The sequence below is a fragment of the Amycolatopsis orientalis genome, assembly GCF_000943515.2.
In the GTDB taxonomy this organism is placed as follows: domain Bacteria; phylum Actinomycetota; class Actinomycetes; order Mycobacteriales; family Pseudonocardiaceae; genus Amycolatopsis; species Amycolatopsis orientalis.
Genome location: NZ_CP016174.1, coordinates 7,004,498 through 7,235,183, shown reverse-complemented (window position 1 = coordinate 7,235,183; position 230,686 = coordinate 7,004,498). Strand labels below are relative to the sequence as shown.

Annotated in this window: 207 protein-coding genes, 1 tRNA gene, 3 pseudogenes and 1 riboswitch (2 of these 212 cut by a window edge); of the genes and pseudogenes, 118 read left to right on the top strand and 93 right to left on the bottom strand. The window is 68.9% G+C overall.

Going from position 1 to position 230,686, the window contains the following annotated elements; genetic code table 11:
* Positions 1-676, bottom strand: the 5' portion of a protein-coding gene (locus SD37_RS31405; RefSeq protein WP_052675146.1) for a serine/threonine-protein kinase. It extends 635 nt beyond the left edge of the window; only the first 676 of its 1,311 coding nucleotides appear in the window; its start codon is at positions 674-676; the stop codon falls past the left edge of the window.
* Positions 677-820: 144 nt separating this feature from the next.
* Between SD37_RS31405 and SD37_RS31400 the strand changes: the two genes are divergently transcribed.
* Positions 821-1,918 carry a hypothetical protein gene (locus tag SD37_RS31400; RefSeq protein ID WP_083255338.1) on the top strand — a complete coding sequence of 366 codons (1,098 nt, stop codon included), beginning with the start codon at positions 821-823 and terminating at the stop codon, positions 1,916-1,918.
* 165 nt (positions 1,919-2,083) lie between these two features.
* A complete protein-coding gene (locus SD37_RS31395; RefSeq protein WP_044855945.1) occupies positions 2,084-2,914 on the top strand; it encodes an SAM-dependent methyltransferase in 831 nt (276 codons plus the stop codon).
* A 3-nt stretch (positions 2,915-2,917) separates the two neighbouring features.
* Here SD37_RS31395 and SD37_RS31390 read toward each other — a convergent pair whose 3' ends face one another.
* The 3 genes from SD37_RS31390 to SD37_RS31380 all read right to left on the bottom strand — a co-directional run bounded on the left by SD37_RS31390 (position 2,918) and on the right by SD37_RS31380 (position 6,942).
* Positions 2,918-4,759, bottom strand: a complete 1,842-nt coding sequence (locus SD37_RS31390; protein ID WP_236725156.1) for a M48 family metalloprotease — start codon at positions 4,757-4,759, stop codon at positions 2,918-2,920.
* A 138-nt stretch (positions 4,760-4,897) separates the two neighbouring features.
* Positions 4,898-5,731: an aldo/keto reductase gene (locus SD37_RS31385; protein ID WP_044855947.1), complete on the bottom strand. Its 834-nt coding sequence runs from the start codon at positions 5,729-5,731 to the stop codon at positions 4,898-4,900.
* A 29-nt stretch (positions 5,732-5,760) separates the two neighbouring features.
* Positions 5,761-6,942, bottom strand: a complete 1,182-nt coding sequence (locus SD37_RS31380; RefSeq protein WP_044855948.1) for an MFS transporter — start codon at positions 6,940-6,942, stop codon at positions 5,761-5,763.
* Between the two features lie 143 nt (positions 6,943-7,085).
* On the opposite strand from SD37_RS31380, the gene SD37_RS31375 reads away from it, so the two are divergent.
* The 3 genes from SD37_RS31375 to SD37_RS31365 all read left to right on the top strand — a co-directional run bounded on the left by SD37_RS31375 (position 7,086) and on the right by SD37_RS31365 (position 9,638).
* Positions 7,086-7,538 (top strand): MarR family winged helix-turn-helix transcriptional regulator, encoded by a 453-nt coding sequence (locus SD37_RS31375; protein WP_044855949.1) that lies wholly within the window; start codon positions 7,086-7,088, stop codon positions 7,536-7,538.
* 39 nt (positions 7,539-7,577) lie between these two features.
* A complete protein-coding gene (locus SD37_RS31370) occupies positions 7,578-9,035 on the top strand; it encodes an amidohydrolase (protein WP_044855950.1) in 1,458 nt (485 codons plus the stop codon).
* A 138-nt stretch (positions 9,036-9,173) separates the two neighbouring features.
* Complete coding sequence (locus SD37_RS31365) at positions 9,174-9,638, top strand: DUF2127 domain-containing protein (RefSeq protein ID WP_044855951.1); 465 nt, start codon at positions 9,174-9,176, stop codon at positions 9,636-9,638.
* Positions 9,639-9,647: 9 nt separating this feature from the next.
* Here SD37_RS31365 and SD37_RS31360 read toward each other — a convergent pair whose 3' ends face one another.
* From SD37_RS31360 to SD37_RS31325, 8 genes are all read right to left on the bottom strand, one after another.
* On the bottom strand, positions 9,648-10,343 hold the full coding sequence (locus SD37_RS31360; RefSeq protein ID WP_044855952.1) for a PP2C family protein-serine/threonine phosphatase: 696 nt from the start codon (positions 10,341-10,343) through the stop codon (positions 9,648-9,650).
* 620 nt (positions 10,344-10,963) lie between these two features.
* Entirely contained in the window at positions 10,964-12,220 is a 1,257-nt protein-coding gene (locus SD37_RS31355) for an HNH endonuclease signature motif containing protein (RefSeq protein WP_044856047.1), read from the bottom strand.
* Positions 12,221-12,503: 283 nt separating this feature from the next.
* Entirely contained in the window at positions 12,504-13,325 is an 822-nt protein-coding gene (locus tag SD37_RS31350; RefSeq protein ID WP_052675147.1) for a hypothetical protein, read from the bottom strand.
* A gap of 43 nt (positions 13,326-13,368) precedes the next feature.
* Positions 13,369-15,219, bottom strand: coding sequence for a glycosyltransferase family 39 protein (locus SD37_RS31345; RefSeq protein ID WP_044855953.1), 1,851 nt, complete (start codon positions 15,217-15,219; stop codon positions 13,369-13,371).
* Between the two features lie 4 nt (positions 15,220-15,223).
* Entirely contained in the window at positions 15,224-16,483 is a 1,260-nt protein-coding gene (locus tag SD37_RS31340; protein ID WP_044856049.1) for a bifunctional glycosyltransferase family 2/GtrA family protein, read from the bottom strand.
* A gap of 74 nt (positions 16,484-16,557) precedes the next feature.
* Positions 16,558-18,456, bottom strand: a complete 1,899-nt coding sequence (locus tag SD37_RS31335; RefSeq protein ID WP_044855954.1) for an ArnT family glycosyltransferase — start codon at positions 18,454-18,456, stop codon at positions 16,558-16,560.
* A 4-nt stretch (positions 18,457-18,460) separates the two neighbouring features.
* Positions 18,461-19,999, bottom strand: a complete 1,539-nt coding sequence (locus tag SD37_RS31330; RefSeq protein WP_044855955.1) for a sensor histidine kinase — start codon at positions 19,997-19,999, stop codon at positions 18,461-18,463.
* Positions 20,000-20,319: 320 nt separating this feature from the next.
* Positions 20,320-22,332 (bottom strand): fatty acid desaturase, encoded by a 2,013-nt coding sequence (locus tag SD37_RS31325; protein ID WP_083255337.1) that lies wholly within the window; start codon positions 22,330-22,332, stop codon positions 20,320-20,322.
* Between the two features lie 464 nt (positions 22,333-22,796).
* Here SD37_RS31325 and tig point away from each other — a divergent pair, with 464 nt between their 5' ends.
* From tig to SD37_RS31295, 6 genes are all read left to right on the top strand, one after another.
* The gene (gene tig, locus SD37_RS31320; RefSeq protein ID WP_044855957.1) at positions 22,797-24,167 is read left to right on the top strand and encodes a trigger factor; all 1,371 of its coding nucleotides are present in this window, start codon (positions 22,797-22,799) and stop codon (positions 24,165-24,167) included.
* Positions 24,168-24,373: 206 nt separating this feature from the next.
* Positions 24,374-24,976, top strand: coding sequence for a ClpP family protease (locus SD37_RS31315; protein ID WP_044855958.1), 603 nt, complete (start codon positions 24,374-24,376; stop codon positions 24,974-24,976).
* A gap of 28 nt (positions 24,977-25,004) precedes the next feature.
* Entirely contained in the window at positions 25,005-25,676 is a 672-nt protein-coding gene (locus tag SD37_RS31310) for an ATP-dependent Clp protease proteolytic subunit (protein WP_044855959.1), read from the top strand.
* 243 nt (positions 25,677-25,919) lie between these two features.
* Positions 25,920-27,215 carry an ATP-dependent Clp protease ATP-binding subunit ClpX gene (gene clpX / locus SD37_RS31305; protein ID WP_016332355.1) on the top strand — a complete coding sequence of 432 codons (1,296 nt, stop codon included), beginning with the start codon at positions 25,920-25,922 and terminating at the stop codon, positions 27,213-27,215.
* A gap of 104 nt (positions 27,216-27,319) precedes the next feature.
* Positions 27,320-27,703, top strand: coding sequence for a hypothetical protein (locus tag SD37_RS31300; RefSeq protein WP_044855960.1), 384 nt, complete (start codon positions 27,320-27,322; stop codon positions 27,701-27,703).
* 76 nt (positions 27,704-27,779) lie between these two features.
* Positions 27,780-28,706 carry a sensor histidine kinase gene (locus tag SD37_RS31295; protein ID WP_257785315.1) on the top strand — a complete coding sequence of 309 codons (927 nt, stop codon included), beginning with the start codon at positions 27,780-27,782 and terminating at the stop codon, positions 28,704-28,706.
* Positions 28,707-28,749: 43 nt separating this feature from the next.
* Here SD37_RS31295 and SD37_RS31290 read toward each other — a convergent pair whose 3' ends face one another.
* Both SD37_RS31290 and SD37_RS31285 read right to left on the bottom strand, forming a co-directional pair.
* The gene (locus SD37_RS31290; RefSeq protein WP_044855962.1) at positions 28,750-29,691 is read right to left on the bottom strand and encodes an alpha/beta hydrolase; all 942 of its coding nucleotides are present in this window, start codon (positions 29,689-29,691) and stop codon (positions 28,750-28,752) included.
* A 97-nt stretch (positions 29,692-29,788) separates the two neighbouring features.
* Positions 29,789-30,487, bottom strand: a complete 699-nt coding sequence (locus tag SD37_RS31285; protein WP_044855963.1) for a TetR/AcrR family transcriptional regulator — start codon at positions 30,485-30,487, stop codon at positions 29,789-29,791.
* Between the two features lie 71 nt (positions 30,488-30,558).
* Between SD37_RS31285 and SD37_RS31280 the strand changes: the two genes are divergently transcribed.
* On the top strand, positions 30,559-31,998 hold the full coding sequence (locus SD37_RS31280) for a carotenoid oxygenase family protein (RefSeq protein ID WP_044855964.1): 1,440 nt from the start codon (positions 30,559-30,561) through the stop codon (positions 31,996-31,998).
* Between the two features lies 1 nt (position 31,999).
* Here the strand turns inward: SD37_RS31280 and fdhD are convergent, their stop codons facing one another.
* Positions 32,000-32,830, bottom strand: coding sequence for a formate dehydrogenase accessory sulfurtransferase FdhD (gene fdhD, locus SD37_RS31275; protein WP_044855965.1), 831 nt, complete (start codon positions 32,828-32,830; stop codon positions 32,000-32,002).
* A gap of 102 nt (positions 32,831-32,932) precedes the next feature.
* Between fdhD and SD37_RS31270 the strand changes: the two genes are divergently transcribed.
* The 4 genes from SD37_RS31270 to SD37_RS31260 are packed head-to-tail and all read left to right on the top strand — an operon-like array spanning position 32,933 to position 36,644.
* Positions 32,933-34,294, top strand: coding sequence for an L-lactate MFS transporter (locus tag SD37_RS31270; protein WP_044855966.1), 1,362 nt, complete (start codon positions 32,933-32,935; stop codon positions 34,292-34,294).
* Entirely contained in the window at positions 34,291-34,419 is a 129-nt protein-coding gene (locus SD37_RS44145; protein WP_256376525.1) for an MFS transporter small subunit, read from the top strand. Before SD37_RS31270 ends, SD37_RS44145 begins: the two co-directional genes overlap by 4 nt.
* 14 nt (positions 34,420-34,433) lie before the next feature.
* Positions 34,434-35,192 carry an SDR family NAD(P)-dependent oxidoreductase gene (locus SD37_RS31265; protein WP_201788856.1) on the top strand — a complete coding sequence of 253 codons (759 nt, stop codon included), beginning with the start codon at positions 34,434-34,436 and terminating at the stop codon, positions 35,190-35,192.
* Between the two features lie 48 nt (positions 35,193-35,240).
* Positions 35,241-36,644 carry an LCP family protein gene (locus SD37_RS31260; protein ID WP_044855967.1) on the top strand — a complete coding sequence of 468 codons (1,404 nt, stop codon included), beginning with the start codon at positions 35,241-35,243 and terminating at the stop codon, positions 36,642-36,644.
* A gap of 1 nt (position 36,645) precedes the next feature.
* On the opposite strand, the gene SD37_RS31255 is transcribed toward SD37_RS31260, so the two are convergent.
* From SD37_RS31255 to SD37_RS31240, 4 genes are all read right to left on the bottom strand, one after another.
* Complete coding sequence (locus tag SD37_RS31255; protein ID WP_044855968.1) at positions 36,646-38,202, bottom strand: SMI1/KNR4 family protein; 1,557 nt, start codon at positions 38,200-38,202, stop codon at positions 36,646-36,648.
* 34 nt (positions 38,203-38,236) lie between these two features.
* Positions 38,237-40,543, bottom strand: a complete 2,307-nt coding sequence (locus SD37_RS31250; RefSeq protein WP_044855969.1) for an FdhF/YdeP family oxidoreductase — start codon at positions 40,541-40,543, stop codon at positions 38,237-38,239.
* A gap of 91 nt (positions 40,544-40,634) precedes the next feature.
* Positions 40,635-40,961 (bottom strand): hypothetical protein, encoded by a 327-nt coding sequence (locus SD37_RS31245; RefSeq protein ID WP_044855970.1) that lies wholly within the window; start codon positions 40,959-40,961, stop codon positions 40,635-40,637.
* A gap of 25 nt (positions 40,962-40,986) precedes the next feature.
* Positions 40,987-41,964, bottom strand: a complete 978-nt coding sequence (locus SD37_RS31240) for a hypothetical protein (protein WP_044855971.1) — start codon at positions 41,962-41,964, stop codon at positions 40,987-40,989.
* Between the two features lie 107 nt (positions 41,965-42,071).
* Between SD37_RS31240 and SD37_RS31235 the strand changes: the two genes are divergently transcribed.
* On the top strand, positions 42,072-44,705 hold the full coding sequence (locus tag SD37_RS31235; RefSeq protein WP_044855972.1) for a valine--tRNA ligase: 2,634 nt from the start codon (positions 42,072-42,074) through the stop codon (positions 44,703-44,705).
* Positions 44,706-44,764: 59 nt separating this feature from the next.
* Here SD37_RS31235 and SD37_RS31230 read toward each other — a convergent pair whose 3' ends face one another.
* Both SD37_RS31230 and SD37_RS31225 read right to left on the bottom strand, forming a co-directional pair.
* A complete protein-coding gene (locus SD37_RS31230; protein ID WP_044855973.1) occupies positions 44,765-45,640 on the bottom strand; it encodes an SGNH/GDSL hydrolase family protein in 876 nt (291 codons plus the stop codon).
* 107 nt (positions 45,641-45,747) lie between these two features.
* Positions 45,748-46,377: a class I SAM-dependent methyltransferase gene (locus SD37_RS31225; protein WP_044855974.1), complete on the bottom strand. Its 630-nt coding sequence runs from the start codon at positions 46,375-46,377 to the stop codon at positions 45,748-45,750.
* Between the two features lie 70 nt (positions 46,378-46,447).
* On the opposite strand from SD37_RS31225, the gene folC reads away from it, so the two are divergent.
* Positions 46,448-48,124, top strand: coding sequence for a bifunctional tetrahydrofolate synthase/dihydrofolate synthase (folC, locus tag SD37_RS31220; protein ID WP_044855975.1), 1,677 nt, complete (start codon positions 46,448-46,450; stop codon positions 48,122-48,124).
* Positions 48,121-48,522, top strand: coding sequence for a DUF4233 domain-containing protein (locus tag SD37_RS31215; protein WP_044855976.1), 402 nt, complete (start codon positions 48,121-48,123; stop codon positions 48,520-48,522). Before folC ends, SD37_RS31215 begins: the two co-directional genes overlap by 4 nt.
* 54 nt (positions 48,523-48,576) lie before the next feature.
* Here SD37_RS31215 and SD37_RS31210 read toward each other — a convergent pair whose 3' ends face one another.
* On the bottom strand, positions 48,577-50,958 hold the full coding sequence (locus SD37_RS31210; RefSeq protein WP_044856051.1) for a penicillin acylase family protein: 2,382 nt from the start codon (positions 50,956-50,958) through the stop codon (positions 48,577-48,579).
* 158 nt (positions 50,959-51,116) lie between these two features.
* On the opposite strand from SD37_RS31210, the gene SD37_RS31205 reads away from it, so the two are divergent.
* The 4 genes from SD37_RS31205 to SD37_RS31190 all read left to right on the top strand — a co-directional run bounded on the left by SD37_RS31205 (position 51,117) and on the right by SD37_RS31190 (position 57,413).
* Positions 51,117-52,676 (top strand): alkaline phosphatase D family protein, encoded by a 1,560-nt coding sequence (locus tag SD37_RS31205; protein WP_044855977.1) that lies wholly within the window; start codon positions 51,117-51,119, stop codon positions 52,674-52,676.
* Between the two features lie 58 nt (positions 52,677-52,734).
* Positions 52,735-53,145, top strand: coding sequence for a nucleoside-diphosphate kinase (gene ndk / locus SD37_RS31200; protein ID WP_037310703.1), 411 nt, complete (start codon positions 52,735-52,737; stop codon positions 53,143-53,145).
* 54 nt (positions 53,146-53,199) lie between these two features.
* A complete protein-coding gene (locus tag SD37_RS31195; RefSeq protein ID WP_044855978.1) occupies positions 53,200-53,940 on the top strand; it encodes a maleylpyruvate isomerase family mycothiol-dependent enzyme in 741 nt (246 codons plus the stop codon).
* 128 nt (positions 53,941-54,068) lie between these two features.
* Positions 54,069-57,413 (top strand): phosphodiester glycosidase family protein, encoded by a 3,345-nt coding sequence (locus SD37_RS31190; protein WP_044855979.1) that lies wholly within the window; start codon positions 54,069-54,071, stop codon positions 57,411-57,413.
* Positions 57,414-57,737: 324 nt separating this feature from the next.
* Here the strand turns inward: SD37_RS31190 and SD37_RS31185 are convergent, their stop codons facing one another.
* Positions 57,738-58,769 carry a M14 family zinc carboxypeptidase gene (locus SD37_RS31185; protein WP_052675148.1) on the bottom strand — a complete coding sequence of 344 codons (1,032 nt, stop codon included), beginning with the start codon at positions 58,767-58,769 and terminating at the stop codon, positions 57,738-57,740.
* Between the two features lie 118 nt (positions 58,770-58,887).
* Here SD37_RS31185 and SD37_RS31180 point away from each other — a divergent pair, with 118 nt between their 5' ends.
* From SD37_RS31180 to SD37_RS31170, 3 genes are read left to right on the top strand one after another with little or no spacing between them, the layout of a single operon-like run.
* On the top strand, positions 58,888-59,802 hold the full coding sequence (locus SD37_RS31180; protein ID WP_044856053.1) for an ABC transporter ATP-binding protein: 915 nt from the start codon (positions 58,888-58,890) through the stop codon (positions 59,800-59,802).
* Positions 59,802-60,617: an ABC transporter permease gene (locus tag SD37_RS31175; protein WP_044855980.1), complete on the top strand. Its 816-nt coding sequence runs from the start codon at positions 59,802-59,804 to the stop codon at positions 60,615-60,617. Before SD37_RS31180 ends, SD37_RS31175 begins: the two co-directional genes overlap by 1 nt.
* A 1-nt stretch (position 60,618) precedes the next feature.
* Entirely contained in the window at positions 60,619-61,446 is an 828-nt protein-coding gene (locus SD37_RS31170) for an ABC transporter permease (protein WP_044855981.1), read from the top strand.
* 42 nt (positions 61,447-61,488) lie between these two features.
* Here SD37_RS31170 and SD37_RS31165 read toward each other — a convergent pair whose 3' ends face one another.
* On the bottom strand, positions 61,489-62,919 hold the full coding sequence (locus SD37_RS31165) for a S8 family peptidase (protein WP_044855982.1): 1,431 nt from the start codon (positions 62,917-62,919) through the stop codon (positions 61,489-61,491).
* Between the two features lie 529 nt (positions 62,920-63,448).
* On the opposite strand from SD37_RS31165, the gene SD37_RS31160 reads away from it, so the two are divergent.
* The 5 genes from SD37_RS31160 (at position 63,449) to proB (ending at position 70,003) form a co-directional block, all read left to right on the top strand.
* Entirely contained in the window at positions 63,449-66,550 is a 3,102-nt protein-coding gene (locus SD37_RS31160; RefSeq protein ID WP_044855983.1) for a translation initiation factor IF-2 N-terminal domain-containing protein, read from the top strand.
* A 168-nt stretch (positions 66,551-66,718) separates the two neighbouring features.
* Positions 66,719-67,033 (top strand): 50S ribosomal protein L21, encoded by a 315-nt coding sequence (gene rplU, locus SD37_RS31155; protein ID WP_005158538.1) that lies wholly within the window; start codon positions 66,719-66,721, stop codon positions 67,031-67,033.
* A gap of 38 nt (positions 67,034-67,071) precedes the next feature.
* Entirely contained in the window at positions 67,072-67,329 is a 258-nt protein-coding gene (gene rpmA, locus SD37_RS31150; protein ID WP_003067129.1) for a 50S ribosomal protein L27, read from the top strand.
* A gap of 110 nt (positions 67,330-67,439) precedes the next feature.
* Positions 67,440-68,897, top strand: coding sequence for a GTPase ObgE (obgE, locus tag SD37_RS31145; protein ID WP_044855984.1), 1,458 nt, complete (start codon positions 67,440-67,442; stop codon positions 68,895-68,897).
* Positions 68,894-70,003: a glutamate 5-kinase gene (gene proB / locus SD37_RS31140; RefSeq protein ID WP_044855985.1), complete on the top strand. Its 1,110-nt coding sequence runs from the start codon at positions 68,894-68,896 to the stop codon at positions 70,001-70,003. The genes obgE and proB overlap by 4 nt, the downstream gene beginning before the upstream one ends.
* Before the next feature lie 40 nt (positions 70,004-70,043).
* Here proB and SD37_RS31135 read toward each other — a convergent pair whose 3' ends face one another.
* Positions 70,044-70,679, bottom strand: a complete 636-nt coding sequence (locus SD37_RS31135) for a TetR/AcrR family transcriptional regulator (protein ID WP_044855986.1) — start codon at positions 70,677-70,679, stop codon at positions 70,044-70,046.
* Positions 70,680-70,768: 89 nt separating this feature from the next.
* Between SD37_RS31135 and SD37_RS31130 the strand changes: the two genes are divergently transcribed.
* Complete coding sequence (locus SD37_RS31130) at positions 70,769-72,043, top strand: FAD-dependent oxidoreductase (RefSeq protein WP_044855987.1); 1,275 nt, start codon at positions 70,769-70,771, stop codon at positions 72,041-72,043.
* On the opposite strand, the gene argS is transcribed toward SD37_RS31130, so the two are convergent.
* From argS to SD37_RS31115, 3 genes are all read right to left on the bottom strand, one after another.
* Positions 72,038-73,762: an arginine--tRNA ligase gene (argS, locus tag SD37_RS31125; protein WP_044855988.1), complete on the bottom strand. Its 1,725-nt coding sequence runs from the start codon at positions 73,760-73,762 to the stop codon at positions 72,038-72,040. The two genes, SD37_RS31130 and argS, sit on opposite strands and share 6 nt — an antisense overlap.
* Positions 73,763-73,834: 72 nt before the next feature.
* Positions 73,835-75,121: an MFS transporter gene (locus tag SD37_RS31120; RefSeq protein ID WP_044855989.1), complete on the bottom strand. Its 1,287-nt coding sequence runs from the start codon at positions 75,119-75,121 to the stop codon at positions 73,835-73,837.
* A 103-nt stretch (positions 75,122-75,224) separates the two neighbouring features.
* A complete protein-coding gene (locus tag SD37_RS31115; RefSeq protein ID WP_044855990.1) occupies positions 75,225-77,330 on the bottom strand; it encodes a RecQ family ATP-dependent DNA helicase in 2,106 nt (701 codons plus the stop codon).
* A gap of 161 nt (positions 77,331-77,491) precedes the next feature.
* Between SD37_RS31115 and nadD the strand changes: the two genes are divergently transcribed.
* The 7 genes from nadD to SD37_RS31080 all read left to right on the top strand — a co-directional run bounded on the left by nadD (position 77,492) and on the right by SD37_RS31080 (position 84,086).
* Positions 77,492-78,091, top strand: a complete 600-nt coding sequence (gene nadD / locus SD37_RS31110; RefSeq protein WP_081736408.1) for a nicotinate-nucleotide adenylyltransferase — start codon at positions 77,492-77,494, stop codon at positions 78,089-78,091.
* 55 nt (positions 78,092-78,146) lie between these two features.
* Positions 78,147-78,566, top strand: coding sequence for a ribosome silencing factor (gene rsfS, locus SD37_RS31105; protein ID WP_044855991.1), 420 nt, complete (start codon positions 78,147-78,149; stop codon positions 78,564-78,566).
* A complete protein-coding gene (locus SD37_RS31100) occupies positions 78,563-79,177 on the top strand; it encodes a histidine phosphatase family protein (protein ID WP_037310656.1) in 615 nt (204 codons plus the stop codon). Before rsfS ends, SD37_RS31100 begins: the two co-directional genes overlap by 4 nt.
* Positions 79,178-79,180: 3 nt before the next feature.
* Positions 79,181-79,906, top strand: coding sequence for a diglucosylglycerate octanoyltransferase (gene octT, locus SD37_RS31095; RefSeq protein ID WP_044855992.1), 726 nt, complete (start codon positions 79,181-79,183; stop codon positions 79,904-79,906).
* A gap of 10 nt (positions 79,907-79,916) precedes the next feature.
* A complete protein-coding gene (locus tag SD37_RS31090) occupies positions 79,917-80,771 on the top strand; it encodes a DegV family protein (RefSeq protein WP_044855993.1) in 855 nt (284 codons plus the stop codon).
* A 190-nt stretch (positions 80,772-80,961) separates the two neighbouring features.
* On the top strand, positions 80,962-81,684 hold the full coding sequence (locus SD37_RS31085) for a ComEA family DNA-binding protein (RefSeq protein WP_044855994.1): 723 nt from the start codon (positions 80,962-80,964) through the stop codon (positions 81,682-81,684).
* Positions 81,681-84,086, top strand: a complete 2,406-nt coding sequence (locus tag SD37_RS31080; protein ID WP_044855995.1) for a ComEC/Rec2 family competence protein — start codon at positions 81,681-81,683, stop codon at positions 84,084-84,086. The genes SD37_RS31085 and SD37_RS31080 overlap by 4 nt, the downstream gene beginning before the upstream one ends.
* A 17-nt stretch (positions 84,087-84,103) precedes the next feature.
* On the opposite strand, the gene thrC is transcribed toward SD37_RS31080, so the two are convergent.
* On the bottom strand, positions 84,104-85,369 hold the full coding sequence (gene thrC, locus SD37_RS31075; protein WP_037310646.1) for a threonine synthase: 1,266 nt from the start codon (positions 85,367-85,369) through the stop codon (positions 84,104-84,106).
* 12 nt (positions 85,370-85,381) lie between these two features.
* Positions 85,382-85,514: riboswitch (SAM riboswitch) on the bottom strand.
* A gap of 135 nt (positions 85,515-85,649) precedes the next feature.
* Between thrC and holA the strand changes: the two genes are divergently transcribed.
* On the top strand, positions 85,650-86,633 hold the full coding sequence (gene holA / locus SD37_RS31070) for a DNA polymerase III subunit delta (RefSeq protein ID WP_044855996.1): 984 nt from the start codon (positions 85,650-85,652) through the stop codon (positions 86,631-86,633).
* A gap of 53 nt (positions 86,634-86,686) precedes the next feature.
* On the opposite strand, the gene rpsT is transcribed toward holA, so the two are convergent.
* Positions 86,687-86,947, bottom strand: a complete 261-nt coding sequence (gene rpsT, locus SD37_RS31065; RefSeq protein ID WP_037310642.1) for a 30S ribosomal protein S20 — start codon at positions 86,945-86,947, stop codon at positions 86,687-86,689.
* A 330-nt stretch (positions 86,948-87,277) separates the two neighbouring features.
* On the opposite strand from rpsT, the gene SD37_RS31060 reads away from it, so the two are divergent.
* Both SD37_RS31060 and SD37_RS31055 read left to right on the top strand, forming a co-directional pair.
* Positions 87,278-88,183, top strand: a complete 906-nt coding sequence (locus SD37_RS31060) for an EamA family transporter (protein ID WP_044855997.1) — start codon at positions 87,278-87,280, stop codon at positions 88,181-88,183.
* Between the two features lie 23 nt (positions 88,184-88,206).
* A complete protein-coding gene (locus tag SD37_RS31055) occupies positions 88,207-88,581 on the top strand; it encodes a VOC family protein (RefSeq protein WP_044855998.1) in 375 nt (124 codons plus the stop codon).
* Here SD37_RS31055 and SD37_RS31050 read toward each other — a convergent pair.
* Complete coding sequence (locus SD37_RS31050; protein ID WP_044855999.1) at positions 88,578-89,180, bottom strand: class I SAM-dependent methyltransferase; 603 nt, start codon at positions 89,178-89,180, stop codon at positions 88,578-88,580. The genes SD37_RS31055 and SD37_RS31050 overlap by 4 nt on opposite strands.
* Positions 89,181-89,293: 113 nt before the next feature.
* On the opposite strand from SD37_RS31050, the gene lepA reads away from it, so the two are divergent.
* Positions 89,294-91,132, top strand: a complete 1,839-nt coding sequence (gene lepA / locus SD37_RS31045) for a translation elongation factor 4 (RefSeq protein WP_037310633.1) — start codon at positions 89,294-89,296, stop codon at positions 91,130-91,132.
* Positions 91,133-91,183: 51 nt separating this feature from the next.
* Here the strand turns inward: lepA and SD37_RS31040 are convergent, their stop codons facing one another.
* On the bottom strand, positions 91,184-91,630 hold the full coding sequence (locus tag SD37_RS31040; protein ID WP_044856000.1) for a pyridoxamine 5'-phosphate oxidase family protein: 447 nt from the start codon (positions 91,628-91,630) through the stop codon (positions 91,184-91,186).
* A 54-nt stretch (positions 91,631-91,684) separates the two neighbouring features.
* Positions 91,685-93,448, bottom strand: coding sequence for a family 20 glycosylhydrolase (locus SD37_RS31035; protein ID WP_044856054.1), 1,764 nt, complete (start codon positions 93,446-93,448; stop codon positions 91,685-91,687).
* A 153-nt stretch (positions 93,449-93,601) separates the two neighbouring features.
* Between SD37_RS31035 and SD37_RS31030 the strand changes: the two genes are divergently transcribed.
* Positions 93,602-94,651: a nitronate monooxygenase gene (locus SD37_RS31030; protein ID WP_044856001.1), complete on the top strand. Its 1,050-nt coding sequence runs from the start codon at positions 93,602-93,604 to the stop codon at positions 94,649-94,651.
* On the opposite strand, the gene SD37_RS31025 is transcribed toward SD37_RS31030, so the two are convergent.
* From SD37_RS31025 to SD37_RS31015, 3 genes are all read right to left on the bottom strand, one after another.
* On the bottom strand, positions 94,626-96,104 hold the full coding sequence (locus tag SD37_RS31025; protein WP_044856002.1) for an amino acid permease: 1,479 nt from the start codon (positions 96,102-96,104) through the stop codon (positions 94,626-94,628). The two genes, SD37_RS31030 and SD37_RS31025, sit on opposite strands and share 26 nt — an antisense overlap.
* Before the next feature lie 112 nt (positions 96,105-96,216).
* Positions 96,217-97,134, bottom strand: a complete 918-nt coding sequence (locus SD37_RS31020; RefSeq protein WP_044856003.1) for a DMT family transporter — start codon at positions 97,132-97,134, stop codon at positions 96,217-96,219.
* 66 nt (positions 97,135-97,200) lie between these two features.
* A complete protein-coding gene (locus SD37_RS31015) occupies positions 97,201-98,052 on the bottom strand; it encodes an aspartyl/asparaginyl beta-hydroxylase domain-containing protein (RefSeq protein WP_236725155.1) in 852 nt (283 codons plus the stop codon).
* A 156-nt stretch (positions 98,053-98,208) separates the two neighbouring features.
* Between SD37_RS31015 and SD37_RS31010 the strand changes: the two genes are divergently transcribed.
* Positions 98,209-99,081, top strand: coding sequence for a LysR family transcriptional regulator (locus SD37_RS31010; protein WP_335622494.1), 873 nt, complete (start codon positions 98,209-98,211; stop codon positions 99,079-99,081).
* A 13-nt stretch (positions 99,082-99,094) separates the two neighbouring features.
* Here the strand turns inward: SD37_RS31010 and SD37_RS31005 are convergent, their stop codons facing one another.
* Both SD37_RS31005 and SD37_RS31000 read right to left on the bottom strand, forming a co-directional pair.
* Complete coding sequence (locus SD37_RS31005) at positions 99,095-100,138, bottom strand: alpha/beta hydrolase (RefSeq protein WP_044856005.1); 1,044 nt, start codon at positions 100,136-100,138, stop codon at positions 99,095-99,097.
* Positions 100,139-100,321: 183 nt separating this feature from the next.
* Positions 100,322-101,287, bottom strand: coding sequence for a quinone oxidoreductase family protein (locus SD37_RS31000; protein ID WP_044856006.1), 966 nt, complete (start codon positions 101,285-101,287; stop codon positions 100,322-100,324).
* Between the two features lie 59 nt (positions 101,288-101,346).
* On the opposite strand from SD37_RS31000, the gene SD37_RS30995 reads away from it, so the two are divergent.
* From SD37_RS30995 to SD37_RS30985, 3 genes are read left to right on the top strand one after another with little or no spacing between them, the layout of a single operon-like run.
* Positions 101,347-101,550 carry a hypothetical protein gene (locus tag SD37_RS30995; protein WP_044856007.1) on the top strand — a complete coding sequence of 68 codons (204 nt, stop codon included), beginning with the start codon at positions 101,347-101,349 and terminating at the stop codon, positions 101,548-101,550.
* 11 nt (positions 101,551-101,561) lie between these two features.
* Entirely contained in the window at positions 101,562-102,047 is a 486-nt protein-coding gene (locus SD37_RS30990; protein ID WP_044856008.1) for a guanyl-specific ribonuclease, read from the top strand.
* A complete protein-coding gene (locus tag SD37_RS30985) occupies positions 102,044-102,403 on the top strand; it encodes a barstar family protein (protein WP_044856009.1) in 360 nt (119 codons plus the stop codon). Before SD37_RS30990 ends, SD37_RS30985 begins: the two co-directional genes overlap by 4 nt.
* On the opposite strand, the gene SD37_RS30980 is transcribed toward SD37_RS30985, so the two are convergent.
* The 10 genes from SD37_RS30980 to SD37_RS30940 form a co-directional block, all read right to left on the bottom strand.
* Entirely contained in the window at positions 102,400-103,173 is a 774-nt protein-coding gene (locus SD37_RS30980) for an enoyl-CoA hydratase-related protein (protein WP_044856010.1), read from the bottom strand. The genes SD37_RS30985 and SD37_RS30980 overlap by 4 nt on opposite strands.
* 77 nt (positions 103,174-103,250) lie before the next feature.
* Positions 103,251-103,874, bottom strand: a complete 624-nt coding sequence (locus tag SD37_RS30975; RefSeq protein ID WP_044856011.1) for a hypothetical protein — start codon at positions 103,872-103,874, stop codon at positions 103,251-103,253.
* Positions 103,875-104,069: 195 nt separating this feature from the next.
* Positions 104,070-104,819 (bottom strand): sirohydrochlorin chelatase, encoded by a 750-nt coding sequence (locus tag SD37_RS30970; protein ID WP_044856012.1) that lies wholly within the window; start codon positions 104,817-104,819, stop codon positions 104,070-104,072.
* The gene (locus SD37_RS30965; protein WP_044856013.1) at positions 104,816-106,078 is read right to left on the bottom strand and encodes a sulfate adenylyltransferase subunit 1; all 1,263 of its coding nucleotides are present in this window, start codon (positions 106,076-106,078) and stop codon (positions 104,816-104,818) included. Before SD37_RS30965 ends, SD37_RS30970 begins: the two co-directional genes overlap by 4 nt.
* Positions 106,078-107,028: a sulfate adenylyltransferase subunit CysD gene (cysD, locus tag SD37_RS30960; protein WP_037310594.1), complete on the bottom strand. Its 951-nt coding sequence runs from the start codon at positions 107,026-107,028 to the stop codon at positions 106,078-106,080. The genes SD37_RS30965 and cysD overlap by 1 nt, the downstream gene beginning before the upstream one ends.
* Positions 107,029-107,039: 11 nt before the next feature.
* Entirely contained in the window at positions 107,040-107,735 is a 696-nt protein-coding gene (locus tag SD37_RS30955) for a phosphoadenylyl-sulfate reductase (RefSeq protein ID WP_044856014.1), read from the bottom strand.
* Complete coding sequence (locus SD37_RS30950) at positions 107,732-107,884, bottom strand: eL43 family ribosomal protein (protein WP_037310587.1); 153 nt, start codon at positions 107,882-107,884, stop codon at positions 107,732-107,734. Before SD37_RS30950 ends, SD37_RS30955 begins: the two co-directional genes overlap by 4 nt.
* Complete coding sequence (locus tag SD37_RS30945) at positions 107,881-109,575, bottom strand: nitrite/sulfite reductase (protein ID WP_044856015.1); 1,695 nt, start codon at positions 109,573-109,575, stop codon at positions 107,881-107,883. Before SD37_RS30945 ends, SD37_RS30950 begins: the two co-directional genes overlap by 4 nt.
* Positions 109,576-109,611: 36 nt before the next feature.
* Positions 109,612-109,698 carry a putative leader peptide gene (locus SD37_RS44345; protein ID WP_360907593.1) on the bottom strand — a complete coding sequence of 29 codons (87 nt, stop codon included), beginning with the start codon at positions 109,696-109,698 and terminating at the stop codon, positions 109,612-109,614.
* Positions 109,699-109,851: 153 nt separating this feature from the next.
* Complete coding sequence (locus SD37_RS30940; protein WP_044856016.1) at positions 109,852-110,424, bottom strand: TetR/AcrR family transcriptional regulator; 573 nt, start codon at positions 110,422-110,424, stop codon at positions 109,852-109,854.
* Positions 110,425-110,505: 81 nt separating this feature from the next.
* Between SD37_RS30940 and SD37_RS30935 the strand changes: the two genes are divergently transcribed.
* The 3 genes from SD37_RS30935 to hemW all read left to right on the top strand — a co-directional run bounded on the left by SD37_RS30935 (position 110,506) and on the right by hemW (position 112,640).
* The gene (locus SD37_RS30935) at positions 110,506-110,919 is read left to right on the top strand and encodes a VOC family protein (RefSeq protein ID WP_044856017.1); all 414 of its coding nucleotides are present in this window, start codon (positions 110,506-110,508) and stop codon (positions 110,917-110,919) included.
* Positions 110,920-111,004: 85 nt separating this feature from the next.
* Positions 111,005-111,361: a hypothetical protein gene (locus SD37_RS30930; protein WP_044856018.1), complete on the top strand. Its 357-nt coding sequence runs from the start codon at positions 111,005-111,007 to the stop codon at positions 111,359-111,361.
* A 64-nt stretch (positions 111,362-111,425) separates the two neighbouring features.
* On the top strand, positions 111,426-112,640 hold the full coding sequence (gene hemW, locus SD37_RS30925; RefSeq protein ID WP_044856019.1) for a radical SAM family heme chaperone HemW: 1,215 nt from the start codon (positions 111,426-111,428) through the stop codon (positions 112,638-112,640).
* 10 nt (positions 112,641-112,650) lie between these two features.
* Here the strand turns inward: hemW and SD37_RS30920 are convergent, their stop codons facing one another.
* The 6 genes and pseudogenes from SD37_RS30920 to SD37_RS44330 all read right to left on the bottom strand — a co-directional run.
* Positions 112,651-113,358, bottom strand: a complete 708-nt coding sequence (locus SD37_RS30920) for a hypothetical protein (RefSeq protein WP_044856020.1) — start codon at positions 113,356-113,358, stop codon at positions 112,651-112,653.
* Positions 113,355-115,157: a carbamoyltransferase family protein gene (locus SD37_RS30915; protein WP_044856021.1), complete on the bottom strand. Its 1,803-nt coding sequence runs from the start codon at positions 115,155-115,157 to the stop codon at positions 113,355-113,357. The genes SD37_RS30920 and SD37_RS30915 overlap by 4 nt, the downstream gene beginning before the upstream one ends.
* Positions 115,158-115,178: 21 nt before the next feature.
* A complete protein-coding gene (locus tag SD37_RS30910) occupies positions 115,179-116,459 on the bottom strand; it encodes a hypothetical protein (protein WP_044856022.1) in 1,281 nt (426 codons plus the stop codon).
* Positions 116,456-116,848: a hypothetical protein gene (locus tag SD37_RS44340; RefSeq protein ID WP_418189831.1), complete on the bottom strand. Its 393-nt coding sequence runs from the start codon at positions 116,846-116,848 to the stop codon at positions 116,456-116,458. Before SD37_RS44340 ends, SD37_RS30910 begins: the two co-directional genes overlap by 4 nt.
* A pseudogene (locus SD37_RS44335) lies at positions 116,846-117,247 on the bottom strand (ATP-grasp domain-containing protein); the annotation flags it as partial. The gene SD37_RS44340 and the pseudogene SD37_RS44335, both read right to left, overlap by 3 nt.
* Before the next feature lie 483 nt (positions 117,248-117,730).
* Positions 117,731-118,690: pseudogene (locus SD37_RS44330) on the bottom strand (glycosyltransferase family 2 protein); the annotation flags it as partial.
* Between the two features lie 323 nt (positions 118,691-119,013).
* On the opposite strand from SD37_RS44330, the gene SD37_RS30900 reads away from it, so the two are divergent.
* The 5 genes from SD37_RS30900 to SD37_RS30880 are packed head-to-tail and all read left to right on the top strand — an operon-like array spanning position 119,014 to position 123,821.
* Complete coding sequence (locus SD37_RS30900) at positions 119,014-119,739, top strand: hypothetical protein (RefSeq protein WP_044856056.1); 726 nt, start codon at positions 119,014-119,016, stop codon at positions 119,737-119,739.
* Positions 119,736-120,665 (top strand): hypothetical protein, encoded by a 930-nt coding sequence (locus SD37_RS30895; RefSeq protein ID WP_044856024.1) that lies wholly within the window; start codon positions 119,736-119,738, stop codon positions 120,663-120,665. The genes SD37_RS30900 and SD37_RS30895 overlap by 4 nt, the downstream gene beginning before the upstream one ends.
* Complete coding sequence (locus SD37_RS30890) at positions 120,659-121,762, top strand: hypothetical protein (protein ID WP_044856025.1); 1,104 nt, start codon at positions 120,659-120,661, stop codon at positions 121,760-121,762. Before SD37_RS30895 ends, SD37_RS30890 begins: the two co-directional genes overlap by 7 nt.
* Positions 121,759-122,802 (top strand): GNAT family N-acetyltransferase, encoded by a 1,044-nt coding sequence (locus SD37_RS30885; protein WP_065913021.1) that lies wholly within the window; start codon positions 121,759-121,761, stop codon positions 122,800-122,802. Before SD37_RS30890 ends, SD37_RS30885 begins: the two co-directional genes overlap by 4 nt.
* Positions 122,796-123,821, top strand: coding sequence for a GNAT family N-acetyltransferase (locus SD37_RS30880; protein WP_145926772.1), 1,026 nt, complete (start codon positions 122,796-122,798; stop codon positions 123,819-123,821). Before SD37_RS30885 ends, SD37_RS30880 begins: the two co-directional genes overlap by 7 nt.
* Before the next feature lie 384 nt (positions 123,822-124,205).
* On the opposite strand, the gene SD37_RS30875 is transcribed toward SD37_RS30880, so the two are convergent.
* A complete protein-coding gene (locus tag SD37_RS30875; RefSeq protein WP_145926771.1) occupies positions 124,206-124,886 on the bottom strand; it encodes a TetR/AcrR family transcriptional regulator in 681 nt (226 codons plus the stop codon).
* A 112-nt stretch (positions 124,887-124,998) separates the two neighbouring features.
* Between SD37_RS30875 and SD37_RS30870 the strand changes: the two genes are divergently transcribed.
* The 4 genes from SD37_RS30870 (at position 124,999) to SD37_RS30855 (ending at position 128,854) form a co-directional block, all read left to right on the top strand.
* Positions 124,999-125,406: an SgcJ/EcaC family oxidoreductase gene (locus SD37_RS30870; RefSeq protein ID WP_044856059.1), complete on the top strand. Its 408-nt coding sequence runs from the start codon at positions 124,999-125,001 to the stop codon at positions 125,404-125,406.
* Between the two features lie 86 nt (positions 125,407-125,492).
* Positions 125,493-126,293, top strand: coding sequence for a siderophore-interacting protein (locus SD37_RS30865; RefSeq protein ID WP_044856027.1), 801 nt, complete (start codon positions 125,493-125,495; stop codon positions 126,291-126,293).
* Positions 126,294-126,303: 10 nt separating this feature from the next.
* Positions 126,304-127,539 (top strand): serine hydrolase domain-containing protein, encoded by a 1,236-nt coding sequence (locus SD37_RS30860; RefSeq protein WP_044856028.1) that lies wholly within the window; start codon positions 126,304-126,306, stop codon positions 127,537-127,539.
* 85 nt (positions 127,540-127,624) lie between these two features.
* The gene (locus tag SD37_RS30855) at positions 127,625-128,854 is read left to right on the top strand and encodes a styrene monooxygenase/indole monooxygenase family protein (protein WP_044856029.1); all 1,230 of its coding nucleotides are present in this window, start codon (positions 127,625-127,627) and stop codon (positions 128,852-128,854) included.
* Here SD37_RS30855 and SD37_RS30850 read toward each other — a convergent pair.
* Positions 128,830-130,293, bottom strand: coding sequence for an alpha/beta hydrolase (locus SD37_RS30850; protein WP_083255131.1), 1,464 nt, complete (start codon positions 130,291-130,293; stop codon positions 128,830-128,832). The genes SD37_RS30855 and SD37_RS30850 overlap by 25 nt on opposite strands.
* 172 nt (positions 130,294-130,465) lie before the next feature.
* Here SD37_RS30850 and SD37_RS30845 point away from each other — a divergent pair, with 172 nt between their 5' ends.
* Complete coding sequence (locus tag SD37_RS30845; protein WP_044856061.1) at positions 130,466-131,959, top strand: FAD-dependent monooxygenase; 1,494 nt, start codon at positions 130,466-130,468, stop codon at positions 131,957-131,959.
* A 58-nt stretch (positions 131,960-132,017) separates the two neighbouring features.
* On the opposite strand, the gene SD37_RS30840 is transcribed toward SD37_RS30845, so the two are convergent.
* The 4 genes from SD37_RS30840 to SD37_RS30825 are packed head-to-tail and all read right to left on the bottom strand — an operon-like array spanning position 132,018 to position 136,767.
* On the bottom strand, positions 132,018-133,007 hold the full coding sequence (locus tag SD37_RS30840) for a TIGR03842 family LLM class F420-dependent oxidoreductase (protein WP_044856062.1): 990 nt from the start codon (positions 133,005-133,007) through the stop codon (positions 132,018-132,020).
* Positions 133,008-133,017: 10 nt separating this feature from the next.
* Positions 133,018-134,403, bottom strand: coding sequence for a dihydropyrimidinase (gene hydA, locus SD37_RS30835; RefSeq protein ID WP_044856030.1), 1,386 nt, complete (start codon positions 134,401-134,403; stop codon positions 133,018-133,020).
* Entirely contained in the window at positions 134,403-135,245 is an 843-nt protein-coding gene (locus SD37_RS30830; protein WP_083255130.1) for a nitrilase-related carbon-nitrogen hydrolase, read from the bottom strand. Before SD37_RS30830 ends, hydA begins: the two co-directional genes overlap by 1 nt.
* A complete protein-coding gene (locus tag SD37_RS30825; RefSeq protein WP_044856031.1) occupies positions 135,196-136,767 on the bottom strand; it encodes an NCS1 family nucleobase:cation symporter-1 in 1,572 nt (523 codons plus the stop codon). The genes SD37_RS30830 and SD37_RS30825 overlap by 50 nt, the downstream gene beginning before the upstream one ends.
* Positions 136,768-137,008: 241 nt before the next feature.
* On the opposite strand from SD37_RS30825, the gene SD37_RS30820 reads away from it, so the two are divergent.
* The 3 genes from SD37_RS30820 to SD37_RS30810 all read left to right on the top strand — a co-directional run bounded on the left by SD37_RS30820 (position 137,009) and on the right by SD37_RS30810 (position 140,414).
* Entirely contained in the window at positions 137,009-137,692 is a 684-nt protein-coding gene (locus SD37_RS30820) for a response regulator transcription factor (RefSeq protein ID WP_044856032.1), read from the top strand.
* The gene (locus tag SD37_RS30815) at positions 137,689-138,726 is read left to right on the top strand and encodes a HAMP domain-containing sensor histidine kinase (RefSeq protein WP_044856033.1); all 1,038 of its coding nucleotides are present in this window, start codon (positions 137,689-137,691) and stop codon (positions 138,724-138,726) included. Before SD37_RS30820 ends, SD37_RS30815 begins: the two co-directional genes overlap by 4 nt.
* A gap of 128 nt (positions 138,727-138,854) precedes the next feature.
* Entirely contained in the window at positions 138,855-140,414 is a 1,560-nt protein-coding gene (locus SD37_RS30810) for a DUF4153 domain-containing protein (RefSeq protein ID WP_044856034.1), read from the top strand.
* 118 nt (positions 140,415-140,532) lie between these two features.
* Here SD37_RS30810 and SD37_RS30805 read toward each other — a convergent pair whose 3' ends face one another.
* Entirely contained in the window at positions 140,533-140,898 is a 366-nt protein-coding gene (locus tag SD37_RS30805; RefSeq protein ID WP_044856035.1) for an SSI family serine proteinase inhibitor, read from the bottom strand.
* 59 nt (positions 140,899-140,957) lie between these two features.
* Positions 140,958-142,580, bottom strand: coding sequence for a PucR family transcriptional regulator (locus tag SD37_RS30800; protein ID WP_044856036.1), 1,623 nt, complete (start codon positions 142,578-142,580; stop codon positions 140,958-140,960).
* Positions 142,581-142,723: 143 nt separating this feature from the next.
* Between SD37_RS30800 and SD37_RS30795 the strand changes: the two genes are divergently transcribed.
* Complete coding sequence (locus tag SD37_RS30795; protein WP_044856037.1) at positions 142,724-144,220, top strand: CoA-acylating methylmalonate-semialdehyde dehydrogenase; 1,497 nt, start codon at positions 142,724-142,726, stop codon at positions 144,218-144,220.
* Between the two features lie 40 nt (positions 144,221-144,260).
* On the opposite strand, the pseudogene SD37_RS30790 reads toward SD37_RS30795, so the two are convergent.
* A pseudogene (locus SD37_RS30790) lies at positions 144,261-145,450 on the bottom strand (IS30 family transposase).
* Positions 145,451-145,590: 140 nt separating this feature from the next.
* Here SD37_RS30790 and hrcA point away from each other — a divergent pair.
* The 21 genes from hrcA to SD37_RS30685 all read left to right on the top strand — a co-directional run bounded on the left by hrcA (position 145,591) and on the right by SD37_RS30685 (position 161,796).
* Positions 145,591-146,616 (top strand): heat-inducible transcriptional repressor HrcA, encoded by a 1,026-nt coding sequence (hrcA, locus tag SD37_RS30785; protein WP_037310812.1) that lies wholly within the window; start codon positions 145,591-145,593, stop codon positions 146,614-146,616.
* 42 nt (positions 146,617-146,658) lie between these two features.
* Complete coding sequence (dnaJ, locus tag SD37_RS30780) at positions 146,659-147,822, top strand: molecular chaperone DnaJ (RefSeq protein ID WP_044855589.1); 1,164 nt, start codon at positions 146,659-146,661, stop codon at positions 147,820-147,822.
* Positions 147,823-147,825: 3 nt separating this feature from the next.
* A complete protein-coding gene (locus SD37_RS30775) occupies positions 147,826-148,578 on the top strand; it encodes a 16S rRNA (uracil(1498)-N(3))-methyltransferase (RefSeq protein WP_044855588.1) in 753 nt (250 codons plus the stop codon).
* Between the two features lie 389 nt (positions 148,579-148,967).
* Positions 148,968-149,567, top strand: coding sequence for a TetR/AcrR family transcriptional regulator (locus tag SD37_RS30770; protein ID WP_236725154.1), 600 nt, complete (start codon positions 148,968-148,970; stop codon positions 149,565-149,567).
* Positions 149,564-149,914, top strand: a complete 351-nt coding sequence (locus SD37_RS30765; protein WP_037310511.1) for a histidine triad nucleotide-binding protein — start codon at positions 149,564-149,566, stop codon at positions 149,912-149,914. Before SD37_RS30770 ends, SD37_RS30765 begins: the two co-directional genes overlap by 4 nt.
* Before the next feature lie 114 nt (positions 149,915-150,028).
* Positions 150,029-151,114: a PhoH family protein gene (locus SD37_RS30760; protein ID WP_037310509.1), complete on the top strand. Its 1,086-nt coding sequence runs from the start codon at positions 150,029-150,031 to the stop codon at positions 151,112-151,114.
* The gene (ybeY, locus tag SD37_RS30755; RefSeq protein WP_037310506.1) at positions 151,111-151,665 is read left to right on the top strand and encodes an rRNA maturation RNase YbeY; all 555 of its coding nucleotides are present in this window, start codon (positions 151,111-151,113) and stop codon (positions 151,663-151,665) included. Before SD37_RS30760 ends, ybeY begins: the two co-directional genes overlap by 4 nt.
* A 13-nt stretch (positions 151,666-151,678) precedes the next feature.
* Entirely contained in the window at positions 151,679-153,031 is a 1,353-nt protein-coding gene (locus SD37_RS30750) for a hemolysin family protein (RefSeq protein WP_044855586.1), read from the top strand.
* A complete protein-coding gene (locus SD37_RS30745; protein WP_044855585.1) occupies positions 153,024-153,350 on the top strand; it encodes a cytidine deaminase in 327 nt (108 codons plus the stop codon). The genes SD37_RS30750 and SD37_RS30745 overlap by 8 nt, the downstream gene beginning before the upstream one ends.
* Complete coding sequence (gene era / locus SD37_RS30740; protein WP_005158763.1) at positions 153,350-154,249, top strand: GTPase Era; 900 nt, start codon at positions 153,350-153,352, stop codon at positions 154,247-154,249. The genes SD37_RS30745 and era overlap by 1 nt, the downstream gene beginning before the upstream one ends.
* 155 nt (positions 154,250-154,404) lie before the next feature.
* Positions 154,405-154,740, top strand: a complete 336-nt coding sequence (locus tag SD37_RS30735) for a CD225/dispanin family protein (protein WP_044855584.1) — start codon at positions 154,405-154,407, stop codon at positions 154,738-154,740.
* Positions 154,741-154,765: 25 nt separating this feature from the next.
* The gene (locus tag SD37_RS30730) at positions 154,766-155,116 is read left to right on the top strand and encodes a CD225/dispanin family protein (RefSeq protein WP_037310492.1); all 351 of its coding nucleotides are present in this window, start codon (positions 154,766-154,768) and stop codon (positions 155,114-155,116) included.
* On the top strand, positions 155,113-155,565 hold the full coding sequence (locus SD37_RS30725; RefSeq protein ID WP_044855583.1) for a DUF2752 domain-containing protein: 453 nt from the start codon (positions 155,113-155,115) through the stop codon (positions 155,563-155,565). Before SD37_RS30730 ends, SD37_RS30725 begins: the two co-directional genes overlap by 4 nt.
* A 149-nt stretch (positions 155,566-155,714) precedes the next feature.
* The gene (locus tag SD37_RS30720; protein ID WP_044855582.1) at positions 155,715-156,896 is read left to right on the top strand and encodes an RDD family protein; all 1,182 of its coding nucleotides are present in this window, start codon (positions 155,715-155,717) and stop codon (positions 156,894-156,896) included.
* Between the two features lie 55 nt (positions 156,897-156,951).
* Positions 156,952-157,425: a CD225/dispanin family protein gene (locus SD37_RS30715; protein WP_145926769.1), complete on the top strand. Its 474-nt coding sequence runs from the start codon at positions 156,952-156,954 to the stop codon at positions 157,423-157,425.
* Between the two features lie 28 nt (positions 157,426-157,453).
* On the top strand, positions 157,454-157,891 hold the full coding sequence (locus tag SD37_RS30710; RefSeq protein WP_044855580.1) for a CD225/dispanin family protein: 438 nt from the start codon (positions 157,454-157,456) through the stop codon (positions 157,889-157,891).
* A 49-nt stretch (positions 157,892-157,940) separates the two neighbouring features.
* On the top strand, positions 157,941-158,702 hold the full coding sequence (recO, locus tag SD37_RS30705) for a DNA repair protein RecO (protein WP_037310478.1): 762 nt from the start codon (positions 157,941-157,943) through the stop codon (positions 158,700-158,702).
* A 39-nt stretch (positions 158,703-158,741) separates the two neighbouring features.
* The gene (locus SD37_RS30700) at positions 158,742-159,563 is read left to right on the top strand and encodes an isoprenyl transferase (RefSeq protein WP_037310475.1); all 822 of its coding nucleotides are present in this window, start codon (positions 158,742-158,744) and stop codon (positions 159,561-159,563) included.
* A 34-nt stretch (positions 159,564-159,597) separates the two neighbouring features.
* Positions 159,598-160,020 (top strand): hypothetical protein, encoded by a 423-nt coding sequence (locus SD37_RS30695; protein WP_044855579.1) that lies wholly within the window; start codon positions 159,598-159,600, stop codon positions 160,018-160,020.
* Positions 160,021-160,057: 37 nt separating this feature from the next.
* Positions 160,058-161,074 carry a permease gene (locus tag SD37_RS30690; protein WP_044855578.1) on the top strand — a complete coding sequence of 339 codons (1,017 nt, stop codon included), beginning with the start codon at positions 160,058-160,060 and terminating at the stop codon, positions 161,072-161,074.
* Positions 161,071-161,796: a TIGR03943 family putative permease subunit gene (locus tag SD37_RS30685; protein WP_044855577.1), complete on the top strand. Its 726-nt coding sequence runs from the start codon at positions 161,071-161,073 to the stop codon at positions 161,794-161,796. Before SD37_RS30690 ends, SD37_RS30685 begins: the two co-directional genes overlap by 4 nt.
* A gap of 64 nt (positions 161,797-161,860) precedes the next feature.
* On the opposite strand, the gene SD37_RS30680 is transcribed toward SD37_RS30685, so the two are convergent.
* Together SD37_RS30680 and SD37_RS30675 are read right to left on the bottom strand one after the other, a co-directional pair.
* Positions 161,861-162,274 carry a Fur family transcriptional regulator gene (locus SD37_RS30680; protein WP_037310463.1) on the bottom strand — a complete coding sequence of 138 codons (414 nt, stop codon included), beginning with the start codon at positions 162,272-162,274 and terminating at the stop codon, positions 161,861-161,863.
* A gap of 2 nt (positions 162,275-162,276) precedes the next feature.
* Entirely contained in the window at positions 162,277-162,660 is a 384-nt protein-coding gene (locus SD37_RS30675; RefSeq protein WP_044855576.1) for an ArsR/SmtB family transcription factor, read from the bottom strand.
* Between the two features lie 264 nt (positions 162,661-162,924).
* On the opposite strand from SD37_RS30675, the gene SD37_RS30670 reads away from it, so the two are divergent.
* From SD37_RS30670 to SD37_RS30615, 12 genes are all read left to right on the top strand, one after another.
* On the top strand, positions 162,925-163,998 hold the full coding sequence (locus tag SD37_RS30670; RefSeq protein ID WP_044855575.1) for a hypothetical protein: 1,074 nt from the start codon (positions 162,925-162,927) through the stop codon (positions 163,996-163,998).
* 7 nt (positions 163,999-164,005) lie between these two features.
* Positions 164,006-164,635 (top strand): class F sortase, encoded by a 630-nt coding sequence (locus SD37_RS30665; protein ID WP_044855574.1) that lies wholly within the window; start codon positions 164,006-164,008, stop codon positions 164,633-164,635.
* Positions 164,636-164,732: 97 nt separating this feature from the next.
* Positions 164,733-165,395: a class F sortase gene (locus SD37_RS30660; protein WP_044855573.1), complete on the top strand. Its 663-nt coding sequence runs from the start codon at positions 164,733-164,735 to the stop codon at positions 165,393-165,395.
* Positions 165,396-165,488: 93 nt separating this feature from the next.
* On the top strand, positions 165,489-166,877 hold the full coding sequence (locus SD37_RS30655; protein WP_044855572.1) for a glycine--tRNA ligase: 1,389 nt from the start codon (positions 165,489-165,491) through the stop codon (positions 166,875-166,877).
* Between the two features lie 443 nt (positions 166,878-167,320).
* Positions 167,321-168,244 carry an ABC transporter ATP-binding protein gene (locus tag SD37_RS30650; RefSeq protein ID WP_044855571.1) on the top strand — a complete coding sequence of 308 codons (924 nt, stop codon included), beginning with the start codon at positions 167,321-167,323 and terminating at the stop codon, positions 168,242-168,244.
* A complete protein-coding gene (locus tag SD37_RS30645) occupies positions 168,241-168,969 on the top strand; it encodes an ABC transporter permease (RefSeq protein WP_044855570.1) in 729 nt (242 codons plus the stop codon). Before SD37_RS30650 ends, SD37_RS30645 begins: the two co-directional genes overlap by 4 nt.
* Before the next feature lie 13 nt (positions 168,970-168,982).
* Positions 168,983-170,179 (top strand): sensor histidine kinase, encoded by a 1,197-nt coding sequence (locus tag SD37_RS30640; RefSeq protein ID WP_044855623.1) that lies wholly within the window; start codon positions 168,983-168,985, stop codon positions 170,177-170,179.
* A complete protein-coding gene (locus SD37_RS30635; protein WP_044855569.1) occupies positions 170,176-170,781 on the top strand; it encodes a response regulator transcription factor in 606 nt (201 codons plus the stop codon). Before SD37_RS30640 ends, SD37_RS30635 begins: the two co-directional genes overlap by 4 nt.
* Before the next feature lie 32 nt (positions 170,782-170,813).
* Positions 170,814-171,467 (top strand): YdcF family protein, encoded by a 654-nt coding sequence (locus SD37_RS30630; protein WP_044855568.1) that lies wholly within the window; start codon positions 170,814-170,816, stop codon positions 171,465-171,467.
* Between the two features lie 39 nt (positions 171,468-171,506).
* The gene (locus SD37_RS30625; RefSeq protein ID WP_174567868.1) at positions 171,507-172,778 is read left to right on the top strand and encodes a deoxyguanosinetriphosphate triphosphohydrolase; all 1,272 of its coding nucleotides are present in this window, start codon (positions 171,507-171,509) and stop codon (positions 172,776-172,778) included.
* Between the two features lie 53 nt (positions 172,779-172,831).
* Positions 172,832-173,908, top strand: coding sequence for a serpin family protein (locus SD37_RS30620; protein WP_044855621.1), 1,077 nt, complete (start codon positions 172,832-172,834; stop codon positions 173,906-173,908).
* Between the two features lie 9 nt (positions 173,909-173,917).
* Positions 173,918-175,720 carry a hypothetical protein gene (locus SD37_RS30615; protein WP_044855567.1) on the top strand — a complete coding sequence of 601 codons (1,803 nt, stop codon included), beginning with the start codon at positions 173,918-173,920 and terminating at the stop codon, positions 175,718-175,720.
* Here SD37_RS30615 and SD37_RS30610 read toward each other — a convergent pair.
* Positions 175,710-176,891 carry an aldehyde dehydrogenase family protein gene (locus tag SD37_RS30610; RefSeq protein ID WP_044855566.1) on the bottom strand — a complete coding sequence of 394 codons (1,182 nt, stop codon included), beginning with the start codon at positions 176,889-176,891 and terminating at the stop codon, positions 175,710-175,712. The two genes, SD37_RS30615 and SD37_RS30610, sit on opposite strands and share 11 nt — an antisense overlap.
* A 570-nt stretch (positions 176,892-177,461) precedes the next feature.
* Between SD37_RS30610 and SD37_RS30605 the strand changes: the two genes are divergently transcribed.
* A complete protein-coding gene (locus SD37_RS30605; protein ID WP_044855565.1) occupies positions 177,462-178,028 on the top strand; it encodes a carboxymuconolactone decarboxylase family protein in 567 nt (188 codons plus the stop codon).
* A gap of 87 nt (positions 178,029-178,115) precedes the next feature.
* Here the strand turns inward: SD37_RS30605 and SD37_RS30600 are convergent, their stop codons facing one another.
* Complete coding sequence (locus SD37_RS30600) at positions 178,116-179,054, bottom strand: sigma-70 family RNA polymerase sigma factor (RefSeq protein ID WP_044855564.1); 939 nt, start codon at positions 179,052-179,054, stop codon at positions 178,116-178,118.
* Between the two features lie 50 nt (positions 179,055-179,104).
* Between SD37_RS30600 and dnaG the strand changes: the two genes are divergently transcribed.
* Genes dnaG through SD37_RS30585 form a run of 3 tightly spaced genes read left to right on the top strand, consistent with a single transcriptional unit; the run spans position 179,105 to position 182,320 of the window.
* Positions 179,105-181,003 (top strand): DNA primase, encoded by a 1,899-nt coding sequence (dnaG, locus tag SD37_RS30595; protein ID WP_044855563.1) that lies wholly within the window; start codon positions 179,105-179,107, stop codon positions 181,001-181,003.
* Between the two features lie 6 nt (positions 181,004-181,009).
* Positions 181,010-181,522, top strand: a complete 513-nt coding sequence (locus SD37_RS30590) for a hypothetical protein (protein WP_044855620.1) — start codon at positions 181,010-181,012, stop codon at positions 181,520-181,522.
* A 33-nt stretch (positions 181,523-181,555) separates the two neighbouring features.
* A complete protein-coding gene (locus SD37_RS30585; protein ID WP_044855562.1) occupies positions 181,556-182,320 on the top strand; it encodes a trans-aconitate 2-methyltransferase in 765 nt (254 codons plus the stop codon).
* Positions 182,321-182,426: 106 nt separating this feature from the next.
* On the opposite strand, the gene SD37_RS30580 is transcribed toward SD37_RS30585, so the two are convergent.
* Positions 182,427-182,606, bottom strand: a complete 180-nt coding sequence (locus tag SD37_RS30580; protein WP_037310417.1) for a hypothetical protein — start codon at positions 182,604-182,606, stop codon at positions 182,427-182,429.
* Positions 182,607-182,769: 163 nt separating this feature from the next.
* On the opposite strand from SD37_RS30580, the gene SD37_RS30575 reads away from it, so the two are divergent.
* Positions 182,770-182,842: transfer RNA gene (locus SD37_RS30575), tRNA-Asn, on the top strand.
* A 72-nt stretch (positions 182,843-182,914) separates the two neighbouring features.
* Here the strand turns inward: SD37_RS30575 and SD37_RS30570 are convergent.
* Entirely contained in the window at positions 182,915-184,129 is a 1,215-nt protein-coding gene (locus tag SD37_RS30570) for a tyrosine-type recombinase/integrase (protein WP_083255129.1), read from the bottom strand.
* A gap of 19 nt (positions 184,130-184,148) precedes the next feature.
* Positions 184,149-184,334, bottom strand: a complete 186-nt coding sequence (locus SD37_RS30565) for an excisionase family DNA-binding protein (protein ID WP_065913019.1) — start codon at positions 184,332-184,334, stop codon at positions 184,149-184,151.
* Between the two features lie 162 nt (positions 184,335-184,496).
* On the opposite strand from SD37_RS30565, the gene SD37_RS30560 reads away from it, so the two are divergent.
* Both SD37_RS30560 and SD37_RS30555 read left to right on the top strand, forming a co-directional pair.
* Positions 184,497-184,940: a histone-like nucleoid-structuring protein Lsr2 gene (locus tag SD37_RS30560; RefSeq protein ID WP_044855560.1), complete on the top strand. Its 444-nt coding sequence runs from the start codon at positions 184,497-184,499 to the stop codon at positions 184,938-184,940.
* Positions 184,941-185,339: 399 nt separating this feature from the next.
* Positions 185,340-187,991 (top strand): DEAD/DEAH box helicase, encoded by a 2,652-nt coding sequence (locus SD37_RS30555; RefSeq protein ID WP_335622493.1) that lies wholly within the window; start codon positions 185,340-185,342, stop codon positions 187,989-187,991.
* On the opposite strand, the gene SD37_RS30550 is transcribed toward SD37_RS30555, so the two are convergent.
* The 5 genes from SD37_RS30550 to SD37_RS42220 all read right to left on the bottom strand — a co-directional run bounded on the left by SD37_RS30550 (position 187,960) and on the right by SD37_RS42220 (position 194,178).
* Entirely contained in the window at positions 187,960-189,168 is a 1,209-nt protein-coding gene (locus SD37_RS30550) for an McrC family protein (protein ID WP_083255128.1), read from the bottom strand. The two genes, SD37_RS30555 and SD37_RS30550, sit on opposite strands and share 32 nt — an antisense overlap.
* Positions 189,165-191,348: an McrB family protein gene (locus SD37_RS30545; RefSeq protein ID WP_044855558.1), complete on the bottom strand. Its 2,184-nt coding sequence runs from the start codon at positions 191,346-191,348 to the stop codon at positions 189,165-189,167. The genes SD37_RS30550 and SD37_RS30545 overlap by 4 nt, the downstream gene beginning before the upstream one ends.
* A 250-nt stretch (positions 191,349-191,598) precedes the next feature.
* Positions 191,599-192,417: a sugar phosphate isomerase/epimerase family protein gene (locus SD37_RS30540; protein WP_044855557.1), complete on the bottom strand. Its 819-nt coding sequence runs from the start codon at positions 192,415-192,417 to the stop codon at positions 191,599-191,601.
* Positions 192,407-192,943 (bottom strand): Gfo/Idh/MocA family oxidoreductase, encoded by a 537-nt coding sequence (locus tag SD37_RS30535; RefSeq protein WP_052675131.1) that lies wholly within the window; start codon positions 192,941-192,943, stop codon positions 192,407-192,409. The genes SD37_RS30540 and SD37_RS30535 overlap by 11 nt, the downstream gene beginning before the upstream one ends.
* Positions 192,944-193,623: 680 nt before the next feature.
* The gene (locus SD37_RS42220; RefSeq protein WP_167369671.1) at positions 193,624-194,178 is read right to left on the bottom strand and encodes a helix-turn-helix domain-containing protein; all 555 of its coding nucleotides are present in this window, start codon (positions 194,176-194,178) and stop codon (positions 193,624-193,626) included.
* A 198-nt stretch (positions 194,179-194,376) separates the two neighbouring features.
* Here SD37_RS42220 and SD37_RS30530 point away from each other — a divergent pair, with 198 nt between their 5' ends.
* Together SD37_RS30530 and SD37_RS42215 are read left to right on the top strand one after the other, a co-directional pair.
* Positions 194,377-195,258, top strand: coding sequence for an FG-GAP repeat domain-containing protein (locus SD37_RS30530; RefSeq protein ID WP_044855556.1), 882 nt, complete (start codon positions 194,377-194,379; stop codon positions 195,256-195,258).
* A 697-nt stretch (positions 195,259-195,955) separates the two neighbouring features.
* Positions 195,956-196,195 carry an Lsr2 family DNA-binding protein gene (locus SD37_RS42215; protein ID WP_418189792.1) on the top strand — a complete coding sequence of 80 codons (240 nt, stop codon included), beginning with the start codon at positions 195,956-195,958 and terminating at the stop codon, positions 196,193-196,195.
* A 155-nt stretch (positions 196,196-196,350) separates the two neighbouring features.
* Here the strand turns inward: SD37_RS42215 and SD37_RS30525 are convergent, their stop codons facing one another.
* Genes SD37_RS30525 through SD37_RS30515 form a run of 3 tightly spaced genes read right to left on the bottom strand, consistent with a single transcriptional unit; the run spans position 196,351 to position 203,295 of the window.
* Entirely contained in the window at positions 196,351-201,174 is a 4,824-nt protein-coding gene (locus tag SD37_RS30525; protein ID WP_083255124.1) for a CHAT domain-containing protein, read from the bottom strand.
* Positions 201,171-202,247, bottom strand: a complete 1,077-nt coding sequence (locus SD37_RS30520) for a P-loop NTPase family protein (RefSeq protein ID WP_044855555.1) — start codon at positions 202,245-202,247, stop codon at positions 201,171-201,173. The genes SD37_RS30525 and SD37_RS30520 overlap by 4 nt, the downstream gene beginning before the upstream one ends.
* A gap of 1 nt (position 202,248) precedes the next feature.
* Positions 202,249-203,295, bottom strand: a complete 1,047-nt coding sequence (locus SD37_RS30515) for a trypsin-like peptidase domain-containing protein (RefSeq protein WP_044855554.1) — start codon at positions 203,293-203,295, stop codon at positions 202,249-202,251.
* 238 nt (positions 203,296-203,533) lie between these two features.
* Between SD37_RS30515 and SD37_RS30510 the strand changes: the two genes are divergently transcribed.
* Genes SD37_RS30510 through SD37_RS30500 form a run of 3 tightly spaced genes read left to right on the top strand, consistent with a single transcriptional unit; the run spans position 203,534 to position 206,576 of the window.
* Complete coding sequence (locus tag SD37_RS30510; protein ID WP_145926768.1) at positions 203,534-203,968, top strand: hypothetical protein; 435 nt, start codon at positions 203,534-203,536, stop codon at positions 203,966-203,968.
* A complete protein-coding gene (locus tag SD37_RS30505; protein WP_044855552.1) occupies positions 203,965-205,773 on the top strand; it encodes a GMC family oxidoreductase in 1,809 nt (602 codons plus the stop codon). The genes SD37_RS30510 and SD37_RS30505 overlap by 4 nt, the downstream gene beginning before the upstream one ends.
* Positions 205,770-206,576 (top strand): hypothetical protein, encoded by an 807-nt coding sequence (locus SD37_RS30500; protein ID WP_044855551.1) that lies wholly within the window; start codon positions 205,770-205,772, stop codon positions 206,574-206,576. Before SD37_RS30505 ends, SD37_RS30500 begins: the two co-directional genes overlap by 4 nt.
* On the opposite strand, the gene SD37_RS30495 is transcribed toward SD37_RS30500, so the two are convergent.
* Both SD37_RS30495 and SD37_RS30490 read right to left on the bottom strand, forming a co-directional pair.
* A complete protein-coding gene (locus SD37_RS30495; RefSeq protein WP_044855550.1) occupies positions 206,564-207,373 on the bottom strand; it encodes a DUF3050 domain-containing protein in 810 nt (269 codons plus the stop codon). The two genes, SD37_RS30500 and SD37_RS30495, sit on opposite strands and share 13 nt — an antisense overlap.
* 261 nt (positions 207,374-207,634) lie before the next feature.
* Positions 207,635-208,084 (bottom strand): SRPBCC family protein, encoded by a 450-nt coding sequence (locus SD37_RS30490; RefSeq protein ID WP_044855549.1) that lies wholly within the window; start codon positions 208,082-208,084, stop codon positions 207,635-207,637.
* A gap of 206 nt (positions 208,085-208,290) precedes the next feature.
* Here SD37_RS30490 and SD37_RS30485 point away from each other — a divergent pair, with 206 nt between their 5' ends.
* From SD37_RS30485 to SD37_RS30475, 3 genes are all read left to right on the top strand, one after another.
* Positions 208,291-208,473: a hypothetical protein gene (locus SD37_RS30485; protein ID WP_044855548.1), complete on the top strand. Its 183-nt coding sequence runs from the start codon at positions 208,291-208,293 to the stop codon at positions 208,471-208,473.
* Between the two features lie 996 nt (positions 208,474-209,469).
* Positions 209,470-211,323, top strand: a complete 1,854-nt coding sequence (locus SD37_RS30480) for an ATP-dependent nuclease (RefSeq protein ID WP_052675129.1) — start codon at positions 209,470-209,472, stop codon at positions 211,321-211,323.
* Positions 211,320-213,200 carry an ATP-dependent helicase gene (locus SD37_RS30475; protein WP_044855547.1) on the top strand — a complete coding sequence of 627 codons (1,881 nt, stop codon included), beginning with the start codon at positions 211,320-211,322 and terminating at the stop codon, positions 213,198-213,200. The genes SD37_RS30480 and SD37_RS30475 overlap by 4 nt, the downstream gene beginning before the upstream one ends.
* Positions 213,201-213,275: 75 nt before the next feature.
* Here the strand turns inward: SD37_RS30475 and SD37_RS42205 are convergent, their stop codons facing one another.
* The 4 genes from SD37_RS42205 to SD37_RS30455 form a co-directional block, all read right to left on the bottom strand.
* On the bottom strand, positions 213,276-213,968 hold the full coding sequence (locus SD37_RS42205) for a DUF2637 domain-containing protein (protein WP_083255123.1): 693 nt from the start codon (positions 213,966-213,968) through the stop codon (positions 213,276-213,278).
* Positions 213,969-214,417: 449 nt separating this feature from the next.
* A complete protein-coding gene (locus SD37_RS30465; RefSeq protein ID WP_044855545.1) occupies positions 214,418-215,185 on the bottom strand; it encodes a GAF and ANTAR domain-containing protein in 768 nt (255 codons plus the stop codon).
* 40 nt (positions 215,186-215,225) lie between these two features.
* Positions 215,226-215,927, bottom strand: coding sequence for a hypothetical protein (locus SD37_RS30460; protein WP_044855544.1), 702 nt, complete (start codon positions 215,925-215,927; stop codon positions 215,226-215,228).
* A gap of 139 nt (positions 215,928-216,066) precedes the next feature.
* Positions 216,067-217,200 (bottom strand): AI-2E family transporter, encoded by a 1,134-nt coding sequence (locus SD37_RS30455; protein ID WP_044855543.1) that lies wholly within the window; start codon positions 217,198-217,200, stop codon positions 216,067-216,069.
* 334 nt (positions 217,201-217,534) lie between these two features.
* Here SD37_RS30455 and SD37_RS30450 point away from each other — a divergent pair, with 334 nt between their 5' ends.
* A complete protein-coding gene (locus SD37_RS30450; RefSeq protein WP_044855542.1) occupies positions 217,535-218,065 on the top strand; it encodes a DUF5994 family protein in 531 nt (176 codons plus the stop codon).
* Positions 218,066-218,088: 23 nt separating this feature from the next.
* Here the strand turns inward: SD37_RS30450 and SD37_RS30445 are convergent, their stop codons facing one another.
* Complete coding sequence (locus SD37_RS30445; protein ID WP_044855541.1) at positions 218,089-218,997, bottom strand: LysR family transcriptional regulator; 909 nt, start codon at positions 218,995-218,997, stop codon at positions 218,089-218,091.
* Between the two features lie 72 nt (positions 218,998-219,069).
* On the opposite strand from SD37_RS30445, the gene SD37_RS30440 reads away from it, so the two are divergent.
* The gene (locus SD37_RS30440; protein ID WP_044855540.1) at positions 219,070-219,459 is read left to right on the top strand and encodes a RidA family protein; all 390 of its coding nucleotides are present in this window, start codon (positions 219,070-219,072) and stop codon (positions 219,457-219,459) included.
* A 30-nt stretch (positions 219,460-219,489) separates the two neighbouring features.
* Complete coding sequence (locus SD37_RS30435) at positions 219,490-219,786, top strand: DUF1330 domain-containing protein (protein WP_044855539.1); 297 nt, start codon at positions 219,490-219,492, stop codon at positions 219,784-219,786.
* Here the strand turns inward: SD37_RS30435 and SD37_RS30430 are convergent.
* Both SD37_RS30430 and SD37_RS30425 read right to left on the bottom strand, forming a co-directional pair.
* A complete protein-coding gene (locus SD37_RS30430) occupies positions 219,714-220,160 on the bottom strand; it encodes an HPF/RaiA family ribosome-associated protein (protein ID WP_236725151.1) in 447 nt (148 codons plus the stop codon). The two genes, SD37_RS30435 and SD37_RS30430, sit on opposite strands and share 73 nt — an antisense overlap.
* Before the next feature lie 87 nt (positions 220,161-220,247).
* Positions 220,248-220,538: a hypothetical protein gene (locus tag SD37_RS30425; protein ID WP_044855538.1), complete on the bottom strand. Its 291-nt coding sequence runs from the start codon at positions 220,536-220,538 to the stop codon at positions 220,248-220,250.
* A 432-nt stretch (positions 220,539-220,970) separates the two neighbouring features.
* Here SD37_RS30425 and SD37_RS30420 point away from each other — a divergent pair, with 432 nt between their 5' ends.
* A complete protein-coding gene (locus SD37_RS30420; protein ID WP_236725150.1) occupies positions 220,971-221,327 on the top strand; it encodes an STAS domain-containing protein in 357 nt (118 codons plus the stop codon).
* Positions 221,328-221,567: 240 nt separating this feature from the next.
* On the top strand, positions 221,568-222,602 hold the full coding sequence (locus SD37_RS30415) for a helix-turn-helix domain-containing protein (protein ID WP_044855537.1): 1,035 nt from the start codon (positions 221,568-221,570) through the stop codon (positions 222,600-222,602).
* Here the strand turns inward: SD37_RS30415 and SD37_RS30410 are convergent.
* The 6 genes from SD37_RS30410 to SD37_RS30385 form a co-directional block, all read right to left on the bottom strand.
* Positions 222,565-226,536, bottom strand: a complete 3,972-nt coding sequence (locus SD37_RS30410) for a S8 family serine peptidase (RefSeq protein ID WP_236725149.1) — start codon at positions 226,534-226,536, stop codon at positions 222,565-222,567. The two genes, SD37_RS30415 and SD37_RS30410, sit on opposite strands and share 38 nt — an antisense overlap.
* Before the next feature lie 285 nt (positions 226,537-226,821).
* A complete protein-coding gene (locus SD37_RS30405) occupies positions 226,822-227,451 on the bottom strand; it encodes a lamin tail domain-containing protein (RefSeq protein ID WP_236725148.1) in 630 nt (209 codons plus the stop codon).
* A gap of 79 nt (positions 227,452-227,530) precedes the next feature.
* Positions 227,531-227,893 carry a helix-turn-helix domain-containing protein gene (locus SD37_RS30400; RefSeq protein ID WP_236725147.1) on the bottom strand — a complete coding sequence of 121 codons (363 nt, stop codon included), beginning with the start codon at positions 227,891-227,893 and terminating at the stop codon, positions 227,531-227,533.
* A 56-nt stretch (positions 227,894-227,949) separates the two neighbouring features.
* Positions 227,950-228,447 (bottom strand): lamin tail domain-containing protein, encoded by a 498-nt coding sequence (locus tag SD37_RS30395; protein WP_044855534.1) that lies wholly within the window; start codon positions 228,445-228,447, stop codon positions 227,950-227,952.
* A 100-nt stretch (positions 228,448-228,547) separates the two neighbouring features.
* On the bottom strand, positions 228,548-229,252 hold the full coding sequence (locus tag SD37_RS30390; protein WP_083255122.1) for a response regulator: 705 nt from the start codon (positions 229,250-229,252) through the stop codon (positions 228,548-228,550).
* Positions 229,253-229,782: 530 nt separating this feature from the next.
* Positions 229,783-230,686, bottom strand: partial view of a glycoside hydrolase family 43 protein gene (locus SD37_RS30385; RefSeq protein WP_044855533.1) — the 3' portion only. 38 nt of this gene lie beyond the right edge of the window; 904 of the gene's 942 nt are visible here — the last part of the coding sequence; the start codon falls outside the window, past its right edge — the gene reads right to left on this strand; it ends in the stop codon at positions 229,783-229,785.

The window sequence follows — 230,686 nt, the reverse complement described above, 5'->3', positions numbered from 1 at the left end:
GGCATTCCAGCAGCACCAGGCCGAGCGCGTAGACGTCCGCGGGCGGGCCGATGTTTTCGCCGCGGACCTGTTCGGGGGCCATGTACGCGGCCGTGCCGACGACGCCACCGGTCTCGGTCACCCTGGTCGCGTCGAAGGCGTGCGCGACACCGAAGTCGCCGATCAGCGGGCCGTCGTCGGACATCAGGATGTTCGCCGGCTTGAGATCGCGGTGGGTGATGCCGTGCGCGTGGACGTGCGCGAGCGCGTCCGCCAGCCGGGCGGCCAGTTCGACGACCTCGCCCTGGGAGAGCGGGCCGGAACGCAGCCGCTGGGCGAGGTTCGGCCCTTCGACCAGGCGCATCGTGAGATAGCTGTAGCCGTCGTCGGAACCCGCGTCGTACATCGGGACCAGGCCCGGATGCCGTACCGCGCTGAGGGTCTTGATCTCCTGCTCGCGACGGCGTTCGTCGCGGGTCATCGTATCGGCGTGGAAGAGCTTCAGTGCGACTTCGCGCTGTTCGAGCAGGTCACGGGCGCGGAACACACGGGCGGTCGCGCCACGGCCCAGCAGGTCGCCGACCTCGTACCGGCCGGCTAGCTTGCGCGGCAGATGGTCCGGATCGTGGACGTTCAGGCTGAAGCGGCGCTGCGTGGTCCCGGCATCGAGGTGTGCTTCCTCGTCACCGTCGTCCATCGGTGCTACCTCCGTCTCACCGGCCGAACGCCGTATACCCGGTTCGGCCCCGGGCGAAACAAGGTGTGCGAGCGTACCGGACGTGAACGGCGGGTTCACCCCGAATGGCGGGCAACCCCGCGCGGGGCCGGACGTCCCGTGATCATGAAGCCGAACCGGTGGGTCGCGCTCGCCGCCGCCGCACTGACCGCCCTGGCCGTCCCCGCCCCGCCCGCTGCCGCCGAATCGTCGGTACCCCGGGGTTTCGCCCCCGCGTCGACGAGCTGGACCGGCCCGAGGCACGGCTTCGTCCTCGGGTTTTCGCCCTGCGGTAAGCCGGGATGGTGCGCGTCGCTGCTCTCCACCACCGACGGCGGGAAGCGGTGGCGGCAGGTCGGCACCCCGCCGATCTCGTTGCCGGACAACCACAATCAGGTCAAGCTCACGGTGATCGGCGAACGGGATCTCTTCCTCTCCGACGGCACGCGTCTGCTCGCCAGTCGCGACGGCGGAGGCCAGTGGTCCCGCGTCCGGCTCGCCGGTGTCCGGGAGCCGTTCTATATTTCGAAAATCACCGAATCAGGGCCCAGGGTGTTCGCGATGGTCACTGGTTTCGGCAGCCCGTCGACGACGACGCTCTACTCCGGGCTCCCCGGCGCGCGGGTCCTGCTGCCGGTCCCTGGATTCACCGTCACCGGTTCCGCGACCTACGGCGATGTCGCCGTCAGCGGCGGGGTCCAGGTCTCCATGGGGTCGGACTACCGCGTCCAGAAGTACTGGACGTCGCCCGATGGGGTGAAGTTCACGAGCGCGCCGCCGCCGTGCCCGGCGGACAGTTCGGCTTCGTTGAGCGGAATCCGGCAGGGACAGGTGCTGGCGCTGTGCAGCGGCGGTCCGGGGTCGCCGCAGCCGGGGGCGACCGTCCGGCGGCTGTGGCGGGCGCCGAAACTCGGCGGGCGGTTCACCGGAACGGCACAGGCGCCCACCCTCGGGATCAACCAGAGTTTCAGCGCCGCGTCGCCCACGGCGGCGACCGTCGCGGCGGAAGGCGGCGGGACCGGCTTCCTGCACAGCACCGCCGACGGCGGCGCGACCTGGACGACGACGGTGCTCAGCGGCCGCGGTGTCTGCCTCAACGACCTGGACTTCCCCGACGAGCGCGTCGGCGTGGTGGTCGACGGGCTGCCCGACGCCGAGGGCGGATCGGCCGTCTACCGCACCACCGACGGCGGCGTCACGTGGCGTGAACTCACCTTCGCGTGAGGCAACGCTCTCCGCATGAGTGATCACCGCAGGTAGGCAAGGCCCTTGGGGAGGTTCACAGCGCTACACGCCATGTCGTAATCTGAGTACTGTCCGTCGATGTCGAGGGAGCCGTGGGACGCGCTTGCCGCGCCCCGGAACACGGCTGGAGGGTGGAACGTGTCCATGACTTCGGACGAGGTCCGGTCTGTGCCGAGGCGCCCACTGCCCCTCGATTACAGCAAGCCCAATCTCGCCCGGATGAAGGACGCCCTTCTCGGCGGACACGACCACTACGAGGTCGACAGGCGGGCGGTCGCGGATCTGCTCGCCCTGGCCCCCGATTCCGCCGCGATGGCCAAGGAGTTCCGCTCCTGGTCGAGCCGGGTGGTCCGGTTCCTCGCCGGCGCCCGCGGCATCGACCAGTTCCTCGACCTTGGGTCGGGCCTGCCCACGGCGGAGAACACCCACCAGTCGGCGCAGCGGTACAACCCCGACGCGCTGGTCGTCTACGTCGACCACGACCCGGTCGTCCAGGCGCACGGGCTGGCCCTGCTGGAGGATCACCTCGTCCACGTCAGCGGCGCGGATCTGACCGATCCCGCGCAGACCCTGGCCGATCCGGTCGTCAGCGAGCACATCGAACTCGATCGCCCGGTCGCGGTGATCCTGAATTCGGTGCTGCACCACATCGAAGACTTCGGCAAGGCGCGGGCGGTCGTCCGCGCCTACGTCGACGCGATCGCGCCAGGGTCGTACGTGCTGCTGACCCACCATTTCAACCCCGGCGACGGTCCGCGCGCCGCGCTCGCGCGGAAGATCGACGACCTGATGGCGGAGACCGGTTACCGCACCGTGCACCGCAGCCGCGAGGAGATCGAGTCGCTGTTCGACGGGCTGGACGTCCTCGAACCCGGCGTGGTCCCGCTGCACGAATGGTGGCCGGAAGGGCCGCGGCTGGCGCCGCTGAGCGACCTGAACCACCTCAGCCTCGGCGGGGTCGGCTTCAAGGCTTAGTGGTCAGTCCTTCAAAGACCGGAAGAACGCCTTCAGCTCGTCGTGCGCGGTACCGAAGTCCTCGGTGTTGCCGGTGATCGCCAGTTCCAGCTTCTCGCCGTCGGACAGCTCCATCGTCAAGTAGGCGGTGAGCTTCCGACGGGGGAAACCGCCCGCGACGATGTCCGTGAACGGGATCCGCCGCGCCCCCGGTTCGGCGCGCAGATCGTCGAGGCCGCGCTCCCGCAGCTTCCGGATCCGCTTGCGGTCGGAAACCCCGCGTGCCCCGATCAGCCCGGCGGCGCCGCGGCGGAGCAGTACCGAACGCGCCATCGGCAGCAGCACCACCTCGGTGTCGCAGACGATCAGGTCGTAGAGCCTGCGCTTGGCCTTCAGCGCGGTGAACATCCCGAGCATCCTGGCTTCGGCGGGGTCCGGCTCGCGTTCGGGCTCCTGCTTGCAGAAGTAGCCGGCCGGCACCTTCAGCAGCTGCAGGTTGTGGACCAGTTCGTCGACCGCACGCGGGCTCGCCACGGCCGGGGCGACCAGCTCGGCGACGTCGAACGGTTCGCCGTCACCGAGGCAGAGTTCCCAGCCGCCGCCCCAGTTCAGCCGGTGCGCGGCGACGCCGTTGTCGATCATCGCGGCGGTGACGGTGTCGGCGAACAGCTCGGTCAGCAGTGCGCGGCCCTCTTCGCGGGACGGGGCCCGCAGGGGTTTGGCGAGCGCGTCGGCGTCGCCGTCGCGCAGCACCCGCACCACCTCGCCGATCGTGCCGCGCGGCGCCAGCCTGCTCTCGAGCCCGGCCGAGGTCAGCAGTTTCGCGCCCTGTGCCACCGATGCCCGGCCGGCGCGTTTGACGACCTCGTCCCAGTCTGCCCGCGGCCCGACGTCGCGGATCAGCACCGCCAGCTCCGCCTCGGGGACGTCGACCTTCGGCGAGCCCAGCAGCGACCAACCCGGCCGCGCGTCCGGCTTCACCGGGTTGTCCGGCACCCCGGTCAGCGCGGCGATCCGCCGCTTCGTGGGTGGGTGGCTGTCGAACTTCGACAGCTCTTCACCGTCGAGGATGTCGTCGGCGTACTCGGCCACCCAGTCCCGCTGGACGGGGTGGTTGAGGTACGACCGGAAACCCAGCAGGACCGGGGGAGTGCGCCGCGCCGCCGCGCCGAGCGAGACGTAACGGTCGCTGTAGTCGTTCCAGAGGGGGCTCAGCGTCGCGACCTTCCGCAGCGCCGCGGCCGCCGTCCGGCTACCCGCCGCGAGCACGGACGCCTCGTCGGCCTGCAGTTCCTGCCGCCGGTTCGCCGACCGCGCGATCAGCAGGTACAGCTTCGAATACGCGGAGAGCAGGGCCCTGGCGGGGCCGCCGTCCAGCCGGTCCACGGTGAAGGCCAGGGTCTGCGTGCCGCGGTAGGTGAGCGCGAGCAGCCGGGTGTGGCCGCCGCTGTAGTGGCCGAGTTCGTGCGCGAGTACCGACCGCAGTTCGCTCACGCTCATCGCGGCCAGCAACGGCAGCCCGATCAGCATCGTGCGGCGGCCGGGCCGCAGGCCGAGGAACCGGGCGTCCTCGGTGACCGCCGCGTTGATCTCGCCGATCAGCACGATCTCGTCCGGTGGCCGCGTCTTCACCTGGGCGGCGAGGTCGTCGATCATCTCCCACAGCGCGGGATGCGCGTCGCGGTCCAGCCGCGGCCCCTCGATCGGGGGACGCCGCGCCCGCAACGCGCTCACCAGCCCGAAGCCGAGCGCGATCATCATCCCGAGGCCGGCGAGCATGACGTAGGTGCCGGGTTTGCCCGGGATCCGCAGGCCCGCCAGCACACTGGCGACGCCCACCGCGACGACCGCCAATGGGAACGCCACGAGCAGAAGTGTCGCGAGGACGGCGCGTCCTCGGGCCTGCATCGTCCGGTTACCTCTTTTCGCACAAGTGCCCTCTGTGCGGCCGAATAGTAACCGGCTACACAGAGGGCTCGTGCGAGAACGAAGAGCTACCCCCGCCTAGGCGACGTTGAAGGTGTCGGGATCGGGTCCGGTGCGCTCGCCGCGCTCCAGGCCGGACAGCGACGCGACGTCCTCGTCCGACAGGGTGAAGCCGAAGACGTCCAGGTTCTCCTTGATCCGCGACGGCGTCACGGATTTCGGGATCACGACGTTGCCCAGCTGCAGGTGCCACCGCAGGACGATCTGCGCGGGGGTGCGGCCGTGCTTGTCCGCCAATGCCTTCACCGCGGCTTCGCCGAGCAGGTCGCCGCCCTTGGCCAGCGGGCTCCACGCTTCGGTCGCGATGCCGTGCTTCGCGTCGAACTCGCGCAGCTCGGGCTGCTGCAGGTACGGGTGCAGCTCGATCTGGTTCACCGCCGGGACGACGGAGCCGCTGTCGAGGACGCGCTGGAGGTGGGCGGGCTGGAAGTTGGACACCCCGATCGCGCGCACGCGGCCGTCGGCGTAGAGCTTCTCGAAGGCCTTCCACGTGTCGAGGAAGAGATCGCGCTCAGGAGTCGGCCAGTGGATGAGGTACAGGTCCAGCCGCTCCAGGCCCAGTTTGGCCATGCTGGCGTCGAACGCCTTCAGGGTGCTGTCGTAGCCCTGCTCGCTGTTCCACAACTTGGTGGTGATGAACAGGTCGTCGCGGGCGATCCCGGACTCGGCGAGGGCCTTGCCGACGCCTGCCTCGTTGCCGTAGATGGCGGCGGTGTCGATACTGCGGTACCCGGCGTCCAGCGCGGTCTTGACCGCGGCGGTGGTCTCCTCGTCGGGTACCTGGAAGACGCCGAATCCGAGCTGCGGCATCTCCACCCCGTTGTTCAGCTTGACGGTGGGAATGTCGGTCACTTGCTTTCCTTTCGGTGAGTGCTCACGGATCAGGCGGCGGGGGCCGGTTCGGCGCGACGAGCCTTCCGCCGCCCATGGTCGAGCATGCCTGAGATGACCGCGACCAGCAGTCCGGCGAGCGCGAGCGCGGCGCCGATCCAGTTGGGCGCGGTGTAGCCGAGACCGGCGTCGATGGCCTGGCCGCCGAGCCACGCGCCCCCGGCGTTGCCGAGGTTGAACGCGGCGATGTTGGCGGCCGAAGCCAGCGCGGGGGCGCCTTCGGCCTTGTTCATGACGCGGGCCTGCAGCGGCGCGACGGTCGCGAAACCGGCGGCGCCGAAGACCGCGATGGTGATCGCGGCGGGCAGCTGGGCGTGCGCGGTGAAGACGAACACGATCAACACGGCCGCGAGCGCGGCGAGGATGACGTAGAGGCTGGGCATCAGCGACCGGTCGGCCGCCTTGCCGCCGATCAGGTTGCCGGCGAACAGGCCGGCGCCGAACAGCACGAGCAGCCAGGTCACCGCGCCGGGGGAGAAGCCGGCGACCTCGGTCATCATCGGGGCGATGTAGGTGAAGGACGCGAACACCCCGGCGAACCCGAGCGCGGTCATCGCCAGCGCGAGCCATACCTGGGGACGCCGGAACACGGCGAGTTCGTCGCGCAGGCCCGTGCTCCGCGTCGTCGACTGGACCGGCACCAGCGCGAGGATCCCGATCAGGCCGATCACGCCGAGGAGGCTGACCGCCCAGAAGGTCGAGCGCCAGCCCAGCGCCTGGCCCAGCGCGGTCCCGGCGGGGACGCCGAGGACGTTGGCGACGGTCAGCCCGGTGAACATCATCGCGATGGCGCTGGCCTGTTTGGTGGGCGCGACCAGGGAGGCGGCCACGACCGAGCCGACGCCGAAGAACGCGCCGTGCGAGAGCGCGGCGACCACGCGGCCGGTCATCAGCAGGCCGTAGGACGGGGCCACCGCGGAAACGACGTTGCCGGCGATGAACAGGACCATGAGGCCGACCAGGACCGTCTTGCGCGGCACCCGCGACGCGAGCGCGGTCAGCACCGGGGCGCCGACCACGACGCCGAGCGCGTAGCCGGAGATCAGCAGCCCCGCGGAGGGGATCGAGACCCCGAAGTCGCCCGCGACCTCGGGCAACAGGCCCATGATCACGAACTCGGTGGTGCCGATACCGAAGGCGCTGATCGCCAGTGCGAGCAGAGCGGCAGGCATGGGAGGTTCACTTCTTCCCGTAGAGTGGTGGTAGTTGGCGTTGGCAACTACGAGCGTCTGGAATAGTTGCACACGCCGTATATTGCACACGCTTGATGATGCACGACGCAACGAAGCTCGGGCAACCGGGGAAGAGGTGAACCGTGTCACTGGCCGACGACGCCGTGGAGGCACGCGCTCAGGGCTGGCGGACCCTCGCCGCACTGCACGCGCGGATCGAGGACGCGCTGGAGCGCGAGCTGGCGCGGAAGCACGAACTGTCCGTCAGCGAGTACACCGTGCTGGACGTACTCGCCCGGCAGGACGGCTTCCACCTGCGGATGAACCAGCTGTCGAACGCCGTCGTGCTCAGCCAGTCGGCGACGACGCGGCTGGTCTCGCGGCTGGAGGGACGGGGGCTGCTGCAGCGGTACCTGTGCCCGACCGACCGCCGGGGGATCTACACCGAGGTCACGCCGTCCGGGCAGGAACTGCTCGCGGCCGCGCGGCCGACGCACGACGCCGTCCTCACCGAGGCGTTGTCCGCCGCCGAGGAGCTCCCCGAACTCGCCCCTCTGGTCGCCGCACTGGGAAAACTCACCTTCGCCCGCTCCTGACCCTCCCGCGGAACGTGATGGGGCTGGCAAGGTGAGGGGGTGGACGATCTTCTGTTGCGCCGGGTCCGGGTCGGCTTGGCGGGGTCCCTGTCGGACGTGCTGATCAAGGGTGGCCGGATCGCGGCCATCGAGGGGCCGGGGCACGCGGGTGAGGCGTCGGAGACCCTGGACGGGCACGGCGGCACGCTGCTGCCCGGCCTCGTCGACGCCCACGTGCACACCGCGCAATGGTCGGCGGTGCGCCGCCGGATCCCGCTGGGGGAGGCGCGCTCCGCCGCGCACACGGTCGATCTCGTCCTCGCCCATCTGCTGGCGAACCCCGCGCCGCCCGGCGAACTCGTCCTCGGCGCCGGGTTCCGCGACGGCCTCTGGCCCGACACGCCGCACAAGGACCTGCTCCAGAAGGCGCTGCCGGGGCATCCCGTCGCCCTCTTCAGCGCCGACCTCCACACGCTGTGGCTCAGCCCGGCCGCGCTGAAGCTCATCGGCCGCGAGCATCCGACCGGGGTGCTGCTGGAGAACGACTGCATGAGCGCGACGGCCGACCTCCCGATCGCCCCCGACCACGTCATCGACGGCTGGGTCGCCGACGCGCTCGACGCGGCGGCCGCCCGCGGCGTCACCAAGATCGTCGACTACGAGTACACCGACACGGTCACCCACTGGCGGCGACGGCTGGCGCGGAAACCCTTGCCGGTGCGGGTTTCCTGCGTGATCGCGAAGTACCTGCTCGATACCGCCGTCGAACGCGGCCACCGCACCGGCGACGTCCTCGAAGACACCGGAGGGCTGCTGACGGTCGGCCCGTTCAAGCTGTTCGTCGACGGCTCGCTGAACACGCGCACCGCGTACTGCGTGGGTCATTACGCCGGAACCGACTCCCACGGGCTCCTCGAACTGCCACCCGAGGAGCTGGAACCGTTGATGCGCAAGGCTTTCGAGCACGGCCTCTCACCGGCGGTGCACGCGATCGGCGACCACGCCAACAAGATCGCGCTCGACGCTTTCGCGCACGTCGGCTGCGCGGGCCGGATCGAACACGCGCAGTTGCTGCGTGCCGAGGACGTCGTGCGCTTCGCCGAACTGGGTGTCGTGGCGAGCGTGCAACCCGCCCACCAGCCGGACGACCGCGACGTCGCCGACCGGCACTGGCACGGCTGGACCGAGCGCGCCTTCCCCTACGGTGCCCTGCACCGCGCCGGGGTGAAGCTGGAGTTCGGCTCGGACGCCCCGGTCGCGCCGCTGGACCCGTGGGACGCGATCGCGTCCGCGGTCAGCCGCACCGACGACGACCGCCCGCCGTGGCATCCCGAGCAGGCCATGCCCCTGGCGGCCTCGCTCGCGGCGGCGTCCGGCGGCAGGTCCTCGGTGGCTGTCGGGGACGTCGCGGATCTGGTCGTCACGGCGGTGGATCCGGCGCGGCTCACGCCCGCCGGGCTGCGCGACATCCCCATCACCGCGACCGTGATGAACGGCAGGGTCACCTACGCGTCTTGAGTCTTTCCTTTCCGCGCCCGCTGCGCTGCGGCGCACCTACGAACGCTGCCGGACCTGCCGAAACCGCCTGTTCCGGTGACGGCGGCTGCGCCCGGCGGCGGGGTGCGGCAGGGTGAGGTGATCGTGGAAGGAGCGCCCATGACCACCGAGAAGCTGTTCCGGATCGCCATCGCCCTGAAAGGACTCGATGGTGCCCTGCAGCTGGTGGGCGGACTCGTCCTGATGGTCGTCCCGGCCTCGGTCGTCACCGGTTTCGCGCACGCCGTGGTCACCCGCGACCTGCTCGGCGACCCCGAGGGGACGCTGGCCCGGCACCTCGAACTCGCCGCCGGTCACTTCGTCGAAGGCCGGACGTTCGCCGTCGTGTACCTCGTCGCGCACGGACTCATCAAGCTCGGCCTGGTGTGGGCGCTGGCCCGCAAGGTGATGCGCGCCTACCCCGTCGCCGCCGTCGTGCTCTCGGCGTTCGTGGTCTACGAGATCTTCCGGGCGTTCCACACGCACTCGCTCGCGCTGCCGTTCTTCGCCGCCCTCGACGTCGTGATCGTCGTGCTGGTGCTGCGCGAGTACCGTCAGCTCAAACGGGATCGCGTCGCGGCCTGACCGCCCGGTTCAGGCCGCGACGCGAAATTTCTCGGTGGTGAGATCCGCGCCCGGCGGATCCACCACGATCGCGGTGGCGTTGTCGGAGCCACCGAGCGAAATCGCCGTCCGCACCAGCTCGGTGGCCGCCCTGTCCGGCATCCCGAGGATGTCGAGCATGGTCGGCCCGCTGAGTGTCTTGTGCACGCCGTCACTGGTGAGCAGAAGCCCGCCGGTCGTGACGGTGGCCGTGCCGATCTCGTGGTCACCGGCCGTGCGGACGCTGGTGGTGACGACGTGTTCCATCCGCGGTGTCACGGGTTGTTCGTGGTCGCGGAAGTACTGCGCGAGCGTATGGTCTTTCGTCACTTGCCGCACGGTGTACCCGTCCCAAGCGTACGCCCGGGCGTCCCCGACCCACGCGATGCCATACCCCTCGTCGGTGCGCATCGCCACGACGAGGACGCAGTCACCCGTCCCGCCGAACCCGAGTACAGCGCGCTGAGCAGCCAAGACAGCCGCGACAGCGCCTTGGCTGACCGGTGTCCGGACCGCCGCCGAAACCGCCGTCCGCGCCGCGAAGGCCGCGTTCGGGTGATCTCCGACTCCATCGGCCAGCGCGAACACGATGCCGCCGCCCGCCGCCGCGTACGCCCCGACGGCGTCCGCGTTGTGCTCGCGCGGTCCCTGCGCGCTCGCCGTGTGCCAGTGTGGAAGCTCCCTCATGGTCTTCTCCTCACCGCCGGGTGGTTCTTTCCCCACTTCCAGAATCCGCTGGTTTCCTGTGGGCGGCCTGAGGGTTCGCTGTCGAATGGCTGGTGAGTTTCGGAGCTTGGGAATGGGGGCGTGCCGAGGGCCTGTCGCCGGTGTGGGTGGTGGCCCCCTCGGGTGGTGCGGGGTTGGGTGGCGGCGCGGTGGAGGGTGTTGTGCCGGGTTCTTCAGAACGGGTCTAGGTACGGGGTGGGATGAACTCGGGGAGCCGTCGGCCGCCATGTGGGTTTCCCAGTCGCCTGTGACGGTGTTGTTTGTCTGTGGGCATGCCGAGGGCCCGTCGCCGTGTGGCTGGCGGGCTCCTCGGTGATGCGGAGGTCGGGCGGTGGAGCAGGTTGTGCCGGGTTCTTCAGAGCGGGTCTAGGTATTGAGGTGGGCTGAACTCCGGTAGCCCGTCGGCGGCCATGCGGATTCCCCAGTCGCTGTGGTGGGTCAGCCGGTGAGGAAGGCCCGGCCGCGGTCGCGGATGTTGAGGTCTCGTTGTTGATCTGGGGTGACGAGCCGTCTGAGCCTTGGGCATGCCGAGGGGCCCGTCGCCGGTGTGGCTGGCGCGGGCTCCTCGGGTGATACAGGGGTTAAGCGGCGCGGTGGAGGGTGTTGCGCCGGGTTTGTCGTAGCGGGTCCAGATATTGGGGCGGGATGAACTCCGGTAGGCCGTCTGCGGCCATGCGGACTTGCCAGTCCCCGTGGTGGATCAAGCGGTGATGGAAGCCGCACAGCAACGTGAGATTCCGGAGGTCGGTGGGTCCGCCGTCTGCCCAGTGGTGAATGTGGTGGGCGTGACAGTTCTTCGGCCTGCGATGACAGCCTGGGAACGCGCAGCCCCCGTCGCGGATGTTCAACGCCCGGCGTTGGCCGGGGGTGACGAACCGTCTCAGGCGTCCCACATCCAGCGGCTCACCGGCCGCGTTCAGCACCACCGGCAACATCAGGCAGTCGCAGGCCGCCATCCGTGCCTCGCGGGCGGTCATCGTCCCGACGAAGTCCACACACGCCGTCCCGAGACCCGACTTGAGTTCGTCGAGGCCGATGGTGACGTGCACCAACGTCCGGTAACCGGAGGTGCCGGGCTGATCCGGGCAGGCGATCGCGAGGTCGACCAGGTCCACCCACGCGTCGCCGAGGCGTTCGGGTTTGGTGCGCAGATCGGCCTGTCCGAATTCGTCGACCGGGCGCGGCGACGCATACGCCTCCAAAGCCGCTGCCGTCCGCGCACCGGCCTCGTCATCGAGGAGCCCCTTCAGTCTCCAGAACCCATCTTTGCGGCGTTCCAGAGTGAGTTCCCGACGAGGCTGCTTGGGCTCGGGCTCTTTCGGCTCAGCACCGTCGGGGTCGAGCCAGCCGAGTAGGTTCTCCTCGGCCTTCGCCAGCTGCCGGGGACCCGCGTGCCGGGCCAGCTCAGCCAGAGTCTTCTCCGCGCTCTCCCGGTCCTCCACCGATGTATCGAGCGGCAAGCTCGCCAGGAAGTCCAGAATCTGCTGGATCCGTTCGTCCCCGACCGCCCCCTCAGCAGCCGCAGCCGCCGTCGCGGGCGCCACAGCCGGAAGCTCGGTCCCATCCAACCCACGCGTCGGATTCAGCGCGATCGCCCGATTCACCACCGGCCGCGCCTCACCAAAGGAAAGCCCAGCCACATCGGCGAACCACTTGGCCGTCGACCCATACCCGTACAAGTCTTTCGCGCCCCGAGACTCGATCTCCGCCAGATACCGCCCCAGCCCGGCGGTAGCGACCCTGATCACCTGCAGGAACTGTTGCACGCCATGGGCAAGCTCCAGCTTGCCGGCGCGCCACAACTCCTGCGGCAACTCGGGAAGGATCGTCTCGGACACGACTCCATAATACCAGAGAAATTCGAACACGTGTTCGTAATTTTACGTAACCAGGAAACGGTATCCATAACACCGACGGGTGGCTCATCGGCTAGGTCCACTACGGTGCGAAACAATGCATTTAGTCGACTAAATGCGGAAGTCGCCAAGAAACGCACTCACGACCCCCGTGTAAAGCCGCGCAGGGTGACCCAAAGCGGCGGCCGGACCCGCATTCAGAGGACTAAACGCGGCCAGCCACCCAGCCCACGCAGCGCCCGGCCGCCAAGCGCCTAGACGGGTCCTACCGCAGTCGCGTGACCAGTGTCCGCAGCCAGCTCTCCGCCATCGCCGGTTCACGACGCAAATGCCGCACCAACAGATCCCGAGTAGCCTTCGACCGTCCCGCTTGGACGATCTCCACCGCTTCGGCCAGCCCCTTCAGCCGCTTCCCGGAATGCTCGGGCGCGCTCCCGTTCTCGTCCGACCAGCGCGGCCTCGGGAACGACGACGTGAGCTTCGGCTGCGTGTTCCCGAGGTAGTTCCAAACCGGCCACTCCAGCGAGATGTTCCGGACGGCGTTCGCGGGCAGTTCGGTGGGCCAGTCGAAGGTCTGCTGCCAGCGGAACGCCGACGGTGAAGTGTCTTCGCGGATCGTGATGCCGAGGAAGCGGAGCCGTCCACGGATGATGCTCCACGCCTCACGCTCGTCTTCGATCCATTCGCGCAGCAGTCCGTAAAGTTCGGTGAAAGTGCCTCCCGTGTAGACGAGGTCGACGAACACCTTCGGCCTGCCGCGGGCGAGATCGTACGGGCTGAGGCCGGCCGAGGCGAGATGTGCGCGGAGACTGTCCACATCGGAATCCGCGAGGCCGTCACCGGTTCCGGCGAACGACAACGGCAGCCGGTGGATCCGTTCCCGCCACGGGGTTCCGCTCAGCAGGTCGTACACGCTGTCCGCCGAGCGGCCGACGAAGTACAGCTCCGCGTCACCGGCGCGGGCGATCACCTTCGCCGCGCATTCGATCAGTTCGTCCAGGAACCACAACGCGGGTTTTCCGGCGCGTTCCAGTAGCGTCCCGAGCTGGTCGGGGCGCACGAGATCCCAGCGGTACGGCCGATTCACGCCGTCCAGGATTCCGTGCGCCCCGGTGGCTGTCGACGCATTTTCAGGAGAGCAGGTGGTACACCGTCCGCTCGCCGACCGTGGTGGCGGTGAAATGCGCGGCGACCCATTCGGCGATCTCGTCCGAACCGCCGCCGGGCCCGCCACCGCGGCCGCCCTCGACGTAGTAGGTGATCTCGCCGTCGGCCACGTATCGCTGGAACTCCGCGAGTGTCGGCGCGGGGTCCTGGCCGCTCCAGCCGCCGATGCCGATCACCGACTTCCCGCTCGCGAGTTCCAGGTTCGCCGCCGACTGCGAACTCGACGTCGCCGCCGCCCATTTCGTCGTGGTCGCGGCGAGTACGGCCCCGATCTCCGCCGAGGAGCCTTCTTCCATGTCCGGTCCGCCCATGCCGCGCTCGCCACCGGTGTTCGGACCGGAGAGAGGGATCGAGCCGGAATGCGCCTGTGAAGCGGTTTCGACGCCGTACGCGACGGTGCCGAGCCCGACCGTCAGCACGGCCGCCGCCGCGACGACGGCGACGAGTCTGCGCAGCGGCGGGACGCCCACCAGTACGACGGTCGCGGTCACCAGGCCCAGTCCCGCGATGATCCAGCGCAGCGCAGGCAGCCAGCCGGCGTCGCGGTCGAGCAGGATGTACGCCCAGCTCGCGCTGGCCGCGATCATCAGCGACAGGAACACCCGCGGCGCGAGATGCACCCGGCCGCGCCACAGCGAGGTCCCGGAGATCGCCACCACGGCGGCGATCGACGGCGCCAGCGCGACGGCGTAATACGGGTGGACGATGCCGCTCATGTAGCTGAACACCAGTGAGGTGACGAGCAGCCAGCCACCCCACACGACGAGCGCGGCCCGGGTCCGGTCGGTACGCGAGGCCCGCCGGGTGAACCACAGCCCCGCCACCAGGCCGATCAGCGCGGCGGGCAGCAGCCACGACACCTCGCCGCCGAAGCTGGCCCCGAACATGCGGGTCAGGCCGCTCTCGCCGCCGAAGCCGACGTTCCCGCCGCCCATGCCCCCGCCCGAACCGCCGACGATCATGCCCCCGCCGCTCCTGCCGAAGATGCGGCCGAGCCCGTTGTAGCCGAGTGCCAGTTCGAGCAGGCTGTCGTCGCTCGATCCGCCGATGTAGGGCCGGGAACCGGTCGGCCACAGGTCGACGAGCGCGATGAACCAGCCCGCGGAGACGACCACCGCGACGACGGCCCCGCCGAGGTGGAGCAAGCGTTTGCCCAGCGACGCCGGCGCGGCGATCAGGTAGGCGAGCCCGAACGCGGGCAGCACCAGGAACGCCTGCATCATCTTGGTCAGGAAGCCGAATCCGATGGCCACCCCGGCGAAGGCCAGCCAGCGCGGGCTCGCCTTTTCGATCGCGCGGACAGTGCAGTACGCGCCGGCGATCAGCAGCAGGGTCAGCAGCGCGTCGGGGTTGTTGAACTTGAACATGAGCGCGGCGACCGGGGTGACGGCGAGCGCCGCCCCGGCGAACAGACCGGCGACCGGCCCGGAGGTCCGCTTCACCGTCAGGTACAGCAGGCCGACCGACGCGACCCCCATCAGCGCCTGCGGGGCCAGCACGGTGAAACTCGAGAAGCCGAAGAGCCGCGCGAACGCCGTCGTGACCCACAGCGCGGCCGGGGGTTTGTCGACGGTCAGCACGTTCCCCGCGTCGAGCGAGCCGAACAGCCACGCCTTCCAGTCCTGGGTGCCCGATTGGACCGCGGCGGCGTAGAAGGAGTTGCCGTAGCCGGAGGCGGTCAGGTTCCAGAAGTACAGCAGCGCGGTCGCGGCGAGCAGTGAGAAGACGGCGGGGCGAACCCAGCGGCCCGGTGGTTTCGTGGTGTTCTCCCTGGCGGGGCGGGGTTCGACCCGGGAGGCGAGGGCGGTGGTCATGGGTTCAGCTCTCCATCTCGGTGGCGGGCTGACGGCGGGAGCGGAACACCCAGCCGCGCAGCAACAGGAAACGCAGCACGGTGGCCGCGAGGTTCGCGAGGACGAGCGCGGTGATCTCGAGCGGCAGCCCCGGCGCCGTCATCGTGTGCAGCAGCGCCAGCGCGCCACTGGTGAGCGCGAGCCCCAGGCCGAACACGATGAGGCCCTGGAACTGGTGCAGTCCGGCGCCCGCCCGGCCGCGGATGCCGAAGGTGAGCCGCCGGTTGAACGCGGTGTTGCCGATCGCCGTCACCAGCAGTGCGACCAGGTTCGCCACCTGCGCGCCGGTGAACGTCCGCAGCAGCAGGAAGAGCACGAGGTACGCGAGGGTGCTGGCGACGCCGACGGCGGCGAACCGCACCAGCTGCCGCACCAGGCTCGGCGCCACCCCCGGCGCCTGTACCTGGATCGGCGCGCGGCCGAGCTGTTCGCGCAGGCCGCTGATCGGCACCTCGCCGGTCAGCGTCGCCTTGGTCAGCCGCGCGATGCCCTTGAGGTCGGCGGTCGCGGTGGCGACGATGTTCACCGACGAGTCGGGATCGTCGACCCAGTCGACGGGGACCTCGTGGATCCGCAGCCCCGCCTTCTGCGCCAGCACGAGCAGTTCGGTGTCGAAGAACCAGCCGGTGTCCTGGATGTGCGGGAGCAGCCCTCCGGCGACGTCGGCGCGGATCGCCTTGAACCCGCATTGCGCGTCACTGAACCTCGCCGCCAGTGTGCCGCGCAGGATCAGGTTGTAGCAGCGGGAAATGAACTCCCGCTTCGGTCCGCGCACCACCCGCGCGCCGCGGGCGAGCCTGCTGCCGATCGCGAGATCCGAATGCCCGGAGAGCAGCGGCGCGACGAGCGGGCCGAGCGCGGCCAGATCGGTCGAGAGGTCGACGTCCATGTAGGCGAGCACGGGAGCGTCCGATGTGGACCAAACCGCGCGCAGTGCGCGGCCGCGTCCTTTTTCTTCGAGGTGAAGGACTTCGACCTCGTCGAACTCCTGGCTGAGCCTCTTCGCCACGGGCAGGGTGCCGTCCGTGCTGGCGTTGTCCGCGACGGTGATCCGGAACGGGTAGGGGAACTGCTCCACCAGATGATCACGCAGACGGCGGACGCACGGTTCGAGGTCGGTTTCCTCGTTGTAGACGGGGATGACGATGTCGAGGACAGGTGAGCCGGTCGGGATGATGGCGGGGCGGCGGCCGGTGCCGGCGCCGGGGATGATCGCGGCTGTCATGTCTTCAACCTCGGCCATCGCGCTGAGGCGGGGTTGTGTCCCGCCTGTGCCGTCGCTGTGTTCCGTCACCGGGTTCACCGGGTGAGGTCGTAGACGGTGACACCGTCCACAGTGGTCGGTAGGTAGGTCTTCGCTACCCAGTCGGCGATCCGCTCGGCGGCGTCACTGCCGGTCTCGCCGCGCATCACCATGCCGTCACCGAGGAAGTAATGGATCCGTCCACTTCGGACATATTCCTGGAACTGTTCCAGGGTGGGAGCCGGATCCGTGCCGTTGAACCCGCCGACGGCCATGACCGGCGCGCCGCTGCCGAGCTGGTAACCCGCCGCGTTGTTCGAGCCCACCGTCGCGGCCGTCCAGGTGTACTTCGCGCTGTCCTGCCGGAGAACGGCGGTGAGGTTCTCCCCGGGCAGACTCGTCCCGAGCAGGCCGCCACCCGCGCCGCCAGGCCCGCCTTGTCCGCCGATGACGATCCCGCCGCCGCCCGGCCCCATACCGCGTCCGTTGCTCGGGCCCGCCGAGGGGAGTGCGCCGGAATGCGGGGTGGCCGCGGTGGCGACCGTGTACGCACCGGTGCCCGCGAGAACGGTGACGAGCGCGCCGACGGCGACCAGGCGCCTCGCGACCACAGGCAACCTCGAAGCGAAGAAGACCAGGATCGCGCACAGGAGTCCGGCCACGAGGATCGCGATAGCGAGTCCGGGAAGCCAGGTGGAATGCCGTGACAGCAGGAGATACGCGGTCAGCGCAGTCAGCCCGATCCCGGCGCTCAAGGTGGCCGCCGCGGCCGGATTGCCGCGGGCACGCCACAACTGCGCACCCGCGATCCCGACGAGTGCGGCGATCGCCGGGGCGAGCGCGATCGTGTAGTACGCGTGGATGATGCCGCTCATGAAGCTGAACACCGCGGCGGTCACCAGGAACCAGCCGCCCCACAGGATCAGCGCCGCGCGCTCCCGGTCGGTGCGCCGGGCGTGGCGGGTGAACCATGACCCGGCGGCCAGCGCGACGACGGCGGCCGGGAGCAGCCAGGCGATCCCGCCCGCCATCTCGGTGCCGAACAACCGGTCCCAGCCCGTGCCGCCCCAGCCACCGTTCCGGCCGCCGCCGACACTGCCGACCTCGTCGCCGGTGATCCGGCCCAAACCGTTGTAGCCGAGCGCGAGTTCCCACAGGCTGTTCCCCTGCGAGCCGCCGATGTACGGCCGGTCGGCGGCGGGCCACAACGCGACGACGGCGAGATACCAGCCGGCGGAGACGAGGGTCGCGCACAGGGCTCCGAACAGATGCAGCAGGCGTTTGCGCACCGGTGTCGGCGCGGCGATCAGATACGCGAGCCCGAACGCGGGCAGCACCAGGAACGCTTGCAACATCTTCGCGAGGAAGCCGAATCCGACGGCGGCCCCGGCCAGCGCCAACCAGCGCGGGCTCGCGATCTCCAGCGCGCGCACGACACAGTGGGCGCCTGCGACCAGGAGCAGGACGAGCAGCGAATCGGGGTTGTTGAACCGGAACATCAGCGCGGCGGCCGGGGTGAGCGCGAGGACGGCGCCCGCCAGCAGACCCGCGGCCGGGCCCGACGTCCGCCGCACGGTGGCGTACAGCAGCGCCACCGAGCCGACGCCCATCAGCGCCTGCGGCACGAGGACGCTCCAGGCGTTCACACCGAACAGCCGCGTGGAAAGGCCCATCACCCACAACGCGGCGGGGGTCTTGTCGACCGTGATCGCGTTCGCGGCGTCGCTCGAGCCGAAGAACAACGCCTTCCAGCTCACCGATCCCGCCTGCGCCGCCGCCGAGTAGAAAGCGTTGGCCCAGCCCGATTCGCCGAGGTTCCAGAGGTAGAGGACGGCGGTGGCGAGCAGGAGTGCGGCGACGGAAGGCCGGACCCAGCGCGGGCCGGACGGCTGGTTCGCCGTCGCGGCGTCTTCGCTGTCTTCGTCGGCGGCGTCGCGGGAGGCGAGGAGCGTCATGGCCTCAGGGTCGGATGCCGACCTGGGGTGTGGTTGTGCCCAAGCTGTGTACCCGCTGTGGGGATTCGATCACCGGCAGGGACACCGCGAACTCGGTGCGCCCGGGACGGCTGTGCACCTCGATGGTGCCGTGGTGCGCCACCACGATCGCCGACGCGATCGCCATCCCGAGCCCGGTGCTGCCCGCCGTGCGCGAGCGGCTGGAATCCCCGCGAGCGAAGCGTTCGAAGACACTCGGCAGGAGGTCCGGCGCGATGCCGGGGCCGTCGTCGGTGACGGTCAGCACCGCGGTCCCCTCGGGCGAGCGGCTCAGCGCGGTGAGCACCGTGGTGCCCGGCGGGGTGTGGGTGCGCGCGTTGGACAGCAGGTTCGCCAGCACCTGGTGCAGACGCTGGACATCGCCGCGGACGGGCAGCGGCCCGTCCGGCAGCCGCAGTTCCCAGCGGTGGCCCGGACCGGCGACCCGCGCGTCGCCGACGGCGTCCGCGGTCAGCCGGGTGAGGTCGGCGACCCCCGCTTCGAGCGGCCGTCCGGCGTCGAGCCTCGCCAGCAGGAGGAGATCCTCGACGAGGGTCGTCATCCGGGCGGACTCGGACTGGATGCGGGACAGCGAACGCGCGACCTCGGGCGGCACCAGCGCGCTACCGCGGCCGGCGAGTTCGGCGTAGCCGCGGATCGCCGCGAGCGGGGTGCGGAGTTCGTGGCTCGCGTCCGCGACGAACCGGCGGACGCGGGTTTCGCTGGCGTGCCGGGCCTCCAGGGCCTGCGCGATATGCCCCAGCATGAGGTTCAGCGCCGAACCGACCTGGCCGACCTCGGTGCGCGGATCGGTGTCGGCCTCGGGCACCCGGACGGAAAGCGCGACCTGGCCGCGGTCGAGCCGCATCGCCGACACGCGGCCCGCGGTCGCCGCGACCCGGTCGAGCGGCCGCAGTGTGCGCCGGACCGCGAACGCGCCGAGGAACCCCGCTCCGACGACTCCCGCGGCCGCGACGCCGAACAGGATCCATCCCACCGTCGTCAGGGTGTCCTGCATCGGGCCCAGCGGGAGGCCGGTGACCACGACGCCGTCGGGGATCGAGACGGCTTGGACCCGATACTCGCCGAGGCCGCCGAGCGCCAGCGTCATCGGCGGCCGGTCGACCGGCAACGACAGCAACCCGGCCTCCTGCGCGGTCGAAAGGCCTTGCGGAAGACCTTGCACCGACAGCACTCCGGCGTAGAGGACCTGGTCGCCGGTGAACCGGACGCTCAGCGTCCCCGAGGCTTGGCCGGGTGCGTCGAGCGGATCGGGCCCGGGGCCGGGCAGACCGTCCGGCGGCCGGTTCGCGTAGTCGTGCGCGCGGGCCGACGCCGCCGAGAGCTGGCCGTCGATCTGGTCGATGAGGAACGACCGCAGGGCGATCTCGCTGGCGACTCCGATCACCAGGCAGACGAAAGTGAGCAGCAGCACCATCGAGCCGGTCAGCTTGGTGCGCAAGGAAAGCCGCCCGGGCCGGAACCACCGGCGCGGGCCGGTGGACGGGACCGATCCGGGTGCCATGGTCCCGAGGGTGCGCCGCGGTCGTATGCGCGCGGTGTGTCCCGCCTGTGAGCCCGCTGTGTGCGGGTTTCGTGAGTGGTCCGGCAAAGTAGCGGCCGTGTCGCGAAAGCCACTTTCGAGACATCACACGACCCTAAAGTGGCTTTCGCGACACCACCGGCTCCAAGGGCGCGCCACGTTTGCCACCAGGATCCCGGCCCACCCACACAGCCGGCCGGGACGCCTCTGTGCGCCAAGCGCTGCGATGAAAGCGTCTCTCATCCTGGGGCTTCGCAGGAGCGGGCGGCCCTTCGGCATCACCACTCACGAGACCGGACCGGTCAGCGGTCGTAGTCCACGCTCAGCTCGTCCGAAGTCGCCACCGCCCGGCAGGTCAGGATCCGCCCCTGGGCGACCTCTTCGGCGGCGAGCGCGTAGTGCACGTCCATCCGCGCGCTGCCCCGCACCACCGACGCCCGGCAAGTCCCGCACGCTCCGCCGACACACGCGTAGGGCGTGTCGACGCCGTGCCGCAGCGCCGCGCTGAGCACGGTTTCGCCCGCTGTGGTGGGGATTTCGGCGGTCTTCCCGCCGGCGGTCACGGTCAGCACCGGACCCGGCCGCCGCGACGGCCGGACGGGGAGCGCGCCCTGGAACAGTTCGAAGTGGACGTTCTCCTCCGGGACGTCCTTGTCCGCCAGCGTCCGGCGGGCCATGTCGACCAGTTCGCGCGGGCCGCACAGGAACCAGTCGTCCACCTTCGCCGGGTGCAGCCGCGCCTGCAGCAGCGCGCGGAGGCGGGTGCCGTCGAGGCGGCCGCGCTGGTAGCGCTCGTGCGAGATCGCCAGCGCCTCGCCGACGGTGTCGAACGGCTTCTCGGTCCGTTGCCTGCGCAGATCCGGGTCGCGTTCGTCGGTGCGGTAGTGCACGACGTGCAGCCGTCCGCCGAGCCGCGCGGCGAGGCCGCCGAGTTCGTCGGCGAACATCGTGCTGGCGCCGGAGGTGTTGATGTACAGCAGGGTCGCCCGGCTGTGCGGTTCGGCCAGCAGGGTCGAGGCCAGGATCGACAGGATCGGCGTGATCCCGCTCCCCGCGGCGAGCGCCACGTACCGGCCGGTGCGGCCCGGTTCGGGGGTTAGCGTGAACATACCGTCAGGGGGTAACACGTCCAGGACGTCGCCCGCCGCCAGTTCGGTGGTGGCGAACGTCGAGAACGCGCCGCCGTGCTGATGTTTGATCGCGATCCGCAGCACCCCGGACTCCGGCGTGGAACAGATCGAGTACGCGCGCCGCACCTCTTCGCCGTCGACCTCGGCGCGGATGACGACGTGCTGGCCGGGGGTGAACCGGAAGGTCTCCCGCAGCCGCTCCGGCACGTCGAACGTCACGGTGACGGCGCCTTCGCACAGCGGCCGCACCTCGGCGACCCGCAGCGAGTGGAACAGGCTCGGCCGCGGCGGCTGGGGAGCCGGCGGCTCCTCGGCGAGCGAGCCGGTCAGCTGACGCCATTCGCGGTACTCCGAGGACGTCAGCTCACGGCCCCAGGCGGTCGCGATCGGGACGTCCCTGGCGAGGTAGGCGTCGCGGTTGTCCTTCCAGATCCGCAGGTACCGGTAGAACGGGATCGCCGGGTGGAGATGGTGCACCAGGTGGTAGTTCTGGCACAGCATGATCGGCGTCATCAGCCATTCGAGCCCCACGCGGACGCGGGTGGCGCCGAACCGGTCCTGCCGTCGCGCCCCGAGATCGTGATGCGGGAGCCAGTCGAACCACCAGGCCAGCACGGCCAGCCCGACGCGTTGCGGGATCAGGTAGATCACCAGCAGTTCCCAGCCGTAGCCGGTTGAGGCCAGCCAGGCGAAGGCGGCGAGGCTCAGCGCGACGACGGCCGCCGTCTCGACCCGCTCCGACGGCGGCCGCGTGCGCTGCCGCGCCACGTAGAAGCGGGCGTACCAGAAGTCGATGGTCAGCCACCGCAGCGGCAGTTGCCACCAGGGGCCGTGCGCGGTCCACGCGTCGGGATCGGTGTGCGCGTCCTCGTTGGTGTTGCGGTGGTGCTCCAGATGGATGTAGCGCACCAAGGGAAAGGAGCCGTAGCTCGCCACGAACGGCATCGCGAGCCTGCCGAGCAGTTCGTTGACCCAGGTGAGCTGCCCGGCCGCGTGATGCGTCGACTCGTGCAGCACGGTGAACATGGTGAAGGTGACCAGCGCGTGCAGCGGCATGGTCACCCACAACGACGCGGCCTCGGTGACCACGAGCCAGGTGGCGCCCGTCCAGACCATCACCCCGCCGGTGAACAGCAGCACCGTCGGCACCGAGACCACCGGGAGCGGGATCCGCGGGTTGGGCACACCGCGTGGTGCGGGTCTGGCCGGAAGGTTCCCCGTGTCCTCGGACCGGGTGGCGGTGACGGTCATCGATCGGTCCCCTCGGTCGATGCTGCCGGGACAAGCCGTCACACCGTAGACAATTAGTACTGGTTTGTAAACTTCAACGACCTGCCGAATGGCCTTGTCGCGGCGCCCGATGGTGGAGTGTTGCCGACGACCGTGTCCAGGAAAGGTCCGCTTCGTAACAGAGAAGAACCGAAAACTGATCCGATCGGGTGGTCCGGGCCAGGTTCGCCGGACGGCCCCCGAAACCTGTGATCGGCCCGGGGTGAGGGGCCGGAGGCCGTTCGGGCGGCCCCGGACCCGGGCCGACGATCCGCGGGGCCTAGACTCGGACGGCCCGGTCTGCAAGGCGACCAGGGGACATCCGCTGTGCAACACATGCGGATGCTCAATCACATCGTTTACCGCTCGAGGAGAATACGTTGAAGAGCACCGTCGAGCAGCTCAGCCCGACGCGAGTCAAGATCAATGTCGAGGTGCCGTTCGACGAGCTCAAGCCGAACTTCGACCGCGCCTACCGCAAGATCGCCCAGCAGGTGCGCATCCCCGGCTTCCGCCCGGGCAAGGCGCCGGCTCGCGTGCTGGAAAGCCGGATCGGGCGAGCCCCGGTGCTCGACGAGGTCGTCAACGAGGTCATTCCGGCCAAGTACATGGAGGCCGTGCGCGCGGGCGAGGTCCGCACGCTGGGCCAGCCCGAGTTCGAGGTGACCAAGCTCGAGGACCGTGAGGTGCTCGAGTTCACCGCCGAGGTCGACATCCGCCCGGAGATCTCGCTGCCCGACCTCGAAGGCTTCTCGGTCAGCGTCGACGACGTCGAACTGACCGACGCCGAGGTCGACGAGCAGCTCGACGAGCTGCGCGCCCGCTTCGGCACGCTGACCGGTGTCGACCGGCCCGCCGAGAACGGCGACTTCGTCTCGATCGACCTCGCGGCCACCGTCGACGGCCAGGAGGTCGAGGAGGCCTCGACCACCGGCCTGTCCTACGAGATCGGCTCCGGCCAGCTCGTCGACGGCATCGACGAGGCGATCATCGGCGCGAACGCGGGCGAGACCAAGACCTTCACCACGAAGCTGGTCGCCGGCGAGCACGCGGGCAAGGACGCCGAGGTCACCGTCACCGTGCAGACCATCAAGCAGCGCGAGCTGCCCGAGGCGGACGACGAGTTCGCTCAGATGGCGAGCGAGTTCGACACGATCGACGAGCTGAAGGCCGACCTTCGCGAGCGCCTCGGCCGCGTCAAGAAGATGCAGCAGGGCGTCCAGGCCCGTGACAAGGTCCTCGAGGAGCTGCTCGAGCGCACCGAGGTCGCGATCCCGGAGAAGGTCCTCGAAGCCGAGATCGAGAACCGCAAGCACGACGCGATCCACCCGTTCGACCACGACGAGGCGCAGTTCGCCAAGGCTCTCGAAGCCGAAGGCCGCACCCTCGAAGAGTTCGACACCGAGGTTCGCGAAGAGTCGGAGAAGGCGGTCCGCACCCAGCTGCTGCTGGACAGCATCGCCGACGCCGAGCAGACGTCGGTCAACGACGGCGAGCTCACCGAGCGGATCATCTACCAGGCGCAGCGCTTCGGCGTCAGCCCGGACGAGTACGTCCAGCGGGCGCAGCAGTCCGGTCAGCTGACCGCGATCTACGCCGACGTCCGCCGCGGCAAGGCGCTGGCCTCGGTGGTCCGCAAGACCACCGTGACCGACGCCTCGGGCACCGCGGTCGACCTCGAGGAGCTGTTCGGCCCCGCAGCCGAGGAGACGCAGGTCACCGAAGAGACCGCGAAGACTGCGGCCGAGTAGGGAATACGCGGTCCGCGTGAAAAGGACCGTAAAGCTGTAAGCGAACTTGGGCGGTGTCAGGCATTCTGCACCGCCCAAGTTCGTTAGGGTCGGTTGCAAGATCTTCAGCATCTGGAGACGGCAACAGCATCTGGACACGCAGCATCTGGACACAACAGCGGCGGCGAGGCACGGCCACGCCGCCGTCGGCGAAAAGGCAGGCAGACGTGACGCAGCACACGCCCGAGGCGCGGACCGGTACCGCAGGGCTCAACCTCACCGACTCGGTCTTCGAGCGGTTGCTCCAGGAACGCATCGTCGTCCTCGGCTCCGAGGTCAACGACGAGGTCGCGAACCGGATCACCGCCCAGCTGTTGCTGCTGGACGCCGATGACTCCGAGTCGGACATCCGCTTCTACATCAACTCGCCCGGTGGCTCGGTCACCGCGGGCTTCGCGATCTACGACACCATGCAGCTGATCCGCCCGGACGTCGCGACCTACGCGATGGGCCTGGCCGCGTCGATGGGGCAGTTCCTGCTGTCCTCCGGCACGCCCGGCAAGCGGTACGCGCTGCAGCACGCGCGCATCCTCATGCACCAGCCCTCGGCGGGCGTCGGTGGCACCGCCTCCGACATCGCCATCCAGGCCGAGGTGTTCGGGAAGTGGAAGCAGGAGCTGGCCAAGATCACGGCCGAGCAGACCGGGCAGTCGGTCGAGCAGATCGTCAAGGACGGCGACCGCGACCGCTGGTTCACCGCGCAGGAGGCGAAGGACTACGGCTTCGTCGACCAGGTCCTCACGCGCGAGAACCCGCTTCCCAACCGCTGATCCGCGCCGGCACACAGGAGAATCCCCCATGAGCAACTTCCAGCTTCCGATCGGGTCGCAGGCCCAGGGACCGCAGTCGCGGCTCCAGCTGCCGCAGTCGCGGTACGTCCTGCCCTCCTACGTCGAGCGCACCAGCTACGGCATCAAGGAGTCGAACCCGTACAACAAGCTCTACGAAGAGCGTCAGATCATGCTCGGCGTGCAGATCGACGACGCGTCGGCGAACGACGTGATGGTCCAGCTGCTGCACCTCGAGCACGAGGACCCGGACCGCGACATCATGATCCTGATCAACTCGCCCGGTGGCTCGTTCACCGCGCTGATGGCGATCTACGACACGATGCAGTACGTCCGTCCCGACATCGTCACCATGTGCATCGGCCAGGCCGCTTCGGCCGCCGCGGTGCTGCTGGCGGCCGGTACCCCCGGCAAGCGGTTCACGCTGCCGAACTCGCGGGTGCTGATCCACCAGCCCGCCACCGAGGGCACCTACGGCCAGGTCTCGGACCTGGAGATCCAGGCCAACGAGATCCAGCGTGTGCGCCGCCAGATGGAGGTCATCCTGGCCAAGCACACGAACAAGGACGCCGACGACATCAAGAAGGACATCGAGCGCGACAAGATCCTGACGGCCGACGAGGCCAAGGCGTACGGGATCGTCGACGAGGTGCTCGAGTACCGGAAGGCTTCGAGTAGCTGATCGCGGACGGGACCGGTGCGTGTCGGGTGACGACACGCACCGGATCCCTGGTCTAAGGTCAGCTTCTGGCGTGCTCAGATGTGACGTTGGTTCTCCCGCCGGCGGCATCGGGCGGGTACCGTCAGTGGCAATGTGTGAGGCTCCGAACGGTCATGCGTGACCGGGGGCGACAGTCAGGCGCGGCAGTGCGGGCGCGACAGTGCAGGCGCAGAGAGCGCGCCGGAGGGGACGAGGTCAACGGCCATGGCACGGATCGGTGACGGCGGCGACCTGCTGAAATGTTCTTTCTGCGGCAAGAGCCAAAAGCAGGTGAAGAAGCTCATTGCCGGCCCCGGGGTCTACATCTGCGATGAGTGCATCGATCTCTGCAACGAGATCATCGAGGAAGAACTGGCAGAGGCCGGTGAGGTCAAGCTCGACGAGCTGCCCAAACCCGCCGAGATCCACGAATTCCTCGAGCAGTACATCATCGGCCAGGACGACGCGAAGCGATCGCTGGCCGTGGCGGTGTACAACCACTACAAGCGTGTGCAGTCCGACGACAAGGCCGGGCCGAAGGACTCCAAGGACGAGACCGTCGAACTGGCGAAGTCCAACATCCTGATGCTCGGGCCGACGGGCTGCGGCAAGACCTATCTGGCCCAGACGCTGGCGAAGATGCTGAACGTCCCGTTCGCGATCGCGGACGCCACGGCGCTCACCGAAGCCGGTTATGTGGGCGAGGACGTCGAGAACATCCTGCTCAAGCTGATCCAGGCGGCGGACTACGACGTCAAGCGGGCCGAGACGGGCATCATCTACATCGACGAGGTCGACAAGATCGCCCGGAAGTCGGAGAACCCGTCGATCACCCGCGACGTGTCCGGTGAGGGCGTGCAGCAGGCGCTGTTGAAGATCCTCGAGGGCACCACCGCCTCGGTGCCGCCGCAGGGCGGCCGCAAGCATCCGCACCAGGAGTTCATCCAGATCGACACGACGAACGTGCTGTTCATCGTGGCCGGCGCGTTCGCCGGGCTGGAGAAGATCATCAACGAGCGGGTCGGCAAGCGCGGCCTCGGTTTCGGCGCGGAGATCCGCACCAAGGCCGAGATCGACGAGAGCGACATCTTCTCCGACACCATGCCGGAGGACCTGATCAAGTTCGGGCTGATCCCGGAGTTCATCGGCAGGCTCCCGGTCGTGGCGACGGTGACCCACCTGGACAAGGACTCGCTGGTCAGCATCTTGACCACGCCGCGCAACGCGCTGGTGAAGCAGTACAAGAAGCTCTTCGAGATGGACAACGTCGAGCTGGAGTTCACCAAGACCGCGCTCGAGGCCATCGCCGACCAGGCCGTGCTCCGCGGCACCGGCGCCCGCGGCCTGCGCGCGATCATGGAAGAGGTCCTGCAGCCGGTCATGTACGACATCCCCAGCCGCGACGACGTCGCGAAGGTCGTCATCACCGAGCAGACCGTCCGCGAGAACGTGAACCCGACGATCGTGGCGCGTCAGCCGTCGCGCCGTCGCAGCAGCGAGCGCGGCGAGAAGTCCGCCTGACCGCGGCGAGATCTTCGTCACCGATGCCCCGGCCGGAAGCTTCCGGCCGGGGCATCGGTTTCTCCGGTCCCGTCCGGCCGGTGACCGGATCGAGATAGGATGCGATGGTGCCGCTGACTTCCACGAAGGACGAGAACGAGGCTCCCGAGCTGGCAGCCGCGAGTCCACGCGAGGTCAGGGGACTCGTCGAACTCACCGAACGCATCGTCATCGGGGCCTATCGCGGGCACCCGTGGATCCCGCGCGCGCTGACGATCACGCTCGGCGTGCTGGTGGCGACCTGCCTGGTGGCGGGCGTCGTCCGGTTGTCGCCGTTGCCGTTGATCCCGCTGCCCCTGTTCGCCGTTTCGGGCTACGCGCTCATCCGGGTCAAGGCGGCGCGGAGCGCGGCGGCGAATCGCGCGCTCGTCGCCTGGACGGGGCTGTTCACCGCTGCGACGCTCGCCGGATTCTGGCTGATCTCGATGGCGGGACGCTGGGTCGGCTGATCGGCCCGGCAGGTTTTCTCTCCTTTTCCTCCGTTGGCAGGGTTTCAGAATCGTCCTGACGGGGTAAGACGAGACCGTGACAGTTACCGCGGGGCCCTTCCTCCACGTGGGCTTGCTCTACTCCGGTGACTCCGAGTACCTGGACGGAACACTTCCGTACATCCTTGAGGGTCTGAAGCGTGACGAGCCCGTCGCCGTGGCCGTCCCCGGCCGGAACCTGACCCTCATCGAAGAGGCGCTGGGCGACGCGGCCGCCGAAGTCGAACTCATCGACATGACCGAAGCGGGCCGCAATCCGGGCCGCATCCTCCCCGGCGTGCTCCTCGCGTTCGCGGACAACCGGCCGGGGCCGGTACGGATCATCGGCGAGCCGATCTGGGCGGGGCGGTCGGAGATCGAGTATCCGGCGTGCGCGCAGCACGAGGCGCTGATCAACTTCGCGTTCGGCGAACGTGACCTCAGCATCCTGTGCCCGTACGACCGGACCCGTCTCGACGACGACGTCCTCGCCGACGCCGAGCGGACCCACCCGATCCTTTCCGGCATCGAGGGGGATCGCCCGAGCGAGGGCTATGCCCCCGACGCGGTCGTCGACAAGTACAACCTGCCGCTGCCCGAGCCGCGGATGGCCGACACGTTCCGCTTCGATCTCTCCAGGCTTTCCGCGGTGCGCCGGTTCGCCCAGGAACGCGCCGAGGTGTGCGGGCTCGGACCGGGCCGGGTGGAGGATCTCGTGCTCGCCGTGGCGGAACTGTCCACCAACAGCGTGCTGCACGGCTCGGGGGAGGGCGTCGTCCGCATCTGGCGCGAAGGGGACCATGTCCTCTGCGAGGTCATCGACGAAGGCACGCTGAGCGATCCGCTGGCCGGCAGGCGGCCCGCCACCCCCGGGCAGATCGGCGGCCGCGGCCTGGTCCTGGTGAACCAGGTCGCCGACCTGGTCCGCCAATACCTCAGGCCGGGCTCCACCGTCACGAGGATCTTCTTCCGTCACCTCTCGTGAGTGGTGATGGCGGTTCTAACCGTCATTACCACTCACGAGAGGTTCAGGCGTTCTTCGGGACGTGCTTGCCCAGGAAGGCGATCAGGCTCGGCACGACCGTGCGGTTGAAGGCGTCGCCGTGCTTGCCGCGCGCGGTGTGCGCGACCGCCGGCCGCGCTTCGTCGATGAACTTCCGCACCCCGCCGATGAACGGGTCCTCGGTGCCGCACCAGATCCCGGTCGGCACCTTCTTGGTGATTTCGATGTGGCGCAACGGATCCATCGAACCCCAGTCGGTGGCGTCGCGGAACGCGCGCCGTTTGCTCATCTCCGCCCACGACGTGATCAGCGCGGGCGCGAGCGCCGCGACCGCGGCGGGCGGGCGACGGCGTTCCAGGCGGCGCCGGGTGTAGAGCAGTGCGCCGAAGCCGCCCATCGACAGCCCGGTGGCGGCGAACGGCAGCCCGTCCCGGCCGCCGAGGCCGCGGGCGGCCAGCCAGCGGGGAACCTCTTCGAGCAGCATCGCCATCGGGTTGTCGCCGGGCTGGTTCTCGTGCCAGTAGTGATCGCCGCCGTCGACCGCGACGAACCCGAACGGGGGCACGGCCTTGCGGGCGACGTCACTGCCGAGTTGCTTGAGCAGCCCGGTGGGAGCCGCGTGCCGGGCGGTGCCGTGGAGACCGTGCAGCATCAGCGACATCGGCAGGCCCTTGGGCGGCGCCTTGGTCGGCAGCATCAGCACGAGATCGACTTCGCGCCCGCGGGCTTCGGAGTAGACGCGTTCGACCCGCGGGCTGCCCAGCTGGGTGGCCGGAGTCGGCGACGCGACGCCCAAGGCTCGCTGGAGCGCTTCGCTGAAGGGCAGAGCTCCGGAGGCTGTTCCGGCGGCGAGTCCTGCGACACCGAGGCCGGAAGCACCGGCGATCAGCACGGAACGGCGGCTCAGCCACCGTCGGGCGCCCTGCACCCCCGGCAGCGTCGTGTGCCCCTGGTCGTCGTCGTTCACCCGTCCCCGTTCCCCCGTTGCACTTCTACCAGGTCAGACGCACGCTTCGGCTCGAAGGTTGCACATGTCGCCGACCTGTGACCGGGGTATCGCCGGATCAGGTGCCGATGTTTCCCTCTTTCGCGCGCCATGACTCGATCGAGACCCGCGCGGACCGCGTCGCGGCCTCGAAAGTGTCGCCGAGACCCACTCCGAGGGCCGTGGCCAGGGGAATCAAGATGTGGTCCACACCATTCTCACCGTCGCCGAAGTGGCCGGCGACCTCCAGCGTGATGTACCCGTGCACGGCGCTCCAGAGCTGCGCGGCGACGGCGAACTCCGAGGCCGGGCGGAACCGGCCCGCCTTGATCAGCCGCTCCGCTCCGCGAACGAGGTAGTTGAAGGCTTCGACGCCTTCGTTGCCGAGGGTCTGGCGGATCTCCTCGTCGGTCAGGTCGCCCCGCGCGGCCTTCTGCCCGTTGGGCTGGCTCTGGCCGAAGGTCACCGCGTAGAGGTGCGGGTTCTCCACGACGGTCCGCCGGTACACCAGCGCCATGGTGAGGAGGTCGGCCGCCGGGTCTTCGGTTTCGGCGACCTCGCCCAGATTCGCCGACAGCCGCCGGAATCCCTCGCGGACGACCTCCTCCACCAGTGCGCCCATCCCGCCGAAATGGGTGTAGACGGCCATGGTCGACGCGCCGATCTCGGCCGCCAGCTTGCGGGCCTGGAGTGCTTCCGGGCCGCCGTCCGAGAGCAGCCGGATCGCGGCCTCGATCAGCTTGGCCTTGACCTCGGGGCCGGCGGGTTTCGGTGACATGGTTGCCAGTATCTCATAACCCTGTTATAAATGTATCCATAACCGTGTTATATCCTCGCTAGGGGGCCTCGATGGGCAACAAGTTCCTCCAGGGCAACTTCGCCCCGGTCAGCCAAGAGCACACGATCACCGAACTCAGCGTCACCGGGCACATCCCGGAGTACCTGGACGGGCGCTACCTGCGGAACGGGCCCAACCCGCTGTCCGAAGTGGACCCGGCGACCTATCACTGGTTCACGGGCGACGGGATGGTGCACGGCGTCCGGCTGCGCGACGGCCGCGCCGAGTGGTACCGCAACCGCTGGGTCCGCACCCCGGGCCTGTCCGAACGGCTCGGCGAGCGCTGGGAGGGCGGCTCGGTCTCCGGGATCGCCTCCCTGGGCGCCAACACCAACGTGATCGGCCACGCGGGCAAGACCCTCGCCCTGATCGAGGGCGGCGTCACGAACGTCGAGCTGACCGACGAACTGGACACCGTCGGCGCGTGCGACTTCGACGGCACCCTGCCCGGCGGCTACACCGCCCACCCGAAACGCGATCCGGAGACCGGTGAGCTGCACGCCGTGTCGTACTTCTTCGGCTGGGGCAACAAGGTGCAGTACTCGGTGATCGACGCGGCCGGCCGGGCCCGGCGCAAGGTCGACATCGAGGTCACCGGCTCGCCGATGATGCACGACTTCTCCCTGACCGAGAAGTACGTCGTCTTCTACGACCTGCCGGTCACCTTCGAGGTCGAGCAGGCCGTCGCCGCGTCGGTCCCGTCGTTCCTCCGCACCCCGGCGCAACTGGTCGTGTCCGCCCTCGTGGGCAAGGTCAAGGTGCCGGATCCCATCAGCGCGATGCTGCGTCAGCGGATCCAGGGCAATGCGGACTTCCCCTACCGCTGGAACCCGAAGTACCCGGCGCGGATCGGGGTCATGCCGCGTGAGGGTGGCAACGGCGACGTCCGCTGGTTCGAGGTCGAGCCGTGCTACGTCTTCCACCCGATGAACGCCTACGACGACGGCGACAGCGTCGTACTGGACGTCGTCCGGCACCCCAAGATGTTCGACAGCGAACTGCGCGGGCCCGCCGAAGGGCCGCCGACCCTGGACCGCTGGACCGTCGACCTGAACGTGGGCAAGGTGATCGAGGAACGTCTCGACGATCAAGGGCAGGAGTTCCCGCGCGTCGACGAGCGGCTGCTCGGGCGTCAGCACCGGTTCGGCTACTCGGTGTCCACAGGGGACGGATCGGCTTCCTCGGGTGCGCTGCTGAAGCACGATCTATGGAAGCGGTCGGTGCAGAGCAGGAAGTTCGGCGACGGCGCGCAGGTGGGGGAGTTCGTCTTCGTTCCGTCCTCTGTGGACGCCGGCGAGGACGACGGTGTCCTGATGGGTTTCGTCTACGACGCCGCCACGCAGAAGAGCGACCTGACCATCCTGGACGCCGGGACGCTGGAGACGGTCGGCGCCGTCCACCTGCCGGACCGGGTCCCCAACGGCTTCCACGGCAACTGGGTGGGCGCCTGAGTCAGCCGAGGCCGAGTACGCGGTGCTCGCCGGTGTAGAGGTTCATGCTGTCGCCGCGCAGGAAACCGATGAGGGTCATGCCGTTCTCCTCGGCCAGTTCCGCGGCCAGCGACGACGGCGCGGAAACGGCGGCCAGCAGGCCGATCCCGGCCATGGCGGCCTTCTGCACCAGTTCGAACGAGGCGCGGCCGGACACCAGCAGACCGGTGTCCGCCGCCGGGATCCGGCCCTCCTGTAGCGCCCAGCCGAGGACCTTGTCGACGGCGTTGTGCCTCCCGACGTCCTCCCGGACGACGGCGAGGTTCCCCTCGGCGTCGAACAAGGCGGCGGCGTGCAGCCCGCCGGTGCTGGAGAAGACCTTCTGCCGCGCGCGCAGGGTGTCCGGGAGTTTCGCCAGTACGCCGGTGCTCACCGCGAACTCGGATTTCTCCGGGGAAAACCGGCTCCGCAGTTTGACCGCGTCGAGCGCGGCCTTGCCGCAGACGCCGCACGAGGAGGTCGTGTAGAAGTTCCGCTCGACCCCGGTCTCCGGCGGCGCGACCCCTTCGGCCAGCGCGATGTCCAGCACGTTGTAGGTGTTGCGCCCCTGGTCGTCGACGCCGTCGCAGTACCGCGCGACGGCGATGTCCTCCCGGGAGGCGAGTACGCCCTCGGACAGCAGGAACCCGTGCGCCAGTTCGACGTCGTTGCCGGGGGTCCGCATGGTGACCGCGAGCGCCTTGCCGCCGACGCGGATCTCCAGCGGTTCCTCGGCCGCCAGCGCGTCGGGCCGGCGCACGTCCTTGGTCGCGGAGATCATCCGCACCGGACGCCGAACGGTCACCCTGCCCACTTGTCCACCCTTCTGACCGGTTCATTCGACACCTGGCTACTGCAACGTTGGGAATTAAGTAATACATTCCCAGTGCCCACCCCCAGAGTACGGAGGCGTCGGATGGCTGCCGGCTTCCTGGATCGTTCCCGCATCGTCGCACCACCGGGCTGGAGCCGCTGGCTCGTGCCGCCCGCCGCGCTCGCCGTCCACCTGTCGATCGGCCAGGCGTACGCATGGAGCGTCTTCAAACCCCCGCTGGAGAAGACCCTCGGGCTCACCGGCACGCAGAGCGCGCTCCCGTTCCAGCTCGGCATCGTGATGCTCGGCCTCTCGGCGGCGTTCGGCGGGACGCTGGTCGAGCGCAACGGCCCGCGCTGGGCGATGTTCGTCTCGATGGTCTGCTTCAGCTCCGGGTTCCTGCTCTCCGCGCTCGGCGTGGCGACGTCGCAGTACTGGCTCGTAGTCCTCGGCTGGGGCGGGGTCGGCGGGATCGGGCTCGGGATCGGCTACATCTCGCCGGTGTCGACGCTGATCAAGTGGTTCCCGGACCGGCCGGGCATGGCCACCGGGATCGCGATCATGGGCTTCGGCGGCGGCGCGCTGATCGCCTCCCCGTGGTCGGCGCAGATGCTGGGCGCGGCGCCGTGGTCGGCCGGCACGGTCGCGACGGCGTTCCTCGTGCACGGCCTGGTCTACGCGGTCTTCATGAGCCTCGGCATCCTGCTGGTGCGGGTCCCGGCCGACGACTGGAAACCGAAGGGCTGGGAGCCGAAGACCGACCACGGCAACGCGATGATCACCACCGCGAACGTGTCGGCGCGCAACGCCATCAAGACACCGCAGTTCTGGTGCCTCTGGGTGGTCCTGTGCTTCAACGTCACGGCGGGCATCGGCATCCTGGAGAAGGCGTCGCCGATGATCGCGGACTTCTTCCGCGAGACCTCGACCCCGGTCGGCACCGCGGCCGCGGCGGGTTTCGTCGCCCTGCTCTCGCTGACCAACATGCTCGGCCGATTCGTCTGGTCGTCCACTTCGGACCTGGTGGGGCGCAAGAACATCTACCGGCTCTACCTCGGCGCCGGTGCCCTGCTGTACCTCGTGATCGCGCTGACCACCAACGCCTCGAAGCTCGTGTTCGTCCTGTGCGCCATGCTGATCCTGTCCTTCTACGGCGGCGGCTTCGCGACCGTCCCGGCGTACCTGAAGGACCTCTTCGGCACCTACCAGGTGGGGGCGATCCACGGGCGGCTGCTGACCGCGTGGTCGGCGGCGGGTGTGCTCGGCCCGCTCATCGTCAACGCCATCTCCGACAGCCAGAAGGCGGCGGGCAAGGTCGGCCCCGACCTCTACTCGACGTCGCTGTTCATCATGATCGGCCTGCTGGTCGCCGGATTCGTGGCCAACGAACTGGTGCGGCCGGTCAAGCCGAAGTTCCACGAGCCGGTCCCCGCCGGCGAGCCCGCGAGGAGTGAGGCCCGATGACCGAACAGGCTCCGGAGCGCCGCCGCACCGGGCTGATGGTGCTGGCCTGGCTGTGGGTCGCGCTCCCGTTCGCCTACGGCGTCTACGAACTGTTCCGCAAGGTGGTCCAGCTCTTCGGCGGCTGAGTAGGGTCGGCCCTGTGGGAGTTCTGGTGACCGGGGCGTCGCGTGGCATCGGCCGCGCGATCGCACGGGCCTTCGCGGAAAAGGGCGACCGTGTCGCCGTCCATTACGCCTCGAACCGGGAGGACGCCGAGCGGACACTCGGCGAGCTGCCGGGGTCCGGCCACGGGCTGGTCCAAGGCGACCTCTCGGATCCCGAGGTGGCGCGGCGGGTCGCCGACGAGGCCGAGGCGCTGGTGGACGGTGTCGGCGTCCTGGTGAACAACGCCGCCTTCGCGCCGTCCGCGGCGTCGGCCCATCCGCCTGCCGAAGTGTCCTATGCGGACTGGCAGCGGATCTGGCGGCGGATGCTCGACGTCAACGTGCTCGGCACCGCGAACGTGACCTTCTGCGTGACGCGGCACATGATCGAACGCGGCGTACCCGGCCGCGTGGTCAACATCGGCTCGCGGGGCGCTTTCAAGGGCGAGCCCGACTTCCCCGCGTACGGCGCGAGCAAGGCCGCGCTGCACTCGCTCGGGCAGTCGCTCGCCGTCGCGCTCGCCCCGCACGGGATCGCGGTGACCTCGGTCGCACCCGGCTTCACCGCCACGGACCGGGTCGCGGCGAAGCTCGACGGCGCGAGCGGGGAGGTACTGCGCGGGGAGAGCCCGTTCGGCCGGGTGGGCACACCGGAGGAGGTCGCGGCGGCCGTGGTCTACCTCGCCTCCGCCGAGGCCACGTGGGCGTCCGGCGCGATCCTCGACCTCAACGGCGCGTCGCATCTGCGGATGTGAACTGGATCACCCGTGCAGCATTGACGGCTTCCCGCGCGTCTAAGGAACGTGCACAAGCTGGGGAAGGTCCTCGTCGCCGCGCTCGCGGCGGCGGTGTTCGGCGGGACCGCGTACGGATACACGACGTTGGAATCGCTGGACGGCGTCTCCCGTGAGGACGTGATCGACGCGCCGGAACCGGGAGAACAGCCCGCCGACGGGTCGCTGGACATCCTCCTGGTCGGCCGCGATTCCCGGACCGACCAGCAGGGCAACCCGCTGCCGCCGGAGATCCTGCGCGAGCTGCGGGCGGGCGCGAACGGTGACGACCTGACCGACACGCTGATCGTGATGCGCATCCCGAACGGGCAGCAGGCGGTGAAGGCGTTCTCCATCCCGCGTGACTCCTGGGTCACGGCACCGGGTGGGAACGACAAGAGCAAGATCAACGAGATCTTCGGTCGCACCAAGTTCGCGAAGGCGGGCGAACTGCGCAAGGCGGGCAAGACCGACAAGGCCGAGATCGAAAAGCAGGCGATCACCGCCGCACGGAAGGCGACCCTGAAGGCGGTCGAGGAGCTCAGCGGGATCAAGATCGACCACTTCGCGGAGGTGAACCTGCTGAGCTTCTACGAGATCAGCAAGGCCGTCGGCGGGGTCGAGGTGTGCTTGAACAAGGCGACCAAGGATCGCGATTCCGGTGCGGACTTCCCCGCCGGAAGGCAGACGATCCAGGGCGCGGACGCGCTCGCCTTCGTCCGCCAGCGCAAGAATCTGCCCCGGAGCGACCTCGACCGCGTGCGCCGTCAGCAGGTGTTCCTCGCCGGGTTGGCGAAGCAGACCCTTTCCGGGGGAACCCTGGCGAATCCGGCCCGTGTCTCCGAACTGATCGCCGCGGTGAAGCGTTCGGTCATCATCGACAGTTCGTGGGACCTGCTCGACTTCGTGCGGCAGATGCGCGGCGTTTCCGGTGGCGGCATCGCCTTCGAGACGATCCCGGTGGTCAACCCCGACTATCGCTACGACCCGAAACATCCCACGTGGACCGCCGTGCAGGTGGATCCCGCCCAGGTGCGCGCCTTCGCCGCCTCGCTGATCGGCACCCCGCCCGCGACGCCGCAGGCGCCCGCCGGGCCCACCGTCGACGTCGTCAACGCGAGCGGTAAGGACGGCCTCGCCGCCCGGATCTCGGATCTGTTGGCGGAGAAGGGTTTCAAGAAGGGCGACACGAAGGCCGAAGCCCAGCGCCGGACCTCCGTGGTCCGGTTCAGCGACGCGTCCGAGCGCGCGGCGGAGGTCGCGAAACTCCTCGGCGGGCTCACCGTCCAGCAGGCCGATTCCGTTCCGGCCGGCCATATCGAGGTCGTCCTCGGCCAGGTCTACAAAGGACCGGGTTCGTCCTCCGGTGGCGGGGGAGCGGCCGGTCAGGGAGACCAGCCGATCACCGCCGACACCGAGGGATGCATCGACTGACTCAGGCCAGCGTGCCCGAGGCTTCGATCACCTCCGGCGCGGGGGCGTCCGGGCGCAGGCGCCGTCGGAGCCGCACGATCTCCGCGAGCGGAGCGCCGCCGGTGATCTCGATCGCGGCCAGCGACGGCAGCGTGATCCCGGCGTCCAGCAGGCGGCGCACCTGTCCGGCGTCGAGCGTGAGCACCCGCACCGAGGTCAGTTCGGCGACGCGCTCCAGTTCGGGCACGTCGAGACCGGCCAGGCCCAGCCTGATCAGCCCGGGGATCCGCGCCAGCGGGCCGAAGTCGATCGGATGCGTGACCCCGGCGAGGGAAAGGCTCCACAGAGTGGGATGCCCGGCGAGGCCGGCGAGATCCACCTTCGCGGTTTCGATGCGCGCCACTTCGAGGACCGGGAACACGGACAGGTTCGCGACGACCGCGTCGGCGCGGTTGACCCGCAGATGACGCAGTGACGACAGCGGGCTCAGGACCGCCAGATCCACCGAGCCCGGGTCGTTGAGATACAGCTCTTGGACGAGTTCCGGATCGGCGACGCCGTCGAGGTCCGTCGTCTCGGTCAGCACCTGATCGTGGGAGCGGAACGGTTCGTCGTGGAAGGCGGCGTCGGCGATGAGGTACGGCGATTCGGGCTCGTCCCGGTCGTATTCGCCCGCCTTCAGCGCGCGGATGACTTCTTCCATCATCCCGGTGATCGAGGGCGCGACGTACCGGATGGGACCCCAGACGTTCCGCCCGTACTCGAGCACTTGCCCGCTCTCGCCGTCTGCCGCGGGATCGAGATCGACGGCGATGAAGTCCCCGGCGTGATCGCTGCCGAAGGTGATCCACCAATCGTTGCGGGACAACCGTTTCACCCGGCCCGCGGGCATGGTCTCGTAGACGACGCCGTCTTCGGTGACGGGGTCTTCCCAGCCGTAGGAACCGGGATCGCCTTCGAGGTACCGCTCGACGAGCAAGGGGAGCGGATCGTGGGCGTAGCGCCCCAGCAGCCCGGATTCGTCGTCCCAGCCCGTGACGCGGAACAGCGCGCGAAGGTCTTCGGGCAGCCGTGCGCCGATCCTGTCCTCCGCCTCGGCGAGTTCGGCTTCCGTGCGGCCGGGTTCCCACCGCGGCGCGTGTCCCTTGATCTCCTCGTACAGCCGGGAGAACTCCGTGGCGAGGGCGGTGACCCGCGCGAGCACCGCCGGGTCGGTCGGCGCACCGGTCGGCCGCGACCGCGCGGGCAGCGGGAGACCCGGCAGCGGATGCCCCGGATAGCGGAAGTCCTGATCGAAGTGGAGCCACGCGGGCGACATGGTCTTGACGTCCGGCGTCGCGACGAAGGTGTACTCACCGGTGTTGTCCAGCCGGACTTCGTAGACCGACACGGGCAGCGGGAGGACCAGATCCGCCAGCGCCGTCATGTCGGGGTGGAGGTACTGACCGCGGTCGGTCGACGATTGCACGGAGAACCCGCCGCCCGAGTTGTTGATCCGCAACACGGCGGTGGTCCAGTCCGCTTTCGCGCTCTTCCGCAGCAGCTCCGCCAAGGCGCGGGCGAGGTCCCCAGGTTCCATGGCGCGAACCTAGCGGGAGGGTCCGACAGAACTGCTAGGGCGTGGGCTCCAACCGCACCACGATCGCCTTCGACACCGGGGTGTTCGACTTGTCCGCCACCGAGTCCAGCGGTACCAAGGCGTTCGCCTCGGGGAAGTACGCCGCGGCGCATCCGGGCGCCGTCGGGTAGGAGACCACCCGGAACCGCGGGGCCCGGCGGTCGCCGTCCCGCCATTCCGAGACCAGGTCGACCATCGCGCCGTCGGTCAGCCCGAGCGAGTCCAGGTCGCCGGGGTTGACCAGGACCACGCGCCGGGCGTCCTCGATCCCGCGGTAACGGTCGGAAAGGCCGTAGATCGTGGTGTTGTACTGGTCGTGGCTGCGCATCGTCTGCAGCAGCAGCCTGCCTTCGGGCACTCGCGGATACTCGAGTCCGGAGACGGTGAAGTTCGCCTTGCCGTTGGCCGTCCCGGTGAACTGCCGGGAATCGCGCGGCGCGTGCGGGAGGACGAACCCGTCCGGCTCACGGACGCGGGCGTTGTAGTCGTGGCAGCCGGGGACGACGCGCGCGATCCGGTCGCGGATGAGGTCGTAGTCGCGGTGGAAGTCCCGCCACGGCACGGCGTGCCCGGCACCCAGCAGTGCTTCCGCGAGGTGGCAGATGATCGCGACTTCGGAAAGCAGGTGCTCACTCGCCGGGGCGAGCCTGCCGCGTGAGGTGTGCACCTGCGACATCGAGTCCTCGACGGTGACGAACTGGTCGCCGCCCGCCTGCGTGTCGCGTTCGGTGCGGCCGAGGGTGGGCAGGATCAGCGCGGTCTTGCCGGGAACGACGTGCGAGCGGTTGAGCTTCGTCGACACGTGCGCTGTCAGCGAGCACGACTTGAGCGCCTTCTCGGTCAGTTCGGTGTCCGGCGTGGCGGAGGCGAAGTTGCCGCCGACGGCGAAGAAGACCTTGCCCTTGCCGTCCCGCATCGCGCGGATCGCGGCGACCGTGTCGTACCCGTGCTCGCGCGGCACCTTGATGCCGAATTCGGCGTCGAGATTGTCCATAAAGGACTCCGGCATCTTCTCCCAGATGCCCATCGTCCGGTCGCCCTGGACGTTCGAGTGCCCGCGCACCGGGCACAGGCCCGCGCCCGGTTCGCCGATCATGCCGCGCACCAATGCCAGGTTCGCGATCTCGGAGATGGTCTGCACCGCGTGCTTGTGCTGCGTCAGGCCCATCGCCCAGCAGTAGATGGTCCGTTGCGACGTCGCGATCATCCGCGCCAGCCGTTCGATCTGCTCACGCGGAAGCCCGGTCGCGGCGCTGACCTCGGACCAGTCGATCTCCCGCAGGTGGTTCGCGTAGTCCTCGAACCCCTCGGTGGACGACTCGACGAACGCGCGGTCGACGATCGTGCCCGGCGTCTCCCGCTCCCACTGGAGCAGCAGATGCCCGATCGCCTGGAACAGCGCGAGGTCGCCGCCGAGCCGGATCTGCGCGAACTCGTCGGCCAGCGGGGTCCCCTTGCCGATCACGCCGCGGACGTTCTGCGGGTTCTTGAACCGCATCAGGCCGGCTTCGGGCAGCGGGTTGACCGCCATGATCTTCGCGCCGTTGCCCTTGGCCTCCTCCAGCGCGGACAGCATGCGCGGGTGGTTGGTGCCCGGGTTCTGGCCGACCACGACGATCAGATCGGCCTTGTGGATGTCCGCGAGCGACACCGAGCCCTTGCCGATGCCGGTGGTGGCCGCGAGCGCGGCACCGGAGGACTCGTGGCACATGTTGGAGCAGTCGGGCAGGTTGTTGGTGCCGTAGGAGCGCACGAGCAGCTGGTAGAGGAACGCGGCCTCGTTGCTGGTGCGGCCGGAGGTGTAGAAGATCGCCTCGTTCGGATCGCTCAGGGCCCGCAGTTCGTCGGCGACCAGGGTGAACGCGTCGTCCCAGGAGATCGGCTCGTAGTGCGAGGCGCCTTCGCGCAGCACGAACGGCTCGGTGATCCGGCCCTGCTGACCGAGCCAGAAGTCGGTCTTGTCCGCGAGGTCGTGGATGGAGTGCTCGGCGAAGAACTCGCGGCCGACCCGGCGTTTGGTCGCCTCCTCGGCGACGGCCTTCGCGCCGTTCTCGCAGAACTCCGCGAGCTTGCGGTGCTCGCCGTCGGCCTCCCGCGGCTCCGGCCAGGCGCAACCGGGACAGTCGAAGCCGTCACGCTGGTTGAGCAGCCGCAGCGTCTTCACCGTGCGCGCGGCGCCCATCTGCTCCATGCCGCGCATCAGGGAGACGGCGACCCCGGGGATCCCGGCCGCCCAGCTCTTCGGTTTCCCGACCTCGAGCTGTGTCTCGTCAACGTCGTTCGCGGGTGCTTCGCGGGTCATGCCACCATCGTGCGCCTTGCCGTCCGGGGGCGCGACCGAGGGTCGGCCGACGACGTCGCGTTTCGTCCTCTGAACGCGGTCCTTGCGCGGGTCAGGCGTCGGTGACGATCCGGGCGATCTGCGATTCGTCGAAGGGGAACCAGGGCGTCTCGTTGACGCCGCGTTCCTGCACCGCGTTCACCGTCACCGCGGCCACGAGCAGCACGATCAGGCCGACGACCGCGGCGATCCCCGGCCACCGGCTCGAACCCGGCTCGCGGTAGCCGCCACCGGCGGCCGCGGCCGCCTTGCGCTGCTTGCGGCGCTTCTTCTTGAGTTCCTTCTTCGCGCCAAGCCAGGCGTCCAGCTCGGCGTGCTTCTGCCAGTCCGGGTCGACCAGGTCCGGGTGGGTCTCGATCCGCCGGTCTTCTTCGTCCATCTCGGTCCTCTTCCCCCGGGTTCGGCTACTCGCAGTTGCCCGTCGAGGGCAGGGGTTTCGTCGGGTCGTACGTGTCGGCTTCGTCGACCGCGATCGCGCCGTCGACGGGTTTGCTCTTGTCAGCGTACTGGGGCGCGAGGATGCCGGTCTTGATCGCGTCACACGCCATGTTCGCGTGGTAGCCCGCGCCCTCTCCGAAGCCGAGTCCGGCGTCGGCCTTCGCGAACGGCGGGGCTTTGCGGATCACGTAATCCTGTTCGTCCCGGAGGAACGGGACGATGTCCGCCGGCCTGCGGGCCTCGCTCGGAAGCGCGTCGAAGGCGTAGGCGGTCGTGTAGCTCGCGTGGACGATCAGCTCGCCCTCGTCGCCGGGCTTCGCCGTGAGCGAGCCGGTCATGCGCGGGCGCACCTGCAGCAGGCGGTTCGGGCCGATGAGGGTCAGGTACCTGCCCTTTTCGACGGTGAGCGCGTTCGTGAGCGTCGGTTCGAGCCGGACGCGCTCGTTCGGGGACAGCAGGGCGAGCAGTTCCGAACCGTCGTGGTTCTGCAGCGCCCGGGAGCCGAGCCGGGCGGCCGAGATGGCCTCCGTGACCGTCCGATACGCCACGTCGACCTCCTTCGCGGTGAAGCCGCCGGTGGCCTGCCCTGGCGGCACGGTGATCCCGGCGAGCCCTTCGGCCCAGGTCGCGGCGGGCGTGCGGTCGAAGGGTCGGTTCAGGTCGACCCCACCAGACAGCGGAGCCGCCTTCGGAGGTTGACCGAAGCCGGGGACGTCGTTGATCCCGCGTCCCTGTACCCGGTGCACGACCACCGCCGCGACCACGAGCGCGATCAGCGCCAGGACGAACACGGGACCGCCGGACACCCGGAAACCGCGGCGCGAAGCCTGCTTCCGCCGCTTCCTGAGGTCCTTTTCCGCGCCGAGCCAGGCGTCCACTTCCGCGTGTTCGCGCCAGTCCGGATCCATCAGGTCCGGATGCGTCTCCAGCCGCCGGTCTTCCATGAGCCAGCCCCTCCCCAGTGCGTGACGACATCCCCTCATCGGCTGGGAACGGCGGGCGTTACGGCCGGTGAGGATGCCGGATGACGGGGTTCGTAGACTTGTCAACTGTGACCGAGAACGCCCAGCAGCAGCAGACCGACCTACCGGGTGCCTGGAACCCGGCCGACGAAGAAGCCTCGCTCTACCAGCGTTGGGTAGACGCCGGGTACTTCACGGCCGACCCCACGTCGGACAAGCCGCCGTTCACGGTAGTCATCCCGCCCCCGAACGTGACCGGCTCGCTGCACATCGGGCACGCGTTCGAGCACACCCTGATCGACGCCATCACCCGCTACCACCGCATGCTCGGCGACGAGACGCTGTACCTGCCGGGGATGGACCACGCGAGCATCGCCGTCCACGCGCTGGTGGAGAAGCAGCTCCGCGCCGAGGGCACCAGCCGCCGCGAACTCGGCCGTGAGGCGTTCGTCGAGCGCGTCTGGCAGTGGAAGCAGGAGCACGGCGGCCGCATCCTCGCCCAGATGAAACGCCTCGGTGAGGGCGTCGACTGGACCCGTGAGCGGTTCACCATGGACGACGGCCTGTCCAAGGCCGTCAACACGATCTTCAAGAAGCTCTTCGACGACGGCCTGATCTACCGCGCGGAGCGGCTGGTCAACTGGTCGCCGGAGCTGCGGTCGGTGCTGTCCGACGCCGAGGTGAAGCACGAAGAGGTCGAGGGCGAACTCGTCTCGATGCGCTACGGCGACGGCGAGAACGCGATCGTCGTGGCCACCACCCGGATGGAGACGATGCTCGGCGACACCGCCGTCGCGGTCCACCCGGACGACGAGCGCTACACGCACCTCATCGGCACCGAGGTCGAACTGCCGCTGACCGGGCGCCGGATCCCGATCGTCGCGGACAAGCACGTCGACCCGGAGTTCGGCACCGGCGCGGTCAAGGTGACCCCCGCGCACGACCCCAACGACTTCGAGATCGGCCAGCGGCACGACCTGCCGATGATCACGATCATGGACGAGCAGGGCCGGATCGACGGCACCGGCACCGAGTTCGACGGCATGGACCGGTTCGAGGCCCGCGTCGCGGTGCGGGAGAAGCTGCGCGAGCAGGGCCGCATCGTCGCCGAGAAGCGTCCGTACCTGCACAGCGTCGGGCACTCCGAGCGCTCGAAGGAGCCGATCGAGCCGCGGCTTTCGCTGCAGTGGTTCGTGAAGGTCGGCCCGCTCGCGAAGGCCGCCGGCGACGCGGTGCGCGACGGCCGGGTGAACGTCCACCCGCCGGAGATGGAGAAGCGCTACTTCGACTGGGTCGACAACCTGCACGACTGGTGCATCTCGCGTCAGCTGTGGTGGGGCCACCGCATCCCGGTCTGGTACGGCCCGAACGACGAGGTCGTCTGCGTCGGACCGGACGAGGAGCCGCCCTCGGGCGAGGGCTGGACCCAGGACCCGGACGTCCTCGACACCTGGTTCTCCTCGGGCCTGTGGCCGTTCTCCACCCTCGGCTGGCCGGAGAAGACGCCGGATCTGAACAAGTTCTATCCGACGTCGGTGCTGGTCACCGGCTACGACATCCTGTTCTTCTGGGTCGTGCGGATGATGATGTTCGGCCTCTACGCCACCGGCGAGGCGCCGTTCAAGACCATCGCGCTGCACGGCATGGTCCGCGACCAGTTCGGCAAGAAGATGTCGAAGACCGCGGGCAACGGTGTCGACCCCATCGAGTGGATGGACCGCTACGGCACCGACGCGCTGCGTTTCACCCTCACCCGCGGCGCCAACCCGGGCACCGACGTGCCGATCGGCGAGGAATGGGTCGCGGGCTCCCGGAACTTCACCACGAAGCTCTGGAACGCCACCAAGTTCGCGATGATGAACGGTGCCGACGCGAACGCCCCGCTGCCCGCCGCGGCGGAACTCACCGAGGCCGACCGCTGGATCCTCGGCAGGCTCGGCACGGTCGTGGACGACGTCACCGGCTACCTGGCGGACTACCAGTTCGCCAAGGCCACCGACACGCTCTACCAGTTCACCTGGACCGAGCTGTGCGACTGGTACCTGGAACTGTCGAAGGTCCAGGTGTTCCAGGGCGACGAGGCCCGCGTGACGGCGACGCGCGCGGTGCTGGGGCACGTGTTCGACACCGTGCTGAAGCTGCTGCACCCGTTCATCCCGTTCATCACCGAAAAACTGTGGACGGCGCTGACCGGCCGCGAGTCGCTGGTGATCGCCCCGTGGCCGGTGGCCGACGTCTCGTACGCCGACCCGGTCGCCGACAAGCGGATCGCGGACGTGCAGAAGCTGGTCACCGAGGTCCGCCGGTTCCGCGCGGACCAGGGCCTCAAGCCCAGCCAGAAGGTGGCCGCGCGGCTGTCCGGCGACGGGTTCGCCGAGATCACCGGGCACGACGAGCCGATCCGCTCGCTGGTCCGGCTCACCCAGCCGGAAGAGGGCTTCGCGCCGAGCGCGTCGATCGAGGTCGGGCTGTCGGCCGGTGTCGTCACCGTCGAGCTGGACCTGTCCGGCACGATCGACGTCGCCGCGGAGCGCAAGCGCCTGCAGAAGGACCTCGGCGCCGCGGAGAAGGAACTCGCGCAGGCCGAGGCCAAGCTCGGCAACCAGGCGTTCATCGACAAGGCGCCGGAGCCGGTGATCGGCAAGATCCGGGCCCGCAAGGAGACCGCGGTCGCCGACATCGAGCGCATCAACGCCCGGCTGGCGACACTGCCCGCCTCCTGACGCGTGTTATGAACGGGACTTTCATTGCAAAATTTGCAATGAAAGTCCCGTTCATAACATCAGCGGAGGTGCCGCAGGATCACCGCGGCCACTCCCGCCATCCCGGTGCGGTAAGGGTGGTAAGCCGCCGCGGCGAGCAGGTTCGTGTGCTGCCCGTTGATCCACGCCGCACCCTTCGGCGCGCAGGCGTCGTGCCCGGCGGACGGGCCGAAAGTGTCCACAAAGGACGACTTGCCGTCGGCGGCGACGGCCTTCTCGATCGCCGAGTTCAACGCCTTCTCGACGTCGTTGAGCCAGGCGTAGTCACCCTCGGCGAACGGCAGGATCTTCGGGCAGTAGCCGGATTCCGGGGCGATCCGCGGGTAGCCGATGACGAGCACGTCGGCGCGCGGCGAGCGGGCGTGGATCCCGGCCAGCACCTTCTCGACGTTCTTGCCGGTATCGGCGATCTTGGCCTTGACGGTGTCGACCCCGCCGACGGTGAACCTGTCCTGGCAGGGGTTCCCGGTGGGGTCGCTCGCCCGCAGTGACGGGCAGGTGCCGACCAGGGTGCCGAAGACGCCGTAGTCGTTGCCGCCGATGCCGAGGGTGACCAGGTCGGTCCGTGGGCTCAGGGCGCTGAACTGCGCCGGGTTGCGGCCGAGGAACACGCTCTGCGGCTGCGTCATGTTGGTGGTGTCGGCGCCGCCGCAGCTGATGTCGGTGTAGGAACGGACCCGCAGCGCCGCGGCGAGGATCGACGGGTAGTTCTGCGTCGATTTGCCGCAGAAGAGCGGATCGAACCGGGGGAGCGGGATGAGCGGCCCGGAGGTGTAGGAGTCACCCAGCGCGACGTAACTCCGGTAGGACCGCTCGGCGGCGGTGGCCGCCGTGGTGGAGACGATCAGCAGGACGACGGTCGAGACGGCCGCGAAGAGTACGCGTCTGAAGCGCATGAGGACCCCGATCTCCGGACTGGATGGCCTCTCAAAAATGAACCGCGTCCGGCCGGTCCGGCGCCGCCGATCGGGTGGTCGGGCCCCGGCTTCACCCGCTTGGGGTGTCACATCGGGTGATCATCTTCTCCTTTGCGGTACACGAGGAGGTAGCGGAAGAAGAGCAGGTTCCGGAGTTTGCTCCCGGGCAGCAGCCGAGCCGCGTCGTGCCGGATCCGGCTCATCGGCGGGTACGTCTCCACGATCGGCGCCGACGGCAGCGGATCGATCCCGCCGTTCAGCCGCTCACCCGTGTACACGACCACCCTGGCCAGTGCGTTGACCGGCGAGGCCACGAGCGCGCGGGCGTAGTCGCCGGGTGTGCTGGGCCTGCCGAGACCGAGGACGGCCAGCACCCCGCCGGGGACCAGCGCGTCCCGCAGCTTCGTGACGGTGTCGAACGGCACGTGGTGGATCGAGGCGAGGCAGGAGATGAAGTCGTACGCGGCCTCCGGCAGTTTTTCGGCGGCGACGTCGGCCTGCCGGTAGGAGATGGTGCCCGGACCCGGCGAGCCGGCTGCACGGGCGAGGTCGATCATCGGGCCGGACCGGTCGATCGCCTCGACGTGCATCCCGGTCGCCGCGAGCCGCCGCGCGAACCGGCCGGCGCCGCAGCCGACGTCCAGCGCGACACCCGGGCCCGGGGGCAGCTGATCGAGCAGCAGCGGATGGTAGTGATCGTTGTGGTTGAACCCCATGCGTCGAGAGTGCCAGCAAAGCCGCACGTAGACTCGGCATGACCATGAGCAAGGCTTAAGAGGAGAGTTCGTGCCGCGAGGTGACGGCCGGGATTCCGAAGAATTCGCAGAATCCCCGGACCTGGCAGATCTGGACAGTTTCGCCGGTGTGGACGAATTGGGGGCACGTGCCCACGATCCGTCCGACGACACCGACCCGGATCTGGACGCACCCGACGCCGCGTACCAGGCGGGCGGCGGGGCGGGTGGCGGCATCGGCGGGATCGGGCAGCTGGGGGACAACCTCGCGCTCGGCCCGGTGCCGGACCTCGTCGCGCCGGAGGACGTGGAGCTGCACGAACTGGACGACCAGGGTGACGACGTCGCCCCGGCCGACCCGAACGGGCAGCAGGCACGCCGCGAGCTGCTCGCGGTCGAGGCCGAGCTGAACCTGCGCTGGCCGGAGACGAAGATCGAGCCGTCCCTCACCCGGATCGCGGCGCTGGTCAACCTCATGGGCGAGCCGCACCGCGGCTATCCGGTGCTGCACGTCGCCGGGACCAACGGCAAGGGCTCGACCACCCGGATGATCGACGCGCTGCTGACCCGCATGGGCCTGCGCGTCGGCCGGTACACGAGCCCCCACCTGCAGCTGGTCACCGAGCGGATCGCCCTCGACGGCGCCCCGATCTCCGCCGCCGCGTACGTCGATCTGTACCGCGACGTCGCGCCGTACGTGACCATGGTGGACAACGCGGGCGGCGCCGACGCGGTGCCGATGAGCAAGTTCGAGGTGCTCACCGGCATGGCGTTCGCGGCCTTCGCCGACGCGCCCGTCGAGGCCGCGGTCGTCGAAACCGGCCTCGGCGGCTCGTGGGACGCCACCAACGTCGTGGACGGCGAAGTCGCCGTCATCACGCCGATCGGTGTCGACCACGTCGAGTACTTCGGCGGCGATCCGGCCAAGGCCGCGGTGGAGAAGGCCGGGATCATCAAACCCGGCAGCGTCGCGGTCATCGCCGAACAAGAGCCCGAAGTGCAGAAGATCCTGCTGGAACGCGCCGTCGAGGTCGACGCGAGCGTCGCCCGCGCGGGCAGCGAGTTCGGGGTGCTGGAGCGCGAAATCGCCGTCGGCGGGCAGATGCTGAAACTGCAGGGCCTCGGCGGGGTGTACGACGAGATCTTCCTGCCGTTGCACGGCGCGCACCAGGCCGCCAACGCCGCGCTCGCGCTGGCGGCCGTCGAAGCGTTCTTCGGCGCGGGCAAGGACAGGCAACTGGTCGTCGAAGCCGTCCGCGAGGCCTTCGCCGAGGTCGAGACCCCCGGCAGGCTGGAGCGCGTCCGCGCCGCACCGACCGTGCTGCTCGACGCCGCCCACAACCCGCACGGCGCCAAGGCGCTCGCCACCACCGTCGCCGAGGAGTTCGCGTTCCGCCGCCTCGTCGCCGTGGTCGGCGTGATGGCCGACAAGGACGCCCGCGGCATCCTGGACGCCCTCGAACCGGTCGTTTCCGAGATCGTCGTCACCAAGAACTCGTCGCCGCGCGCGATGCCGCTCGACGAACTCAACGACATCGCCATCTCGATCTTCGGCGAAGACCGTGTCGTCGCCGAAGCGAGCCTCGACTCCGCGATCGAAACGGCCATCGGCCTCGTCGAGCAGAGTGACGACCCCGAGGAGCCGCTGGCGGGCGGGGGCGTGCTGGTCACCGGTTCGGTCGTCACGGCGGGCGAGGCGAGGACCCTGTTCGGTAAGGAGCCGGCGTGACCGACGAGACCCCGAAGCCGCCCGCCAAGGACCCGATGAAGTCCTTCCGCGGCGTGATGGCCGGTTCCCTGATCATGGAGGGCATCACCGTCGCGCTCGCGCTGCCGGTGGTGGCGAAACTCGGCGGCGGGGTCGGCTCGCTCACCGGCTGGTCGGTGATCGTGATCGCGGTCGCGCTGATCGTGCTGTGCGGTTTCCTGAAGAAGCCGTGGGCGGTGCCCGCGGTGCTCGCGCTGCAGGTCGCGCTGATCGCGTTCTTCGTCGCGCTGCCCGCCGTGGCGATCCTCGGGGTGATCTTCCTCGGGATCTGGCTGTGGCTGTTGTGGCTGCGGCGCGACGTGGCCCGCCGGATGGCGGCCGGGACGCTGCCCAGCCAGCAGCAGCAACCTCAGCAGTAGGCCTCGTGAGTGGTAATGACGGTTAGAACCGTCATTACCACTCACGACGTTTGCTTACCGCAGCCGCACCACCTTCAGCTCCGGTGACCTCGCGATGTCCGCGGCGCAGAACCGGCCTCGTACCCAGCCACCCCGCGAATACAACCGCGTTTGGTCGGCGAAATGCGGTGACGTGACGTCGGTCGACTGCGAGTACGTCAGGATCGTCGAGACGTCCGGGCAGGCCTTGCCATCGAACCCGACCACCTGCACGTAACTGGATCCGTGGACGACCTCGTGGTTGCCCCTGGCCGGATCCCACAGTGCCGTGATCACGTTCAGCACGCCGAGGTCGCCCGGTCCGCCGTGGATCGGGATCCGCTTCCCGGCCCGCGTCACCGTCTGGTGGTCGCCGAGCCTGCCGTCGACCGGGATGCCGTTGGCGCGGAATTCGGCGAGCGTGTCACCGAAGGCCTTCCGCACGTCGGGATTCCCGGTCGCGAGGGTGTTCGGTGTGGTGACCGGCCGATTCGGGTCGAACGGGACCTGCCAGATGCCCCGCAGCCCGCCGATCCGGTCCACGAACCGCTCGAAGAAGAGCGCGCCGCGGCTGTCGAGCCGGAAGGTGTGATCCCAGGAAGCCAGTGTCGCGCAAGCGTTGCCGACGGGCACCGGCCCCGACGTGGACGGAGCCTGCCCGCCCGGGAAGGCCGCGCACATCTTCGCCGTGTCGGCGGCGGCGAGTGCCGCGGTGCGGCTTCGGCCGCGATACAGCATGTCCTTCATCGACGATGGCGTGAATCCCTTGCCCGCCAAGCCTTCTTCGGTGGCGATCAACGCTTCCCGGGTCCGGTCCGACCGCTGGGTCCCGGTCGAGCCGACGATCCGGGGGAGCGGCGCGATGGGCGCGCGGGCGTTGGAGAGCCAGGCGCTGTCGTTGGCGTTGAGTTCGTAGTCGCGTCGTTGCTGCAGCGGCAGCCGGGACGGCGCGAACAGGCCCGGTTCCAAGGAGCCCGGGTCGGAACCCCAGTCGCACGACGATCGTGAACCGTCCAAAATGGAGAGTCCGGTGCCCGGGAAGAGCGCCCGGCCCAGCGGGGTCCCGCAGTCCGCCGCCCGCTCGTCGGTGACATGCGGCACGACCTGGATGTCGCTGTACAGCGCGTTTCCGGCCCTGTCCGTGGCGATGGTGTTGACCCACGGGACGCCTTGGGTGCGCGCGAGCGCGTCGGCGACGTCCGTGGTGCTGCGTGATCCGGCCAGTTCGAACCAGGCGTTGAGGCCGCGCAGGTTCCCGGCGTTCCCGTCTCGCAGCGCGTGCGCGGACTTCGTCGTCCATGGCGTGGGCACGCCGAACGCCGAACCGAGGACCTGGCCGTACCGGGTCCCGTGGAAGGTGCGGGCGACCTGCCGGCGCTCGCCGTTCGGCTCCCGGACCTCGACCTTCACCTCCTGCGCGGTCATCTTCTCCGGTTTCCCGTCGACCAGGTACGTCGTCGGGTCGCCGGGTGCCAGCGGGACTTCGAACAGGCCGAAGGTGATCGCCGTCGACACCGTATGCGTCCACGCGACGTCGGCGTTGTGGCCGATCTGCGGCAACGGGAGCCCCAGCAGGCTCCCGCCCGCGACGTCGAACCGGCCGGGAATGGTCAGTTGTGACTGCCAGAACCGGCGCCCGCCCTGCCACGGATAGTGCGGGTTCCCGAGCAGCAGGCCACCGCCGGACTTCGTCCCGTCGCCGCCGACGGCGATGCCGTTGCTGCCGAGTTCGCCCGTCTTCATCGTCTCGCGGAGGCCGTCGGCGATCTTCGGCGCGGACTCCGGTCCCGCGGCCGGAACGTCCTTTGTGGACGGAGGCTGCGTGCGGACGAGATCGGAGGCGAGCAAGCCCTGCCCGCCCACCGAGGAGACGGCGTAGAAGTGCCGGTAGAAGTCGAGTTCGGTGATCGGCCGGACCCAGTCCGCGCCGCGGCACACCGGGTCGGTGATGCGCTGGACGCCGGTCTGCTTCAGGTACGCGTTGTACCCCGCGACGTATCCGGCCGCCAGCTCCCGGACCTCGGCCCGCGGGCCGTGCGGCGCGGGCCGCGCGAGAAGCCGCTCGATCACTCCCGAGTCGTTGATCCGCTGGAAGTGCAGATCGCTGTCGAGGTTGTTCTCCGCCTCGCTCATCGCCGGATCGCCCCGGCCGCCCGCGCCGAAGTACGCGGACCGCCGCGCGGACACCGTCAGATAGGTGTTCGCGAGTTCGCAGATGTTGTCCTCGGCCGCGGCGAACCCGTAGCCGTAGCCGAGGCCGTCGAAGTCCTTCGCCGCGATATGCGGGATGCCGTACTCGGTGTACCTGATCACCGCCTGCGACCGGCCCAGCTCGTCCGCCGACGAGACCCCGGCCGTGGCACTCGACACCGCCAAAGCCGCCGTGAGCAGCACGAGACCGCGCTGGAATCCGCGCATCGTTCCCCCATCCGGATCGATCGTCCCCGTGATCGAAAGTACCGGCGCCGACACGGGGAGGCATCGACCGAACGGTTGAGCAGGCTGCCACCCGTTCGTTCATCGCCAGGTCAACCGCCGTTGGCCCACCGGCCGTGGCCGCGGGATAGAACCGCGCCATGACCGCTTCCCACCACAACCGCCGCACACTGCTCAAAGCCGGTCTCACCGGCGCCGGAGCCGTCGCGGGCGGCCTGCTCGTCCCCGGAATCGCGACCGCGGATCCCGTCCCGTTGCTCCGCCGCGACCGGCCGGTGCTCACCCACGGTGTCCAGTCCGGCGACGTCACCACCGGTTCCGGCATCGTCTGGTCGCGTGCCGACCGGCCTTCACGGCTGATCGTGGAGGTCTCCAGGGATCCGTCGTTCCGGCACGCGCGCCGCGTGCGCGGCCCGGTGATGAGCCCGGAGACCGGCGGGACCGGCAAGGTCCGCGTCGCCGGCCTCCTGCCGGGGACCGAGGTGCACTACCGCGTCACCGCCGAAGACCTCGACGGCCGTGCTCGCAGCGAGGCCCTCACCGGCCGCTTCACCACCGCCCCGGTCGGCCGGTCGGACGTCCGGCTGCTGTGGTCCGGTGACGTCGCCGGGCAGAACTGGGGCATCAATCCCGAACGCGGCGGTATGACGATCTACCGCGCGATGGCCGACCGGCGGCCGGACCTGTTCCTGCACTGCGGCGACACGGTGTACGCCGACGCGCCGCTCACCGAGACCGTCGCGCTGCCCGGCGGCCGCGTGTGGCGCAACATCGTCACGCCGGAGAAGGCGAAGGTCGCCGAGACGCTCGATGAGTACCGCGGCCAGTTCGCCTACAACCTCCTCGACGAAAACCTCAAGCGGTTCACCGCGAACGTGCCCGCCTACGTCCAGTGGGACGATCACGAAGTCGTGAACAACTGGTACCCGGGTGAGATCCTCAACGACCGTCCCGAGTACACCGAGAAGCGCGTCGACGTGCTCGCCGCCCGCGCGTTCCAGGCGTTCCACGAATGGCACCCGATCGACCGGCGCCAGGCCGTCGACGGCCGCGTGTACCGCAACTTCCGCCACGGCTCGCGCGCCGAGGTGTTCGTGCTGGACATGCGGACCTACAAGGACGCCAACACCGCCGACCAGACCAAGCCTGGCCGGATCCTCGGCGACCGTCAGGCGCACTGGCTCGTCGACGCCCTCGACCGCAGCACGGCCACCTGGAAGATCATCCAGGCCGACCTCCCGATCGGTCTCACCGTTCCGGACGGCAAGGCCATCGAGGGAGTCGCGAACGGCCTGCCCGGCGCTCCCGGCGGGAGGGAGACCGAACTCGCCTGGGTGCTGAGGGAGATCTCGCGGCGCCGGGTGCGCAACGTCGTCTGGCTGACCGCCGACGTGCACTACACCGCGGCGCACCACTACTCGCCGGATCGCGCGTCGTTCACCGATTTCGATCCGTTCTGGGAGTTCGTGTCCGGCCCGCTCAACGCCGGCGCGTTCGGCCCGAACACCCTCGACCCGACGTTCGGGCCGGAGGCGGTCTTCGTGCATGCCCCGCCCGCCGCGAACACCTCGCCCGCGGACGGGTTCCAGCACTTCGGAGAGGTCAACATCGACGGCGCGAGCGGTGCGCTCACGGTCGATCTGCGCGACGCCACGGGGGCGTCGCTGTGGTCGAAGACCCTGCAGCCGCAGCGCCGATGATCCGGGCGGATAAGCTCCGGGCGAATAGCACGAAACCCACCCAAGGAGAAATACCGTCGTGACTGAACGCACGCTGGTCCTCGTCAAGCCCGATGGCGTCGCGCGCGGCCTCGTCGGCGAGGTCATCTCGCGCATCGAGCGCAAGGGCCTGAAGCTCGCCGCCCTCGAACTGCGCACCGTCGAGCGCTCGGTCGCCGAGGAGCACTACGCCGAGCACAAGGAACGCCCGTTCTTCGGCGACCTCCTCGAGTTCATCACCTCGGGCCCGCTGGTCGCGATCGCCGTCGAGGGCCCGCGCGCCATCGCCGCCTTCCGTCAGCTCGCCGGCGGCACCGACCCGGTCGAGAAGGCCACCCCGGGCACCCTGCGCGGCGACTTCGCCCTGGAGACCCAGTACAACCTGGTGCACGGCTCGGACTCCCCGGAGTCGGCCGAGCGCGAGCTCAAGCTCTGGTTCCCCGAGGTCTGACACACTCGTGGGTGGCGCGGGAACACCGCGCCACCCACGGATCTGGGGGTTTCGATGACGCCGGACGAGTACCTGGCACGACTGCGGGAACTCACCGCCGGTTTCGCGCGGGTCGCGCGCACCGGGGACCACACCGCTCCCGTGCCGTGCTGCGGCGACTGGCGGCTGCGTGACCTCGTCGTCCACCTCGGCAACGTGCATCGCTGGGCGGCCGGGATCGTCCGTACCGGTGAACCCGCCCCGCAGATCTTCGAAGCCGAACCGGACGGGGATCTCGCCGCCTGGTACGGCGAAAGCGCGGACGGCCTGATCGAGGCCTTGCGTGAGGCCGCCCCGGAAGACGGCGCCTGGAACTTCACCGCCGCCGTCAAGACCAAGTCTTTCTGGTTCCGCCGCCAGGTCCACGAGACCGCGGTGCACCTGCTCGACGCGCACCGCGCGGCCGGGACCGAGTACACCCTCGAACCCGCCCTCGCCGCCGACGGCGTGGACGAGGTCCTCCTCGGCATGCTGCCGAAGATCAAGCGCTGGCACACCCCGCCCGCGGTCACCGTTCCGTTGCTGCTGAAGACCTCCGACACCGGACACGCCTGGCTGATCACGCCTCCCGCCGAGGACGTCCCGGGCTCGCGGCGGGCCGATCCCGCCGAAGCCGCGGAAGCCGTCGTCGAAGGGCCCGCGGAAGGGCTGGATCTGCTGCTGTGGCAACGGGTCGGCCTCGACGGTGCGGGCCTCGAAATCACCGGTGACGCCGCGGCGGCCAAGACGTTCCTCGCCGGGCCGTTCACACCCTGATCTTCGGCGCCCTACGCCGTTCGGTTCACGTTCACCTCCGGGTCTTCTCCTGGCGGCTCGCGTCCGCTGTGCTGAGCTGAGCCGACTCTCACTCGATCGTGGGGTATTCCGTGAGAAATTCACGCTTATTGCTGCTCGCTGCCCTGCTGCCCGGATTGTTCGTCGCCGCACCGGCGCACGCCGATCCCTTGGCCGCACCGCTCGGTCCGGCACCCGTCGAAGCCGCCCCGGCGGCCTCTTCGGCGAAGGAGGGCCCGTCCGCGTACGCCGTGGCCGCGCCCGACGACGGTCTGGTCACCACCAGCGCGACGTCGCGGGTGGCACCGGGACTGAGCCTCACCGAATTCGACCGGTACGACCCGGCGGGCTGGATCCGCGGCGACACCCTCGCCATCGACCTCACCAGCAAGACGCTGAAACCGACTTATCTCAGCCCCGGCACGGTTTCCGCGCGGACACCGCTTTCGCAGCAGGTCGCCAGGGCGGGCGCGGTCGCCGGGGTGAACGGCGACTTCTTCGACATCAACGCCAGCGGCGCGCCGATCGGTGTCGGCATCGACGCCGGAAAACTTCAGACGGCGCCCGCGCGCGGCCACAACCTGACCGCGTCGATCACCGAAGAGGGCAAGGCGAGGCTCGCGGAGGTGTTCCTCGAAGCGTCGGTCACCCTGCCCGACGGCAAGGTCGTGCCCGCGTCGAACTTCAACAGCCCCGTGCTGAGCGGCGACGCGATCGGCGTCTACACCCCGCTGTGGGGCGCGTCTTCGCGGCGGACCTCGGTCGCGGGCGCGCGGCGCGTCGTCGAGGTCGAGGTCTCCGGCGGCGTCGTCACGCAGGTGCGGCCGCAACCCGCCGACGGCCCGATCGCGGCAGGCGCGACGGTCCTGCTCGCCCGTGACGGCGGCGTGGACCCGTTGTCCGGCTTGAAGATCGGCGACCGGGTGGGCGTCGCCTACGCACCGAAGAGCGACGCGGGCAAGCTGTCCGTCTCGATCGGCGGGAACAAGGTCCTGCTGCGTGACGGCGCGGTCCAGCCGGTCGACAACGTCGCCATGCACCCCCGGACCGCGGTCGGGTTCTCCGCCGACGGCACGAAGATGTGGCTGGCCACGGTCGACGGCCGCCAGGCCGACAGTCGCGGGATGACGGAACTGGAACTCGCCCGCCATCTGAAGTCGCTCGGCGCGGACGACGGCATCAACCTCGACGGCGGCGGCTCCTCGACGATGCTCGCCCGCGAGGAGGGCGAGCAGGCGCCGCTGATCCGCAACTCGCCGTCGGACGGCGGGGAACGCTTGGTACCCAACGGCATCGGCGTCGCCACGGTGCCGGGCAGCGGGCGGCTGACCGGGTTCTCACCCCGTCCCGCGCAGGACACCGCCGACGCGGCGCGGGTGCTTTCCGGGCTGACGCGGAAACTCGCCGCCGGAGGCCACGACGAGACCGGTGCCGCCGTCGACGGTGAAGCCCGGTGGCTCAGCACGAATCCTTTGCGTGGCAACGTGACCGATGGCGTCTTCACCGCGCACGCCGACCGGCTCCGGCCGGACGCGCCCGCGAACGTCGAGGTCTACGCGAAGCGCGGCGGAGTCCTCGGCAAGACGACGCTGAACGTGCTCGGTTCGCCCGTCCGGCTGGGCACCAGCACCGAACAGGTCGCGTTGTCTGGAGAGGGCGCGCGGAGCACGTTCAAGGTCTTCGGCTACGACGCCGACGGTTACGGCACGTGGATCGAGCCCGACGACGTCAAACTCGACTACGACCCCGCCGTGGTGCGGATCGAGCCGTCCGGCGACGGATTCGCGGTCACCGCGCTGAAGGCTTCGGGTGCTTCGGCGATCACGGCCACCGCGGGCGGGAAGTCGACGCATCTGGCGGCGTCGGTCGGCACGGAATCCCGGGTGGTGGCTTCCTTGGACGGTCCGGCGGGCTGGAGCGCCAGTGTCTTCCCGGCCGTCGTGGGCGCCGCGCTTTCCGAGGCACCAGGCCGTGACGGCGGCCGCGGGCTGGCGCTGGACTACCGGCTGAACGGGACCAACGCCACGCGCGCGGCGTACGTCAACTCGGCGGCGCCGATCGCGCTGCCGCCCGGCACCCAGCGTGTCGGCCTGTGGGTCAACGGCGACGCGAAGGGCGCCTGGCTGCGGGCGGAACTCCGCGACACCGCCAACGTTCCGTCCCTTGTGGACCTGTCGCTGAGTGTGGACTGGACGGGCTGGCGCTACGTCAAGGCGGCGATCCCGGCCGGCCTTCCCGACGGGCAGCGGCTGACGAAGTTCTACGCCGTCGAGAACGTCCCGGACCAGCAGTACGAAGGGCGGCTGGTCTTCGACGACCTCACCTTCGAGGTCGCGCCCGCGGCGAGTGTCCCGGCCGATCCGGCGCCGCGTGACCCGGCACTGATCACCGACGGCACCGCGACCGGCGGCCTGCGGATCGCCGTCGTCAGCGACGCGCAGTTCACCGCCGACGCCCCGGACGGCCCGCTGGTCGCCCAGGCCCGGCGCGCGCTGCGCGAGGCGGTGGCGGCGAAACCGGACCTCGTGCTGATCAACGGGGACTTCGTCGATCGCGGCACGGCCGCCGATTTCGTGCTGGCGCGCTCGGTCATCGACGAGGAACTGGTCGGCAAGGCGCCCTGGTACTACGTCCCTGGCAACCACGAGGCCGACGGCGGGCACGGGCTCGCCGAGTTCCAGGCGGCGTTCGGGCAGACCCATCGCGTCGTCGACGTCGCCGGGATCCGCCTGGTGCTGCTGGACTCCTCACGCGGTTCCCTGCGCGCGGGCGGGTTCGACCAGATCCGGATGCTGCGCGAGGCGCTGGACGGCGCGAAGGCCGACAGGGGCATCCGCGGCGTGGCCGTCGCGATGCACCATCCGGTCAAGGACCCGAGCCCGGCCGGGAATTCGCAACTGGCCGACCGTAAAGAGGCCGCGCTGCTGACCGGCTGGCTGACCGCGTTCGAACGCGAGTCGGGGAAGCAGACGGCCGCCATCGCTTCGCACGCGGGCGTGTTCAGCCTGTCGCGGGTGGACGGCGTGCCGTACCTGGTGAACGGCAACTCCGGGAAGTCGCCCGCGGCGGCGCCCGGCGACGGCGGGTTCGTCGGCTGGACGATGGTCCGGTTCGAACCGGGGGACAAGGCGCAGCCGGTGCGCTTCGAGACGCGGCCGAACGTCGACGCGCTCACTCTGTCCGGGCCTTCGACGCTGGCACGCGGGGAGAAGGCGGACGTCCGGGCCACGGTGACACAGGGAGCGCGTCAGGTGCCGGTGTCGTACCCGGTCAGCGCGGACTGGACGGGCGGGTGGGGCACGCACGTCGCCGACGGGTTCCGGCCCGCGATGCCGTGGGACGTCGCGTCCTTCGACCCGGGGACCGGTGTGCTGACCGCGTTGCGGCCGGGGGTCGCGCGTCTTTCGGTCACCGTCAACGGGGTCACGCGGAGCCTTTCGGTCACCGTCCGCTAGCGCCAGGCGGCTTCGTCCTGGGTTTCCGCGGGTCGTGAGTGTTGAGTGTCGTTCTAACGACACTCAACACTCACGACCAGGAGCTTTCGGGGCTGGTGACTGGGGTGGTGGCTCTGACCGATGGTGTGGCATCGGCGAGCGTGGAGGATTCGGGACGTTCAACGTCCCGAATCCTCCACGCTCGAGCGCGTGCCGCGGTTCCTGAGTGCCGCGACCAGGCCTTACCCGCAAGCAGTCGACTACTCGCGAGTGTCCTCATCGCGAACGCCATGAAAGGTCCTTTCCTTGCAAATTTCGCAAGGAAAGGACCTTTCATTGCACCCGTCAGGCGGCTTCGTCCCCTTCTTCGACCGTGCCCGGCAGCGCCGGTCCCCGCGGCGGGATCGCCTCGGCGCCGGCCGGGTCCACCGTCCGCACCGAACCGTCGGCCGCGGCCTGCGCGATCGCGAGCATCGACGCCAGCGCGTCCTGGATCTGCTGCTGCTCACGCTCCGGGATGAGGCTCAGCTCGATCAGCACGCTCCCGTTGCCGAGCAGCCCGTACCCGTTACGCGCGATGCCCTGATAGTCACCGCCCGGATACTGCGAAACGTAGCCGCCGTTGCCGTCGATCGACCGCTGCACCACGACCGCGATCTGCTTCGCGAAGTCCACATCGGACGGTTTCACGCCGGGATGTGTCGGCCACATCGTCGAAGCGGTGATCTCCTTGCCGTTGGCGTCCAGGTACCGGCCCTGCATGTGGTAGTCGACCATGATGTCCGGCTTGAACGACGCGTTCCGCCGCTGGATCAGCCCTGCCTCGGTGGCCGGATTGTCCTTCGGCGCGACGGCCGGGTCGTGGTAGCGGTTGATGTCGTAACCCTTGCCTTTTTCGCCGTACTCGGGAGTGGCCTTCGGGTCGTAGTTGTAGCGCCAGTCGTGCTCGTGCCCGTCGGGGTTGGCGCGCACGACGATGTCCACGGTCACCTTCGCGAGCAGCTTCTGAGCCCACGCGCTGTGCCCGACGCCGACCTTGCGCAGGAACTCGAGCGCGGCGGGCGTGCCGAGCGGCTCGTCGCCGTGCTGCTGGGTGACGTACTGGATCCGCGTCTTGCCGTGGCCGACCCTGGCCGCCCACACCGGACGGCCCTGGTTGCTGCGGCCGATCTCGCTCACCCGGATCTTGCCGTGGCTGAGCAGCGCCAGTTTGTGCAGTTCGAAGGCCAGCTTGGCGGTGGAAGGCCGAGGATCGACGATCCGGCCGTCCACAGTGGTCCCGGCCGTCGTGCTCTCGACTGCTTGGGCGGCGGGAGCCACCAAGAGCCCGGCGGTGACAAAAACGGACAACAAGGCGATTTTGGGCTTCAGACTCATGGTCGGTGAGTATCGACGAGCCGGGACCGTCCAACAAGGGTGCCGGTAAACCGGTCGAATTTTGTCGGTGGCAGGTCCTAGGGTCTTCATCGTGGGTGACTCAGAGCACGAACCGGCGATGGTGCAGGCGAAGGCGTTGGTCAAGCGCTTCGGCGACTTCGAAGCCGTACGCGGGATCGACGTCGATGTCCGCCCGGGGGAGGCGTTCGGCTTCCTCGGGCCCAACGGCGCGGGCAAGTCCTCCACCATGCGGATGATCGCCAGCGTCTCGCCCCGCAGCGACGGTGACCTGCGGGTCCTCGGTATGGACCCGGATCTCGAAGGGCCGAAGATCCGCGCCCGCCTCGGCGTGGTGCCGCAGCAGGACAACCTGGACACCGAGCTCACCGTCCGCCAGAACCTGCAGATCTACGGCCGCTACTTCGGCCTGTCCCGCGCGCACGTGCGGAGCAAGGCCGAGGAGCTGATGGAGTTCGCCCAGCTCACCGACCGGGCGGACGCGGAGGTCGATTCGCTCTCCGGCGGGATGAAGCGGCGGCTGACCATCGCGCGGTCCCTGGTCAACGATCCGGAACTGCTCCTGCTCGACGAGCCGACCACGGGGCTGGACCCGCAGGCCCGGCATCTGTTGTGGGACAGGCTGTTCCGGCTCAAGGCGGGCGGGACCACGCTGATCATCACCACGCACTACATGGACGAGGCGGAGCAGCTCTGCGACAGGCTCGTCGTGATGGACAACGGCCGCATCGCCGCCGAAGGCTCGCCCGCGGACCTGATCAGCCGGTACTCCACCCGTGAGGTCGTCGAACTGCGGTTCCCGAACGGCGAACAGGAGACGGCCGCGAAGCGGATCGAAGGCCTCGCCGAACGCGTCGAAGTGCTCCCGGACCGCGTCCTGCTCTACACGATGACGGGCGAGGCCACCCTCGAACAGGCGCACGCGCGCGGGCTGCGGCCGCTGTCGAGCCTGGTCCGCCGCAGCTCGCTGGAGGACGTCTTCCTCCGCCTCACCGGCCGGACGCTGGTGGACTGATGACCACGGCGGAGACGAAGACCTCGACGGGCCGGGTGGTGCCTGCCTGGCTCGGCGCCTGGCTGCGGGTCGAGGCGTACTGGATGTGGTACCGCCGGTACTGGCTGTCCACGTTGTACTCGACGGGTCTGCAACCGGTGCTGTTCCTGGCCGCGATGGGCCTCGGTTTCGGCTCACAGGTGCGGGCGGGCGCCGCGACGGGCGGGTTCCCGTACCTCGAGTACGTCGCGCCCGCGCTGCTCGTCGCCGGTGCCGCGCAGCTGGCGGTGGGGGAATCCAGCTATCCGGTGCTGTCCGGGTTCAAATGGCAGCAGAGCTACGTGGCCGTGACCGCGTCGCCGATCACGCCGGGACAGGTGCTCGGCAGCCAGATCATCTGGGTCGGGATCCGGCTGACCCTGGCCGGAACGATCTACGCCGTCATCGCCGCGCTGTTCGGCGCGTGGACCGGCTTCGGCGTACTCGCGGTCATCCTGATCGGGACGCTCACCGGTATCGCCTGCGGCACCCCGGTGATGGCGCTCGCCGCGACCACCTACGACGAGGGCGCGCGGTTCGGCCTGGTGTTCCGGTTCATCCTGATCCCGATGACGTTGTTCTCCGGCACGTTCTTCCCGATCTCCGAACTGCCGGCCCCGCTGATGTGGATCGCCTGGCTTTCCCCGCTGTGGCACGGCAACGAGGCCGCCAGGGCGGTCAGCCTCGGCACCGTCGGCCCGCTCGCCACGCTGGGGCACCTCGCCTTCCTGATCGTGCTGGCCGGGGTGGGCTGGGCGCTGGCGCACAAGTACTTCTACCGACGGCTGGTGGTCTGAAGTGGCTGTTCTCACCGAGGCCCCGCCGCGCGGGGTGCTGCTGCGCGTCCTGCCGCCGTCGATGTACAGCGGCCGGTCGAAGGCGGTCATGGAACGCACGTTCCTGACCTACTCGCACGTCTGGATGCTGTTCGTGTCCGGGGCCTTCGAGCCGCTGTTCTACCTGATGGCCTTCCAGCTCGGCTTCGGCAAACTCGTCGGCGAGGTCGTCGGTCCCGGCGGCCAGGTGATGAGTTACGTCGCCTTCGTCGCGCCCGGCCTGCTGGCGGCATCGGCGATGAACGGCGCCATCCTGGACTCGACGTACAACCTGTTCTTCAAGCTGAAGTACGCGAAGCTGTACGACGCCATGCTCGCCACCCCGATCGGCCCGCTGGACATCGCGCTCGGCGAGGTCGGCTGGTCGGTGCTGCGCGGCGGGATCTACTCGGTGACCTTCCTCGGCGTGATGACCGCGATGGGGCTGGCCGGCTCCTGGTGGGCCGTGCTGATGATCCCGGCGGCGCTGCTGATCGCGATGGCGTTCTCGGCCATCGGCATCGTGCTGGTGACCTTCCTGCGCTCGGTTTCGCAGTTCGACTACATCAACCTCGTGCTGATGCCACTGTTCCTGTTCTCCACCACGTTCTACCCGCTTTCGGTGTACCCGGAGGCGATCCAGTGGATCGTGCGGATTTTCCCGCTGTACCACGGGATCGAGCTGATGCGCGGGCTCTCGGTCGGGGTGCTGTCGTGGGGGATGCTCGGGAACGTGGCGTATCTGCTGGCGCTTGCGGCGGTCGGGATCTACGCCTCCTCGAAAAGGTTCGGGAAGCTGCTGCTGCGCTGACCGCGACACGCGTTCAGAGGACTAAATGCGGGGCGCCGGACCTCAACGCGCCGGGTTCGGACCGCTCACCCGCGGCGCGACGGCGGCCAGCGCGTCGACCATCCCGTGCCCGTAGAAGCCGTTGAACCCGGCGTACCCGGTGCAGTACGCGTCCTGCGAGCCGTCACCGGTCAGGTCGTAGTCGGCGGGGCAGGCGATCGGCGTCGCCTGCGCGTCCAGCGTCCGCTTCAGCTGGCGGGCGCCGTAACCGGGGTGCTCTGAAGCGAGCAGCGCCGCGACACCGGCGACGTGCGGCGCCGCCATCGACGTCCCGCAGAGCGGCGCGTACCCGCCTGGAACGGTCGAAAGCACGCATCGCCCGGCCTCGCCGCCGGGGGCGGCCACGTCGATCACGCCCAGCCCGTACGAGCTGTAGCCGGCCTTGACCCGGTCCGCGCTCACGGACGAGACCGCGACGACGTCCGGCAGGCCGGCGGGCAGCGCCTGGCAGCCTTCGGCCTGGGTGCCGGACCCCGAGTGCGGCGACGGCACCAGCCCGACGGCCTCGTTGGTCGCCGCCGCGACGGTGAGCGTGCCCACCGAGGTCGCGTATTCGACGGCGCGCGCCATGACCTCGTTCACCACGCCCCGCGCGTCGGCGTGGGCGCACGAGAGCGACCACGGATCGACGAAGTAGCTGCTGTTCGTCACGGTCATGCGCTGTGACGCTGCCCACATCAGCCCGCAGACGGCGGCCTCGGGGTCGGCGTACCCGCGGTCGTCGATCACCTTCACCGAGGCGATCCGCACGCCGGGCGCCACGCCGGTGACGCCCTTGCCGTCGTCGGCCGCGGCGATGATGCCCGCGACGTGGGTGCCGTGCGCCGACGTGGTCGCGGCCCAGTTCCGGTCGGGCGCGCCGGTCAGGCAGCCCGCGGACCTGTCCGGGTCGAGGGCGGCCGTCAGCTCGGGGTGGGTGGCGTCGACGCCGGAGTCGAGGACGCCGACGACGACGTCCGGGCGGCCCCGTTCGATCGTGCGGGCCTTGTCGGCGCCGATCGCGCGCATGTCCCACTGCTCGGCGGTCCGGTCGGCCGTGGGCACCTTCGCCGGATCGGTCGGTTCGAGTTCGGCGCGCGCGGGCGCCGGTTTGGCCGGCGGCGTGCCGGTGGCCCGCTGCACCGCGAGGCGTTCCGCCTGCGCGCTGAACGCTGCGGCCGGCTTGACCAGCTCGGCGAAGTCCCGGTCGGCCGAGGTCGCGACGGCCACGGCGATCTGCGGGTAGTACACGGTCGCGCTGCCGCAACCGGCGGTGATGGCCGCCCTGGCCTCGGCTTCGGAGGTACCCCGGTCGAAGGCGACGACGTACCGCAGCGTCCGGCCGGCGGGATGGCACGATGACTCCGCTTCGGCCGTCGCGACGGCGGCGACCGAACCGCAGAGCACCACCAAGGCGCATACGGCCGCTCGCAGGGACCGCCCCAGCAGGGACACCGGACCTCCCAGCGGAGAACAAGGGGACTACCGGGGACGCCTCGGCCTGGGCTTCGCCATCCCCGAGCGGCACGCTAGCCACCCGCGGCCGGGTCGACAAGCTCTCCTGTGAAGTTCGCCCGGCCGGTGGTCGCGGCGCGCCCGGGAGTCAGGCCTGTGGCACCGAGTACACCGGAGTGGGGCCGGTGTGTGGGATACTCGCGGTGGCCGCTGGCCGACGGGCACACGTGAGAGGTGGCGCCCGCGGTCTTGTGGCCCGGTGGTGTGCTGCACATCCTCCACACGCGTCGCCGCCTTCCCAGGCGGCTCGACGACGTGGCGGGCGGCCCGATGTCGCGAACGTGGCCAGCGCTCCGCCGAGCAGACCTTCAGCCGTATACGGCGCCCGGTCAACCCGGCGCCGTCGCGGTGCCGGGCAAGGATTCCCGCTGCTGGTGACCACCACGGCGGAACGAACAGAAAGGGGCCCCTGCGCGGCCGCGTCGAGCCGGTGTGAGCCAGCCGACGCGCCCGGGGGCGGAGGAGATATATGTCGAACGCGGACACACCCGCCGTCACCGGCGGGAATACCGCCACACCCATCGCAGGCCAGCTGGCCGAACTGCCTCCCCGGATCCGGGTGCACGCCCTGGCGAAGCTCTTGGGATCCAACAGCCGTGAACTGATGGCCAAGCTCGGTGAGCTCGGCGAGACCGTCCGCAGCGCGCAGTCCAGCGTCACCCGCGATGTGGCCATCAAGCTCGCCGAAGCCCTCACCGGCGGAGACGAGCCCGAGGCAGCCGAAGCGGCCCCGGCCGCCGAAGCTCCCGTCACCGAGACTCCCGCGGCTCCCCAGCCCGAGGTCAAGGCCGAGGAGAAGCCCCAGGTCGAGCCGGAGCCCGCTCCGCAGGCGGAGGCGCCTTCGCGGCGTGTCCCGCCCGCGCTGGCCGCCCCGGTGACCCCGGAGCCGCCGCAGACCACGACCCGGCGGTCGAAGGCCGCCGTGCACGTCCCGGTCTTCGCCGCCCCTTCGCCGGTGTTCCTGCCGCCGGAGCCGGTCGCCGCGAAGCCTGTCCGCAGGCCGGAGCCCGCCTTCACGCCCGCCGACGAGCACGAGGCCGACGAGGACGAGACGCAGACCGAGCAGGCCGATCGCCAGGACGGCGCCGACGACGACGGTGATGACGCCAACGGCCGTCGCCGCCGCCGTCGGGGACGTCGCGGGCGTGGCCGGGGCAAGGGCGGCGACGAGAACTCGGCCGAGTCCGAGAACGACGACGAGCAGCCCGAGCCCCCGCGTGGCCGTCAGCCGCGCGGGAAGGACCGGAACGACAAGTCCGAGAAGGACGCCAAGGACACCGAAGCCGAAGAGGCCGAGTCCGAGAACGCCGAAGAGGCGGCCGCTACGGGTTATTCAGCGGAGGCCGATTCGGACAATGACGGCGATTCAGACAACGGCAGCAAGCGCCGCCGTCGCCGCCGCCGTCGCAAGGGCGGGGACGGCGACGACACCGCCGAGGCCACCACCGACGACCCGCCCAACACGGTCGTCCACGTGCGCCAGGCCAAGGCCGCCGAGACCGAGCGTCCCGCCAGGGACGAGGTCCGCAGCGTGCGTGGTTCGACCCGGCTCGAGGCCAAGCGCCAGCGTCGCCGGGACGGCCGGGAGGCCGGCCGCCGTCGCGCGCCGATCCTGTCCGAGGCCGAGTTCCTCGCCCGCCGCGAGTCGGTCGAGCGCACCATGGTCGTCGCCGAGAAGGGCGACTCCACCCAGATCGGCGTGCTCGAGGACGGCGTCCTGTGCGAGCACTTCGTGACGTCGTCGGGCACCGGCTCGATCGTCGGCAACGTCTACCTCGGCCGCGTGCAGAACGTGCTGCCGTCGATGGAGGCCGCCTTCATCGACATCGGCCGCGGCCGCAACGCCGTGCTCTACGCCGGTGAGGTCGACTGGGACGCCGCCGGTCTCGAGGGCAAGGCCCGCAAGATCGAGCAGGCGCTCTCCACCGGTGACTCCGTGCTGGTCCAGGTCACCAAGGACCCGGTCGGGCACAAGGGCGCCCGGCTGACCACGCAGATCTCGCTGCCGGGCCGGTTCCTGGTGTACGTGCCCGCGGGTGGCGCCACCGGGATCTCCCGGAAGCTCCCGGAGAACGAGCGCCGCCGCCTGAAGGACATCCTCAAGCGCATCGTCCCGGAAGACGCCGGTGTGATCATCCGCACCGCGTCCGAGGGCATCAGCGAGGAGGAGCTGGACCGCGACGTCCGCCGCCTCAAGGCGCAGTGGGACGTCATCAAGGAGAAGGCCGAAGCGGGCAACGGCGGCAAGAAGAACAGCGCGCCGGTCATGCTCTACGAAGAGCCGGACCTGCTGGTCAAGGTCGTGCGCGACCTGTTCACCGAGGACTTCGCCAAGCTGGAGATCCAGGGCGACAAGGCCTGGGACACCATCTACGACTACGTCCAGCACGTGGCGCCGGACCTGGCCGACCGCGTCAAGCGGTACACGGGAACCGGTTCGGCCTTCGCCGACCACCGGATCGACGAGCAGATCACCAAGGCGCTGGATCGCAAGGTCTGGCTGCCCTCGGGCGGCTACCTGGTCATCGACCGGACCGAAGCGATGACGGTCATCGACGTCAACACCGGCAAGTTCACCGGATCGGGTGGAAACCTCGAAGAGACGGTGACCAGGAACAACTTGGAGTCGGCGGAGGAGATCGTCCGCCAGCTCCGGCTCCGGGACATCGGCGGCATCATCGTCATCGACTTCATCGACATGGTGCTCGAATCCAACCGTGAGCTGGTGCTGCGCCGTCTGACCGAATGCCTCGGCCGCGACCGCACCCGTCACCAGGTCGCCGAGGTCACCTCGCTCGGCCTGGTGCAGATGACCCGCAAGAAGATCGGCACCGGGCTGCTCGAAGCCTTCTCGACGCCGTGTGAGCACTGCAAGGGCCGCGGCGTGGTCGTCTCGACCGAGCCGCAGCGCACCGCCGGTGGCGGCAACGGCCACAGCCACGGCGGTGGCAGTGGCGGTAGCGGGGGCGGCAAGGAGCAGGGCTCCCGCCGGTCCCGTGGCCGTGGCAAGGGCGAAGACCAGGGCCAGAACGAGCCCGCGGCTGCCAAGGCCGAGGCTCCGCAGGCCCCTGCACAGCGCGAGTCGGTCGTTTCGGCGGTCCAGGCCGTCGCCAACGCCGCGAAGGCGGCCAAGGGTGAGCACGCTCACGAGGTCACCGAGAACGTCGAGGGTGCCGCGCTCAACGGGCACGCGCCGCAGGCCGCCGAGTCGGCCGCTGAGCCGGTGAAGGAGCCTTCGGACGCCGTTTCCGAGGCGACCGTCGAGCAGGCGGCCGAGGCTGCTGCTGAGCCGGTTTCCGAGCCGGTCGCCGAGGCACCCGCGACCGAACTCGCCGGTGAACCGGTGACGACCTCGGACGACGAGGCCCCGGCTGTGCGCGAGGAAGAGATCGCCGTCGTCGGGGAATCGGGCCCGGAGCCCGAGGCTCCCGAGGTTCCGGTGTCCCGGGAGGAGACCGGACCCGAGGTGGACGTCCCGGCCCCGGCCGGCCGCTCCACCACCCGCCGTCGTCCGCGACGGGCGGCCTCGCGGCCCGCGGGTCCCCCGGTCAAGGCGTCGGAACAGAGCTAGCGAACACCTAGGGGCACCCCGGTGTGATCGCACCGGGGAGGCCCCCGTAACCTGTAGAACGGCCCGCACCTAGAGCGGGCACCTTGCGCAGACCTTGGACCGCCGAGAGAGATCCGGCGGGCCGGTTACGCAAGCCCCCACCCGTTGTCGAGTAAGCAGGAGACTTCCGTGTCGGCGTACGCGATCGTCAAGACTGGCGGCAAGCAGTACAAGGTGGCCGTCGGCGACGTCGTCGAGGTCGAGAAGCTCGAAGGCGAGCCGGGTACCGAGCACACCTTCCCCGCAGTCCTTTTTGTGGACGGTGGCGACGTCACCACGGACGCCGACGCTCTGGCGAAGGTCTCGGTCACCGGCAAGGTCGTCGAGCAGACCAAGGGTCCGAAGATCCGGATCCACAAGTTCAAGAACAAGACCGGCTACCACAAGCGCCAGGGTCACCGGCAGAAGCTGACCCGCGTCGAGGTCACCGGCATCTCCAAGTAGGACTTTCTCCGGATCTTCGTCAGAAAGAGGATTGAGCCATGGCTCACAAGAAGGGTGCGTCCAGCTCCCGCAACGGTCGCGATTCGAACGCGCAGCGGCTGGGCGTCAAGCGTTACGGCGGCCAGGAGGTCAACGCCGGCGAGATCTTGATCCGCCAGCGTGGCACCAAGTTCCACCCCGGCGTGAACGTCGGCCGTGGCGGCGACGACACGCTGTTCGCGCTGGCCGCCGGTGCGGTCCAGTTCGGCGAGAAGCGTGGCCGCAAGACGGTCAACATCGTGCCGTCCGAAGCCTGAGTTTCGGCTTCGAGCAAGAACCTCTGACGAGGGGTGGGGCCGGAATATCCGGGCCCACCCCTCGTTTGTTTTGTATAGCCCTGTCTTTCGCGAGTGAATAGAGGCAAGTCATGGCGTCCCGTTTCGTGGACCGCGCGGTGATCCATCTGACCGCCGGCGACGGTGGGAACGGCTGCGCCTCGGTGCACCGCGAGAAGTTCAAACCCCTCGGCGGCCCGGACGGCGGCAACGGCGGCAACGGTGGCGACGTGCTGCTGATCGTCGACCCGAACGTCCACACCCTGCTCGACTTCCACTTCCGCCCGCATGCCCGGGCGGGCAACGGCAAGATGGGCCAGGGCGGTAACCGGTCCGGCGCGGCGGGGGAAACGCTGGAAATGCGCGTCCCGTCCGGCACTGTCGTGATGACCGAGGACGGCGAGATCCTGGCCGACCTCGTCGGCCCGGGCACCACCTTCATCGCCGCTCAGGGCGGCCGTGGGGGCCTCGGGAACGCGTCGCTGGCCTCCAGCACCCGCAAGGCACCCGGGTTCGCCCTGCTGGGCGAGCCGGGGGAGAGCCGCGACCTCGTCCTGGAGCTGCGTTCCGTCGCCGACGTCGGCCTGCTCGGCTTCCCGTCCGCGGGCAAGTCGTCGCTGATCTCGGTGCTGTCCGCGGCCAAGCCGAAGATCGCCGACTACCCGTTCACCACCCTCGTGCCGAACCTCGGCGTGATCACCGCCGGATCGACCGTGTTCACCATGGCCGACGTCCCCGGCCTGATCCCCGGCGCCAGCGAGGGCAAGGGCCTTGGCCTCGACTTCCTCCGCCACATCGAGCGTTGCGCGGTGCTGGTGCACGTCATCGACTGCGCCACCTTCGAACCCGGCCGCGACCCGGTGTCCGATATGGACGCCCTCGAAGAGGAACTCGCCCGCTACACCCCGAGCCTCGGCGGTGACCTCGCCGACCGGCCGCGTGTGGTGGTGCTCAACAAGATCGACGTCCCGGACGCCGCCGAACTCGCCGAGTTCGTGCGCCCGGAGCTGGAAGCCCGCGGGCTCAGCGTGTTCGAGATCTCCACGGCGACGCGGCAGGGGCTGAAGGAACTGACCTACGCGCTCGCCGCCGTGGTCGAGAAGTACCGCTCCGAGCAGCCGGAACCGGAGCCGGAGAAGGTCGTGCTGCGGCCGATGGCCGTCAACGACGCGGGCTTCACCGTCGAGCACGATCCGGACGAGGAAGGCGCCTTCATCGTGCGCGGTGTCCGTCCGGAACGGTGGATCCGCCAGACGAGCTTCGGCAACGACGAGGCCGTCGGCTACCTCGCGGACCGGTTGCAGCGCCTCGGTGTCGAAGAGGCACTGGCCAAGAAGGGCGCCGTCCCCGGCAGCCCGGTCACCATCGGCGACGTCCAGTTCGAATGGGAGCCGTCGACCCCGGCCGGGGTCGCGGTGCACATGTCGGGCCGGGGTACGGACGTGCGGCTGGAGAACAACAACCGGATCGGCGCCGCCGAACGCAAGGAAGCCCGCCGCGTCCGCCGTGACGGCCCGGACGGTGTCGAAGACGAGATGGACGACGAGTGAGTTCGACCCGTGAGGCACTCGCCTCCGCGAAACGGGTGGTCGTCAAGGTCGGTTCCTCCGCGCTGACCACCGCCGGTGACGGCCTCGACGTGGCCAGGCTGGACGCGCTGGTCGACGCGATCGCCGGCCGGGTCTCCCGCGGCACCCAGATCGTGCTGGTGTCCTCGGGGGCGATCGGCGCGGGACTCGCGCCGCTCTCCCTCGGCAAGCGACCGCGCGACCTCGCCACCCAGCAGGCCGCGGCCAGCGTCGGGCAGCTCGCGCTGGCCCACGCCTACGCCGAGTCGTTCGGCCGGTTTTCCCTGACTGTGGGCCAGGTTCTGCTGACGTCGGACGACGTCGTCCGACGCTCGCACTACCGCAACGCGCAGAACACCTTCACCCGTCTGCTGGCCCTCGGTGCGGTGCCCGTGGTCAACGAGAACGACACCGTGGCCACCGAAGAGATCCGCTTCGGCGACAACGACCGGCTCGCCGCCCTCGTGGCGCACCTGATCGGCGCCGACGGGCTCATCCTGCTGTCCGATGTGGACGGTCTGTACGACGGGGATCCCCGTGACGGCGCGACTCGCAAGATCGCCGAAGTCGCGGACGAGTCCGATGTGGACGGGATCACCGTCGGCATGTCGAGCTCCGGGCTCGGTACCGGCGGCATGGTCTCGAAGCTCGCCGCGGCCCGTACCGCCGCCGGCGCCGGCATCCCGGTCCTGCTCGCCGCCGCCTCCGAGGCCGCACGCGCCCTCACCACCGCCGAGGTCGGCACGGCCTTCGCCGCCGCGGACTCCCGGCTGTCGGCCCGCCGGTTCTGGCTGGGCTACGCCGCGGGCGCGTCCGGGAAACTGCACCTCGACGACGGTGCGGTCACGGCCGTCGTCCGGCGCCGCCGTTCCCTGCTGGCCGCCGGGATCACCGGCGTCGACGGCGACTTCCAGGCGGGCGACGTCGTCGACCTGGTGGATCTGCGGCAGCGCACCGTGGCGCGGGGCGTCGTCGCCTTCGACGCGGGCGAACTGCCCGACCTCATCGGCCGCTCCAGTCACGACCTGCCCGCCGAGCAGCGGCGCGAGGTCGTCCACGCCGACGACCTCGTCCCCCTCAGCCGCTAAAGCACCGAGCCTCCCTCGAGGAGGTAGCGGGGGACCTTTGCTATCGCTTCTTCGGATCGGCGAGGTGCCCGATGAGCAGCGCGAGCTGATCACCGTAGGCGTCGGCGAACTCGGGTGAGTTCGGGTCCTGGCCTGAGACCGCGCGCACCACGCGGGGGAGCGCCAAGGCCGCGCTGGACGCGGCCATGAAGATCACCAGCAGGAACGCCGGGTCGAGGTCCTCCGGGAAATCACCCGCGGCCTGACGCGCCCGGACGTACTCCACCTGTCGCTGGAGGAAGTCCCGCTGGCCTTCGACGCCGATCGCGTCGGGGGCGCCGTCGGTCAGGTTCTCCCAGAGGAACAGCTTGGCGAGATCGTGGTCCCGGATCCCCGACTGGACGAAGAACCGGACGACCTCCGCGAACGGTCTGTCGTGCTCGGAGGCCGCGACGTAGTCGTCGTACATCGTCGCGGTCAGCGCGTTGTACAGCCCTTCCTTGCCGCCGAAGTAGTACGAGATCAGCTGCTTGTTCACGCCTGCCTTCGCGGCGATCTCGCTGACGCGCGCGGCGGCGTAGCCCTTCGCGCCGAACTCGGCCTTCGCCGCCTCCAGGAGTAGCGCTTTGGTGCGTTCGGGATCGCGCTGGCGCTCGACAGGAGCGCGACGGGGACTGCGCGGGGCGGCGTCGGACATGCGTTCACCTTAGTCGCTGACTCTTTCAAACGTCTGGTTGACTTTATTATCCCTTTGGTTGATAGTGGACCGCGGAGAGAGGAGAGCGCATGACCACGAGAATCGCGATCATCGGTGGCGGGACGGGCGGGCTCTGCCTGGCGCATGGGTTGCGCAAGGCGGGGATCGACGTGTCCGTCTACGAGCGCAGCCGCACCCGCACCGAACGGCTGCAGGGCTATCGCGTCCACATCAACCCGCACGGCTCGGCCGCGCTGCACGAATGCCTGCCCTCCGGGCTCTGGGAACGGTTCCTGGCCACCACCGGCACGACGAACGGGGCGTTCACGTTCCTGACCGAGCGGCTGAACGAGCTGATGGTGATCGACAGCGAGCTGACCTGGAGCCCGGACCCCGCGTCGAGCCACCATTCGGTCAGCCGGATCAGCCTGCACCAGGTGCTGTCCGACGGACTCGACGGAGTCCTGCGGCACGACAAGGAATTCGTCGGGTACCGCCGCGAGGGCGAAGTGGTCGTCTGCGAGTTCGCCGACGGGAGCACGGCCGAGGCCGACCTCGTCATCGGTGCCGATGGGGCCAATTCGCGGGTGCGCAAGCAGTTCCTGCCCGAAGCCGCCCGCGTCGACACCGGGATCATCGCGATCGCGGGCAAGCATCCGCTGACCGAGGAGGCGCGCAAGCGGTTGCCTGCGCGGCTCACCGACGGCCCGGCCATGGTGATGCCCCGGACCGGCGCGGGACTGTTCAGCGCACCGCACGAGTTGAGCGGCGCCGTGTCGGTCAACGACGAGACCGCCGGGTACGACCCCGTCCTGTTCGACAACACCTCGAGTTACGTCATGTGGGCGTTCGCGGCGGACAATCGCCGCTATCCGGACGATCTGTCCACAAGGGACGGTGAAGCGCTGCGGTCTCTCGTGCTGGACCTGATCGACGGCTGGGACCCCGCGTTCAAAGAGCTGGTCGCCGGCTCACCCGCGGGCACGGTGTCCCGGCTGCCGATCCTCACGTCGAAACCCGTCGCGCCGTGGCCCACGAGCAACATCACCCTGCTCGGGGACGCGATCCACAGCATGACACCGTTCCGCGGCATCGGTGCGAACACCGCGCTCCGCGACGCGCAACTGCTGTGCCGCAACCTCGTCGCGGCACAGCGGACCGGTGCCGTGCGCGCCGCGGTCGCCGACTACGAGCAGCGGATGCGGGACTACGGTTTCGCGGCGGTGCGTGACTCGGAGCGCAGCGCGCGCCAGTTCGTGTCGGAGAACCGGGCGGGCCGCACCATGGCGCGCGGGATGTTCCGCTTCTTCCAGGCCGTTCCCCCGTTGAAGCGCAAGGTCTTCAGTGACCACGGCGACTCATAGCCGGTCAGGACTGGGGATGCCGAGCAGGGACAAGCCCAGCGTCAGCGTCTTCGACGTGAGACCGGCCAGCAACAACCGGGAGTCGCGGACGCCGGGACCCTCGGCGTCCAGCACCGGGCACTGTTCGTAGAACCGCGAGAACACGACCGCGGTTTCGTAGAGGTAGGCGCACAGTTTGTGGGGGTGATGTCCCGAGGCCGCCGCGCCGACGGCTTCGGGGAACCGGATCAGGGCGAGGGCCAGTGCCCGTTCGGCGGGATGACCGAGCCGGACCCGCGCACCGGTGAGATCCTGGTCCGCCTTCGCCAGCACGGAACGGATCCGGGCGTTGGCGTACTGCAGGTAGACCGAGGTGTTCCCGTTCTTGGAGAGCATCCGTTCCCAGGAGAAGACGTAGTCACGCTCGCGATCGCCGGAAAGATCGGCGTACTTGATCGCGCCGATCCCGATCGCCCTGGCGACCTCTTCCCTGACCTCGGGGGAGAGGTCGCCCCGGCCCTCGATCACCGCGGCGGCCTGGGAAACGGCTTCGGTGAGCAGATCGGAAAGACGGACCGACTCACCTGAGCGGGTCTTCATGGCGCGGCCGTCTTCCCCGAGCACCGTGCCGAAGCCGATGTGTTCGGCCCGATGCTCCTCGCGGAGCCAGCCGGCGGCCCGGCAGACGGCGAACACCATCGCGAAGTGCTGCGCTTGGGGTGCTCCGACGACGTAGAGCAGGTCGGTGACGCCGCGCTCCTCGGTCCAGTAGCGCACGGTCGCGAGGTCGGTGGCCGCGTAGCCGTAGCCGCCGTCCCGTTTGCGCACGATGAGCGGCAGCGGCTCGCCTTCCCGGTTACGGAAGCCGTCAGGGAAGACGCAGACGGCGCCGTCGCTGATCTCGGCCAGCCCGGCGGCGGTCAGATCGTCCACGACAGCGGCGAGAAACGGGTTGTAGAAGCTCTCGCCGTAGACGTCGTCGCTCGACAGGTCGATCCCGAGAAGGTCGTAGACCTGAGCGAAATGCCGTGTCGACTCGTCGACCAGACGCCGCCAGAGCGTCAAGGTCGCCTCGTCGCCACTCTGCAGCCGCACCACTCGCTCCCGTGACCGGGTGGCGAAGTCCTCGTCGGTATCGAACTTCGCCCTGGCCGCCTGATAGAAGCCGTTGAGATCGCTGATCGCGTGAGGTCCCGACGGGCGTTCGTCGAGCAGGTGCTCGATGAGCATGCCGAACGGGGTCCCCCAATCGCCGAGATGGTTGTGCGGGACGACCTCGTGCCCGGAGAACCGCAGCAGCCGGGCGATGGCGTCGCCGATGATGGTCGCGCGGAGATTCCCGACGTGCATTTCCTTCGCCACGTTCGGGCTGCTGTAGTCGATCGCGATCCGCCGCGGACGCGGTGTCGTGGCGGCGCCCAGCCGGGGATCGCCGTCGAGCGCGGTCGTCCGGTCTTCCAGCCACGACTCGCGCAGCGTGAAATTGAGGAAACCCGGTCCCGCGATCTCCGGTGGTTCGGCGAGATCGGCGACGTCGAGCCGTGCCGCGATGGCGGCGGCGATCTCCCTGGGTGCCTTACCGAGCCGTTTGCCCAGGCTCATCGCGAGATCGCACTGGTAGTCGACCCCGCTCCGCGAGGAGGCCCGCACCAGGGCGGCCGCCGGCTCGATGTCGGTGACGTGGCGAAGGGCTTCCACCACGCGTCGCGACAATTCCTCGCTCACATCGCCGAACAACACGGTGCCCCTCCTTCGCGCTCGTCGTAGAAGCGCGAGGGTAGCCACCTCGCCCCGCCTTCGGCGACGGAGTTTTCAGCGCAGGTCGCTGCCCTTGGTCTCCGGGAGGGTCCGGATGACGAAGAACGCAATCGCCGCTCCGGCCGCCACGTACCAGAAGAACAGTGTCGACAGTCCGGCGTCCGACAGCGCGGTGAGGACCAGGGGAGCGGTGCCGCCGAACAACGCGACGGTCAGGTTGTACCAGGCGCCGATGCCCAGTCCGCGCAGTTCGGTGGGGAACAGCTCACTCATGATCGCGGGCGCGATCGACGTCATCGCGGTGTACAGGCAGAGCCCCACGCAGAACACGACCAGCAGCCCCGGCAGTCCCGGCCGGACCAAAGTGGACAGTGGAACGATGAGGATCGCGGTCGCCGCCGCCCAGACGAGCAGTTGGGGCTTGCGGCCGAAGCGATCCGACAGGGCGCCCATCGGATATTGCAGGGCGACGAACAACGCCGTCGCGATCGACAGGGCGAGGAAGACGTCGACATCGTCGGCCTTGCGGGTCTTGACCGCGAACGAGGTCAAGGCGCTGAAGAAGGTGTAGTAGCAAAGGGTCGAGAGCATCGAGAAACCCACGAGCTGAACGACGGCGCGGGGGTGTTCGCGAAGGGTGGTGCGCAGTGGCCGCTCGACGCGAGGTGCCGTCGACTTCCGCTCTTCGAAGATCTCGGTCTCGGCGAGACTGCGCCGCAGCCACAGGCCGATGATGCCGAGAACACCGCCGAGCAGGAACGGGATCCGCCAGCCGTACGCCGTCAAGTCCGCTTTGGACATCGTCCGCGCGAGCACGAACCCGAGGACCGAGGCGAGCAGGACGGCCGAACCGGTGGAGATGTAGAAGAAGGCGGAATACCGCCCTCGCCGGGTCGGCGGCGCGATCTCACCCAGGTACGCCGAAGCGTTGGAGACCTCGCCGCCGAGTGACAGTCCCTGCGCCACCCTGGCCAGCAGCAACAGGATCGGCGCCAGCCAGCCGACCTGGGCGAAGGTCGGCAGGAGGCCGATGGCCACCGAACCGCCCGCCATCAGCACGATGGTCAGGAGCATCGCGGGCTTGCGGCCCTTGACGTCGGCGAAGCGGCCGAGCAACATCCCGCCCAGCGGCCGGAAGAAGAACGCCAGCGCGTACGTGGCGAAGGTGTTGATCAACGCGAGGGCTTCGTTGCCCTTCGGGAAGAACTCACTCGCGAAGTAGATGCTGAACGTGGCGTAAATGGTCCAGTCGAACCACTCCAGCGCGTTCCCGACACTGGCGGCGAACAGCTTGCGTACCGGGAGCCGGTGTCCGAGCCGTTCCGTCGTTGAGTCCGCCATCGGCACCTCCGTACTCGCGCGTGGGCGGAACCTTGCCAGAAAGTTTGCGTTGGGGAAAGAACCTGTCGCATGCCGGGATCGGTTCCGGCTCAGCGTTTCTGCGTCACGAGGTGCTGGCGAGAGCGAACGGCAGAACGGCGCGGGCCCCGGCCTGGCGCAGCAGGCGCGCCGACAGCGTCATGGTCCAGCCGGTGTCGATCAGATCGTCGACCAGAAGGATCGGGCCCTCGGCCGCGGCGACCCCGGCCGCGAGGTCGTCGGGAAGGCTGAGCCGCTTCCACAGATCGGCCAGCCGCTGCGCGCTGTTCGCCTGGCGCGGGGGCGGCCCCGCCGAGGCGAGGGTGCCGAGATACTCCAGCCGTCCGATCGAGGCCAGCTTGGTCGCCAGACTGTGGACCAGCTGGGGACGAGTGGCCGACGGGATCTCCACGACCGCGACCGGGCGTTCCGCCCACTGCCAGCCCTTGAGAACTTCGATACAGGCCTGGAAGACCGGATCGGGAAGCTCCGCGTCGGTGGCCGACGGGCCGACGAGTTCGCGCAGCCGCGTACCCCAGCCGACGTCGGTCACCCGGCCGACGACCTGGCCGGTTTCCGCCTGCTCACCGGCCGGCAGCCGTCCGGAGAGCGGGACTTCCAGCCCCGCCATCCCGGTCGGCCACATCTTCCGGGGCGCGACCTCGACCCCGGGGCGGCGCAGACGCTGGCGGGTGGCATCGACGACGTCATCGGAAACCGTGGTGTCCCAATGCTTCCCGGTGCAGTTGTCACAGCGCCCGCAGGGTGTCGCTTCGGGGTCGTCCAGCTGCTTTCGCAGGTATTCCATCCGGCAGCCGGTGGTTTCGAGATAGGCGAGCATCGCGTTCTGTTCGTTGGTCCGCGCCGCGCTCACCCGGGCGTAGCGTTCCCTGTCGTAGGTCCACTCTTCGCCGGTGCCTTCCCAGCCGCCCTTCACCCGGCGGACGGCGCCGTCGACGTCCAGCACCTTGAGGACCATCTCCAGCCGCGACCGGGACAGCTCGACGTTCGGTTCGAGCGCGGGTGTCGACAGTGGACGGTCCGCGTACGCCAGCGCGTTGAGGACCTGGGTCACCCGCAGTTCGTCCGGGAACGCCAGCGAGCCGAAGTACGCCCAGATGTCCTTGTCCTCGTGACCGGGCAGCAGGATCACTTCGGCGCGGTCGACGCCACGTCCGGCACGGCCGACCTGCTGGTAGTACGCGATCGGCGAGGACGGGGCGCCGAGGTGGACGACGAAACCCAGATCCGGCTTGTCGAAGCCCATGCCCAGGGCCGAGGTGGCCACCAGCGCCTTGACGTTGTTGTTCAGCAGATCGTCTTCGGCCGCCTGCCGGTCCGCCGGATCGGTCTTCCCGGTGTAGGCGGCGACCGGGTATCCGCGCTCGGTCAGCAGGCCCGCGACGTCGTGCGCGGCCGCGACGGTGAGCGTGTAGATGATCCCGGATCCCGGCAGTTCCTCCAGGTGTTCGGCCAGCCAGGCGAGCCGGGCCTGCGAGGTCGGCAGCTTGGCCACCGACAGGTGGAGGCTTTCGCGGTCCAGGGGACCGCGCAGGACGAGGGTGCCGCCGCCGTTGCCGATGCCCAGCTGCTCGGCGACGTCGGTGGCCACCCGGTCGTTCGCGGTCGCGGTGGTGGCGAGCACCGGCACGCCCTCGGGCAGATCCTTCAGCAGTGTCCGCAGCCGCCGGTAGTCCGGCCGGAAGTCGTGGCCCCAGTCCGAGATGCAGTGCGCCTCGTCGACCACGAGCAGACCGGCGCTCGCGGTCAGTTTCGGCAGGACGGTGTCGCGGAAGTCGGGGTTGTTGAGCCGTTCCGGGCTGACCAGGAGGACGTCGACCTCGCCGGCCGCGATCGCGGCCTGCACCTGGTCCCATTCCTGCGGGTTCGCGGAGTTCATCGTCGCGGCGTGGATCCCCGCCCGCGCCGCCGCGGAGATCTGGTTGCGCATCAGCGCGAGCAGCGGCGAGATGATCACCGTCGGGCCCTCGCCGCGTTCCCGCAGCAAAGCGGTGGCCAAGAAGTACACCGCCGACTTTCCCCAGCCGGTGCGCTGCACAACGAGCGCGCGACGGCGGTGGGCGACCAGCGCCTCGATGGCCGTCCACTGGTCGTCGCGCAGCCGGGCGCCATCGCCCGCCAATGCCCGGAGGAGGGTCTCGGCGCGTTCCCGGAGAGTCGATGTGTCCACGTCCCCACCTCTACCCCATGCCACCGACGAAGGCGCGATCGGCATCTCGTGAACGGACCGTTCATCCATGGAACGGACTGTAATGTGACCTAGATCACCACCTGTCGGTGGGTCCGGCGACCCGAGCGGGGAGCCGGTGGCGGTGTATAGGCTCACGACCCATGTCACCACGCCGGATCGGGGTCATGGGCGGCACCTTCGACCCCGTGCACCACGGGCACCTCGTCGCGGCCAGCGAGGTTCAGTCACGGTTCGCGCTCGACGAGGTCATCTTCGTGCCCACCGGTCAGCCGTGGCAGAAGTCCGACCGGGTGGTCACCCGGGCCGAGGACCGGTACCTGATGACGGTGATCGCGACGGCGTCCAACCCCGTCTTCTCGGTCAGCCGCGTCGACATCGATCGCGTCGGGCAGACCTACACCGTCGACACCCTGCGCGACCTGCGCGCGGAATATCCCGACGACCAGCTGTTCTTCATCACCGGCGCGGACGCGCTCGAACAGATCCTCACCTGGCGCAACGCCGACGAGCTGTTCGATCTCGCGCATTTCATCGGCGTCACCAGGCCGGGTTACCGGCTCAATTCGCAGCATCTGCCGAGCGGGAAGGTGAGCCTGGTCGAGGTGACCGCGATGGCGATCTCGTCCACCGCCTGCCGCGAACGGGTCGAGGGCGGGGAACCCGTCTGGTACCTCGTCCCCGACGGTGTGGTGCGCTACATCGCCAAAAAGGACCTCTATCGCAAAGACCGTGGAGCGTGACCGGGTACCCTCGTCGGGCGCACCCGCGAGTAAAGCCATCTGTTTGAGGAGAACTGTGACAGCCACGTCCGAGGCACGAGAGCTGGCCGTAGCGGCCGCCCATGCGGCGGCGGACAAGAAGGCGAGCGACGTGGTCGTGCTGGACGTGTCCGACCAGCTGGTGATCACCGACGCCTTCGTCATCGCGTCCGCGCCCAACGAGCGCCAGGTCGGCGCGATCGTCGACAACGTCGAGGAGCAGCTGCGCCTCAACGGGCACAAGCCGGTCCGCCGGGAAGGCGCCCGCGAGGGCCGCTGGGTCCTGCTGGACTACGTCGACGTCGTCATCCACGTCCAGCACCAGGAGGAGCGCTCCTTCTACGGTCTCGAGCGGCTCTGGAAGGACTGCCCGCGGATCGAGGTCGCCGGTCTGGCCGTGCCGGCCGACGGTGACCCAGCCGAGGAGGACCCCGCCGACGCGCAAGGCGCCTCGTGAGTCCGCGGCGGCTGGTGCTCTGGCGCCACGGCGAGACCGACTACAACGCGGCGGGCCGGATGCAGGGGCATCTGGACTCCGCGTTGACGCCGGTCGGCTGGAACCAGGCCCGGTTCGCCGTCCCCGCGCTCGCCCGGTTCTCCCCGGACCTGGTGATCGCCTCGGATCTGCGCCGCGCGACCGACACGGCCACCGTGCTCACGGAGGCCATCGGCGTCCCGCTGCGGATCGACAAGCGCCTTCGGGAAACCCACCTCGGTGAATGGCAGGGTTTCACCGGCAAGCAGGTCGACGAGGCCTACCCCGGCGAACGTGCCCACTGGCGGGTCGACGCCACCTGGGCGCCGCCCGGCGGCGAATCACGGGTGGACGTCGCCGCACGCGCCCTGGAAGTCGTCGCGGATCTCGACCGGCCCAACGCCGACGCCGGTGACACCGTGCTGCTGGCCACGCACGGTGGCCTGATCATCGCGCTGACCGCGAAGCTGCTCGGTCTGCCGGTGCCGTCCTGGCCCGCGCTGGGCGGGATCGCGAACTGTCACTGGGTCGAGCTGACCCGGCGCGACGGGAACTGGCGCCTGGCCGCCTACAACGCGGGAATCACCGGCTGACCCATGGCCCCGCGCCTGCTCGTGTTCGGCGATTCCCTCAGCTTCCACGGCCCGGACGGCCCCCTCGCGGCCGACGACGCGCGCCTGTGGCCCAACATCGCCGCCGAAGCGCTCGGCGGTGGCGCGGACCTCGTCGCCGGGTTCGGCTGGACGGCCCGTGACGCCTGGTGGTCCCTGATCGGGGATCCGCGGGTCTGGGCCGATCTCCACCACGTCGACGCCGTCGTGCTGGCCGTCGGGAGCATGGACACCCTGCCCTCGCCGTTGCCCACCTACCTGCGCACCGGCCTGCGTTATCTGCGGCCCGACCCGCTGCGGCGGGTCGTGCGCAAGACGTACCTGGCCGCGCAGCCCCGGCTCGCGATCGCCCTGCGAGGGCGCCCGGTGGTCTTGCCCGCGAAGCTGACCGTCCAGTACCTCGACACCGCTGTCGGAGCCTTGCGGGTGCTGCGGCCGGAGCTGCCGATCTTCGGCATCCTGCCGTCCGTCCACCGGTCCGCCGCCTACGGGCGCGTGCACACCGCCCGCGCCGGTGCGGCCGCCGCCATCGCGGCCTGGGGGCGCCGCGCGGACGTCCCGCTGCTGGATCTCGAAGCCGTCGTCGGCGACCACGTGCTGAGCGGCCGGGGGAATCCGGACGGGATGCACTGGGGCTGGGAAGGACATGCCGCCGTCGGCGCGGAGATGGCCCGACTGATGGCTCCGGTGCTGCGCCCCGCGGCAACGTAGGCTGGCTGGCGTGTCGGTCGCCGTAGTCACGGATTCCACTGCCCATCTACCGGAAGGCTTCGCCGAACGGAATGGGATCCGGGTGGTCCCGCTGCATGTGCTCGTCGACGGCGTCGTCTTCCTCGACGGCGTCGAAATGGGTCCGGCCGCCTTGGCCGAAGCGCTCGGTAAACGCAGCTTGGTGACGACGTCCCGGCCGACACCCGCCGAATTCGTCAAGGAGTTCCGCGCCGCGCTGGCCGAGGGCGCGGACGCCGTCGTGTCGGTCCACCTGTCCCGTGAGCTGTCCGGGACCTGGGAGGCGGCGGTGCTCGCGGCCCAGGAGGTCGGGCCGGACAGGGTGCGCGTGGTCGATTCGCGCAGCACCGCGATGGGGCTCGGCTTCGCGGCCCTGCGGGCGGCGAGCGCCGCCGCGGCCGGAGCCGATCCGGTGGAGGTGGAAGCGGCGGCGGTCGACGCGGTGAGCCGCTCGGAGACCCTGTTCGCCGTCGAGACCCTCGAATACCTGCGCCGCGGCGGGCGGATCGGCCCGGCGGCGGCCCTGCTCGGCACGGCGCTCGCGGTGAAACCCGTGCTCCACATGTCCGAAGGCAGAATCCAGCCGCTGGAAAAGGTCCGGACGATGAACCGCGCGGTGGCGCGGCTGGTCGAACTCGCCGTGAAGGCGGCCGACGGCGGCCGCGCCGACATCGCCGTCCACCACCTGGCCTCACCGGAACGCGCCGTCGAACTGGCCAACCGGCTGGAGGAGTCCATCAGCTGTCCGGAGGGATGTGTGGTGTCGGAGCTCGGCGCCGTCATCGGGGCCCACACCGGCCCCGGTGTGCTCGGTGTGGTGATCCAGCGGGCGGGTCAGCGGGCTTGACCACCCGCCAGGTCTTGCCCCGCTGACCTTCCGGCTCGATCAGCGAAACCCGCCAGCATCCCATACGGCACCGACGGAATCCGGCGATCCGGTCTCGGCCGGGGTCAGGTTGTCCACAACACCCCACTTGTCCACAGCCTCGGGATTCGCCCCTTCCCGCCCGCCACCCCCGCTCCGTAGCGTCGTTCACGTGTTCGACCGAACCGCCCGTCCACCGGGCTCCTCCGCCAACGCCAGGCTGGCGTGGCTGGCAGCGCAGCTGTCGCCACCCACCCAGGGCCTGCCCGCGGACAGGCTCGTACGCCGCTGGGTGCCCGCCCGGTTCACGGCGGACGGGATCCCGGTGAAACGGCGGTGGCTCGCCGTGGCGGCCGTGCTGATCGCGGTGGCCGTGATCGTGACCGGCGCGGTCGCCCTGTTCGGACACCGGCCAGGGGCGGAGCCCCCACCGCCCCTGCCGTCGGCCAAGGCCGCCGGAGACGCCCCCGCCGCGGCGGTCAAGGCGCCTCTGGTGGTCAGCGTCGTCGGCCGGGTACGCAACCCCGGCCTGGTCACGATCCCTCCGGGCGCACGGGTCGCCGATGCCCTCACGGCGGCCGGTGGGGCATCGCCCGGAACGGATCTGACCGGGCTGAACCTGGCCCGGCGGCTCACCGACGGCGAGCAAGTGGCCGTCGGTGTCCCGGGACCGGCCGCGGCCGGTCCCGGGACACCACCCGGAAAGCTCGACCTGAACACGGCCACGGCCGAGCAACTCGACACCCTGCCCGGGGTCGGCGAGGTGATGGCGAAACGCGTCGTCGACTGGCGGTCCGGGCACGGTGGGTTCACCACGGTCGAGCAACTCCGCGAAGTAGAAGGGATCGGCGAAAGTAAATTCAAGAAGCTCCGGGAACTGGTGTCCGTCGGATGAACCCGTCCGCCGATCCATCCGAAGTGGACACCGCGTCGTGGCGAGGGCAGGACCTGCGGCTGATACCGGCCGCGGCGACGGCCTGGCTCGGCACTCTTTCCGGGCTGCTCGGCGGCTGGTGGATCACGATGCTCTGCGGTGGCGCCGCCGCGGTGCTCGCGATCATCGCCGGCGTCCGTGCCCACCGGACGGCGTCCCGGTGGGTGGCGGGCCTGGGTGCGCTCGCGGTTCTGGGCGTACTCACGGCCGGTCCGGTGGCGTTGCGGATCAGGGCCGCCGAACAGGACGACCTCCGTGCCGCCGCCGCACGGGGGAGCGACGCCATCGTGAGAGTGGTGGTCACCGAGCGGCCACGTCCGGTCCGCGGTGCCGGATACGCCGATCGCCGGGCAGGCACCCGCCTGGTGGTCATCGCCGCGACGGTGGACGCCGTGGTGGCTGAGGAGCGAGCGGTGGATTCGGACGGCCGGATCCTCTTGCTCGCTCCCGCCGAGGGGTGGACGGACCTGCTGCCCGGGCAGCAGGTCACCGCCTCCGGGCGGCTCGCCCCGGCCAAGGGGGCCGAACTGACGGTCGCGGTCCTCTCGGTGCGGGGCCCGCCGTCGGCCCTCGGGCAGGCGCCCTGGTGGCAGCGAGCCGCGGAAACGCTGCGCGCCGGGCTCCGGGAGCTGTGCGCCGTCCTCCCGGAGGAGCAGGCCGGTCTAGTGCCCGGACTGGTCGTGGGGGACACCAGCGCATTGGCCCCGCGGGTCGAGCGGGAGTTCACAGACTCCGGCATGTCCCATCTGATGGCCGTGAGCGGTGGGAACGTGGCGATCGTCTGCGGCTCGATCCTTCTCCTGCTGAGGGCACTCCGGATCGGGCCGCGGACATCCGCCGCCGTGGCCGCGGCGGGGCTCGCCGGGTTCGTGGTCCTCGCCGGGCCCGCGCCCAGCGTGCTCCGTGCCGGGGTGATGGGGGCGGTCGGCTTGCTGGCGCTCGCGCTGGGACGCCGGGGCTCGGCGCTGCCCGCGCTGGGCCTCGCGGTGGCCCTGCTCGTCGTGGCCGATCCCGCGATGGCCGCCGACTTCGGGTTCGCGCTGTCGGTGCTGGCCACGGCCGGGCTGGTCCTGCTGGCTCCGCGGTGGGCCGAGTGGCTGGCCGGACGTGGGGTGCCGTCCGGCTACGCCCAGGGACTGGCCGTCCCCGTGGCCGCGTTCGTGATGACGGCACCGGTCATCGCGGGTATGGCGGGCTCGGTCAGCCTCGTCTCGATCGTCACCAATGTGCTCGCCGCGCCGGTGGTCGCCCCGGCCACCGTGTTCGGCGTGCTGGCCACCGTCATCGGACCGTGGTGGCCGTCGGCGGGCAGGTCGCTGGTCCGCCTGGCCGAACCCGAGGCGAGCTGGCTCATCACCGTGGCCCGTCACGGCGCCCGAGCGCCGGGTGCGGTCGTGGAGTGGCCGGGCGGCTGGTGGGGCGGGCTCTTGGCGGCGTGCCTGCTCGCCGTGCTGCTCGTCGTCATCCGGCTGCGGCACGCCAGGATCCTGCTGGCGATCGTCTTGGCGGGCGGGCTCCTCGTCTTCGTGCCGGTGCGGGTGCTCGCTCCCACGTGGCCACCGGCGTCGTGGAGCGCCGTCGCCTGCGACGTCGGACAAGGTGATGCCGTGGTCCTCGCCACGGCCGAGCCGGGGAGGGCGGTCCTGGTCGACACCGGGCCGGAACCGGGGCCGGTCGACGATTGCCTGCGCAGGCTCGGCGTGGACCGGGTGCCGTTGATCGTGCTGAGCCATCTGCACGCCGACCACATCGGCGGTCTCGAATCCGTCTTCGAGGGCCGGTCGGTCGGTGCGGTCGCCGTCGGCCCGGGCCGCGCGCCGGCCTGGGCGTGGCAGCAGGTCGCCAAGGAGACCGCGCGCCGCGGGATTCCCTTGCTGGAGCTGAGTATCGGGCAGCGGCTGGAGTGGCCGGGGCTGTCATTGGACGTGCTGGGGCCGCGGTACGTCACGCGGCGATCGGTCCTCGAACAGGACGGCACGGTGATCAACAACGGTTCGGTCGTCCTGCGTGCCGGGACACCGGCGGGCCGGGTGCTGCTGACCGGCGACGTCGAACTCGCCGCGCAGGCCGACCTGCTGGCAGAAGGGATCGATCTGCGTGCCGAGATCTTGAAGGTGCCGCATCACGGAAGCCGTTACACGGCACCGGATTTCCTCAACGCCGTCACGCCGAGGGCCGCGTTGGTGAGCGTCGGCGCCGGGAATCCCTACGGCCACCCCAACAAGTCCACATTGGACAACCTGGCGGCCGTCGGCGCCTCGATCGCCAGGACGGACACGGACGGCGACACCGCTGTCGTCACCGACGCGCGAGGCCTCGCCCTGCAGCGCCGGGGTGAGCCCCGCGGCCCGCCTCGTTCCTGAGGCGGGCCGGCGGGAACTCAGATGCCGAGTGCGTCGCGGACAGCGTCGGCCGAGGCGCTGACGGTGGCCTTCGGGCCGACCTTGTCCTCGATCGCGTCGAGGGTCTTGAGGCCGTCTCCGGTGATCAGCAGCACGATCTCGGCGTCCGGGTCGAGCTTGCCGGTCTCGATGAGCTTCTTGGCCGTCGCCACGGTGACCCCGCCGGCGGTCTCGGTGAAGATGCCTTCGGTGCGGGCGAGCAGCCGGATGCCTTCGACGACCTCTTCGTCGGTGACGTCTTCGATCGCTCCACCGGTGCGGTTGACCACGTCAAGGACGTACGGGCCGTCGGCCGGGTTGCCGATCGCCAGCGACCGGGCGATGGTGTCCGGCTTGACCGGCTGGACGACGTCGTGGCCCGCGCGGAACGCGGCCGAGACGGGGGAGCAGCCGGTGGCCTGCGCGCCGAACACCTTGTACGGGGTTTCCTCGACGAGGCCGAGCTGCCCGAACTCGCGGAAACCCTTGTCCACCTTGGTGAGCTGGGAACCGGACGCGATCGGCACCACGATCTGCGGCGGAAGGCGCCAGCCGAGCTGCTCGGCGACCTCGAAGGCCAGCGTCTTGGAGCCTTCCGAGTAGTAGGGCCGGACGTTCACGTTCACGAACGCCCAGCTCTCCTGCTCGGCGGCGAGCTGGGTGGCGAGCCGGTTCACGTCGTCGTAGTTGCCGTCGACGGCGATCAGGTCACCGTCGTACACGGCGGTCGTGAGGATCTTGGCGCGTTCGAGGGTCTTCGGGATCAGCACGACCGACCGCCAGCCGGCGCGGGCCGCCGCGGCGGCGACCGCGTTGGCCAGGTTGCCGGTCGAGGGACAGGCGAGCACCTCGAAGCCGAACTCGCGTGCGGCCGCCAGCGCGACCGCGACCACGCGGTCCTTGAACGAGTGGGTGGGGTTGCCGGTGTCGTCCTTGACCCAGATCTTCTTGACACCCAACGCTTTCGCGAGCCTGTCGGCCTGGACGAGGCGGGTGGCGCCGGGTTCGGTGTTGGGGATCTCTTCGACGTTCGAGGGAACGGGAAGGAGTTTCTTGTAGCGCCAGATGTTCTTCGGCCCGGCTTCGATGTCCTCGCGGCGCACACGGCCGAAGTCGTAGGCGACCTCGAGCGGTGAGAAGTCCTCGGCGGAAACGAATTCGGGGGCGAGCGGCTGCCGGTGTCCCTCTTCCTTCGACACCAGTTCGACGGCCGGTCCGAGATCCGGGGTCTTGGTGGTGGAGGTCGTGCCGAGGGTTGCGGTCATCGCGAGGTCCTTTCCTCATCTGCCCCGCCGAGGCGGGCCGGAATTGGCACCGTGTTCGTCAGCTACCCCGCGATCGCGGGATGACAGGCTGACGCCGGTTGCCGGGGCTTCATCGGGCCGTTCCCTCTGCCCCTCTGGATGAGCGGTATTCGATTGTCGGCACGCGCTTGATCGCGTCGCCTCGCCAACACCGTACGACATGGGGCCGGAGTCCGGCCACCGTGCCCGGAACACATCACCGGACAAAGCACACGAGAGGACGAGTGGGAGGATCGTCCCCGTGACGACGCAAGCTTCCGCCCCATCGCCGCTGGTCCTGGTTCTCGGTGAGGAAGAGCTGCTGATCGAACGCGCGGTCCGCGCCGCTTCGGACGCGGCCAAAGCGGCCGACCCGACGGCGGACCTCACCCGGATCCGGGTGTCGGACCTCACAGTTCCCGCACTCGCGGAGATGGTCAGCCCCTCGCTGTTCGCCGAGGGCAGGGTCATCGTCCTCGAATCCGCGCACGACATCTCGCAGGAGCTCGCCGACGGGGTGATGGCCTACGTCAAGGCGCCCGCCGAGGGCATCGTGCTCGTCGTCGTGCACAGCGGAGGCGGCCGGAGCAAGGCCGCCAAGGCGCTTCCCGCGGCCTTGAAGAAGGCCGGGGCGGAGGTCGTCGAGTGCCTGAAGCTGACCAAACCCGCTGAGCGGGAATCCTTCGTCCGGAACGAGGTCCGCCGGGTGGGCGGGAAGATCGACGGCGCGGCCGTGCTCGCGCTGATCGACGCCGTCGGCTCGGATCTGCGTGAGCTGTCCTCGGCCGCGACACAGCTCGTGGCGGACGCCGGGGGGACGGTGGACGAGCAGGCTGTCCGCCGCTACCACCGGGGCCGCGCGGACGTGAACGGGTTCGCCGTCGCGGAGAAGGCCGTCGCCGGCGACAAGGCGGCGGCCCTGGAGTCACTGCGCTGGGCGATGCAGCTGGGTGTCCCGCACGTGCTGGTCGCGGACGCCCTCGCCGACGCCGTCCGGACGATCGCGCGGGTGTCCGGCGCCGGGCGCGGGAACCCGAACCAGATGGCGGGCGAGCTGGGGATGCCGCCGTGGAAGGTGCGCAAGGCCCAGGGGCAGGCACGCGGCTGGGGTCAGGACGGTCTCGCCACCGCGATGCGGATCGTCGCCCGGCTCAACGCCGAGGTCAAGGGAGTCGCGGCCGACCCGGAGTACGCGCTGCAACGCGCCGTCCTGGAGGTCGTCGACGCCCACGGCACCGGCCGCTGAACATGACGAAGGGCCCCGGCGACTCGCGTCACCGGGGCCCTTCGCGAGGCAGATCAGAGAGAGTTCGCGCGCTTCGCGAGCGCGGACTTCTTGTTGGCGGCCTGGTTGGCGTGGAGAACGCCCTTGGTCACGGCCTTGTCCAGCTTCTTGGCCGCGTCCTTCTGCAGCTCCAGGGCCTTGGCCTTGTCGCCGGAGTCGGCGGCCTCGCGGAACTTGCGGATCGCGGTCTTCACCGAGGACCGGATCGCCTGGTTGCGCTGACGCGCCTTCTCGTTGGTGGTGATGCGCTTGATCTGCGACTTGATGTTGGCCACGGGGGCACTCCTTCTTGATCTCTCGGTGGTTTCACCGCCGCGCTGTGACCGGCCCTGCGCGCTCGGAAGCGGCGCGGGTTTCCTCCATGACGGAATGCCACACGGCGGTGAAGGGCCAGCTTAACAGCCGTCCCCGGGCCGATCGCGGCCGCCTCCGGACGTGCGATTGCGGTACGGTGAAGATCGCAGTGCCTAGGGTTCCGCCGCTTGCCCGCCCAGCGAAGCACACAATCAGGGCAGGCGGGTCAGGTCCGAGCGGCACCATCGGCGGAGCCGGAAGCGCCGCCGTTCATCTGACGGGACAAAAGCCTGGAGGACCGGGTTTTCCGCATGCGCGGGAAACGTGAAAGGTCCACAGTGAACGCCACCGCTCTGTCCTTGGTCCTCGCCGCCGCCGTCATCCACGCCGGCTGGAACCTGGCCGCCAAGCGGATCCGCCGCGGCGGGGCCCGGTTCGTCTGGGCCTACTACAGCCTCTCCGCGGTCATGCTCATCCCCGTCATGGTGATCTCGCTGGCCGTGGAACCGCAGCGTCCACAGTGGACTTGGCTGCTCGCCTCGGCGGTCACGGCGGTGCTGCACGTCACCTACGGCGTCGTCCTCCAGCGGGGGTACGCCGTCGGCGACCTGTCCGTCGTATACCCCCTCGCCCGCGGTACCGGGCCGCTGATCTCGGTGCTCGCGGCCGTGGTGCTGCTCGGTGAGCGGCCGGGCCCGCTCGGCCTGGTGGGTGCCTTCCTCGTGGTCGGAGGGGTGCTGGTCATCGGTACCGGGCGCGCTCCGGCGCACGCCGACGCCGCGGACCACGCCGCCCGGCGCAAGGGCGTGGCGTACGGCCTGCTGACCGGGCTCACGATCGCCGCCTACACGCTGTGGGACGCGCATTCGGTCACCGGTCTCGGCGTGCCCCCGATCGTCTACTTCGGATCGGGGGCGATCGTGCAGAGCTTGCTGATGGCTCCGTACGCGCTGAAGGACCGCGAAGAGGTCTCGTGGCTCTGGCGCGAGCACAAGCGCGAAATCGTCCTCGTCGGCGTGCTCTCCCCGGTCGCCTATCTGCTGGTCCTCTACGCCCTCCAGCTCGCTCCCGTGAGCCTCGTCGCACCCGCGAGGGAGCTGAGCATCGTCCTGGGCGGGCTGGCCGCCTGGCTGGTGCTGGGGGAGGCCAACGCCGTCCGCAGGCTGCTGGGTTCGGTGGTGGTGCTGGCCGGCATCACCGCGATTGCGATGGCGTGAACGCATCCGGTAGGGATTGAGCCATGGACGTGCTGAGCAGCAGGGTGCTGATCCACCCGAAGGATCCCGACGTGTCGACGGCGTTCTATCGGGACACCCTGGGCCTGGCGATCGACAAGGAGTTCCCCGGCGGAACGGTGTTCTTCGCCGGGAACGGGTCGATCGAGATCGTCGGAACCGGGGAAACCGGCCCGACGCCTGACGTCGCCTTGTGGCTACAGGTCCGGGATCTGCCCGCGGCGCTCAAGGAACTCGCCGCGAAGGGGCTGGAGCCGGTTCGCGAAGCGCGCCGTGAACCGTGGGGCCTGGACGAGGCGTGGATCGCCGACCCGGACGGCACCAGGATCGTGCTGGTCGAGGTGCCACGTGAGCATCCCTTGCGCACCGACCCACGTTAGGCCGTGGGTTCGACCGAGTGGGGTTTGATCGCGCGGAGCTGAGCGGCCAGGGACGCGCCGAACCCGGGCGGATCCCAGGTCCAGGTCTGGAGGTCGGTGAAGCCGGCCGCGGCCGCTTCGTCGGCCAGTTCGTGCCGGGACACCGGCAGCCACTTCTCGTGCGACGACAGCAGCAGCCTGCCGCCGGGCCGCAGCACACGGAACAACTCGGCGAACCCGGCCGCCCGGTCCTCCCACAGCTGCACGTTGTTGACGCTCAGGACCACGTCGACGCTCTCGTCCGGCTCACCCGTGGAGTCCGCCGTGCCACGGCGCAGCTCCACCTGGTCGCCGCACCGGCGGCGGGAGCGGGCGAGCATCTCCTCCGACGGGTCGACGCCGATGGCGCGGCCGGCGCGTTCGGCGGCGGCCTGCAGGCCGACACCTGGGCCGGGACCCACGACGAGGGCGGTTTCCCCGGATTCGATCGACGCCAATTCGACGACGCGAAGTTCGGTGGCGGCGTTGCCGTGCGCCATCGCCAGGCCACCGAACCGGCCGAGCAGTCCTCTGGGATGGCCGAACGTGCGATCGAGCATTTCGGTCAGTGATGAACTCATACTTCGAGGGCACCACAGCTCGCCAAGGCCCGCATCGGGGATGACCCCCACTCCCACCCGGAGCGGCATGGGAGCATAGAGCTGGCACACCCCGACCTTCGCGAGGAAACCCGTTGACGACGTTCGCCGACACCACGTTCACGCCCCCGGAGCTCATCCGGAACTTCTGCATCATCGCGCACATCGACCACGGCAAGTCGACCCTGGCCGACCGGATGCTGCAGCTCACCGGCGTGGTCGAGGAGCGGGCGATGCGCGCGCAGTACCTCGACCGGATGGACATCGAGCGGGAACGCGGCATCACGATCAAGGCTCAGAACGTGCGGCTGCCCTGGAAGGTCGACGGTCAGGACCACGTCCTGCACATGATCGACACCCCTGGGCACGTCGACTTCACGTACGAGGTCTCTCGCGCGCTTGAGGCGTGCGAAGGAGCCGTTCTGCTGGTCGACGCCGCTCAGGGCATCGAGGCGCAGACACTGGCCAACCTGTACCTCGCGCTGGAGAACAACCTCCAGATCATCCCGGTGCTCAACAAGATCGACCTGCCGTCGGCCGATCCGGACAAGTACGCGGCCGAGATCGCGCACATCATCGGCTGCGAGCCTTCGGACGTGCTGCGGGTATCCGCCAAGACCGGCGTCGGAGTCGGCGACCTGCTCGACGCGGTGGTGAAGCAGGTGCCCGCACCGCAGGGTGACGCCGACGCCCCGGCACGGGCGATGATCTTCGACTCGGTGTACGACACCTACCGGGGCGTCGTGACCTACATCAGGGTCGTCGACGGCAAGATCACGCCGCGCGAGCGGATCAAGATGATGTCCACCGGCGCCACGCACGAACTCCTCGAGGTCGGGATCATCTCGCCGGAGCCCAAGGCCAGCAAGGGGCTGGGTGTCGGTGAGGTGGGTTACCTCATCACCGGGGTGAAGGACGTCCGGCAGTCGAAGGTCGGTGACACCGTCACCTCCGAGCGCCAGGGCGCGAAGGAGCCGCTCGCCGGTTACCGCGAGCCGAAGCCGATGGTCTACTCCGGGCTGTACCCGGTGGACGGTTCGGACTACCCGGACCTGCGCGAGGCCCTGGACAAGCTCCAGCTCAACGACGCCGCGCTCGACTACGAGCCCGAGACGTCGGTGGCGCTCGGCTTCGGCTTCCGCTGCGGTTTCCTCGGCCTGCTGCACCTGGAGATCACCCGCGACCGCCTGGAGCGCGAGTTCGGTCTCGACCTGATCTCCACCGCGCCGAACGTGGTCTACGACGTGGTGCTGGACGACGGCAAGGAAATCCACGTCACCAACCCCTCGGACTGGCCGACCGGGAACAAGATCGACAAGGTGCTCGAACCGGTCAGCAAGGTGAGCATCCTGGCGCCGTCGGAGTTCATCGGCACGATCATGGAGCTGTGCCAGAACAAGCGCGGTCAGCTGCTCGGGATGGACTACCTGTCCGAGGACAGGGTCGAGCTGCGGTACAACCTGCCGCTGGGCGAGATCATCTTCGACTTCTTCGACACGCTGAAGTCGCGTACGCGTGGCTACGCCTCGCTGGACTACGAAGAGGCAGGGACGCAGGCGGCGGACCTGGTCAAGGTGGACATCCTGCTGCAGGGCGAAGGTGTCGACGCGTTTTCCGCGATCGTGCACAAGGACGACGCCTACAACTACGGCAACCGCATGGTGAACCGGCTTCGTGAGCTGATCCCGCGGCAGAACTTCGAGGTGCCGATCCAGGCCGCCATCGGCGCCCGCATCATCGCCCGCGAGACCATTCGCGCGATCCGCAAGGACGTGCTCGCGAAGTGTTACGGCGGTGACATCTCGCGTAAGCGCAAGCTGCTGGAGAAGCAGAAGGAAGGCAAGAAGCGGATGAAGACCGTCGGCCGGGTCGAGGTCCCGCAAGAGGCCTTCGTCGCCGCACTGTCCACAGAGGACAACACCAAGAAGAAGTAGACGGCACCCGGAAAAGGCCGCCCGACGCGTTGTCGGGCGGCCTTTTCCATGTCAGCTGTTCCCGGTGACGCGGTTCGCGGTGACGAAGACCGCGACACGGCGTTCGGCGGCCATCACACGGTCGTATTCGTCCCAGTCGTCGTGGGTCCCCGTCGCCGCGATGAAGACGTCGCGCAGCAGCCGGGGGAGACCGGCCGGATCGAAATCCGGGTCCGGGTCGTCAGGGCCGATGAGGTGGACTTCGCCCTGGACCGCCGCCCATTCCCAGCCGCGGCGGAAGGTGATCGTGGCGTGGCCCGCGCGGCGGAACAGCGCGAGTTTCTTCGCCCCGCCGATCGCGACGAAGGCGACTCCCGGCGCCTTCGTGACCGGGTCTTCGATCACCCCGGCGTTCACCACCGACGAGTGCACGGTGCCGTCCGCGCGGACCGTCGAGACGGTCGCGAGTCCGTTTTCACGCAAGGAAAGAGTGCGGACGAATCCGAGGTCTGCGGCCATGGATCCACCGTAACCCGCCCGGCCCGGTGAAGGGGCCGAGCGGGCCGGTGGCGATCAGCAGGTGCCGTTGTCGCGCCAGACGCCCCATTGGCCGCCCGCGCCCGGTTCCTCGCCCTGTGTCCACCACTGCGCGGTCCATTTGTGCCCGTTGTGGGAGACGGTCGCCCCGCCGGTGTAGACGGCGGCGCGGTCCCACGCCGGGAGCGAGCAGGAGCCAGGGTTGCCGGACCCGGTCTCCCAAGGCACCTGGCCCGACGCGTAGTAGCCGATGCCCTGCGCCTGCCAGCGTGGAGCCTGGGCGCCGAGGCGCGTCCGGAAGGCGTTCCAATCGTGCGTCGACCACGGAGACCAGCCGAGTTCGGCGTGCGCCGGGAGCCTCGGGAAGGCGAGGTAGTCGATGTTCGCCGGGGTCACCACGGTTTCGGTCCACAGCGGGGATTCGACGCCGCGAACGGCGGACTCGGGCACGCCGGAGAGGTAGGCGCCCGGGTTCCAGTTGTAGGCGTCCTGGACCTCGATGTAGCCCGCCCACGAGAGCCCGATCGGCGTGCTGGAGTTGTACTTCATGTCCAGGTACGCCTTGTTCGCCGGCGACAGAATCACCTTGCTGCCGCGCGCGACCGCGTTAGAGACCTCCGTGCTGGACGTCGTCGTCCCCCAGAACTGCGGGGTCGCCGTCGCGGGCAGGGTGGCCTTGCCGATCTCGTGCCAGCCGACGACCTGTTTCCCGGCGGCCGCCACCATGGGCAGCACACGGTTCATGAAGGTGCGGTAGTCCGCGTCGCTGGTGGCCTGGGCCTCGTCACCGCCGAGGTGGAAGTACGGCCCTGGCGTCAGCGCCGCGATCTCCCGGATGACGTCGTTGACGAAGGTGTAGGTGATCTCCTTCGAGATGCAGAGCGAGCTGTAGCCGACCGCGGTGTCGGTGCGCAGCGGGGGAGCGGTGTTGTTGCAGTTCAGCTCCGCGTAGGAGGCCTGGGCGGCGTTGGTGTGCCCCGGCATGTCGATCTCCGGGATGATCGTGATGAACCGCGAAGCCGCGTAGTTCACGATCTCGGTGTACTGCGCCTTCGTGTAGTAGCCACCGGCGCCGCCGCCGACCTGGGTGCTGCCGCCGTAGGTGGCCAGCCGTGGCCAGCTGTCGATCTGGATCCGCCAGCCCTGGTCGTCGGCCAGATGCAGGTGCAGGTTGTTGATCTTGTACTGCGCCAGCTGATCGAGGTACCGTTTGACCGTCGCGACCGGGTGGAAGTGCCGGGCGACGTCGAGCATCGCGCCGCGGTAGCCGAAGCGCGGGTAGTCCAGGATGTCGGCGCCCGGGATCGGCCAGGGGCCCGCCTGCACCGTGGGGCTCTCGATCTTGCCGGGCAGCAACTGCCGCAGTGTCTGGACACCGCCGAAGAGTCCTTGCGCGGTCGTCGCGCGCAGGACGACCGAAGCGGACCTCGAACTCAGTTGGTAGCCCTGGTCACCGACGCTGGGGTTGGCACCGGACAACAGAAGCGAGATGCCGTCGGCGGGGGTGCCCGACGGCGCGTCCGAAACGGGCAGGGCGAAGCCGGTGGACTTGCGCAGGACGTCGGCGAGGTAATCGCCGACAGCCTTGGCAGGCGCCGAACCGGCCTGGGTGTAGATCTTCGTGTTCGCGGTCAGAGTGTGGTCGGAGCCCGCGACGGCTTGGGCCGAGACCGGCGCGGGGACGATCGCCTGCAGTGGCGGGGTGGCCGCGCCGGCGACGGGGGCGGCCGCGGTGGTGACGCCGGCGAGCAGCGCCACCCCGACGAAGGCGCGGCCCAGCCGTGCTTTCCAGTTCTTCACCAGGGCCTCCTGGGGGACGGGAGACGTGACGCTCGTCACGACCGGTCCGATCGTCGCATTTTCGCCCATAAAGGTCTAGACCACCAAGGAGGAAGCTTGACGTGACTCGCACGTCACATTCCGTGTCGTGGTGAGAGGACTATCGTCGGAAGCGTGTTCGAAGACCTGCGTTTCCCGGTGATCGCGGCTCCCATGGCCGGTGGGCCGACCACTCCCGAACTCGTGGCCGCGGTGACCGCGGCGGGCGGCTTCGGATTCCTGGCCGGGGGCTATCTGAGCGCCGATGCCCTCGCGGACCGGATCGCCAAGACGGCCGAACTCACGGGTGAGCCGTTCGGGGTGAATCTCTTCGTCCCGGGTGGCGCCGCCGAGACCGACCTCGGTGGCCATATCGGGCGCTGGCGTGCGGAAGCCGAGCGCCACGGTGTCGAACCCGGCGAGCCACGCTGGGATGACGACGCCTACACCGCGAAGCTCGAGGTGGTGCTGGAGCGGAAGGTGCCGGTCGTTTCCTTCACCTTCGGCGTTCCGTCGCCGGAGGACGTCGGGCGCCTGCACGCCAACGGGAGCGAAGTGGCCGTCACGGTCACCAACCCGGCGGAAGCCGAACGGGCGATAGCGGTCGGCGCGGACGCTCTCGTGGTCCAGGGCTTCGAGGCCGGAGCGCATCGAGGGCTTTTCGCTGACGAGCCCGAGGCCGAAGGCGGGGGACCGCAGTACGGCGTGCTCAGCCTGCTTCGCCTGGTTTCGGCGCGTACGGACTTGCCGCTCGTCGCGACCGGTGGGCTCGTGCACGGCGCGGATATCGCAGCGGTGCTGGCGGCAGGCGCGGTCGCGGCTCAGCTGGGCACCGCGTTCCTGAGGGCGGACGAGGCCGGGACGCAGCCCGCGCACCGGCAGGCGCTGGCGAACGGAGGCAGGCCGACAGCGTTCACCAGGGCGTTCAGCGGTCGTCCCGCGCGCTCCTTGGTCAATCGTGCGGTCGCGGACTTCTCGGCCACGGCGCCGTCGGCGTATCCGGAGGTCAACAATCTGACCAAACCGATCCGCGCGGCGGCGGGCAAGGCGGGGGACGCGGAGATCATGTCCCTCTATGCCGGGCAGACCTACGAACTCGCGGGCTCCGGCCCGGCGGCGTCGATCGTCGAACGCCTCCAGGCCGAAGCCCGCGAAGCCGCTACGCGGTTGAGTCGTCTCCGCTGACCTGCTTCGCGTCGCCGTTGTTCGCGTTCAACGCGGAGTGACGGCGGCTGTAGGCGAAGTAGATGATCAGGCCGAGGCCGAACCAGGCCGCGAACCGCAGCCAGGTGTGGTAGTTCAGGAACGTGATCAGCCAGATCGAGAAGACGACGCCGATGATCGGCACGACCGGCATGCCCGGGGTCTTGAAGGACCGCGGCAGGTCGGGCTGCTTGTAGCGCAACACGATCACCGCGACGCAGACGACCACGAACGCGAGCAGGATGCCGATGTTGGTCAGTTCGGCGGCTTCGCCGATCGGCAGCAGGCCCGCGATGACCGCGGACGCTATGCCGAGCACCCACGTCATCCGGCTCGGCACCTTGCGCACCGGGTGGGTCTTGCCGAACCACTTGGGCAGCAGGCCGTCGCGGCTCATCGAGTAGCCGACCCGGCTCGCGCCCATGAGAAAGGTGAACAACACCGTGGTGATGCCGATGATCGCGCCGACCGCGATGATAAGGCCGAGCCACTTCATCCCGATCCCCGCGAAGGCACTGGAGAACGCGGCTTCGCTGTCGATGTCCTTGTAGTTGACCATGCCGGTCAGGACCAGGCATGCCAGCACGTAGAGCACCATCGAGATGGCGAGCGAGTAGATGATCGCCTTCGGCATGTGCTTTTGGGAGTCGGTCGATTCCTCGGCCGCGGTGGACATGGCGTCGTAGCCGAAGACCGCGAAGAACACCGTCGCCGCGCCCGTGAAGGCACCACTGAGACCGAACGGGAAGAAGTTCGAGTAGTTGTCGGTGTTGATGTGGAAGACGCCGACCACGATCACCAGCAGGACCAGGCCGACTTTGAGGTAGACCAGCAGCGTCTCGAACCGGGCCGCGTTCTTCATGCCCTGGTTGAGGATGAAGGCGATCAGCAGGCACAGCAGCACGGCGAACAGGTTGATCTTGTACGAGCCGGATGCGACGTCGGCCTTCTCGGTGCCCGGAGCACCCAGCATCCACAACGGAAGCTTGATGTCGAGATAACCCAGCAACTCGTTGAAGTAGCCGGAGATGCCGATCGCGACCACCGCCACGATGGCCGTGTACTCCAACAGCAGGTCCCAGCCGATGAACCAGCCGACGATCTCGCCCAGCACGGTGTAGCCATAGGTGTAGGCGGAACCGGCACGGGGGATCAGCCCGGCGAATTCGGCGTAGGAGAACGCGGCCGCCGCGCTGGCGATCCCCGCGATGAGGAACGAGATGAGCACGGCGGGGCCGGCCTTCTCGTTCGCGACCGCACCGGCCAGGGAGAAGATCCCCGCGCCGATGATGCCGCCGACGCCGATCGCGGTCAGCTGGCGGAGCCCCAGCGTGCGGTGCAGCCCGCCGCCGTTGTCACTGAGTTCTTGGATCTGATCGATCGGTTTGCGTCGGAATATCCCGGTTCCCGAGCCCAGACTGCGCGGTGCGGACATCGTCGTCTCCCAACAGGTTGTGCCTTCGGACTGGGTCGCAGTCCGAGTGGGAGACTAAGCTGTGTCCTCCGAGTGGGTGAACAGGGTGTCCCGTGTCGGGGCGGTTCGTGCACTATGCGTCGCTGGTTTGCCTCGGCTTGTGAGCGTGACTTTCTTTCGCGCGCTGAGTCAGCGCGACCGCCAAGGAGACAAGAACGACGCCCGCGATCTCCCAGCCGGTGAGGAACCGTCCGAAGAACGCCCAGTCCAGCAACGCTGTGACCGGTGGAACGCAGTAGAACAAGCTGGTCACCTTGGTGGCTTCACCTTTGCCGATCATCAAGTACAGCAGCGCGGTCGCTCCGACGGACACGACCAGGACCATCCATCCCACCGCGGCGACGAGCTCGAAGTTCGCCTGCGCGCTCACGGTTCCTGTGGTGAGGGCGACAAGGGCGTAGACGACGGCACTGATGGTGCTTTGCAAAGCCAGGGAGGCCCACACCCCGACGCCGACCGTGCGAGCCTGCACCAGCGTTCCCGCCGTGATGCCGATCAGTGCCGCGATGGAGAACACGACGCCCAGCACGCTGCCGACCTCACTCAGGTCGATTCCCGACGCGGAGGTGACCACGACCCCGGCGAAGCCCAGCGCCAGACCCGCGTACAGGGTGGGGTCGTAGCCGGGGCGGGTCAAGATCGCGGTGAGGACCGGTTGGAACCCGACCAGCACCGCGACCACTCCCGCCGGCGCCCCCGTCCCCAATGCCAGGAAGAAGAATCCCTGGTAAAACACCTGAAGTAGGAGTGCGACAGCGATCAAGCGTGCCCACTGTCCCCGGCGAGCGGGCAGTCGATCACGCACGCCCAGCCACACCAGCCAGGAGATCGCGGCCGCGCCGACGGCGCGTAACAGCAGAAACGTCACCACCGAAGAGTGCTCGAGGCCGTACAGCACGGCGATCGCGCCGCTGGCCCACATGAGCACGAACGCTATCGGAGCGCCGACCTTGAGCCAGCTGACACGGGATGGAGATGCGACTTCGGGCATCGGTAGCCGGTTCTTCCGCTTGGGTGGGGAGACCCGGGAAAACGGGTCTCCCCACTTCGAGGTGGGTCAGGCGACGGCGAGGAGCCGCTCACCGAGGGCGCGCTGACCGATCATGTAGTCGCGTACCCCCTCCGCTCTCGCTACCAACGTCGCGTCGTCGGCCAGGTGGCAGGCTTCGATGAACCACGTATAGGTCTCGGCGGCAGGCACGTCGTACCGGTAATGCACCCGCGACATCAAGAACAAGATGTCTTTGAAGTTGTCCTTGTCGATGACCTCGCCGAGTCGGACGAGCTTGTTGCGATGTTCGTCGGTGAATGGCTTCCTGGCCACGATATCTGGCTTCAAGGCAGGCTGATAGAACGATTTTTCGGAGAAGATTTGATCTTCCGTGAAGGGTCCGTCGAAAGCGAAGTCGACGCACAAGGACTGCCTGCTGTTCGAGGAGAAATTGACCGCAGAATGCGGGGCGGCGGCGTCGAGGTACCAGATCTCGCCCGGATGCATGTGGATAACGGTGTCGTCATCGGAATGGAAGGCGGATTCGTTGTCTTCGAGGACCATGAACGTGCGGAAGTACTGGTCGTTGTCCTTGTCCAGCTCGATGAAGTCCCGGTGCGGGATGACCATGGCGTCCACCAGGTTGCGGGCTCGAGCCATCTTGACGATCTTCGGGTCGAAAACCGTTCGGATCAGTTCGTCCAGGTAGGGTGCTTTGGTGGCGTGCGCTGTCGGCTTCGCCGCTCCCTGGATGTCCCGATACATGGTGTCGTCCGCCTCGCCGCTGGAGTTCCAGAGCGAAAGGTTCTTCCAGTATCCGGAGCTGAATTCGTCGTACTCTTCCTCGACACGTGGAATCGCGGCCAGTGCTTCAAGGTCCTGTTGAAGTCTGGCCCTGTCCAGTTCGACTTTGCCCACGATATGAGAGCGCACCGATTTCCTCCCGGTAAGTTCGTACTTTTCGGACTTGTGCGCGGCGACTTCATCGCACAGCTGTCTGAGTGCGATTTCCTGCTGGGTGGGTGCGGTTCTTTATATCACCGCTCGAAACCCTTGCGATAATGCTCGTTTCGAATGACGGTATGCTTGGCGGTTATGGGGGTTGAGTTCAGGCACCTGGAAGCGTTTCTCGCGGCAGCCGAGGAGGGCAGTATCAGTCGCGCGGCGCGACTGTTGAGGGTGACCCAGCCCGCCCTGTCGCGGACGCTTTCCCAGCTCGAACAGCAGGTAGGAGCCACGTTGCTGCGCCGGTCGGCAAAAGGGGTGGAACTCACCGCCGCGGGAATGGCCTTCCGGGCAAAGGCGACACAGGCCGTCAACGCGTTTACCGAGGCCGTATCAAGCCCGTTCGACGCCCCGAGGCCGTTACGAGTGGGGCATGCCTGGGCGGCACTGGGGCGATTCACCACGAATCTGATCCAGCGATGGCGGGTCGAACACCCGGAATACCCACTGCAGCTGCGACAGGTCGATGACCTCTACGTCAAGCTGGACGAGGCTGTCATCGACATCGCCGTGGTGAGGGGACAGCGGCCAGGGTCGCGATACCGGCACGAGCTGCTCTATCGGGAGGCACGTCTGGCCGCGGTCCCCGCTCAGCATCAGCTGGCGAACCGTCGATCGGTGACTCTCGGGGAGCTGGTCCCGTACGACCTGGTCGTCAACACCGCTTCCGGGACGACCGAGCCCTACCTGTGGGAAGAGAACCGGCGACCCGCCGTCACGGTCGAGGTGGCCACCGTCGACGACTGGTTGAGCAACATCGCGGCCGGGGCAGGACTCGGAATCACGCCGGACCCGAGCAGCCAGCTGTATCAGCGCCCCGAGATCGTCTACGTTCCCCTCAGCGACGCTCCCCCTGTCACCGTATATCTGGCTTGGCCGCCGCACTCCTCACATCCCGCACTCCGCGACTTCCTCGCCATCGCCAGGGCACTGGTCGGATAACGGGAGAGCGCACCTATCCGGCGACAGTGTCCTCGCTCACTTCGGCCGCCACGCGAGCGGCGATCTTCGACGGCCTGGACGCGCTGGCGGAGAAGTACGTCAGCAACTCGGAGATCTCGATGGGGTCGTCGAGCTGGGGGCAGTGTCCCCAGTCTTCGCGCACCATCAGCCTGCTGTGCGGGACCAGCGCGTGCAGCTGCCGTCCGGAGGCGGCGCTGACCAGCTTGTCCTTACCGCAGACGACCACCAGGAGCGGGACGCGGATCTCTTCGAGCCGGTATGCGTCCGTCAGCTCTTCGACGAGTTGCCTCGCCTGTTCGAGCCGGCTGGTGGTGGAGCGGTAGTCCGGGAACAGCGACGTGAACCGGCGGACCTGCTCGGCGTCCGCGGCGGTGGCGTTCGCGTAGAGCAGCCGGGGCACGACCTGCTCGGCGACGGCGCGGACGACGAAGCCGGGGATCGGCAGCGGCAGGGCCGAGTACATCCGCAGCGGCAACGGATAGCGCGCCACGGTGCGGATCAGCCAGCTGTCCACGAAACCAGGGGCGGCGATCGACACCACGCCCGCGACCGGCAGCCGGTGGTTCTCCGCGGCGCGCAGGCTCATCGTGCCGCCGAGCGAGTTCCCGGCGAGCACCACTGTGCCGAGTACGGCCTGCTCCTTGATCACGGCCGCGGCGAAGGCGTCCAGCTGCGGGAGCATCGGGCCCGGCCGCAGCGGCTGAGCGTCACCGAATCCGGGCAGATCGACCGCGACCGCCGGAACACCGGCGGCCGCGAGCAGCTCCAGGACGGGGCGCCAGGTGTCGGCGCTGTCGCAGTAGCCGTGCAGCAGCACCAGCCTCGGTGCCGTCGGCTTCGCGTGTCCGCGTGCGGTGGCCCGCTTGCCGAGCACCCGCCGCGGCGCGCGGTCGGCGGGTTCCACCGGCTGCGGTCCGACTTCGAGCACTCTGGTGCGTACGCCGGCGTAGCGCCGGAAGGAGACCCGGATGGGGTCGGCGTCGGTGCTGTTCCGGCCCCCGGGGTCCGCCGGTTCGGGCCGCTGCGATGCGGTCATACCTCAAGGCTAACCGCGAGAGGTCGGATTTTGGTCGAACTTTGGTCGTGAAAAGCTCGCTGAGTCATAACGTTCTTGACACTTGACAAGACCGCAAAATGGTTGTTTGACCTGCGTGGACCGCGCGGACGTGCGCTCATGTGCGCGCTTGATCGCGGTGAGGGGGAGGACTCACCCCTCCGATCAATGCGTGAAAACCACCTTGCCCGAAGTTTCCCCGTCGAGCATGTTCTTAAACCCGGTCTCGGCTTCCGTGAACGGCAGTTCGGCGCCGATATGCGGACGGACGCCGGTGAGTTCCAGATAGGCGAGGAGATCGTTCAGTTCGTCCCTGGTCCCCATCGTCGAACCCGCGATACGCAGTTGCAGAAAGAACACACGCTGCAACTCCGCGTGAGCGTCCGGACCGCTGGTCGACCCGGAAACGACGATGATGCCGCCCGGTTTGAGCGACTTGACCGAGTGTGACCACGTCGCCTTGCCCACGGTCTCGAAGACCGCGTCCACCCGCTCCGGCAGCCGCGCACCGGACTCAAAGGTCTGATGTGCGCCCAGATTCTCGGCCAGCGCACGCTTTTCTTCGCTACGCCCGGTCACCCAAACCCGGAATCCGGCCGCACGCCCGAGCTGGATCAGCGCCGTCGAGACACCGCCGGAGGCACCCTGGACGAGCATCGTCTGCCCCGGCCGCAGCCCGGACTTCACGAACAGCATCCGGTAGGCCGTCAGCCACGCCGTGCCCATGGTCGAGGCTTCCGCGAAGCTCAGCCCGGCCGGCTTCGGCACGACGTTCCGCGCCGGGACGACGACCTGCTCGGCGAAGCTGCCCTGGTGTTTCTCGGTCAGCAGGGTGCGCTTCGGGTCGAGGGTGTCGTCGCCCTGCCAGCCCGGCGCGTTGATCACCGAGTGGAGGACGACCTCGGTGCCGTCGTCGAGGGTGCCCGCGCCGTCGCAGCCCAGGATCATCGGGAACTGCTCGGGTTTGATGCCGACCCCGCGCAGCGTCCACAGGTCGTGCATGTTGAGGCTGGCGGCCTTGATGGCGACACGCACCCAGCCCTCGGGTACTTCGGGCTCGGGTCGCTCGCCGATCACGAGCGAGTCCAGCGGCTTTTCGGCGTTGGGTTCGGAAGCGTAAACGGCGAACATGTCAGCAACCTACATGGCCTGACCGGTGGTGGCAGAGGCCGCGAGCGTAGGCTCACAGTGTGTTCAACGGGCTTGCTGACTGGTGGGACGGCGTCGAGCTGTGGCTCGCGCAGGCCCCGTTCCCCGTGCAATTCGTGCTGGTCATGGCGGTCGTGGTGCCGCTGTGCCTGGTCGCGGCCTGGCTGCTGGACACCGCCTTCGGCAAGGTCGCCCGGCTCTTCGGCACGGCCCGCGATGCGAACGACTCCGACCGGTCCTCCTAAGCTGGCGCACCATGTTCAACCGTAGGCGGATCACCGCCGCCCTGATCGGGCTGATCGTGCTGGTGCTCGCCGGCTGGTTCGTCAAGGACGGCATCAGCGGTGACGACACGAAGAGCACCTCGGCTCCGGCGAGTTCGTCCGCTTCGCCCGCGCCGTCGGGCGAGGCCGCGGCGAGCCGGGCCAAGGGCAAGGTCGCGGGCGAGGAGTCCGGACTGCCGGTCAAACCGCTCACCGGGCTGCCCCCTCAGGCGTCGGAAACCTGGCGCCTCATCAAGGCCGGCGGGCCGTACCCGTATCCGCGCAATGATGACGTCCCCTTCCAGAACCGGGAGAAGGTCTTGCCAGCCAAGGACTCCGGCTACTACCGGGAGTACACGGTCAAGACGCCGGGCAGCCCGGATCGCGGCGCCCGGCGGCTGGTGACCGGCTCGGCCAAGGAGCTGTACTACACCGAAGACCACTACAAGTCCTTCGTCGTAGTGGACACCAGCCGATGAGCGACGTGGAGAAGAGCGAGGCGGACAAGGCCTTCGCGCGGGGCGCGCGCCCGCATCTGATCGAGGGCGGCCGGACGGTCGACAAGGCCACCACGCTCGACGCGATCGCGGAGGCCCTGTCGTTCCCCGAGTACTTCGGGAAGAACCTCGACGCGCTCTACGACTGCCTGACCGACCTGTCCTGGCTCCCGGCGGGGGAGCATGTGCTGATCTGGTCCGGTTCCTCGCTGCTCAGGGAGCGTGATCCCAAGGCCTACCTGGCGATCCGCAGCGTGCTTTCCGACGCGCAGCGGGCGCTGGGGCCCTCCGGTGACCGAAGGGACTCCCGGCGCCTCACCGTCGTCCTGCCGGACTAGCCTTCGGGCACCCAGTTCGGCTTGCGCTTCTGCGCGAAGGCCGTGATGCCCTCCTGGCCCTCTTCGCTCGCGAAGAAACCGACGGACAGCTTGTTCATGGCCTCGAAGCCCTCACTCGGCGTCGCGGGGCGAGGCTTGCTCAGCAGTTCCTTCGTCGCCGCGAGCGCCTTCGGGCCGCCGAGGGCGAGCGCCTTGACGTAGCGGGCGACCTCGCCGTCGAGTTCTTCGGCCGGGACCGCCGAGTTCAGCAGGCCGATCTCGACGGCCCGCTTCGCGTCGAAGGTGTCGCCGGTCAGGAACAGTTCGTGCGCGGCACGGGCGGTGAGCCGGGGCAGCACGGTGAGCGAGATGATGGCGGGCACGACGCCGATCCGCACCTCGGAGAAGGCGAAGGTCGCCTCGTGGACGGCGACGGCGATGTCGGTCGCGGCCACCATGCCGATGCCGCCCGCCCGCGCGGGGCCCGCCAGCTTCGCCACCACCGGCTTGGGGCTGGTCCACAGCTGCTCGAGGATCTTGGGGAACTCGTTGACGCCCTGGTCGCCCGCGCCGGCCCCGCGGGCCTCCTTGAGGTCCATCCCGGCGCAGAACACCGGGCCGGTGTGGGTGAGCACGATGACCCGTACCGCGTCGTCCGCCCGTGCCTTGTCCAGCGACTCGCTCAGCTCACGGCGGAGCTGGGCGGAGAGCGCGTTGCGGTTGTGCGGGGAGTCCAAGGTGATCGTGGCGGTGCCGCCCACCACGTCGTAGTGCACCAGTTCGTCAGCCATGGCCACACCTTCGCACAGCCCGGTCAGACCGGGCAGTGGCCTGCGCCACCATGCTCCGATGGTGGCGCAGGCGCGGTTCAGCCGATCGTCGTCGTGGTGAAGGTCGGGCTCGGGTTCGGGAAACAGGACGTCGGCGCCGAGACGTCGAAGCCCGCGCTGACCACCGCGGTGAAGGTCAGCCCCGGGTCGCCGTAGCCGGTTCCTCCCAGCTTCGTTTCGATGCTGCCGGAGGTGCCCGCGGTGAGATGCGCGGTCACGGTCGGCAGTTCGAACGTCGAGCCGCCCGCGATCGGGCCGGGGAAGCTCAGCGTCGCGACGCTGTCCGAGACGGTGATCTTCGGCGGCGTCGAGCCGATGCCGGAGCCGCCGGTGAGGTCGGCGCCCACCCAGGTCGAGTTCGCCGGGATCGGGATCTTCAGTGCGAAGTCCTTGATGTGCTTGACCTGGTAGCCGCTGACCTCGGCCGGGACGGTGTTGGCCGCCGGGTCGATGACGACGTCGAGTGCGGCGCCGGGGGCGACGGTGGCCGGCGCGGTGACGTCGGCGTCCTGGTTGAGCTTGAGGTACTTGTTGCCGACGAGCGGCGGTTTCGCCTCGCAGTCGAAGACGACGGTGGTCGCCGCCGAAGCCGGTGCGGCGAGGCCGGCGAGCGGGACGAGTACGGCCGAGGCGCAGACGAGGGCACGGATGGCAGCCTTCATGTTCCACCTACCTGGGGGTTCGATGGGGAGAAAGGGAGCTGCGCAGCGTTTAGAGAGTTACCGGCAAGTTAAGTAACCCGTCAAGAAATCTCTGTTCCCATACGCGAGGCGTCACGGAACTGGGAACAAGACCCTCCGAAGATCGGTATCAAGCGCCCGAACGGGACAGGCCGCGCTACTGTGCCGATAGAGGGATCAGGCGGCGAGCCGGGCCGCGGCGGCCGAGTAGCGTTCCAGGACGAGACCCGCGATCCGCGGATCCGGGCCCAGTGGTCCGGCGACGATCACCGACGGGTCGGCTTCGCGGGCCAGGCGCGCGATCCGGTCCGGCAGCAGTCCCGGCGCGAGGAACCAGCCCGCGACAGCGAGCCGACGGGCGCCGTTGAGCCGCAGCCGCGCGATGGCGGCGGGTACGTCCGGCTGGGCGGCGCTGGCGAAGGCGGGGGTCGCGAGGAGCCCGCGCCGCAGGTGCCAGCGGGTGGTGATCCCGGCGACCGCGTCGTTCGCCGCGACGTTCGACGAGCCGACGCCCGCGAGCAGGACGCCCAGTTCCGGGTCGTCCAGATCGGCGCCGGCCTCGGTGAGCCGGTCCAGTGCGACCGTCTCGATGAGCGGATCGATGCCCAGCACCCCGGAGACGCGCACGTCGAAGCCAGGGCAGTCCGCGGTCACCTCGGCGACGAGCGCGGGCAGATCGACCCGGGCGTGGTAAGCCACGCCGAGCAGCAGCGGCACCACGACGACCTCGCGATGCCCCTCGGCGTACAGCCCCCGCAGGGCATCGGTGAGCAACGGCTCCGAGAGGTCCAAAAAGGACTCCCGGAGATCGAGACCCGGTGCCTGCCCACGGGCGACGTCGAGCAGCGCGCGGATGGTCGCGGCGGACCGCGGATCGCGGCTGCCGTGCGCGACGGCGACCAGTGGCGGAGTGCGGCTTGGGGTCATGCGAACCTTTCGCCGACGAGTCCGGCGGCGAGGGTGTCGCCGTCCTTCGGGTCGATGACCAGGAACGCGCCCGTCCGCGGGCTGACCCCGTAGTCGTCCACACCGATCGCCTCGGCCAGCCGCAGGGTCACCCGGCCGATGTCGTTCAGCTCCAAGGTGGCCGGATCGTCCACACTGGACAGGGTCTGCTCGTCGAAGCGGGCGTGGAGTTCGCCGACGATGGCCTGCACCGTCCGGGTCCCGTGTTTCACCAGCACCCGCGCGCCCGGCTTGAGCGCCTTGGCCGAGAGCCAGCACAGGGTCGCGGCGATCTCGTCGGTCACCTCCGGCTGCCGGTCGGCGGCGGCGATCAGGTCCCCGCGCGAGATGTCGAGGTCGTGGGCGAGCAGCAGTGTCACCGAGGCGCCCGCCACTGCCTCGGCGAGCGGCCCGTCGGCGGTGTCGATGCCCTCCACCCGGCTGCGGAGTCCTTGTGGGAGCACGACGATCTCGTCGCCCGGCCGGACGGTGCCCGCCGCGATCTGCCCGGCGTACCCCCGGTAGTCGGGGTGGTCGGCCGTCCTCGGCCGGATCACGTACTGCACCGGGAAGCGGAACGGCGAATCGTGTGGATCCGGCGCCACCGGAACGGTTTCCAGGTGTTCGAGCAGGGTCGGGCCCAAGTACCAAGGCGTCTTGTCCGACCTCTCCGCGACGTTGTCGCCCACCAGCGCCGAAACCGGCACCGCGAGCACGGAACCCCGCTCGTAGCCCAGCGACGCGGCGTGTCCGGCGAACTCCTCGGCGATCACGGTGAACGTCGCTTCGTCGTAGCCGACGAGGTCGATCTTGTTCACCGCCAGCACCAGGTTCGGGACGCCCAGCAGCGCGAGTACCGCGGCGTGACGGCGGGTCTGCTCGATGACGCCCTTGCGCGCGTCGACCAGCAGCACGGCCAGTTGCGCGGTGGACGCGCCGGTCACCGTGTTCCGCGTGTACTGCACGTGGCCGGGGGTGTCCGCGAGCACGAAGCTGCGCTTCGGGGTCGCGAAATACCGGTACGCCACGTCGATCGTGATGCCCTGTTCGCGTTCCGAGCGCAGGCCGTCCACGAGCAGTGAGAGGTCCGGTGTGGACAGTCCTTTGTCGACACTGGCGCGGGTGACCGCGTCCAGCTGGTCGGCGAGGACGGATTTCGTGTCGTACAGGAGCCGCCCGACCAGGGTCGACTTCCCGTCGTCCACACTGCCCGCGGTCGCGAGCCTGAGGAGGCTGGACATCAGAAGTACCCTTCCCGCTTGCGGTCTTCCATCGCCGCCTCCGACATCCGGTCGTCGGCGCGGGTGGCGCCGCGTTCGGTGAGCCGGGAGGCCGAGACCTCGGCGATGACCTCGTCCACCGTGGCGGCGGTCGATTCGATGGCACCGGTGCACGAACCGTCGCCGACGGTCCGGTAGCGCACGGTCAGTTCGCGCACTTCCTCGCCCGGCCGCGGGCCGCCCCACGGGCCTTCGGCCAGCCACATGCCGTCACGCTGGTAGACCTCGCGCCGGTGCGCGTAGTAGATCGACGGCAGTTCGACCTTCTCCCTGGCGATGTAGTTCCAGACGTCCGCCTCGGTCCAGTTGGACAGCGGGAAGACGCGGACCTGCTCGCCAGGGCGGTGACGGCCGTTGTAGAGATTCCACAGTTCCGGCCGCTGCCGCCGCGGCTCCCACTGGCCGAACGCGTTGCGGAGACTGAAGATCCGCTCCTTGGCGCGGGCGCGTTCCTCGTCGCGGCGCCCGCCGCCGAAGACGGCGTCGAACTTGTTCTCGGCGATCGTGTCGAGCAGCGGCGTGGTCTGCAGCGGGTTGCGCATGCCGTCGGCGCGTTCTTCGAGCCTGCCGTCGTCGATCCAGTCCTGCACCTTCGCCACGACCAGCCGGAGCCCGTGCTGCTCGACCACGCGGTCGCGGAAGTCGATGACCTCGTCGAAGTTGTGCCCGGTGTCCACGTGCAGCAACGGGAACGGCACCGGCGCGGGCCAGAACGCCTTGATCGCCAGGTGCAGCAGGAGCGTGGAGTCCTTGCCGCCGGAGAACAGGATCACCGGCCGGTCGAACTCGCCCGCCACCTCGCGGAAGATGTGGATGGCCTCGGATTCCAGCGCCGCCAGGTTGTCGGTGGCGATGGGGGTCCGGGGGGAGCCCCCGGAAAGCACAGTGGCCGCTGGTTCGAGCGTGGTCATGTCGTCCCTTCTCACCCGTGCAGGCCGCACTCGGTCTTGCCCTGCCCGGCCCACCGGCCGCTGCGCGGGTCCTGACCCGGAGCGACCTTCGCAGTGCACGGCGCGCAGCCGATCGACAGATAACCGATGGACACCAACGGGTTCTCGAGGATCCCGTGCTCGTCGATGTAGTTCCTGAACTCCTCGTCGGACCACGGCGCGATCGGGTTGACCTTCACCAGCCCGTTGCGGTCGTCCCAGGTGACGATCGGCGTGTTCGCGCGGGTCGGCGCGTCGACGCGGCGGACGCCGGTCACCCACGCCGAGTACTTCGCGAGCGTGTTCCGCAGCGGTACGACCTTGCGGAGGTGGCAGCACTGGTTCGGATCGCGTTCGTGCAGCTTCGGGCCGTACTCCGCGTCCTGTTCGGCGACGCTCTGTGCGGCTTCGGCGTTGACGATCCGCACGCCGGGGTACACCGCCTGCACCGCGTCACGGGTGCCGATGGTTTCCGGGAAGTGGTAGCCGGTCTGCAGGAACAGGACGTCGACGTCGGGTTTGACCTGGGTGGCCAGATCGATCAGGACGGCGTCCTGCATGTTCGACGCGACGATGAAGTCGTCGCCGAAGGTCTCCGCGGTCCAGCGAAGGGCCTCGGTCGCGGTCGCTTCCGCGAGCTCCTTCGAGGCCCGTTCGGCGAGTGTCTTGTAGTCGGCAGTGGCGGTCATCCTTGCGACACCTCCGGAAAGGACAGTCCGAGGAACTTCACGGTGAAGACCCGGCGGCAGCCCGAGCACAGCCAGGAGCCGCCCTCTTCCGGCCGCAGGTCCTCATCGCCACAGAAAGGGCAGTAGTACGGGCTCGCTCGTTCGGTCACTGCAGGACGCTTTCCTCGGCCCGCGTGACCCACTGGGCGAAACGCTCACCGGGTTCGCGGCCGGCGATATACGCCCGCACGACCCGCTCGACGTAGGCGGTCAGCTCCGCCGCGGTCACCTTGTGCCCGCGCAGTTTCCGGCCGAATCCGGCGTCCAGGCCGAGCCCGCCGCCGAGGTGCACCTGGAAACCCTCGACCTGCTTGCCGTCGGAGTCGGTCACGATCTGGCCCTTGAGCCCGATGTCGGCGGTTTGGATCCGGGCGCAGGAGTTGGGGCAGCCGTTGAGGTGCACGGTCACCGGGTTCTCGATCTCGGACTGGATGTCGGCGAGGCGCTTCTCCAGTTCGGTGACCAGTTCGATCGCGCGGGCCTTCGTCTCGACGATGGCGAGCTTGCAGAACTCCAGCCCGGTGCAGGCCATGATCCCGCGCCGCCACGGCGACGGCTCGGTCTGCAGGCCCAGTTCGGCCAGCTCGCTCTTCAGCCCGCCGACCTCGGCCTCGGGGACGTCGAGGACCACGAGTTTCTGCTGCGGGGTGAGGCGGACGCGGTTCGATCCGGCGCGCTCGGCGGCCTTCGCGACGGCCAGCAGGGTGGCTCCGGAGACGCGGCCCGCGACCGGTGCGGCGCCGACGTAGAACCGGCCGTCGGTCTGCGGGTGCACGCCGACGTGGTCGATCTGGGTCGCGGGCACCTCGGGCGCGGGGCCGTCGGCCAGCTTCCGCTTGAGGTACTCGTCCTCCAGGACCTGGCGGAACTTCGCGGCGCCCCAGTCCTTCACCAGGAACTTGATGCGCGCACGAGCACGCAGGCGCCGGTAGCCGTAGTCACGGAAGACGCTGATCACGCCTTCCCAGACGTCGGGGACCTCGTCGAGTGAGACCCAGGCGCCGAGCCGCTGCCCGATCATCGGGTTGGTGGACAGGCCACCGCCGACCCAGACGTCGAAACCCGGTCCGTGCTCGGGGTGGTCGACGCCGACGAAGGCGACGTCGTGGATCTCGTGGGCGACGTCCTGCTGGCCGGAGATCGCGGTCTTGAACTTGCGCGGCAGGTTCGAGTAGCGCGGGTCGCCGATGTAGCGGCGCTTGATCTCGTCGATCGCGGGCGTGCCGTCGATGACCTCGTCGGCGGCGATACCGGCGACGGGGGAGCCGAGGATGACGCGCGGGCTGTCGCCGCAGGCCTCCATCGTGGTCATCCCGGCCTTCTCCAGCTTGGCCCAGATCGTCGGGACGTCCTCGATCTGGATCCAGTGGTACTGGATGTTCTGCCGGTCGGTGATGTCGGCGGTGTCGCGCGCGTGGGTCTGCGAGATCTCGGCGAGCACGGCCAGCTGGTCGGTGGTCAGCGCGCCGCCGTCGAGCCGGACCCGCAGCATGAAGTAGCGGTCGTCGAGCTCTTCCGGTTCGAGCGTCGCCGTGCGGCCGCCGTCGATCCCGGGCTTGCGCTGGGTGTAGAGACCGAACCAGCGGAACCGGCCGCGGAGGTCACCGGGGTCGATCGCGTCGAATCCGCGATGGGCGTAGATGTTCTCGATCCGCGCCCGCACGTTCAGCGGGTTGTCGTCCTTCTTGGACCGCTCGTTGGGGTTCAGCGGTTCGCGGTACCCCAGAGCCCACTGTCCCTCGCCCCGTTTCTGTTTGACCCGGGGGGTGCGGGCAGGCGTTTCGCGCGTGGGCGACGACATGGGAGTCCTCCGGCAGATCGTGGTGGTGGCGGGGAGTCAGCGGTTCGTCGCACAGAGCGCGCTCGCCACGCGACGGAGATCCACGTGGCGGCGGGCCACGAGGGTGATTCCGGCGCGGGTCATTCGTTCAGCGTGCCACGCGCCCACTATGTGGTCCAGGCCGGTCCGAATGCTGGGAACCTTGGTCAGTCGAGACTATTTTCGCTGGTCAGAGCCCATCTTTGGTCGTCAAGGCCGGGACGGTGGCGCGGCATTGTGACGCAGAACGCGCACGTCTCAAGACGGGAGGACGCGGTCCACGATGATCCGGATGACCTCTTCGTCGGAGACGTCCGCGAGTACCTCCGGCAGGGTGAGCCGTTCGACGGTGAGCCCGGTCAGCGCGAGATACATCAGCAGTACCTCGGCCCGGCCGCCCGGCATCCCCGCGGCGACGTGCCAGTCGACGCTCTGATCGATGCTCTCGCGGATCGTCTTGGTCAGCTCGGCCGCCAGATCCGGGCGGCGGGTGGCTTCGAGCCGGAGTTCGAGCAGGGCGAGATACGGCTCACGATGGCCGGTCAGCCTGCCCATCAGCTCGCCGAGCAGCACGCCGACCCGGTCGTGGGACGGCGTCTCGGCCTGCGGGTTCGCCATCACCTCGGCGGGGGCCGACAGCCGCTCGTGCACGCGGACGCCCACCTCGCCGAGCAGCTGGTCCCGGTTGCGGAAGTAGTTGGACGTCGTCCCCGGCGGCACCTCCGCCTCGACGTCCACGGCGCGATAGGTGAGTCCGCGGGCGCCCTCGCGGGCGAGGACGCTGATGGCGGCGTCGGTGAGGGCGGTCCGGCGCTCCGGGTTCTGTCGCATCGGGACATTCTCCTTGCCTCAGTCAAATCACTATGCCTATAGTACTACGCATCAAGTGGTTCGACTGGGAGGAAACACCAGATGCAACTCAGCGGTTTCGGTGCCTGTGTGCTCGTCGACGACATCGCCGAGACCACCGCCTGGTGGAAACGGCACCTGCAGTTGACGGTGACGATCGAGCTGGATTGGTTCTCCAGCCTCAACACGGGTGTGCCGGGCTATGAAATGAGCTTCGCGAAGCGCGGCCACAAAGCCACGCCGGAGCCTTGGCGCTCACAGGAGGCCGCCGGGTCGATGGTCGGCTTCATGGTCGCCGACGCGGCCGCCGAGTACGAGCGGCTGCGCGAGGAGGGCGTCAAGATCGTCACGGAACTCGTGGACGAGGAATTCGGCCAGCGGCACTTCTACATCGAGGACCTCAACGGCTTCCTGATCGACATCATCGAGGTGATCCCGCCGTCACCGGAGTGGCTGGCCGCGAACGGGTTGGCCTAGTACCGCTTCGGGTGAGTGGGGCCGCGCGTCACCGCTGTCGCCGCTAGCTTCGGTCTCCGATCCACACAGGACGGAGGAGTTGCGCATGCGCCGATGGGTGGTCGCCGCGATGGTGCTGGCGTCCCTGCTGATCCCGGGTACCGCTTCCGGGGCCGAGCAGGGCTGCAGGCTGGTCTCGCCCGAAGAAGGGGCGGTGCTGCCCAAGGGTGGCTCGTTCCGGTTCGAGGCGGTCGGCTGCTCGCCGAAGGCCCGGGGGCATCTGGCCAACGTCGTGCTGGTCGAGATGGCCATGAGCCGCGACGTCCGGGCCGACGAGAACGGCGACTGGTCGCTGGACTACGTGGTCAACGACTACTCGTTGAGCATGGAGACCCTGGTCTGGGTGCGCTTCGAGGACGGCACCCGCTCCACCTCGGTCAAGGTGCGCATCGCCGACAGATAGCGCGATCCGTGAAGGCCTCTTTCCCCGGGGAAGGAGGCCTTCACGGCGTGGGGGACACTGGGGTGTGCCCGCGTTGCTGCCCGAAACCACCACACCCGTCGACTCCGCGCTCCCCGAGAGCGCGCTGGAAGGGCTCGGCACGCGACCGTTCGGCGTCTACGTGCACGTCCCGTTCTGCGCGACCCGCTGCGGCTACTGCGACTTCAACACCTACACCGCCGGCGAGCTGGACAGCGGTTCGTCGCCGCAATCCTGGCTCGAAGGCCTCAAGCGCGAATTCGACCTGGCCGCGCGCGTGCTCGGGAAGCCGCCCGCGGTCGACACCGTCTTCGTCGGCGGCGGGACCCCGTCGCTGCTCGGCGCGGACGGCCTCCGCAGTGTCCTGGACGCGGTCCGCGACACGTTCGGGCTCGCCGCCGGTGCCGAGGTGACGACGGAGTCCAACCCCGAATCGACGTCCCCCGAGTTCTTCGCGGGCATCCGCGACGCCGGGTACACCCGGATCTCGCTCGGGATGCAGTCGGCCGCGGGGCACGTGCTGAAGATCCTCGACCGCGTGCACACCGTGGGCCGTCCCGTCGCGGCCGCCGAGGAGGCGCGCGCCGCCGGGTTCGAACACGTCAACCTCGACGTCATCTACGGCACCCCGGGGGAGCGGGTCGAAGACCTCCAGGCCTCGCTCGACGCGGTGCTGGCCGCGGGGGTGGACCACGTCTCGGCGTACGCGCTGATCGTCGAGGAGGGCACCGCGCTCGCGCGCCGGATCCGCCGCGGCGAACTGCCCGCCCCGGACGACGACGTCCTCGCCGCCGACTACGAGATGATCGACCGCGTCCTCGCTTCGGCGGGTTTGCGCTGGTACGAGGTGTCCAACTGGGCGACGTCGGAGGAAGCCCGCTGCCGGCACAACATCGGCTACTGGCGCGGCGGCGACTGGTGGGGCGCGGGACCCGGCGCGCACAGCCACGTCGGCGGTGTCCGCTGGTGGAACGTCAAGCATCCGGCCCGGTACGCGAGCGCGCTGGCCGCCGGGGAATCACCGGCCGCCGGTCGTGAACTGCTGACCGGCGAAGACCGGCATCTGGAACGCGTGATGCTGGAACTCCGGCTGTCCGAGGGACTTCCGCTCGACGCCCTCGACGACGACGGCCGGGCCGAAGCCCGCGCCGCCGCCGCCGAAGGGCTGCTCGATCAGTCCGCTTTGGACGGTCAGCAGCGCGCCGTGCTCACCGACCGGGGGCGGTTGCTGGCCGACGGTCTGGTACGCCGGCTCACCTGAGCGGCCGGACTCACGACAGCCCGAGTGCCCGGTCCACCCACCGGCCCACCGGCAGCGCGACGACGAGTGCCGCCAGTACCAGGTGCACGAGCATGAACGCGACCGCGGCCGGGACGCTCGGCGGCCCGCCGAGGAACACGATCATATGCGACGCCCACTTCAGCTCGGTCGGTTTCGTCCCGGCGGACCAGACGTCGTTGAGCGCCCAGAATGTCAGGTCGTTGGCACCCGAGATCACCACCAGGATCGCCGCGATCCCGGTCTTGAGCACGTTCGCCGTCCGGCCGCCGCCGAGCCGATAGGCCATCAGCCCGAACAGGACGATGAACGTCACGACGAACAGCTCGAACTGGTACACCGGCTGGAAGGCGTTCTCGTCGGTCGCGGCGTTGCGGGCGAACGCCTGGATCCGCATGACCAGCTCGGTGTCCAAATAGGACATGTAGACGAACACCGCGAGCACGATCAGCGCCGGACCCTGCTTGGTGCGGGGGAAGAGCGCCACCGTGGCGACCGCGAACACGAACGGGCACAGCTTGAACGCCCAATCCACGACGTTGTCCAGCGTCTGGTCCGGCGGCAGGATCACCATGATCAGCAGGGTGGTCACCACGGCCGGGACCGCGGCGACCAGCCACAGCCACTTGCGGTGGCGGTAGAGCGCGGGCACCCAGCCGGTCTTCGGCCCGGGTGCCGCGTCGGGCAGGGTGGCGGTCACAGGGTCTCCTTCTCCGCCCAGAACGGCCCGAGGGCGAGTCCGTCGACGTCGGTCTTCAGGTAGCAGGCCACGGCGTCGGCCGGGCTGGCGACGATGGGCTCGTTGTTGTCGTTGAACGAGGTGTTGACGACCATCGGTACCCCGGTGAGCTTCTCGAACTCGCTGATCATCCGGTAGTAGAGCGGATTGTCCGTCTTGCTCACCGTCTGCACGCGGGCGGTCCCGTCGACGTGGGTGATGGCGGGGACCTCGTCGCGTTTGTCCGGCAGGACGTCGAACACCAGCAGCATGACCGGCGACGGGTAGTCGCTGACGAAGTACTCGCCTGCCCGTTCCTCCAGGCACGACGGCGCGAACGGCCGGAACGCCTCGCGGTGCTTGACCTTCTCGTTCATCCGCGTCTTCGAGTCGGGGTCGCGCGGGTCGGCCACCAGCGAGCGGTTGCCGAGCGCGCGCGGCCCGCATTCCATCCGGCCCTGCACCCAGCCGACGATCTTGCCTTCGGCGATCTTCGCGGCCGTGTGCGCGGCGATGTCGTCGACCTTGGTGTAGGCGACCCCGGCGTCCTGCAGCGCCAGTTCCATCTCCGCCTCGGTGTAGTCCGGGCCGGTGTAGGTGTAGCCGTCGCGCGGACGCGGCTTGCCGAACGTGCCGACCGACACCTCCAGCGCGGATCCGAGCGCGCAGCCGTCGTCGGCCGCCGCGGGCTGGGCGAAGAAGTCCTCGAACGGCGTCTCCAGCAGCAGCCGCCCGTTCATCACGCTGTTCAGCGCGACACCGCCAGCCACCGAGAGCCGCTTCGACCCGGTCTCCCACTGCAGCCAGCGCGCCAGGTGCAGCCCGGCCTCCTCCAGCGTCACCTGCAGCGCGTAGGCGATGTCGCAGTAGTGCTGCGGTACGGGGTTCTCCGCGGTGACCCGGGTCTTCGCGCGGGCGGGACCGAACAGGTCGGTGAACTTCTTCGACATGACGTGCTTGCCGGTGCGGTGGTGCCCGAAGAAACTCAGGTCGAGTTCGTACCCGCCGTCGTCGTCGAGGTGGATCAGCTGCTTGAACGCGTCGACATAGGTGTCGTTGCCGAGCGGCGCCAGCCCCATGATCTTGCCTTCGTCCCGGGTGGGGTAGAAGCCGAGGTAGCCGGTGACCCCGGCGTACATCGCGCCCAGCGAATGCGGGAACTTGATCCGGCGGATGTCGATGATCCGGTTTCCCTTGCCGTGGCCCAGATAGGTCGCGGTCCCGTCGCTGCCGATACCGTCGAAGGTGAGCACCGCCGACTCTTCCCACGGCGAGATGAAGTACGCGCTGGCCGCGTGGGCCTTGTGGTGGTCGACAAGATGCGTCTTGAACTTCGTCGGCCCGGTCCACCCCGCGGCTTCCTTCACGTCCCGTTCGAGGGTGAAGGACCGTTTGATGTGCGCCAGCACCGCGCCGCCGACGTGATAGTCGTCGACCCCTTTGCCGCCACCGGTTTTGAAGGTCTCGACCATACCGGCCGAGGAGCCGCCCTCGTCACCGTTCGCGTTGCGGAACACCTCCAGCGTGCCGGGGAAATACCGCGCGAACACCTTCGCCGCGTGCACCCCTTCGCGCCAGCGCTGCCAGTAGTAGGCGACGTGGTCGACGTCGGCGAGCGTGATCCCGGCTCGGTCGAGGCAGAACCTGATGGCGTGCGCCGGAAAACCGCCGTCGTGCTTCACCCGGGTGAAGCGCTCTTCTTCGGCGAACGCGATGATCTCGCCGTCGCGCACGAGCGCGGCCGCCGAATCGTGGACCCTGCTGATACCCAGTACGTACATGTTCCTTCTCCAGTGCGACATTCAGAGTTCGGGGTGGTGGCGGCGCAGCAGCCGCCGGAGCACGGTGGCCCGTGCGCCGATGGCGAAGACGAGGGCGGCGAACCCGCCGACCGGGCCCATCGCCGGGACCAGCGCCGCCGCGGCCAGCGGGGTGGCGATCAGCCCGGCGATCGAGGCCGACGCGGTGAGGGTGAGGACCTTGCTGTTGGTGTTCTCGATCAGGAAGCCCGCGTAGAGCCGGACGGCGAACAGCACGGTTTCGGCCAGCACGAAGACACCGAGGACCAGGTAGGCGCCGGTGGTGCCTTCCGAGGTCAGCACCGCGCGGGCGGCGGGGATCGCCAGCGCGATCCCCACCGCGACGAGGAACACCAGCGCGCCCCACTCGACCAGTTTCAGCAGTTCCACCGCGCGAGCGCGGCCCGCCGCCGCGCCGCCGCCGCGCATCCGGCGTGAGATCGCGGGCTGATGCAACCTCAGCTGATAGAACAGCAACGAGCAGAACGCGCTGCTCGCCAGCAGGGCGACGTAGAACGGTCCACTGTCGACGGTCCGGCCCGCCAGCGCGAGCACGCCGAACACCGTCGACGTCGCCAGGACGTCGAGCACCTCGGTCATCCCCAGCAGGACGGTGGTCCGGCCGAACGCGGGCAGGAGCCGGTGCCCGTTCACCTTGCCCGGACGCAGCCATTCCTTCGGCAGCAGCGCGGCGGAGAACCCGAGGATGAGCAGGATCCCGCCGAGCAGCAGGCCGAGATGGGTCAGCGGCGACCAGCGGACGAACCACGTGCCCGCGGTCACCGCGCCGACCACCAGCGCGGCCGCGGTGAAGGCCAAGGCGTCCAAAGTGGACCTGCCGCGGAACCGGTGCAGCCCGGAGACGGTCATCAGCAGCCCGCCGGAGATCGACCAGCCTGCGGCCGTCAGGTACAGCGCGGCGTCCGACTCCGGGGCGAAGACCAGCGCGACCGCCATCGCCGCCAGCACCACGAGGACCGGCACGAACGCGACCCGCACGGCCAGCGCCGCGACCGCGTCCCGCGTCATCCGCAGGCGTGGCAGGCATTTCAGCGCCGACTTCTCCGCCGAGGACGGCACGAAATTCAGCCACGTCATCAAGCCGAGCGCGGTGGCGAACCGGCCGTAGTCGTGCGCCCCCCACGCGGTGACCAGGACCACGCCCATGGCCTGGATCGCCAGCCGGAAGACGCCCCGGCCGGCGAGCAGCCGGAGCACCATCGCCGGCTTCGGCGCCGCGATCGCCGCCGCGGCGGGGCCGCCGGTGAGCGAGGTACCGGTCAAGGGAGCGGCACCGCCATGCCCTGCTCGTCGAGCAGGAACTTCAGGGTGCCGCGCAGTTCGTCCTCCGCCGCGAGCACTTCGGGCACGGTCGGCGCCGAAAGCACGGCGTAGCCCATCTTGTACCCGGCCTGCTCGTACGGCTTCACGAAGGAATCCTGTTCCGCGAACAGTTCCAGACTGCTCACTGTCGGCATGGCGCGGACCTCTTCGGTGCCTTCGATCCGAAGAATCCGGCCACCGCGGTCGGAGGCGAGGATGTGCACCAGCGTCGGTCGCGGGGAACGGGGCGAGAGCACGACCTCGTCTCCGGTCGCGGCGGCGATCCCGGCGGCGATCAGATCGACGCCGGTGCTGAGTTCGATCGCCTCCGCCAGGCCGTTCCCGCCCATCCGGGCGCCCATTTCGATCAGGTAGAACTTCCCGTCGCGGCCGAGGACGGCGTCGAGGGTGAGCGGCCCGGTGCGATAGCCGAGTTCGGCGCACAGCGCGCCGAGCATCAGCGGCAGGGCGCGGTCGACCACCGGCGGCAGCCCGGCCGGCAGGAGATGCGACGCCGTCACGAAGAACGGCGGCGGGGGGAGGGTGCGCCGGGTGACCGCGTGGAAGACGATCCGGCCGTCGACCACGAGCGCCTCGATCGTGTAGTGCGAGCCGTCGAGGTGTTCCTCCACGACGAGCCGCCCCGACGGGGAGAACGCGAGCGACTCGGTGAACGCCGTGGTCAGCCCACCCGGGCTCGCGCACGAGACCACGCCGCGGCTCCCGGACGAGTCGACCGGTTTCACCAGCGTGGGGAACCGCAGCTGCTGCGCGGCGAGGACGAGGTCCGGCCCGGGTTTCCCGCCGACACTGCGATAGGTCGGCAAGCGCAGCCTGTCGCACAAGGCGCGGAAGACGGACTTGTCGACGGAAGCGGCGACGGCGGCTTCGGGCAGCGGGTCCGGCAGATTCCAGTGCCGGGTGAGCCAGGCGAGCGTGGGCAGCCCGACGTCGCTGGCCGGGCAGAGCACCCCGGCGATGTCGTCCCGTCCCTCCAACGCGGCCGCGATCTGTTCCGGCGCGCGGACACTGACCTGGACGAACTCGTCGGCGAGCGCCACCGCCGGCGCGGCCGCGCGGACGTCGACGCAGATGGTGCGGAAGCCCAGTTCCCGCGCCCGGTGGTACGTGCTGACCGAACCGTCGGCCCCGCCCAGGATGACCAGACTCCTCGGTGCCGCCGTGTCTTCGGTTTTCTTCACTCCCGCTTGCCTTTCCCCAGGATGGATCCCGGCTTCCGCCGGGGTGTAGAGCAGGTCGTCCTCGTCGACCGGGAAGTTGGCCTCCCTGATGTAGAACTGCCGTGGTCTCGGCTGACCAGCGCCGACCACGACCAGATAGCGGACGGTCAGCGCGAGCACCGTCAGCACCACGGAGAACAGGGCGAACGTCAGCGCCGAGGTGACGGGCAGGCCGAGCAGGCCGAACGCGGTCGCGATCCCCGCGAGCAGCGAGATCCCGGCGGTCGACAGCGCGGTCACCGACGCCGCCGTCGTCAGGCGCCGGGTGAATCCGACGAACAGTTCGATGGCGTGCGACGACAGGAAACCGAAGCCCACTTTGGACTCCCCGCGTTCCCGTGCGCGGTGTGCCACCGGGACGGTGGTGTAGCGGCTGGTCAGCTTGGGCACGGTGGCCAGGAAATACGGTGTCCCCAGGCGGAGATCGACGATCTTGCGGGCCAGTTCGGTCCGGACCAGGCGGAAGGCCGTCGCCCCCGGCGGGATTTCGATGCGCAGCACACGGCGGCCGAGGAAATGGAAGGCCGCGGTTCCCCAGCGGCGCACTAACGGATCTTGCCGGTTGGTGCGCACACCGAAGACGGCGTCATTCCCCTCTTCCGCCGCGGCGATCAATTTCCCCGCCTCGGAAGCCGGGAACTGTTGATCGGCGTCGATGTGCAAGATCCAGGGCTTACCCGCGTAACGATATCCCGCGGAAAAGGCGGCTTCGAACCCGAAATTGCGGGTGAAGGAGACGTATCGGACCCGGGGATCGGTATGCGCGAGCGCCCGGATGACGTCGAGTGTTCCATCCGTACTGCCATCGTCCACATAGAGCAGTTCGAGTGGGTGATTTCCCAACGCGGAGACGATCTCCTGGTACGACGGCTCGACGTTGTCGACTTCGTTGAAGCACGGGACGACTACGGTGAGTCCGCTTTGCGCGGGACCGGGGATCGACCGGCTCATCTGTCGATCCCCTGCGGTGAGTGCGCTATTGTGTTCACAGCGTCACTCGTGGTGAGTTCACGGTTCATGCGTCCCCTTGACCCCAGGCGGCCGGCAGATCGTGCCGACTCGAAAAGTTCCCGGTGTTATAGGCAGACTCGCTTTGTTCTCGCCAGGGTGTCCGGAAAATTCCTCCTTTCAGCTCAGTCGAAAAGGAGGGACTTCGCGGCGAGCCGGGTGAACTCGGCGCCATCTGTTCCCAAACCGGCGCGTATGACGCATGATTCCGCGCCATGTGGGAGTTGGGGGTGAACGCTGCCTGGCGGGCGGCCTATCGGCGGTCCGTGCGGTCGGCCTTCGCGACGGTGCCGTTCTACCGGGAGCGCTGGGCCCTGGACGGCAGAACGGATCCGGTGCTGGTACCCGGCCGGACCGGCACGGATTCCGGTGCGGCGCCGCTGGCCGAGGCCGTGCACAAGATCGTCGACCTGGTGCCGCTCGCCGGTGGCACGCGGCGGATCGAGTCGAATCGCGGGCTGGGCCCGGTGCTGCGCAAGGCACGGTCGGTGGACGGCGACGCGCTGGTCGTGGTCCTCGGCGGCGACGGCTTACGGCCCCCGGCGGACCTGCCTCGCGGGGTCCGGTGCTGTGTGGTGGATCCCGACGTCCCGTCGGCGGGGGTGCTCGCCGAACTGTCCGCCGCGCTCCGCCGGGGCCGCCGGGTGATCGCGGTCGGCGACGACAAGCAGCTCGCGGTGTTCGCCGCCGCGCTGCCCGAAGAACGCGCGTACCGGGTCGAGTCCGTACCGCGACGAGAACTGGACACAATGGACACCGGACCGTACGGCGTCCTGCACGATCCGGCACTGGGCTACCTCGGCGCGCTGGAACCCTGTGGCCGCTGGCATCTCGACTGGCCCCGCGTCTACGCCCGCCCCACCACGGGCGGGCTCGCGTTCACTTTGCTGCGCCAGGATTCGCCGCGGTTCGTGGACGTGCTCCCCGCGGGCGGGGTAGGTGGGGAGATCGCGCCCTGCCCCCGGCACGGGACCCCGGTCGTGCTCGCGTGAAGATCCGGTTCCACGATCCCCGCGCCGATCCCGTTGCCGAAGGCTGGCCGGAGTTCGTCCCCGCCGCCCGGCTGCATCCGGTGTGGGACTACGAGGTGATGGGCCTCGACGGCTGGACCGCGCGGAACCCGCCGGTGCTGGTCACCCTCGCCGACGGCGCCGGGATCGTCGCCGCGCTGTCGGTCCTGGTCTGCCGTCCCCGGCTGCGGCCCCGGTTCGCGCCCACGCCGGGACATCGGCTGCTGCGGCCGTTCTGGGCCGAGGTGTGCCAACCGTGGCTGAGCGGCTATCCGGGACTGGTGTTCGCGCCGCGGGTCGCCGCCGTCGAACGTCGTCCGTTGATCCGGGAGTTCGAACGCGCCCTGCGCAGGCGGCTCGGGCCGGGGTTGCTGGGAGTCCTGTACCGGGCAGTCGGGGAGGAGTTCGCGACGGACCTTCGCGGCCCCGGCAGGCTGGTGAAACACGTCGATTCGGTCGCGGTACTGAAGAACCGGTTCGGCTCGGAGGACGAGTGGATCGCGTCGCTGCCCAAGTCGCGGCGTGGCGGGCTCCGGCGGCAGCGGCGCAGGCTCGCGCTCGATTCCCGTACGATGCCGTCCGCCGCCTTCCTGCGGCGGTTCCTGCGGCGGCCGGACGTGCACACGCTGACCTACACCGGTGCCGACGGCAGGCTGCTCGCGGTGAACACCCTGCTCGATCGTCCGGACAGCCCGGTCAAACAGCATTGGGGCAAGCTGCCGGTGACCGAGGGCGGGCGCCAGGGCCTGCTGTTCGACTCCTGCATCCACGCCATGCGCTACGCCACGCGACGCGGCGTCAAGGAACTCGCCGCGGGGCGCGGGCTGCCCGAACTCAAGGCGACGCTGGGTTTCCGGGCGCGGCCGGTGTACACCGCGGCCGTGCCGAGGCCGGTACTGGGATGGTGACGATGAAGGTGGCGGCGCCGGGCACCGCGCTGGAGGTCGAGGTGCTCGACCCGAGGAACGCGGCCGAACCCGAAGGCTGGCGCGGTTTCCTGCGCCGGTCGAAGCTGTGGCCGGTGTGGGAGTACGAGGTCCTGCGCCGGGAGGCGTGGCTGGCGAAGAACCCGGCGGTACTCGCGGTGATCCGCCGGGGCGGCGAGATCGCGGGCGCGCTCACCGTCATGGTGTGCCGTGGCTGGCGGGCCGGTGACTTCGCGCCGGTTTCCGTCCGGGGCGGACGGTTCCGGCCGCGCTGGGCCGAGGCCTACCTCTGGCAGCTCAGCGGATACCCGGCCTGTGTACTCGACGACCGGCTGGACGAAGCCGAGCGACGGCAGGCGATCCGCCGGTTCGAGCAGGCGCTCTGCGCTCATCTCGGCCCGGGGCTGCTGGGGTTGATCTACCGTGCGATGAACCCGGAGCTCCTGCCCGCGCTGGACGGACGCGGCCGCGTCTCCCGCGAGATCGATCCGGCCGCCGTCCTGTCCAACACTTACTCCACTGTGGACGATTGGGAGCGGGGACTCGGCGACCAGACGCGGAAGACCCTGTACGGCCTGCGGGTCGACGAAGACCTGCGGACCGAAGCCGGATCCGCGCGAACGGATCTGGACGTCCATGAACTGTCCGTCCTGCTCAACGCCCACCGGGCCAGGCAGGACGACCGGGCCTGGGCCGAGGGACAGCGCTCCCGGTTCGGCGGGCTGCACCTGGACACCCGGAGCCCGATCGCACCGTCCTATCTGGACGCGCTCGTGCGGCGTACGGATGTGATCACCCGCACCTATCGCGACGGATCCGGGCGGCTGCTGGGTTTCGGCACGCTGTTCGACGCCGAGGACGGGTGCGCGCTGCATCAGTGGGCCGCGCTGCCGAGCGCGGGCGGCGGAAGGAAAGGCCTCTATGTCGACTTCTACGCCAGGGGAGTGGAACACATGATCGCCGGCAAGCGTCCCGAACTGACCGCGGGCCGGGCCATGCTGACCGCCAAGTCGGCGCTCGGCTTCGGCACCCGCGCCCTGGTGTCGGTCGCCGTACCGAGACCGGTGCTCGGCCGATGACCTGGCAGGTGCGGGTACTCGACCCGCGCACCGATCCGGAACCCGAGGGCTGGGCGGACTTCCTCGTCGCGCAACAGGCGCCCGTCCCGTGGGACTACCACTTGCTCCGCGTGGAGTCGCGGTTCTCCCGCAGTCCCAACGTGCTCACCGTGATCAGCGACGGCGGCGAGATCGTCGCCGCGGTACTGGCGATGCTGTGCGCACCCGTGTCCCCGGAACGGCCGGGCCAGGTGCGCGGGGTGGCGAGACTGGGGCCGCGCTGGGTCGAGGTCCAGCACGCGTGGCTTTCCGGGTCCCCGCCGTGGCTGTTCGCGGACGGGGCCGACGCCGCCGACCGGCGGGAGATCATGCGGCGGTTCGAGCGGGCCGTCTGCCGGTTCACCGGCCCCGGCTGCCTCGGCGTCGTCTACCGGACCGTGCCGCCGGACGCGCTCGGCATGGTGTCCGGCCGGGGCAGGCCGGTGCGGGACACGATGCCGACTTCGGTGCTGGAGAACAGATTCGTCGACGTCGACGGCTGGCTGGCGTCCCTGCGCCGGAGCAGGCGGCTGAGCCTGCGCGGCCAGGCGAAGAAGATCGCGGCGGATCCGGACGTCGTCGTCCGCACCGAGGCCGCCCGCACCGATCTGGACGCCCTCGAACTCGCCACCCTGCTGCGCGAGCACCGGGCGCGGATGGGGGCGGTGAAATTCGACCGGCGGGGCCCGATCACCGCCGAGTACCTGGGCGAACTCGTCCGCAGGCCGGACGTGATCACCTCGACCTACCACGACGCGGCGGGACGGCTGCTCGCGTTCACCAACGTGCTCGACCATCCCGTGGCGCCGCTGCACCAGCACTGGGCCGCGGTGGCCCCGGAGGAAGGGCGGCCGAAGCACCTGTACTTCGAGGCCGTCGTCCGGAACGTGCGCTACATGATCGAAGGCAACCGCAAATCCCTGTCGATGGGCCGCGGACTGACCGAGCTGAAGGCCACCCTGGGTTTCCAACCGGTTCCGCTGCTCGGGGTCATCGTGGCCAGGCCGGTGACCCGATGGTGATCGAGGTGCTCGACCCGCGGCGTGATCCGGAGCCCGCGTACTGGGGCGCGCTGCGGGCCAAGGCCGGTCTGCGCGCGGACTGGAGCTGGGAGGTGCTCACCACCCAGGCGTGGTCCGCGCGGACCGCGCAACCGATCGCCGTCCTGCTCGAAAACGGTGTGCCGGGTGGCGTGGTCAGCTCCGCGTGGGTCACCGGACTCACCCGACGGCACCGGTTCGCCCGGCCGTCGGGACGCGGGCGGCTCGGCGGGCTCGACATCCGCGCACCCGGTTCCGGGGCGATACCGGGCTGGTGGTTCGACGCCGAGGACGACGACGGCGGGGTCGCCCGCCTGCTGGAGTCGTTCGTCCCGGCGATGCGGGCCGAACTCGGCTTCGGCCTGCGAGGGCTCCTGATCCGGCAGGTCGGTGAGTCCGGAGTGGACAGTGTCCGGGGCAGGCTGAAGATGGTGCGCCGGACCGAGGACATCGCCGTGCTCGACGTCTCGCCCTTCACCTGCCGGGACGATTGGATGTATTCCCTGGCCAGGAAGCGGAAGCAGAACCTGCGCAAGATCTTCCGTACCTTCGACGCCGATCCCTCGGTGGAGGTCCGGATACGGCCCGGTGCCGAGGCCGATCCGGTCGAGGTCGCGGAACTGCTGCGGTACAACGAAACCAAGCACCACGACGTGCCGATCGTGCCGCTCCCGGCGTTCGTGGGGTATGTGAGCGCGCTGCTGCGGCAGCCGGACGTGCACGTCGTCGAGTACCGCGAGACCACCACGGGCCGGGCGCTCGCCGTCGCGACCGTCCTCGACCATCCGACCCTGCCGATCGCCCGCCATTGGGCGGCGCTGCCCCCCGAACTGGGCGGGCGGCCCAATCTGTACTTCCATTTCTACGGCGAGGCCGTGCGCTGGGCGGTGGAGGCCGGGCGGCCCGAGGTGGTGTTCGGCAAGAAGATGTCGGAGATGAAGGCGTCGCTCGGGGCCCGGCTGGTGCCGCAGTACGCGGCCGCGATCGCCCTGCTGCCGTGAGCGGGGTTGTTCCCGGCCCGGTCCGTGAAGGCCTCCTTCACTACCTTCAGGGTAGGGAAGGGGCCCTTCACGGACTTGGTGATCGCCACAGATGACACACCAGCACCAGTAGTCACGGCAGCGACGCGTGAAGGCCCCCTTCCCTCGGCTCAGCCGAGGAAACTCGGCCTTCACGCACTCCCGCGAACCCAAGACGCCGGCGACCGGGCTGATCAAGCCTCGTGAGTGGTAATGGGGTTAGAGCCCAGCCCGGTCCGTGAAGGCCTCCTTAAGGGAACCAGAGTCCCTCAAGGAGGCCTTCACGGACTTGGTGACCCAAGGCACCGGCGACCGAGCTGGTCAAGTCTCGTGAGTGGTAATGACGGTTAGAACCGTCATTACCACTCACGAGTCCATTCGGGACCGTGCGAGGCCGCTCAGGAACAGGTCGATGGCGAACTCGAACCGTTCCTGCGCGGTCTCCGCGGAGAAGTACTCGCCCGCCCCCAGCAGATTCGGGAACGTGCCCGGCGGGAACGACGTCATGTACTCGACCATCTGCCTGCCGCGTTCCTCCTGCATGGTGACGTCGACGTCGCCGTACTGCCAGCCGGCGCCTTCGTAGGCGTAAGCCTTGGTGTAGAGCCACAACGCGTCGGCCGCGAACAGGGCGCGCTTCAGGTCCAGCCCGCCCGCGCGCAGGACGGCGAGCATCGCCTCCGCCTGGTGCAAGGCGTTCGCGCCGGTCGGGACCTGGATGGCCCACGCGATCTTCGCGATCCCGGGGAATGCGGTCAGCGCCCGCACGTTCTGCCGCAACAGTTCCTTCACCTGGTCGATCCAGCGGTCCGGATCGGGCTCGGGGATCGGGCCGAAGTCGAGGACGTGATCGACCATCAGCTCGTGGAGCTCTTCCTTGTTCGCGACGTGGGCGTAAAGCGACGCCGGGCCGGTCTCCAGCGCCTGCGCCCCCCGCCGCATGCTCACCGCCTCCAGCCCCTCGGCGGCGAGGAGGTCCAGTGCCGTCTTCACCACGAGCTCCTGGGACAGCACGGGTTTCTCGGCGCGACGCCGGGGCCTGCTCACTTCGTTCGCCTCCTGATCCGGGGTTCGCCGGGAACTCTACTTGACGCGAACGGTGTTCGTCTGTAGAACGGTGTTCGTAACACGAACAGTGTTCGTCCAACTGGAGGGCATCATGACCGAATCCCGCACCGAAGTCCTGGCCGTACTGACCCGCCTCGCCGACGCGTGGAACGAGGGCGACGCCGCCGCGTACGCGCGGTTGTTCACCGAAGACGCCGACTACGTGACGTTCTTCGGGATGAACATGCCGGGCCGCGCGGTCATCGAAAGCGCGCACCGGGCGCTGTTCGAGGGGCCGCTCAAGGGATCGAAGCTGGCCGGCGGCGGCGAGCCCAAGGTCCGGTTCATCCGGCCGGACGTCGCGATCGTCGTGGCAGGCGGTGGGTCGTCGCGGGCGGGTGGCAAGCCCGAACCGGGCCGGGAATCGACGCTGACGTATGTGCTCGTGAAGGAATCCGACGGCTGGCGCGTCGCGTCGTTCCAGAACACGCGGGTGAGCGACCCGGCCGCCAGGGTTTGATCGGATGACGGGAGACCCGGCCCGGTCAACCGGCATAGGGCGTACGCTCGGTTAGGTTGACCTAAGCCGCAGGAAAGGAATCGCGCATGGCCGAGGCGCGGAGGCCGGTGTCGGGGACCCGCTTGCGGGTGCTGCGTACCGAGCGGATCACCCCGCATATGGTCCGGATCGTGGCGGGGGGCGAAGGGATCGCCTCGTTCCAGCCGAACGAATTCACCGACGCCTACGTCAAGGTGCACTTCCGGGTCCCCGGTGTCACCTATCCCGAGCCGTTCGACCTGGCGCGGGTCCGCCAAGAACTGCCGCGCGAGCAGTGGCCGCGGATGCGTTCCTACACCGTCCGGGCCTTCGACCGGAATCTCGGTGAGCTGGTCCTCGACTTCGTCCACCACGGTGACGAGGGGGTCGCCGGACCGTGGGCGGCCGCCGCGAAACCCGGCGACGAACTGCTGATCTCCGGTCCCGGCGGGGCGTACCGGCCGGGCGAGGAGGCCGACTGGCATCTGCTCGCCGGGGACGAGAGCGCCCTGCCGGCGATCGCCGCGTCCCTCGAGGCGATGCCGGCGGGCGTTCCCGCGCACGCCGTCATCCTCGTGGAGGACGCCGCCGAGGAGCAGTCGCTGACCACCAAGGCCGACGCGCGGATCACCTGGCTGCACCGGAGCCGCGGCGACGATCTCGCGGCCACCGTCCGCGCGCTGGACTGGCCGGAGGGTGTCGTGCAGGCGTTCGTCCACGGCGAGGCAGGGTTCGTCCGCGACCTGCGCCGCCATCTGCTGGACGACCGGGGGGTGCGGCGCGACCTGCTGTCGATCTCCGGATACTGGCGGATCGGGAAGACCGACGAGGCGTGGCGACTGGAGAAGCAGGCCGAGCGGAACGCGTAGCCTCGGTCACATGCTCGAGCTGAAGGTGGACGTCGACCCGGCCGAGGTGGGTTTCGACGCGGAACGGTTGAAGCGGATCGACAGGCATTTCGACGGGTACCTGGAGCGGAAGCTGCTTCCCGGATACCTGGCCGTGGTGAGCAGGAACGGGAAGATCGCGCATCTCGCGTCGAACGGGTCACGCGACATCGAGGCCGGGCTGCCGGTCGAGACCGACACGATCTGGCGCGTCTATTCGATGACGAAACCGGTCACCTCGGTCGCCGCGATGATGCTCGTCGAAGAGGGGCTCATCGACCTCGCCGACCCGATCGCGCGGTGGCTGCCGGAATTCGCGGAACCACGGGTCTTCACGAAGGGCTCGTCCGTCCGGATGGCGACCGAGCCCGCCACCGAGCCGATCCGGCTCTGGCATCTGCTCACTCACACCGCGGGCCTCACCTACGGTTTCCACCGCACGCATCCGGTCGACGCGCTCTACCGGGAGGCCGGGTTCGACTGGGGGATGACGCCGGGGCTCGACCTGGCCGGGGTCTCCGAAGCGATCGCACGACTGCCATTGCTGTTCCAGCCCGGTTCGGAATGGAATTATTCGGTCGCGACGGACATCCTCGGCAGGCTCGTCGAGGTCGTCTCCGGCCGGTCCCTCGACACCTTCTTCGCCGAGCGGATCTTCACGCCGCTCGGCATGCACGAGACCGGTTTCCAGGCCGACCCCGGTGCCCTCGACCGGCTGGCCGCCCTCTACGTGCCCGATCCGAAGACCAAGGCGCCCCTGCGGCACGACGTGATGGGCGCCGTCGGCCGGGTCGCGCCCACGTGTCTCTCCGGCGGTGGCGGCCTGGTCTCCACGGCGGGCGACTACCACCGTTTCACGCAGATGTTGCTGCGCGGCGGCGAACTCGACGGCGTCCGGCTGCTCGGCCCGCGCACGGTGCGGCTCATGGCGAGCAACCATCTGCCCGGCGGCGTGGATCTGGAGACCTACGGGCGGCCCTCGTTCTCCGAGGCGCCCTACCACGGTTTCGGCTTCGGACTGGGCTTTTCCGTGCTCGACGACCCGGTGAAGGCCAAGACCACCGCCAGCGCCGGGGAATTCGCCTGGGGCGGCGCGGCCAGTACCGCCTTCTGGGTCGATCCGGCCGAGGACGTCACGGTGCTGTTCCTCACCCAGCTGCTGCCGTCGTCGTCCTATCCGATCCGCGTCGAACTGCGTCATCTGGTCTATCAGGCGCTGGTCGGCTGATCCTCTTCGGGCAGTCCATCAGGCGAATCCTTTACCGCGCAAGGAAACCCGGCCAGACTGGGGATCTTCACGCGGAAGGGGAACCATGCGCCGGATCGTGGTGGTCGGGGCCGGTCAGGCCGGTTTGGTACTGGCCTTGGGCCTGCAGAAACACGGATACGCCGTCACGGTGGTCACCGACCGCGACGCCGAGACGATCCGTGACGGCAGGCTCATCTCGAACCAGTGCGTGTTCCACCCCGCGCTGACGAGGGAACGCGCGCTGGGCATCAACTTCTGGGACGGGCGGGCCCCGGAGATCCTCGGCGCGTCGTTCGGACTCGCCGGGGACACCCCGGAGCCCGCCGTCTCGTGGCAGGCCCGGTTCGACCACCCCGCGCAGTCGGTCGACCAGCGGGTCAAGGTGTCCGCCTGGCTGACCGCCTTCGCCGAACGCGGCGGTGAGGTGCGGATCGGCAAGGTGACCCCCGACGGGCTGGAGGAGTACGCCCGCGAGTTCGAACTCGTGCTGGTCGCGGCCGGCCGGGGTCCGCAGTTCGACGGCCTCTTCCCCCGTGACGACCGGCGTTCTCCCTACCGCGAGCCGCAGCGGACCATCGGGATCATGTACCTCGTGTCCGGACGCGACGAGCCGCTTCCGGTGTACCCGGGCCTGACGTTCGGGCTGTCGCAGGCCGGTGAACTGTTCGGGTTGCCGATCCTGTCCGTGCGCGGGCCCGTTTTCGGTCTCGGGTTCTTCGGCGTGCCCGGCGGGCCGATGGACGTCTGGGACGACGTCACCGGACCCGAAGAGCACTTCGAACGCGCGATGGCCTTGCTGCGCAAGCAGTTCCCCTGGGTCGCGGAATCGCTCGCCGACGCCCGCCCGAGCGGGCCACTGGACTCCCTGCGCGGCCGTGTCCTGCCGATCGTGCGTGACCCGGTCGGGACACTGCCGTCCGGGGCGAAGGTGCTCGCGATGGGCGACACCGCGGTGACGAACGACCCGATCGCCGGACAGGGCGCGAATATGGCGGCGCACGCGGCCGCGGTCTACGAGCGGAGCATCCTCGACCACGGGGACCGCCCGTTCGACGAAGCGTTCCAGCGCCGGACTTTCGCTGAATACTGGGAAAAGGCGCAGCACGCGACCCGGCTGAGCAACGATCTGCTCGCTCCTCCGCCGGATCACGTGCTGGCCACCCTGGAAGCCGCGCAGACGGTGCCCGAGGTGGCGCACCGGTTCGCGGGGATCTTCTCCGACCCCGCCGACTACGCCGCTTGGCTGACCGACGAGGAAACCGCCCTGAGCTACCTGGCGTCGAAGGGCGCGTGATCCGGGGCGCAGACGGTGCCACGCGCCGGAAGACGTCCGAAGGTCAGGTAAGCGTCGAGTGCCGCGTCGACGCAGGCGCTGCGGTTCGCGGCGCCGTGGCCCCAGGCGTCGAGGGTGAGGAGCCGGGCGTTGCCGAGGATCCGTTCGGTCCGGACCGCGCCGGCGTACGGCGTCTCCGGATCGCCTTTACCGTTGGCCAGCAACAGGATCGGCGCGGTCGGGCGGTTCCACGGTCCGGTGTGGCGCGCCGGGTCGACGGCGGGCCAGAAGGCACACGGTAGCGAGAGATACGCGTCGTACGAACCGAACCCGCGGCTTTCCCGGTCGGCCGCGCGTGCCGCCTTCGGCCAGGCGGCCGGGTCGCGCGGGTTCGTCGTGTCGGCGCAGAGGGTCCCGCCGCCGCCCAGTGCCGAGTCGAACGGCGTCGCGATGGCCTTCGTCGCGACGGGTTTCGTCGCGGTCTGGAGGAACTCCGCCAGCGCGGGTGAGTTCCTTTCGTCGGTCAGCGCGTTGTGGGTGCGCCGGATGACCTCCTGGTAGGTGATCGGTCCCGGGGTGGCTTCGAGCCGGTCGAGGAGCGCGTCGTACTTGGCCCGCAGGTCCGTGCCCGGCTCACGGAACGCGCACCGGGTGTCGGCCGCGCACGCGTCGAGGAACGCCTGAAGGGCGCGGTCCGCGTCCCGGAAACCGCCGAGCCTGGCGCTGAACGGGACGTTCGCGTCCTCCGGGCGGTGGCCGGTCGCCCAGGCGATCGGATCGTTGACGGCGTCCAGCGCCAAGGCGCCGACGCGCCGCGGGAACAGGTTGGCGTACACCTCGCCGAGGTAGGTGCCGTAGGAAAGCCCGTAGTAGCGCAGGCGGGGGTCGCCGACGGCCGCGCGCAGCCTGTCGAGGTCCCTGGCGACGTTCGCGGTCGACAGGTGATTCAGCAGCGGCCCGGCGTTGCGCCCGCACGACGCGGCGACTTCGCGGACGTCGGCGAAATGCCGGGTCTCCTGTTCGGCGGTGATCGGGAAGGTGCCCAGGATCCGTTTGAGCGGCTCGGTTTCGGCGTCACTGGTGAAGCAGCGGACCGGGGTACTGGCACCGACGCCGCGCGGGTCGAAGCCGACGATGTCGAACTGCCGGTGCAGGGACGGGGTCTGGAACCTGCTGAAACGGCCGGGGTTCCCGGGGCCGCCGGGGTTGGTGAAGATCGTGCCGCGTTTGTGCTTCTGGTCCGTCGCCGGGAGACGGCCGAGCGCGAGGGTGATCCGGGGGCCGTCCGGGTCCTGATAGGACAACGGGACCTCGATCTCCGCGCAGTCGTAGCCGGGTGGCGAACCGGACGGGCACGGGCCCCAGTCGAGTCCCCGTGGCGCGGCCGAGACCGCGGGCGCGAGGGTGACGGCGGCGAGGGCGGTGACGGTGAACACGGTGGCGATGCGGAATCTGGTCACCGGCCCAGCGTTCCGCCTCGCGGGCGGGCGGTCCCTGGTGCGAATACCCGGAAAGATGGTGGGGCGTACCCCTCCATGGTCAACATATAGCGCACCGGGGGGCTTGCGGCAAGACCCCGGTGGTGCCGCAGAATCCTCGGCCGTAGCAAGAACAGGCCGAACAGGAGTGAACTTGACGGACGTCGATGTGATCATCGTGGGCGCCGGCCCGACCGGGCTGATGCTGGCCGCGGAACTGCGGCTGGCCGGCGTGCGCCCGCTGGTGCTGGAACGGCGGCCGGAACGGGGGAAGACCCCGAAGGCCCACGGCCTCAGCGGGCAGATCCTGGACCTGCTGCACTACCGCGGCCTGCTGGCCCGGGTGCGGGAGCTCGTCACCGACCCCGTCCCGGCCGACCGGTTCCCCTTCGGTGGGGTGCATGTCGACCTCACCCGGTTCGAGGAGCCGCCGCTGAAGGCGCTGTCGGTGCGCCAGCAGCTGCTGGAAGGGCTGCTGGAGGAGCACGCCACCGGTCTCGGCGCGGAACTTCGCCGCGGACACGAGGTCGTCGGCGTGAGCCAGGACGACGGGTCGGTGACCGCCGAGGTGCGCGGTCCGGACGGGACGTACGAGGTCACCGCCCAGTACCTCGTGGGCTGCGACGGCGGGCGCAGTCCCGTCCGTTCGATGGCCGGGATCGGCTTCCCCGGCACCACCTATCCCGAGGTCAACCGGATCGGGCAGGTCAGCGTCCCGGATGGACTGACCGTGCACGACAACGGCGACATCGAGACGCCGGAACTGGGCCGGATCAAGGCGGGCTTCACCCGCACCGACACCGGCGTGTTCGCGCTCGGCTCGCTCACCCCGGGGATCCTGTTCATCCAGACCACCGAGGACGACCCCGGCGAGGTCGACGACGACGTGCCGATGACGCTGACCGAACTCGGGGACAGCATCCGCCGCGTGCTCGGCGGGGACGTCCCGCTGGGCGATCCGGTCCGCCTCTCGCGCTACCAGTTCTCCGCCCGTCAGGCCGAGCGCTACCGCGAGGGCCGGATCCTGCTGGCGGGCGACGCGGCACACCTGCTGCCCTCCACCGGCACCGCGATCAACGTCGGCATGTCCGATTCGGTCAACCTCGCCTGGAAACTGGCCGCCGAGATCCAGGGCCGGGCACCGGAAGGCCTGCTGGACACCTATCACGCGGAACGGCACGCCGCGGGTGCGCGCGCGTTGCTGCAGTCCCGGGCACAGGTCGCGCTGCGGCGCGGGCACGACGAAGCCGCCGAGGCACTCCGGACGGTCTTCCAGGAGCTTCTGGAAGACGAGCAGGCCGCGCGCCGGCTGGCCTCCCACGTCGCCGGGACCGACACGCGTTACCCGATGCCGGGTTCCACGCACGCGCTCGCCGGCACGTTCGTCCCGGATCTCGCGCTGGAGACCGATCAGGGCGCGACGAGTGTCGCCGAGTTGCTGCGTGACGCGCGGCCGGTCCTGCTCGACCTCGCGGGCCGTCCTGAACTGCGCGAGCCGGCGGAAGGGCTGGTGGACGTCCGCACCGCGAAGGCCGAGGACCGGCCCGCGGACGTCCTGCTGATCCGCCCCGACGGGTACATCGCCTGGGCGGGTGACGGCGGCACCGAGGGCCTGCGCGAAGCCCTCGCCGCCTGGTTCGGCGCCTGACCCCACGCGTTTCGTCCTCTGAACGCGGTAACGCATTCAGAGGACGAAACGCGGGTCGTCAGCGGCCGATGACCTCCGAGCCGTACCGTTTGAGGGTCTCCTCCCGCTGATCGTGCATGAGGTACAGCGAGAACTGGTCGACACCGAGCGAAGCCAGCTCCTCCAGCCGTTCGACGTGGGCGGAGGACGGGCCCAGCAGGCAGAACCGGTCCACGATCTCGTCCGGCACGAAGTCGGTCGACGGATTGCCCGCCCGCCCGTGATGCGCGTAGTCGTAGCCCTGACGCTCACGGATGTAGTCGGTCAGTTCCCGAGGCACCGGCCCGGAATCGCCGTAGCGCGCCACGAGATCCGCGACGTGGTTGCCGACCATCCCGCCGAACCAGCGCAGCTGCTCCCGCTGGTGCGCCAGGTCGTCGCCGACATACGCCGGCGCGGCGAGACAGATGGTGATTCCGCCCGGATCCCGTCCCGCCGCACGGGCCGCCTCGCGCACAGCCCCGATCGTCCACCGCGCGATCGCGGGATCGGCGCACTGGAGGATGAAGCCGTCCGCGTGCTCACCGACCGTCTTCAGCGCCTTCGGCCCGTATCCGGCCATCCACATCTCAAGTCTGCCGTTGCGGATCCAGGGAATCCGCACCGGCTTGTCCCGCAACAGGACCTCACGGCCCTCGGCCAGCTCCTTGACCACGTGCATGCAGTCGCGCACGGTGGCCAAAGTGGACGGTGGCATCCCGACGACGCGGTGTGCCGAATCGCCACGGCCGATCCCGCACACCGTCCGGTTGCCGTACATGTCGTTGAGCGTGGCGAAGGTCGACGCCATCACCGACCAGTCGCGGGTGGCCGGGCTGGTCACCATCGGGCCCACGATCATCGACGACGTCGCCGCGAGGATCTGCGAGTAGATGACGAACGGTTCCTGCCACAGCACGCACGAGTCGAACGTCCAGCCGTAGCGGAAACCCTGGTCCTCGGCGGCCTTCATGAGCCGTACCAGGTCGCGTGCGGGCGGATCGGTCTGGAGAACTATCCCGAAGTCCACGGCCACCACCTCAGTTCAGGTACTGGTTGAGGTCGCGCGAGAGGAATTTCCCGTGCGTCGTACTCCCGGAGAACCCCGACGGCGACACCACCACACGGCCGCGCGAGAGCACCGTTTCGACCTTGCCGGTGATCTCCATGCCTTCGTAGGCCGAGTAGTCCACGTTCATGTGGTGTGTCTCGACCGACAAGGTCTGCTTCGCCTTCGGGTCGTAGACCACGATGTCCGCGTCCGAACCCGCGGCGATGACGCCCTTGCGCGGGTACAGCCCGAACATCCGCGCCGGGGTGGTCGAGCAGGTCTCGACCCAGCGGCCGAGGGTCAGTTGGCCCGCCACGACACCCTGGTGGAGCAGGTCCATCCGGTGCTCGACGCCGGGGATCCCGTTGGGGATCGCGCGGAAGTCGCCGCGGCCGAGTTCCTTCTGGTCCTTGAAACAGAAGGGACAGTGATCGGTCGACACCACCGAGAGGTCGTTGGTGCGCAGCCCCCGCCACAGATCCGCCTGATGCGACTTCTCCCGCAGCGGGGGAGAAGCGACATACTTCGAACCTTCGAAGTCCGGTTTCGCCAAGTCCTCAATGGACAGATAGAGATACTGCGGACACGTCTCCGCGAAGACGTTCTGCCCGTCGTTGCGCGCCTCCGCGACCGCCGCCAGCGCCTGCGACGCCGAGAGATGCACGATGTACAGCGGCGCCCCGGTCACCTTGGCCAGCTGGATCGCGCGCGAGGTCGCCTCGCCCTCCAGCTCCGGCGGCCGGGTGAGACCGTGCTGCACCGGGTCGATCTTCCCGGCGGCGAACGCCTGCGCGGCCAGCTGGTCGATCGCGATGCCGTTTTCGGCGTGCATCATGATCGTGGCGCCGATCTCACGCGCCTTCTGCATGGCCAGCAGGATCTCGCCGTCGGTGGAGTAGAACACCCCCGGATACGCCATGAACATCTTGAAGCTGCCGACGCCACCGTCGACACAGGCCTGCATCTCCTTCAACGACGAATCGTTGACGTCGGAGACGATCATGTGGAAGCCGTAGTCGATGGCGCAGTTGCCGTCGGCCTTCTCGTGCCACTTGTCCATGGTGGACAGCAGTGACGTGCCCTTGGCCTGTACGGCGAAATCGATGATCGTGGTCGTCCCGCCCCACGCCGCCGCCGTCGTCCCGGTGCCGAAGGTGTCGACGGAATGCGTCCCGCCGAACGGCATCTCCATATGGGTGTGCGCGTCGATCCCGCCGGGCAGCACGTACTTCCCGGTGGCGTCGATGGTCTCGTCGGCGGGCCCGAGGGTGCCTGGCGCGCCGACGGCCGCGATCGTCTCGCCGTCGACGAGGACGTCCGCCGCCGAGGCGCCCGCCGTGGACAGCACCTGCCCGCCCTTGATGAGGGTGGTCATCACGCCTCCGCGAGGGGTCCGTAGCTGTCGGGACGGCGGTCTCGGTAGAAGGCCCACAGATCCCGGACTTCGGCGAGCAGCCCCATGTCGAGGTCGCGGACGACGATCTCCTCCTCGGTGTCGGACGCGGCTTCGCCGACGAGCTGGCCTCGGGGGTCCGCGAAATAGGTCTGACCGTAGAAGTCGTTGTCGCCCAAAGGTTCCACGCCGACGCGGTTGATCGTGCCGACGAAGTACTCGTTCGCGACCGCGGCCGCGGGCTGTTCCAGCCGCCACAGGTACTCCGAAAGGCCGCGGCTGGTCGCCGACGGGTTGAAGACGATCTTCGCGCCCGCCAGGCCCAGCGCGCGCCAGCCCTCGGGGAAATGCCGCTCGTAACAGATGTAGACGCCGATGCGGCCGACGGCGGTGTCGAACACCGGGTACCCCATGTTCCCGGGCCGGAAGTAGAACTTCTCCCAGAACCCCTTCACCTGCGGGATGTGGTTCTTGCGGTGCTTGCCGAGATAGGTGCCGTCGGCGTCGATGACCGCGGCGGTGTTGTAGTACACACCCGGCTGCTCGACCTCGTACATCGGGACGACGAGCACGACGCCGTGGCGTTCGGCCACCTCCTGCATGAGCTTCGTCGTCGGCCCGTCGGGGATGCCCTCGGTGTAGGAGTAGTAGTCGGTGTCCTGCACCTGGCAGAAATACGGGCCGTAGAACAACTCCTGCAGGCAGACGACCTGTGCTCCCTGCGAGGCGGCCTTGCCGATGGCTTCGACCGCGTTGGCGATCATGGACTCCTTGTCACCCGTCCACCGCTGCTGGATCAATCCGGCTCGGACCACGTCGCTCACTTGCATCCTCCTCGATTTCGGTGGTGCGCTTGTGCTCGGGCAGGGCCAGCAGCAGGTAGACGACGAAGGCGCCCGCCAGTCCGACGACCCAGTTGTAGTCGTAGAGCGGTTTGAGGAACGGGATCAGCCCGTCGGCGGGGAACGGTCCGCCGTACGCGCCGCCGACCGCCAGCACGGCGCCGACCAGCGTCGCGACCAGCGCGCGCCAGTTCCAGCCGCTGTTGAACCAGTAGACGCCGCGCTCGGCGTAGAGGTCCCGCAGGTTCAGCTCGGTGCGCTTGACCACCCAGTACCCGGCGACGAGCACCCCGGCGACCGCGCCGAGCAGGCCACCGTAGAAACCGAGCCACGCGAAGATGTAGATGTTCGGGTCGGAGTAGAGCCGCCACGGCTGGATGACGATGCCGATGATCCCGGTGATCAGCCCGCCGACGGCGAAGGTGATCTTCTTCGGGAACGCGTTGGAGAAGTCGTAGGACGGGCTGACCACGTTGGCCGCGAGGTTCGCCGACACGGTCGCCAGCACCAGCGCGATCAGCGCGACCACCACCACGATCGGGGAGTCGAACCGGTCGGCCAGTTTCGCCGGGTCCCAGATCTGCTCGCCGTAGAGGACGCTGCCGCCGGAGGTGGTCAGGATCGCCACGATCGCGATGAAGGTCATCGTGGTCGGCAGGCCGAGGATCTGGCCGCGGACCTGCTTGCCCTGGCTGCCGCCGAAGCGGGTGAAGTCCGGCATGTTGAGCGAAAGCGTCGACCAGAACGCGATCATCGCCATCAGCGAGGGCGCGAACACCTTCCAGAAGTCCGGGCCCCAGCCGAGTTTCCCGGGTTCGGACAGGATCGGGCCGAGTCCGCCCGCCTTGACCAGCACGTAGCCGAGCAGGATCAGGAAGCCGACCGAGACCAGCGGCGCCGTCCAGTTCTCGAACTTCCGCACCGCCTCCATCCCGCGCCAGATGATGAGCATCTGGAACAGCCAGAACAGCCCGAACGAAAGCCACAGCGTCCAGTGCTGGCCGAGGACGACGGCGGAGTCCTTCCAGCCGGAGCCCGCCAGCCGCCCGACGATGATGTAGACGGCCTCGCCGCCGACCCAGGTCTGGATGCCGAACCAGCCGCACGCGATGAACGCCCGCAGCAGCGCCGCGAGGTTCGCGCCGCGCATCCCGAAGAAGGCGCGGGCGAACACGGGGAACGGGATGCCGTACTTCGTCCCGGCGTGGCTGTTGAGCAGCATCGGGGCGAGCACGATCAGGTTGCCGATGGTGATCGTCATCAGCGCCTGGACCCAGTCCATGCCGAGCGCGATCAAGGACGCGGCGAGCGCGTACGAGGGGATGTTGTGCGCCATCCCCATCCACAGCGCGAAGTAGTTGTAGGTGGTCCAGGTCCGTTTTTCCACCGGGACCGGGGCGAGTTCCTCGTTGTAGAAGCGGCTGTCCTTCAAGGACTCGACCTCGCCGAGTTCTACCCGGCCATCAGGATGCACGAGCTGTGTTCCGCGTGCCGTCGGCTCCATTGCGGAATCGTGCTCGCCCGCGCCGCGCGGGTGGGACTGGCAGACTGTTCACTGTTGGTGGTGTCGGAGCGCAGACTGTCGATTGCGTTCGGCGGCCCCTGATGCATGACCTGCGTCACACACACGGCCGTCGCAATCCGGCAATCGGGGCGAAACATCTCCACAGGATCTCCACAGCTCACCCGGATGGTCTCCACGGCCGGTGCTTACAGTCATCCCCATGGAACTGGGAGGACGCCGGGTGCTCGTCGTCGAGGACGACGTGACCATCGCCGAGGCCATCGCCGCGCGGTTGCGTGCCGAGGGCTTCACCGTGGACCTGGCGCACGACGGGCCGACAGGCGTCGAGGTGGACGCCGGGCGGGAACCGGACCTGGTGGTGCTGGACGTGATGCTGCCGGGGTTCGACGGGCTCGAGGTCTGCCGCCGGATCCAGGCCCGCCGCCCGGTCCCGGTGCTGATGCTGACCGCCCGGTCGGATGAGACGGACATGCTGATCGGCCTCGGCGTCGGCGCGGACGACTACCTCACCAAACCGTTCTCCATGCGAGTGCTCTCGGCCAGGGTGCACGCGCTGCTGCGCCGCGTCGAACGGTCGGCCCGGACCGATGTGAGCGAAGCCGGTACGAAGATCGTGCTCGGCGACCTGGAGATCGACGTCGAGGAGCGGCGGGTCACGCGGGCGGGCACTCCCGCCCAGCTGACGCCGATCGAGTTCGACCTGCTCGTCCACTTCGCGAAACGCCCGAGGGCGGTGCAGCCGAGGGAACGGCTGCTGAGCGAGGTCTGGGACTGGGACGTCGCCGGCACCGGTTCGGGCACCCGCGCGGTCGACAGTCACATCAAGGCACTGCGCCGGAAACTGGGTGCGGATCTCATCCGCACCGTGCACGGCGTCGGGTACGCCCTGGAGGTGGGTTCGTGAAGCTGCGCCCGCTGTTCGGCCGGATCGTCGACGCGCTCCCGAGACCGCTCGACCCGGTCCGCTCCATCAAGCTCAAGCTCGCGATCCTGCTGGTGTCCTCGGGCGGCATCGCGTTCGCCTTCTTCAACTGGCAGATCGGCTGGCTGCCGCCGAGGACCACGATGGCCGCGATGGTGCTCGCGGTGGTCACCTCGCAGATCCTGGCGCACGGGATGACCAGGCCGCTGCGGGAGATGACCGCCGCCGCCCGGGCGATGGCCAAGGGCGACTACACCCGGCGGGTCCGGGCGACCGCGCGCGACGAGGTCGGCGAACTGGCGCACGCCTTCAACCAGATGGCGGCCGACCTCGAAGTCGCCGACCAGCGGCGGCGCGAACTCATCGCGAACGTCTCCCACGAGCTGCGCACCCCGATCACCGCGCTGAACGGGGTGCTGGAGAACCTGGTCGACGGGGTCGCCGAACCCGATCCGGCGACCTTGAAGACCGCGCTGCAGCAGACGGAACGACTCGGCAGGCTGGTTTCCGAACTGCTCGATCTTTCGCGGATCGACGCGGGGGCGTTCCCGTTGCAGCTGGAGGAGTTCGACCTCGAACTGCTCCTGGAGGAGGTCGCCGCCGAGGCGGGGGTGACAGCGGCCGCGACCGGCCGGGGGGTGCGGTTCGCCGTCGACGTCCAGCCGCCCGGCGCGACGGCCGTCGCCGATCGCGGCCGGCTCTACCAGGTCGTGGTGAACCTGCTCGACAACGCCGTCCGGCACGGGCCGTCCGGCGGCGAGGTCCGGGTGCGGGCGGAGGCCCGGGAGGCCGACGTCGTCATCGAGGTCGAGGACGAGGGCCCCGGGATCCCGCCGGGGGAGCGGGACAGCGTGTTCGAACGGTTCACCCGCGGTGAGCGGGCTGGCGGTGGGGGCACCGGCCTCGGCCTCGCGATCGCCCGGTGGGTGGTCGATCTGCACGACGGCAGCATCGCCGTGGTCAGTCCCGAGGCCCGGCCGGGCTGTGTCATCCGCGTCGTGATCCCCGTTCCTTAGGGGCTGAAGGGGACTTTCGCCGCATGAGATGGGGCGAAAGCGTCCTTCACCGCATGAGATGAGGCGAAGGGCCCCTTCAGCCCCTCCCTGCACGCCACGGTATGTGCTTTCGCAAACTGGAGGATTCGATGAGCGAAGACAAAGAGGACAGGCAGGCGCACGCGTCGCCCCCGGCGGCAGGGTCGACGGGCACCTTGCCGCGCGCGCCGCAGATCCCGGTGCTGATGCGGCCACGGGTACCGCCGAAGTCCGCGATCGTCCCGCTGCCCGGTTCGGTCCTGCCCGCGGCGGTCGCGGCCGGGCTGATCGCCGCCGTCACCCTGCCGGACGATCCCGGTGTCGGCTGGTTCGTGGCCGGCCTCGCCTTCGCGGTGGCCGTCTATTTCGCCGACAAGCGGGCCCGCGGTACCGCCGAGCCGCATTTCGGCCTGGCCAGCGTGCTGTGGGCGGTGGCCGCGCTCGGCCTGCTCGCGGTCGGCATGTTCCGCGCGTCGACGTGGCTGAACGTGTTGTGCGTCCTGGCCGCCTGCGTCGCGGGATCCCTTGCCGTGGTGGGGAAGCGCACGGTGAACACCTTCATCTACGACGTCTTCGCGGTGCCGATCGAAGCACTGCTCGCGATCCCGTGGATCGGGCGCGGGCTCGGGAAACTGGCCAAGAAGCCGGAAAGCCGTGGCAGGCCGAGGTTCCTGGTGCCGGTACTGGCCAGCGCGGGGCTGCTGCTGGTGTTCGTCCCGCTGCTGCGCGGTGCCGACGCAGCGTTCGCGAACGTCGTCGACGCGGTGATCCCCGAGCTGAACCCGGAAACCTTCGTCCGCTGGGGGTTCCTCTTCACCGTGGCCGCGTTCGCCGTCATCGGCGCGTGCTATCTGCTCGCGGCGCCGCCCCTGCCCGCCGACGACGACGCCCCGCGCAAACGGCTGGCGCACCGGCTCGAATGGGCATTGCCGCTCGGTGTGCTCGTGCTGCTGTTCGCGAGTTTCGTCGCGGTACGCCTGGTCGTGCTGTTCGGCGGCACCGAGTACGTCCTGCGCACGAGTGGCCTGACCGCGGCCGAATACGCCAGGAGCGGGTTCTGGCAGCTTTCCGCCATCACCGTCCTGACCCTGCTGCTGGTCGCGGCGGCACTGCGGTGGGCACCGAGGTCTTCGAAGGCCGACCGCGCGTGGCAGCGCGGGCTGCTCGGCGTGCTGAGCGTGCTCAGCCTGGTGCTGGTCGCGTCGGCGTTGAGTCGCATGTGGACATACCAGCAGGCGTACGGGTTCACGGTGCTGCGGCTGCTGGTCGAGGTCTGCGAACTCTGGATCGGCCTGATCTTCCTGCTGATCCTGGGTTCCCTGGTCCCCCTGCGCTCGGCGTGGCTGCCGCGCGCGGCCATCGGCGCCGCCGTCGCGGCCCTGCTGGGACTGGCCGTCCTGGATCCGGAACGGTTCATCGCCGACCGCAACATCGACCGGATCGCGGCTGGCAAGACCCTCGACACCGGTTACCTGTCGAGGTTTTCCGCCGACGTCGTCCCCGCGGCGGACCGGCTCCCGGAGCCGCTGCGGTCCTGTGTGCTCGGACCGGTCGTGATGGGCATCTCGGAAGATGATTGGCGTGAATGGAACCTGAGCCGGGCCCTCGCGCGTCAGACCCCCGTTGCCACAGCGGACGGGGCGAGGTGCCCTTACCCGACCCGTCGCTGAGCCGTGGCACCACGGCCTTGATCGCCCTCCTGGGGGTGAGGGCGATCAAGGCGGCGGTGAACGGCGGCGACCGCCGGGCCACCGAGGGGGAGGCCCGGCGGTCACCTGTCCTTGGCGGTCAGAAGGAGAAGATGCCGTCGGATTCGGCGTCGGCGACACAGGGGTTCGGATAGGACGTGCGGAAGGTGACCGGTTCACCGCGCCACTTGCCGACCGCGGAGACGTCCACCGGGGCGTATTCCAGTGTGCAGGTCCGCGGTTCCCCGCTCAGCCTGTCGAACTTTCCGTCCACTTTGGACAGGCTGGCGCAGGCCTTGCCGCGCTTCGGGTGTGAGCCGCCGGTGGGCTGGCAGGTGAGGGAAACGGTGCCGATCCGGCCGTTGGTGTGGTGGCTGGTCAGCTGGAACGTGGATTCGGCCGGTTGCGCGGGGGCCATACAGGCCAGCGCGAGCACGCAGGCGCCGATCGGTTCGAAGAAAGCCATATCAACCCTATCGGCTGACGTGACCCGGTCACTGTGTTCCACGCTTGGGTGAGATTCACTCACCCGGACGTGTGGTCGTCGGCTGCTTGGATGTCGTGGGCGAGCAGGGCGACGTACAAGGAGAGCATCGACTCCGGATCCTCCAGCCGGACCCCGAGCACCTGCTCGATCCGGGCGAGCTGCTGGTAGTAGGCGGTGCGCGAGGTGTGCGCGGCCGCCGCGGCCGCCGATTTGTTGCCGCCGTGCTCGCAGTAATGCCTCAACGCCTGAACGAGTCTGCTGCCCTGTGCGGCGTCGCGGCTCAGCAGCGGGCCGAGTTCCCGCGCGGCGAACGCGGTGAGCCGTTCGTCGCCCGCCAGCAGATGCAGGAGCCCGCGCAACCGGACGTCGTCGAGCCGGTGGACCAGGCGCTCGGCGTTCCCGGTCAGCGCGGCGGCCGCGACCTGCGCGGCTTCGACGAGGGTGCGGCGTGCCTCGGCCGGTCCGGTACCCGTGGTCCCCACCGCGACCACGGCGGGCGCGCCGGAGCGGGCCTCGTGGACGTCGGTGGCCAGCCGTCGCAGGACCGCGTCCACCCCCGCCTCCGGCGAGAGCGCGATCAGCGCGCGGACCAGGGTGTCGTCGGCGGCCACCAGCGCGGACACCTTGGCCCGCCGCGCGGCGAGCGCGGTCGCCTCGGCGAGTTCCCTCAGCAGCACCGGGGTCGACTGCGCGGTCCTGGTGGTCTCGGTGATGCGGGGCCGGACGGCGACCCCGACCAGCAACCGTCCCGTCAGCGGCACACCCAGTGCGGAGGCCCGCGCGGTGAGTTCGGCCGGGGGCACCGGATTCGCCAGCAGTTCGGTGAGGATCGCCCGGTGCGCCTGGCGTTCCAGGCCGTCGGTGTCCTTGGCGACCAGCCGGTGGACCGCGAGCGCGGAGGCGGCGCGTTCGGCGACCACGACGTGCCGCCGCGGCGGCGGATCCCCGCAGACGAGGACGAGCCGGCCCCAGTCGTGCCCGCGCGCGCCGACCACGGTGACCAGCCAGCCCGCGCCGGGGTGGAAACCGGTCCGCTCGCCGACCTGCACCGGTCGCGACCGCGAGGGCCAGCCGGGCAGGAGTTCGCCCGCGTCGGTGCCCGCCGTGTCGTAGGCGAGGACCTCGTGCGACAGCGTCTCCAGCACGACGGGATGTTCGGTGAGCCGCGCGACCTCGCGCAGGATGTCGCCCGGCTCGGCGCCGGCGACCGTCAGCGCGGTGAAGGTCTCGTGGACGCGCTCCGCCGCCCGGAGCTCGTCGACCTGGGCGTCCACGATCAGCCCGTTCACCGCTTCGGTGACCGACACGAACCGGGTTTCCCGCGACAGGGTCACCAGCGGAACACCATGGTGGTCCGCGGCGTCGACCAGCGCGGACGGGAGTTTGTCACTCCAATGACGGACCAGTTCGACGATCACCCCGGCGACCCCGACCCCGGCCAGATCGGCGACGTACCTGGCGAGCGCGGCGCCGTCGTCGGGCAGCGCGACCCCGGTGGTGAGCACGAGTTCCCCGCCCCGCAGCAGGGGCGCGATGTCCGCGACCTCGGCGACGTGCGCCCAGCGGACCGGCGCGTCCAGTCCGGCGGCTCCCGCCACCACATGGGGCCTGCCCTGACGCAGCACCGGCAGCGCGAGCACCTCGGCGACGGTCGGGTACATCGGCCTCCCACCTGGTCGGAACGCAGAGAGACAGACTGTACGGCCGGGACCGGGAGTCCGTACACGTTGCCGATGGCGTCGGTGTGGCGCGCGCACCCAGACTCGACCGGAGCAGGCATCCGGCGATCAGGAGGGCGGAACCCGTGGCCGACCGCATCACCCACTGGATAGACGGCAAACCGTTCGAGGGCGTGAGCGAACGATCCGGCGACGTGTTCGATCCGGCCACCGGTCAGGTGCGGGCGAAGGTCGCCTTCGCGGCACAGGAGGACGTCGACACCGCCGTCGCGGCCGCGTCCCGGGCGCTCCCGGGCTGGCGTGGGACGTCGCTGGCCGGGCGGACGCGCGTGCTGTTCGCCTTCCGTGAGCTGCTGTCGGCACGGCGCGACGAGCTGGCGAAGATCGTCACCAGCGAGCACGGCAAGGTCGAATCCGACGCCGCGGGCGAGATCGCGCGCGCCATCGAGAACGTCGAGTTCGCCTGTGGCGCGGCGCAAATGCTCAAGGGCGGCTTCAGCGAGAACGCCTCCACCGGCGTCGACGTCTACTCGATCGCCCAGCCGCTGGGCGTCGTCGGCGTGATCTCGCCGTTCAACTTCCCGGCCATGGTCCCGCTGTGGTTCGTGCCCAACGCGCTCGCCTGCGGCAACACCGTCGTGCTCAAGCCGAGCGAGAAGGACCCGTCCGCGGCGGTGTTCATCGCGGAACTGTTCGCCGAGGCCGGTCTTCCCGACGGCGTCCTCAACGTCCTGCACGGCGACAAGGTCGCGGTCGACGGGTTGCTGGAACACCGCGACGTCAAGGCGATCTCGTTCGTCGGGTCCACGCCGATCGCGAAGTACGTGTACGAAACCGGGACCAGGCACGGGAAACGCGTGCAGGCCCTCGGCGGCGCGAAGAACCACATGGTCGTCCTCCCGGACGCCGACCTCGACCTCGCCGCCGACGCGGCCGTCTCCGCGGGCTTCGGGTCGGCGGGGGAGCGGTGCATGGCGGTGTCGGTCGTGGTCGCGGTCGACCCGGTCGGTGACGAGCTGGTCGCGAAGATCGCCGAGCGGATCACGCGCCTGCGCGTCGGCGACGGCAGGCGGCCGACGTCGGAGATGGGGCCGCTCGTCACCGCCGCGCACCACGAACGTGTCGAGTCCTATGTGGAAGCGGGTGTCGAGGCGGGCGCCCGGCTCGTCGTCGACGGCCGGGGCGTCGAGGTCGACGGCGAGGACGGCGGGTTCTGGCTCGGCCCGACGCTGTTCGACCACGTGACCCCGGAGATGTCGGTCTACACCGACGAGATCTTCGGACCGGTCCTTTCGGTCACCCGCGCCGAGGGCTACGACGCGGCGCTGGAGCTGGTGAACGCCAACGCCTACGGCAACGGCACCGCGATCTTCACCAACGACGGGCGGGCCGCGCGGCGGTTCCAGAACGAGGTCGAGGTCGGGATGGTCGGCGTGAACGTGCCCATCCCGGTGCCGGTCGGCTACTACTCCTTCGGCGGCTGGAAGGACTCGCTGTTCGGCGACACCCACGCCTACGGGCCGGAGGGCTTCCACTTCTTCACGCGCACGAAGGTGGTCACCTCACGGTGGCCGGATCCTTCGCAGGGCGGAGTGAATCTCGGGTTCCCGCGCAACAGCTGAGGCCCGCAGGCGGCTCGTGAGTGGTAATGACGGGGTGGATTCACGCGATCGTCGCAACGTGCTCGTATGAGGACAGTAGCTTGTTGAGTCGTTCGGCTGGGGTGTCCCAGTCGAGGGTTTTGCGGGGGCGGCCGTTGAGTTCGGCGGCCACCCTCGCGAGGTCTTCGGGGGTATGTGTGGCGAGGTCGGTGCCTTTGGGGAAGTACTGGCGGAGCAGTCCGTTGGTGTTCTCGTTGGAGCCGCGTTGCCAGGGTGCGTGTGGGTCGCAGAAGTAGATGTCGAGGTCGGTGGCGAGGGTGATCTGGGCGTGCTGGGCCATTTCGGTGCCTTGGTCCCAGGCCAGTGACCGGCGTAGCTCGGCGGGCAGCCGCTGGATTGTCTTGATCATCTCCTCGGCGACGGTAGCGGCGTCTTTCCCGCCGGGCAGGTGCAGCAGCAGGCAGAACCTGGTCGAGCGTTCGACCAGGGTCCCGATCGCCGAACGATTGTCCTTGCCCATGATCAAATCGCCTTCCCAATGCCCGGGATCGCCCGGTCCGCGGCTTCGGCGGGGCGTTCGGAGATCGGGACCATCCCGGCGATCTTGCCCTGGCGGGTCCGGCGCCCGTCAGGCATCCGCCGCGGTCGGCGGATCGCTCGCCCGGTCCGCAGACACTGCGCCAGCTCACGCCGCAGCGCGCCTCGTCCTTGGACGTAGATGGCCTGGTAGATCGTCTCGTGACTCACGTGCATCCTCGGCTGGTCGGGAAAGTCCCGGACCAGCCTGGCAGTGATCTGTTCCGGCGACCATCGTGCCCGCAGATCCGCCTGGACCCTGTCCCGTAGCACCGGGTCGGCGGCCAGCTTCGCCGGTTTCGGTCGTGTCGCCCGCTCCTCGGCCGCGCGCTGAGCCGAACTGGCCCGATAGCCCTGCCCGGTGCTGTTGCGGTCCAGTTCCCGCCCGATCGTGGAGCGATCCCGGCCCAGCCGGCGCGCGATCTCCGCTTTCGGCACCCGCTGGGCCCACAGGATCATGATCTCCTCCCGCTCGGCCAGCGAGAGATAGCGGCCCGATCCAGACTTCGGCGCATTACTGAGCACGCCGCCAGCCTCGTCGAACAACCGTCTCCCACTGGCCCGCGACACGCCCACGGCCACCGCTGCCCGCTCCACCGACAACCCGGCCCGGACCCCATCCCAGAACCCCGCCCGCACATCCCGCAGCAACCAACGACGACGAAACCCAGCCATCACAACACCTCCACATCAGATGTTGCGACGACCACTAGAACCCAAGCGGTTCTAACCGTCATTACCACTCACGAGGCCTTTACCCCTGGGCACTCCTCCTTCCGTAAACTCGTTGTGAGGACGAGCCGAGGGAGGTGCAGGTGGCCAACGCGGAAGAGCGCCGCTTCGAAGTGCTGCGCGCGATCGTCGCCGACTACGTGTCCAACCAGGAGCCTGTCGGTTCCAAGGCGATCGTCGACCGGCACAATCTCGGGGTGTCGAGCGCCACGGTGCGCAACGACATGGCCGCGCTGGAGGAAGAGGGCTACATCACACAGCCCCACACCAGCGCGGGCCGCATCCCCACCGACAAGGGCTACCGGCTGTTCGTCGACCGGATCGCCGAGGTCAAACCCCTGAGCGCGGCCGAACGCCGCGCCATCACGGCCTTCCTCGACAGCGGGACCGACGTCGACGACGTACTGCGCCGGTCGGTCCGGCTGCTCGCGCAGCTGACCAGGCAGGTCGCGGTCATCCAGTACCCGATGATGACCAACTCCGCGGTGCGCCACCTCGAAGTGGTGCCGCTCACCCCGGCCCGGCTGATGCTGGTGCTGATCACCGACTCCGGCCGCGTCGACCAGCGCACCGTCGACCTCGGCGACGTCATCACCGAGGAGAACGTCGGCAGGCTGCGCACAGTGCTGAACGGCGCGCTCGCGGGCCGCAGGCTGTCCGAGGCCGCCGCCTCCGTCGCCGAACTGCCCGAGAAGTCGCCGGGCGACCTGCGCGACAGCCTCACCCGCGTCTGTACCGTGCTGGTGGAATCACTGGTCGAGCATCCCGAAGAACGGCTGGTGCTGGGCGGTACGGCGAACCTCACCCGCAACGTCTCGGACTTCCCGGGATCGCTCCGGCAGGTACTGGAGGCGCTCGAGGAGCAGGTCATCGTGCTCAAGCTCCTCGCGGCCGCCCGCAACCCCGGTGCGGTCACCGTGCGCATCGGTGAGGAAAATGAGGACGAGCAGATGCGCAGCACCTCGGTGGTGTCCATCGGCTACGGCATGGACGACATGCTGCTGGGCGGGATGGGCGTCGTCGGGCCGACCAGGATGGACTACCCGAACACCATCGCCGCGGTGCGCGCGGTGGCGAACTACGTGGGGCAGATCCTCTCCGGCCGCTGAACGCGGCGTTGAGGTCGAAGTCAGAAGGAGAAGGCGAAGACGGTGGCGAGGGACTATTACGGCATTCTCGGGGTTGCGAAGAACGCGACGGATCAGGAGATCAAGCGCGCGTATCGCAAACTGGCCCGTGAACTGCACCCCGACGTCAACCCGTCGGAGGACGCCCAGCATCGCTTCGGCGAGGTGACCACCGCCTACGAGGTGCTGTCGGATCCGCAGAAGCGCAAGGTCGTCGACCTCGGCGGCGACCCGATGGACAGCGGCGCCCGCGGGGCCGGCGGCGACCCGTTCTCCGGCTTCGGCGGTCTCGGCGACATCATGGACGCCTTCTTCGGCGCCGCCGGCGGTGGCGGCGGCCGGGGCCGCGGCCCGCGCAGCCGCGTGCAGCCTGGCTCCGACGCGCTCATCCGGCTCGGCCTGACCCTGGAGGAATGCGCCACCGGCGTCGACCGCGAGATCACCGTCGACACCGCCATCGTCTGCGACCTGTGCCGCGGTGCCGGCGCCGCCGAAGGGACCGGCACCAAGACCTGCGACACCTGCGGCGGCGCCGGCGAGGTCCAGTCCGTGCAGCGGTCGTTCCTCGGCCAGGTCGTCACCGCCCGCCCCTGCCCGGTCTGCCGCGGCTTCGGCGAGGTCATCCCCGACCCCTGCCGCCAGTGCGGCGGCGACGGCCGCGTCCGCGCGCGCCGCAACGTCACCGCCAAGATCCCGCCGGGCGTCGGCGACGGCATGCGCATCCGGCTGTCCGGCCAGGGTGAGGTCGGTCCCGGCGGCGGCCCCGCCGGCGACCTGTACGTCGAGATCGACGAGGCACCGCACGAGGTGTTCGTCCGGCAGGGCAACGACCTGCACTGCAACTTCCGCATCCCGATGACCACCGCCGCCCTCGGCGCCACGGTGCCCATCGAGACCCTCATCGACGGCGACTACGAACTCGACATCGAACCGGGCACCCAGCCCGCCACCGAACTCGTGCTCACCGCCAAGGGCATGCCGCGACTGCGGTCCTCCGGCCGCGTCGACGGCCGCGGCGACCTGCACGTCCACATCGACGTCGTGGTGCCGACCAAACTCGACGACGCCCAGCGCGACCTCCTCGTCGAACTGGCCCAGCAGCGCGGCGAAGACGTCCCTTCGCTCTCCTCGAACGGCTCCAAACCCGGCGGGCTGTTCTCCAAGCTGCGCACCAAGAACCACCGGTAACCCGTGCCCGAGACGACGCCGCCGGTCTTCCTCACCGCCGCACTGCCCGCATCGGGGCGCACCACCCTCGACGGCGAGGAAGCCCGGCACGCCGCCACCGTCCGGCGGCTCCGCGTCGGCGAACACCTCGTGCTCTCCGACGGCGAAGGCGGCATGGCGCGCTGCGTCGTCGAAGCCGTCCAAGCGGGCCGAGACGCGGCACTCACCCTCGCCATCGAAGAACACTGGATCGAGGAACCACCCGCGCTGCGCGTCATCGTCGCCCAGGCACTGGCCAAAGGCGACCGCGGCGAACTCGCCGTCGAACTCGCCACCGAAGCCGGCGCCGACGCGATCGTCCCCTGGCGCGCCGCCCGCAGCGTCGCCCGCTGGGAAGAAGGCGCCCGCGGCGACAAAGCCCTCACCCGCTGGCGCACCACCGCCCGCGCCGCCGCCAAACAGGCCCGCCGCGCCCACGTCCCCGAAGTCGCCGAACCCGCGAACACCCGCGAACTCGCCGAACTCGTCCAGACCGTTTCCCGCGCACTGGTCCTCGAATCCGGCATCACCACCCGGCTCACCGAGATCGAACTCCCGCCCCGAGGCGACATCCTCCTCATCGTCGGCCCCGAAGGCGGCATCACCGACGAAGAACTCACCACCCTCACCGACGCCGGCGCGACCGCCATCCGGTTGGGCCCCACCGTTTTACGCACCTCCACCGCCGCGGCCGTCGCCCTCGGCGCGCTCGGCGTCCTCACCGACCGCTGGAAGTGAAAAAACACCCCACAATTTTGCGGCGAGTTATGGCGCGATCACGCAAACAGCCGTTACTCTCGTTAACTGACGCGCAACACACGGTTTCGGCGCGCCACTGGGGATGAAGCCCGGTCGCGCGCGTGAATCCCCGCCGGGCACCTCCCCCCTCGGTCCGGCGGAGCCGCGGCGGCGGTGGACCGACCCCCAGGGTCCACCGCGCCGCGGCATCTTCATTTGGGGCTTCGCGAGTTCACGTCGTTCATTGCCGCGCCCGGAGGTGTGACCCCGCGTCCATGAAGGAATTGGGACACTCAACGTCCCAATTCCTTCATGGACGGCCTGCACCCCGTGACGTCGCCGGGCGTGGGTGCGTGTGGTTGGTGGTTAGTGAGCGGTAAGTTCGGGGGGTGGCGAAGCGGGCAGCGCGGATGAGTGGGGCGGAGCGGCGGGCTCAGGTGCTGGGCGTCGCGGCGGGGGAGTTCGCGGGGCACGGGCTGCATGGGGCGTCCGTGGAGGCCATCGCGCGTGAAGCGGGGATCACGCAGGCGTATGTGTTCCGGATGTTCGGGACCAAGAAGGCGTTGTTCCTGGCGGTCGTGGGGGCGGCGTTCGACCGGTTCAGTGAGGGGATGGCGCGGGCCGCTGAGGGGTGCGAGGGACTCGACGCGCTTTCGCGGATGGGTGCGGAGTACTACGGGCTGCTGTCGGACCGGACGACGCTTTTGCTGCAGCTGCAGGGATTCGCGGCGTGCGGGGACAGTGAGGTCCGCGAGTTCGTGCGGACGCGGTTCGCCCGGATGTGGGACACCGTCGCGGGCGCCGCGCAACTCGATCCGGTGACGGTGAAATCGTTCCTGGCCTTCGGCATGCTTCTCAACAACGTGGCCGCCCTCGACGTCGGCGAGCTGGACGAGCCGTGGGCCGAAGGGGTCCGCACCCGCGTCCAGGCCGGTTTGTTCGAGCACATCACCACCGAGACCAACCGCGACGTTAGGGTGAAGGAATGAGTGACGCGGAGACGTTGTTCGAGCGGATCATCGCGGGCGAGATCCCGTCCGAGAAGGTGTACGAGGACGAGACGACGTATGCGTTCCGGGACATAGCGCCGCAGGCCCGGGTGCATGTGCTCGTGGTGCCGAAGAAGCGCTACCGGAACCTGGCCGACCTCGCCTCCGCCGACCCGCAGTTGCTCGCGGACGTGGCGGCGGCCGCCAAGAAGGTCGCCGAGCTGGAGGGCATCGCCGAAACCGGCTACCGGGTGGTGTTCAACACCGACCGTGACGCCGGGCAGACCGTCTTCCACGTGCACGCGCACGTGCTCGGCGGCGAGCAGCTGGGGCATTTCGGGCGCTGAAGCGCGCGGCCAGGAGAAACCGGACTGCGTGCCGCCACCCGCAACCAGTAGCATCGACCTTGTCACTGTCGTTGAAAATCGCAGCGTAAGCGCAGGAAGTAGGCCCGAGGCCACGTGGCCGGAACCGTACCGGGTGAAGCCGCCCGACCCGACGTTCCCGCGGACGTCACCGCGACCAAGGCCGACGAGGCCACCGTCACCGAAGCGGCCCAGTCCCGATTCCCCATCCCCGACGCCGCCGCGCTCAGCCTGCTCGGCTCAAGGGACGAAAACCTCCGCGTCGCCGAGGAACTCCTCGCCGCCGACGTCCACGTCCGGGGCAACGAGGTCACCCTGACCGGCGCGCCCGCCGACGTCGCCTTCGCCGAACGTGTCTTCGCCGAACTCGTGACGCTCGCCGGCCGCGGCCAGCAGGTCGACCCGGCCACCGTCCGCCGCACCGTCGGCATGCTCTCCACCGGTGACCACGAGTCACCGGCCGAAGTGCTGAGCATGAACATCATCTCCCGGCGCGGCAAGACGATCCGGCCCAAGACGCTCAATCAGAAGCGTTACGTCGACGCCATCGACAAGCACACGATCGTCTTCGGCATCGGCCCCGCCGGTACCGGCAAGACGTACCTCGCCATGGCCAAGGCCGTGCAGGCACTGCAGGCGAAGCAGGTCACGCGGATCGTGCTGACCCGACCCGCGGTCGAAGCCGGTGAGCGCCTCGGCTACCTGCCGGGCACGCTCAACGAGAAGATCGACCCGTACCTGCGCCCGCTCTACGACGCGCTGCACGACATGGTCGAGCCCGAGTCGATCCCCCGGCTGATGCAGGCGGGCACCATCGAGATCGCGCCGCTCGCGTACATGCGCGGCCGCACCCTCAACGACGCCTTCATCATCCTCGACGAGGCGCAGAACACCACGCCGGAACAGATGAAGATGTTCCTCACCCGGCTCGGGTTCGGCGCGAAGATCGTCGTCACCGGCGACGTCACCCAGGTCGACCTCCCCAACGGCCAGAAGAGCGGCCTGCGCGTGGTCAAGGACATCCTCGACGGCGTCGACGACCTCCACTTCGCCCAGCTCACCAGCCAGGACGTGGTGCGGCACAAGCTCGTCGGCGACATCGTCGACGCGTACGAGAAGTGGCAGGCCCTGCAGGACAGCCAGGACAAGAGCAACGGCTGGAAAGGGCAGCGGCGTTCATGAGCATCGAGATCGCCAATGAATCGGGCGTCAACGTCGACGAGAGTTCGATCGTGTCGGCCGCCCGGTTCGCGCTCGACAAGATGGAGGTCAGCCCGCTCGCCGAGCTGTCCATCCTGCTCGTCACCCTCGAGGTGATGGAGGACCTGCACGAACGGTGGATGGACCTGCCCGGTCCCACCGACGTGATGGCCTTCCCGATGGACGAGCTCGACTCGTCGCGCCGCCCGGACGCGCCCGACGCGTCACCCGCGCTGCTCGGCGACATCGTGCTCTGCCCGGCGTTCGCGAAGGACCAGGCCAAGACGGCCGGGCACGCGCTGATGGACGAGCTGCACCTGCTCACCACGCACGGTGTCCTGCACCTGCTCGGCTACGACCACGCCGAACCCGCCGAGGAACGCGAGATGTTCGGGTTGCAGAAGCGGATCCTCGGCGAGTTCCAGGCGGCCGTGGCCGCGGTGAACCGGCGCGACGCGCAGCGCACCGCGGACGACAGGCTCCTCGGCACCGCCGGACTCGACGCCGTGCCCGCCGACGAACCTCCCGCCTAGGCGGTTCGCTGACATGGGTAGTCCCACGGCCCTGCTGGTCATCGCCATCGCGCTGATCCTGCTCGCCGGGGTGTTCGCGGCCGCCGACGCCGCGGTCAGCACCGTCTCCAAGGCCCGCGCCGACGGCCTCGTCCGGATGGGCAGGCCGGGGGCGCGCCAGCTCGCGCTGGTCATCACCGAACGCCGCCGCCACATCAACCTGATCCTGCTGCTGCGGATGACCTGCGAGCTGACCGCCACCGTGCTGGTCACCGTCGACATCCTCGGCTGGATCGAGCCGCTGTGGCTCGCCATCGTCGTCGCCGCGAGCGTGATGGTCGTGGTGAGCTACGTGCTCATCGGGGTCGGCCCGCGCACCCTCGGCCGCCAGCACCCGTACCGGATCGGTCTCGTCGTCGCGGGTCCCGTCCGCGTCCTCGGTTCGATCCTCGGCCCGCTCAGCAGGCTGCTGATCGTCCTCGGTAACGCCATCACCCCGGGCCGCGGTTTCCGCGAAGGCCCGTTCACCTCCGAGGTCGAACTGCGTGAGCTGGTCGACCTCGCCCAGGAACGTGGCGTCGTCGAGGAATCCGAGCGCGAGATGATCCACTCGGTGTTCGAACTCGGCGACACCGTCGCGCGCGAGGTCATGGTCCCGCGTACCGAGATCGTCTGGATCGAGCACGAGAAGACCGTGCGCCAGGCGCTCGCGCTGGCCCTGCGCACCGGGTTCACCCGGCTGCCGGTGATCGGCGAATCCGTCGACGACGTCGCCGGCGTCGTCAACATCAAGGACCTCATGCCCGCCTACATGGCCGAGGGCGGCCCGCAGCGCCTGGTCGAGGAGCTGATGAACCCGGCGAGTTTCGTGCCGGACTCGAAGCGGCTCGACGAATTGCTCAAGGAGATGCAGGTCTCCCACAACCACATGGCGATCGCGGTGGACGAGTACGGCGGCACCGCGGGCCTGCTCACCATCGAGGACATCCTCGAGGAGATCGTCGGCGAGATCACCGACGAATCCGACACCGACGAACGCCCCGAGGTCGAAGAACTCGAAAGCGGCGCGGTCCGCGTCTCGTCCCGGCTCTCGATCGACGACCTGGGCGAACTGTTCGGGATCGACCTCGAAGACCACGACGTGGAGACCGTGGGCGGGCTGCTCGCCGAGCGACTGGGTAGGGTCCCGCTGCCGGGGGCCGAAGCCGAGGTCGCCGGACTTCGGCTGTTCGCCGAAGGTGGTAAGGACCGGCGCGGGCGGATGCGGATCACCACGGTGGTCGTCCACCCCGCCGACGCGGACGCGGTGACCGACGCTGCCCAGGGCAGGCGCCGTACCCGCGTCCCGCAGCCCGATGAAAGTGACAGGAGTGTCGAACATGCCTGAGCTGGACGCCGAGGACGAGAAGCTGGTGACCCTGGCCAGGTCCGCGCGAGCCCGCACCCAGGCCGCCGAAGGCGCCGCGCTCCGCGACACCGACGGCCGCACCTACTCGGCGAGCACGGTCGATCAGCCGTCCTTCAAGCTCACCGCGCTGCAGGCCGCCGTCGCGGCCGCGGTTTCGAGTGGAGCCGAAGGAATCGAGGCGGCCGTCGTGGTCAGCTCCGAGGGGCTGCTCAAGGAATCGTCCGTGCAAGCGGTGCGGGACCTCGCCGAACAGGCCCCGATCTACCTGGTCGATCCGAGCGGCAAGGTGCTGAACTGATGGCCGAACCGCATCGCTCGGGCTTCGCCTGTTTCGTCGGGCGGCCGAACGCGGGCAAGTCGACGCTGACCAACGCGCTCGTCGGCAGCAAGGTCGCGATCACCTCCAGCAAACCGCAGACCACCCGGCACGCCATCCGCGGCATCGTCCACCGCGACGACGCCCAGCTGGTCATCATCGACACCCCGGGACTGCACCGGCCGAGGACGCTGCTGGGCGAGCGGCTCAACGACATCGTCCATTCGACATGGTCCGAAGTGGACGTTGTCGGGCTGTGCGTACCCGCCAACGAGAAGGTCGGTCCCGGTGACCGGTTCATCGCCGCCGAACTCAAGAAGATCGCCAAGCGGACTCCGGTGATCGGCGTCGTCACCAAGACGGACCTCGTGAAACCCGAGCAGGTCGCCGAGCAACTGCTGGCGCTGCAGGAGGTCATGGAGTTCGCCGAACTGATCCCGGTGTCCGCTGTGGACGGTTTCCAGGTCGGCGCGCTCGCGGACCTGCTGGTGCGGCACCTTCCCGAAGGGCCGCAGCTGTACCCGGGCGGCGAACTCACCGACGAGCCCGAGCAGACCCTGGTCGCCGAGCTGATCCGCGAGGCCGCGCTGGAGGGTGTCCGGGACGAACTCCCGCACTCGATCGCCGTCACCGTCGAGGAAATGCTGCCGCACGAGGGCAGGGACGACATGATCGACGTCCACGCCTTCCTTTACGTGGAACGACCGAGCCAGAAGGGCATCATCCTCGGGCACAAGGGGGAGCGCCTGAAGGACGTCGGCGCCCGCGCCCGCCAGCAGATCGAGGGGCTTCTCGGTTCGAAGGTCTACCTCGACCTGCACATCAAGGTCGCCAAAGAGTGGCAGCGCGATCCCCGTCAGTTGCGACGCCTGGGCTTCTGACTGAACTGTATGTCTCGATTCGGTCGCGGAGACCGGTTGATGGTGTGGAACCGGGCGGGTGACCTTAGAGTCTCACTCCTCGACTCCGGTGATCGCTGATCGGGCGGCGCCCCCCGGGTCAGTTCCACATCTCATTCGTGAAGGGAAAGCGGTAAATGACCGACAACCAGGGCCTGCCCAACTACTCCGGCGACCCTCAGGGCGGTGGCGGCTTCAACAACCCCGGCCCGCCGCCCAACAACAACCTGGTGTGGGCCATCCTCACCACCATCCTGTGCTGCCTCCCGTTCGGCATCGTCGCGATCGTGAAGTCGACCCAGGTGAACACGCTCTGGGCGCAGGGTCAGCCCGCAGCCGCGCAGGAAGCGGCCGACGCCGCCAAGAAGTGGTCGATCATCGCGGCGATCGCCGGTGTCGTGGTCGCGATCCTGTACGTCATCTTCTTCGTCGTTCTCGGCGTGTTCGCGACCGACGTGAACAACTACCGCTGATCCGGGCGACCGAGGGGGAGACCTCATGACCGACCAATACCCGAACTACCCGCCTCCGGGCGGGCCTCCGCCGCAGCAGCCGTACTACGGCGGCATGCCCAACTACGGGCCGCCGCCGGACAACAACCTCGTGTGGGCCATTCTCTGCACGGTGCTGTGCTGCTTGCCGCTGGGTATCGTCGCGATCGTGAAGTCGAGCCAGGTCCAGACGTTGTGGGCGCAGGGCTTCCAGGCCGAAGCCCAGAAGGCCGCCGACGACGCGAAGAAGTGGTCCATGTGGGGAGCGATCGCCACCGGCGTTCTTTTCCTGCTGTACATCATCTTCATCGTGGTGATGGTCATCATCGGCGCGTCGGCGGGAAGCTTCACGCCGTGACGACGTCCGTCTACACGGGATTCCCGGCGCGCGGGTTCAAGGCGAAGGCCCGCGCGCTGGGACCACCGCTGGCCATCGCGGCCGGAGCCGGACTCGGCTGCGTCGTACTGTGGCTGGGCGATCCCACCACCCCGGGCGGGCCGCTTCCGGTCTGCCCCACCAAGGCGTTGCTCGGCATCGCCTGCCCCGGCTGCGGCGGCATGCGCATGGTCTACAGCGCGCTGCACGGCGACATCCCCGCCGCGCTGCACTACAACGCGGTGTCCTTTGTGGTCCTTCTGCTGCTCGTCTGGAGCACCGTCGCCTGGGCCGTCGGCAGGCTCCGTGGCCGGGCGGTGAACAGCTGGCTGCACTGGCGCTGGACGCCGCTCGCGTTCGGCGTCGTGTTCGTCGTCTGGTTCGTGATCCGTAACCTGCCCTTCGCCCCGTTCACCTCGCTGTACGTCTGAGCGCCGGGCCGAGGCCCGGATCGTCGGTGGCACCGAGTACGCTCCCGCGCACCGGTCTGCTCGGTGTGTACCCATGCCGTACATTCAGGCCGGGTCGCCGCACGAGGGCCCCGTGCGCCAGGGGGCGAGGAACCAGCGAGGGGATTTCGATGACCACTCCCTACGGCCAGCAGCCGCCGGGACACCAGCCGCCGTCCGGGTTCGGCCCTCCCCCGGGGGAGGGCCAGCAGGGCGACCAGCCCTCGCCGTTCGGCCAGCAGCCTCAGCAACCTCCCCAGGGCGACCAGCCTTCCCCCTTCGGCCAGCAACCACAGTCCTCGCCCTTCGGCCAGCAGCCGCCGGCGCAGCAGTCGCCGTTCGGGCAGCCGCAGCAGCAGTCCCCCTTCGGTCAGCAGCCCGGACAGCAGGGCCAGCCCCCGTTCGGGCAGCAGCCGCCGTACGGGCAGGCGCCGTTCGGTCAGGCTTCGCCGTACGGCCTGCCCTCGCACGCGTACGCACACTGGGGCAAGCGGCTCGGCGCGATGCTGATCGACTTCAGCCCGGTCCTTTTGGTCTACCTCATCGGCGGCCTGCTCTTCCTGGTGAGCGAATCCGTCGGGAGCGCGGGGATGGGCATCGCCGGGATCGCGTTCTTCGGCTTCACCATCTGGAACCGCTGGATCCTGATGGGCACCACCGGGCAGTCGCTCGGCAAACGGTTCATGAAGATCAAGCTGCTCAAGGAAGCCACCGGCGAGCCGCTCGGCATCGGGATGACGATCGCGCGCGAGTTCTGCCACTTCCTCGACAACTTCCTCTTCGGTCTCGGTTACTGGTGGCCGCTGTGGGACCTGAAGCGGCAGACCTTCTCGGACAAGATCGTCGGCACGATCGTGCTTCCCGTCGACGCCGAGGTTCCCGGCGCGCAGCAGTTCGGCGGCCAGGCCGGTTTCCCCGCGCCGCAGTCGTCGCCGTTCCCCGCCCAGCCGTCGCCGTTCGGTCAACCCCAGCAGGCCCCCTCGGGTGCCTTCGGCCAGCCGCAGCAGCCGTCGCCGTTCGGGCAGCCCGCCCAGCAGCCGCAGCCGTTCGGGCAACAGGCCCAGCAGCCGTCCCAGCCGTTCGGGCAGCCGCCGCAGGGAACCGCGATACCGTCCTCTGAGTCCCCGACCGAACCGGGCTTCGGCGAGGCCGAGCCGACCCAGGTCCTCCGTCCGGGGCAGCAGAACCAGCCTGAGCAGGCGCCGTCCGCGTTCGACGAAGCCGAGCCGACGCAGAAGATCACGCCGGAGCAGCTGAGGCAGCAGCTGCCCGGCGCGGAGGGGCCGAACGGGCCCGGAACACCGCAGCAGTAACGGAACGACCGGCGGGATCCACCCGCCGGGAAGCACGACACAAGTGGGGAACCCGATGACGAACCCGTACGGCCAGCAGCCCGGCTACGGCCAGCAGCAGCCCTATGGCCAGCAGCCTCAGCCCGGTTACGGACCTCCGTCCGGCGCCACGCCCGCACCGTACGGTCAGCCTTCGGGCGCGACCCCCATGCCGTACGGCCAGCCGGCGCCGTACGGACAGCCTTCCCCGTACGGCCAGCCCGCGCCGTATGGCGCTCCGGGTGGCATGCCCGGTGGCGGGGACATCAACTCGATCCCCGACTACAAGGGCTGGGCGATCGGCTGCATCTTCCTCTGCTGGATCATCGCGATCTTCGCGATCATGAAGTCCAACGAGGTCAACACTTATAAGATGCAGGGCAACTACGCCGCCGCCATGGACGCGTCGAGGTCGACGAAGACCATGTGCATGATCGCCTCGATCATCGGCGGCGTCGGCTGCCTGTTCTCCATTCTCTGGATCATTCTGGCCGCCGCGACGGCGTTCTAACCCCGAAAGAACAACGAGGACCTTTTAGATGACCAACCCTTACGGCCAGCAGCAGCCCTACGGGCAGCAGCAGCCTGGCTATGGACCCCCGTCCGGCGGCATGCCCGCTCCCTACGGCCAGCCGGCCCCGTACGGCGCCCCGTCTCCCTACGGTTCGCCGGGCGGCATGCCCGGTGGTGGCGGCGACATCAACGCCATCAAGGACTACAAGGGCTGGGCGATCGGCTGCATCTTCCTCTGCTGGATCATCGCGATCTTCGCGATCATGAAGTCCAACGAGGTCAACACCTACAAGATGCAGGGCAACTACGCCGCCGCCGCGGACGCGTCGAGGTCGACGCGGACCATGTGCATGATCGCGTCGATCATCGGTGGCCTGGGCTGTGCCTTCGCCATCGTGATGATCATCATCTCGATCGTCGCGGCTTCGACGGCGACCTACAGCTGCTACGGCAGCTACTGCTGATTCCGGGGCGCACCACCCCGATGTCGGTCCCGGGTGGGACGATGTCGGGGTGGTGAACCTCTATCGCGACACCGGGGTGGTGTTGCGGACGCACAAGCTCGGTGAGGCCGACCGGATCATCACCCTGCTCACGCGGCGGCACGGCAAGGTCCGTGCGGTCGCGAAAGGCGTGCGCCGGACGTCGTCGCGCTTCGGGGCGCGCCTGGAGCCGTTCGGGCATGTCGACGTCCAGTTCTACACCGGCCGTTCCCTCGACGTGATCACCCAGGTCGAGACGGTCGACGCCTTCGCGCTGCCGCTGGTGGCCGACTATCAGCGCTACACCGCGGCGAGCGCCATCGCCGAGACGGCCGACAGGCTGTCCGCCGAAGAAGGCGAACCGGTACTCAAGCTCTACATGCTCGTCGTCGGGGCCCTTCGCGCGCTCGCGGGCGGCGAACGCGACAGCTCCCTCATCCTCGACGCCTTCTTCCTGCGGGCCATGGCCTACGCGGGATGGGCGCCCGCGATCACCGAATGCGCCCGCTGCGGCCTGCCGGGCCCGCACAAGGCGTTCAGCGTGTCGGCGGGCGGCTCGATGTGCCCGGATTGCCGGGTTCCCGGCTGTGTCCACCCCTCCCAGGAGGTGCTGACCCTGCTCGCGGCGCTCCTGCACGGCGAGTGGCCGGTGGCCGAAGCGGCGTCGCCGGTGCCTCGGCGGGACGCGTCCGGCCTGGTCGCGGCGCATCTGCAGTGGCATCTGGAGCGTCAGCTGCGGTCACTGCCGCTGGTGGAGAGGCGTGCGCGGGAGGGCGTCACCGGAGCGCAGTAGGGTCGCAGGCACAGGTTCACTCGATCAGGAGGCTCGAAGGTGCTGCGCAGGGGACGCGAGAACAAGGCGTCACAATTCGAACTTCGCGCGCCGGAGCCGCATCCGTCCGGTGCCCGGCCGCCGGAGATCCCGAAGGAACTCCTCCCGAAGCATGTGGCGCTGGTGATGGACGGCAACGGCCGCTGGGCCAACCAGCGCGGCCTGCCGCGGATCGAAGGCCACAAGCGCGGGGAAGCGGTGATGATCGACGTCGCCAGCGGTGCCGTGGAGCTGGGCGTCAAATGGCTGTCGGTGTACGCGTTCTCCACCGAGAACTGGAAGCGGAGCCCGGAAGAGGTCCGTTTCCTGATGGGCTTCAACCGCGACACCATCCGCCGTCAGGTCGACTACCTCGGCTCGATCGGCGTCCGCATCCGCTGGGCGGGGCGCCGTCCCAAGCTGTGGGCGAGCGTGATCAAGGAACTGCAGGTCGCCGAGGAGAAGACCAAGCACAACACGGCGCTGAACATGACCATGTGCGTCAACTACGGCGGCCGCGCGGAACTGGCCGACGCCATGCGCCGGATGGCCCAGGACGTGGCCGACGGGAAACTGAACCCGGACAAGGTCACCGAGAAGACCATCGGGAAGTACCTGTACCAGCCCGACATGCCGGACGTGGATCTGTTCCTGCGGCCGTCGGGGGAGCAGCGGACGTCGAACTTCCTGCTCTGGCAGTCGGCCTACGCCGAGATGGTCTACCAGGACACGCTCTTCCCGGACTTCGACCGCACCCACCTGTGGCGTGCCTGCCTCGAGTTCGCGAAACGGGACCGCCGCTTCGGCGGTGCCATCGACAAGGCTTCGGAAGGAACCTCATGACCCCCGCCGACGTACTTTTTCCCGCGGAGGCGGCATGACTACCGAGGCGGCGGACACGGCGGCTTTGCTGACGTCGGCGCGGGAAGCCCTCGAGCGCTATCTCGAAGTCCACGTCGACGACGACGGCGCACTGACCTTCTCGCACGCGGACGTCCCCTGCGTCATCCAGGCGACCCGGCTGGCCGAAGGGCTGACAGTGCTGAGCCTGACCTGCGTGGTCGCCTGGGATCTGCCGGACGATCCGGCGATCGCGGCCTCGGCGGCGGAGCGCGCCGGGCAAGGCCTGTTCGGGACGCTCGGGGTCGTGCGCTCGGAAAAGGGCATCGACATCACGCTGAGGTACGCGTTCCCGGCCGAGGGTATGGAGCCCTCGCCGCTCGGGACGCTGCTCATGCTGGTCGTGTCGACAGCGTCGCAGCTGCGAAGTGATCTTCTGGGCACGGCTCCCGGGGACTGACCTCCAGGACACAGGGTCACCTGGCATCATCTCGCACGTGGAAACCATTTCCAGCAGCGCCCCGGAGAAGAAACCCGTCCGGCGGTTCAAGATCACCTCGATCGAGGTGCTCTGCGCGATCCTGCTGATCGCGATCCTCGGGCAGAGCTGGCTTCAGCAGGTGTTCGACGTGCCCGCGCTGCGGACCGGTTCGACGGTGTTCGTCGCGGTCTGCGTGCAGGCGCTGCCGTTCCTGGTGCTCGGGGTGCTGATCAGCGGCGCGATCGCGGCGTTCGTGCCCGCGCGGGTGCTGGAGAAGGTGCTGCCGCGGCGCGCGGGGGCGGCGGTCGGCGTCGCGGGCCTGGCCGGGGTCGCCCTGCCGGGCTGCGAATGCGCGTCGGTGCCGGTGGCGCGACGGCTGATCGGCCAGGGCGTCGCGCCCGCGGCCGCGCTGACGTTCCTGCTGGCCGCGCCCGCGGTGAACCCGGTGGTGCTGGTCGCCACGGCGGTGGCGTTCCCCGGGAACCCGGAGATGGTGTTCGCCCGGTTCGCCGGTTCGCTCGCCACGGCGATGGTGATGGGCTGGCTGTGGGCGAAGTGGGGCAAACTCGACTGGATCGCGGAGCGGGCGCTGCGGCGTCTCCCGGAGGTCCAGCACGGTTCCCGCTGGAAGACCTTCGCCGAGACCGCGCGGGCCGATCTGGTCGAGGCGGGGGGATTCCTCGTGCTCGGCGCGATGATCGCCGCCGCGATGAACGTGCTCGTGCCCGCCAAGTGGTTCGGGGTGCTGGGGGAGCAGATCGTGCTCGGGGTGCTGGTGATGGCGGTGCTCGCCGTCGTGCTGGCGCTGTGCAGTGAGGCCGACGCGTTCGTCGCCGCTTCGCTGACCGCGATGCCGCTGCTGCCGAAACTCGTGTTCCTGGTGGTCGGGCCGGCGATCGACGTCAAGCTGTTCGCCCTGCAGACCGGGACGTTCGGCAAATCGTTCGCGCTGCGGTTCGCGCCGGTGACCTTCGTCGTCGCGCTGTCCTGCGCCGTCGTCTCGGGCGTGCTGATCCTCGGAGGTGGCGCGTGAAACGCGAGACCCAGAACATCCTGCTGATCCTGCTCGGCGGGGCGCTGCTCAAGATCAGCGTCAACGGCGACTACCTGCGCTACGTCAAACCCGCGCAGCAGCCGTGGATCATCGCCGGTGGCGCGGTGATGGTGGTGCTGGGCGCGGTCGCGATCGTCCGCGACCTGCTGGCCGCACGCGCCGCCGCCGTCGTCTCCGGTGACGTCCACGCGCACGACCACAACACCCGTTCGGCCTGGCTGCTGATGGTGCCGGTGCTGGCCGTCTTCCTGGTCGCGCCGCCCGCGCTGGGCGCCGACTCGGTGACCCGGACCGAGGCCAGGGCCCCGCAGAGCGCTTCGGCCGGCAACGCGGCCGCGTTCCCGCCGCTGCCTGTCGGGGACGTGGTGCCGCTGGAGGTCAACGAGTTCGTCAGCCGCGCGGGCTGGGACAAGAGCGGGACCCTGAACGGGCGCACGGTGCGGCTCTCCGGCTTCGTCGTGCACAACGAAGGCAACACGATGCTGGCCAGGCTGGTCATCGGCTGCTGCGCGGCCGACGCGTACCCGATCACCGTGCGGCTGGTGGGGGAGGGCGTTTCGGGCTTCGGCAATGACACCTGGCTGGAGGTGACCGGGACGGTCGTGCCGGGTACCGCTGTGCGGGAGAACAGCTACATGCCGGACTTCACGCTCACCTCGGTGCGGCAGGTGCCGGCGCCCAAGGACCCCTACGAGTACTGACCGGATGCTATGAAAGGACCTTTCCTTGCAAATTTGGCAAGGAAAGGTCCTTTCATGGCGCTCGTCAGTGGTTCGAGCAGGTGCCGACGATCTCCACGGTGTGGCTGATGTCGGAGAAGCCGTGCTCCGAAGCGATCTTCTCGGCCCAGCGTTCGACGGCCGGGCCCTCCACCTCGACGGTGCTGCCGCAGAGCCGGCACACCAGGTGATGGTGGTGATGCGACGAGCAGCGGCGGTAGATGGCCTCGCCGGTGTCGGTGCGCAGGGTGTCGATCTCACCGGCTTCCGACAGCGACTGCAGCGTCCGGTACACCGTGGTGAGCCCGATCCCGTCACCGCGTTTGCGCAGCTCGTCGTGCAGTTCCTGGGCGGAACGGAAGTCGTCGATCTCCTTGAGCAGCTCGACTACGGCGGCGCGCTGTTTCGTCGACCGGCGTCCCGGCACCGGCGCGGAACCGTTGGCCGTCGTGGGACTCATGCTCACTTCCCCTCCTGAACGTGGGCTACGGCGTCCACCACGATATGCGCAAGGTGATCGTCCACCAGCCGGTACACCACCTCACGGCCGCGTCGCTCGCCCTGGACGACGCCCGCGGTCTTGAGCACCCGCAGGTGCTGGCTGATCAGCGGCTGTGCGACGTCGAGGGTGTCCACCAGCTCGTGCACGCATCGGTCGGCGCTGCGCAACTGCAGGACGATGGCGATCCGCACGGGCGCGGCGAGCGCGCGCAGCAGGTCTCCGGCGTCCGCGAGGGCGGCGGGCGAAGCCGACACCGCGGGTTCGGCGGGGGGCCGGGCGGCGGAATGCGGTCCGGGGTCTTCCGTGAAGCCCGGGGCGGCCGAGTCCGGGGTCACCGTAGCCATGCCGCCTCCATGTCCATCATGATTTCCGAAGTCATTGCCAGTAACAGTCCAGTCCATCTTAGTGTTCCCACCCCCGGCGGTCTGTTCGCCGACCGGGCGACCGGTTGGCGGCGGCGTTACTGCTCCATTCGGGTGACTTCGCAAAGAAATGACCATTCCACTTCGCATGTGGTCGCGGACGGTGCAAGGTTGTCGCGGAGCGTTTCGTCGCTTCTCGTACGCTGACGACCGCGCTCGGAGGGCCCGGAGAGGCAGTGGGGAGATATGACTCGTTTCGTGACGAAGCTGTCCGCCGCGACGGCGGCCTTCGCTTTGGCGTCGGTTCCGGGGCTCGCCTCGGCTCAGACGACGCAGGCCGTCGACGAGAAGACGGGGCCCGTGTCGTTCGCGAACGTGGCGTCGGTCCGGATCGGGAACTCGGGCTCGCTGATCACCGAGACCCAGCGTTCGCCGCTGACGCCCGGCCAGTCGAAACTCTCCCCGGACCGCACGGTCGTCCCCCGCGACGAAGGCGAGCGCAAGACCTTCGGCGGCAACTGGGACGTCAACCTCGGCCGGTACGGCGCGTCCGCGAACCCGTACCCCGCCGGTATCGCCAGCCGCGACCACAACGTGCTCGCCGCGCTGCAGCAGACCACCGTCCCGACAGCGGTCGCGGAGAGCAACTACGCCCTGATCGACAACGGCCGTGGCGGCGCGAAGCCCGCCGACAACACCGTGCTGGTGCTCGAAGGCGCGAAGAGCGCCGTCGACTGCACGTCGCCGGGCAAGCCGGTGTCGTCGACGAGTGTGGCCAGGATCTGGGTGCGCGACGAGAGCGGCGCGCTGAAGCCGTCCGGCGCTTCGGGCGTGGACGTCAAGGGCCTCAAGCTCGGGCCGGTGTCGACGGTCCAGGCCGAGAACCTCAGCAAGGAGAAGACCAGCTCCGACCTGACCGTGTCCCGCGTGACCGCCTTCGACCAGTTGATCCGGCAGGACGGCTGGCGCAACGGCGACGTCACCGCGGCCGCGGGCTGGAAACTGGAGATCGTCACCCACGTGCGCGACGCGGCGGGCAAGGATCTGCGTGAGGCCCGCGCGACGATCGTGCTCGGCGGCGTGAGCTGCTCGATCCCGAAGAACTTCGTGGCGAAACCCGCCGGTGGCACCGGGCCGGGTGCGGCGCCCGAGCAGCCGGCGGTGCCGGGGACGGTGCCCGCGGGCGGGATCCCGCCGCAGACCGCCGACACCACGCGGACCGTGGTCGGGCTCGGGCTGCTGGGCGGTGGCATCGTGATCGGCGCCGCGGCGATGCTGCTCTACCGTCGGCGCAAACCCGTTCCGGTACGGGAGAAGTAGCGGTCCCGTGCGGAACTGGCCGGCGGGACTCTCCGCCGTCGTGTCCGCGCTCGCCATCTCAGCGGGCGTGATCGTGCTGACCTGGGTCCCGCCGGAACAGCCGGTCTCGTTCGCCGAACCCGCGGTCGTCCCGGGAGAGGACGGGGCCCCGCTGGCCTTGCCCGCCGACAGTTCGACGCGCGGGCAGCGGCCCGGCACCGTTCGCCTGCCCGAAGGCGGGACGGCGAAGCTCGTCCGCTCCGAGGTCAACGCCGACGGTGTCCTCCCCGTCCCGCGAGGTCTCCAGGACGCGGCCTGGTGGGGTGCGCGGCTCGGTGCCGAAGCCGGGACGGCGCTGATCTCCGGGCACGTCAACTGGGGCGGCGTCAAAGGGCCGTTCGACGAGCTGTGGCGGATGCGGGAGGGCCAGGAGGTCGCCGTCAGCGACGCGGCGGGCGGGATCTGGGTCTACCGCGTGCGCGAGGTCGTCACGGTGCACAAGAACGACCTGCCCACGCAGGCGGCGAAGCTGTTCGCCCAGAGCGGCCCGCACCGGCTGGTCCTGGTCACCTGCGGCGGCGACTACCTCGGCGGGACTGACGGCTACCGGGACAACCGGGTCATCATCGCCACCCCCGTCACCGGCCCACCCGCCTGAGAACGCGGGAAGTCGGTGCAACCCCCATCGGCTCGCAGCGCGTGTCTAGCGACACCGGCCGCTCCGGCGGCTTGAAGCGAGCAAGGAGAAAGACCCGATGGTGGGACAGTTCGACGACGGTGCGGCAAGCGAGGAGCGGCCGAAGAAGCGCTCCGGCCGGGTATGGATCCTCGTCTGCGCCGGACTCTTCGTGGTGGCGGCCCTGGTCGCGGTCCTCGTTTTCACCGGAAAGGGTGACCCGGTCGTCGCGGCCGCCCCGGGCCAGGCGGAGACGTCGGCGGTGGGCGTGCCCGAGGTCCCGGCCGACACGGGGCAGGCTCCCGGCACGGTCCGACTTCCCGGTGGCGGCACGGCGAAACTGATCCGCAAGGAGCTGACCGCCGACGGGACCCTCCCCATCCCCGAGGGTCTCGACGAAGCCACCTGGTGGGGCTCGAAACTGGGCGCCGACCAGGGCGCTTCCCTGCTTTCCGGGCATGTGAACTGGAAGGGTAGGAAAGGCCCGTTCGACGAGCTGTGGCGGCTCAAGACCGGCCAGGAGGTCAGCCTGACCGACACCGACGGCGGCAAATGGGTCTACAAGATCAGCGAGATCGTCACCGTGCACAAGTCGAAGCTGGCCGAACAGTCGGAGAAGCTGTTCGGCCCGGACGGCCCGCATCGGCTGGTGCTGGTCACCTGCGGTGGCGAGTACGTCGGCGGCACCGACGGTTACGAGGACAACCGCATCGTCACCGCCTCGTTGGTCAGCCGCCCCTGAGCCGTTCCAACCTCGCCGGAGGGCACGCGGGAGCTGCCGGTTAGTCTTGTCGTTCTAGTCCGATAACCGTCCCCGCATGCTTCGGAGCGTGGAGTGCCCGCGAACACCATCGAGACCGTCGTCAGCCTGTGTAAGCGTCGAGGCTTCGTTTTCCCGTGTGGAGAGATCTACGGCGGTACCAAGTCGGCGTGGGACTACGGTCCGCTCGGGGTCGAACTCAAGGACAACATCAAGCGCCAGTGGTGGAAGACCGTCGTGCAGAGCCGCGACGACGTCGTCGGCCTCGACTCGTCGGTGATCCTGCCGCGTCAGGTCTGGGTCGCGTCGGGTCACCTCGACGTCTTCACCGACCCGCTGATCGAATGTCTCTCCTGCCACAAGCGTTTCCGCGCCGACCAGCTGGCCGAGGACTTCTCCGCGCGTACGGGCAAGGAGGTGACCGAGGACGACCTGTCCGAGGTCCCGTGCCCGAACTGCGGCAACCGCGGCGAGTACACCGCGCCGCGTGACTTCAACATGATGCTGAAGACCTACCTCGGCCCGGTCGAGTCCGAGGAGGGGGTCCACTACCTCCGCCCGGAGACCGCGCAGGGCATCTTCATCAACTTCCTCAACGTGCAGACGACCGCGCGGAAGAAGCCGCCGTTCGGCATCGGCCAGATCGGCAAGTCGTTCCGGAACGAGATCACGCCGGGCAACTTCATCTTCCGCACGCGCGAGTTCGAGCAGATGGAGATGGAGTTCTTCGTCGAGCCGGGTGAGGACGAGACCTGGCACCAGTACTGGATCGACGCGCGGACCGAGTGGTACAAGGACCTCGGCATCAAGCCGGAGAACCTGCGGCTTTACGAGCACCCGAAGGAAAAGCTCTCCCACTACTCGAAGCGCACCGTCGACATCGAGTACCGGTTCGCGTTCAACGCGGGCCAGGAGTGGGGCGAGCTCGAAGGCATCGCGAACCGCACCGACTTCGACCTGACGACGCACTCGAACCACTCGGGTGTCGACCTGTCGTTCTTCGACCAGGCCTCGAAGCAGCGGTTCCGCCCGTTCGTCATCGAGCCCGCGGCCGGTGTCGGCCGGTCGATGATGGCGTTCCTGGTCGACGCCTACCACGAGGACGAGGTCCCCAACGCCAAGGGCGGTGTCGACAAGCGCGCCGTGCTGAAGCTGGACTACCGGCTCGCGCCGTTCAAGGTCGCCGTGCTCCCGTTGTCCCGCAACGCCGATCTCACGCCGAAGGCGCGCGACGTCGCGGCGACGCTGCGGAAGCACTGGAACGTCGACTTCGACGATGCCGGTTCGATCGGCAAGCGCTACCGGCGCCAGGAGGAGATCGGGACGCCGTTCTGCGTCACCGTCGACTTCGACACGCTCGACGACCTCGCGGTGACCGTGCGGGAGCGCGACACCATGGCGCAGGAGCGGGTCGCGATCGACAAGCTCGAGGCTTACCTCGCGTCGCGTCTGATCGGCTGCTGACGGCCCTCGGCGAACGCCATGAAAGGTCCTTTCCTTGCAAATTTCGCAAGGAAAGGACCTTTCATTGCGTTCGCCGGACGGCACACCGGCGCGACCAGGCCTGGCCTCGCAAGTAGTCGACCACTGGCGACGTCCTGCAGTGAGCCTTTTCATCCTGGTGGTGGCTCGGGGCTGAAGGGCCCTTTCCCCGCATCGCATGTGGTGAAAGCGCCCTTCGCCGCGTGAGATGAGGGGAAAGGGCCCTTCAGCTGCGCCGGTCGCGACCTTGGCCATGCCCACTCAAGTGTCATGAGGGGTCCCCATAGGACGAAAAACGTCCCATGGGGACCCCTCATGACATGGGTGGCGGGGAGCGGCCCGAGACCTGACCCCTGACACCTGTCACCCCCAGGTCGTGACGCGCGGCCCAAGGCCGCGAGCCCCGGGCGCGACAAGCTCGGGGTATGCGAGAACAAGACATCACCGCCGGAGCGGCGGTCAGGCTTTCCGGCCTGCGTAAGCATTACGGCGACATCCACGCCGTCGACGGCCTCGACCTCACGATCGCGCCGGGCGAGGTGGTCGCCCTCCTCGGCCCCAACGGCGCCGGCAAATCCACCACGGTCGACATGATCCTCGGCCTCACCGTGCCCGACACCGGCACGGTGACCGTCTTCGGCCGCGAGCCGGGCGACGCGGTCGGCGACGGGATGATCGGCGCGATGCTGCAGGGCGGCGCGCTCGTCGAGGATCTCACCGTCGCCGAGACCGTCGGCATGGTCGCGGCCCTGCACCGCGACCCGATGCCCGTCCGCGAGGCGCTGCGCCGGGCCGGGGTCGAAGATCTCGCGAACCGGCGCTCCACCAGGCTTTCCGGCGGGCAGAAGCAGCGCGTGCGGTTCGCGGTCGCGCTGGTGAGCGACCCCGACCTGCTGATCCTCGACGAGCCGACCGCCGCGATGGACGTCGGCACGCGTCGCGAGTTCTGGAAGTCCATGTACGAGTACACGGAGTCCGGGCGCACGGTCCTGTTCGCCACCCACTATCTCGAAGAGGCCGAAGAGTTCGCCGACCGTGTCGTGCTGATGCGGTCGGGGCGGATCGTCGCGGACGGTTCGGTCGCGCAGGTCCGTGCGCTGGCAGGGGGACGCACGGTCCGCGCGGTGGTGCCCACAGTGGCGGAGCCGGTGATCGCGGGGCTGCCCGCGGTCACCGGCGTGGAATTCCGCGGCGATCGCGTCGCCATCTCCAGCTCCGATTCCGACATCACGCTGCGGGCGCTGCTGACCCAGGTTCCCGAAGCGCACGACATCGAGATCAGCGCCGTCGGCCTCGAAGGCGCCTTCCTTTCCCTGACCACCGAAAACACCGAGGAAGCCGTCCGATGAACCCGACCTATCTCAAGACCGAGATCGTCCGCACCTTCCGCTCGACCAGGTTCGTGGTCTTCGCGATCGCCTTCCCGGTGTTGATGTTCTTGTTGCAGGTCAACGTTTTCGGTGCCGCCGACGTGCACATCGCCGGGGTGATCATGGTCAACATGATGGCCTTCGGCACCTTCTCCGCCGCGATGACGAGCGGCGCGAAGCTGGCCGTCGAACGGTCCACGGGCTGGCAACGCCAGCTGAGGCTGACCCCGCTGACCGGCCCGGGCTACCTCAGTGGCAAGGGGCTCTCGGCGATGCTCGTCGCGCTCCCGTCCCTGTTCCTCGTCCCGCTGGTCGGCGTCCTCTTCCAGGGCATCCACCTCGACGCCTCCGGCTGGCTGCGGCTGGTGCTCGGCATCTGGATCGGCGCGATCCCGCTGGTGCTGCTCGGCCTGCTGCTGGGGCAGTTCGGCACGCCGGATTCGATGCAGCCGGTGTCCATGGTCGTCACACTGGGGATGGGCTTCCTCGGCGGACTGTGGATCCCGATCGACGGGATGCCGTCGTGGTTGGCCGACCTCGCCAAGGTGACCCCGACGTACTGGCTGATCCAGCTGGTCCGCCCGGTCGTCACGGACCATCTCGTGGTGAGCTTCCCGGCGGCGCTCGGTGTCCTCGCGGCGTGGACCGCGGTCCTCGGTGCGCTGGTGGTCAGGCGTTACCGTAAGGACAGTGCGCGGGTCTGAGAAGGGTGAACCGGTGAACGACTACCCGGGCAGGGTGAAGACGGGCCTGAACAGCCGTGAGAACTGGTGGTCGGACATGCCGCCGCGGACCGGCAACGGGCCCCGTCCCGCGAAGTGGGTGGTACTCGGGCTCGCCTTCATCGTGCCGAGCTTCATCCCCACGATGGTCGAGCTGACCACCGACGGGATCACCGCGGAAGAACTGGTGGTCGCCGGTCTCCTGCTCGTCTACGGGGCCTGCTACCTGCTGTTCCCGTTCGCCCTGCCGCCTTCCCGGCGGAAGACGACCTACGTCTTCTCGGTGCTGATGCTGCTCATCGGTCTCGCTCTGGTGTTCCTGCACGGCAACAACCCGTACATCCTGATCTACGCGACAGCGGTCCTGGCCTTCTCGCTGCCGCCGGCGTGGGCGCTGATCCTGGACGGCGGCGCCCTGCTGCTGGTGCTGGGTGTCCACCTGATCCTCGGCAAGGACGATTTCGGCGACCTTGTCGCGGTCGTCTCGATCACGGCGGCGATGTTCTTCATGGCGAACCTGGTCCGCGCGGTGCGCAAACTGGAGGCGGCGAACCAGGAGATCGCGACGCTCGCGGTGGCGGGTGAACGGGAGCGCCTGGCGCGGGATCTGCACGACATCCTCGGCCACAGCCTCACCACGATCACGGTGAAGGCCGGACTCGCCCGCCGGATGCTGGAGAGCGGCAAGGACGACGGCCGCGCGCTGGAGGAGATCCGCGAGGTCGAAGGCCTGACCCGCAGCGCGCTGTCGGATATCCGTGCCACGGTGTCGGAGTACCGCGAGGTGTCGCTCTCGGCGGAACTCGCCGGGGCGCGGGCGGCGCTGCGGGCGGCCGAGATCGACGCCGACCTGCCGCACGCGGTGGACAACGTCGAACCGGGTCTGCAGCGCACTTTCGGTTATGTGCTGCGGGAAGCGGTCACGAACGTGCTCCGGCATTCCGAGGCGAAGCGGGTCACGGTCCGGTTCGGCGAGCGGTGGCTGGAGATCGAGGACGACGGCCAGGCCGTCGAAGCCCCGGCCGGGAACGGCCTGCGCGGGCTCACCGAGCGGCTGGACGCCGTCGGAGGCACGCTCGAGGCCGCTCCCCGGCCAGGAGGAGGATGGCTGGTCCGGGCCGAGGTACCGGCCACCGTCGTGGTGAGCGATCCGCGTGCGCCGTTCACCGAACCCGCTGGAGAGTGTGCGTGATCCGGGTCCTGCTCGCCGACGACCAGGCGATGGTGCGCGGGGCGCTGGCCACCGTGCTCGGCCTCGAAACCGACATCGAGGTGGTCGCCCAGGTCGGCTCGGGCGACGAAGTGCTGCCGCGGGCGAAGGAGACGTCGCCGGACATCGCGCTGCTCGACGTCCAGATGCCCGGCAAGGACGGCCTCGAAGCCGCCGTCGAGCTGCACCGTGCGCTGCCGTCGTGCCGGATCATCATCTGCACCACCTTCGGCAGACCGGGGTACCTGGCGCGGGCGATGGCGGCGGGCGCGGCCGGGTTCGTGGTCAAGGACGCCCCGCCGGAACAACTCGTCGACGCCGTCCGCCGGGTCCACAGTGGACTCCGGGTGGTCGATCCCGCGCTCGCCGCCGAATCGCTCGCCACCGGCACGAGCCCCCTCACCGGTCGTGAGCACGACGTCCTCAAGGCGGCGAAGGACGGCAGCACGGTGGCCGACATCGCCCGTGCGCTGCATCTTTCCGAAGGCACCGTCCGTAACCATCTTTCGGCCGCGATCGGCAAGACCGGAGCCAGGACGCGGGCCGAGGCGGTGCGGCTCGCGGAAGACCACGGTTGGCTCTGAGCGCACCGGGCACCTCTGCGAGAATCACCGGCGTGAGTACCGCCGAACGGACGAAACCCACGCGGGCGAACTGGGTGCGCCGGACCGTGGCGGGTGTGCTGCTGGTCGTCCTCGCGGTGATCGGCGGGACGGCGTTCCGGGTCTGGCAGGTCGCGCGGGAGGACGTGCGCGACCGGGCCGACGTCATCGTGGTGCTCGGCGCGGCCCAGTACAACGGCAGGCCGTCGGAGATCTTCGAGGCGCGGCTGGCCAAGGCGAAGACGCTCTACGACCAGGGCGTCGCCAAGACGATCGTCACCGCGGGCGGCAAACGGGCCGACGACAACTACACCGAGGCCCAGGCGGGCGCGCGGTGGCTGCGCAAACACGGCGTCCCCGAGTCGGCGACCCTCCCGGTCGGTGAGGGCAGCGACACCCTGCGCAGTCTGCGGGCGGTCGCCGAGCAGGTGCAGAAGCGGGGCTGGAAGACCGCCGTGCTGGTCAGCGACCCGTGGCATTCCTTCCGCGCCCGCGTGATGGCCGACGACTTCGGACTGGAGACCTGGACGTCGCCCACCCATCGCGGTCCGATCGTGCAGACCCGCGAGACGCAGGCGCGCTACATCGTCCGCGAGACCGGCGCGCTGCTGTACTACCGGCTCACGAAGTCCCCGGCGGACGCTCTGTTCGGTACCGGCGAGGTCTGACAGCCGATACGTGTCGGTGATCGCGCTTAAGCTGGGCTGGTGAGCGACATCTACACCCCGGCTGACACCGCGCGCCTGCTGCCCGAGCGGCCCAAGGGCGCGGCGCTGGAGGGCGCCGAGGACGGGCGGAGCGCCTTCGCCCGTGATCGGGCGCGCGTGCTGCATTCCGCGGCCCTGCGGCGGCTGGCCGGCAAGACCCAGGTGGTCGGCCCGGGGGAAGGTGCCGAGGTCAGCGGGGTGCCGCGCACCCGGCTGACGCATTCGCTGGAGGTCGCGCAGATCGGCAGGGGGATCGCGGACGAGCTGGGCGCGGACCCGGATCTGGTCGACACCGCCGGGCTCGCGCACGACATCGGGCACCCGCCGTTCGGGCACAACGGCGAGCGCGCGCTGAACGAGGTCGCGCAACCGTGCGGGGGCTTCGAGGGCAACGCACAGACTCTGCGGATCCTGACCAGGCTGGAGCCCAAGGTCCTGCTGGAGGGCGGGGTCGTCGGCGGGCTGAACCTCACCCGCGCCTGCCTCGACGCCTCGACGAAGTACCCGTGGCAGCGTGAAGAGGGAAACCCGAAATACGGCGTCTACGCCGACGACGCCGAGGTGTTCGCGTGGGTCCGCGAGGGCGCGCCCGAACGGCGCACCTGCCTGGAAGCGCAGATCATGGACTGGGCCGACGACGTCGCGTATTCGGTGCACGACGTCGAGGACGGGGTCCTGGCCGGGCGGATCTCGTTGCAGGTACTGGCCGACGTCGAAGAGCGGGCGGCGGTGGCCGAGGCGGCGCGGAGGTTTTCGGACCAGTCGCAGTCCACTTTGGAGGGTGCGGCGAAGGAACTGCTCGACCTGCCGGTGGTCGCGGAGCTGACCAAGCCCGGTCTCGACGGATCGCTCAAGGCACAGGTGGCGCTGAAGCGGCTGACGAGCGAACTGGTCGGCAGGTTCGCGACGGCGGTCGTCGGCGCGACGCGGAAGGTGCACGGCGAGGGCCCGCTGAGCCGCTACTCGGCGCAACTGGTCGTCCCGGAGCAGGTCGCGGCCGAGGTCGCGCTGTTCAAGGCGCTCGCGCTGCGGTACGTGATGAGCGACAGGCGGCGCCTCGCCATGCAGGACGGCCAGCGCCAGACGCTCGCCGAACTGGTCGGGGCGCTGTGCCGCCGCGCGCCGGACGCGCTGGACGGCCTGTTCCTGCCCGCGTGGGAGGCGGCGCCGGACGACGCGGCCCGCCTGCGCGTCGTCGTCGACCAGGTGGCCTCGCTCACGGACGCCCAGGCCTACGCGTGGCACGCCTGGCACACCGGCCGCCACGGCTGAAGGGAACTTTCGGACAGGAGACGGACGGGCCCGTGCACGGTACGGTCTGCGGCATGGGCGCTGTCGAGAGCCACCTCCGGTTTGGTCTGGACCTCTACCGAGTGCTGGCGAGCCGCGCGGAGAACGCGTGTTTCTCGCCGTACTCGATCGCGAGCGCGCTCGGCCTGGTGACGCAGGCAGCAAAGGGCAGGACCAGAGACGAGCTGATCGACCTGCTCGGCGACCCGGACGAACTCGCCGACCTGCTGGGCAAGGCCTCGACGCTGCTCGACGACGGCCCGGAACTCGCGGTCGCGAACACGCTCTGGGCCTGGGACGGGCTCACCCTCGAAGACTCCTTCCGTGAGGAACTGGCGACGTGGCCGGGCGGCAAGGTCGCGAGTGCCCCGTTCCGCGCCGATCCGGAGGCCGCGCGGCGGCTGATCAACGCCGACGTCGCCGAGGCCACCCACGACCTGATCCCCGAACTCCTGAAGCCGGGGAACGTCGCGCCGGACACCGTCGCCGCCATCGTCAACGCGCTGTATCTCAAGACCGCGTGGATCAACCCGTTCCGGCGTGACAACACCGCGGACGCCGACTTCCACGCACCGTCCGGAACGCGCAAGATACCCACCATGTGGCTCCAAGAGCAGCTCGACCACGCCCACGAGGACGGCTGGCAGGCCATCCGGCTCAGCGCGGAGGGCGGCGTGGAGACGGTCGTCCTGCTCCCGGACGGAGACCTCGACGAAGCCGAACTCGACGCGGGCAAGCTGGCGCGGCTGCTGGAGAGCCCCCGGTCCAAGACGCTCAGCCTGTCGCTGCCGAAACTCAAGCTCGACGTCGCCAGCCCGCTGACGGGGAAGCTGCAGGAACTCGGTGTGCGGACCATGTTCACCGGGGCCGCAGATCTCACCGGGCTCGCCGACGACGACAGGCTCGAAGTGTCCGAGGTCGTCCACCAGACGGTGCTCCGCATCGACGAACAGGGGCTCGAAGGCGCCGCCGCGACAGCGGTGCTGATGCGGTTGACGTCGATCATGGTCGACGAACCGCTGGAGGTCACCGTCGACCGCCCGTTCCTTCTGCTGGTGAGGCACGCCTCGACGGGTGTGATCTACTTTCTCGCCCGCGTAGTCGAGCCGTGAGGATGGTCAGTGAGTCTTTTCCAGGCTGAGGCGGCCGAGGTGGAGGCCGAGGAGACCCCCACACGACCTCGCCGGTTCACCGGCGCCGACGCCGCCATCATGGGCGGCTTCCTGTTGTTCGCGTTCCTGCTCTACAACGGGTTGTGGCTCGACCTCGAAGAGGGCTACCTCTGGAACAGCGCGTCGGACCAGAACCTGTGGGAGTGGTTCTTCTCCGTCACCGCGGACAACGTGCTGCACCTGAAGAACCCGCTCACGACACAGTTCCAGAACCATCCGCTCGGCGTGAACCTGATGGCCAACACGGCCATGCTCGGTGTCGGCATCCCGCTGGCGCCGGTCACGCTCGCCTTCGGCCCGACGGTCACCTGGGCGATCGCGCTCACCGGCGGTCTCGCCGGCACCGCCGCGGCCTGGTACTGGGTCTTCTCGCGGCATCTGGTCACCCACCGGGTCGGCGCGGCGATCGGCGGCGCGTTCTGCGGGTTCGCCCCGCCGATGATCTCGCACGGCAACGCGCATCCGAACTTCGTCGCCTGGTTCGTCCTGCCGTTCATCGCGCTGCTGGTCTTCAAGATCGCCCGCGGTGAGCGACCGGTCCGCAACGGGATCTTCCTCGGCCTCCTGGCGGCGTACCAGATCTTCCTCGGCGAAGAGCCGCTGCTGATCTTCGCGATGGCTTTCGCGATCTTCGCCGTCGCCTACTTCGCGACGAATTACCGCGAGTTCCCGCCGATGGCGAAACCGCTGGGGATCGGGGTCGGCGTCGGCGTGCTCGTGGCGCTGGTGCTGTGCGCTTACCCGTTGTGGTGGCAGTTCTTCGGCCCGCAGAGCTACCAGGCGATCGAGCACGGTCCCGTCGGCAACGACACGGCCGCGTTCACCCGGTTCGCGACGCAGTCGGTCGCCGGGCAACCGCAGGCCGCGGCGGACGTGTCGATGAACCGCACCGAGGAGAACGCCTTCTTCGGCTGGCCGCTGATCGTGCTGATGGTGGTGATCACCGTCTGGCTGTGGCGCGAGGTGTTCGCGCGGGCGCTGGCGATCTCGATGTTCGTGATGGCGTGGCTTTCGCTCGGCGTGCAGCTCGTCGTGGTGCACGAGGAGACCGGGATCCCGGGGCCGTGGAAACTGCTGTCGGAACTGCCGCTGTTCGAATCGCTGCTGGAATCGCGGCTCGCGATGGGCTGTATCCCGCTCATCGGCGCGCTGCTGGCGCTGGCGACCGAGCGCGTCTACACGGCCGCGTCGAAACTGCCGGAAGTGCCGGGGGAGCGGGGATTCCCGTTGCGGCTGGTGTGGATCGGCGTCGTCATCGCGGTGCTGCTGCCGATCGCGCCGACGCAGCTGATCGTGAAGGACCGGCCGCCGACGCCGAGGTTCCTCGCCGACGGCACCTGGCGGACCTACGTCGCGCCGGGCGGCACCGTGGTGCCCGTGCCGTTGCCGAGTTCCGGTGAATCCGAGCCGCTGCACTGGCAGATCGACGCCGGACTCGGCTATTCGATGCCGGAGGGCTACTTCGTCGGGCCGAGCGGACCGGAGGACAAACGCGGCCGCTACGGCGCCATCCAGCGGCCGACGTCGGTCATCTTCGACCAGATCAAGCAGACCGGGGTGCCGGCGACGATCACCGAAGCGCAGCGGGTGCAGGCGCTGGAGGATCTGCGGTACTGGAACGCCGACGTCCTCGTGCTGATCCCGCGCGAACACCAGGACGCCTTCCGGGCCACCGTGGACCTGCTCCTGCGCAAGCCCGCGGAGTTCGTCGACGGCGTCTGGATCTGGGACGTCCGGACGATCACCCCCTGATTCCTCCCGCGTTCAGTCCTCTGGATGCGGTACTGAACGCGGGGGTGGCCGGATGCTCGTTGAGCCACACCGTGCCGCGTTCGAGCCGCGCCGCGACTTCCGCGACGTGCTCCTCGTCCGTGCCCCACACCGATCCGCGCGAGCCGGGCGTGGTGGCGTTCGCCAGTCCGACGGCTTCGTCCACTGTGGAGCATCGCACGATCGGCAGTGCCGGGCCGAACTGTTCCTCGCGCACCACGCGCATCCCGTCGTGCGCCTCGGCGAGGATGGCCGGGGCGAAGAAATACCCCGGCCCGCCGAGCCGCCCGCCGGTGGCGATCCGCGCGCCGTCCGTCCGCGCTTCCTCGACGAGCCCCGCGACGCGGTCGTACTGACGGCGGTTGTTCACCGGGCCGAGCTGTGTCCCGGGTTTCCGCCCGTCGCCCACCACGGTCCTCTCCGCCAAGGCCGCGAGCGCCTCGACCACGCCGTCGTACGCGGATCCGACGGCGTAAACCCGTTTGACCGCCATGGACAGTTGCCCGCAGTTGGTGAACGCGCTCCAGAACAGCTTTTCCGCGATCGCGCCGGGATCGGTGCCGGGGAGGACGATCGCGGGATCGTTGCCGCCCCGTTCCCGCGTCAGCCGTTTCAGCCCGGGCGCGCCGGCCAGCCGCGCGCCGACCGGATCCCGCCCGGTGAGCACCGTCAGCACCCCCGGCGGCAGCACTTCCGCCAGCATCCGGCCCAGATACAGGGTGGTGAGCGGGGTGTGCGGCGACGGTGCGAGCACCACCGTGTCACCCGCGGCGAACGAGGGCGCGAGGTCCGCCGCGGCCAGGCGCACGGGGAGGTGCCACGGCGTGATCGCCGCGACCGGGCCGTGGCCGGCGAGCGGTGGCGCACCGGCGAAATGCCGGAACAGCGCGGCGGCCTCGGCGAACTCGGTTTCGGCTTCCCGCAGCGGTTTTCCCTGTTCCTCGGTCAGCACGGGGGCGAGTACGGGCGCGACCTCCTCGACGACGACCGCGCACGACATCAGCGCGGCGTGCCGCTCCGAGGCGCGCCAGGCAGGCCAGGCCCGGACGGCGGCCCGTACCGCTTTGTCGACTTCGGCGGGGCCGGCGTCCGGGACGGTCGTGATCGGCTGCCCGGTCGCGGGATTCTCGACGGCGAGCCTCGGATGGTCCATGTGTTTCCTCCGGTGGGCAGAGTGCGGAGGGATCGCCGAAGAGACCGATGTGACGGCATCGGTGGTATCGAAGGAGGCCTTCACTACCGTGCGACAGGCGGGAGGCTCCCCGATGAGGCAGGGTGCGCCCCCATGACTGTCCATAAGGGACGGTCTTCAGCGAATAGGTGTCCGATTGATGCCTGTTTGTGCGGTCCCGCGCGGGGTCGTGAGTGGGAAAGAGGGTTAGAACGCTGTTTGCCACTCACGACCACCTCGCGAGACCGCGCAAAACGCGCAAATCGGACATATGTAGCCCGAGGGAATGTCCTTTGTGGACGCCCCAGCCACGGCCCGGCTTCCGTCAGCCAGTCCGGGCTGCCCAGGGACACGACATGTTTGCCTTACCCCTCAAATATCGAAGGAATCGCGGAGCGTAAGCGTACCTTCGCTGATCGAATGGGGGTTCCGGCGAAAAGGCTAAATCCGGGCCCGTCGCGGCCGCGTGGCCCACGTCACCGGGGAGCGTCTGTCACGTCCGCGCCCGCCGCGTCGTCCACCTTTCGATCGCAACCGCACGAGGAGGACATCATGCCGCGCATTCCCGCCGTCAAGACCGCCGAAGCCGGTTTCCTGCTGAAGCTGATCTACCGGTTCGCCGGAAAGCGCTTCGGCGCCGTGCCCGAGCCGATGGCCGTCTACGCGCACCACCCGGCGCTGCTCCGGGCGAACGGCATGCACGAGATGTTGGCGGAAAAGGCCAGCAAGACGCTGCCCGCGAACGTGCGCGAGCTGGCCGTGTACCGCGTCGCGACCCAGCTCGGCTGCTCGTGGTGCATCGACTTCGGGACCATGCTGCAGTTGCACGAAGGACTCGACATCGAACGGCTGAAGAACATCGACGACTACGCGAAGTCGCCCGCCTTCACCGGCCAGGAACGGCTCGCGCTCGCGTACGCCGACGCGATGACCGCGAGCCCGGTGACCGTCACCGACGAGCAGGTCGCCGAACTGGAACGCGAGTTCGGCCGCAAGGGCGTCATCGAGCTGACCTACCAGATCGGCCTGGAGAACATGCGTGCCCGGATGAACAGCGCGCTCGACATCACCGCGCAGGGCTTCACCTCGGGCGACGCTTGCCGGATCCCGCTGCCCTGACCCCCCACGTCCCTCATCGAAATGCGTTTCGTCCTCTGAATGCTGTCCTTGCACACGCAAGTACCGCGTTCAGAGGACGAAACGCGGTCAGGCGCCGACGCGGGACCTGGCGGTGGTGAGCTTGTCCGGGTTCGCCATGTCGTAGATCGCCACGATCTTCCCGTCGCGGATCGCGAACGCGTCGACGTGCTCGTCGAGCGCCCGGTAGTCGCCGGAGGCGGCCTGCGGCGGGAGGTAGCACCCGACGTCGCCGTTGACCAGCGCGAACCTCGCCTTCTCCATCCCCGCTGGGTCGTACATCCGCATGAGCCCCTGGAACAGCCGGGTGACCTTGTCGAAGCCGACGACGGTACGCACCGCCGTGCGCGCCTTCCCGCCGCCGTCGCCGACGAGGACGACGTCGGGATGCAGCACCTCGGCCACCGCCTGGATGTCGCCGGTGAGCATCGCGGTCATGAACTTCTCGATGATCTGCTGCTGCTCGGCGAGCGCCGTCCGGGGCGGCGGATCGGCGTCCGCGACCGCGCGACGCCCGCGGGAACCGTGCTGCCGCGCGGCCTCCACGGTGCAGCCGAGGATCCCGGCGATCTCCCCGAACGGCACCGAAAACGCGTCGTGCAGGACGAACGCGACGCGCTGCTCGGGGGTCAGCCGGTCGAGGACCACCATCGCCGCCATCCGCATCCCGTCGTCGCGGACGGCGATGGTCAGCGGGTCCTCCGACGACGGCGTGCCCAGCGGGCCGAGTACCGGCTCGGGCAGCCATTCGCCGACGTACCGCTCGCGGCGCACGACGGCCGACCGCAGCCGGTCGAGGCAGATCCGGCTGACGACGGTGGTCAGCCAGCCTTGGAGGTCCTCGATGGCCGCGCGCCGGGCCTCGTCCAGCCCGCTCAGCCGCAGCCAGGACTCCTGGACCGCGTCTTCGGCGTCGGACAGCGTGCCGGTGAGCCGATAGGCGACCGACACCAGATGGTGGCGCAGTGCGGCGAACTTCCCGGCGACTTCGTCCAAGGCGGTGGTCATTCCCCGAGTGTGCCGCACCGGGCTCCGGGAGGAAGAACTACAGTAGGGGGGTGGCAGGACGGATTCGGGAGAGCGACATCGCGGAGGTGCGCGAGCGCAACCGGATCGACGAGGTCATCGGTGATTACGTGGCCCTCCGCAGCGCCGGCGGCGGCAGTCTGAAGGGGCTTTGCCCGTTCCACAACGAGAAGACCCCGTCGTTCAACGTGCGCCCCACCCACGGCACCTTCCACTGCTTCGGCTGTGGCGAAGGCGGTGACGTGATCAAGTTCATCCAGAAGATGGATCTGATCTCGTTCGTCGAGGCCGTCGAGCGGCTCGCGGACCGCGCGGGCTTCCGGCTGACCTACGAAGGCGGCGGCGGGAGCGTCCAGCGCGATCGCGGCACCCGCGCCCGGCTGATCGAGGCGCACCGCGCGGCCCAGGAGTTCTACGCCGAACAGCTGCTCACCCCGGACGCGCGCGCGGCGCGGGACTTCCTGTCCGAGCGGGGTTTCGACGCCGCCGCCGCGCAGACGTTCGGCTGCGGCTACGCCCCGGCGGGCTGGGACAAGCTCACCAAGCATCTGCTCAACCGCGGGTTCGAGGTCAAGGAACTGCTCACGGCCGGACTGGCCAAGGAGGGGCAGCGCGGGCCGATGGACCGGTTCAACCGGCGGCTGCTCTGGCCCATCCGCGACGTCGGCAACGAGGTGGTCGGATTCGGCGCGCGGCGCCTGTACGACGACGACCGCGTCTCGGCGAAGTACCTGAACACCTCGGAATCGCCGATCTACAAGAAGTCGCAGGTGATGTTCGGCCTCGATCTGGCCAAACGCGAGATCGCGAAGCGGCACCAGGTCGTCGTGGTCGAGGGCTACACCGACGTCATGGCGATGCACGCCGCCGGGGTGCCGACGGCCGTCGCGTCGTCGGGGACGGCGTTCGGCGAGGATCACATGAAGGTGCTTCGCCGGCTGATGATGGACGACGACGCCTTCCGCGGCGAAGTGATCTTCACCTTCGACGGTGACGAAGCGGGCCAGAAGGCGGCGCTGAAGGCTTTCGAAGGCGACCAGACCTTCGCCGGGCAGACCTACATCGCGGTCGCCCCCGACGGCATGGATCCCTGCGAACTGCGGCTCGCCAAGGGCGACACCGCCGTACGCGATCTGGTCGCGCGCCGGATCCCGCTGTTCGAGTTCGCGATCAAGAGCATGCTCAAGGGCTTCGACCTCGACTCGGTCGACGGGCAGGTCGCGGCGCTGCAGAAGACCGTCCCGATGGTCGCGGGCATCAAGGACCGCGCCAGCCGTGACGGCTACGCGTCGAAGCTCGCCTGGTGGGTCGGCTGGCAGGACGCGGCGCAGGTGGTGAACCGGGTCCGCGGCAGCGCCGGTGCCACCGCGAAACGGTCGTCCACCATCGAGGTCCGGCGGCCGGCCCAGGCGGCCACCGCCACCATGGAGGAGGACCTGCCGAGGCCCGCGCCCGGCGACCCGCGTTTCATCGCGCAGCGGGAGGCCCTCAAAGCGGCGCTGCAGCAACCGATGCTCGCCGGGGCGGAGTACGACGCGCTCCCCGAGGACGCGTTCACCCACCCGGTGTACGTCGCCCTCCACAAGGCGCTGCTGGCCGCCGGGGGAGCGGGTTCCGGGCTGACCGGCCCCGCCCTGCTCGACGCCGCCACCCCGCACTGTCCACAAGGGACCGTGCGGCGGGTGCTCAGCGAACTTTCGGTGGAACCGCTGCGCGCCAAGGGCGAAGTCGACTCGCGCTACATCTCCGCACAGCTCGCCGCGGTGCAGGAGGCCCTGGTCGGCCGCCAGATCAACGAGATCAAGTCGAAGCTCCAGCGGCTTTCCCCGGTCGAGGCGCCGGACGACTACCGCGCGCTGTTCGGCGACCTCGTCGCCCTCGAGCAGTACCGGAAAGCGCTGAAGGAACAGGCCATCGGCGGATTGGACTGAGTGCTCATGGGCTGGCTGCGTCACCTGCTGGGTGACCGTGTCCCGGCGGATTTCGACGGCACGCTGGACGACGGCGAGCACGTCGTCGGGAGCGCGGCGGTCGAGGGCGGCGGCTATCTGCTCGTCACGGCACTGGGGCTCTGGATTCCCGGGCCCCGCCGGGTCGGCTGGCATCTGGTCGGCAAGGCCGCGTGGTCCGACGGCGTGATCACCCTGACCGAATGCGAGGAGACCGGCACCGCCGGGAAGGCCGTGCTGCTGGCCGACAAGGCGCCGGTGCGGTTCAAGCTTCCCCGGCCGGGCAAGGTGCCGCTCCTGCTGCGGCAGCGGGTCGACGGCTCGGTCCGCGAACGGCACCGCAAGGACTTCGGGACCGGGGGAGCGTGGTTCGTCGAGCGCAAGGTTCCCGGCCAGGACGGCACGGTGCTGCAGGTGCGGCCCGATCCTGGCACCGACGTCGACCTGGTCAAGGCGATCGCCGAGGAAGCAGCGGAGAAACTGGCCAAGCCCCGCGGCTAGCAGTACGCTCGTACTGTATCGCTGGGAGGCGCCATGTGGGATCCGGTCAAGTACCTCGACTACGCCGAACTGCGGGCCCGGCCGTTCCACGACCTCGTCGCGCGGATACCGGCCGTGAACCCCCGCCGGGTCGCCGACCTCGGCTGCGGACCCGGCAACCTGACCGCCGGCCTGGCCGAACGCTGGCCGGACGCGATCATCGAGGCGAGTGACAGCTCCCCCGAAATGGTCGAAGCCGCGCGCTCGCGAGGCGTCGACGCCCGGGTCCTGGACGTCAAGGACTGGGTGCCGGAGCCGGACACCGACGTCGTCATCTCGAACGCCGTCCTCCAGTGGGTCCCGGAGCATCGCGTGCTGCTCCGCCGCTGGGTGGAGCGCCTGCCGTCGGGGGCGACGCTCGCGTTCCAGGTTCCCGGCAACTTCGACGCCCCCTCGCACGCCCTGGTCCGCGCCCTCGCGCGCACCGAGGAGTGGGCTTCGCGCCTCGCCGACGTCGTCCTGCGGGAGAACGAGGCCGTCGACAGCCCGCTCGGCTACGGCAACCTGCTCGCCGACGCCGGATGCGCCGTCGACGCCTGGGAGACGACGTACCTGCAGCGGCTGTCCGGGGAGAACGCCGTCCTCGAATGGATCACCGGTACCTCGCTCCGGCCGGTCAAGGAGGCCCTCCCGGCGGCCGATTGGGACCACTTCCGGGCGCAGATCGCCCGTGAGCTGGACAAGGCCTATCCGCCGCGTCCCGACGGCACCACCTGGTTCGAGTTCCGGCGCGTCTTCGTGGTCGCCGTCGTCCCCTGACCGGGGGAGCCGAAAGGGCCCTTCACCGCATCCGACGCAGTGAAAGGGCCCTTCGCCGCGTCACATGCGGCGAAGGGCCCCTTCAGCTCTTGTCTCAGGGCACGGGTCAGCGCTGGGTCCGCCCGAACCGCTCACCGACCTTGGCACGGGCGATCCCGGCGGCGCCCTGCACCATGGGGTGGTCGGCGATCTTGCGGTAGGTCCGCACGATCTGCTCGTACCGTCCCCGGCCGGCCTTCGCGCCCAGCACGTAGCCCGCGGCCGCACCCAGCAGGAACATCTTCATCCGAGTCCACGCCTCCGTTCGATCTTGCTCCGGCTGTCATTGTCCCTCAAAACGCGAGCTTGACGAGGTGGGCGCGGAAAGTGGGGGTGGGTGTGCGGCCGCCAGGGGCCATGGGCTAAAGTTCTCTCATCGGTCGGAGCGATCCGGCCGGTGCGGAGCACAATCCCCTGTAGCTCAACTGGCAGAGCATTCGGCTGTTAACCGGAGGGTTCTTGGTTCGAGTCCAAGCGGGGGAGCTCAAGCCCAGGTCGGTGACCTGGGCTTCTTCGTTTTCCGGGCTCGTCTCGAACCAAGAGATGATTTAGCGATTACAAACCGGAGGGGTCCAGCATCCCCTCCAAGGCCGCCACGTTGGCCTGGTTCGACGCCCTCGGCTTCCGGTAGTGCCGTTCGACGACGGCCACCGTGTTGCCCAGCTGATCCGCGATCGCCGTGCTCGGCCGGTCCGCTTCGTCGAGCACCAGACCGACCGTCTTCCGGAACACGTGACTGGTGACCCACCCGTAGCCGATCGCCTTCATCGCCTCTTCGATCCTGTTGATCACGTTCGACGGGTCGAGGAGCCCGCCGGCGAACGAGGCGAACAAGGGGCCATCGCCAGCGGCCTCGCGGCGCCTCTCCCACATCGCCATCGACCATTCCGGGACGATGAGCAGCAGGCCGTCGACCCCGCCCTTGCGCAGGTGCTCCCGTCGGAGCCCCGCTCCCGTGACACGGACGACGTGATGCCCGATCGTCACAGTCGAGGCATCAGGGTCGACGTCCGAACCGAACATCGCGAGCAGTTCCCCGATGCGGACGCCGGTCGACAGCATCGCCTCCATGATGTCCGGCAGGTCCAGCCAGATGCGTCCCCGGCGGCCCAGCGATCGCCCTCGCGAGTCGGCCTGACGAGTAGGTCCGTAGGCACGGAGCTTCGCGAGAAGATCGATTCGCTGACTCGTGGTCAACGAGAGGATCTCCTTCTTGCCTCCCCGCGACAAGCGCCTCAGTGAGCGGACGGGATTCACGTCCATGGCGCCGTGCCGGACCGCGTAGTCGCACACGCCTGCCAGTGCCGCTTTGACGAGCTTGGCCGTGTCGTAACTCCTCTTCATCCGCGCGTTCCTGACGACCCGGTCGCATCGGGACACTCGGACCTCGTGGCACTGAAGTTGTCCCAAAGCGGGGCGGACCCAATTCTTCAGTACGCGGCGATAGAGACTCACGGTGCCGGCCGCCAGATTGCCGAGTTCGGCCTCCAGTTCCAGTTCCTCCAGATACAGGTCGGCGACGACATCCAGCCGGGTCTCCTTGCCGATGTCGTCGCCTGTGGCCTCGTCGGAAAGCTGGAGTAGTGCCTCTTTCAGACGGTTGACGGCCTGCGTCTTCGTGGCGGCCACCCGCCGGACGAGTCGCCGCGACCCGTCCCCGGCTCGGAAGTAGGTGCGCGCCTGGTAGCGCGGGCGGCCGGATTTCGTCGATGGCAACTTCAGTGTCGTGATGACACCGTATGCGCCGACAGGGGTAGGAGGGCGTCCCATTTCGTCGTTACCTTCTTGCTCAAGCTCCTGGGTTCAAGAACCTGTCTATCGCCGCGTCCGGGACGAGGTAGTAGCGACCGGCGTTGACGGCGGCGAGCTTGCCCTCGTGTATGAGGCGCAAGACCGTCTCGTAGGGGATGCCGAGCTGAAGCGCGGCCTCGCCAGGCGTCCAGGCTTTGCGTGGCAATGTGTCTTCGTCGCTCACGAAGGCCTCCTGGGTAGCCGGTGCGATGGTCCGGTGAAGGCATGCGTGCTGAACTGGGTCTTTCATTCACGACGGGGTACCGCCGATCCGGTGAACGTCCGTTAGGATCACTTTCGACTGTTGGTACGGACAACTGCCGCATCACATAACGAAAGGCTTTTCATGGCTCAGAAAGTCGTCGTCCAGATCGTGGACGATATCGATGGCGGGACCGCGACCCAGACCGTTCCGTTCGCGCTCGACGGTGTCTCGTATGACATCGACCTGTCGGACGAGAACGCCGAGGCACTGCGTGAGGAACTCGCGCGGTATGTCGCGGCGGGTAAGCGCGTTGGCGGCCGTCGGGTCAAGGTCGCCACCGGGCAGGCGACGAGCGCGGGTGCCGCTGATGGTGCGAAGCGGCCGGTCGACCGCGAGCGCACTCAGGCTGTCCGTGCCTGGGCGAGCGAAAACGGATACGCGGTCGCCGAACGCGGCCGGATCCCCAACGAGATCTACGAAGCCTTCGACGCGGCGGAGTTGGCAGCGTCGCAGCCGACAGAAGAAGCCCCGGCCCGGGCAGCGCGCAAGCGTTCGCCGCGGAAGAAGAAAGCAGCCGACGACTGAGACGGCTGCCCTCAGTGTTGTCTGGTCGTTCTTCGAACCTCGGGCCGCCTGGACGAACAACGGCCCGCTCCGGATTCTGGGGCGCGGCGGAGCGGGCCGTTGCTGCCTTCTTTTCCGACCATGGCCCCGAGGTCTTGCTGAATATCCGGAAGCAAGGTTCGACTGGGGAGTCCCGAGCCTCGGAGATTCGACCGGTGCCATGCACTCAAAGCGTAGGCCGTCGTGCGGTGTGCGTGGGGGCAGACAATTCTCGCGGAAAATCGCTGGGCCTCCCGGTGAGATGTCTGCTACGGGTGTCGAACCCCCGGCGGCCAGTCGTACCAACGGTTTGATCTCGATCGGCAGTGTCCGAGCCATCGCTCGTGCCCAGGCATCGACGGTCGACGGTGATCGGATAACGTGCCACGTGTGCCGGGAAACAGCGAATCGGGTGATACGGACTCCTCGCTGGAGCAGTACTGGTTCAAGATCGCTGACCCGCGAGCCGAGCCGCCGACCTTTCCCGACGGTGCCGATATCCGCGTTCTTCTCCCCACGTCCGCTGAATTCCATGATCTCAGGGCCAAGCTGACAGCGAACGGCGTCGACTGGCGTGCGGTGCGCTATCTGGTGGACGACGAGATCATCACCCGCCGAAGCTCGCAGGTTTCGGAGTGTTACCTGGCGCGGTCCGCGCGCCGGCAACCGTTCAGCACCACCGGCCCGGAAGCAACTGTCGCCCAGGACGCCTTCAAAGTCCTCTGGGACAGCAACGCAGGAACATCCGAGACCGCCTCTTCGGTACCGACGGAGAGACTTGTTCCCCGCGACTGGCTTCGTTTCTTGCCATACCCGTCCTTCAATCCCGCTCAAGCGGAGGCTGTTCCGCCTATCCTGGGGGACTCGTCGCATGTCGTCGTGGTCGCGCCCACCGGCGCCGGCAAGACCACCGTCGGAATGGTCGCGGCGCTTCGAGCCGTGGTAGGTGAAGGACGCAAGGCCGCATGGCTGGTGCCGCAACGATCACTGACGGACGAACTCGATCGCGAACTCGACCATTGGCGCAGGGAAGGACTCCGGGTCGAGCGCCTTTCCGGCGAATACAGCGTCGATGTCGAACGTGTCCGGCAAGCGGACGTCTGGGTGGCGACAACGGAGAAATTCGAGGCGATGTGCCGGGCGTCGTCCTTGCGTGAGGCTCTCGCCGAAGTCGCGTGCCTGATCGTCGACGAGATCCATTTGCTCGGCGATCCCGAACGCGGGCCGGTACTCGAAGCACTCCTTGCCAGGATGCGTGGGAACGACCAGGTGCGCATCGTGGGCCTGTCCGCGACGGTCGCCAACGCCGACGAGATCGCGGCGTGGCTGGGGGCGCGCCTGGTGCGAGTGGCCTGGCGGCCGAGCACGTTGACCTGGCAACTGCCGGTCATCGCCACCCACCGGGACTGGTCGCTGGTCGAGAGCGCACGGATCCGGGTGGCGACCGCGCTCACCGGGATGGTCACCCAGGACGGCGGCAGTGCGCTCGTGTTCTGCGGAAGCAAACGTGGCGTCCGGCGCACGGCTCTGGTGATAGCCGGTTCGCGCGGGGTACGCACCGATGGCGTTCATCCCGACGATCTCGACCGGCTGCACGAAGTGTGCCGCGAGGCCCGGATCGGCCTTCACTACAAGGGCTGGGACCACAAACGGGAGGCAGAGAAGGCGTTCCGTGCCCGTGAGATCGATGTTCTCGTCGCGACCTCTACGGTCGCCGCCGGAGTGAATCTTCCAGCGCGAGCGGTCATCGTGCAGGACACCGAGGTCGGGATGAATCCGATCGACGTGGCGACCGTGCAGCAGATGTTCGGCCGTGCCGGCCGGGTGGGGCACGGAGAACGCGACGGCTGGGCGTTCTTGATCGTCACCGAACAAGAACGGCAGCGCTGGCAGGCCAAACTCGTCGCCGGGAACACCGTGCGCTCGCGGATCGAAGCCAGCCTGCCGGATCATGTTCTCGCCGAGGTGGTCCAGCGGCGGATCGGGTCACTACGTGAGGCCGAGGACTGGTGGGTCGGCACTTTGGCGTGCCATCAGGGCAGCCGCAGCCTGCAACCTCTGCGTGAGGCCGTCCGCTTCCTCACGGAAGGTCAGTTCATCAGCGGCTCCGAGGCGGCCGACGGCGAGTTCCTGCTCGCGCCGACGGACCTGGGAAAGGTCACGGCGCGGCTGATGGTGCCCGCGGCGGTGGGACACGAGATCCGGGTGGCGCTCGCCGAGAGCGCGTTGCCGGATTCTCCGGACGAAGCGGAACGCACGGTCATCGACCTGATCGCGGGTCTGGTGCCCAAACTCGCCCAAAGCGCGATCAACGAAGAACTGAAGACCGTGGTCAACCGATTGCTGCGTCCGGATGGCTCCGGCACCTATCAACGAGGCGATCTGGCCAGGGCGGCGCTCGGTCTCGTCGCGAGCACTCCGGAAGCGTTCCGCCGTGGCGCCAAGACGATCGCCGGGATCCCTTATCTGGCCCTCTATCCGGTACTGGAGGACGCTCCCCGGTATCTCCATTGGATCGGTTGCCAGGGGCAGCTCGGGACCGTCCATCCGTGGAGCGCGGTCGTCGCGGCGGACCTGAGCCGTCGCGTGAAATGGCGACGGTGCCAGCCACCCCGCGGCGCCGGGCGGCTGCTGTGGATGTGCGAGCAGATGGCCACTCCCACGCACGCCGAAGACCTCGTTCCCGCCCTTTGGAATGCCGCGCGAGCGAGAGGCATCACTGGCCCGGACTGGTCGGCCAGGGGCATGCCGAGTCAATGCCGTCTCGACGACGAGGCTTATCGAGCCTTGTTGAAGGAACGCGCGACCGGCGTCGTCCTCGAGAGAAGTGAGGATCAGATCGTGGTCTCGGCACCGGACGCGAGTGTTGTCGTGACATGGTCGGGCAGGCGGTTTTCCCGAGTTCTCCTGGCGCAAGGAAAGGCGCCGGTTCCGACGTCCGACGATGACACGCAGGTGACCGTCTTCACCTGGCGAGGCGACTATCGTGCGACAGGCTGGCTCAGCCGGTACTCGCGGACGGAACCGACCTGACCCAAGCAGCCATCGCGAGCTTGTCGATCTGGTCGAGAACCGCTGACGGTGCCGCGCTCAGATCGATGGGGTACTCGACGATCTCGACATCGGTGTGCCTGACCCGGCGTGTTCGGACTCCGTGCAGCCCGTGCGCGTAGACAAGCCACGCGGTGGGCAAGTTCAAGGCCGTGCAATAGGCCAGCATCTGATAGTGGTCCGCGTTGGGGTACTGGCCGGTCGAGGACTCCAGCTTGTATTTGGCGTCGGCCACGATCCGCGGGACGCCGTCCACGGTGTGGACCACGTCGGCCTTCATGCGGATGGTTCCGTCATGATCAAGGCTGACCGGGTACTGAGTACGCGTACGGCCGGGACGGTGCGCCCATGCCTCCCGTAACGCCGATCCGATGAAGTTCTCGAAGACCGTCGCCATGTTCACCACGAAGGCGGCGATGGCGAGACCACCCGTGCCGACTTCGAACGATTGATACCGCAGGACGAGTTCCGCTATCCGCAGTGCGGGAACATAGCGATGGTTGAGCCGTGTCGCCTGCCAGGCCGGAATCGGCGCACCGGCCGTGAGTGGAGTCGCCCCTGCGAGTACGGCATCGAAATGACGCAGACGAGCACGAAGTGCGAGCGGGAGCCGCGGTGTGGCGAGCATTCGTTTGAGCGCCGTTCGAAGCAGGCGATTCTCTGGAATGTCCACGGTGAACGTGTCATAGCGGGCCTCGACGGGAACGAGCATGCCGGGGTGCCTGGCGATCTGCTTGCCGAGCAAGATCCGGCCTCGGACATGACGAAGGTCGTCTTCGACGGTGTTGTAACCCTGCAGCACGCCACGGGCCAAGGCTCGTTCGGTATGCCTGCACAAGGTTTCGGCTACCGCCGACCACAGATCGTTCTCGTCCGTGCCTTGCACGTCCTCGGGCCGGAACCCCGGGTCGTGGGCGTAGCCCAGTAGGAAAAGAAGCCGTGAAATGCCCACTTTGGGTGTCACGACGACATCCATCCCGCCCATTCTGACGGCTCCCACGCGTCCACAGGGGGTCAGTCGCCAAGTACCATCGGCCGTCGGTGTGAGGCGGACCAGACCGCTCGCGGTGAGCGCGGTCGCGACCGGCGGCGGGCAAGAAACCTCGACGCCGACGGTGTCGTTCTCGGCCAGCCGGATCGTGGAGGATGCCTTGGTCACGACGACTCGCCCGCTCGGAGACGGATGGCGTCAAGGCCGAACCGGGATCGCACCTCCTGCCTGTCGAGGCGACCGTAATAGTGCTCTTCGAGCAGCGGGAGAATCGAGAACTCCCAGATGCGGCGCAGCCCGTCGGCGCGTTCGGCGTCGGGCGTCATGAGGTACGCGGGCCCGATCTTGAAGTCTCGGTCTTCATCGCCGATCTCCGCGTTCAGGGCGGCGAGAAGCCCAGGACGGTCATCGCCGGTTTCGCCACGAACCGCGAGCCACCGTCGTAGCAGGTCGCGCACCGGTATGTCGTCGGGATGGAGCTCTACGAAGGCGAACCGACGGCGAAGCGCGGTATCGACGAGCGCGATCGACCGATCCGCGGTGTTCATCGTGCCGATGAAGTACAAGTTGTGCGGCAGGCAAAAGGATTCCTGGGGCGAGTACTGAAGGCGTACCATTTCGCCGCGATATTCGAGCAGATAGTAGAGCTCGCCGAATACCTTCGCCAGATTCGCCCGGTTGATCTCGTCGACGATCAGGACATAGGGCCGGTGCGGCTCGGTGATCGCCTCGGCGACGATCTGTCGTAGCGGCCCTGGTTGTAACTCGAACCCGACCGAGCCGTCCTGTGCTTTCGCCGGCCGATATCCTTCGAAAAAGTCTTCGTAGGCGTATGAGGGATGAAACTGGACGACCCGTACGGCGTCGGCTCCGGTGAGGTGGTGAGCCAACTCGCGGGCGATGTAGGTCTTTCCCGTGCCTGGTGGACCATAGAGCACGATCTGCCGTCGGTCTTCCAACAGCTCGATGACGTCTTGCAGCCAGCCGCGGTCGCCATGGACACGGCTGATGAGCCCGTCGGATGGCGGTGGCAGAGTTCGAGACCTCGGAGACATGGAGTGCGGATCACGTTCGGGTTCCTCCGAACCGACCAGCGAGCGGGTGTACTCCTTGATCGAGTCGAGTGCCGCCGTGATGTCCACGACCACGCCCTGATGAGTCGCGTGCTTGCTGAACGGCTCTCCGCCTTCGAAGGTGATCCCGTCCTCCGACGACCAGGCGACCGGGCAGGTCAGCCGAGGGGTGGGCTCGTCGGAGTATCGAGCGCCGCCGGTGACGACTCCGAAATACACCCGGTCCCCGTCGACGGCGATCACGTGGTCATCCGCTTTCAGCACGCGGAGGAACGAATAGTAATCCGTGGTCAGCGAGAGTCGTTGAACATAATCCAGGTGCTGGTAGTTCTCTTCGACGGCGGCGTGCACATCCGCTCGCGACGGCTCCCCGGCGAGTTCGCCGAAGCGCGGTCCGGCGATGGAGACGAAGCCCGAATCAAGCCACTGTTCCAGCAGTTCGCGGCCACCGTCCCGTGGCCTGACCAGCCATGCCCGCGCTCCGTTGCCCGCAAGCTTTCTCCACTGTGAAACATACGGCTCTCGGTAGTAGTTGGCGGTTTCGTCCTGCTTCGTGTGGATTTGGTGGATGGCGAAGAGATCACGGTCCACGGACAACGGGTCCTGCCCCGACGGAAGCCCGAGGAAGTGTGAAAACGCGTCTCGGATCGCCCTTTTGTTGTCTTGACTGACGATCGGGAGGAAGGTGTCCGGAAAGGCAAGGTAGAGCAGAGAGTTGCGAATACCGGGTTGGTCTGTGACCATCGAAGCGACCGCTGTCCGGAATTTCCACGGGTCACTGAACGCTTCAGTGCGCACGTCGTCTCGCAAAGCCCACCAGTGCTGCACGAACTCCAGCAGCCAGCCGATCTGGCGCCAGATCTGCACGTTGAATCCCGTGCCTCCGCTGAAGGCACCGGGTGTGTCGAGAGCGAGGCGGAGCGGTTCGGGCAGTGGTGGTTGAGGCGTCAGCCAAGAGAGGACTTCGGTGATCCGGTCCAGTTTGACCGCCGGCCGGACGTTGGTGAGCGGCAGGACGTGCAGGTACATCAGCTCCGCGGCCAGGAGATGGGTGGCACGCGACGTGCCGCGCAACTGCACCTTCAACTTTTCCCGGAAGGACCCGGCACCCGCGTCCGGCGGACGGACGATGCGGACGTGGAGGTCGCGGGCGACCTCCGGCAGCCACGCCTTGACATCCGGGTCGATCGCCGACGACCCGTCCGAGAGGGCCGGTTCGAGAATCGCTCGAGCCGCTTCCTTGATGAGCTCCAGTGACCGTTGCTCCGTGCCCATGCTGTAGCCAACACCACCTACAAGACCGTCGAGGACCGACCGCGACAGCCTCTCACGACCTCGTGAAAACCAGGGCGGATACCCCGCTGGCCGCGTCCATGTGCCCGCGGCGTCAGTCGCCTCGCACGCACACATTGACCTCGCCGGGAAACGACCAGGCGAGGTCCGCGGTCCCGCGGCCAGGCCGGCGGGCGCCTCACCGCCGACGAGATTGATGACGAGTGGCTTCTCGACAGAACGGCAACCCGGATCACCGGAACAGCCCGGTCATAGCCTTGCCCGCTGTGAGGAAACGGGCGACGGCGTCCTCTGTCGGCCCGCCGCCTTCGTGCGGGGCGACCGCGAGACGCGGTTCCAGCGACCAAGCGCCGTCGTATCCGTTGGCTTTCAACAGTTCTACGCACTCCATGAGTCGTGCCGCGCCCTCACCTGGGACTGTGTAACCGTTCGGGTCGGCGTCTTTGACATGCACGTGCTCGACGTGGCCGACGATGTCGGTGAGCAGGTCGTAGCCGTCGTAGCCATGGACGACCCCGTTCCCGGTATCGAAAAGCAGCTTCAACGCGGGGCTTCCGACCTCGTCGAGCAGGTCCAGCATTCGCTCGGCCTTCGTGCCCGCCCAGCCAACGCTGTTCTCGTGCAGCAGGGTCACGCCATGCCGCTCGGCTCGATCGGCGAGCGCTCCGACCCTGGCGATCGCGTGGGCGCGCCAACTGTACTCGGCCAGCCCGTCGTTGGGATAGGACCTGATCCTGACGTAACGCGTACCGAGAAGGCGGGCCCGCTTGGCGAGCACTTCGAGTTCGTCGAGGTCGTCGCGGAACGCCGAGGTGATCGGCCGGGTCCAGCCACCGATGCGGGAGGCAAAGCAGATCACGCGCAACCCGCTTTCGGACAGCGCGGCCGACACGGAAGAGAACTGTTCGTCCGTGATGTCGGCGATGGCGACCTTGTCGATGGTGCGCAACTCGATCGCCGGCCAACCCAGCTCCGTGAGCACCGAGATCTGCCCGTCGATGTCGTGCGCCGCATCATCGGGCAGCCCGGCGAGCACCGGTTCACTCGGCATAAGTCTTCACCGGCTCCGCACTGATGTTCTTCGCCACGGACAGCGGGAAGTGCCCGATCGCGCTGCCCTTCTCGAATTCGACGGCGCCGCTCATCAGCGATCGGCGGAAACGCGGCTCGCGCTGCACGACGTCGGTCGTCCTCGGGGGCCCGAACCAGCCACCGCGGATCAGCCCGGCCAACCGCCGAGTGACGGCACTGGCCAGCCAGGGCTCCACGGCCCTGACATGCGGTTTGTACTTGCGGCGCAGGCCGATGAGGCGGGCGAGATCGTCGATGTCCGTGGCGAGCGGCCTTTCGACGATCAGCTTGCGGAAGCCCAGCTCCGCGAATTCGGACAGGATCGGGGAGTGTTCGGTCGGCGGGGTGCGGACATGCGCGACGGCGCGGGAGGGACCGAGCCTGGCGGCGGCTTCGTCGATGGTCGGCGCGACGATGAGGCCGTGGGTGCTGCCGCGGAGTTTGGCCAAGACCGGAGGGTGCAGACCCGCGCCTGCCCGGCCGAGTCCCACGACGAGTGAACGCATGGGTGAGCTTGCTCCTCGGGTCTCTGCTTGAGAAATTCAAGGCAAAACTGGCAGCAGGGAGTTCGAGTGTCAATACCCCGACGGCTGGATTGACCAGGAAGTCCGAACCTGGGGAGGGATGAATTGCCTGCTCCAGGGTCGTCAGCCGGTTCTCAAAGCATCGGAGGCGGATACCCTGGCTGTCGCTTTTTCCAATCAATCCGAGACTTTCGGGCAATTAGAGTAAGTCGTCAATCGGAACATTTTCGATGTGCTGAAAAATGGAAAACCTTCGCACGGGCGCAAAGTGTTCCGGCGACGTCATGCGGGCCCATCCGGTCCGAGGAAGGCGTCCCGCATGATCACCACCCTGGAAGCGGTGACCGTGGCGGGACCGGTCGATCTCCCGGTGGCCGGTGAATCGGACGTGCAGGCCGCCCGCGGGATCATGCACGTCCACGGCCGACGACACGGCAGGCGCCCCCGCTCCGTCTCGACTGCGCGTCCATCCTCGCGTCCGCGTCACAGTCCGGAATGGACATTCGCCGACTTTGCCCGGGGCTCGCGACGTTCCTGACCGCCCGGGAAGGCGCGACGGCGACGCTGCCCGAATTTCTGATGATTCTTCCCGAATTGCCGTTGGGGCGCACTGGAAAGTCGCCAACCACGCGCTTGCCGCTTCAGGGCCGGTGTCATGCGGATCACGACGGTGCCCTCAGGGCTGCGCTGAGGGTATGAGCAGCGCGACCGACCGTCTCCGCCATCGAACCGGGTTTCGCTGAGCCGGCGGTCGCGACCGCGATCGAAGCGATCGTTTCACCGGTGGGCACCCGGATAGGTGCTTCGGTGACGACAAGTCCGTGCTCGGCCTGCCAGGCCGCGGAGAAGCGGCCAGTGCGTTGTGGCACTGTCGACCCCGGGCGAAGCAGGGTTTCATGCCGTGATTCGGCGAGGCTGGCCGCGGCGATCAGGATGCGGCTGTCGCAGGCAACGGCGAGTACCGCACTTGCTCGAGTCGCCCTGGTCAGCCACTGGAGATGGTTACGCGCGAGTTCGAGCAGTCGCGGGTAGGGCTGCCACGCTTGACCGAGCCGGAATGCCTGTGCGCCGATGCTATAGCGGTTTTCCCGGCGCCGGACAACCTCCAGTTCGGTCAATTGCTCGAGTAATCGGTGTGTTGTGGCCTTCGGCAAAGAGCATGAATTCGCCAGCTGAGTCAATCCGGCTTCACCTTGATGCCGCACCAAAGCGTCCAAGAGAGTGAACGCTCCTTCGAGAACACTTCTGGATTTTCTCGTCGTCTCCACTGAAACCCCTCGTGCGGTCCGGCAGATGGAACTTTTGCTGACAATGTCGTGCTGTGGCTGCGAGGCTACACGTCCCCCGGTGCGCATCTTCAGTCGAAAGACGCGGCTGGGAAGAGTGTATCCAACGAACGGAAAGAGGCTCGTCAAATGCGAAGAACCATTCGGCTGGGTACGGTCGTGGTTGGCCTGCTCGCGGGTCTGCTCGCGGTGCCGTCGACGGCGGGTGCGGACGGTGCCGACGTCGGCATCATGGCTTCACCGCCGTCGCAGAAGGCCGCTGCGGATTTCGACGGCGACGGCTTCGCCGACAAAGCGGTTTGGCGTCCTGGCAATGGAGTCTGGTATGTCATCCACAGCAGCAACGGCACCGTGGCGACTCGGCAGTGGGGTGTCTCGGGCGACATTCCGGTGGCCGCGGACTATGACGGCGATCACCGCGCCGACTACGCCGTATGGCGACCGAGCAACGGGGTCTGGTACGTCATCCAGAGCAGTACCGGCAATGTCGTCACCCGACAATGGGGTGTTTCCGGAGACGTACCGGTCACCGGCGATTTCAATGGTGACGGCCGTGCGGACTTCGCGGTGTGGCGGCCGAGCAACGGCGTCTGGTATGTGCAAGGTATCGCTACGGTGCAATGGGGTGTCGCCGGCGATGTTCCGGTCGCGGGTGATTTCAACGCGGATGGCGTGACCGACTTCACGGTTTGGCGGCCGAGTAACGGCGTCTGGTATGTCCGGGGTATCGTGACCCAGCAATGGGGTGTCGCGGGAGACGTTCCGGTCGCCGGCGATTTCAACGCCGACGGTCGGGCCGATTTCGCGGTTTGGCGGCCGAGTAACGGCGTCTGGTATGTGTACGGTATCGCGACCCAGCAATGGGGTGTCGCGGGCGACATTCCCATGTCCGGCAATTTCGGCGGCGACCCGCGGGCGGACTTCGTAGTGTGGCGTCCGACGAATGGAACGTGGTATGGGCTCGGCCTGTTCACCACCCAGTGGGGTGTGGCCGGCGACATCCCGGTCTGAGAGGGTGTCGACGCTGGGCTAGTGTTTTCGGGCTCGGGAGGTCATGTGGGCTCCTGACCGTGCTCGCCGTGAAGGACTCCTTGCCTGCTCTGAGGTAGGCAAGGAGTCCTTCCCAGGTATCAAGCCGGCGAAGGACTCGCCACTGCCAGTACCGCGTCCGGGTGGGAACTTTCCGCACGGACAGGTGAACGAGAGCGGACAGGCTTCATCAGTGCGGTGATCGTGACGGCGGTCTTGGCCGCGGTGTGGGCTCGCCGCGGAAACCCGAGGCTCTCGCGTCGCGAGGGTGCACGACGTGGATGCGTGACAACTTCGGGTTCGGCAGTTGCACCGGAGTCAAGATGCGATGGCGGGTTCACGCGCTGCCATTGGTACGAACCGGACATGTACAGCCCGTGGGTGAGTCAAGACGGTGGTACCGCGTCGCTGCGGACCAGGGGACGATGTGGTTTCGGGGTCGTGAGGTGGCAATCGATCGGCCGTAGGGGCGGAACCATCGGCAATGGCGTCCTCCGCGGCCATACTTCGTCCACGCCGGACAGAGCTGCGGACGGTGGCTCCCGGTGGTCGGGCAGCGGGCGTCAGGGAGTTACGCTAGATCGACCTGTCGGACGACAACGCCCAGAATCTTCGGGACGAACTGGAAGCCGATATCGCGGCGGCGCGTCGTGTCGGCGGACGGAAGCTCACGCCGGTCGTGCGACCGGCGGCGGCCGGGTCGGCTCATCCCGACTGGGAACGGGCGCGCGCCGTCCGTGCGTGGGCGCAGGAGAACGGTTTCGAAGTTTCCTCCAGAGGACGGATCTCCGAAGAGGTGACCGCGGCCTACGCCGCTGCACACGAGGCTCCGGTGGCTGAAGAGCCGGCTCCCCTGCGCAAGCGGCGAACGTATGTTCTACTCTCGGCCCCTTGGGATGCGAGGAGGTGGACAGGCTGACCTGGCTGGTGCGGGAACGTGACACAGGGCGCGAGTGGCATGTCGAGACGAGCGAGATGGCGTGGGAGGCCGGTGGCTACGACCCCGGCCGGTTCGAAGTCCATGTCGTCGCTGAACGAGCGGCCGGGCCTCCGGACGGTGGTCCGGTTGAGGGGCTACGCGCCGCTTCCCAGACAGATGAACGGGCGGCGCAGGGGATCGCGGCCGACGACCTCGGCTAGCGCTTCGGCCATGGGAAGGCCTCGCTGAAGGGCTTCGTGGAGTTCGACGGACACCGCCGCGGCCGCCAGATCGCCGACCCTGTTGATCGCCGCGACGATCGTCGCCGAACCTGACGCGAGCAGAGCTCCCGCGAAGCCGAGTGCTTCGTCGCCCGGCCGGATACGGGCCAAAGCGAGCTGGTCGGCGGCGAGCACGACGTGTTTGGGTGGTCGGACCATGGTCGAAATCTCGTACGCGTAGAGCGGCCCGTCGGCGAGTTCGATGCGGGAGAACAGCGCGTTCTCGGGTTCGTGGTTGCCGCGCGCGGCGATATGCGCGAGTTCGGCACCGTCGAGAGCCTCCAGCGCGGCCGCGACGCTCGCGGCCGCGCCGGTCAGTATCCGGGCTCTCGGGTGGATGCCGTGGAGGCCGTCGATCTCGCGGGCGGACGCGGGAAGACTCGGACCGGAGATCAGCGAGACCCGCCCGCTGCCTGCCCGTCCCGCGACGTCTTCGGCTGCCAGCCACGCGGTCGCCGAGGGGGCGATGGTGACCGGGATGCCGGACAGGGACGGGAGCGCCGCCCAGTGCACCGCGTGCAGGCTGCCGGACGGCACGATGACCAGCGGCCTGAGGCCGGTCACCCGCGTGATCGGCGCCAGTAGTTCCTTGTCGAGCCGCAGGGCGGAGCGGGCCGCCGACGTGCGCACGACGTCGAGGATGGGAGCAGTGAGGTTATCGGGCGCCATCGCGTCCAGATCGGCGTGGAGCCTCTTGATCTGTTCGTCCACTTCGGACTCGCTGCCCAGCTCGACGAGCCTGGCGTCACCGTCGGCCACGACGACGGCGGACCAGATCTCGCCGGAGCGGGCGAAACTGACCAGCGCGCGGTCCCCGAGCTGGGCGGAAACGCTCGCGAGGTCGGCTGTCGGCCGCGGTCTGCCCCACGGGCTCGAATGCCAGGCGCGTCGCGTGATGGTCCGTTTCAGCTGGGACAGCCGCGCTGTCAGTCCCGCCGTCGGCAGCCCTTCCCGTTGGGCGGTATACAACTTCCAGGCGAGAGAACGCAACTCGTTCATCCGGTCGCCCAAGGCCGGATCACCTGATCCAGCCAGCGGACGGAAACGGTACACCTGTGCTTTGGTCTGTTCGAGCACCTGGAGAAGCCTTTGCGGCTCCCCGTTCCGCAGTGCCAGGCGCACGGCCAGTTCACCCAGCTCCCTGCCGTGCGCCGCGGCGCCGGAGAGCACATCGAGCCCGCCTTGGCGACTTCTGACGGTGTTGAGCTCCGCCAGCCCTTCTTGTGCTTCGGCGAGGGCGCGGCGCTCGCCCGAAACGGCCGCCAGTTCGACGGTGGCCAGTCGCCAGAGCATCCGCTGGTGGCCAGGGGAATGCTGATCGGGGCGGTGTACCTGTGCCAGCAACGAGGACGCGAGCGGCAACTGTCCTCTATGGACAGCCAGCCGGACACCGAGCAGCCGGGCGGTCGAGGCTTCATCGGTGAGGCCGAAGCCTTGGAGGCGTTCGGCCAGATCTGTCGCCCTGTTTGGGGTCGCCGCCCTCGATGGTGTGCCGGACAGGTGGAGGGCGGTGTCCGCCCGCAGCCGCATCAGTTTCGCGACCTCCACCCAGGCGTCGTCGTTCCGCCGGATGAAACGTCGTAGCGCCGAAGCAGCGAGCTTACGGGCTTCCTCCGGATCGTCCTGCAGGAGTTTGGCGCCGGCGGCGACCAATTCCGCTTGGGCGAGTTCATGTCCCGAGCTCTGCTTGCGCAACGCGGGAAGCGCCTCGTCCAGTACGGCGTCTGCCTCACTGGACAGCCCGGCGTCGAGCAACGTCTTCGCCTGATCGAGCTGGGCAGCGGGGACGAGCGAGGGCGCCTCCTCGGCGTACAGGAGGAGACAGAGTTCGTAGTGCCGCAAAGCCCCCGGGATGTCACCGCCCAGCCTGGACAGCGTGCCCATGCTCCGGTGGGCGTGCGCCCGCACCAGCGGCTCGCCCTGTCTGCGCGCGAGCCGCAGGCTCTGAGTCAGATCTTGTTCGGCCGCCTGGACATTGTGGAGCGCCAGATGAGCGAGACCCCGGTCGAGCAGGAGCGGCGCGAGCCGATCGCCGTGGTCGATCGCCCGGCCGTAGTGTGGAAGTGCCTCAGCGGGGCGGCCTGACCTGTGGAGCCTTCTGGCGAGACCGGCTTCGTAGTCGGGGGACTCGCCGAGGGGCAGCGTGCTGTGCGGTGCGGCGGCGGAACCTTCGGCCTGATAGTCCCGGTACAGCGCCGAATCCGCTTCCGATTGGTACGACGCGGAGATCTCCCGGGCACCGGCCGCCGAGAGATGCTCCAGATCGTCCAAACCCCCGTTACTTAGCGTGAGTCTGCCCCCGTCGGTCACGACCGCGGACCCGAGATCCAGAGCGAGTTCGTCTTCCGAGCTCGCGATGCCGATCCGGCGAAGGGCCGCGTTGAGCAACCGAGGCGACCGTTCCCCCAGCTCGGCCGCGAGGTCGCGCAGCAGACCGGGGATCGAGGTGATCTCCTTGACCGAAAGCCGATCGGCGACCGCGATCGCCTCCGCGCTCAGGTCCTCGACCAGGCCTTCGCCGAGTGGCAGGCCGTATCGTCGCAGCCGGAGCAGGCAGACGAGAAGACTGAGCCTGCTGAGCAGGTACGGGCTCGTCGGCGGGAGCCGGCGCGTTTGGCCGAGTGTGTCGATGAGGTATTGCTTCGCCTGCGAGGCTCGGTCGAGCCGCTCATCCATCCTGGCCATGTGGAGGGTGAAGAGGACGAAGTCCTTCATCGCGCCGCTACGGGCCGAGTGATCACGTTCCGCCGCGGCGAGAGAATGTGCGTCCTCGAACCGGCCGAGCAGTTCCAGCGCTTGCACACGCAGCCCGCTCAGCACCGATGACTCGTCGGCCGTCCTGGCGATGTGTGCGTGGAGATCCGACAAAGCTTCTTCGCCGTCGCCCGCGCTGATGAGTTCGGAAACCCGGCGGGTCACCAGCCGTCGGCCGACCTCGGTCTCGGCCTGGCGGAGATCCTCGTCCGAGATCGACAGGGTCGGGGACTTCGCGGCGAGGTACGCCTTGGACGCGGGTGGGAGATCGTCGAACGTCGACAGCAGCCGAGGAAGGATCGCGTCGTCCCAGCGTCTGTCGACGGTCTCCTGCCGTTGGCCGAGCATCAAGCGGTGGTAGACCTCTTCGGTACGGGCGACCAGTCCGGACTGTCCACTGTAGAACTTCACGGCGGCCCGGTGGATCCGTCCCGCCACCACGGATTCGTCCTCGGAGAGCCGGTGCAGCATGGTCTGTCGCACGTCGGCGCGATGCACCACGGCCTGCCCGTCGGAAGTGCGAGTGACCAGCATCGCCTCGCGGGCCAACCCGTCGAACAAGGTGGACGCCCGTTCGGCGTCGGGCACGTCCACGCGGCACGGCTTGGCGAGGACGTCCCGGATCAGCGCGGGGGTCACCCGGCGCAGGGTCAGGCCCGGATGGGCGAGGCGGCGGACGTCCGGATCCTGGATGTGCCCGAGCAGGCGCCGGTACAGCTCGCCATCGACCACTTCCCGCTGCAGCGCGATGTCCCGCAGCGCGACGTCAGGTGGAGCGGTGCGCAGCACGCCCGCCGCGAGGTGGATCGTCAGTGGGCTGGTGCCGACCCGGTCGATGATCCCTCCCGGATCCTCCACGGGCTGGAGCCGCAGCAGGAGCTGGACGGCCTCGTCGTGATCGAGACCGTCCAGGTGGATCTCGTCGAATTCCAGCTCGGGCGCCGCCGCCCGGCCCGCCAGGACGAGCGACGGCCGATCCAGCCGGCGGGTGAGACAGCCGAGGAAGTCGGAGAACCGGCGTTGGATGGGCTGGTCACGGCGTTGTACTTCCTCGAAGGTGTCGAACACGACCAGCAGACGCTCGCCGTCGATGGCTTTGGCCAGCCACTTGATCAGATCCTCATGGGGGATCAGGCCGCTGCTGCCGGCGCTCGGGGATTCGAGGACGCGCTTGCCCGAGCGCAGCCGGTCGTGGCATCGGGTGGCCAGACTCGAAAGGGCATCGTGCCCGGTGACCTGCACGGTCAGCTGCCGCGCGATGGCCGCGACCAGGCTCACCGGTTCCGCGGGATCGACAGCGCTCTGGTCGAAGTTCAGGTACGCGACCAAGGCATCTCGCCGGTCGGCGATGTTCAGCAGGTGGCGGGCGGCGACCGCGGATTTTCCGATTCCGCCGAGGCCGTGGACGAGCACGGGCCTGCCGTGCTCACGGAAGCGGGTTTCCAGATCGCGCAGCACTTCCTTGCGGCCGACGAAGTGGTCGCCTGCCAGCGCCCGGAGCGGTTCGAGTAACTCGCCGACACCGAGTTCTCTGGCCAGCTCGTCCCCGGTCGGAACGTGGTCCGCCGTCCCGCCCAGCCACCGGGCGAGCCAAGCCACGGCGCGGAGCCGGGGAAGGCCGAGTGATTCCAGGTCGACCGGCGTACCGGCTCCGACGTACTGGTCGATCGCCCACTGCCGGTCGTCGGAAGGCCGATGCGGGAGCCGCGTCCAGGCGTCGCGCAGCCCGGCGAAACCGATTCGCTGGACGAGCGAGCGGCGGACGACGTCGTCGAGCCGCCAATGCAGCTGTCCGTCGCCGGTGCGGACCCGCGCCGACTCCGGGAACAGCTCCGGCCCGATCGCGTCGACGAGTTCGGGGTCGACTCCGAGCCACGGAAGCTCGTAGTGCGACAGCACCGTGGCGCGCAGTCGTAGTGTGTCCATCCCGGATGCGGCCGTCATGGCGAACCCGCCGGGGTGAACTGCGAGTGCGCGGCGAGGCACGCGGCCTTCCCGAGGACCGGCAGATCGTCCAGGTCCGCCTGCGCGAGTACCTGGTCGACAAGGCCGTCCACGTCGTCGTCCGACAGCGTGCTGCCCACGTGGTCCGCGAGACCGCGGAAGAACCCGCGGAGATGTGAGGCGGTGACCCCGGTCAGCTTTTCGTGGAGGAGCACTTCCAGCACGGCGGGAGCGAAGTCGCCCGGATGGCCGGTGACGATGAGCCTGGTGTCCCGGAGTTGCCCGGCTTCGACCTCTTTCGCCAGTTGAGCGACGACCATGTGCACCCCTGAGCCGACCTGTGGCCGGTCGAGGCCGTCGATGAAGATCCACCGCAACCTCTCGGGCAGGGCGGAGAACCGGCCGACGAAGACGTTGACGAGTTCGCGGACCGTGCGGGCCTGTTCGGTGTGCCGGTCGACGGGGAAGTCGGTGGGCAGGCCGAGCCTGGCCGCGAGTGTGGCCATGAAGGCGGTCGCGTCGACGTGGTCGTAGAAGTCTTCCTCGACGCTGATGATCTTGAATTCGCAGGCGAGCGCGGGATCGCTTGCCATGTGCTGGATGAGGTGGCGGCTGTAGGTCTTGCCGCTGCCGGGTTCGCCGGTGATGTTGAGGACGGGGAACTGCTTCCGGGCGAGGTCCACGAGATGGGCGCGGAGGTCGGTCCGGTCGAGGAGCGCGCGGCTGCAGCCCGGGCCCAGGAGCAGCGACCGGTGTCGTTCCTGTTCCCGGTACCAGGTGGTGTGGGTGCCACGCGCGGCGAGGACGGTGTCCAGGTCCGGCGCGACCGCGGGGCAGCGGTGCTTGACCAGCGTGATGAGGCGTTCCAGCCGCCGGACCTTGGCGGCGTCCCGGGTGATGGTCGGCCACAGGTGGGCCGCGGGCTGATTCCAGTGGATGTCGCACGGATCGAGGCCGATGCCACGGTAGACGTCGAGCAGTTCGTCACTCTGGTAGAGGGCGTTGTTCAGTGCGGTGTGCAGCAGGCGCGCGGTGCTGTCACCCCAGTCGGGAGCGTGGATCCACCGGACCATGTCATTCCCGGCCCGGCGTGATGCCGAGTTTGGTGAGGCGTTCCACGACACGGCTGATCGCGCGCCCCTGGTTGCGATAGGCGACGCCGTCATCGTCCGGCGATTTCACCCATTGGTGGTGTAGCGCGACGACACGCCAGTACTTGTCGAACACGGGGGAGCCCGATGAGCCCGCCTCGGTGTCGGTCCAGTACTGCACCACGTCGTCGTCGGCGTGGCGCACGAGGTTGTGGTGCAGGGCGATCTTCTTCGGCAGGCCGCGGGGGTGCTGGATGATGTAGACGCGGTCGTCCGCTTCGACGGTGGCGGCCCGATAAAGCGGCACGATCGGCACGTCGTCCGGCAGCGGATCGACAGTGGTGATCACGGCGAAGTCGTGCTCCCGCTCGCCGACGATCGACTCGGCATCACACCTGATCACGATGGGCCGCCGCGGCACGCCGGTGCTGTCCACCTCGTAGCGGAATTCGGCTTGGACGGCTCGCGCGCGCCGGCCGCCGTGCCGCCAGTCGTGGAGGACGTGATGGTTCGTCAGCAGGGCGCGCGGGCCGATCCGGAACGCCGTGCCGTGACAGCCCTGGTCGCCGAAGCGCACTGTCATCCGGCAGACAGCGTCCGCCCTCTCTAGGCCCTGCTGAAGAAAGGACACGTCCAGCAGCGTCTCCTCGTCGTCGAAGATCTGCCGCTCGAACCCGCCGAAGTTCGTCCAACGCTTGTCGTCAGGCGTCAGGTCGCCGGGGATCTCGGCGGTGAGGATCGGTTCCGCCGTCGACAGCTCGTCGATGCGGGCGGCCAGGGCGGGCCGCTTTTCGACGATGTCGGCCAGCAGTTGTTTCACCCGAACGTGTGCCGCGGCCTCGTTGAGAACGTCGAACCACAGCCGGTCCGCGGCCTGGTTCCACTGGATGAGTCCTGGGGGCACACCCGCTCCGACCGCGAGGACTTCGATGTCCCGATCCCGGTAGATCGCCGTGCTCAACGCATTCCGCAGTTCCTGCAGGCGCTGATCGGTCCAATCCAGCGGGAAGGAATCCGGGATCGGTGTCATCCGTGGTTTCCGTCCTTCGTCGGTTCGGGGTTTCGGCCGCCTGCCGCCGGGCGGAGTGCTTTCACCATAGCCAGGTGGTCTCCTGGCCTCGTCGCGGGAATCCGGGTTGTCGCAGTCGAACTTTTCGGACGCAGGCCTCCCGCTGTCGTGTTTTCTCCTTTAGACCTGCTCGCCTGAACGGGCAAAGTGTCCAGGTGTCGTTGACGAGTGAGTCCCCGGCTACCTAGCGTCGATGGGCGTGCGTGCTGACGAGGTGGACGTGTTCGTCGAGGTGTCGTCGGAGTTGACGGGGTTCTCCGCGCGGGAATTGCTGGCGACCGGAATGGCCGAGACCTACCACGCCACCGTGTCCGCGAAGACCGGTGCCGTGTACGGGGAGTTCGTGCACGCGTTGCGTACCCCAGGCTGGGATCCCCGCACGGCGGGCGGGTCGGTGCTCGAGTTGGCCCAGGCGGTGACCCGATTGTGGTATCTGGGCGTCTGGCCCGCCTTGTCCGAGGAGGCTCGCGTGTCCGTGGGGATGTCCGCGAGGACGAACCGGCCGTTCGTGGTCTCGCCGCGAGCGTACGCGGAGTCGTTGGTGTGGAAGACTTTCAGCGCCGACCCGCCAGGCACGCGAGCCGCCGGGTTCGGTAGCTGGGGCCGGCCACCGCGAGCCGCGGGTGTCCGGTGAAGCACTACGACGTCGTCGTGGTCGGTGGGGGTTTCGCCGGTTCACTGGTGGCCGGGTCGCTGGGGCGGAACGGCTGGCGAGTGCTGGTCCTGGAGGCCGGCGAGGGCACGTCGGACGACTGGGCGGACCACCATGACGCGGTGCGCGCGTTCCATACCGCGGTCGCCCGGACTCCTCAGTCGCCATATCGGATGACCGAGGCCGCGCCGTCGGCGGATGTGCTCGACCTGTCCGGCGGTTCGGACGGCTTCCGCGCCGATGGCTACCTGGTGCAGCGCGGCCCGCTGCCCTACGCGACCCCGTATGTGCGGGTCAACGGCGGCAGCGGAATGGCGTGGACAGGCCTGGCGCTGCGGATGCATCCGGAGGATTTCCGGTCCGGGGAGTTCGGGCACGGCCGGGACTGGCCGCTCGGATACCACGACCTGGAACCGTTCTACGCCGCGGCGGAAAAGGAGGTCGGGGTCGCCGCCGATGTGACGGAGCAGCGCGACGAGGTCGGGTTGCCCTTCCCGGACGGCTATGTCTTCCCGATGCACGCCCTGCCGTCGAGCCATGTCGACCAGGTCGTGGCCGAAGCGGTCGACGGCAAGGAGGCGCGCGATCCGCACCAGGGAACGGTCCCCTTGCGAGTCGTGGGCACCCCACAGGCACGGAACGGCGTGCCCGACGCGCGCTACGACGACGGCGCCGGGTACACGCCCGACGGACACCGATGCGCCGGGTTCGCCAGTTGCGTGCCGATCTGCCCGGAGCGGGCGAAATACACCCCGCGCCGGACTCAGGCCCGCTGGCCCGCCACTGTCGAGCTGATCACGCGTGCGGTGGTCAACCGCCTGCATCGCACCACCGATGGCCGCGTTTCCCAAGTGGAGTACCAGCTCTACGCCGACCACAGTTCCTCTCGGCACACCACCGAGCTGGTGAAGGCGGATCTGGTGGTGCTGGCCGCGCACGCGATCGAGAACGCCAAGCTGCTGCTCAGTTCCGGGCTGGCCAATCGCAGCGACCAGGTCGGCCGCAATCTCATGGACCATCCTGTGCTGCTCACCTGGGCGTTGACCCCCGAACAGCTCGGCCCCTACCGCGGACCCGGTTCCACCTCCGGTATCGAGGGCTTCCGATTCGGACCGGCGCGCCGGGCACGCGCACCGTACCGGGTGGAGATCGGCAACTGGGGCTGGTCGTGGGCCGTCGGCCCGCCGGATCTGGACCTCGACCGGTTGCTCACCACCGGCGAGCCGTTGTTCGGAAGGCGCTTGCGGGAGACGCTGGCCGACCGCCTAGGCCGTCAGCTCGCCCTGCAGTTCGAGGTCGAGCAACCCGCCGACCCGGCCAACCGGGTCACCATCGACCGGAACCTGTGTGACCGGCTCGGCAACCCGAGGCCGATCATCACCTACGACCTGTCCGACCACGTCAAGCGCGGGATGATCGCCGCCAAGCAAGTGTCCGACCAGATCTTCGCGTTCCTCGGCGCCGAGGACCACACGCGTTTCGAACCCGGTCCCGGAACCCCGGGCTACTTCGAGTTCGACGGTATGCCGTTGGCCTACCGCGGTGCCGGACATGGCGCAGGAACCCATGTCATGGGCGATTCCCCGGCCACCTCGGTGGTCGACCACTGGCAGCGGTGCTGGGATCACCCCGATCTCTACGCGGTCGGCTGCGGCAGCATGCCGTCCCTCGGTACCTCCAACCCGTCGCTCACCATGGCCGCACTCGCCCTGCGCAGCGCCGAACACATGCACCGCCGTCTTACCGCCGCCCGCCGACTCGTCACCACCATGGAGCACACCACATGAGCCTGCCGCTACCACCGGTCGCCGAGCCGTACCTGCTGCCCTTCCACTACGGCGCTTTGCACACCATCGGCATCGACTATCCGGCCGACCCGGGGGCCTGCGCCGAGATCCTCGGCCAGGCGCACCCCCGTCTCGCGGTCGCCGAGTTCGACGGCAAGGCCTGCGTCTCTGTGAACTATCAGCTGTACTTCGCCCAATACCCCAACGGGGGCGGCATAACCCAGGAAATCGAGATCAACATCGTCGGCTACCCGCGCGGCGAACGCCGTCGACTGCCGCGGCTGTCCTATCTGGACTACGCGCGCGGGGTGGACCAGACCAAGCTGCTCGGAATCGGCCGTATCCACGTGCTCTGCGACAACCCCATCGCGATCGATGCCGGCCGCAAGCTCTTCGCCGAACCGAAACACCCGGCGACGTTCACCACGGCCGTGCCCTCGCTCAACGGCCCGGCGACGGACAGCTGGAGTGTCACCTGCCACCAGGACGGTGACGAGCTGTTCGGGTTCACGGCGGTGCTCGAGGACCTCGCCCACGAGCCGGTCCTTCACACCCCGATCACCGGTTACGGGACCGACGGAGAGGGGCGCCTGCTGGCCGGGCCGATGAACGTCCATCACCCGTACCGCCACTACCCGCTCGCCGACGGCACCGCCGACCGCGTGGGGTTCACGATCGCGGACGACGACTCCGTTGTCGGCAAGAACCTCAGAACGCTCGTCGGCGGCACTCCCGCCGCCGGGGTGTGGACTTTCCAATCCATGCCCGTGGCGGCCCATCACCGTCCTTACTACCTGCCATAGGAACCGCTGAGCGCGGTGTCCATCGCCGTGACGATGCCGTCCCAGAAGCGGGCCCTGGCCTGCATCGCCGTGCGGACGGTGCTGACACACTGATCCCATTTGACCTCGTCGTCGCCGCAGAGATCGGCGAGCATTTGCATCGCCATCGGCGTGTGCTCGTCGGCATCGACCTCGATGTGCCGTTCGAGGTAGCCGCGGAACAGTCGAAGGCGGTCTTCCGCCGGTTCGGCGGCGATCACCTTGTCGAACATTTCCGGTATGAGGTCTTCCCGGCTGAAGGCGAACGCGGCGGCTTGGCAATGCACGGGACTTTCGGTGATGATCCGCCAGGTCGCCGAAACGAATTCGGCCGACGGTCGTGGTACGTCGGCGATGGTCAGGGCATCCGGCACGGATTTCCCCGCTCTCAGGGCGTCGAGGAACTCGTCGATGGCCCTGGTGTTCGCGCCGACCTGTGCCATGGCGGCCCGGTAGAGTTCGAAATGGCTGGTGAATCCCGAATCGATCTCGTCGCTCTCTTCGACCAGGACGATGTCGTTGACGAGTCGCCTGCTTGTCGGGTGTCCCCGCGGAATCCAGGGCACATCGACGCAGGTCAGCTGACGTTGCAGGGTTTTCAACAGGGACATGAAATCCCAGACGGCGAACACGTGGTGTTCCATGAAGACGGCGATGTCGGAGGTCGACGTGAAGCTGTCGTATATCCGGTGAGTGGTCACCTCATCGCGTTCGGGCTCGCTCTTGGCCCTGATCATGTCGATTCCGGGGTGGGTGACTTCCCATTCGTAGCGCGACATCGGCTCGCTGCTCCTGTCCTTGAATGATAGTGGTCAATTCCAATCCGAACGTAGTGTCGTTCTCTCCTCGCCGAAATAGCTGATCGACGTCAGTACCCGCCTGGGTGTCGATCTCGTCTGAACGCAGGCATCCTTGATGAGCGGTGTGCTCGTGGGTGATCGGCTCCGCACGGTGGAGTTGCCGGGCACCGGCTCTCCGGCGTACATCGAGTCACTCACAGTACGAAAGCCAGCGGGTGGCAATGTGGACGCCGGTCTGTGCTACGAGGCCGGGGCCATGACATGACGGGCGAGCCCTGCGAGGGCGCGTTCGATGATGATTCGTTCGGCCTGGCGGCGCAGAACGCCGAGTACCTTGACCTTCAGGACCAAGGTCAGCCGGTAGGTCACCAACGTCCCAGCGTCGGTCGCCGTGAGGGTGTAGGAGCCGTCGAGGCTGTGCAGAATCCGGGAGGATTCCAGTGTCCACTGCACCGACCTGTCGCCGTCCCACCGGTATCGCAGGACCTGCTCATCGCGAATCGCGGCGGCGTCGATGTGCATCCGTACCCGGTGTGCCCGGCCGTCGGTGCCGGGTTCGAGGATCTCGCTGTGGATGATCTCAGCCGCCCATCGTGGGTAGGACTCGAAGTCGGCGATCGCCGCCATCACCACCGCCGGTGCCGCGGCGATCGTGATACTCGATCGGGTCTGTTCCTCCGTCGTCACCATGTTGGCCCCTCTTCGTCGTCGCTCATCGTGTCCAGGTGCGGCAGACGATCGTGGCGCACACAGGCGCCATGACGAGGCGGCCGACACGACGCCCGGCCGCAAGATCACCCCAGCGTGTCGAAGGCGGATGACTGAGCGGGCCGGTGAGGACGCGACCTTGCCCACGTTGGCTGTATTCGGTGCGGCAGGCCCCGTAGATTCGGGGGATGGACGTATTCGCGACGGTGTTGCGGAACCGGATCGCCGACGCGGCGAACGCCGAAGCGGCCGCGCGGCAGGCCGGTCGCCCGGACGAAGCAGAGTTGCATGCCGCTCGTCTGGCCGACCTGGTCGATCTCGCCGCAGAGCACGACATCGCCGTGGAGACTCGCACCGACATCGTCGGCTGAATCATTCCTCATACTGATCATGAGGTCGGAGCGAACCTCAGGGCGCTGATTCGGCGAGTTCTCGTTCTGCGGTGTCTGCGTGCGAAATCGGGTCCTGTGGTGCCGGCGTTCGGAGTCCCGGGCCGGCTGGGGTCGGCTGGGCGAGTACACCTTCTTTGCGCCATTTTCGGAGGATGCGACGGCCGTAGTTGTGGGTTCCGGCTACGCGATCGAGATCGGCACCGGACGGTGTCCGCCCACGCTGCTGTTCGGCTAGGTAGTAGTTCCACATCCGTTGTTCGGCGGTCGGTTCAGGTACCGAAGCCGGTTCGGGTGAAGCCTCCGGAAGGTGAGCTGGGAGCGGAGTAGCAGGCTCCTGCTTGAGGGAGGTAGTGGTGGCCGTTTCGGACGTGCTGGTGCGGTGGCGTTTGAGGGCACGGTTGAGGAGTTCGACGGCCAGCAGCAGGGCAAGGGGTGGGCAAGCCGCGACGGCGACCCCGAAGGCGCTGGTCACGGGTGCCGAGGCGACGTTCGCGCACAGTGACAATGAGATTCCGAAGAGGAATGACAATTCCCGCGAAGGTGTCCGCTCCTCCAGCTGATTGCGGCACGAAGCCGTTGCCAACTTGTCGGCCCAACGATTTGCGTGTGGTCCGGCCCATAACAGCGCTGGGGGGTGACAGGGCCTTCGCAGGCCGTTAACTTCCTCCAGTGGCGGAAGTGGTCGGCAGTCCCGACTCGTTCATTACCTGACGGAATCGCCGCGACGGTGGGCTTAACGAGGGGTGCGTTGATCGGGTGTCGCCCATCGCGGCGCTGGCGCCGTCGACGGTCAGCCCACGCCGCGCTAGCAGGAACCAGGCGTTGACAAGTGGGACGCCGACTGCGAATGGAACTTCACCGGTGCCGAGGGGAAGCCCCGAGCGAATCACCCGATCGTGCTATGTCAGGGGCGTAACCGCGCCTGGTGGCTGGACGACTAATGTCACGCTCTAGCCGATCGAGCGAGGGGACGACGTGCACATCAGCCGGGTGCGGATCGAGAACTTCCGCAATTTTCGCCTGCTCGAACTGGATCCGTTCCCACGCAGCGCGGTGTTGGTCGGAGAGAACGGCATCGGGAAGTCGAATCTGCTCCACGCGCTCCGGCTCGTGCTCGACCCGGACCTGCCGGATTCGGCCAGGATGCTGCGGGCGGGAGACGTCTGCGACCAGGCCGAAACCGGGCTGGCGGAGGGGGTCACGGTCCGTATCGACGTCGAGTTCACCGGGATTACCGATCCCGTGGCGACGAGCACGTTCGACGACTGCTTCGTGACGCTCGACCCGCTCACCGCCAGGGTCACCTACCTGTTCCAGCCTGCCGTCGACGTCGATCAGACCACAAGGCCGCTGACCCGCGACGACTACGCGTTCACCATCGTGGGCGGTCCTAGCGGCGATCGCGATGTGCGGAGGATCCGACGTGACGTCTCAGTCGCGGTGGTGCCTGCACTACGGGACGCGGCCGAAGTCCTCTCGCGGTGGCGCGGGTCCCCGCTGATGGACTTGCTAGAGGCGCGGGCGCCCGAGCCCGACGCACTGAAGTCCGCAGCCGCCAAGGTCACCGAGGCGATGGACCTGCTTTCCGCCGACGAAAACATCACGGAAGTGGCCGGCAGTCTTGCTGATCGCCTGAGGACGATGGCCGGACCGAGACTGGACGTCGAGCCGACGCTCGGGTTCGCGTCCAGTGACCCTGAGCGCCTGTTGCGGTCGATTCGTCTGTTCGTGGACTCCGCTCGTTCGCGAAGCGTCGGCGAGACCTCGACAGGTAACGCCAACGTGATCTTCCTCGGCCTTCTTCTGGAGCGGCTGGCGGTTCGGCGGGCGACCGACGTCGTCGTGGACACGGTCTTGGCTGTGGAGGAACCCGAAGCTCATCTGCATCCGGTCCTGCAGCGCCAGTTGTTCCGGTACCTACTGAGCAGTGAGACCGCACTGGTGGTGACTACGCATAGCCCGCACATCGCCGCGGTGACCGGTTTGCCGTCGTTGGTGCTGCTGCGCCGCGATACGGACGGTTCGACGGTGGCGGCCACTGCGGCCGGGGCAGAGCTGACTCCTCGGCAGCAAGCCGACATCGAGCGCTACCTCGACGTCAGCCGGGCGGAACTCCTGTTCTGCACCGCGGCGATCCTCGTCGAGGGCCAGGCGGAGGTCTATCTCGTGCCAGCCCTGGCCCGCGCGCTCGGATTCGATCTCGACGCGTACGGGGTCGTTGTGACCTCCGTGGCGGGCACCGACTTCCTGCCCTACCGCATGCTGCTCGGCACGACGGCACTCGACATCCCGCACGTGATCATCACTGACGGAGATCCGGTGTACGACGGCAAGGAGGTCTTCGCTGGGCTCGCGCGGGCTAAGCGCCTTGTGGGGGAGAGCCGCTCGGAGCAGGAAGTGTTGAGCGAGCGAAAGAGCGTCGCACGGCATGGGGTGTTCGTTGGGGAACGCACCTTGGAGTTCGACATCGCCCCGTTGTTGGCCGAGCAGATGATCGCCGCCCACAAGGACTTCGACACTTCGGACAAGCTGCACACACAGTTCGAGACCGCGGTCAGTTCCCTTGCCGAAGGGCGGGGGACCGACGGGGACAGGGACGAGGTGCTGAGACGGATCGACGCCGTCAGTAAGGGGCGGTACGCGCAGCGCCTCGCGGCGCGAGTGGAGGAGACTGCGCACTGGCCTGGTCTCACCGTGAACACCGGTGACGGGGAAACACTCGCTCTCGAGGAGCTGTTCGACCTCGGCAGCTACGGCTACATGCTGGCCGCGTTGGACCGTGTCCGGCGGCAGGTCGTCGGACACGGTCTCGTCCGACGCCGAGCATGAGCCGGGCACTTGCCACCGAGCTGGCGTCGCTCAACGACGCTCAGCGCAAGGTGGTCGCACATTCCGGGAGCCTTGTCGTCCGGGCAGGCCCGGGTTCGGGCAAGACACGCACCCTGGTCGCCAAGGTGGGTGATCTCCTGGGGGCCCGGATCTCGCCGCGGCAGGGGCTCGCGGCCATCACCTATACGCGGCAGGCGGCACGGGAGATCCGCGTCCGGCTCGACCGGCTCGGTATCCGGCCGGGACGACGGCTCGCCTGCGGCACGGTCCACGGCTGGTGCCTGGCCGCCGTGCTTCGTCCTTACGGGCCGCTGGTGGGAATATCCGCTCCCACGCAGGGGGCCGTCATTGACGACGGCGACGACAAGTGGCTCGCCTTGCTGCAGCGTTCCTTCACTGAAGTCGGCCTGCGGAACCAGGTCGAGTACGAGAAGGCAAAGATCACGAAGCTTCGGCGGGAGATCGCAGCCGGATACGTCGAAGTCGGCGAGGCCAACCCCATGGTCGAGGCGGCTGTGCGCTTCGATGAACATCTGCTGGCCGAGGGCCTGTGGGACTTCGACGCCATGGTCGCCCGCACGCTGGCCATCGTCAGGGATGAGCCCACTGTTGCCCGGCTCGTGGCCGATCGGTACCCGTGGCTGGTCGTGGACGAGTACCAGGACCTCGGCCCCGTTCTGCACGAGCTCGTCCTGACCCTGCACGACGAGGCCGGTGCCGGTGTGGCGGCCTTCGGCGATCCCGACCAGTCCCTGATGGGATTCACCGGAGCGGATCCGCTGTATCTGAACGAACTGACCGAGCTGCCCGGCTTCCGCGATCTGCCTCTCACAGTGAACTACCGGTGTGGGCGGGCGATCGTCGCCGCCAGCGAGGCAGCCCTCAGAGACGAGCGCGGCTATGAAGCCGACCCCCGGCGAGACGATACCGGGACGATCGAGCCGATCGCCGTGACAGGTGGGCTCGAATCGCACGCGGCGGCGGTGATCCGGAAGCTGGAGGAGCTGGTCGCCGCAGGTGTTCCCGAACACCACATCGTGGTCCTGTACCCGCGCAAAGGCCCGCTTCTCGACGACCTCACGGCAGCCCTCGCACAGAGCCGCTTCGAGTATGTCCATGAGCGCGACGAGCGGCTACCCCAAGGCCCGCTTGCCGACTTCCTCCGCGCATGCGCGGCGCGAGCAGTCGCCGGGTACCAGCCGCTCGGGGTAGAGGACACTACTGCGGTGTCGCCGCTGGGCGAACTCTGCGAGGAGTATAAACGGCTACGGGAGAGCAGTGGTCTCGAGCCGCTTCGCGGGCGGTCGGTCGAACGACTGCTCGCTACCTCGCTCAACGACACGGACTCGGCCGATCGCCCGCTCGGTGAGTGGCTCGTCGGGCTGTCGTCGGCAATCAACCTTCCTGCCGTCGCTGCAGGCAGCCCTGCTGCGAAGGACCGGTATGTGCTCAAAGCGTTCTACGAAGTCGCAGAACGGCACAGTCTTACCGTGCGGGACATTGCGACCGGCACGCTCCGGGCTGGCAAGATCACCTTGACCACTTACCATTCTGCGAAGGGACGCGAGTGGCCGGTGGTGATCATGCCGGGACTCGTGGACGGCATCATGCCGCGGCGTCCTTGGGACAAGTGGTCGCGGACCTTCGCCGAGCCTTCACCACCGGATCTCGCGCAGGACCGCCGCTCCTTCTATGTCGGGCTGACCCGCGCGAAGGATGCGGTCGTCATGATCACCGGCACGTACTGGGTTTCGCGACGTGACAGGCCGCCGAACTTCTACGGCGTCTCGAGGTTCGCGGAGGACGTCCTGACCCACATCGACCGCGTGGAGAAACAGGAAGACGGTGACCGGGGTGGTTACCGGAGCCTGGAGTGATTTGGGCTGGCGTGTCCCGCAGTACGGACGCGAGCTGATCGTGGGTCGAGGATCGAGACTCCAGTCAGCCTGTCTTCACGTCAGGTGGGTAGCTTCACGCTGGACATATTCGATCTTGTCGCCCGCGTCCGCTACGAAGGATGCGTCTTCCGCTCGCCATTTCCGAAGGATGCGCCGGCCATAGTTGTGGGTACCCGCGACACGGTCGAGGTCTGCGCCAGATGGTGTTCGTCCACACTTCCGTTCAGATATGTAGAAGTTCCTCATCCGCTGCTCGGCGGTTGGTTCGGTCGAGGGATCAGGTTCGGTTGGAGCCTCCGGAAAGTGAGTCGCGGGTGAAGGAGCGGGCTCCTTATCGAGCGAGGTGTTGGTCGATGGCTCGGACGTGCTGGTGCGGTGGCGTTTGAGGGCACGGTTGAGGAGTTCGACGGCGAGCAGCAGGGCAAGGGGCGGACAAGCGGCGACGGCGACGCCGAAGGCGCTCGTTACTGGAGCCGAGGCGATGTTCGCGCAGAGGGACAGTGAGATGCCGAATATGAACGCGGACCAGGCTGCCCAGCGGCTCGAGCCGTCGCGGCTCGGCTTCCAGAGTTCGACGGTGGCCATGGTGAGGAGGCCATCCACGATGAGCGGCCAGATGGAGGCGGTCATGGTGTCGCTGCCGAAGCGGAGGGCGAATTGGCGTCCGTGGATGTAGGAGGCGTAGGCGGCGCCGAGGGCGACAAGGGCAGTGCAGGCGCATTGGATGCGGAGGGAAAGGTTGCTCACGCGACGCCTCCGGAACGGCGGCGGCCGAGCCGAGGAACCTCGACGGTGGCGGAAAGTCGCAGCTCAGGGGCTATGTCAGCCTGGGTGGAAGCTGCTCGTACCTCGTCGGGGGTACGTACAGCTACCACGCGAAAAGCGCCGATCGATTTCGATCGGCGCTTTTTGCTGTTTCGGGAGCCGACATGGCGTCGGTGATCCACTCTTTTCATTTCGCTATCGCGGTCACATGATCTGGAAGAAAGTGGGTGGCCGACGTCTCGACGTCCTCTTCGTCGAGTTGGGCATCTCGGCTTGAACGGTGTTCTTTCGCAGCCGGCTCGGCGTGGCTCTGCCTCAGCGCTGTCGTCCACAGTGGCCAAATCGGCTTCCGGAATGGACGTACGGTCAGCGGTTCGCCGACCTTGCCGCGCCGGCCGGTTCGGGAGCGGAAGCTCCATCGCGACAGGAATTCAGTGGCGTTTGGGCCCCGGTCGCGGTTTCGGGCGGGGTGCACGGGCCCGGATGGCGTTGAGGTCGGCTGTCCCGTCCGCCACGGTTCTGGTGAGATCCGACAAACGCACGTTGTGCGAGCGGGCATGGTCGCGCAGCGCGGTGAAGGCGTCCTGCATGTTCAATCCCGCATGTGCCGAGAGCACCCCTTTGGCCTGTTCGATGATGACGCGGCTGTTCAGCGCGGTCTGTAGTTGTTCGGAGAGGATCGAGCTGTCGTGGACCGCCCGCTGTTGCAGCAGGCCGATGGTGGCGACGTCGGCAAGGGCCTGGCCGAGCAGCACACTGGTGTCGTCAACCCCGTCGCTGTGGGTGTCGAGCATGTTCAGCGACCCGATCACGGTGTGGCGTAACCGCATGGGCACCGCGTAGGCCGCCTGGAAGCCGGCCGCGCGGGCAGCGGGCCCGAACCGTGGCCACCTGGCGCCCTCGTCGGCCAGGTTCGCACTCGAGACCGGCAGGCCGGTGCGCACGCAGTCCAGGCACGGACCGTCATCGGACTGCACGGCGAACAGTTCGAGCAGGCGGGCCTGCTCGGAGGAGGCGGCCGCCATGGTCAGCTTGCCCTTCTGGTCGGACAGCACGACACCCGCCGCGGCGATGTCCAGCAGTTCCACACAGCGCTCGACAAGACTGTTCAGGAACTCCAACATGTCGAATTCATCGACGAGCGTGTCCGCCAGTTCCACGAACACCCGCGCCAGCCGTCGTTCGTGCCGGTCGCTCATCACCGCTCACTTCCTTCACCGTTGCCGCGCCGCTTGTAAGTCATTCTTCTTCCAGGAACAGTTCGCGATTCACGATCCGCTGGGCCACCACCGCGACCGGTATGTCGTTGGCATACGCGTAGCCCCGGATGCGCAAGAGCGCGGCCTCCATCGTGATGCCGAGGTCGTACTTCACCATCCCAGACGCTTGGTGGACCTCGGCGTGAATGTCGGTGATCCAGCCTAGATCGTTGTGGGCGCGCCCCGCGGTCTCGGACAGGACCGCTTCGAAGGTCATTTCGGCCAGAACCAGCGCGGCGGCTATCTGCCGTGAACTCAGTTGCCCGGCAGTGGTGCGGTAGCAATCCAACGATCCCAGCCGGATGGTGCCCAGCGACAGGGGGAACGCGAATACCGCCGCCGCCCCGGCGGCCTGGGCGCCGGAAGTGAAGGCGGGCCACCGTGATGCCGTCGCCGTCAGGTCGGGCGCCAGTATCGCGGTGCCGGAGACGACCGCCTCCAGGCCGGGGCCTTCTCCCACGGTGAACTGCAATCCCTCCAGACGGGTGGCGATCGCGTCGGTGGCACGAACCAGGCGCTGCTGTGTGGCCAGGGTGCCTGTCTGCGCGATCAGGGTCACCCAGACCCCGGAGACGGCCAGTTCCGCCACGGCCAGCGCGCAGATCTCGGCGACGGCCGAGGAGTCGCCGTCGCCGTTCGCCGCCAGCAACGACCGCAGCCGTTGCCGTTGATCCTCGGTCAACAGCGGCCCCTTTCGTGATCACTTCCGGAAACGCCTTGACCGTCTGATGACCCGAGTCTGTAGACATTACCCCCGTCATGCGCGACCGGCTTGGACAATGTGGGTGAGCCGGACCGTCGTGCAGGTCCGGGCACCGCGACTAATCGTTCTGAGGCGGCGCGTCGGCCGAGGGGCCTGCCGTCGCCGGAGGCCGGGTGGTCAGACTTCGCACTCCTGAGCTGAAGACGGCGACGAGAGGGACAGCGAGCAGGGCGCCGACGATGCCCGCGGTGACGAGTCCGGTCGCGAGGGCGAGGACGACGGCCAGCGGGTGCAGCCGGACGGCCCGGCCGAGCAGCAGGGGTTGCAGGACGTGGCTTTCGACCTGCATGACGGCGATCACCACGGCGAGCACGATCACGGCTGCCAAGGTGCCTTTGGCGACCAACGCGACGAGGACGGCGGCCGCGCCGGCGATCACCGATCCGATGACCGGTACGAACGCGCCGAGGAAGACGAGTGTGCTCAACGGTGCCGCCAGGGGGACGCCGATGATGAGCAACCCCAGTCCGATGCCCGCGGCGTCGACGAAGGCGACGGCCGCGGTGCCGCGGATGTAGTGCGTGAGGGTGGTGAATCCGCTGCGCCCGGCGACGTCGGCGCGGTGGCGGATCCGGGCCGGAACGGCGCGCAGCACGAACGCCCAGATCCTGGTGCCCTGGGCGAGGAAGAAGATTAGGCAGAAAACGACGAGCAGTAATTCGACGAGCAGCTCTCCCACGGTCACCGCCGTGGTGAGCGCGCCCGAGGCGATCGCCGATTTGTTCCGGTCGAGCATGGAGGTCAGGTTCGCGAGCATCGCGTCGAGCTGCCCCTGGCTCAGCCGCAGTGGGCCGGTGCGGAGCCAGGCGTGCAGGTCCGTCACGCTCGCGGTGATCTGATCGATCAGTTCGGGCATGCCCACGGTGATGGTGATGACCACGAACGTGACCACCGCGCCTGCCAGTGCGATTCCGGTGACCAGCACGATCGCGGTGGCGAGCCCGCGCGGGACCTTCTTGCGTTCCAGCCAGGAAACGGCGGGCGCGAACAGTCCGGCCAGTAGCAGGGCTATGGCGACTGGGACCAGCACCGGCGCCAGTCTGACGGCCAGGAACCCCACGACCGCGAGGGCGCCCGCGACGACCAGCAGGCGCCAGCTGGCGGCGGCTGCCACGCGGAGGCCGTAGGGCACCATGGACAGGACCTTGTCGGGAGTACCGATGTCGTTCGGCACGGGCTGATCGGCCGTCATGAGCGTCCACCTGTCAGGGGTCACAACCTGTCCGGCAAAAAGCGTGGTAAGCCAAGCGTGCCCTGGACGCGGCCGGGCCGCCAGACCGAAGCCGCGTGACGTTCGGTTTCACGAGCGGGGAATCGCTGTTCTGTCACGGTTCCTCGGCTGAACCCTTTATGGTCGTGGAATACGACAGGAAACCGGGAATACCCGAGAAGTGAAACCCGATTTCCGTGGAGCGCGGGTGTACAGTCGAAGATGATCGAGAATATTCCGCGCGTCGGGGTTCGAGCCGATATCGCCTTCGCTTGATCGCCACGCCGGCCTTCATGGCCGGGGACCGGAGCATCATATGCCGCTGAATTCGCCCGTTGAATCCCTTGTCCCGACGGTCGCCGAACGGCTCAGGCTCAAACCGGCCAACTCGGAGAGCGGCTTCGTCGACGGCGCCTGGTGGCCGCGGTCGCGTGATCTGGTGGCGGAAGTGCCCGAACTCGCCACCGCGCTCGCCGCCTGGACCGGCCCGGTTTGGCGCGTGGCGTTCTCCCCGGCGGGCTGGACGGTCACGGTCAGCGAACTGATTTACCAAGGCCGCTTGATCCGGTTGGAGGGAATCAGCTCGCAGAACGTCCATCTCGTGCACGCGACCGGTGGGAGCATGCGCCGGGTCACGCTCCTGGTCGTGCCACCGCACGCGGACCCCGCCGCCGCCGAGCGGGCGTTGGCGGCGGCCTCCGGGCAGAACAACGTGACCAGCCCGGAGCTACTCCTCGACGAGTCGGGCGCGCTGAGCGGCCAGGCGGTGTCGACGTCCCGCGAAAGCGACGTGTCCCGCTGGGAATCCGAAGGCGGATGCGGTGGCAAGGCTTCCGCGCGGGAGTGACGTGGTGAGGCGACCGACCGTTCCTAGAGCTTGACCGGCGGAGCTTGATTAAGAGCCGCCAAGATGCCTGGCACCAGGGGGTTTGAGTCGTTCTTGCGCCAAGCGACAGCGACTCGTGTGCGCACGGTATCGGGATCGATCCTGCGGAAGGCAACGCCTTTGAGGCGGATCCGGCGGATGCTCTCCGGCGCCAGGGACACGCCCAGGCCGGTTTCCACCAAGGCGCAGACGGTCTGCCATTCCACGGCGTGCTGAGCCACCTGGGGGGTGAACCCCGCGGTGACGCAGAGATCGGCGATCTGGTCGTACAGCGGCGGACCGACGGCACGAGGCAGGAGCACGAAGGGACAGTCCGCCAACTGCACTACCCGGACGACTCGTTGTGCCGCGAGCGGATGCGAGGTGGACAAGACGGCCACGAACGGTTCGGTCAGCACGGTCCCGAAATCGAGTTCCGCGTCATCGGCGGGTGGCTCCCGCACCAGGCCGATGTCGATCGTCCGTTCGCGCAGGGCGGCCAGCTGCGGAGTGGTGGTCATCTCCTGGATGTCCAGTTCCACAGCGGGAAATCGTTCCCGGAAGGTGCGCAGCAGGCTGGGGAGGACGGTGAGCGCGAGGGAAGCGGCGAAGCCGATCCGCAGGCGGCCGGCCCTGCCGCTGCCGGCTTCGCGGGCCGCGGTCAGCCCCTCTGCGAGGCGGGTGAGGGCCTGCTGGGCGGCGGGCAGGAGTTCCCGCCCCGCCGGGGTGAGGCTGACGCGTCCGGGTTCGCGGCTGAACAGCGGGTGGCCGACCTTGTCCTCCAGGCGGCGGATCTGCTGGCTCAGCGGAGGCTGGGCGATGCCGAGCCGGGTGGCGGCGCGACCGAAGTGGAGTTCCTCGGCGAGTACGACGAAGGCATGCAGCTGCGGCAGAGGAAGTTCCGGGCGGCCCATATGCCTGAAGATATCACTCAGCGCCCGAAGGCGTATTAGACGTATAGGTGCTGCTCACTTACTGTTCGGCGCATGACACAGCGACATTCCGTCCTCAGCGGCTCGACGTTCGAGGAACAGATCGGCTATGCCCGCGCGGTGATCGACGGCGACTGGGTTCATGTGTCCGGGACGACCGGATTCGACTACACCACCATGACGATCTCCGACGACGTGGTGGAGCAGGCCGAGCAAAGCCTGCGCAACATCGAGGCCGCCCTGACCGAAGCGAAGTGCACCTTCGCCGACGTGGTTCGGGTGCGTTATCTGCTGCCCGACCGCGCCGACTTCGAACCCTGCTGGCCGGCGCTGCGTCGCGCGTTCGGCGAGGTTCGACCGGCCGCCACCATGCTCATGTGCGGCCTCGCCGATCCTCGGATGAAGATTGAGATCGAGGTGTACGCCCGGCGGAACCCCGCGTGACCATCAGCCTCATCCGACCAGGAGGTTTCCGTGGCCAAGGGCTATTGGGTCAGTGTCTATCCCGCCATTTCCGACCCTGAGGGGCTGACCGCCTACAACAAGCTGGCCCGTCCGGCCGTCCAGGCTGGGGGCGGGCGGGTCCTGTCCCGCGGCGGCTGCCGAGTCGTCGCCCACGAAGCCGGAATCACGCAACGCGTCGTTCTGGTCGAGTTCGACAGCTTCGAACAGGCCGTCGGGGCATACGAGAGCGAGGCCTACCAGAAGGCGCTGGCGGCCCTCCCCGACGGCTTCGAGCGCGACTTCCGCATTGTCGAAGGCATCGACTGACCATCCTCGCCTGCGGCCCAGTCGAGTTCCGGCAGGATCGGGGCGTTCCGTAGTGCGCGGTTGTTCCGCGGTTCGGCGCGAGTCTTCGCATGGTCCACCTGCCGGATCATGTCGTTGCGAACCTCGTTGAGTGCGACCGACAGGTCCTGTGCCGAAGAGGTGGCCACCAGGTGCAGGTGAGGAAGGCGATGGAGCCGGCACTCGAGCGTGACCTGCTGGCCGGTGCCGTGCCGATCCTTGAGACCGATTTCCAGTTCGACCTGACCGTCTTGGAAGGAACGCAGCCTGGAACCGAGTGCGGCCAGCCGCTCGGCGACCCAGTCGCGTTCAGAGGCGGCGAAGCCTGTACTGAGACGTAACCGTTCGACGATCACACTCGCACCGGTCCGAGCTGTGTTCATGATGTGGCCCTTCCTGGGCGGCAGTCGCATATGGACAGTCCTCACGGGACTCCGCGAGGTTCATTGAGGGTTTGCCACGAGGAAGGTGAAGTGCCCGTTGACGTCCTTGCGGGCATCGAGGATCTTGTCGGCAAGGCGGACGCGGGTCTCGCGTGCGAGGAACACCTGGGTCCCCGCGGCGTCGACGACGTCGTCGCCGGGTGCCGGATGCGAGGTGATCTCGACAGAGAGCGCGGCACCGTCTTCGGGGAGGCCGCTCAGCGTCATACGCAGGCCGCCCCGCACCTGGACATCCTGAGCGGCGGTGAGCTGGTTGATGGCTTCGGCGGCGGATTCGGTGATGGTGAACATCGAGGGTTCTCGCTCTCTACCACTCTGATGGTGGGATACCGCCGACTGTACGCCGTCGCGGCGCCGGCAGCTCGAAACAAGAAGCAGGCCCGGAAATACGATTTCCACCCCGTCTTCGGGGTAGAATGCGAGACGACAGCGCCGGAGTGCCCAGACACCGCCTCGCGACGATCGATCGCCGACCTGGCCATCTCTGTTTCTTGGCCGTGCGCCTGTTCTTCCGCACGGAGGGATCCCCAGGCGGTCGGAATGTCCGGAGGTCCGATCGTGAAACCCATAACGCTCGACTCTCGTCGTCGGCACCGTTCGCGGCCGTCGCCCGAACCGCTCGACGCGGCTCGCACGGCGGAGAGCGGCAATCCGGACGGATCAGAGCCCGGTGTGGTCGATCCGGTCATGGGGTCCCCAGTGGGCCCGTCCCCACCTTTGACGGTGGCTGTCGAGCGTCTCGGCCGGACGGTGGTGCTCGTCGTCGACGGCGACGTGGACCTGTCCACCGCACCTGAGCTGCACCGAGCGATCGAATCGGCCCTGGACGCCGGACCGCGGCGGCTGGTCGTGGATCTGACCCTCGTCCGGTTCCTCAATTCCGCGGGGCTGGAGGTGCTGCTTGCCGCGCGCCGACGGGCGGGGCAGGACACCGACCTGCGCCTCGTCGCCACCACACGTGCCGTCTGGCGGCCGCTGCAGGTCACCCGTCTGCACGAAGAGCTGGTCATCCACGCCTCACTCCCGGCGGCCATCGCCGCGCCCTCGAGCACGGGGGACGAAGCCGCCACGGGCGGGTAAGGCAAACGTGGCGACATGAGAAGCGGGTGCGGGCTTTGGGAGGGTCGCGAGCGCCACGCTTGAGACGTTGATCGTTCCCGGCGAGGCGCAAGGGACATCCGCGCTCCTTGTCACTCCGTCGCCGGCCGAGGTGGTTCTGTCCACAGTGGATGATCTCGGCGCGACGTGGTCCCTTTTGCCCGCCGGAGTCCAGCGGTATGGTCGGGCGCGACGGCGACCGCGGCTGCGGCGGGAGAGAAGTTGCTGGAGATCATCGGTCTGAGGGAAATCGACGTCGAGGTCTACGACGCGTTCGCCGGCGCCGGTGCGATGACCGTCGCCGAAATCCGGCGGCGGACCGGGTTGTCCGGACAGCGGCTGCTCCCGGTTCTGCGCGTACTGACCGAAAAAGGGTTGCTCACCAAGCTTCCCGGGCAGGCGGAGGCGTATTCGGCGGTGCGGCCGGAGGTCGCGCTGGAGGCGATGCTCCGGCAGAAGGAGCAGGAACTCGCGAGCGCGCGGCTGGTCGCCGACAGGTTACGCGAGCGGTACCGGGCGACGTCCGGTGAACGTCCGGTCGATCTCATCGAGGTGATCCACGGGGATTCGCTCATCGCCGACCGGGCCGATCAGCTGCTGCGCTCGGCCGAGCAGGAGGTCGCCTTCGTCGACAAACCGCCTTACGCGCAAACGCCGAGTGTGCTGCACCCCGCCGAACGTGACCTCCTCGGCCGGGGCGTGCGGTTTCGCGGGGTTTACGAGCGCAGTGCGCTGGAACTGCACGACCTGGCATCCGATCTCGAGGCGGGCCTCGCCCTCGGCGAGGAGGCCCGCGTGGTCACCACCGCCCCGCTGAAGATGATCGTGGTCGACCGGCGGATCGGGCTGGTGCCGCTGCGATCCGATCTCCCCGAGGTCGGCACGGCACTGGTGATCCACCCGTGCGCGCTGCTCGACGCGCTCAGCGCGGTCTTCTCTTTCCTTTGGCAGAGCGGACTTCCGCTGCGCCTGCCCGGTTCGGCCGAACTGGCGGACGTCGCCCCTTCCGACGACGCCCGCCTGCTCGCCTTGCTCACCACCGGGTTACCCGACCGCAGCATCGCCAAGCAGCTCGGCATGAGCTACCGGACGTTCCAGCGGCGCCTCCGCGACCTCATGACCGCCCTCGGCGCGACGACCCGGTTCCAGGCCGGGCTCCAGGTCGCCACCCGGGGTTGGGTCACCTTGCCGGCGACCCAACCCGCGAGTGAGGAGGACGTCAGCGAAGACGCGGGTTCACCTTCGCCACGTCTGTGAGCGCGTAGGCCCGCTGGACCGTTTGCGTCACGGTGTTGCCGGAGCTGTCCCGTGCGTCCGTCCGCAGCCAGACGAACCCGTCGCTCGCCGTGAGCTGCGGATGGGCCACCGTCACCGACCACAGCCCGGTCCCGTTCGGCCGGACGGTCGCCGCCGTCCAGGTGCGTCCGCCGTCCGCCGACGCCGAGACCCGCAGCTGCGTCACCGGCCCGCCGTCCCGCGCGCCGCTGTGCGACCCGGCGAACACGTCGAAGGTGAACGGGCGCCCGGCCGGTGCGCGACCGCCGAGATCCAGCGGCAACCGGTGGTCCAGCTGGATGAGCGGCTGGAAGGAACACGCGGTGCCCGCGTTGTGGCAGGAGAACCCGAGAGGTGCCGCGGCGCCGGACCGTGCCGAGGTGAAGGTCCACGACGTATCGGTCCTCGGTGCGTGCTGGAACAGCACCCCGCTCGGGGCGCCGACCTGTGCCTGGCCGGGCATCACGTCGGTCACGTCCAGCCGGTAGGTGGCGGGAGCCGGGGCGAGCCGGAACTCCGGGGCCAGCGCGAGCGGATCGTCCGCATTGGACCGGGGGATCTCGGTGCCGTCCCGGTACAGCCGCGCCGTGCTCACCGCGAAGTACCGCGCGTTCTCATACGGATTCGTGTAGTGCCCGCCCGAACCGGCCCCGCCTGTGCCGTCCATCCACTGCAGTGGGGGAACGAACAGGTCGGGATCCTTGCCGCCGCGGCACATCGAGCACAGCACCGTCCAGCCGCCCGCCGTCGCCGGGTAGCGGGCCGGATGGTCGGACGGCAGTTCGACCGACCCGCTGTGCAGCGACGCGCGGAACCAGTACTCGTCCGGCCTCGACCGCTCGCCCGCGCGGTAGACGTTCTGCGCGTTCATGGCCAGCGTGGCACGACGGCCCGCGGCGTCGTTGCCGGAAAGGGTGACCACGCGTTTCCAGACCAGCCGGTCGTCGGCCGGGCCGGTGTACTCGGTCCACTTGCCCGGCACCGGGATCTTCGTGCCCTGGACAGCCTGCGTCTTCCACAGGCCGGTCGGGAAGGCGTACCAGTTCTTCTGCCCGGTCAGCCCCGGTTTTTCGGCCTGATAGCCGGTTTTCGTGGCTACCAGCGACTTCTGGTCGACCCGCCGGACGAGTTCCTTCGGCACACCGTTGGCGTCGAGGTAGCTGAGGTTGTACATCACGTCCGGAGTCGCGCGCACCAGCAGGCGCACCGAAACGGCACCGGCGGTCCGCAGTTTCTCCCCTTCGTCCCAGCCGAGGGACAGGGTCGGCACGACCGCACTGCTCAGGCCCGGGATGCTCAGCGAACCCGGTGCGCCGGCATACGGGATCAACGCCGCCCCGCCCGCCGCGGACACCGCGCGCGCGGCGTTCGCGATGCCGGTGGAGACGTCGCCCACCGGGTTCGGCGACCCGGCTTGGACCGGAATCCTTACCAGGACGGCCTTTCCGGTTACGTCGAGCCCGGCGAGATCACTCGCGCCACCCGCACCGCCGAACACGACCGGCAGCGTTTGTTCACCGGGCGCCTTCGCCGTCAACGTCGGCACGTCGTACGCGGGATTCAGCACGGTGGAGCCGCCGCCGACGGTCCGCATCTCGACCGCGGTCTGGGCCAGCGTGGCGCTGTCCTGCAACGAAATCGCACCTGCCGAGGTGGCCGCCGCGGGGGTGACGCGGACTTCCCAGCCCGCACCCGAGACCAGCCCGGCTTCGCCGACGTAGCCGTTCACGCCCGCTCCGGCGGGGATCACGCGCCGCAGCATCACCGTGCGGTCCCGCAGGTCGGTGGGGGTCGGGGTGATCAGCCCCGCCGGGACGGCGCTCGCCGCGTTCAGCGTGATCTCGGCCGGGGCCGTGACGGCGACCTGCGCCGTGCTCATCGCCGAATAGCGGCGCACGGTGAGCCCGCGTTCGAGCGCCCAGCCGAGTGCCGAATAGCGTCCGGCGGGCACGAGCACCCGGCCGACCCCGTCGACCAGACCGATCTGCTGGCTGACCTGGTCGAGGAACGGGTCGTTGCGGTTACCCGCACCGCCCGCGTCGTCGATCAGCTGAGCCGACGCCGTCTGCGCGGGCCCACCCGCCGAATCCCGTACCCGGACCGTCACCGGGAACAGTTCGGCCGCGTTGTAGGTGCTCACCGGTGTCCGCACGGCGTTGGTCCCGTCCGCGGTCGTGGCCACCACGGCACCGCCGTAGACGCCCGCCGTCCCCTCGCTCGGATTCACGGCGAGGTCGACGGTGGTGCTCGACTTCGGCGGGATCGACAGGGTCGTCTTCGCCAGGCGCATCCCGGTGCCCGGGTCGGCGACGCCGTCCCATGGCCGCACGGTCAGCTTCAGGTTCAGGGTCAGCGGCCGGTCCCCGGCGTTGCTGTAGGACAGCGGCCGGACGACCTGTGCCGCGGCGTTGGTCGTCCGCTCGTTGCGCCCGAAGCTCGCGACGGCGGTACCGGTCGCCTTCTGCGAGACGGCCCGTGCGACGTCGAGGAGTCCGGCTCCCTGCTCGTACCAGCGAAGGCCGACGTCCTTGGCCGTGGTGACGAGCGTGTTCTTCAGTGCCTGCCCGGAAAGCCCCGGTTGCTGCTGCAGCAGGATCGCCGCGGCGCCCGCGACATGCGGGGTCGCCATCGAAGTGCCCGATGCCGCGGTGTAGTCGTCGTCCACCGGTTCGCCCATCGCCGTGTCCGCGGCCCGGGCCGCCACGATCCCGACGCCCGGCGCGGTGATCTCCGGTTTGACCGAGGCGTCCCGCAGCCGCGGGCCGCGGCTGCTGAACCAGGCGATCTTGTCGTCCCTGTCTACCGCTCCGACCGTGAGCGCGGACGTCGCCGCGCCCGGCGTCGTGACGGTCCGGTCGCCCGGCCCGGAATTCCCGGCCGCCACCACGAACAAGGTGCCGGACTTCGCCGACAGCGTGTCGATCTGTTCGCTCAACGGGTCGGCTCCGTCGCTGACCCCGGCACCGAGGCTGAGGTTCACTATCTTCGCGCCCTGCGCGACGGTCCAGTCGATCCCGGCCATGACCTGGGCGGTGTCGGCCTCACCGGAGGCGTCGAAAACCTTGGCCACCATCAGGTTCGCGTCCGGTGCCATGCCCTTGTACCGGCCGGCCGAGGCCGCGCCGGTGCCCGCGATGATCGACGCGCAGTGGGTGCCGTGCCCGTGGCGGTCCACGATGTCGCCTTCTCCGGTGAAATCGGCCGAGGCGGTCACCTTGCCCGCCAGATCGGGATGGTTCGCGTCGATCCCGCTGTCCACCACCGCGACCGTGGTCCCCTTCCCGGTCCACCCGCCGTTCCACGCCGACGGCGCCCCGACCTGCGCGGTGCTCCTGTCCAGCGCCACCCGGACCTTCCGGTCCAGCCGGACCTGGGAGATCCCTTGGTTCAGAACGGGTTTCCCGCCCGGGTCGAACGCGACGAGCGAACGCCAGAACTCGGCGGTCCCCGCCTTCTTGACCTGCACTCCCACTCCGTTGGCCGTGACGAGCGGCGTGAGCCGCTGGGTCTGGGGAAGCGTCTTCGCCTTCGCGTCCAGAGACCGCGCGGACAGCCCCGCCCGGTCGCCGTAGCGCACTATGACGGGAATCGTGGCACTCGCCGCGTCGTCACGCCGGTCGCCCACGAGCGCGGTGACGTTGAACAACTCCGGGCTCAGCAATCCCTTGCCGACGAACGGAAGCGCGTCCGACGGATACACCATCAGCCCTTCGGCCGTGGTGGTGATCTGGAACGCCGGACTCGGCCTGTCCGGTCGCACCGCCGGCTCGACCTGCGCGCTGTCGTGCCCGGCGCCGTCTCGTTCGTAGGTCACCACGTCACCGGTGAGCAACGTGACGCGATGGACGTCCGGCCGTCCGGCGGCGGGAGCGGGAGCGGGTCCGGAGACGGCGGCGGTCGCGGCGGTCGCGGTCACCGGGAGGAAGGAAAAGGCGATCAGTGCGGAGGCCGCCAGAATGGCCAATGGGCGCCGTGCGGGTCTCGTCGGATGAGGGGAACGGAGGAACATCGAGCCTCACTCTCCTCTGGTAGTGCGAAGCGGCCGTGGTGACGGCCGCCGCGAAGATGTTTTTCAGAGGATGAGGCAGGAGTTCCCAGAAGAATATAATTCTTGTTGGCGGTATGTCGCCGTTGGCGAGATCCCGCCATGGAAGGGCCCGGACCGCCGACGGCGGCCCGGGCCCGGTCGTGACGGGTCGGACTACAGACCCGGGGTGCGCAGCTGGAGCGAGAAGTCCTGCCGGTTGTTGTCGGTGTCGGTGCTCAGGATGTTGCGGGTGTTCGCCGCGTTGAGCTGATCGGTGAGGGCGTTCTCCGGAATCGCGGCGTTGCCTTCACGCGGGGTCACCACGGCGTTGCTGAAGGCGACACCGTCGATCTTCGCGCCGGACATGTTCTGCAACGCGACGCCACCGAGGGTCGGGATGCCCTCGACGCTGGCCAGCGTGAACGGAATGACGTACGTCTGGTCGGCGATGGTGCCGGAGAAGTTCTGCCCGACCAGCACCGCGTACTGGCCGGCGTTGCCCTTGGGCTGCAGGATCGTGCCGGCCGGCAGGACGATCGTGTCGGTCACGACGTTCGACGGCGAGTAGATGCGGATCGTGTAGCCGCTCACGTCCTGGGGCTGGTTCGAGACGTTGCGCAGCTCGATGAACTCGTCGAGATTGCCGTTCAGACCGCGGGTCGAAACCTCGTTGACGACCACGGTGGACGAGGCGAGCGGGGCGGCCTCGGTTCCTTCGCTCTCGCCTGCCGCGTTCGCGACACCGCCCGCCATGCCCAGTGCCAGCATCGCGAATACCGCGGAGGCGCCCAGAATTCGTCGCACGGGAATTCCTTTCAACTTGATTGTCGGGGATTTCTCTCGTCGGACCAGGAGCTTTTGTCTCCCGATGGCGACCACATAATCATCCGAGAATCGGGGTGCCGCCGGAAAGGGGCCAGTTTTTCGGTACTTTCTCCTCGGCCGGTAATCGTCCACCGCCGCCCGGGTGCGTCTTCCGCCGCTGCCTTCTCGCGACGGCGGCGGCCAGCTCGAGTTCCTGACCGGAGGTGTCGAGTACGCCGCTGAGCCACTGCCGCCAGTACGGGCCGGGGATACGTTTTCCTCGCTCCCAGCGGGAAATGTCTTCTCGGGTGATGCTGTCGTTGCCGGAGAGGGTATGCAACTTCGCGACCAGATCACCTTGTGACAGGCCTTTCTCGATTCGTTGTCCGGCGAGTAGTTCGCCTAGCGGGGTCGCGTCCCCGCACTTGCTGTTCGCGGTCACGACCGCACCTTTCTGATACGCGCATACAGGTGTGAAACCGGACTGGCGGACGACGGTCAGCCGAGCGGCCGTACGCATTCGAAGTCGGTCTTGTTGTTGTCGGTGTCACGGCTGACGGCGTCCCTCGCCTGGGCGAAACCGGGACAGGCGACGGCGGCCTGGTCCTCGCGGCAGGGCGACGACGGTGCCCATCCGACGCTGTCGACCCTCGCTCCGCGCAGGTCCAGCAGCAGCTCGCCGTCCCCGGCGATCGACTCGACGACCATCTGCGCGGTCCCGCCGAAACCCTGTCCGGTGATGAGGAAGTGGTCACCCGCGGGGATCTCGCTCCCGGCGGGCAGGGTGGCCAGTTCGACCGGTGCCGCTCCGCCCGTGCACGCCTGCACCGACCAACCGCCGATGTCGAGTGGGACGCGGCCGGTGTTGTGCAGGTCGATGTAACCGGCCGGACCGCCGAGCACCTCATGGATCTTGGCCGACGAGGCCCGGACGGTGTCCGGGGCGGGGGTGCCGGCGAGCGCGAGGATCAAGAACAGGGAACTTGGCTTCCTCATGACAGCAACGCTAGAAAAACGATCTCGGTGCCACAGGATACGGCGGGTACCGAACCTGATCCGGTCTCGGTACTCCCGGTACGTCGCTCACCCATCCGACCTAGCCCCGGTACCCGGCCAGCCTGTCCGCGGCGTAGGCCTCGCCTTCGTGGAAGGTGTTCTCCAGCCGGGGGAGCGGGCCGCCGCCGGGCCGGAATCGCAGTGCCCGGAACAGGTCGCGCCTGCTGCCGAAGCCCAGCTTCTGCAGGATCCGGCTGACGTAGTTCTTCACCGTCTGCGTCGCGAGGTGCAGTTCTTCGGCGATCTCGTCGTTCGACCACCGGTAGAGGATCAGCGCGAGGATCTCCTCCTCCCGCCTGGTCATCAGGCTCGCGTGCGGCACGGCTTCGGTGACCGCCGGTGGGATCCCACCGGCCTGCAGGCACACCCGCTGCCCGGCGAGGGTGGAGCGCACCGCCGACATCACCTGGCCGCCGCTGGCCGACTTGTGCACGAAGCTGTCCGCGCCCGCGTTCAGCGCCATGGCGATGGCCGAAGGGGAGGCGTCACCGGCGAAGACCAGGACGGCGGCGCGCTCGAAGTGTTCCTTGATGAACCGGCAGATCGTGGTCCCGGCGGGCTCACCCCAGATCGACAGCTCGGTGATGACCATGTCGGGATGGCTCTTTTCGCATTGCCACAACGCTTCCGGCTCGCTCGCGGCTTCGGCCACCGCTCCCACCCCCGCCGAATCCCGCAACAGCCTGCTGAGCGCGTATCTGATGAGGGGCTGATCGTCTACTACGAGCGTGGTGACGCGGTTCATGGTTCCCCTTGGGGTATTGACGGGCGCCCGGTGTGGCTCCGGGCCGTGCGTACGGTCCGGGCCGGGCGGTGCCCGCGTTCGCCGAGGACAGGTCTGCCCGCTCGGGCGATCCGTCGAACCGATCGCCGCGGCGACGTCGGTAATCATTTTTCGGTCGAATCCTCTTTCGTCGCGGTCCGGCTTGGATCTTCCCGCTTCTCCTCGCCGGTGAGGACCAGCAATCGGGTGACAAAGGCGAAAAGCCGCCCGTGCGGTGGCTGGATTTGGGCCGGACGGCGGAACGGGGACACAAATTCCGAACGCACCGCACCCGACCCGTGGAAAGCCGTACTCTGTTGTGTTGTCAAGGTCGCTTGGCGGTAGGGATGATCCGACGGGTCGGTCTTCAGCGTAAGGGCTTGGTTCTTTCGTCGAAAAAACCCGAGGTGCCCCGGATTTCGCGATATCGTCGTGGGAAGTCGCGTTACCGGACCCGCTTTCGTCCGTCCGGGTAAACGACGGCGCGGATCCGTCCACAGTGGCCGGATCGGTCAGCCGAGCTGCGGGAGATCGCCCGGAAAACCGATGGGCAGCCGGTACAGCCCGCGAGCCGTGCGACCGCCACCGAGCCAGCCGTGGAAGTAGATGTGCCCGTCCACGACGTCGGCGCCGCCCGGTGCGTCGACCTTGCCGCCGAGCAGATCGGTCGACAGGAATTGGGCGTCCGCTTTCACGAAGGGTCCGCTCAGCGTGGGTGCCGAGGCGTATCCGGTGTGATAGCCGGAGCTTTGGAACGTGTCGGCGGAGTAGAACAGCAGGTACCGGCTCGGTGCCTTGACCACCGACGGCGCCTCGACGACCCCCTTTTCGGAGGTGAGGTCCGCTCGGAGGAGTTCGGTACGCGGGCCTGCCGGTGTCCGTCCGTCGGCGAGCAGCTTCTGCGACCAGATCGCCGCCGGGGGACCGACGGTCGCGCCGTCGCTCTTGTAGAGCAGGAACCGGGTGCCGTCCGTGTCCACAAAGGACTGTGGATCGATGTCGCCGCCGTCGCCGGGGACGCAGATCAGCGGGGCTTCCCCGGTCGGTGTGTACGGCCCCTCGACCTTCGCCGCCGCCGCGACGCCGATGCACATCTCGCCGCCGGGGGCCACCGCCGCCGAGAAGTAGAGGAGAAAGGTGCCATCGGCGAGCCGGGTGACATCGGGTGCCCAGAACCCGCCATCCGGCTTGGCCCACTTCGGTACCGCGGCGAGAGCGTCGCCCGCCACCCGCCAAGGGCCTTCCGGTGCCGGAGCGCTCGCGTAAGGCACTTTCACCGGGCCGGTGCTCGTGGAGAAGGCGGCGTAGCCGGAGTCGGTCTTGACTATGTCGGGATCAGGGAAGTCCTGGGCGAGGAGCAGGTGAGGGGTGCCGATGGCGGAGGCCGGGGGAGCCGTCGCGAGGGTCATGGCGATG

Coding starts and splice junctions, on each gene's coding strand:
- SD37_RS31400 (WP_083255338.1), top strand. CDS start 821: ATGAAGCCGAACCGGTGGGTCGCGCTCGCCGCCGCCGCACTGACCGCC.
- SD37_RS31395 (WP_044855945.1), top strand. CDS start 2,084: ATGACTTCGGACGAGGTCCGGTCTGTGCCGAGGCGCCCACTGCCCCTC.
- SD37_RS31380 (WP_044855948.1), bottom strand. CDS start 6,942: ATGCCTGCCGCTCTGCTCGCACTGGCGATCAGCGCCTTCGGTATCGGC.
- SD37_RS31365 (WP_044855951.1), top strand. CDS start 9,174: ATGACCACCGAGAAGCTGTTCCGGATCGCCATCGCCCTGAAAGGACTC.
- SD37_RS31360 (WP_044855952.1), bottom strand. CDS start 10,343: ATGAGGGAGCTTCCACACTGGCACACGGCGAGCGCGCAGGGACCGCGC.
- SD37_RS31345 (WP_044855953.1), bottom strand. CDS start 15,219: ATGACCACCGCCCTCGCCTCCCGGGTCGAACCCCGCCCCGCCAGGGAG.
- SD37_RS31340 (WP_044856049.1), bottom strand. CDS start 16,483: ATGACAGCCGCGATCATCCCCGGCGCCGGCACCGGCCGCCGCCCCGCC.
- SD37_RS31335 (WP_044855954.1), bottom strand. CDS start 18,456: ATGACGCTCCTCGCCTCCCGCGACGCCGCCGACGAAGACAGCGAAGAC.
- SD37_RS31330 (WP_044855955.1), bottom strand. CDS start 19,999: ATGGCACCCGGATCGGTCCCGTCCACCGGCCCGCGCCGGTGGTTCCGG.
- SD37_RS31310 (WP_044855959.1), top strand. CDS start 25,005: ATGAGCAACTTCCAGCTTCCGATCGGGTCGCAGGCCCAGGGACCGCAG.
- clpX (WP_016332355.1), top strand. CDS start 25,920: ATGGCACGGATCGGTGACGGCGGCGACCTGCTGAAATGTTCTTTCTGC.
- SD37_RS31300 (WP_044855960.1), top strand. CDS start 27,320: ATGGTGCCGCTGACTTCCACGAAGGACGAGAACGAGGCTCCCGAGCTG.
- SD37_RS31285 (WP_044855963.1), bottom strand. CDS start 30,487: ATGTCACCGAAACCCGCCGGCCCCGAGGTCAAGGCCAAGCTGATCGAG.
- SD37_RS31280 (WP_044855964.1), top strand. CDS start 30,559: ATGGGCAACAAGTTCCTCCAGGGCAACTTCGCCCCGGTCAGCCAAGAG.
- SD37_RS31270 (WP_044855966.1), top strand. CDS start 32,933: ATGGCTGCCGGCTTCCTGGATCGTTCCCGCATCGTCGCACCACCGGGC.
- SD37_RS44145 (WP_256376525.1), top strand. CDS start 34,291: ATGACCGAACAGGCTCCGGAGCGCCGCCGCACCGGGCTGATGGTGCTG.
- SD37_RS31255 (WP_044855968.1), bottom strand. CDS start 38,202: ATGGAACCTGGGGACCTCGCCCGCGCCTTGGCGGAGCTGCTGCGGAAG.
- SD37_RS31250 (WP_044855969.1), bottom strand. CDS start 40,543: ATGACCCGCGAAGCACCCGCGAACGACGTTGACGAGACACAGCTCGAG.
- SD37_RS31245 (WP_044855970.1), bottom strand. CDS start 40,961: ATGGACGAAGAAGACCGGCGGATCGAGACCCACCCGGACCTGGTCGAC.
- SD37_RS31240 (WP_044855971.1), bottom strand. CDS start 41,964: ATGGAAGACCGGCGGCTGGAGACGCATCCGGACCTGATGGATCCGGAC.
- SD37_RS31230 (WP_044855973.1), bottom strand. CDS start 45,640: ATGCGCTTCAGACGCGTACTCTTCGCGGCCGTCTCGACCGTCGTCCTG.
- SD37_RS31225 (WP_044855974.1), bottom strand. CDS start 46,377: ATGGGGTTCAACCACAACGATCACTACCATCCGCTGCTGCTCGATCAG.
- SD37_RS31210 (WP_044856051.1), bottom strand. CDS start 50,958: ATGCGCGGATTCCAGCGCGGTCTCGTGCTGCTCACGGCGGCTTTGGCG.
- SD37_RS31205 (WP_044855977.1), top strand. CDS start 51,117: ATGACCGCTTCCCACCACAACCGCCGCACACTGCTCAAAGCCGGTCTC.
- SD37_RS31195 (WP_044855978.1), top strand. CDS start 53,200: ATGACGCCGGACGAGTACCTGGCACGACTGCGGGAACTCACCGCCGGT.
- SD37_RS31185 (WP_052675148.1), bottom strand. CDS start 58,769: ATGAGTCTGAAGCCCAAAATCGCCTTGTTGTCCGTTTTTGTCACCGCC.
- SD37_RS31180 (WP_044856053.1), top strand. CDS start 58,888: ATGGTGCAGGCGAAGGCGTTGGTCAAGCGCTTCGGCGACTTCGAAGCC.
- SD37_RS31175 (WP_044855980.1), top strand. CDS start 59,802: ATGACCACGGCGGAGACGAAGACCTCGACGGGCCGGGTGGTGCCTGCC.
- SD37_RS31160 (WP_044855983.1), top strand. CDS start 63,449: ATGTCGAACGCGGACACACCCGCCGTCACCGGCGGGAATACCGCCACA.
- rpmA (WP_003067129.1), top strand. CDS start 67,072: ATGGCTCACAAGAAGGGTGCGTCCAGCTCCCGCAACGGTCGCGATTCG.
- obgE (WP_044855984.1), top strand. CDS start 67,440: ATGGCGTCCCGTTTCGTGGACCGCGCGGTGATCCATCTGACCGCCGGC.
- SD37_RS31135 (WP_044855986.1), bottom strand. CDS start 70,679: ATGTCCGACGCCGCCCCGCGCAGTCCCCGTCGCGCTCCTGTCGAGCGC.
- SD37_RS31130 (WP_044855987.1), top strand. CDS start 70,769: ATGACCACGAGAATCGCGATCATCGGTGGCGGGACGGGCGGGCTCTGC.
- SD37_RS31120 (WP_044855989.1), bottom strand. CDS start 75,121: ATGGCGGACTCAACGACGGAACGGCTCGGACACCGGCTCCCGGTACGC.
- nadD (WP_081736408.1), top strand. CDS start 77,492: ATGTCACCACGCCGGATCGGGGTCATGGGCGGCACCTTCGACCCCGTG.
- octT (WP_044855992.1), top strand. CDS start 79,181: ATGGCCCCGCGCCTGCTCGTGTTCGGCGATTCCCTCAGCTTCCACGGC.
- SD37_RS31080 (WP_044855995.1), top strand. CDS start 81,681: ATGAACCCGTCCGCCGATCCATCCGAAGTGGACACCGCGTCGTGGCGA.
- thrC (WP_037310646.1), bottom strand. CDS start 85,369: ATGACCGCAACCCTCGGCACGACCTCCACCACCAAGACCCCGGATCTC.
- SD37_RS31060 (WP_044855997.1), top strand. CDS start 87,278: ATGCGCGGGAAACGTGAAAGGTCCACAGTGAACGCCACCGCTCTGTCC.
- SD37_RS31055 (WP_044855998.1), top strand. CDS start 88,207: ATGGACGTGCTGAGCAGCAGGGTGCTGATCCACCCGAAGGATCCCGAC.
- SD37_RS31050 (WP_044855999.1), bottom strand. CDS start 89,180: ATGAGTTCATCACTGACCGAAATGCTCGATCGCACGTTCGGCCATCCC.
- SD37_RS31040 (WP_044856000.1), bottom strand. CDS start 91,630: ATGGCCGCAGACCTCGGATTCGTCCGCACTCTTTCCTTGCGTGAAAAC.
- SD37_RS31025 (WP_044856002.1), bottom strand. CDS start 96,104: ATGTCCGCACCGCGCAGTCTGGGCTCGGGAACCGGGATATTCCGACGC.
- SD37_RS31020 (WP_044856003.1), bottom strand. CDS start 97,134: ATGCCCGAAGTCGCATCTCCATCCCGTGTCAGCTGGCTCAAGGTCGGC.
- SD37_RS31010 (WP_335622494.1), top strand. CDS start 98,209: ATGACGGTATGCTTGGCGGTTATGGGGGTTGAGTTCAGGCACCTGGAA.
- SD37_RS31005 (WP_044856005.1), bottom strand. CDS start 100,138: ATGACCGCATCGCAGCGGCCCGAACCGGCGGACCCCGGGGGCCGGAAC.
- SD37_RS31000 (WP_044856006.1), bottom strand. CDS start 101,287: ATGTTCGCCGTTTACGCTTCCGAACCCAACGCCGAAAAGCCGCTGGAC.
- SD37_RS30990 (WP_044856008.1), top strand. CDS start 101,562: ATGTTCAACCGTAGGCGGATCACCGCCGCCCTGATCGGGCTGATCGTG.
- SD37_RS30985 (WP_044856009.1), top strand. CDS start 102,044: ATGAGCGACGTGGAGAAGAGCGAGGCGGACAAGGCCTTCGCGCGGGGC.
- SD37_RS30980 (WP_044856010.1), bottom strand. CDS start 103,173: ATGGCTGACGAACTGGTGCACTACGACGTGGTGGGCGGCACCGCCACG.
- SD37_RS30975 (WP_044856011.1), bottom strand. CDS start 103,874: ATGAAGGCTGCCATCCGTGCCCTCGTCTGCGCCTCGGCCGTACTCGTC.
- SD37_RS30970 (WP_044856012.1), bottom strand. CDS start 104,819: ATGACCCCAAGCCGCACTCCGCCACTGGTCGCCGTCGCGCACGGCAGC.
- SD37_RS30965 (WP_044856013.1), bottom strand. CDS start 106,078: ATGTCCAGCCTCCTCAGGCTCGCGACCGCGGGCAGTGTGGACGACGGG.
- cysD (WP_037310594.1), bottom strand. CDS start 107,028: ATGACCACGCTCGAACCAGCGGCCACTGTGCTTTCCGGGGGCTCCCCC.
- SD37_RS30955 (WP_044856014.1), bottom strand. CDS start 107,735: ATGACCGCCACTGCCGACTACAAGACACTCGCCGAACGGGCCTCGAAG.
- SD37_RS30945 (WP_044856015.1), bottom strand. CDS start 109,575: ATGTCGTCGCCCACGCGCGAAACGCCTGCCCGCACCCCCCGGGTCAAA.
- SD37_RS44345 (WP_360907593.1), bottom strand. CDS start 109,698: ATGACCCGCGCCGGAATCACCCTCGTGGCCCGCCGCCACGTGGATCTC.
- SD37_RS30940 (WP_044856016.1), bottom strand. CDS start 110,424: ATGCGACAGAACCCGGAGCGCCGGACCGCCCTCACCGACGCCGCCATC.
- SD37_RS30935 (WP_044856017.1), top strand. CDS start 110,506: ATGCAACTCAGCGGTTTCGGTGCCTGTGTGCTCGTCGACGACATCGCC.
- SD37_RS30930 (WP_044856018.1), top strand. CDS start 111,005: ATGCGCCGATGGGTGGTCGCCGCGATGGTGCTGGCGTCCCTGCTGATC.
- SD37_RS30915 (WP_044856021.1), bottom strand. CDS start 115,157: ATGTACGTACTGGGTATCAGCAGGGTCCACGATTCGGCGGCCGCGCTC.
- SD37_RS44340 (WP_418189831.1), bottom strand. CDS start 116,848: ATGGGCGGGAACGGCCTGGCGGAGGCGATCGAACTCAGCACCGGCGTC.
- SD37_RS30890 (WP_044856025.1), top strand. CDS start 120,659: ATGGTGACGATGAAGGTGGCGGCGCCGGGCACCGCGCTGGAGGTCGAG.
- SD37_RS30885 (WP_065913021.1), top strand. CDS start 121,759: ATGACCTGGCAGGTGCGGGTACTCGACCCGCGCACCGATCCGGAACCC.
- SD37_RS30880 (WP_145926772.1), top strand. CDS start 122,796: ATGGTGATCGAGGTGCTCGACCCGCGGCGTGATCCGGAGCCCGCGTAC.
- SD37_RS30870 (WP_044856059.1), top strand. CDS start 124,999: ATGACCGAATCCCGCACCGAAGTCCTGGCCGTACTGACCCGCCTCGCC.
- SD37_RS30865 (WP_044856027.1), top strand. CDS start 125,493: ATGGCCGAGGCGCGGAGGCCGGTGTCGGGGACCCGCTTGCGGGTGCTG.
- SD37_RS30860 (WP_044856028.1), top strand. CDS start 126,304: ATGCTCGAGCTGAAGGTGGACGTCGACCCGGCCGAGGTGGGTTTCGAC.
- SD37_RS30855 (WP_044856029.1), top strand. CDS start 127,625: ATGCGCCGGATCGTGGTGGTCGGGGCCGGTCAGGCCGGTTTGGTACTG.
- hydA (WP_044856030.1), bottom strand. CDS start 134,403: ATGACCACCCTCATCAAGGGCGGGCAGGTGCTGTCCACGGCGGGCGCC.
- SD37_RS30825 (WP_044856031.1), bottom strand. CDS start 136,767: ATGGAGCCGACGGCACGCGGAACACAGCTCGTGCATCCTGATGGCCGG.
- SD37_RS30810 (WP_044856034.1), top strand. CDS start 138,855: ATGAGCGAAGACAAAGAGGACAGGCAGGCGCACGCGTCGCCCCCGGCG.
- SD37_RS30805 (WP_044856035.1), bottom strand. CDS start 140,898: ATGGCTTTCTTCGAACCGATCGGCGCCTGCGTGCTCGCGCTGGCCTGT.
- SD37_RS30800 (WP_044856036.1), bottom strand. CDS start 142,580: ATGTACCCGACCGTCGCCGAGGTGCTCGCGCTGCCGGTGCTGCGTCAG.
- SD37_RS30765 (WP_037310511.1), top strand. CDS start 149,564: ATGAGTGACGCGGAGACGTTGTTCGAGCGGATCATCGCGGGCGAGATC.
- ybeY (WP_037310506.1), top strand. CDS start 151,111: ATGAGCATCGAGATCGCCAATGAATCGGGCGTCAACGTCGACGAGAGT.
- SD37_RS30750 (WP_044855586.1), top strand. CDS start 151,679: ATGGGTAGTCCCACGGCCCTGCTGGTCATCGCCATCGCGCTGATCCTG.
- SD37_RS30745 (WP_044855585.1), top strand. CDS start 153,024: ATGCCTGAGCTGGACGCCGAGGACGAGAAGCTGGTGACCCTGGCCAGG.
- era (WP_005158763.1), top strand. CDS start 153,350: ATGGCCGAACCGCATCGCTCGGGCTTCGCCTGTTTCGTCGGGCGGCCG.
- SD37_RS30735 (WP_044855584.1), top strand. CDS start 154,405: ATGACCGACAACCAGGGCCTGCCCAACTACTCCGGCGACCCTCAGGGC.
- SD37_RS30730 (WP_037310492.1), top strand. CDS start 154,766: ATGACCGACCAATACCCGAACTACCCGCCTCCGGGCGGGCCTCCGCCG.
- SD37_RS30720 (WP_044855582.1), top strand. CDS start 155,715: ATGACCACTCCCTACGGCCAGCAGCCGCCGGGACACCAGCCGCCGTCC.
- SD37_RS30715 (WP_145926769.1), top strand. CDS start 156,952: ATGACGAACCCGTACGGCCAGCAGCCCGGCTACGGCCAGCAGCAGCCC.
- SD37_RS30710 (WP_044855580.1), top strand. CDS start 157,454: ATGACCAACCCTTACGGCCAGCAGCAGCCCTACGGGCAGCAGCAGCCT.
- SD37_RS30695 (WP_044855579.1), top strand. CDS start 159,598: ATGACTACCGAGGCGGCGGACACGGCGGCTTTGCTGACGTCGGCGCGG.
- SD37_RS30680 (WP_037310463.1), bottom strand. CDS start 162,274: ATGAGTCCCACGACGGCCAACGGTTCCGCGCCGGTGCCGGGACGCCGG.
- SD37_RS30675 (WP_044855576.1), bottom strand. CDS start 162,660: ATGGCTACGGTGACCCCGGACTCGGCCGCCCCGGGCTTCACGGAAGAC.
- SD37_RS30670 (WP_044855575.1), top strand. CDS start 162,925: ATGACTCGTTTCGTGACGAAGCTGTCCGCCGCGACGGCGGCCTTCGCT.
- SD37_RS30660 (WP_044855573.1), top strand. CDS start 164,733: ATGGTGGGACAGTTCGACGACGGTGCGGCAAGCGAGGAGCGGCCGAAG.
- SD37_RS30650 (WP_044855571.1), top strand. CDS start 167,321: ATGCGAGAACAAGACATCACCGCCGGAGCGGCGGTCAGGCTTTCCGGC.
- SD37_RS30645 (WP_044855570.1), top strand. CDS start 168,241: ATGAACCCGACCTATCTCAAGACCGAGATCGTCCGCACCTTCCGCTCG.
- SD37_RS30620 (WP_044855621.1), top strand. CDS start 172,832: ATGGGCGCTGTCGAGAGCCACCTCCGGTTTGGTCTGGACCTCTACCGA.
- SD37_RS30610 (WP_044855566.1), bottom strand. CDS start 176,891: ATGGACCATCCGAGGCTCGCCGTCGAGAATCCCGCGACCGGGCAGCCG.
- SD37_RS30605 (WP_044855565.1), top strand. CDS start 177,462: ATGCCGCGCATTCCCGCCGTCAAGACCGCCGAAGCCGGTTTCCTGCTG.
- SD37_RS30600 (WP_044855564.1), bottom strand. CDS start 179,054: ATGACCACCGCCTTGGACGAAGTCGCCGGGAAGTTCGCCGCACTGCGC.
- SD37_RS30590 (WP_044855620.1), top strand. CDS start 181,010: ATGGGCTGGCTGCGTCACCTGCTGGGTGACCGTGTCCCGGCGGATTTC.
- SD37_RS30585 (WP_044855562.1), top strand. CDS start 181,556: ATGTGGGATCCGGTCAAGTACCTCGACTACGCCGAACTGCGGGCCCGG.
- SD37_RS30580 (WP_037310417.1), bottom strand. CDS start 182,606: ATGAAGATGTTCCTGCTGGGTGCGGCCGCGGGCTACGTGCTGGGCGCG.
- SD37_RS30570 (WP_083255129.1), bottom strand. CDS start 184,129: ATGGGACGCCCTCCTACCCCTGTCGGCGCATACGGTGTCATCACGACA.
- SD37_RS30560 (WP_044855560.1), top strand. CDS start 184,497: ATGGCTCAGAAAGTCGTCGTCCAGATCGTGGACGATATCGATGGCGGG.
- SD37_RS30545 (WP_044855558.1), bottom strand. CDS start 191,348: ATGGGCACGGAGCAACGGTCACTGGAGCTCATCAAGGAAGCGGCTCGA.
- SD37_RS30540 (WP_044855557.1), bottom strand. CDS start 192,417: ATGCCGAGTGAACCGGTGCTCGCCGGGCTGCCCGATGATGCGGCGCAC.
- SD37_RS30535 (WP_052675131.1), bottom strand. CDS start 192,943: ATGCGTTCACTCGTCGTGGGACTCGGCCGGGCAGGCGCGGGTCTGCAC.
- SD37_RS30530 (WP_044855556.1), top strand. CDS start 194,377: ATGCGAAGAACCATTCGGCTGGGTACGGTCGTGGTTGGCCTGCTCGCG.
- SD37_RS30525 (WP_083255124.1), bottom strand. CDS start 201,174: ATGACGGCCGCATCCGGGATGGACACACTACGACTGCGCGCCACGGTG.
- SD37_RS30520 (WP_044855555.1), bottom strand. CDS start 202,247: ATGGTCCGGTGGATCCACGCTCCCGACTGGGGTGACAGCACCGCGCGC.
- SD37_RS30515 (WP_044855554.1), bottom strand. CDS start 203,295: ATGACACCGATCCCGGATTCCTTCCCGCTGGATTGGACCGATCAGCGC.
- SD37_RS30500 (WP_044855551.1), top strand. CDS start 205,770: ATGAGCCTGCCGCTACCACCGGTCGCCGAGCCGTACCTGCTGCCCTTC.
- SD37_RS30495 (WP_044855550.1), bottom strand. CDS start 207,373: ATGTCGCGCTACGAATGGGAAGTCACCCACCCCGGAATCGACATGATC.
- SD37_RS30490 (WP_044855549.1), bottom strand. CDS start 208,084: ATGGTGACGACGGAGGAACAGACCCGATCGAGTATCACGATCGCCGCG.
- SD37_RS30485 (WP_044855548.1), top strand. CDS start 208,291: ATGGACGTATTCGCGACGGTGTTGCGGAACCGGATCGCCGACGCGGCG.
- SD37_RS30475 (WP_044855547.1), top strand. CDS start 211,320: ATGAGCCGGGCACTTGCCACCGAGCTGGCGTCGCTCAACGACGCTCAG.
- SD37_RS30465 (WP_044855545.1), bottom strand. CDS start 215,185: ATGAGCGACCGGCACGAACGACGGCTGGCGCGGGTGTTCGTGGAACTG.
- SD37_RS30455 (WP_044855543.1), bottom strand. CDS start 217,200: ATGACGGCCGATCAGCCCGTGCCGAACGACATCGGTACTCCCGACAAG.
- SD37_RS30450 (WP_044855542.1), top strand. CDS start 217,535: ATGCCGCTGAATTCGCCCGTTGAATCCCTTGTCCCGACGGTCGCCGAA.
- SD37_RS30445 (WP_044855541.1), bottom strand. CDS start 218,997: ATGGGCCGCCCGGAACTTCCTCTGCCGCAGCTGCATGCCTTCGTCGTA.
- SD37_RS30440 (WP_044855540.1), top strand. CDS start 219,070: ATGACACAGCGACATTCCGTCCTCAGCGGCTCGACGTTCGAGGAACAG.
- SD37_RS30425 (WP_044855538.1), bottom strand. CDS start 220,538: ATGTTCACCATCACCGAATCCGCCGCCGAAGCCATCAACCAGCTCACC.
- SD37_RS30395 (WP_044855534.1), bottom strand. CDS start 228,447: ATGAGGAAGCCAAGTTCCCTGTTCTTGATCCTCGCGCTCGCCGGCACC.
- SD37_RS30390 (WP_083255122.1), bottom strand. CDS start 229,252: ATGAACCGCGTCACCACGCTCGTAGTAGACGATCAGCCCCTCATCAGA.